Here is a 186,419-nt window from a genome sequence, read left to right as displayed (position 1 = left end):
CACACAACCCTCCACACCACACCCCCCCCACACCCCCCCCGCGCCGCCCCCGCCCCCCCCCGCCCCCCCCCCCGCCCACCCCCCCCCCCCCCCCCCCCCCCCCCCCCCCCCCCCGCCCGGCCGGACTGCTACAGAGTGAATTGTTGCCGGATCAGAAATCCCAGCGGCTGGTCAGCATCAGGTTGCGCGGCTCGCCGTAGTAGCTGGTGTCGAAATTCCCCAGGCCGCTGAGGTAGCGCTTGTCCAGCACGTTGTTGGCGTTGACCGTGAAGCTCAGGTGCTCGTTGTACTGGTAGCGGCTCATCAGATCGACCAGGCTGTAGCCGCCTTGCCTGATGCGGGTGTAGTCGCCTGCGGCGTTGCTGTAGATCTGACCGTAGAAGCCGCTCTGCCAGCTGATCCCGCCGCCGACCGTGACTTTGTCCATCGCGCCGGGCAGGCGATAGCTGGTGAAGACCCGCGCCACGTGTTCCGGTTTGGTGGTGGTCAGCGGGTAGCCGAAGATGCGCTGATCGTCGGCGTCGCGGGTGCGGGCGTAGGTGTAGCCCGCCGACATATTCCAGCCTTCGAGAATTTCCCCGGCCAGCTCCAGTTCCACGCCCTTGGTGGTCGCGCCGTCGATGGCCTTGTAGATGCCTTCGTTGGTCAGCGGGTTGGTGCCGATGGATTCGGCGACGTTGTCCTGTTCGATGCGGAACAGCGCAAGGCTGGCGTTGACCCGGCCATCCAGGTACGCCGCCTTGATCCCGGTTTCATAGGCGTTGCCTTCCATCGGCGCCAGGGTCGAGCCGTTGGCATCCTTGTAGACCTGCGGCTGGTAGATCGAGGTGTAGCTGGCGTACACCGAGTAGGTGTCGTCCAGGTCATACACCACCCCGGCGTAGGGCGTGAACACCCCGTGTTCCTTGTAGCTGGCGTGGGTGTCGTCGATGCCGCTGCCGGGGTAGTAGCGGTAATCCTCGTTGTATTTGAAGGTGCTCAAACGCCCGCCCAGGATCAGCGACAGATCGTCGGTCGGGCGCAGGCGCGTGGCCAGGTACACACCGTTCTGGCTCTGGGTGCGTTCGTACTTGCCGTTCTTGGGGAAGTCCTGTTCGGCCAGGTGGCCGTCCCAGTTGAAGATGCTGCCCGGGACTTCGCTGAAGGCCGAGGTGTCGAAGGTGGCGCCGGTCTGGCGAGAGTGCGAGGCCATGACCCCGGCAACCAGTTCATGCTCGCGACCGCCCAAGGTGAAGGGGCCCGAGACGTTGATGTCGGCGGTGTTCTGCACCCGATGACCCTCCCATCGCCCCCAGTACAGGAACATCCCTTCGCCGGTGAGCGGGTCCGGGTTGCCGCCGCTGGCCGAGGCCAGGCGCGTGTCGTGGTCGGTGGTTTTCTGGTCCAGGCTGAGCTTGAGTTTCCAGTCGTTGGCCAGCGCCTGTTCAAGGTTGGCGAAGTAGGCCAGCGAGTCGAAGTCGCGACGGCTCCAGTCGGCGCCGGGGTTGAAGCTGCGGGAGAAATTTGTGCGCGTGCCGTCGGCGTAGTACACCGGGTTGCCGGTCCAGGTCGAGCCACGCGGCGTCACGCTTTGTTGATCGATGCCAAAGGTGAGGGTGGTGTCGGGCGTCAGGTCGGCTTCGAGGACACCGTAGAACAGGTCTTTCTTCTGCGAGTAGTGGTCCTGATAGGAGTGGCGGTCCTGGTAGGCACCGACGACTCGGCCGCGCACGCTGCCGCTGTCGTTGAGCGATCCGGATACATCGGCCTCGGTGCGATAGGCATCCCAGGAACCGACGCTGCCGCTCACCGAAGCCTTGAAGTCGCGGGTGGGTTTCTTGCGCACCAGGTTGACCGTGGCCGAGGGATCGCCCGAACCGGTCATCAGGCCGGTGGCGCCCTTGATGACCTCCACGCGGTCGATGGTCGCCATGTCCACGTGGGTGGTGCCTTCGTCGTACACCCCGTCATAGATGGTGTTGACGCCGTCGTACTGGTAGTTGGTGATGGCAAACCCCCGCGCCGAATATTCCATGCGCTCGCTGTCGTAGGCCTGGCGAGAGATGCCGGGGGTGTTGCGCAACACGTCGCCGATGTCCTGGGCGCCGTGGTCATCGATTTGCTGGCGAGTCACGACGGTCACCGATTGCGGCGTTTCGCGCAGGGTCAGCGGCAGTTTGGTGGCGGTGGTCGTCGCGCCAGTGGTGTAGGAGCCCGTGCCTTCGGTGGTCAGTCCCAGCGCCATGCCGGAGATGGACGTGGCTTGCAGTTGCATGGCCGACGAATCGGCAGCGCGCTGGAAGCTGTAGCGTCCATCGGGCAGGCGCACCGCGACGATCTGGCTGCCTTGCAGCAGTAACTGCAGGGCGCTTTCGGCGCTGTAGTCACCCTTGACCGGGTGGCTCATGCGGCCTGCGACCACGTCCTCCGGAAACGACAGCAACAGCCGCGCCTGCTGGCCGAACTGATTGAGCGCGCTGGCCAGCGGCGCTGCCGGAATGTCGTAGTGGCTGATGCTGCTGTCTTCGGCCAGCGCCCAGCCCGGCAGGGTAATGGTTGCCATCGCCGCACAGACCTGAGCGATGCCGCTGATTGCCGAGAGGGAGGAGGGAGCCAGAAGCGATGAAGTGTGGCGCGAGTGCATGGGTTGCCGTTTCCTTTCGAATGCTGATGTCTGGCCTATGAGTCTCGCCAGATTTCGAAACGGCTCATCGCGGGCGCACTTTATTTTCTAGGCGGTGCGTTCGGGGCGGCGCAGCTTCACCCACAGCCGGGTAAATCGCTGTACCTCAAGCTTGAGGGTGTCGGCCACCGCGTCGATGACCTGATCGCTGTCGGCCAATGGGTAGGTACCCCAGACGCGCAATCGGGCCAGGGTCGGGTCGCAACTCAGGTGGCCGTAGCGATAACGCGCCAGGTCTTGCAGAAACGCTTCCAGCGGCTGGCCGTGGGCGACGATCATGCCCTCGGTCCATGGCGCCGAAGCTTGTTCAAGCGGGTGGCGCTCAAGCAGTGCATGGGGGGAGAAGCGTGCCTGCTGTCCCTGATCGAGCAGGGTGGTGTCCCGGCCCAGGCCTGTGCTGACCTGCAGCGACCCTTTGTAGACCGACAGCAATGTACTGCCGTTGTCGAACAGCCGGGTGCTGAACTGCGCGGATGCCGCTTTCGCCTCGATGCCGGCTGCGCGCATCAGCAGCCCGGCGGTGGCACGGGTGTCGATCAGTACTTCGCCGCGCAGCAGGTCTATCTGCCACTGGTTGTTGCGCTGCTGCACGTCGATGGCGGTGCGGGTGTTGAGGGCAAGCTCGATTTCACTGCTTAAGGCCACTTTGCGCTGTTCGCCGACACCGGTGCTGTAGTCCGCAGTAAAGCGCTGGGCCAGGCTCGTGTCTCGCGCCGTCCAGGCCGTGGCGCCGGCGGCCAGTAGCAGCCCCAGACTCTTGATCGCCCGACGTCGGCTGATGCCTGAGTGGCTGGGCGCCAGCAAGGCGCGCTTGGCCAGCCCTGAGTCACCGGCCTGACGGAACGCCTGCATCTGCCCGGCCAATGCCTCAGCCCGTTGCCAGGCGATGTCGTGAAGACGGGTTTCATTGCGCCAACGGTGGAACGCCGCCAATGTTCGTGGATCGACGTCAAGGGAATGAATCTCCAGCCACCACTCCATGGCTTTTTCGCACACCTCCAGGGGCAGCGTTTCCTGGGTCATGACCAGACTGGCTCTGAGCAGGCCGATGCAGGCGAGGCAATCATCAGGCAACGGGCCCCAGCCTTGACGATGTGCCGCTTGACCGTGGCAATCGAGATGTCCAGACGCTCGGCGATTTCACCGTGGCTCAGGCCGTCCAGTTGCGACCAGAGAAACGCCTGGCGAACTGGAACGTCCAGCAGCGACAGGGCTTCGTCCAGTTGCACCAGGGTTTCGAACAGGATCAGTTGCGTGGCCAGGTCCGGCACCAGCGCTTGCGGTTCGTCTTGCAGCGCTTGCAGATACGCCTTCTCCAGCCGCGCCCGACGGTAGTGATTGGACAGCACACTTCGCGCGACCTTGGCCAGGAACGGCCGAGGCTCGCGGACTTCCAGCACGTCCTCTGTCAGCAGCAGGCGCATGAAGGTGTCCTGCATCAGGTCGGCAGCGCGCTGCGAGCAGTCCAACTGACGGAACAGCCAACTTCGCAGCCAGCGATGCTGCTGCTCATAGAGGGCGGTGAGTTGTGCGGAATTGGGCGAGGCCATAGAGGCGGGTACACAGATGACGGTAAATGAGATTCGATATCATATGCGAGTTGCTTTCGTCACGGCAAATGCTGACGACTCGACCGCACCCGCTATACAGTGCGAGGCATGCACGCCTGAGGGAGACAGCAATGCCCAGAACCACCGAGCGATTGACCTTGCGAGCGCCGACTCAGGACGATCTGGCCAGCCTGTTCGCGATCTACGGCGATCCGGCGACCAACCGCTTCAACCCGTCAGGACCGCTCACGCGCATCGAACAGGCGCAGTCGCTGCTCGATGGCTGGCTGGCGCACTGGCAGAGCAAAGGATACGGGCAATGGGCAATCGCCACCCGCGAGTCGCCCCTTGAGGTGATCGGTTTTGGCGGCATCGACGCGCGCAAGTACCTGAAGGTCGAGCGGCTGAACCTGGGTTACCGCTTCGCGGTGCAGGCTTGGGGGCAGGGCTTTGCAACCGAACTGAGCCAGGCGGCGCTTGAATACGGCTTCATCGAACTTCAAGTGCCCGAGATCTATGCCGTGGTCCGACCCGCCCACCAAGCCTCGATCCGCGTGCTGGAGAAAGTCGGCATGCAACGCATCGACACCCTGGACGACGTACCGGGGCAGGCGCCGAGCCTGGTGTATCGCGCAAGACCATAGGCATGCAGGGTTCCATGTTTTTCGGCGTTCACAAAACCGTAGAAGCGCGCTTGCCCGCGACCGCGATGTGTCTGCCCACTATTTGTGTCTGACACATCGTCGTCGCGGGCAAGCGCGCTTCTACAAGACCGGCGCAGATTCATCCGTAGCAGTCCGGCTTGCCGGCGTCGGCGATCTCAAGGACGCTCCCGCCGGCAAGCCGTGCTGCTACGGGGTTTGTGTCTTCTTACCTCCCGCGTGTCGCGGTCAGGCTGCGGCTCTTTCCGGCAATTTCGCAATCACCTTGATCTCGAAATCATACCCATACAACCAGGTCACCCCCACAGCCGTCACCGTCGGGTAGGGCGCCTGGCCCCAGAACTCCTGCAGCACGCCCCAGATCTCCTCAAACCGCACCTGTGGATCGACCATGAACACCGTCACATCGATAACATCGTCAAAGGTACAACCCGCCTCGTGGAGAATCGCATTCAGATTGCTGAACGCCCGGCGTACCTGAGCCTTGAGTTCGGGCTCCGGCGAGCCATCCTCACGGCTGCCGACCTGCCCGGAAACGAACAACAGCCCATTGGATCTGATCGCCGGCGAATAGCGATTGCGTTCGTAAAGCGCCTGGCGGCCAGGCGGGAAAACAACGTCGCGAACAGTCATGTGAAGCCTCCATCAAGGGATCGAATAAAAACGATGGAGCCACTCTAAAGGGCTTGCGCCGGGCGGATAAACGAGCAACTGTGTTCAGCACTGTTTGCGTTTTCCAAACAATCATTGGCAAACAATCCCCTTCAATTTCGGAGTCGTCATGGACCGTTTCGACGCGATGCAGGCCTTCGTCCGGGTGGTTGAAACCGGCAGCTTCACCAAGGCCGCGACCACGCTGCACATGAGCAAGACCAGCGTCACCCAGTTGATCCAGCAACTGGAAGCGCGCCTGCGGGTCAGGCTGCTCAACCGCACCACGCGCAAGGTCAACGTCACCGCCGACGGCGCGGCCTATTACGAGCGTGCAGTGCGGGTGCTGGCAGATGTCGACGACGCCGAAACCAGCCTCTCCAGCGCCTCCGTCGTGCCGCGTGGGCGCCTGCGGGTGGACGTGCCCAGCCCGTTTGCGCGAACCATCCTGATCCCCGCGCTGCCGGATTTTCACGCCCGCTATCCCGATATCCAGATCGATCTGGGCGTGAGCGATCGCCGGGTCGACCTGATCGGGGAGAACGTCGATTGCGTGGTGCGCGGTGGTGAACTGACCGACCAATCGCTGATGGCCCGCCGCATCGGCGACCTGCAACTGGGTGTCTACGCCTCGCCGGATTACCTGCAAAGGGCTGGAACGCCGGCGCATCCCCGTGATCTGGAAAACTCCCATCACCGCATCGTCGGCTACCGCTGGGCACGCACCGGCAAGCTGTTCCCGATGGCCATGCAGCGCGACGACGAAACCCTGCAGGTGCAGGGCCGCCCGGTGCTGACGGTCGACGACGGCAACGCCTACATCACTGCGGGCATAGCCGGCATGGGCGTGCTCTGGCTGCCCAGGTACATGGCGACCGAGGCCCTTGAGCGCGGCGAACTGGTGCGGCTCTTCGAGGACTGGCAACTGGATGTGATGCCGATGTTCCTGGCGTACCCGCCCAACCGCCACATCAGCCTCAAGTTGCGGGTGTTCATCGACTGGGTGGTGGAGTTGATGGAACGCCACGAGTCAGTCATCACCAAGCCTTCGTGAGCCGTCCGAAGCCTCTGGATCAGGCTTTACTGTGAGGGGGTTATCTGATTGGCACTAAAAGAAACAGGTGGGAAGAAACAGGAAGAAACGAGCCGAGCCGGGAAAACCGGGGGGTTGCGTAAAAAAACGGTGCCAAAGCAAGCGCGCTGTGCAAAAACGTGAAGACACAAAAAAAGCCCGCAATGTGCGGGCTTTTTGGCACTGGAGATTTAGATCATCCATCCACCCGACCAAACCACGCGCCCGACAATGTGCAATCTCTCCAAATGCTTGCCAGGAACGTGAATGGGTTGGTACGCCGAATTGGCGCTGATTACCGTAACCCCGCCATCCAACTGACGCTGTAGACGCTTGGCGTAGAGCAGGTCATCGAGCCGGATCACATAGAAGCCGTCACCCTGGATATGGTTGCGCGACAGATCCACCATCACCGTATCCCCATCTTTCATGATCGGCTCGTTCGAGTCGCCATCTACGCGCACCGCAGCCAGGTTGGCCGGTGTAAGCCCTTTCTTTCTGAGGCTGTATCGGGTGAAGGCGAGCATTGTCAGCACCCGAGCCCCTTCCGTCCACGCCCCGTGGCCTTGGCTGATCTTGGCGTCATACAGAGGCACGTATGCATACACGTCCTCCGAGGGCTGCTCAGGCTCGCCCCCAGCGAACATCTGCCCCTTACCCGATGCAATCCAGTCGAGCGATACCCCTTTAGCCGAAGCCAAGAGCGCTAGCGAGTTGAACGCGGGCATTCCTTCGCCTGAGATCCAGCGCATCAGGGAGGACATTGCCACCTTCGCAGCCTCCGCAGCCTGTTTTCGGGAATCGAAAAGGCTAGCGACCTCGGCTATGCGGGTTTCTATTCCCGAATTCGGAAAAGAAACCGCATCCTCTCCACGAGGGGCGTGATTTTTTTCTCCGTAACTGCCTGATTTCAAAGGGATTTATCCGAATAAAGTTCATTACATCGCAAAAACGGGAATAAAAACTCCCGAATTCGGTTTACCGGTTCCCGTATACGGGATATATTGTCCTAAACCGGCCGTTAGAAAGCCGAAAAAAACCACCCGAAATGATGGTTATTAAATGAAAACCTTCGACATACCACTTGATCTGGAAAGCCGGTGGGAGTGGATCAAATTCCAGCTCCGTGTGCGCGGCACCTGCTTTGCCGATCTTGCAAGAGATCACGATCTGAACGAGCGAGCGATCCGAAATGCTAAGCAACGCCCCTATCCAAGGGTCGAACGTGCGATTGCCGACGCTTTGGACTTGAAACCTGAGCAACTGTGGCCCGAGCGGTGGAACGCTGACGGATCACCGATCCGCCAGCGCCCGAATCGAGCAGAAACGAATTCGGTATATCGAAAGCATACCGGATGTAGTCCGGTTGGTCACAGTAAAACCAAGCAGGATAATCGAGATGCGTAGCCTCTATACGCTCCAAGAACTGGCAGGCCTGCCAGGCATTCCGGGAACAGTGCCTGGAATCCGTAAATTCGCTGAGCGGATGGGCTGGGAAGGACAGCGGCGCTTGGGTAGCAAAGCCGTCGAGTACCCATTTAGTCAGTTGCCCGTTGAGACTCAGACAGCACTGCTTGCGCGCCTGGTAGCTGAGGAACCTCGCGAGCCAGAACCAAGCGTGCCAGCCGTAGCGGAGCCGCAAGGTGCTAAAGCCACAGATCGCCTCAACGACACCCAAAAAGCCGTCATGGTTGCGCGTCTTTGTTTCGTCCGCGAGATCGAGCGAATGTCCGTAGCCGTTTCTCAGGGGCGTGCGATAGACATATTGGTCAAACAGGCACGTGACTGCGCATTGAGTCCTTACCTGATGGAGCGCGTTGAGCTTGCGAATCACCGCAAAACAGGAGATCGAGCCCTTTCCGAGCGGACGCTAAAGCGTTGGATCGCTGCTTACAAAACCGAGGGAGAGCGCGGGTTGGCACCGCTGAGGCAGCGACCAAGCCTCGCGGTTCCTGAATGGGCTAAAGAGTTTCTTCGGTGCTACCAGCGGCCAACCAAGCCAAGCATCGTAGCCAGCTATATGGAGTTTGCCAGCAGCTATAGCGGGAATACGCCAAGTATCCACGCCGTGAAGCGCTTTCTGAAAAAGTTGTCGCCAGACGCGCTGAACGCAGGACGAATGAGCCCGCAGGAACTGAAAGCACTTCAGCCATTCAGGCGCAGGTCTACAAAAAATCTGTTCCCAGGCGACGTTTACACGGCTGATGGGCACAAGTTTGACGCTGAGGTAATCAATCCTCTGACTGGCAAGCCTTACCGTCCTGAGATCACGACAGTTCTTGATGTGGCAACCCGCAAAGTCGTGGGTGTTTCGGTCGGTGAATCGGAGTCGACTATTGGCGTTCTTGATGCTCTGCGGGATGCGGTTAGGCAGTGCATGTTTGGGATTTTTTATGTCGATAACGGTTCTGGCTTTGCAAACGATACGGTTCGCGAAGTAGTGGACCGGTTGGGCGGCACGATGACCCATTCCCTCCCATACAACAGCCAAGCGCGAGGCCTTTCGGAACGTGGGCACCAAACCATTTGGGTGCGAGCAGCGAAGAAACTGACGAGTTATATCGGTGCCGACATGGACAAGCATGCTGGGACTCGGATGCATCGGATAGGCCGCAAGGAACTTCGGGAGACTGGGAAAAGCCGTGTTCTGCCGACCTTTAGCGAGTTCATCTCGGGAGTCGACTTTGAGATCGCTGCTTATAACGGCACTCCGCATCGAGCTTTGCCCAAGTTTCGCGACCCCGAAACCGGTGTGTCCAGGCACATGACTCCGAATGAAGCTTGGCAGGACGCGGTATCTGAAGGGTGGGAACCCATTGTTGCGCCGAATTCACTGGTTGATTCCTTGATGCGACCTCAGGTGATCAGAAAGTCGCGTCGCGGCGAGATCGCCTGGGCAGGAAACACGTATTTCTCTGCTGATCTAACGGTCTTTCATGATCAGGAAATACGCCTTGCCTACGACGTTAGAGATGCTAGCCAGGTCTGGGCTTACACGTTAGACGGTGCGCTGATTGGTACCGCGAAGCTGGATGGGAACAGCACTGACTACATGCCTCCCACCATGCTCGAAATGGCACGGGAAAAGAGGCAGCAAGGCCAGTTCAAACGGGCTGTAGACAAGCTGGAGACGCTGACCGGTCACCGAGTGGAAATGATCGCCCCCACGACTGCGGCTTCAGCAAACCTTGCGCCAGAGGCATTGGAGGCAGCGAGAGACTACGCAAGGTCGCTTGATCAGGAGCGGCCAATATTCGAAGTGCCAGGTGACGACGTAGCCCGTTACCGCTTGTGGGTTCGACTGAATGAGCGACGTAGTTCAGGGGAAGAGTTGAACGCCGACGAAGCCGTTTGGTGGGAACGCTATCCCGCTCATCCGGACTTCGTGGCGATGCAGAAGGTATTTCAACACGCGGGTTGAGAAGCCCACGTTTTAAAGCAGTCGGCGTGCGCCAACACGCCAGACCATAGGAGAGAAGCACAGTGAGTGTAACCAAGATTGTTCCGTTGACAAATGTTGGCCTGTTGTCGGGTGCGATGAGTCGCGCTATGGCCCGCCCAATTGGTCTCCCAGGATTGGTGGCGATGTATGGCCCCAGCGGTTATGGAAAGAGCGCAGCGGCTGCTTTCGCAGCGAATCAACATCGCTGCTATTACACCGAGTGTCGCGACACTTGGAGCAAAAAGGCGTTTCTTACTGCCATCCTCCGCGAGATGAGCCTGTTACCTGGGCGCACGCTTTCGGAGATGGTTGACCAAATTGCTGTCCAGTTGTCTGCCTCACGGCGTCCTTTGATTGTGGACGACGTCCAGTACCTACTGGATAAGGCCGCTGCGAACGTTCTGACGGATATCTATAACGCTAGCGAGGGCACCATCGTTCTGATCGGTGAGGAACGAGTGCCAGCCTCTCTCCAGCGGCTGGAGCGTCTGCACAATCGGGTCCTTGAATGGGTTCCTGCTCAGCCGGCGACCTTAGATGATGTCCGTCAGCTTGCACACGACAACTATCCAAGCGTCGAATTTGACGATGATCTTCTCTCTGATCTGAACACCGCGACTAAAGGATGTCTGCGCCGGATTGCAGTCAACCTCTACAAGGTTCAGTCAGAAGCTGCGGCCATGATGATCAAGCGAGTGACCTTGAAGGCTTGGGCTAATAAAGGTTGGTACACCGGCGAAGCACCGATTCGGAGGGCCATGTAATGGCTGGTCGTACACCGCACCTGATCGCTTCCGGGGGGAAAGAGCCTCGGCAAAAAATCTGGGAGGCAATCCGAGTTCTGGCGCCGGGCTTTTGCGTAAATGACCTGGCACGCCGCACCGGACAGATGCCCAGAGACATCAGCGTTTACTTGTCTGCTCTTACTAAGGCTGGGGTAGTTGAGGAGGTTGCTGTTAACGACAGCAAGAGCCGCCAGTTCAAGCTGGCAAAGGATGAGGGAGTGGAGCATCCGCGTTTGAACAGTAAGGGCAAACGTACCTACGATCACCTTGCTACGGAAAACATCTGGCGAGCTATCCGAATCCTGGGCGGATACATCACAGTCCAGGACATACAGAGCGCTGCTTCTGTGGGGACCGTGTCGCTTACTGCCAACAAAGTTAGGCAGTACCTAAATGCGCTCGCCGAGGCTGGATATCTGACCAAGTCGGAGCAAAACAGCGGTGCTTACTTGCGTGAGGTTTACAGCCTTGTCTCTGCAAAGGACACGGGGCCGCGCCCACCAGAAATTCGGAAGTTGGACTCGCTTCAGGTCTACGACCCAAACCTCAACAAGCTGGTGTATGTGAAAACCACTGGCTCAGTCGGCGCAGACCGCAGCGTAGTTGAGCCAGGAATCGCTCTACTCCGCAGTCGTGACCTTTTGAAAGAGTGGCTCGCTCAAATGAGTGAGGCGAGAGGGGCATTCTCACCTTCGTCGGATCTGATCCAGCGCACGCAGCTCGAACTGGCCGCGCCGGGTGAGTCGGGAGGACTGCAATGAGAAAGCCCGTTGATATCTCAGGGTGGGGAGCTGAGCCGCCACTCTTTGTTCGCCTGCTCGCCGCTGAGGCAGCGGCAACGAATCGGAGCAAGGCTGGTAAGCGGATCGGAATGAGCCGTACGGCAGTGAGTCTGGTCCTGGTCAACAAATACGATAGCCCGAGCACTGCTGGTGTTGAACGTCGTGTGATGGAGGTGCTTGGGCGGATTGAGTGCGTGGCAGTTAGCGAAACGTTGACTGTCGAGCAATGCCAGAGCTTTCACCAGCGCCCGGCCCCCACTCACAACCCAATGGCGATGCAGCACTGGCGCGCTTGCCAGCAATGCCCCAACAACCCGAACTGCGGAGGTGATGGCTATGCAACTGTCCACTAAGCCTGCAATTCAGATCCATGTAAGAGGCTCCGGCCTGATCCAACTGCACTTCGCGGGCAAGTGTGTCGGCTTCGCGACTTCTTATCGCTCTGCCGGGTTTGAGGCGAACCGACTGGATCACGTTCTTTCGTCGATTCAACAACGCGGACGCAATTTACCGGTAGATGCGACCACGGGAATTTCGTTCAGTTCAGAAACGGCCGATTTTGCAACCAGTTGCGTGACTGGAATCGCGCCAGAGCTTTGGGTGGTGGAAGCGGCGGATGGTACGCCTGTGCGCTCCTTTGGAACACGGGAGGTCGCTGAGCGGTTCAGTGAAATGCTTGAGGCATATGACCGCCTGATGCCACCCGGTGGCCAGGACGGGGAATGGTCAGATGCGCAGATCACCTGGTTTCGGAACCATCCAGCGCCCATCGCTTCGGCTTGTGGCGGCTCGTTCCAGGTACGTTGCGTGGGGGTGCATTAATGCGCACTCGTTGCCCGAACTGCGGGACCACGCTGTCGCTCGATGCGCTCATTGCGCATGACGGAGCCCGCGAGGCGCTGGGGATTGCTTTCAAGATGTCCGGCCCTCTCGGAAATGCCTTAGTGCGTTACCTCGGGCTGTTCCGTCCCGAGGCTCGCGAACTGACGCTGGATCGCGTCGCGAAGTTGCTCGGCGAGCTGCTGCCAGATGTTCAGGCGCAGCGTATCGAGCGCGGCGGTCATGTGTTTGAGGCGCCGCCTGAGTGCTGGTTGTGGGCTATCGATCAAGCGTTGACCGCCCGCGAATCCGGCAGGCTCACCACTCCGTTGAAGGGGCACGGCTGGTTGTACCAGGTCATGACCCAGTACCAGCCAGCCGCAACTGGTGGAGCGATGGTTTTGGCACCAGAAGTTCGCACGTTGCCATCGCGTCAGTTGAAGCCAAGTCAGACCACTGCGGCGATCGATGCGCTGGAGGGCTGGGCAAATGCATGAGGCCTGGCTGAAACGTGAAATCGCGGCGGGGGTTTCCGGGTTGCTCGCCCTGCGCCTCGATGGTTCTCCAGCGGCAGACGCGATGGTCAAGACGGCTGAGATCTGGCTGATCGCAATGACGAAGGGACGCGAGTGGAAGGAGGAACAAGACTCGGTGCGCATCCGCAAAGCGTTTGAGACGTTGTTTGCAACCTGCGAGCGGTGGCCGCCCCCGGCGTTGTTGCTGAGGGAGTTACCGGTCCAGCCAGTTGAGCAACGTCAAATCAAGCACAAACGAACAGAAGAACAGATCCGTACAGGGAATAAAGCTCTTGATCAGATCACGGCGGGTATGAAACGCCGCGCTAATCCAGACGCCGCGCTCAAAACGGACAATCAGATCGAAGAAACAAAGAGACAGGCCATGGCAGCGCTTGCGGAGCTGCAAGACAGGGCCAACAAACCAATGAACATGGAACAGCATCAATGAACAACATTCCAGAAGGTTTTCGTAAGGACGCAAAAGGTCACCTGGTTCCGGAAGTTCTGATCAAGCCAATTGATCTGGCTCGCGACCAATTGGTGAGCGAGCTGGTGGAGCAGGCCAAGGTGGTCTCCAGCTCGTTGGCAAAGTTCAAAGTCGCAGCGTTCGGCGATATCAAGGCATTCGTAGAGATGTCTGCCGAGCAGTACAAGGCAACCATCGGTGGCAAGAAAGGGAACATCACCCTGTTCTCGTTTGACGGGCAATTCAAGATCGTCCACGCCGTCCAGGACTCCATCAAGTTTGATGAGCGCCTGCAAGCTGCCCGAGTTCTGATCGACGAGTGTGCTGCTGAGTGGACCCAGGACGCACGCAGCGAAGTCCGCGTGCTGGTCAATGAAGCGTTTCGCACGGACAAGGCCGGTGAGATCAGCACCGGGCGTGTGCTTAGCCTCCGTCGTCTGGAGATCCAGGACGAACGCTGGCAGCGCGCAATGACTGCGATTGGTGAGGCTGTGCAAGTGGTGGGTTCGAAGAGCTACATCAGGGTCTATGAGCGCATCGGGGAGTCGGATCAATACGCGCCGATCCCGCTGGATATCGCCAGCATCTTTGTCGGCGACGTTCCACCGACAACCCTGCACTGACCCCAACCACATCAACACCACAACATCAAAGAATCGAGAGAGCAGTCCGAATGGCTAAGTTCAACATCACCGTAGACGACACATCAGGCGTTGTTTCAATCAGCATCGATAACCAGTGCAACTTGCACAGCAGCCCCGCAGGCCGCGTCGTAGACGCGATGATCAACGGCGCGAAATTGCTGGACCGCATCGCTCTGCCAGTCAACTCCGCAACCCCTGGTTGCAAATGTGAAGTCTGCGAAGCCACCCGCGAGCTGTATCAGACCAAGCCGACCATCCACTAAAAGCGAAACCGCCTCGGGAAACCGGGGCGGTCTGCCGGGCGTGGTTGCCCGGCACTGATGAGCAGCCAAAGGAGAACAGGGGCATGTATGGACCGTAAGAAAGCGTTGGACAAGATCAAGAAATGCCTCCGCTTAGCGACGAGTGCGAATCCTAATGAGGCAGCAGCGGCGATGCGCCAGGCGCACGCGCTGATGAAACAATACGGCATCGGTCAATCTGACGTGGATATGGCCGATGTTGAGGAATGTACCGCCGCCAGTGGCTCGAAAGTCTCGCCGCCAAAGTGGGAGGCGCAACTCTCAAACACAGTCGCCAAGGCATATGCTTGCAAGGTGATCTTTACCAGTGGCATAGGCCGTTGGAACTTCATCGGCGAGATGGCAGAAGTGGCGGGCTACACGATGACCGTGTTACTTCGCCAGGTGCGCCAGGCGCGACGAGACTTCATCACGAACAAACTTCATCGCTGCAAAACGGCAACCAAGGTACGGCGAGCGGATGTGTTTTGCGAAGCGTGGGTGAGTGCGGTCTATCAGCAAGTAATGACGTTCGCGAACGCGGATGTTTCATTGGCCGTTGAGCAATACCTGGCTCACCATTATCCCGAGTTGGTTACTGGCCACAAGCCACTCGACAGAAACGCTACCTCGCGCCGTAAGTTCGGTGTGCGCAGCCTTACTGATTCAATGCATGGCTTTCTGGCCGCATCCGATGTTCGCCTCAGTCACGGAGTTAACAGCGCGTCGCCTTTGGCACTGGAGGCAACGTGAACAATCGGAATCAGCAGCTCAGCAAGATCCATATAGCCAAGAAAGACCTCGCGCTTGATGACGATACTTACCGGGCGTTGCTCTCGCGAGTTACAGGCAAGTCATCTGCCAAAGATTTGAGCCCGCTTGAGGCTGCAAAGGTGTTGCGCGAACTGGAGCGCTTGGGGTGGAAGCCCAAACAAGGCCGGGCAAAGCCACAGCCAGTACAAGATCGAGCGAAGCTGGTCGGCAAGATTGGCGCGTTTTTAGCTGAGGCGAATCGAACTTGGGAATATGCGGACGCCCTTGCGATCAAACTACACAAGGTTGAGAAGGTGGACTGGCTCAACCCTGAACAGCTTCGGGGCGTTGTTGCAGCTTTGGCATATGACGCAAAACGGCATGGGAGGCGGCAATGAGTAATGGTGAACTGTTCGATAGCGGAGAGTTGGATAAGTTGGAGCCGGGCAAGGTTCTGGCCCACATGAATGACGCTATATTGCTGGCCCGGTGGGAAGGAACGTTGACGGAAATGGCGGGTATCGCCGAGAGCAAGCTACGGGAAGTTCTGCCCGACAAGCCTGATCAAGTTCCGGCGATTGCCCGTGCTGTTGTGTATGCGATCTGCGAAACCATGGGCGGTGCGGTGGTCTACATCCCGCGTGGCAACGTGTTACGTCGAGCGGTGCGGGATATGGAAATCTTTCGCGAGTGGCGAGAAAAGAACACTCGCCCTGATGAGCTGGGACGCAAGTTCGACCTATCCAGTCAGGCGATCTATGACATCATTGCCCGCCAGCGCGAGCTGCATCGACGGCAAGAGCCCGACTTGTTTGGATACGAAAACACACCGCCGCGCCTGCACTGATCTACCCCCCTCAAGCCCCGCACTCTGCGGGGCTTTTGCTTTTAACCACTGGAAATACAACCGCATCCGATAGCAGGCGAATCTAGCCAGGTCCAAATCTCCTGGCTGATTCGATCATGTTTGAGTACGAGCCCAAATCAGCGGCCTACGCAGAAAGCGTTATTGCAGAACGCTGCGAGATCGCGCGTAAGAAGCTGATCGAAGACTGCCCGGAAGACTGGCGCACCTACGTCATCTCGCGGCTTGCCGCGCACAAACGCCAAGTTGCGCTGCAAGCCAGCCAGCGCGGTGCGAACCATTCGAAATCCACTTCTCCCCAATTGGGGCGCTACAGCGCACCGGCCAGCGTACGGGGCAATCCCGTCGTGGCCGCTCGCTCTCTTGCGGACATTCGCTCAACCCTCAAACCAACCAAGGAAGTTCGTCCATGAGCAACTTTCGCAATCGTCTGCGCAGTCGCGGCCGCCATGCGCCGCGCCTAACAGATTGGACTTTGATCACCGTATGCCTGCTGGTCGCTCTGTACCTGATCGCCCCGACCAAGATCGCCGTCGTGCTCTATAAAGTCGTCTTGGTCACAGGCGGTGCGGTACTGGGCTATCGCATCGACCGTGCGCTGTTTCCATACGCACGCCCCGACAAGCTCCGTATGACTCACCAGCCGTGGGCGGGTTTGCGCCGGGCCATTGTGGTTCTGGCCTGCATTCTCGGCCTGACGCTGGGGCTGTGACCATGATCAGATTTTCCAGACACGCTTATCTCTGGTTGCTCCTGGTTCCCACTGCGCTGCTGTTCAGTGGTCCTCCACGCACCGCGTACGCTGCTGTGCCGGTTGGGGCTGATCAGTACCGCCGCGAATTGACTCGCATCGTTCAGGCCGAATGGGGCGTTGACGGGCCGGTGGCAGTGTTCGCTGCACAGGTCCACCAAGAATCGCGCTGGCAGTTCAGTGCCAAATCCCCCGTAGGTGCGCAAGGCTTGGGCCAGGTGATGCCCTCGACCGCGACTTGGCTCGCTCAAGTGTTCCCGGACACCTTGGGCAACGTTGAGCCATACAACCCTACCTGGTCGCTGATGGCGCTGGTCAGCTATGACCGCTGGCTGGCGGATCGCATCACTGCCCGCGATGCCTGCGAGCAATTCGCGATGGTTCTTTCCTCCTATAACGGCGGGCTCGGTTGGCTGATCCGTGACCGCAGGCTGGCATCGGCAAAGGGCGCCGATCCGCTGGCCTGGTTCGGATCTGTTGAGCGGTTCAATGCGGGCCGCTCACTCGCCGCACTCCGTGAAAACCGGGGCTATCCCCGCCTGATCCTCAAGACCTACGAAGCCGAATACATCGCCGCTGGCTGGGGCCAGGGGGTGTGTTCATGAGCGCTTTCAAACCTTTGCTGGGGTGGCTCGCGGTCATCGCCATCGTTGCGGTCGGTCTGGCTCTGAATCACAGCGACGGCTACCGAGATGGTTTCGCCGCCGCGAAAGCACTGGGCGATAAGGCTCTGGCCGAGAAAGACGCCTCCCACGAATCCGAAAAGCGCACCGCTGCCGAGAATGCCGCCGCCCGGCTCAAAGCCGAGACAGACCGGCTGCTGGCCGAGCATGCGCGGGGCAACCAATTGGCGGAGCAACTCGGTGCCAAAAACACCGAACTGCGCAACGTCACCGACAAGCTCAACAAGGAAATTCAACGTGTCACGACTCTCTATCGCCGCACCCTGGGCGAGCAGCTTGAGCCGCTGCCTCCTGCTGACTTCACTACTGGCTTTGTCCGCGTGTGGAACAGCGCCCTCGGTGGCTCCACCGCCGCAGTCTCAGTGCCTGCCACCGGCACAGCCACCAGCGGAGCTGATGCGCCCGGCGCCGGAGCCGGAGCCGCTGACGACCTGATCGTAGGCATCACCCGTGCCGACCTGCTCACCAACCATGTGCGCAACGCCGAGCGTTATGCCTCCTGCCGCGCCCAGCTCAACACCCTGATCGAATGGAACACAAACAATGGACGTAACTGATATTGCCACCGAAGCGGAAGACGCCTTTCGCGAACAGGCTCTGGCGGCGCAACGGGCTGTACAGGCCCATCACACGGGCGCATCGGCCACGCATTGCGAGAGCTGTGGGGAAGCCATCCCCGACGCTCGCCGGTTGATCCTGCCGGGCGTTGAGCTGTGTGTGGCATGCCAATCTGACTTCGAACGGATGGGCCGCTGATGACCACCATCGAGCTGCCGCTCTGGCAGGTGCTTTCCCTAGCGGCCGGGCTCTTGGGCGCGTTCTTTGGGCTGTTCAAGCTCTTGGTCGCAGCCATCGAGCGCCGCCTCGACCAACGCTTTGCGGTGATGGACCAGCGCTTTGAAGCCCTCGCCAAAGATTCGGACCGCGTGCGCCAGGTCGAGATTGGCTTGGAGCGCCTGCGCGGTGAGATGCCGCTCCACTACGTGCGCCGGGAAGACTTCGTGCGCAATCAAACCGTTATCGAGGCCAAGCTCGACGCCGTGGCCTTGAAGCTTGAAAACGTCCAGTTGCAAGGAGTTCGTCAGTGAATATTGATCATGCCAAGGTCCGGCGCGAGTCGTTGCGCTGGTACATCCTGCTCACCCTAAATAACAGTCGCCCGGTCGATCCGCACGAAGCATTGGTGCTATCCACGCTTCAGAGCGTCTACAACGACCTGACCGCGATGGAGCTGCGCCGTGAGCTGGATTATCTGAAAGACCGCCTGCTGGTCACGGTTGAAGCCTCGCCAAGTGGCCCTTGGGTCGTCGGGCTCACAGCTCTGGGCGTGGATGTGGCTGAGTACACCGTCGCTTGCCATCCGGGCATCTCTCGACCAGAGAAGTTCTGGTAATGCCGCCGCGTAGCAAGGTCGCGGCCCTCCCGGCCGAGGTAAAAGCCTGGCTGGATCAGTCGCTGGTCGAAAACAACTTCGGCGGCTATGAGGCGCTGTCCGCCGAACTGGAGGCGCGAGGCTACTCCATAGGTAAGAGCGCGCTGCATCGTTACGGCAGTGAGTTCGAAGACAAGCTGGCCGCGTTGAAGATGTCCAGCGAACAGGCGAAGGCGGTCGTCCAGGCCGCGCCGGATGACGAAGGCGCGGTCAACGAAGCGCTGATGCGGCTCGTCCAGGAACATCTCTTCAAGCTGCTGATGGCTGAGGGCGGCAAGATGGATTTGCCAAAGGTCGCGAAGGCTGTGGCCGAGCTGGGCCGAGCGTCTGTCGTCCAGGCGAAATGGAAAGCTGAGGTGAAGTCCAAAGCCGAGGCCGCCGCGAGCCAGGTCGAAAAGATCGCAAAAAAAGGCGGGCTCAATGCTGAAACCGTCGCCGAAATCCGCCGTGAGATTCTTGGGGTCGCGTCATGACCCTACATGATCTTGTAAGGCGACCCCTAATCTGGTCTGGCACGGATAGTGGTTTTGCAGTTCGGGCACCACAGATGGGCCTGGCCCTGGAGGGTGACCGCGCGGTTGTCAGTTTCGAGGCATTTGCTACAAAAAAACTGCTTCGCCTTCGAAGGATCTTCCGTGCTCAAAATATAAGTATGAGCCGAAGTGGGAAACGTGTGTATGGCGTATTGCAATCTGAGATTTTTGGATTGACTGGCCTGGTCGCGTTCGTCTTCCAGCGTCTGAATCCGCCTAACAAGCTCCATCTGATTGAGCTGAGCCTCAAGCAGCTTCTGTTGCAGGTCCATGAGGTTGTTGTTCAGCTCATAGACCCGCTCTCGAATAATGCTCTCGTCACGAATCGTCAGCAGCGACTGTCCAATCTCTTTCATCGCTTTTGCGCTTTCCACCGCGCCCGCAAACCAATCAAGCATTCAACACCTCGACATGAAAATGACCATGGCACGAGCCTAGCATCACGGAGCGATGAATGAGTGATCCTCTAAAGCTGAATGCTGCCGTTGCTGATACACCCGCAGTCCTTTTGGAATACCAAAAAGACTGGGTTGGCATACGTGCACCGCTCAAGGTCGCGGAAAAGTCACGCCGTATTGGCCTGACGTGGGCCGAAGCGGCTGACAATGTGCTGGTCGCTGCATCGGAGAAAAAGGCCGGCGGGCAGACAGTCTATTACCTTGGCTACAACCAAGATATGACGGTGGAGTACATCCAGGCGTGTGCGATGTGGTCGCGGGCCTTTAACTACGCGGCCAGTGAGATCGAGGAAGGCATCTGGCCGGATGAAGATCCAGACAAGCACATCAAGACCTTCACCATTGTGTTTCCCAGCGGGCACCGTATCGTCGCGCTGACCAGCCGCCCCAGCAACCTCCGGGGTCGTCAGGGTGTGGTTGTCATCGACGAAGCCGCGTTCCATCAAGACCTGGCCGAGTTGCTGAAAGCAGCGCTTGCCCTGCTGATCTGGGGCGGTGAGGTGCATGTCATCAGCACACATGACGGCACCGAAAACGCTTTCAATGAGCTGATCGAAGAGATCCGCGCCGGTAAGCGCAAGGGCGAGGTCTTTCGTTGCACGTTCCGCGAAGCCGTTGACGATGGGCTCTACAACCGGGTCTGCCTGCGCAAGGGTGTCCCCTTCGTAGAGGCAGAGCGTGACGCTTGGGTCCAGGACGTTTACGACTTCTATGGTGACGCTGCGAACGAGGAGCTTGACTGCATCCCAAGCCAGGGTGGCGGCGCTTATTTCTCGCTCGCTTTGATTGAAAGCCGTACCAGTCGTGATGTGCCGGTGATCCGCGTCAAGTACCCGCAGGGCTACGAAACGACAGCCGAGCATCTGCGCCTGGCTGAGTCGCTGGAGTGGTGTGAGCGTGAGCTGCTGCCGCTACTGGCTGCGATCCCTACGGCGGTTCAGTCGTTCTATGGCATGGACTTCGCCCGCTCGGGTGACTTGTCGGTGATCTGGCCTTTGATCAAGGGACAGGACCTGCGCAAGCAAGTGCCATTTGTGGTCGAGATGCGCAACGTGCCGTTCAAGCAGCAAGAGTTCATCCTGTTTTACATCGTCCGGCGACTGCCAAATTTCCTTAAAGGTGCGCACGATGCCAGGGGTAACGGCCAGCAGATCGCTGAATCTGCCGCCGTTGAGTTCGGTTACAACCGCATTGCGCAGGTCATGCTGACGGAGGGGTGGTATCGCGACAACATGCCGCCACTCAAAGCAGCGCTTGAAGACGACACTCTGACCGGCATTCCTGCCGACAAGGACGTAACCGGCGACGTTCGTGCTTTCCGGGTCGTGAAAGGCGTTGCCCGTATCCCCGAAAAGCGAACGTCTGAGAAAGGCGGCGACAAGCGCCACGGTGACGCCGGGGTTGCTCTGGTTCTGGCCGACTTTGCCAGTCGCCAAGACGTTGAGATTTTCGAATATCACCGCGTGGAACCTGCGGCCCAGCATGACCGACAGGTCAAGCGGGGCGCTGGCTGGCGCTCTGGAAAAGGCATCTGGTAATGGCACGCTCTCCCATCGTCGACCAATACGGTCGCAACATCGAATATGACCAGCTTACTGAGGAAGTGGCCGCACCGCGTGTGACCGGCGTGCGCCAGGTTTGGCACCCGTCCGTGGCGGGCGGGCTGACACCCGGTAGGCTCGCCGCGCTGCTCCAGGCTGCCACCGAGGGTGATGCTCGCGATTACCTGACCCTCGCCGAAGAAATGGAAGAGCGGGATTTGCATTACGCCTCGGTGCTGGGCACGCGCAAACTCGCGCTGGCGGGTTTGAATGTGCGTATTGAGGCAGCAACTGACGACGCAGAAGACATCCGCAGGGCCGATGTCCTTCGCGAAGTCGTGGCAGCGCCGGAGTTCGGAGAACTGCAGACCGACCTGACGGACGCCCTGGGCAAAGGCTACTCAGTGGCAGAGATCATCTGGGACCGAAGCGGTAAGACTTGGATGCCGGATCGATACGAGTGGCGTGATCCGCGCTTTTTCATGTTCGACCGGGCTACCGGGCAAGATCTGCGCTTGCTCGATGAGGCCGATGTTGTCAACGGCCTGCCACTGGCTCCATACAAGTTCATTGTGCATCGCCCGCGCCTGCGCACCGGCCTGCCAATCCGAGGCGGGTTAGCCCGTCTGGCGGCAGTCGGCTATATGTGCAAAGCGTGGACGTGGAAGGACTGGATGGGCTTCGCGGACATCTTCGGCATTCCCATGCGGGTTGGTCGCTACGGACCAAACGCCAGTAAGGATGACATCGGCATCTTGATGTCGGCAGTGGCGAACCTCGGTAGCGATGCCGCTGCCGTGATCCCTGATTCGATGCGCATTGACTTTACTCAAGCCGCCAACGTTACCGGGGCGGGTGACTTCTTCAAGGGCTTGGCAGAGTGGTGGGACAAGCAGATGTCCAAGGCCATCGTCGGCCAGACGATGAGCGCCGATGATGGGGCCAGCCTGGCACAGGCAAAGGTTCATAACGAAGTGCGTCTGGATCTGCTGGCCGCCGACGCCAAGGCAGAGTCGAACACGCTTAACCGCATGTTTGTGCGGCCTTTCTGCGACTTGAATTTTGCACCTGGTCGGAGCTATCCGCGCCTGGTTATTGACGTGCCAAAGCCGGAAAACCTTGAGTTGTTGATCAAGGCCATCTCCGCGTTTGTGCCGCTGGGGATGCGGGTTGAACAGTCGGTCATTCGCGACAAGTTCGGCCTGCCGGAGCCAGCAGAAGGGGCTGAAATTCTCGGTCAGCCAGTCACACCTGTAATAGCCACCGCGAAGAACCGTGAACAGGCAGCACCTGGTGCAGTGCCGGATATCGTGGATAGCCAGGTTAAGACGCTGGAGGTCGCTGCGGAGGCGCCGATGGATGACATGGTTAATGCCATCCGCGAACTACTGGACTCGGTGTCGAGCCTGGAGGAGTTTCGGGATCGCCTGATTGAGGCGTATCCCAATATGAATGCCAGTCAGCTCGCAGACGCCATGGCGAATGGCATGGCGGCTGCGAACTTGGCCGGTCGCTATGACGTGCTCAGAGGGCTATAGGGTGTGTTCGTAGATCTTGGCGTAGGCACCGAGGGCATCAATCGACGCTTGGATAGCAACGGCCTCGTCTATGGGAGGCATATACCACGCATGGTCCCGGGCGATACCGCTCTTTAGAAGTTCGGCGTTGACGGCGGTCGGTGTAGGCAGCACATCTGGTTTTGCAGTTAGCCCCATGATGGCATGGTTTAGATTGCCCACTCGCCACAGTTGGCCAGCCGCAATCGTTCGCGCCGCAGCCGTCAGTTCTGGAGCGAAACGATTACGCAGCCCCGCCTTGTCGATTGCATCGACGAGAACGAAAAACTTAGCAAACCTTGGATCGTACGGGCTATTGACTGGAGTGCCGGGAGAGTCAGCAATGGACGCAATGGCGGGGAGAAACGAAAGCTCAAGCACCTCTTCCAGTTGTTTGAGTGTCACCTCCGCCTCTTTTTTTGCTTGGGCGATTTTGACTGACAAGGACCAGATGCTCAGCTCAGTCACTTTGGGAAGGACTGCGACAAACAGTCCTGTCGCTATATAGGTTGCGGTGAGCCATACGAACTCGGTGCCGGTTAGTGCTTTGGTGGCAAGTAACGCATTGGCCTGGCAGATGCCGAAAACCGCGACCGCGACGCCCAGGAGTACAAGCACAACAGGAACCCCTTCCATCAACCTGTCTGTGAAAGATTTCGATTTCATCAAGCGCTTCCTTTAAGGCTGGGGCAAAAATGTCAGTATCTTACGGCTCGCTGCCGTTCCAGGAACAGATCGATTACTTCAAGGGCAAAACCAATCTGCCGACCCGCGCCTGGACGGATGTCTATGCCGCAGAGCATGACTGGGCTTTTGTCGTGGCTGGGGCTACAAGGCGGGATCTACTAGCTGACATGCGCGGTGCCGTAGAAAAGGCCATTACCACAGGCCGCACGCTGGAGCAGTTTCGGACGGACTTCGACAGGATCGTTGCCCAACACGGTTGGGAGTACAACGGCGGTCGCGCCTGGCGCACGAAAACTATCTTTGAAACGAACCTGCGGCAGTCGTACAACGCAGGGCGCGAAGCCCAGATGGCTGACCCAGAGCTGCGCAAGGCGCGGCCTTATGGTCTGTACCGTCACGGTGACAGCGCACACCCCAGGCCGCAACACCTGGCATGGAATGGAACGGTGCTGCCGCTCGATGACACCTGGTGGTCGACACACAGTCCGCAGAACGGGTGGGGCTGTAAGTGCAAGAAGTTCATGTTGAGCGAGCGTGACGTGGAGCGTCAGGGGCTCAAGGTTGGCCCGGCCCCGGTGGTCGAATACGAAACCAAGATCATCGGGGTCAACAGCCCCAACGGCCCGCGCAGTGTTCGTGTGCCGGTGGGGATCGATCCCGGTTTTGAGTATGCACCTGGTCAATCCCGCCGGACGTCTGCCGTTCCGCCGCTCCGCGCTTACGATCCCTTGCCAGAGCCAGGCTCGCGTTCCAGCTCGGTGCAAGGCGCTGGTCTGCCGAATCGACGCCCGCCAGGGCCATTGCCTGCGCCGCGCCAGGCTGCGGCAGATCGGCTGTTGCCTGCTGGCCTGACGGATCAAGAGTACGTCGGTCGCTTCCTGGGCGAGTTCGGGGCCACCGAATCCGCGCCGGTTGTGTTCCGAGACAAGGCCGGGGACGGCGTGGTCATCGGTCGGGATCTGTTCACCAGTGCCAAAACCGGCGCTCTGAAAGTTGGCAAGCGTGGGCACGCTCGCGAGCTGCTGTTGCTGGCTGATGCGCTGAAAGAGCCTGACGAAGTGTGGGTAAGGCTGGAATGGCAGTACGCGCAGAATAAGGCTGTAGTGCGCCGCCGCTATATCAGTCGGTTTCAGGTGGAAGGCGAAGCTGTACCGGCGCTGGCAGTCTTTGAGGTCGGTAGCGACGGCTGGGATGGCATCACGACATTTGCCCCGGATGCCAGTAATCCAGACTACCTGGAGCAGTTGCGGCTCGGTGTGCGCCTGTATCGACGCCCGGAAATCGGGCAATAAAAAACCCGCGCCGCCGCACGGGTTCACACCCTGGGCGTAGGCTTGGAGGTCCCGGCGGGGACTGCTCGACCAATGGGTGAGCCCTAATAGTAGGAGACGTGAATGGCTGGTGCAATGCTCGATGTGACGATTGACACTACGGTTGTCGGTCGCGAGCTGGAGCTATTAATAGAGAGGCTGGGCTCTATGCGGACCCCCCTCAATGATATTGCTGAGTATCTGCACCAATCGGTAGACAGCCGGGTCCGTCGCCAAGTGGGGCCGGATGGCTCGCCCTGGGCACCGTTGTCACCGCGCACCATTAAAAGGAAGAAGGGGAACAAGATCCTCCGTGAGTCCGGCGCGCTGCTGGACACCCTGCGTCATCACGTCAGCAACGACGAACTCGATTTCGGTACGGATCGTCCCTACGGAGCCATCCACCAGTTCGGCGGCAAGATCGAGCACGCGGCTCGATCACAGCAGGTCTACTTCAAAGAGAAAGGCGGTGTTGTCGGCAATCGCTTCGTCAAAAAGCGGCATTCCAACTTTTCGCAATGGGTGACTCACGGTGCCCATACCTCAGAAATGCCAGCACGACCCTACCTTGGATTGTCCAGCGAGGACGAAAATGAAGTCCTGGAGATCGTAGGAAGCTATTTGAAGGGGTAAAAATCAGCCGCCGCCCACGCGGCGTTTTGAGCGTGTAAGACGGGGGTGGTCGGTATATCCGGATGAAAATCGGCTCCGAGCACCGTTAGACCTGCGTTAGATGTCCTTGAGCGAGGGAAATGCAGGCTTAGAAGCGAGCACCCCGGAGGATTTGTGGCGGGCGGCGACATTCATCCCTGTTATTCCGGATAGACTGCGATCCTGGTTTTGTATCCACTTAGGCTGATCTACCAAGGAATCGAGATGAACTATGTTCCGCCGTCTGATAAAAGTCGTGCGTTCACTTGCCCCCACTGTGGGGTCTATGCGCAGCAGCATCGTTATGGGTACGCCCTTACCCAACCACAAAATTATTGCTACGACGGCGTTGCAGACACCGGTATGGGCGGGATAGGTATCGCAAAGTGCACGCACTGCACGAAGACCACCGTCTGGATTTATGAGTCTCAAGTCTACCCGTTTGGAGCCGGCGCTCCGTTGCCTAACCCTGACATGCCGGAAGATGTACAGGAGGACTATCTAGAGGCGGCTGAGATCTTAGCTAGATCCCCGCGAGGCGCAGCGGCGTTGCTTCGGTTAGCAGTCCAAAAGCTCATGAAGCACCTTGGCGAGCGTGGGGATAACATCGATAAAGATATTCGGTCCTTGGTGACCAAGGGTCTTCCAGTACGAATTCAGCAAGCACTGGACATTGTAAGAGTCACGGGCAATAACGCGGTCCATCCAGGACAGATCGATACAGACGACCCAGACGTGGCCGGAGCGCTTTTCCCGCTGGTGAATCTGATTGTCGAGGATCGTATCTCCTTACCGGCACGCGTTGACGATATGTATCATGGCCTTCCTGATTCGGTCCGGCAGGCTATCGCCAAGAAGGATGGCCGCGAATCTTCGTAACTCCCACTATCCGTCGACGCATATTCTTGCGTCGAGCTTAAAAACACCTCTCTGTTCATGCCGCACAAACTGGCGGCATGAAAACATCTTTCGCACTGAACACCGACCTTTCCGCGCTGCCTTCAGCCGACGGCCAGGCGCCTGACTGGATCGAGCTGATTCCCGCAGGTCCGACCATCACTGGTCGCGATGGCCGCACCTGGCTATGGGATGACATCGCTCAGCAGCTCGTTCTGACTGCGTTCACTACTCGCGCTATCGACATGGTCATCGACTGGGAGCACGCCTCCGAAGTCGGAGCGCCGCAAGGTGAGCCCGCTCCGGCGGCTGGCTGAATCGACCGCCTGGAGATCCGCAGCGGTGCTCTCTGGGGGCACGTCAGTTGGACGCCCCGTGCTGGGCAGCAAATCGCAGCCCGCGAATACCGCTTCGTTTCCCCCGTCTTCGACTACGACGACACCTATCGGCGCGTTCTGCGCATGGTCAGCGTCGGCCTGACCAACAAGCCAAACCTTGTTCTTACCGCACTCAACCACGAAAACCCGGAGACACCCCGCATGGCAATTTCCGTTGCATTAGCAGCGCTCCTCGGTCTGGACGCTGCCGCCACTGACGAACAGGCCGTTGCGGCTGTGAGTCAGCTCAAAGCCACTGCCACGGCGCGTAACAGCGAGCAGCCGAGCCTGGACAAGTTCGTGCCGCGTGCTGACTACGAACTGGTCGTGTCCCGCGCAAGCAATGCCGAGCAGGCGCTGAAGAACCATAAGGAGCAAGAGCACAAGGCGGTGGTAGACGCCGAGATCGATGCGGCTATGAAAGCCGGAAAGATCACCCCGGCGACTGCCGACTTCTACCGTGCATCCTGCACTGAGCAGGCCGGGCTGGATCGCTTCCGCGAATTCGTGAAGGCGGCACCGGCTGTCGCTGATCCTTCCGGCCTAGGCGAGAACAAGCCAAACGGCACCAGCACCGCACTGAACACCGAAGAACAGCAAGTCACTCGTCTGATGGGTATCAGCGAAACCGACTTCATCAAAGGCCGCGCATAAGCGCATAAAGGGAAGCTCTCTCCATGCTGATCACTCCACAATCGCTCGCCGCGCTGTTCACTGCCTATCGCGGTGAATATCAGCGCGTCTTCACTGACACACCGACCGACTGGCAGCGCATCGCCACCGAGGTCCCTTCGACCAGCTCCAGTAACACTTACGGCTGGCTGGGGCAGTTCCCGACATTCCGTGAATGGCTGGGTGAGCGTGTGCTCAAGGATATGGCCAGCCATGCCTACACGATCACCAACAAGAAATTCGAGTCCTCGGTCAGCGTTCCGCGTGACGCTATCGAAGACGACGAGATCGGTGTCTACAAGCCGCTGTTCCAAGAGATGGGCCGCGCAGCCAAGACTCACCCGGACGAGCTGGTTTTCGCTCTGCTGAAAGCTGGTTTGTCCACTCTCTGCTACGACGGCCAGAACTTCTTCGACACTGATCACCCAGTTTTTCCGAACACTGACGGAACAGGAACCGCGAAATCCATCAGCAACTACCAAGATGGCACCGGCCCAGCCTGGTATCTGCTCGATGTAAGCCGGGCGGTCAAACCGATCATTTTCCAGAATCGTCGCAACTACGACCTCAAGGCCATGACCAAGGTCGACGACGAAAAAGTGTTCATGGAAGACGTGTACCGCTACGGCGTTGATGCCCGTGTGAACGTCGGTTTCGGTTTCTGGCAGTTCGCCTTCTGCTCGAAAGCGCCGCTCAACGCCGAAAACTACGGTGCTGCCCGTGCCGCCATGAAGGCGTTCGCGGCTGACGGTGGTCGACCGCTGGGCGTGAATCCGGGCCTGCTGGTCGTGCCGTCCAGTCTGGAAGGCGCTGCTCGCAAGCTGGTCGTCAAAGACGCCGACAACGGCAACGAATGGGCAGGCACTGCGGAAGTGCTGTCGCCTAGCTGGTTGGGTTAACGGCCATGGGTACGGTCGTTAAAGCCAAGCGCGACGGCTTTCGTCGCGCCGGACTCGTCCACTTTGTGGCGGGTACGTTCTATCCCGATGGCGAGCTTTCCGAGGTTCAGTTGACTGTGCTGCGTGCAGATCCGCATCTGCTGGTGGTGGAAGGCGTTCAGGAAGATGCGCTCCAGGTAGACATCGAGCAGCAAACCGAACTGATCCAGGAAATGGGCGCGACTATCGCCGCTCTGGAGCACTCGCTGGCAATCGCAAACGATCAGTACGACGTGGCTGCTGTGCTGCTGGCCTCTTTACGGGACCAGCAACTCGCCGCACCGGCTCTGATTGTGGCCGAAGCCCGAACGCTGCTGCCAGCAGACCCAACGGCAGAAGGTGTGATTTGCATCGCAGGGGATGCGCTGCTCGCACTGATCGGCCAACACCTTCAGCCTGTGCAGGTCAGCGCGGAGAAGCCAGACGATGAGAGCGATCCAACTTCCAACGGCCCTGCCAGCGATCCTGAAGCGTCGCAGAACTCGACGCCGGTTGCGCCAGTTTCTCCGGCACCTGGTTCTGACCCAGGTGTGGTGAAGGCCCAAAAACCGAGCAGCAAGCGCACGCATGCGGACAAGAAGGCAGCCGGCGAATGAATCTCTCGCTGCCTAGCGCGCTGATCCTGGTCAATCGCTTTGGTGCCTCGGAAATGGCCTCGCTGGCTGTGCCTGACACCAGTCGGCCCATTGAGCCGGAGCTTTTGGAAGCGGCGGCAAAGGGCGAGTCACTGGATGGCTGGGACGCAATGGACGTGGCGTCGGCTGTGGCAGCGATGGCACGGATGGCCGATGCGGCTACCCGTGCTCGGAGCGAGGTGCAGTATTACCTCCGCTACCGCCAGCCTGGTGAGGACGCGCCAGAATGGGTCACGGATGACCTGCCGGAGCTGACCCGCTTTCACCTGTACGGCGAAAAGGCCAATGCCGAGTCAGCTATTCGTCTGCGTTATCTGGACATCATCAAGCGGTTGCAGCGGCTGGCTGACGAGGACGAGAAGCGTGGTGCATCAGAGTTGGGCTCATCGGGGCTTGAGATTGTTCAGCAGCCCCGGATGTTCAGCCGTCGCACGCTGAGTCGCCTGTAATGCTGGGCGAACTGGAAGACGCCATCCAGGCGCGGCTTGCAGAGCTGAAAAAGCAGCTCCCACGGCTGCACCTGGACAGCTACGGCGGCGAGCTAAGCGATCCAGATTTGCTGGCCGACATACTCAAACTGACCCCCAGCGTGCTGATCACCACCCCTCGCGTGGTGTTTAGCAAGGCTGGCCAGAGTCGCCGATTCAAGGCGGCTGTGGTGTTCCGACTGGTCATTGCGAGTGCATCGGTACGCGGCGAGCGTGAAACCCGACGCGGCACGGTGGCCAGAGATCCGGGCAGTTACTGGGTCTGGGAATCCTGCATGCGCCTCCTGACTGGATGGCAGCACAAGGAAGGCGGCGCGAGAGTCTCGCCGACCGAATTCGCCAACCTGGTAAATGGCAAGTTTCAGACAAGCCACCTGTCGGTGCTTGGGCAGAGCTTCGCTATCGAACTGGACTGGCTCATTCCGGAAGAGGACATGCCGCTCCTGGAAGGTATCGACCTGACTTACCACGTTCCATCGGACAACCCGGAAGGCGTTGTCACCGACAAGATCGAATTGAGGAACTTGTAATGCGCGTGATCGCGACAGAACACCCCGTGCCGCTGATGCCGGTCCCCGGCGAGCAAGAAACGGGGCACATCAAGCCTGAACCCGCCGAGCCGGTGACAGTTCAAGAGCACTCTTACTACCTGCGCCGCATCGCTTCGGGCGAGCTGAAGCGGGTTAAAGAATCGGCCAAGTCCTCGACCAAAGGCAGTGCCAAAGACGCCGCTCAGGAGGGCGAACAATGACCATCAGCTTCGACACCATTCCGGCCAGCATCCGCAAGCCTGGCGTGTACATGGAGTTCAACACGACTCTGGCGGTCCGCAATTTGCCGACCAATGCGCAGAGTATCTGCCTGATCGTCCCACTGGATGCAGGGGCAACGGCTCAGCCCAATGTCCCCGCTCAAGTGTTTAGTGCGCCTGAGGCCCTTGCCCAGTTCGGGGCTGTGGCTCAGGAAATGGTGGCCGCAGTGATAGCCACCTACCGTTATTGCGCCGTGTCGTGCGTCGGTGTCGCGGTCAGCGGCAGCACCGAGCCGGATATTTCAGGGGCTTTGGCGGCTACTGCGTTGGGCGGCTACACCATCCTTGTTCCTGCTTGGTTCAGCCAAACCGCGCTGACGGCATTGCGCACTCACATCGACACCTACACCGATTCGGTCGAGCAGCAGTCCATCCTCGGCGTGGCAGCGGTTATTTCGACCCTGTCGGCGGCAACTACGCTGGCCGCTACTCTGAACAGCGGTGCCATCACCATCGCGTTGTTGCCCGGCACCACCTCCACCGCTCGCCAGGTCGCGGCGGCGTACGCCGCCATGATCGCATCGGAGGAAGACCCGGCGCGCCCTCTCAACACTCTCGCGCTGACGGGTATCGCTGTGCCGCCCGTCGCCAGTCGGCTGGGCCGGACCGAGCAGGAGGCATGCCTCAAGAACGGCATCACTCCGCTCGAAGTCGGTCCAGGCGAACTGGTGCAGATCGTTCGGGCAATCACCACCTACACCAAGAACGCAGGCGGTGCCACGGATGTCGCGTTGCTGGATTTGACCACCATCCGAACTCTGTATTACGTGCGCCAGGCTTGCCGCGACCGCATTCGCCAGCGCTTCCCTCGCGCCAAGTTGTCGAGCAAGACGCCAGGCGCAGTTCGGAGCGAACTGCTCGATGTGCTGGAGAAGTTGGAACAGTTGGAGATCGTGGAAGAAGTTGCAGCCAACGCTGACAGCCTGGTCGTCGAGCGCTCTACGCAGGACGCCAACCGCCTGAACGGTGCCATTCCAGCCGATGTCGTGAACGGTCTGCATGTGTTCGCCGGTCGCATCGACCTCTTGTTGTAACAAGGAGCCAATCCCATGTCGGATAACTACGTCTCACAGATCGTCCTGACCATCAACGGTTCGGATTACGAAATCAAGTCGCTGGATCACACCATGAAAACAGGTCGGGTTGTGGTCAAGACCATGAACCGCGCTGGTGTTCCATCCGGCACCGCCGCAGGCATCGAGGAGCACGATCTGCGTGTCTCGGTCGCCATCCCCAAAACCGGCGAGCCGAACTGGCGAGCCATGCTCGACGCCAAAATCACCATCGAACCGGTCGACGGTGGCGGCAAGAAAGAAAGCTGGACGGGTGTTTCGCTGATCGAACTGGGCAGCAAGTACCAGCTTGAAGGCGAGGCCACTCGCGACCTGACCCTTTCCGCCCTCAGATATTCGTCTTCGGAGTAATGAAATGACCAGTTCTTCCAAAGCTTGGGATGGCTTGACCACTTCCGGCCAACTGCGAATCGGCGTGCTGTACGCAGGCACCCGTCACAAGGCCTTCACGCTTCGGGTTCCCGTGGCCGGTGACATGGTCGCTGCCCAACAGGCTCACCCCCAGGGTCCGCTCCAACTCATCACGGTGGAGGCATACCGCCGCCAGTTGGTGTCGCTGGGCGACATTCCCCCGGAATCGCTGACTACCGAACTGCTCCTGGAGCAACTCGCGGAGGTGGATCTGGCGATGCTGGCCGAGGCCGATGAGGCGTTGGAAAAAAAGCTCGCGCTGCCGAGCGAGGCAGCACGCTCGCCTGGCGACGAATAGAACACGCCCTTGTCCGGCACGGTTACCGGCTAGACGAGATCCGCAACATGACCCAGTCAGAGATCGATACCCGTATTGATCTTCTCCTGGGGCGCAGGAAGAACACGTCCCGGTACGTTGCCAAGGGGAAAAAGAAGAAATGAATCAGCATCAATCCGTACCGCTGACTGCGGTCGAGCTTCAGACGCTGGAGAACAACGTGCGAGCCAGGCGCGGCGCTGCTGTGTTGGTGGTCGGGGCCAAGTGTCCGATGGAAGCCTTTTAGGAGGATCTGCGGGAGTCCGCCCAACGCCTGGGCTTCCTGCCAGAGGGCGATGGTCGATTCATCATCAATCTCAAGCCTGGCGGCGGTGCCGAGCTGGGTTGGGAGCCGGTCAAGACCCCGGAACCGGCCCCCACCATTCACTGATTCAAGGCCCGGAGACGGGCCTTTCTTCTTTATGTAAGACCGTGTTGGAGTCGAGCAATGAGTGATTTACGGGTTGCCCTGCGGATTCAAGCGAACTCCGGCAACAGTCGCCGCGAGGTTCAGGCCATTGAGCAGAGTCTAAAAAAGACCGCTCGGGACGGTGCCAAAGCCCTTGGCGACGAAGCGAACAGGACCGGGGCTGCCCTCAGCAGATCCGCCCAGACCGGAGCTGCGAGCTACAAGATCGTGCGTCAGGCGATGCGCGACGCAACACAAGGCCAGGGCGTGTTCCGGCAGGGCGTGCTCCAGTCGACCGGCGAACTGAAAAGCATGGGCCAGGCCGGACGCCAGGCAGCGCGAGAAACCAAAACCGAGTTGGCCAAGGCCGCTAAAGAAGGCGCGGACCAGCTCCGCCAGTCTGTCGACAAGACCGAAGCTAGCATGCGGCGTCTTGCGCAAACTGGCGGCAGCAACTTGCGTCTACTCAAGCGCTTGGCGGGTGGCGTCCGAGATGAGTTCAACCGCTTGAAGGGGTTCAGCCAGAGCGCACAGGGCAAGCTGGCCGGTCTCGGCATCGGCGTCGGCGTCGGTGCGGGGCTTACCGGCAGTGCCAAGCTGGACCGCTCGTTGATCCGAACCCAGCAGACCGCTGGTATGACGAACGAGGAGCGAGAAGAGTGGCGAGACGAGGGTTTCCGGATTGCCAAGAAATATGGCCTCGACCGCACCGATGTTGATAGCGGCTTCAATACCTTGATCGCATCGGGCGTGAACTACGGCGCGTCCAAGAAGACTGCCGATGCTATCGGCCAGGCAACGGCAGTCACTGGCGCAGATTCGGCGGTGCTGGGTAAAGCTGTGGTCGCGGGTGCCAGCGCCTTTAACCTTGATCTGAACAAGGCGGGTGTCGCGCTGGATCTGCTGCAAAAGATGACGGTAGCTGGGCGGCAAGGCAACGCCGAGCTGGAGAACCTGGCCGACCTGTTTCCGAAGATCGGTGGTGCGGCGCAAGCAGCGGGCATGTCGTTGGCGCAGGCTTTGGCATTCACTGAAACTCTCTCGACCGTCGAGATGCAACCGGAACGCCTGGGCACGCTCGCCGAATCGACTCTGCGGGTATTCAGCAACAAGACTTATCGTGACCAAGTTACGAAAGCATCGGGCGTGAAGTTCTTTGACAAAAAGGGTGCATCTCGGAACCCCGAAGAGGTATTTGCGGATTTGAAACGCAAATACGACGCGATGAAAACCGACGAAGAGCGCGGCAAGTTTATGGGTGTGGTGTTCAAGGGAATGGACCAAGACACCATTCGCGGTATGCGGATCATGCTTGGCGGTAATAAACTCGACACATTCAAGGAACAATCAAAAGACATTCAGGGCGCTAAGCCGATTTTTGAAAGCGACCTCAAGGACAACGTGGAAAGTGCTACAGGTGCTGGGGCACGGGTGAAAGCCACTTTGGGTGAGGCTATTGACCGTATGTCCAAGCCACTTAACAAGGGCTTTGCCGAGTTCGGCAGTTACTTGCTCGATGACTTGCATCTTTCAGGTGAGCAAATGTTGGCGGGTGGCGCTCTTGCCGGTGTTGGCGGTTATTACGCTGGTCGCGGTGCCAAGGCGGGTGCTGGCGCGCTTATCAATAAGTTTATGGGTGGGCCTGAGACTCTCAAGAATATTGCTGTTGGCAAAGTGTTGGAAGAAGCAACGGGCGTAACTTCGGTCTTCGTTACTAATTGGCCTGCGGAAGGAATCACTCCGTCAGTGCCTGATATCAGTAAAGGAACCAAGAAGTCTATTCCTCCCGAAACGGTAGGCGTTATAAGTTTGGCCGCAGTTGCTGCATTCACCAGCGGCTCTTCAGAGAATACGGATGAAGGTCGGTTGCATGCCGCAGAAAACTCCAAGTTGGGAACTCCCGGGCAGAAGACCTATAACACTTCGTTTTACAAGAATCGCATTGAACTCGCCAAGAGCAACCCCGATGCGTCAGGCGATTGGTTATCCAGTCAGGCCCAACGCTTGGCGTTAGAGCAAACCGGGCTGACGCCTGCGGGCAACTCTGCGGCAGGTGCCGTTAATTGGGCCCAAAACACTGCAAACCGTCTGACTCAGGCGGGTATCGGGCCACTTCAACAGGGCGCTGACAACATGGCAGAACAGCGGTTGAGGTCACTGATTGTTAAGCCGCTGGTTTTAGAGTTGCGGCTTAACTCTGAAATGGTTCAAGCCGAAGTTGAGCGCAGAACCGACATTCAAGTGAGGCGCGGAAATTGAGCTGGAAAGAGAACTTGTTGGACGCCTCATTTCGAGGTGTCCCGCTCGACGTTGTCGACGAGAACTTGGAAGCCCAGCGCTTCCTCAGCCAGCACGGCACTCCCTACAAAGATGGTGATTGTGTTGAGGATCTTGGCCGGGGTGCCAGGGTGTTCGCAATGCGGGTCATCTTCAATGGCCCGAACTATGAGTTCTCGTTGCAGGCCCTGCTCGATGCTCTGGATACCAGCGGTCCAGGTGAGCTGGTACACCCGATTTATGGCAGCCTCTCTGTCGTCGCGCAGTCGTGGAAAGCGCACCACACTGCCGAGCGACCCGACTTTGCAGAAGTGGATCTGCAATTTCTGGAGGACACCCCGGACAATCCTTTCTTTGATCGGGATCTGGTGTGGACACTGGTTAGATCCGGATATGCAGAGGATGAAACCACATGGCAGGACGGAGTCTTTGACCTCCTGGCCAAGGTCGATTCCTTGGTGGCCGACATTCAGAGTTGGATCGGCGGCGGGTGGACTGGCCTTCTGGAAAAAGCATTGGGTCTGCCCGGCATTGGATTGCGCTTGCAGCAACTGCGTAGCCAGATCATGGGCGTGGTGTCTCAGGTCGTCAGTCTGTTCACCAGTAACCCGCTGTCTGCGTTTGATCCGCTGCTGGACTTGGCCAGGACACCAACGGAGATCCGGGCGGCCATCCAGAACCACACGCCGTCGACCTCGCGTGAGCTGCTGTCTCGCAGTGGCATTCCGGCAACGGCGCCCGGTAATGAAAGCTTGACCGCGCAGGCTTCGCGAGCTGCTACGGCGCTCCTGATCAGTGCGCGCCAAGGCACTGAGCCGGATGCGTCGGTGATTCCCGACAGCATGCCAACTGACCCTGTCGAAGCGGCCAGTTTGGCACTGGTGGTGCTGATCGTCACCGAGACGGCGCTGGCGAACGCGCAGGCTGTATCGGTGATCATCGAGGACGAAGCGGACACTCAGACGCTTAGTCCCAGCGACTTGGAGGCGCTGGTCAATCTGTCCAGGTCGCTCCTGGAGTCGGCGATCCTTCTGCACCGGCGCTTGTACGACGTGCAAACCGCACTGCCGGTGATCGATGCGCTACGCACTATCGCCGGACTGATCCAGGCCCGCGCTCGCGCAGTGATCCTCCTGAGTCCGCCTCTGGTCGAGCGCACGGTCGAATCAGCCGCGAACCTGCGGCTACTTGCCCATCGCTGGTACGGCGACCACTCGCGGGCCATTGAGCTTGCGCGCCTGAATCCAGATCTGAGCGCTCCCTACAACATCCAGCCCGGTGAGGTGCTTCGTGCGTATGCAGACTGAATCTATCAAGTTGACCATTGGCGGGCTTACCCATGACACATGGGACGGCTGGTCGGTAGAGTCGGATTTGCTCACCCCATCTGACGCCTTTGAGCTGGAGCTATACGTTAAAGACACCGTCACTCTGCCTTCTGTCCTGGTCGAGGGGGCAAAGTGCACCCTTAACCTTGGCCGTGACAGGGTGCTGACCGGCCAGATCGATGAGTTTGAGCATGACGTGAACCGCCAGGGCATTGCGATTCGCGTCAATGGCCGCGACGGCGCTGCTGCTCTGGTCGATTGTTCGTGCCCGTTTGTGTCGGTCAAAGAAGCGTCGTTGCTTGAGATCATCAACCTGGTGGTGAAGCCGCTGGGGATCAGCAAGATCAGAATTCAGGCGGATACCGCCAAGACCCGCCGTCGAGTGCAGATTGAGCCGGGCCAGTCCGCCTGGGAGGCCCTGTTGCAGGCTGCTGAGGCCAATGGTCTCTGGCCATGGTTTGACCCTGACGGCACATTGGTCGTGGGTGGTCCCAACTATGAGGCCCCGCCGGTTGCCGAACTCATCCTGAACCGCGACGGAGTGGGGAACAACGTCGAGCGCCTGGGCGTGCGCCGGTCTATCGCCAACCGATACAGCCAGATCACGCTGCTGGGCCAGCATGGGCAGTACGACAACGATGGTCTGGACACCAGCCGTTCACACCTGCGGTCGGTTATCCAGGACGAGACGTTGGCCAGACGGGGGATTTTCCGGCCAAAGGTGGTGATCGACAGCAGCACTGAGAACCAGGACATGGCGACTACCCGCGCCCGCAAGCTGCTCGCCGATAGCCGCTTAGAAGGTTTTGAAGCCAGGGTGATTGTGAAGGGTCATCGTTGCAGCACCGGGGCGGTTTGGACGCCCGGCCAGCGCGTATGGATTCGAAGCGAGCCCCATGGGCTGAACGCCATTTTCTTCCTCATGGCTCGCACCCTGCGACTCACTCGGAGCCAGGGCGCAATCACCGAGCTTCGTCTGCGGGAGGACAGGATGTGGGTGCTCGATGGTGCGAAGCTCAAGAAACACAAGGGCAAAAAAGGCGACAAGGATGCGGCATTCATTGAGAAAGTAAGGGGGGCTGTGATGAAGACATTAGGACGGATCATGCGCGAGCAGGCGGCCCGCGACCGCCGAAACGTGCGCCAGGCGTTTCGCGCAGTGGCCAGCACTACAACTCAGGGAAAGTTGATCGGAGTGCAAATGCAGGCGCTTGCTGGTGAAGCGGTGTCGGGAGAGTTGTTCCAGCACTACGGATTCACGTCGTCGCCGCTACCAGGTGCCGAATACATTTGCATCCCGGTAGGAGGCACTAGCCAGCACGCGGTCGTAGTGGCCAGCGAGGACGGACGCTACAGACTGACGCTGAAAAACGGCGAGGTCGCGTTGTACACCGACGAAGGGGATAAGGTGCATCTCAAGCGCGGTCGGGTGATTGAGGTCGAGACAGATACTCTGACGGTAAAGGCGACCACAAAGATATCGTTCCAGACGCCGCTGTTAGAAACGAGCGGCACGGTGACGATTGAGAAAGGTCTGGCGGTTAAGGGCAACATCGTGACCACCGGCAGCATCGGCGCCAGTGGCAACATACTCGCGCAAGGCAGCATTTCTCCCAACTCCAGCGGCACGATTTCCATGTGACACCTGATCTGACCGGGCATTGGATTAAACGGTCTGGAAAGACCGCCCGGTCAGGTCTACCACCATCATGCCTGTATGGACGCAGGCATAGACTCAACATCAGGCGACTTAACTGGCAAGCGTATCAAAACGCTGGCTAACGCCATTTATCTCCGGCTCACAGTGCCGCTTGGTTCCTGGTGGGCCGATCCCACTGTGGGCTCCCGCTTGTACCTCCTTCGCCGTTCCAAGGATCTGTCCAGGGTCGGCAAACTCGCCAAGCAATACGCAGCCGAGGCACTCCAGCCGCTGGTTGACGATGGGCGAGCCAACTCAGTTTCGGTCGACGTCGAACAGCCGCACAACGGTTGGCTGCTCCTGCTGGTCACTGTGACCGACAGCGCAGGCGTCGAGCATGTTTTTCAGCATCCTGTAAGGGTTATCTGATGGCGCTTTCAGTACCCAGTTACGATTCCATTCTCAGCAATATCCTGCGCGACATTCGCAACGTCGACCCCGAGGCTGACATAACTTCAGATAGTGACAACTACGTCCGCTCGGCCTCTTTTGCGTCCGCGCTTGAGGGCTATTATCAGAAGCTCGCTTGGGTGTATGACCAGATATTTGCCGACACTGCGGACGATGATGAAGTCATTCATGAAGCGTCGTTGCGCGGTCTGTTCCTCAAGAGTGCGGTCGCGTCCGGTTCCTCTGTCGCTCTGACCGGCACTGCGGGCGTTGGGGCAACCCTATTGCAGGGGGCAACCATGACGCACGTTGCCAGCGGTGCTGTGTTCGTGGTCGCGGCTAATGCGACGCTCAACAGCTTGGGCGTGGGTACGGCTACGGTGCTCGCGCAAACCGCTGGCGTGGCTGCCAATGGCCTTATCGGAGCGTTGACGCTTAGCAGCCCACCCTTAGGGATGGATACCGGTGCAACCTTCGTTTCGGCAACGGTCGGTGGCGAAGATGAGGAAACCGTTGAGTCACTCCGCGCCAGGCTCCTGGAATTGATCCAGGAGCCACCTGCGGGAGGGGCGGACTATGACTACAAGCGATGGGCCGAAGAGGTCGACGGCGTGGCCAGCGCTCTGGTTCTGCCCGGTCGCCGCGGCGGTGGCACTGTTGATGTGGTGATCACCGGCAGCACAGGTGTTCCCACTGCGGACACTATCGCCGCGTGCCTGGCGCACATCCTGAGCGTTTGCAGTGTGATCGCGGATGTCGCGGTGTTCGCGCCGACGCCGCGTGTTGTGAATTCCCAAGCCTCGGTCGAGTTGGCCAGTGGGTACTTGCTCGCAGACGTGCAGATCGCAGCGCAGAAAGCCTATGACACGCTTCTGGGCGCGTTGAAGCCAACAGACAGTCTCAAAAAATCTCAGATCGAGGCCATGGTCAACAACCTGGCTGGCGTCACGGATCGGCTTGTCTTGACTCCCGCGTCCAACATCGCGGCGTCTGATGATCCGGTGCTGGTCGGCTGGATACGGCCCGGAACCATCACTTTGGGGCTCATGTGATGAGCGCCCTCGGCGACCAGCTTCGCGCATTGCTGCCACCTGAGGCGTACAGCCTCAATGCCGCGAAGCTGACCGCAGTCCTTGAGGCCGAGGCTGCGGCCCTGGCAGGTGCCACATTGGCAACTGACCAAGTTGCTTCGGCCAGGCTGCCCGACAGCGGTACTGGCCTTGCTGATTGGGAGCGTGTGTTGGCTCTCCCAGATCCGTGCCTGGTCGGTGTGTCCCAGTCCACCGGGCAGCGTGTAAACGCCGCCGTTAGCAAGTGGAAAGGTTACGCGGGCCAGAGTGCCCCGTTTTTCATCGCCATGGCGAAAGCCCTGGGTTACGACATCACCATTACCACTTTCAGACCAGCTCGCGCAGGCATTGCGCGAGCGGGCGACCCACTCAATGGAGGCGATTGGAACTGGACGTGGAGGGTAAACGCACCTGCGGTGACGGTCATACCTGCGGTGGCCGGTGTGGCTGTCGCAGGAGATCCCCTTGCGGCTTGGGGCAACAAGACGCTGGAGTGTCGGCTTAGCCAGTTGAAGCCAGCCGAGTCGATTCTTTTATTTGGTTACGGAGCAAGCTGATGAAAAAAATCAGTGACAGTACATCAACGGCAAATCCAAACGGCGAGTTCACCGAAGGCTCCCCAGCCGCAGGGGTTCCGGCAACGCTTATAAAGGCTGATTGGTTGAACTCGATCCAGCGCGAGATCCTCGCTGCAATCGGTGTCGCAGGCATTCCCCAGAGCCCGACGGACGACGGCCAGCTTGCCAAGGCTCTCAAGTGGTTGGGGTCATGGAAGAACCTCACAGATAAGCCATCGAATCTCACCGACTATTCCATAACGATTGCGTCTCAAGTTGAGGCCGAGGCAGGCACCGACAACGCCAAGCCAATGACGGCGCTTCGGGTGGCTCAGGCAATCGCAAAGAAGATCACTCAGGCTACTGAAACCGCGTTCGGATGGGCAAAAATTGCAACTGCGGCGCAGGTAGCAACCGGCACAGATACAGCGACAATTGTCACGCCAGCGACGTTGGCGACCGCTCTTACCAACAGTTCGGGGCGTCTGTACCGGACCATACAGATCGATGCCAGCACAACCTATACCCCTGTTGCGCAAGTCAAGCGGATTGAGGTGGAGATCGTTGGCGGGGGTGGCGCTGGGGCCGGTGCTGTTGCTCTCACCAGCGGCCAGAATGCTATTGGAGGGGGTGGCGGGGCCGGAGGATACGCACACACCATTCTGGACGTAACCGACGCCATGCGCGCTGGAATCCCCGTAACCATCGGATCAGGTGGTGTCGCGGGCACATCTACGGGCGGCACTGGTGGCACTACCTCTTTCGGCACTTTCATTTCCGCTATCGGTGGAACTGGGGGCACTCGTGCCGTCGGTGGGAATACTGCGTTCTTCACGGGTGCAGGTGGTTCAGGCGGTCGGGCCGCCGTTGGTGGCGTTTTGCCGAGTGTTCAAGGTGAAGACGGCGCGAATGGCCAAAACAACTCGACTAACGGCGTTCTTTCCTGCGGTGGTGCCGGTGGCCGTTCGCAGTTAGGGGTGGCTGGCGACCTGCAAGTTGTGAATACCAACGGTAACGCCGGAGTGCGCGGTGGGGGTGGCAGTGGCGTGCTGTCTGTCTCAACGACCACCTCTTACACAGGCGGCAAAGGCGGCGATGGCTGCTGCGTCATCAGGGAGTACACCTAATGCAAACATATGCCCGAATCGATGCCTCGAAAGTCGCAGAGCTGTTCGACACGGCGGCAGACATCACCACGCTTTTCCATCCATCGCTAGTCTGGGTGCTTGTCAGCCAGCCTGGCGTCCAGGTGGGGTGGACGTATACCGAGGATGGGCTTTTCGTCGAGTCCACGCCGACCGTTTCGCTGGTCACATCGGAACTGGTGGATATCGAGCGAGATCGCCGCATTGACGCCGGAGTCCTGTTTGAGGGCGTGCTGTATCAGACTGGTGCCCAAGACCGCGAAAACATCATGGGCAAATACATGCAGGCATTGGGGGTCAAGATCACAGGAGCGGCGTGGCCTGCCGACTTCCAGTGGATTGCTGCGGATGACAGCTTTGTCCCGATGAGCCTGGACACCATGATGGCTTTCGGCTCGGCAGTGTCCGACCACAAGGAAAGGCACGTATTCGCCGGGAATGCCCTCAAGCGAATTGAGCCGATCCCTGTGGACTACGCCGACGATAAATGGTGGCCGTAGTGTGGCCTGCGGTGGGGCGGTTTGGGGCTGGGGTGGCGGTGCGGCAAGTCAGCCGCTGGCAATTTCAGCTCCTTGAAAGCCTGGTGTTCAACGATCCCATCCACGGTGTGTTAACGGTCGACTTTGGGTTTCAGAGTGACCTGGCTTCGATTCGGATGCTCCGGACTGTCAGCGTAGTTGGTGCCATTGTGGCGCTCGCAGTCGGTGCCATGGTGCCTGGTGCGCCATGGATCAGCGCCCTGTGCTGGGCTGTAGCGCTTGTGGCAATCGTCCTTTACGCGCTCCTGACAGGGTATGGCATGGCCCCGGCAATCCTCCATGACCGGCTGTATGAGGCGGGTGGCCTGTCGCGGTCGGAGTGCGATGCCGTGTTCTATAGGGCGCTGCACATGGGGGATGGGGTTGCGAAGTGGCGGGCGGGCATTTTCTGGGTAGGTGTCAGGCTCGGCGGGATGGCTCACTACGGCCCTGGTCGCGGGTAGCCAGTGCCAAAACCCGCGCTCGGCGGTGCCAAATCCGGCGCGCGCTTACATTTACAAGCATCCCTCGCGAACGTCGGAAAATGTGAAAAAATTGTAAACAGGTGATAACAATTTGCAATTACATCTGGTAATGTCCGCGCCTGCTAATGAGTCGCATTGCCAGGGAGGCAGCCATCATCCTCCTTAAGTTCGCGCAGGTGATTCGCTCCATGATGTTCCCGTCACGTCCTACGTTGCTCGCAATCTGCTGTTCCCTGAGCGTTGCCGCTCACGCCGCCGATACCCTCGAACTCGGCGCCACTGACGTCAACGCAGACGCCATCAAGACCAACTCCAACACGCTGCCCGAAGCCTTCGCCGGCGGTCAGGTGGCCCGTGGCGGGCAGATGGGCGTGCTGGGCAACCAGGACAACATGAACGTACCGTTCACCATGACCAGCTACACCTCCAAGCTGATCGAGGACTAGCAGGCCGAAGACGTGGGCGACGTACTGCTCAACGACCCATCGGTGCGCCAGTCCTACGGCTTCGGCAACCAGTCCCAGGTATTCGTGATTCGCGGCCTGCCGCTCAGCGGCGACGACATTTCCTACAACGGCCTGTACGGCGTGTTGCCGCGCCAGATCCTGTCCACCGATGCCGTGGAGCGCGTCGAAGTGTTCAAGGGACCGAACGCTTTCATCAACGGCGTCAGCCCCACCGGCAGCGGTCTGGGCGGCGGCGTCAACCTGCAGCCCAAGCGCGCGGGGGACACCCCGACACGGCGCTACACCCAGGACATCACCACCGATGGCCGCATCGGCGAGCACCTGGACCTGGGGCAGCGCTTCGGTGAAGACAATCGCTTCGGCGCGCGGCTCAACCTCAGCCAGCGCGAAGGCGAGACGGCCATCCATGACGAAGACCAGCGCACCAAGCTGTTCGTCGCGGGTCTGGATTACCGTGGCGACAACTTCCGCGTGTCCACCGACTTCGGCTACCAGAAGCAGCGCATCAACGGCCTGCGCAACACCGTGCAACTGGGCACGGCTACAGAGATCCCGACCGCGCCCCATGCCGGCCACAACTACGGCCAGGACTGGACCTACACCGAGACCGAAGACACCTTCGGCATGATGCGCGGTGACTGGGACCTCTCCGACAGCTGGACGGCCTACCTGGCCGGTGGCGCCAAGCACACTCGGGAAACCGGCGTCTACGGCACGCCGACGCTGGTGGGCAACAGCGGCCTGGCGACTGTCGGTGGCTCCGAGATTCCGCACAACGAAGACAACACCACCTTCGCCGCCGGCCTGAACGGCCACCTGCAAACCGGCCCGGTCAGCCACCAGATCGCGATCGGCGCCTCGACCATCTGGACCCAGCAGGAAAACGCCTACACCTTCTACCGCTCGACCACGGGGAACACCAACATCTACAACACCCCGAACTTGCCCAAGCCGACGGCGGTGTCGCTCACCGGCGGTGACATGGGTGATCCTGGCGTCACCGGCAAGACCCGCAACCGCAGCCTCGCGATTTCCGACACTGTGGGGCTGTTCGACGACAGCCTGTTGTTGACGTACGGCGTGCGCCGCCAGCAGTTGCGCGTCGAAAACTATTCCTACGAGGGCACCACCAACGCAGGCAGGCCATACGGCAACAACGACGGCAGCCGCACCTCGCTGTACGACGAATCCATCACCACGCCGGTGTACGGCATCGTCTACAAGCCGACCGACATTGTCTCGCTCTACGCCAACCGCATCGAGGGCCTGGCCCAGGGGCCGGTGGCGTCCGGTACCAACATCACCAACCTGGGGCAAGCTTTCCCGCCGGGCCGCACCAAGCAGCTGGAAGCCGGCATCAAGCTGGACATGCAGACCTTCGGTGCCAACCTGGGCGTGTTCCGCATCGAAAAACCTACCGATGGTTACGTCGACGCCACCCGCGCCTTGTACGTACGGGACGGCGAACAGGTCAACAAAGGCATCGAGCTGAGCGTGTTCGGCGAGCCTGTCGAAGGCCTGCGCCTGATGGCGGGCGGCACCCGCATGACGTCGGAACTGAAAAAGACCGCGGGCGGCACCAACGACGGCAACCATGCCATCGGCGTACCAACCTTCCAGCTCAACGCCAGTGTCGACTGGGACATTCCGGGGCTTGAAGGCGCAGCACTCAGCGCACGCATGCTGCGCACTGGTGGCCAGTACGCCGATCAGGCCAACAACCTCAGCCTGCCGACGTGGAACCGCTTCGATGCAGGTGCCCGGTACAAGTTCAAGGTCGACCAGACGGACCTGACCCTGCGCGTGAACGTGGAAAACATTACCGACAAGAACTACTGGGCATCGGCCAATGGCGGCTACCTGAGCCAGGGCGACCCGCGCCTGGTGAAGTTCTCCGGCACCATCGATTTCTGATCCCGCCCCACCACCTGCAGGCCGCTGGCCTGCGGGTGTCTTGCTGTGTTACCCGAATACTTCGCGGTTAGCCTCGACGAATGCTCGTACCGTTTGCGGCGCCTTGCCTGTGATGCGCTCGATGGGGCTTTCTTCACCATCGGCCCCGACAAAGATACCGTTCTGGTAATCCACCGCCACCTCCAGAAAATGCTGGATCAGGAACGCCGGCAGGCCATAGGACTCAAGGTTTTCGCGATACTGCTCAAGTGTCGACGGGGTATAGGTGATGGTGCGGCCCAGCACTGCGCTGAGTTCCTCGGCGATCTGCTTGTAATCCATTTCCACCGGCCCGAACAGCGGGTAAGTCTTGCCGATGTGCGGTTGCGGATCGCTCAGCACGGCGGCAATCAGCCGGGCCTGGTCTTCAGCGGCAATCGGCGCGTGGCGGCCGGCGCCGTAGGGCAGGGTGATGCGGTTGTCCTTGACGATGTGATCGCTCACCCACGGGAAGGTCAGCCACTCGCTGAAGAAGGTCGGGCGAATGTGCACGGTCGGCACGCCGGACCAGTCCAGCACCCGCTCGGCGATCCAGTGGTCGCGGGCGGCATGGCTTTTCGAGTCTTCGCGGGCGGAGATTTGCGACATTTCGATCACCACTTCCACACCGGCGCGGCGTGCAGCGTCGGCAAAATAGGCGGTGGCCTGGATGTAACCGGGGCTCACCGGGAAACACAGGTAGGCGCCGTTTACGCCCTGCATGGCCTGGATGACATCGTCGTGTTCGAGCAGGTCACCGACGAAGATTTCCGCACCCAGTTCGCGCAGTGCCGCGCTGCGCGCGTCTTCCTTATGGACGAAGGCGCGCACGGCATGCCCGGCGTCGAGCAGGTGGCGAACGGTGTGGACACCGGTTTTGCCGGTGGCGGCGGTGATGAGGTATTTGCGCTGCATGAGTGAATCTCCAGTAAGCGGGCGAGAAGAGCCGTGAGTAATCGGTCAGCTGTCGAAGGGGGCGTTGTCGATCAGGTCGCAGACATTGGGGCAGTCGAAGCCGTGGATGTGCCGGCGAGCGACGTCGCCAAGGCCGGTACCGATGGCTGTGTGCGGCTTCTTGCGCGCCACCTCGGCCACGGCCTGGGTGAACGCTGCCTTCATGCCCAGGCGTGGGTACAGGGCCAGGGTGTCGTCGATCAGCGAGGGGGTGATTTCGTCGATGAACAGGCCCATGACGTCAACGTGGGCACCCATGAAAATCAGGGCGATTTCCGCCTGCTTGCGGTCGGCAATGCCGGCACTGGAGTGCAGGGCGATGGCGTCCCAGACCAGTTGCGCCTTGGCGTCGGCATAGCCGTTGTCGAGCAGGAAGCGGCTGGCGGCGTCGGCGCCATCGACTTCGAAGCGCTGGTCGGCGGCAAACGCCTCGGTCAGCCCCAGGTCGTGCATCAGCGCGGCGAGGTAGACCACTTCGCGGTCGTATTTGAAGCCGCGTTTCTGGCCGAGAAAATCTGCGAACCACCAGGTGCGATGAACGTGATTGAGCAACGCAGGTGAGTGAACGCGCTGGACCAGTGACGCAGCCTTGCGGGTCAGTTCCGAATCCGGGGCCTTGAGGCCGCCGAGGGTGATGAGAGTGCTCATGGCAAGGTTCCGGTGAGAGGAGATGTCTCCAATCTAAGGATTTGCCGTTGTCATAATTGACTATTTTCAGTCGATTAGTGACAAGATGCGTTTTCCATCCTCCCCGGAGCCGACCATGAACACGCCAACCCGCACGCGCCGCGCGAGCCATCCGCAAAGAAGGGTGGTGATCCTGGGCCTGCCACCAGTGGACGCACTGGATGTGATCGGCCCGGCAGAGGTGTTCGCCGTCGCCAACCGGTCAAGTGACGGTGCTGAGCCCTATCGCCTTGAGCTCATCTCTGCCTCGGCCGAAGTCCAGTTGCAAAGCGCCACCGGCATTGCGCTGATGGCCCACAAGACCCTCGCCCAGGAGCGGCTGGATGACCTGCCCATCGATACCCTGATCGTCGCCACCGGCTGGGACCCGGACAGGGTGCTGGACCCCGAGGTGCTGGCCTGGATCGGGCAGCGCGCAGGCCAGATCCGCCGTGTGTGTTCGATCTGCGTGGCGGCCTTCGCGCTGGCCGGGGCAGGGTTGCTGGACGGGCGCCGCGCAACCACCCACTGGGGCGTCGCGCAGGCGCTGGCCGAGCGCTTCCCCAAGGTGCTGGTGGATGCCGATCCGATCTGGATCAAGGATGGCAACGTCTATACCTCGGCGGGGATCTCGGCGGGTGTCGATCTGGCGCTGGCACTGGTGAGCGAGGACCTGGGCGACCGCATCGCGCTGCAAATCGCCAGGCACCTGGTGCTGTTCCTGCGTCGTCCGGGCGGCCAGGCGCAGTTCAGCGCCACCCTGCAATCCCAGCACGCCACCGATTCGGCGCTCCAGGCATTGTGCTTGTGGATTGGTGAGCATTTGCAGACGGATATCACCGTCGAGCTTTTGGCCGACCGCATGTCCACCAGTGTCAGGACCTTGATCCGCATGTTCCAGCGGGACCTGAATACCACGCCGGCCAAGTACGTCGAGGACGTTCGACTGGAGGCGGCGCGCCGCGCGTTCGAGCTGGGTGAGCGCTCGGTGGAGGAGGTGGCACGGCGCTGTGGCTATGGCAGCGTCGATGTGTTGCGCAAGGTGTTCGTCCGGCGGCTGGGCGTGACGCCTCGGGAGTACGCAATGCGTTTTGCGCCGGTCAGGTCTCAGGCCTGGGCTTAGCGGCTGCTATCGGCAGCCCCATATCCCTGTGGGAGCGGGCTAGCCCGCGAAGGCGTCGGTCCTGACATTGATGATCTCTGACCCACTGCCTTCGCGGGCAAGCCCGCTCCCACAGGTATCGGTTAACCCGCTCTTCGGCACACATACGCCTGGGTCTGGTACGGGAAGTCGATGCTGTCGCGGCCTCGCAGGGCCGGGTGGGTGTGGATCAGTTCGCGCAGTTGCTCGGTCACCAGTGCTTTGTCGGCGTCCGGCAAGGCGGCGATGAAACTCACTGACAGGAAGCGGTTCATGATGACCGTCTCGGCAGGCCCCGTATGGCTGTACGGCAGGCAGGTCACTTGTGGCTGCGAAAACAGTTGCCCGTCGAACGGACGTCGCCACTCGCCAGTGTGAAAGCGCGGGGTATCGCCTTCATACGGGGTGATGATGCGCGTGATCTCGGCGACCCAGTCCACCGATTCATCGCGCACGTTCCACACCAGCCCCAGCCGTCCACCGGGTTTGAGTACGCGATGAATCTGCGCCAGGGCTGCGCTGTTGGCGAACCAGTGAAAGGCCTGGGCGCAGAGCACCGCGTCCACCGTGCCATCGGCCAGGGGAATGTCCTGTGCGGTGCCTTCCAGAACCCTGACGCCGGGCAGCGTCTGGGCAAATTCCAGGCGCATCGCCTGCACAGGCTCGATGCCGATCACTTCCTGGGCCAGTGGCACCAGCAGGCGGCTGAACTTGCCGGTGCCCGCTCCGAGATCGGCCACCACCGATTGCCCGTCAATGCCCAGCGTGTCGGTCAGCCAGTTGCTGATTTCCTGCGGATAGTCCGGGCGGCCCTGGGTGTAAGTCCCGGCCTGAGTCGAAAACCCCACTTGAGCGGCTTTGTGAACGAGCGTCATCGTCGGCGATCCTCCGTGCGGAAAAAATGGCCAGGGGATTATGCGCCAGTTTCCCCCGAATCGAGCACCCGACCGCGGGTGGGATTTATCGCGAATTCGTCAACAGTCTTTGTCGAGTTGCCTGCTGTTTGAGGCCAGCGCAACTGCCTAGTATCGCTCTCAACGGAGCTGCAAACAGATCAAGTCAGAAGTAGCGCTCCCGCAAGTACCGACACTTCAGTCTCAACTTTCCAGCGATAAGGTGAATGAAATGAGCTTCTCGAAAATTGCCCTGTTCATGGTCATGGGCGGCATGTTCGCACCGGCATTTGCCGACTCCGCGCACACCGCTGAAACTGCCGAAAAACCTGCGGCTGAAACCTACACGTACCAGACCAGACTGGACATCAAGAAAGTCATCGAGATGACCGATATCTCCGATGCCTGCGGCGGCCCGCTGCCGGTGCGGATGACCTACGAGGACTCCCAGGGACAGCGTCACACCGTTGAATATCAGGTCATGGGTACCGGTTGCTCGAACGGTTGATCCAGGTGGGCACGATGGAGGGTCGACACTCCATACCCGCCACGACTCACTAAACAGTTCACTCAACGCTTTCTGCCAGACCCCGCCACTTTTTCATCGGCTGCCAGCCGATCGGGAATCGAACTTTTCAGAAACTCGACCCAGGTCTTTATCTTGGCATCGACGAACTTTCTCGACGGGTAGATCGCATAAAGATTCAACTCTTCCAGATGGTAATCCGGCAATACCCTGAGCAAAGTCCCCGCCTTCAATCCCTCCACGGCCGATGCAATCGGTTGTACGCCTATTCCCATTCCGTTCTTTATCGCGATGGTCATGCCGTCTGCGGTATTCAGGTGCAGTGGCGACACCGGCACGTTGACGTTCTGCACGCCCTGCGGCCCATCGAATGACCAGCATTCAGCCGGCATCACCGTGTTGACGATGCGCAGGCAGTCATGGGTGCCCAGTTCATCAGGCGTACCCGGCACGCCGCGCTTGCTCAGGTAAGCCGGCGAGGCACACAGGATGCTGTAGGTGATGCCCAGGCGTTGGGCCACGAAGCCTGAGTCGGGCAGGTCCCGGGCCAGTACGATGGACATGTCGTAGCCTTCTTCGAGCAAGTCGGGGACGCGGTTGGTCAGCGTCAGGTCGAACATCACCGTCGGGTGGATTTCCCGGTAGGCGGCAATCGCGTTGATCACGTAATGGTTGCCGATGGCTGACATGCTGTGGATCTTCAGCCGCCCCGAGGGTTTGACGTGGGCGGTGCCGGCTTCTTCATCGGCTTCGCGCAACTGATCGATGATCTGCTCGCAGCGTTGCAGGTATCGGATGCCTGCTTCAGTGAGGGCCAGGCGGCGGGTGGTGCGGTTGATCAAGCGGGTTTGCAGACGCGCTTCAAGGCTTGAGACGGCTTTGGAAACGTTGGTCGTGGTGGTGTCGAGCAGCGCCGCTGCCGCTGTGAAGCTGCCGCTCTGGGCGACGGCGATGAAGCAACGCATGGTCTGGAAAGTGTCCATCGTTCTGGCCTTGGAAGGTGAGAAGAACGTCGAAATCAGGGATGTCCGGTGAATCTTAGCCTGCCCCGAACCCGTGGATAATCTGTTGGCGGTCAGCTTGACTTCCCGCATGTTCCTGCCGATGCGCCAGTACAACTCTGTGGGAGCGGGCTTGCCCGCGAATGCGTCAGATCTGACGCATCGAGGGCGACTGACCCACCGCCTTCGCGGGCAAGCCCGCTCCCACAAAACCTCGTTGATCGACGATCGTCGTTATCGCTCATCCCGTAGCAGTCCGGCCGGGCGGCGTTCCGATGCCGGCGTGGCGTTGTTGGGATTGACTCAGCGGCTGGCGTTGCGCTTGTCGAACACGCCGACCGAGTTGCCGCCCAGTGCCACGAACAGGCGTACGGTGTCCAGGTACTGGGCCGTTTTCACGCGGATCTGCCCCAGTAACGCCTGTTCATAGGCGCGTTCGGCTTCCAGCACTTGCAACACGCTGCTCTCGCCCTGGGCGTAGGCCTGTTGATTCAGGCGCAGGCTGGTCTGGGCCGAGCGCAGGGCGTCGTCCTGAGCCTGGAACTGCTCGGCGTCATGGTTGATGGCCTGCAAGGTGTCGGCGACCTGGCCGAACGAGGTAATGACCGTTTGCTGGTAACCCGCGAGGGTGGCCTTGTAGCCGTCCACCGCAGCCTGACGCTCTGCCTCAAGGGTGCCGCCGCTGAAGATCGGCGCGGTCAGCCCGGCGGCCAGGCCCCAGAGCGCGGCACCGCCGTTGCCTGAGGCCGACTGCAGCAGCGCCGCCGACAGTTCGACGTGGGGATACAGGTTGGCCGTCGCGATACCGATGTCGGCGCTGGCCATGTGCAGTTGCGCTTCGGCCTGCCGAATGTCCGGGCGATTGTGTGCGGTTTCCGACGGCAGGCTGACAGGCACGCTGTCCGGCAGGGTCAGCTCGCTGAACGCGAACTCCGGCGCGCTCCAGTCGCCCGGGCCTTTGCCGGTCAGAATCGCCATGGCATGGCGCGCCGCATCACGCTGTTGGGCCAGCGGCGGCAGCAGGGTACGGTCCTGGGCCAGGCGGGTTTCGGCCAGCGACACGTCGATTTGCGTGGTGGTGCCACTGGCCTGGGCCATGCGCACCAGCTTGAGGTTCTTTTCGTCATTGGCCAGCAGGTCGGTGACGGCGGCCATCTGCGCGTTGGCGGACGCGATCAGGATCGCCTGGCTGGCGACATTGCCGGTCAAGGTCAGGTAGGCGGCCTCGAAGCGATGCTTCTGCAACTCGGCGAACGCAGCCTGCTTTTCGACCTGACGCTTGTTGCCGCCAGACACGTCCAGATCGAAGCTCACCCGCGGCCCGATGGCATAGAAATTATCGACCGAGGTCTGCGGCCCGTTATGGGTCTTCTGCCTGCCACCCTGGGCGGCAACATCCACTTGTGGATACAACACGCCTTCTGCGGCGGCCACCGACGAGGCAGCCTGGCGAATCGTCGCATCGGCCGCCACCAGTTCAAGGTTGCCGTCTATCGCGCGGCGCACCACCTGGTCGAGTTTTGGCGACTTGAAGCTCGACCACCAGTCGCCGGTCACGGCCTTGCCTGGCTCGATGCGCTGGGTGGCATTGCTTGCAAGGCTGTTTTCGGCCTGTTGGTCGTAGTGCTGCGAGGTGCTCGGCTCAGGCTGCACGAAGTCGGGGCCGACGGTGCAGGCCGAGAGAAGCATGAACAGCGACAGGGCGCCGAAGCGGGTGTGGAAGGGTGGTCTGTTGGCGAAAAAGGTAGTGAAGTTCATGGGGCACACTCCAGGCGAATCAGTTGGTCGAACCGGGTTTGCGAAGAAAGACAACCAGCGGAAGTACCACCACCATGGCCAGCATCAGGATCTTGAACTGGTCAACCACGGCGATGAAGGCCGCCTGGCCGGTGAGCATTTCATTGAGGTGCGCGATGCCTTGCAGCGGCGTCGACGCCGTCAGCGAATGCAGGGTGGCGTTGGAAGGCCGCAGATGACTGGCCAGCGCCACATGCATCGCTTGGGTGTTGTTGTAGAAATACGTCTGCACGATGGCGATGCCCAGCGTGCTGCCGTACACCCGCGACAGGTTGAAAAACCCTGTGCCTTCCGGGCGAAATTTCGGGTCAAGGGTGCTGAATGCCATCTTGCTGATGGCCGGCATCAGGATGCCCATGCCCACGCCCTGGATGAACCCGGCCAGGGCCACGGGCGTCCAGTCCATGAGCGGCGAATAGCCGAGCATCGAGCTATTGGCGTAGATCACGACCAGCATGCCGACCACGATCACCAGGGGGTTGTCGATGGACGCCGGAAGCCGGCTGGCCAAGAGGAACGCGCCGACCAGGCCCACCCCGCGAGGAATGGTCATGTAGCCGGTCAGGATCGGCGGGTAGCCGAGAATCTCGTCGAGCATCGGCGAGGTCAGCGCCAGGGTCGGCAACAACACGAAACCGAAGGCGAAGAACATGATGGTCGAGAGCACGTAGTTGCGATCGCGAAACAGATGCTTGCCGAGAAAGTGCGTCCTGGCCGTAAAGAGGTGGGCCAGGAACAGGTAGAAGGCCAGTGCCGACACCATCGCTTCGATGCAGATTTCCCTCGATTCGAACCACTCCATGCGCTCACCCCGGTCGAGCAGGATTTGCAGGGCGATCACTGCGGTGGTGAAGGTCGCGTAGCCGAAGAAGTCGAACGCGGGCGCTGCGCCTGCCGGTTTTTTCTCGAGGCAGCAGGCAACCACCAGGGCGATCAGCGCGGCCAGCGGCATGCTCAGGTACGACAGCGCGTGCCAGCCGTGATACTCGACCACCAGCCCGCCAATGGCGGGGCCGGTCACGATCCCCAGCAAGACCATGGCGCCGTAGGTCACGCCGAACTTGGGCCGGACCGCCGCAGGCAAGGTTTCCAGGGCAATGCCCATCGACAGCGGGGCAATGATCCCGGCGGCGATGCCCTGCACGATCCGCGCGCCCATGTACTGCTCGGGGGTGATGGCGCAGGGCGCCAGCCACAGGCCGAAGACGAACAGCACCAGAGAGGCCTGATAAACAGTCTTCAAGCCAAAGCGTGCCGCCAGCCAGCCGGCAACCGGCATGCTGATGGCCGTGGCGGCCAGGTAGGAGGTGAAGATCCAGCCTGCCTGATCGTCGGTCATCGAGGTGCCAGCCTGGATGAATCGCAGCGCGGCGTTGGGCAGCGAGACGTTCATCGACTGGATGTAAGTGGCGAGCAGCGCCGCGTAGCGCAACGTGCGCGCCCCGGACAGCGCCGGCCAGGCCGCAGTGGCGGCGTTCATCGACTGGCACTCATGAAGGTCTTGAACGGCGTCCACCAGGCGGTGCTGACCCCGGTATCGACCCTGACCGTGGCGCTGATGCCCGAGTACAGCGGGTGTTCGGCGTCAATAGCATCGAGTTCCAGGCGTACCGGTACACGCTGCACCACCTTGACCCAGTTGCCGGTGGCGTTTTCCGGCGGCAGCAAGGAGAAGTCCGACCCGGCGCCAGGGCTCATGCTGACCACGTGGGCCTTGAACACCTGGCCTGGGTAGGTATCGATGCTGATGTCGGCGGACTGGCCGACGCGCATGTGGGTGACTTCGGTTTCGCGGAAGTTGGCTTCCACCCAGATGTGCTTGTCCGACAGCAAGGCGAAGGCCGGTGCGCCGTTGTTGACGAAGTTGCCGACCTGCAGGTCGTCGACCTTGGCCACGATGCCGTCTTCTGGAGCATAGACCGTGGCGTAGGACAGCCACAGCTTCGCTTCATCGAGTTGGGCGCGGGCTTCGCGAACACTGGGGTGGCTGTCGACCTCGACGTTGGCGTCGCCGTTCAGGGCCACGACGGTGTTGGCGATCTGTTGCTCGATGGAGACGACGCGCTGGCGGGACACCTTGAGGTCAGTTTCGGCGCGCTCGAAGACCGCCCGGGACACGAAGTCGGTAGCGACCAGAGCTTTCTTGCGGCTGAACTCTTTCTGGTCGAAATCCGCCTGTTCCCGCGCCGACTGCAATTCGGCCTGCTGCTGGCGATAGCTGGCCTTGAGGCTGTCGATGCGCAGGCGCGCCACGCTCAACTGGGCGTCGGCGCGGTTCACCGCGATCTGGAACGGCTCGGGATTGATGCGGTACAGCATCTGGCCCTTGCGCACCCACTGATTGTCTTCAACCGAGATCTCCACCACCTGGCCGGACACCCGGGCGTTGATCGCGGTCTTGGCGATCCGGGCGTAGGCGTTGTCGGTGGAAACGATGGTCGCCGTGGCACTGTAGTGGGCAATGCCGACGACCGCCGCCATCAGCGGCACGCCGATCATCAGCCAGGGGCGCAGTTTTGCCTTCAACGGTTTCTGCGCCGGGGCAGCCGGGGTCATCGCCGGCGAGGCAGCGCCCGGTTGCGCGGTGGCGGGGGTTGCTGTCGTGTCGAACTGTCTGGTCATGATCCAATTCACCTGTTAGCCGGGTAGCCGGGTACGTTCCAGCCGAGGCTGGAGGCCCTGATGTCATTGAGGGTTGTGAGGACTTGAGCCGGGTCTGACTGGCCAGGTTCTGCGGCCAGTCAAGCCTCTCTCACTGAAAACAGACCTGGGTGTGGAGGGTGGCTCCAGCTCACCTGTTTCGCTGCCGTGACACTCGGATCGAGCCCGGCGACTTCTTTTGCAGAATCAGAAATTTCTGGTTTCTGATTTTTGTGCGATGGTGTAAGAATATGACCACTTCCATTCCGCTGCAAGGGTTTTTATACGACATGGCACAAAAAAAGATCGAGGGTGCCAAAGGCCGCGGCCGACCTCGCGCCTACGACCCTGAAACCGCGCTGAACCAAGCCCTCGGGGTGTTCTGGAGCACCGGGTTCTCGGGCTCGTCACTGGACAGCATCGCCGCAGCGGCGGGGATGAATCGCCCGAGCCTGTATGCGGCGTTCGGCGACAAGCACGCGCTGTACCTCAAGGCACTGGAGCAATACTGGGATCAGGCAGCCGCCGACATGCACCTGGCCCTGACCAGCCCTGACCTCACCTTGCAACAGGCGCTGATGCGTTTCTACGAGGGACAATTGTCGATCTACTATTCCGGCGAAGGCCAGCCGCGGGGTTGCTTCGCCATCGGCACCGCGACGGCCGAGGCGGTGGAGCACGCCGAGATTCGCGAGTTGCTGGCGGATCGGTTGAGCAGGCTCGATCGGGATCTGGAAGCACGCCTACGCACGGCGGTCCAGGCTGGTGAACTGAACGCAGACGCCGATCCTGCGGCGCTGGCGGTGCTGGCTTCGGCCATGCTGCACAGCATTTCCATCCGCGCCCGGGCTGGCAAGCCGCGTGAGGAGCTGACCGAACTTGCGCGCAGTGCGGTCAATGTCATCTGTGGCTGAAGGTCTGCAAGACATCATCGCCGGGCAGCTCGATGTGCTGTTCTGCGGTATCAATCCCGGCATGACAGCGGCGGCGCAAGGGCACCATTTTGCAGGCCGGGGCAACCGCTTCTGGCGCACCCTGCACCTTGCCGGATTCACCCCCGATGAGCTGCGCCCGGAGGACGATCACCGGATCCTGCAATACCGCTGTGGCTTGACCGCCGTGGTGGATCGCCCGACCGCACGTGCCGACCAACTGTCGCAGCAAGAATTCAAACTGGCGGCTGCTGGATTCGAGCGCAAGATCGAACGCTACGCCCCGCGCTTCGTGGCGTTTCTGGGCAAGGCGGCGTACGCCGGATTAACCGGTCGCAAGGACCTGGCCTGGGGGCGCCAGGCGGCGACATTCGGCCATCCACGGGTGTGGATCCTGCCCAACCCGAGCGGGCGCAACCTGGCGTTTTCCCAGGAGCAACTGGTCAGTGCGTATCGCCAGTTGCACCTGGCGACCCTCGGTGAAGGTGACGCCGCTTACTGAGCCGCAGGCGCTGCCTGCATCTTGCCCAGCAGCGGCGCATAGGCGGCGTGATCCACCGGCACGATCCCGGACGCTTCCTGTGACTTGAGGAACTGCGCCAGGCCCGCCTGATCGTTGAGCATGGCGTTGCGCACCTGTTCCTTGATCGCCGGGCAAAGGGTGCCGCTGAACACGAACGGGTCGTAGTAGATCGGCTCCGAGCGCCACAGCACCTTGAAGGTGTCGCGCGAGATCAGGCCGTTGGTCAGGTACTCGTCGGCCCTGACGCTGGACACGAAGGCGGCGTCCACCTTGCGCGCCAGCAGCGCGTCCAGGGATTTGTCATGGGAGCCCGCATAGACGATCGAGCCGAAAAACTGCCCCAGCGGCTCGCCCAGCAGTGCCGAGAACTCGGCGTTGGGCACCACGCTGCCGGAAGTGCTGGCCGGATCGGTCAGCGCCACGCGCTTGCCGCGCAGGTCGGGGATGGCTTTGGCGGTTTCGCTGCGCACCAGTAACAGCGCCTGATAGTGATGCCCGGCGGGGGTGAAGAAGCCGTGGCTGATGGTCAGGCTGGCGAAGGGTTCGATGCGCGGGTCACGCTGGTGGGCGATGACGTAGGACGCAGGCCCCAGCCAGGCGATATCGACGCCGCCTGAAACGATGGCATCGACCACGCTTTCATAGGACGAGGAGGGCACGATTTCCACTGGAATCCCAGTGGCGCGGGTCAGCCGTTCGGTCAGCGACCGATGCTCCTTGAGCAGTTCTTCCATGCTCTTTTTCGGGATCACGGCGATGCGCAGGCTGTGCTGGGTGCAGGCGGCGTCAACGCCTTCTGCCGCCACCACCGCGTTGAACATCAAGACTGCCAGCAGCAGGAATAAACGTTTTACGGCACGCATACTTTCTGGGCCACATCCGTGTAGGTCGTAGGGGACGCCGCCGCGTTGGCGAAGGGCGGATATTCGGTCAGTTGCGCCGCCGACAGCGGCCGGCTGAAGTGATACCCCTGCGCAACATCGCAACCAGCCAGCTTCAGGCACACCACCTGCTCCCGGGTTTCCACGCCCTCGGCCACCACTTCCAGCCCCAGGCGCTTGGCCAGGATGATGGTGGAGGAGACGATGGGGCTGTCATCCGGGCTGTTGGACAGCGGCGCGATCAGCGTGCGGTCGATTTTCAGCTTGGTCAGCGGCAGCGATTGCAGGTGGGCGAAGCCGGCGTAACCCTTGCCGAAGTCGTCCAGGCTGATGTTCATGCCGGCCTCGCGCAGCCGACGCAGGTGCTCGATGGCCCGGCCTTCCTGGTCCAGGAGGGTGGTCTCGGTGATTTCCAGTTCCATGTCATGGGGGGCCAGGCCATGGTGCGTCAGCTTGGCCAGCACCCGGTCGCTGAACTCAGCCTGGTGCAGTTGCAGCGCCGAGACGTTCACCGCCAGACGCAGCATCCGCCCTTCGGAACGCCACAAAGCCAGGGTTTCACAGGCCAGGCGCAGCACTTCGTAACCCAGGGCGATGATAAAGCCGCTGCGTTCGGCCAGCGAGATGAAGCGGTCCGGGTACAGCAGGCCGAACTCGGGGTGTTCCCAGCGCACCAGCGCCTCGTAACCGTCCACCAGCATGGTGTCCAGGCGGACCTGCGGCTGGTAATGCAGGACGAACTGACGCTCGCGCAACGCGCTGCCGAAGGCCTGTTCAAGAATGAATTCCTCGACGTCGGCAACGTTCAGCGACGGGTCGAAGAACCGATACTGCCCACGGCCTGCGCGCTTGGCCGAATACATGGCGGCGTCGGCGCTGCGGATCAGGTCTTCGACATCCTGGCCGTCCCGCGGGCAGATGCTCACGCCCACGCTGGGGCTGGTGGTCAGCTCGTGCTCGTTGAGCGAGTAGATCGCCGAGAGTTTCTGCACCAACGCGCGGACCCAGGCATCGATCTGTTCTTCAGTGCGTTCACCGGCCAGCAGCACCACGAATTCGTCACCGCCAAAGCGCGCCGCTTCATCGTCGGGTTCCAGCATCCGTTTGATCCGGCCTGCAACGGCTTGCAGGAGCATGTCGCCGACCTTGTGGCCGAGGGAATCGTTGATCGATTTGAAACGGTCCATGTCGATGAACAGAATCGCCATCAGCCGCCGTTTGCCGCGCTGGGACGACAGGGTGCGCGCAGCGACTTCCAGAAACTGCCGACGATTGTGCAGGCCGCTCAGATGATCGGTGGCGGCGGCGTGACTGCTGCGGCGGTGCTCTTCTTCCAGCCGGCCGATCAGCCCTTGGTTGAGTTGCTGGGCCTGCTCCAATGCGTTGAAGGCTTCCTGACGCTTGCGCAACACGCGCAGGGTCCAGACCAGGCTGCCGAGAATCAGCAGCGTCATGCACAGGTTCAGCCACAGCTGGCGCTGATAGGTCAGGCGCGAGGAGGCGAGGATTTCATCCAAGGACTGGCTCACCACCACACTGAAGCCACGCTGCGGCACGCGCAGGTACATGCTCTGGAACAGGGCATCGCCAGCCTGCTGGGTGAGCGCGCCGTTGTTTTCGCCATCGCTTGCAAGCTCCGGCGCAAGCGGGGTGCCAGACACCACCACGCCGCTGTTGTTGATGCGCAGGCGTTCATGACCCTCGCCGTCGAGCAGGCGCATCATGCCGCTCTGGCCCAGGTCGATGTGCTCGAACAAGGCTGCGATGTAACCCACGTCCAGTTGCACCACCAGCACACTGTTGCGACTGCCGGTGGCGGAATCCACCAGCGGCAGCAGAAACGGCAGCCGCCAGTTAGGCATCAGCGTGTTGTTTTGCCCAGGCGACAGGCCCGGCAGCAGCGCCTTGAAACCGTAGCGCTGCTCGTGGGCCTGCAACTGATCGAGCCACTGCGCCGGCAGTTGATGGGGCTCATCCAGATGGCTGGCGGACACCAGGCTGCCGTCGTTCTCGTACAGGCTCATGCGTTTGAACACCGGATCCTCGGCGAGCATGCGCACCAGCCCGCGATGGCGCTGGCCCAGGTCCTCCATGTCACCGCGCGTGACCCGGCCGATGGCTTGGGCACGGTCCACCAACTGACGCAGGTTTTCTGCGGCGATGGTCGCAAGATTCAGGTGCTCGGCGGCCTTGGCGGCCAGCGCTTCATGGCGCGAGGTGGCTTTCTGCTGGAAATACAGCGCCCAGAGAAACACCAGCGTCGCGGCGCAGAGCGTCATGAGCAACACTTGAAGAAAGCTTAAGGAGGAGAAAGATCGGCGGATCACTGCTGGAATTTCCTGCCGCAAAGTGATGGCAGAATAATACTGCTTTGTGACTGATTCATGACCGGTCGATGTCTCGCCCGCATCACCACTGTTTGTAGGAGCGCGCTTGCCCGCGACCGCGGTGTGTCAACAACCAGATTCATCACAGGCAGATCGCAATCGCGGGCAAGCGCGCTCCTACCGCTCAGGTGGTGATGCCGATGTCTTGTCAGCCGCGCCGGGCGGTGAAGAGGTTCACGCCAGCATTACATCGGGCTACCGCCCACCCTGTAGGAGCGCGCTTGCCCGCGACCGCGGTGGGTCAGCAACCAGATTCATCACAGGCAGATCGCAATCACGGGCAAGCGCGCTCCTACGTGCATTGATAAGCGTCATGCATCAATCGATGAAAACATAGCACTTATCGTTTCAAATTGTGTCCAGCAAACTCCAGCCCATAAAAAGCGCCGCAAGGCACGTCAACAAGATCGCTGGAGAACACTCATGCATGGTTCACCCCATTCGCGGCCTTCGTCCGCCTCATCCAAAGCCGGTGCCGTTTTTCGCGTCACGTCGGGCAACTTTCTCGAACAATTCGATTTCTTCCTCTTTGGCTTCTACGCCACCCAGATCGCAGCCGTCTTCTTTCCTGCATCGAGCGAATTTGCCTCGCTGATGATGACCTTCGCCGTGTTCGGCGCAGGCTTTCTGATGCGTCCGCTGGGCGCGGTGATCCTGGGGGCGTACATCGACGACGTGGGGCGGCGCAAGGGCTTGATCGTCACCTTGTCGATCATGGCCAGCGGCACCTTGCTGATCGTGCTGGTGCCTGGTTACGCCAGCATCGGCCTGTGGGCACCGGCGCTGGTATTGCTGGGCCGCCTGCTGCAAGGCTTCTCGGCGGGCGCCGAGCTGGGCGGTGTGTCGGTGTATCTGGCGGAAATGGCGACGCCCGGTCGCAAGGGCTTCTACACCAGTTGGCAATCGGGCAGCCAGCAAGTGGCAATCGTGGTCGCCGCCGCACTGGGCTACGCGCTCAACCAATGGATGGCGCCTGCCGCCGTAGCCGATTGGGGATGGCGTATTCCGTTCGCCGTCGGGTGCCTGATCGTGCCCTTTATCTTCGTGCTGCGCCGCAACCTACAGGAGACTGAAGAATTTGCCGCCCGCGCCCATCGTCCAACCATGAAGCAGGTCTTCGCCACCTTGCTGCAGAACTGGGGTGTGGTGGTCGCTGGGATGCTGATGGTGGCGATGACCACCACCGCCTTCTACCTGATTACCGTGTACGCACCGACCTTCGGCAAGACCGTGCTCAACCTGAGCACCGCCGATGCCTTGCTGGTGACGCTGCTGGTGGGGGTGTCCAACTTCATCTGGCTGCCGATTGGCGGCGCCTTGAGTGACCGCTTTGGCCGCAAGCCACTGCTGGCGGCGATGACCGTGTTGACGATTTTCACCGCTTATCCGGCCCTGTCGTTCCTGGCCCAGGCGCCGAGTTTCAGCCACATGCTGGAAGTGCTGCTGTGGTTCTCGTGCCTCTATGGCCTGTACAACGGCGCGATGATTCCGGCACTGACCGAGATCATGCCGGTCGAGGTGCGTGTCGCCGGTTTTTCCCTGGCCTATAGCCTGGCAACTGCAGTGTTCGGCGGTTTCACCCCGGCAGTCTCGACCTGGCTGATCCACCTGACCGGCGACAAGGCCGCGCCTGCCTACTGGATGACCTTCGCTGCCATCTGTGCGCTGTGCGCAACCCTGGTGCTGTACCGCAATCTTTCGGCCCGCGCGCAATTGGCGGTCTGATCCGCAACACCCACAACAATAAGGATTTGTCATGAATGCACTGTTCAAACACCTGGCTGCGTGGAGTCTGGGCTGCCTGGCGTTGAGCCCGTTGGCTCAGGCCGAGGAACTCAAGGTGATGACCTCTGGCGGCTTCACCGCTGCCTATAAACAACTCGGCCCGCAATACGCGGCCGAAAGCGGCGACACCTTGCAAACCATCCTCGGCCCGTCGATGGGCAAGGCCCCTGAAGCGATTCCCAACCGACTGGCCCGGGGCGAGCACGCCGATGTGGTGATCATGGTCGGTTATGCGCTGGATGAATTGATCAAGCAAGGCAAGGTCGACCCGGCCTCCCGGGTGGAGCTGGCCGACTCGCGGATCGGCCTGGTGGTCAGGCAGGGCGCGGCCAAGCCTGCCATTGGCACCGATGCCCAGCTCAAGGAGGTGCTGCTCAAGGCCCGGTCCGTCGCCTATTCCGACAGCGCCAGCGGGGTGTACGTCGAGAAAGAGCTGTTCAGGAAACTGGGCATCCAGGATCAGGCCGGACCCAAGGGCAAGATGATCGAGCGCATTCCAGTGGCCTCGGTCGTTGCCAATGGCGAATACGAAGTGGGCTTGCAGCAGGTTTCCGAATTGCTGCCGGTGCCGGGCGTGACCTACGTCGGCAAGCTTCCGGAAAACGTCCAGTCCGTGACCCGCTTCGCCGCCGGCATTCCGAGCAATGCCGAGCACCCGCAGCAGGCCAGGGCGTTGCTAGAATACCTGGCATCACCCAAGGCGCAGCCGGTGGTTCAGGCCACGGGGCTGGACTCAGTGCCCCGCTGATCGGATCGGCATGTCCCTGACCAGTCTTTCCAGTTCGATAGCCGCGGGCGTCAGGGTACGTCCGCGGCGCTTGATCAGCCCGACGTTGCGCAGCACTTCGGGTTCGATCAGCGGCACGCTCACCAGGATCGGGTGAGGCGCCGCCGGCATTGCAATCGACGGCACCGCCGCCACCCCCAGACCCGCTTCCACCAGGCCGATCATTGTCGTGACATGACGTGTCTCGCAGATGCTCGGCCTCTTCGGATGCAGGCGCATCAAGGCCTGATCCAGCACCAGGCGGTTGCCCGAGGTCTTGTCGAGGCTGATGTAGTCGTGCTCGTACATCTCCTCCCAACTGACCTGTTCGCGGCTCGCCAGTGGATGATCCCGGCGGCAGGCGACGACGTAGCGTTCCTGCAGCAACAGTTCGAAATCCACTTCGGCGGCCAGGGTGCCACTGAAACTCACGCCAAAATCCGCATCGCCCGACGCCACGGCGCTGTTGACCTCGTTGGCGCTGGCGTCGAGCACCCTGACCCTGATCTTCGGATACAGACGGTGAAACGCGCTGATGACCTGAGGCATGAAGTAGTACGCCGCCGAAGGCACGCAGGCGATGGTCACGTTGCCCAGGCGGGTGGACGCCACTTCGCTGATGCTCATCAGGGCGATGTCCAGATCGTCGAGCATGCGCTCGACCTGAGGCAGGAAGGCCAGGCCGACGCTGGTCAGGCTGACCTTGCGCGTGGTGCGCTCGAACAGCTTCACGTTGAGGGCCGATTCGAGTTTTTCGATACGACGGCTGAGCGCCGGCTGGGTGATGCGGATCGCGTCGGCTGCCTTGCGGAAGCTGCCGTTCTCCACCACTGCGCGAAAGGCCTGCAGGTCATTGAGGTCGAAGTTGATGCTCATCGGGCCACCAGCTTGTGGATCATGAACCGGTGATCGGCCGAGAACAGCCGGCGAAAGGTCAGCATGACCGCGCCCACGGTGCCCAGGGCCGAGCCTGCGGCAATCAGGAACATGATCACGATCTGGTAGCGCACGGCGTCCACCGGGTTTTCCCCGGCCAGCACCTGACCGGTCATCATGCCTGGCAGGCTGACGATGCCGACCACGGTCATCTGGTTCAGGGTCGGCATCATCCCGGCCCGCACCGCCTGCCGGGCCGCCGATTGCGCCGCCTCCCAACGGGTGCCGCCCAGGGCCAGGATCATCTCGATGGTGTTGCGCCCCGAGGTCAGTTCCGAGGTCATGCGCTCGATGCCCAGCGACACTGCCGTCAGGGTGTTGCCCAGGATCATCCCCAGGATCGGAATCGCGTATTGCGGTTCGTACCAGGGGCGGATGCGGATAATCACGAACAGCCCGATGGCGCTGACCAGCCACGAACTGCTCCACACCGCCATCACGCTGTCGACCAGTTGCCCGGCGTAGGTGCGCTTGCCCCGGCCTGCGGCCGAGACACCGGCGATCAGCGTCATCAGGCACATCAGCGGCAGCACCACGTACCAGCGGGCATTGGCGAACACCCAGCCCAGCAGGTAACCGACGGCCAGCAATTGCACCACCGTGCGCACCGAGGCCCAGAGCAGCTTGCGTTCCAGATCGAGCTTGAGCAGCACTGACAGCCCGCCGTTGATCAGGATCAGCGAGGCGGCGATGCACAGATCGAAAGCGGAGAGGTTCTGATAGTTCATCGCTGCGGCTCCAGTTGCAGTACACCCTTGTCCATCGTCAGGTGGCGGGTGCTCATGCGCCGCGCCTGCGCGGGGTCGTGAGACACCCAGATATAGGCCCGTGATGTGTCCGCATCGAACCAATGACGCACCAGATGCTCGACGGCGGATGCCGATTGCGGGTCCAGCGCCGAGGTCGGTTCATCGAACAGCATCACCTGCGGTTCCAGTTGCAGGGTGCGGACCAGCGCGACGATCTGCGACTCGCCGCCTGACAGGTCCTGCGCGTTCTTTTGCAGAAACGCAGGTTCCTTGCCCGCCTGGGCCAGCAGTTCAGTGGCTTTAGGCAGATTGAAGCGGCGCTGGCGCAGGCTCTTGAGGGTGTAGGGAAATTGCAGGTTGTCCAGTACCGATCCCTCGACCAGCGCCGGGCGTTGCGCGAGGTAAGACACGCAGGTGCGGTAATGGGGAATCATCTCACTGGAAATCAGCTTGCCGTGCCACAGCATCTGGCCGGTGGCGGGTGCGTCGAGCAGTGCCAGGGCTCGCAGGAAAACGCTCTTGCCCGAGCCGGATGCGCCGGTGATCGCGATTTGTGCGCCGGGCGTCAGGACAAAGTCCGTGGGCTTGAGCAGTTCGACCACGCCGCCCGGATCAAGGCGGCCCAGGTGCCGGGTTTCCAGCAAAGGCCCGGTGGACGGGGGAGTGGGGGAGGCACTCGACGACACGGTGATTCCTTATGGACGAACAGGCGAAAACGCCCTGCATTATTGCCCAGCGGATGTCGGTTCACCACAAGCCCCATGTTTCGGCAGAGCTGCTGCACACGCGAGCCGAACCTACGGGTGGCTTGTCGCCTTGATGAACTCCACAAACGCCCGCAGCGGCGATGGCAGATAGCGCCGCCCCGGGTAATACAGAAACGGCCCGCTGAAATTCTGCCACCAGGGCTCCAGGATCGGCTCCAGCGCGCCGCTCTCCAGATGCGGGCGCAGCCAGTCTTCGAACAGATGGACCACGCCCAGTCCGTCCACCGCCGCCTGCACCGCCAGATCGACGCCGCCTGCGATGTTGACCAGCAGCGGCCCGGCAGGATCGACGCGGATCACCTGGCCGTCACGCTCGTATTCCCAGACCGGCATGTTGCCGCTGGCGAACTTGCCACGCAGGCACGCGTGTTCGAGCAGCTCGACCGGATGGGCGGGCCGGCCCCGGGCGTCAAGGTAGCCCGGTGCGGCCGCGGTGGCGAAGCGCTGCCACCGCGGCCCGATGGGCACGGCGATCATGTCCTGTTCCAGGCGCTCGTCGTAGCGGATGCCCGCGTCGCAGCCTGCGGCGAGCATGTCGACGAAGCTTTCCTCGACGGTGATTTCCAGACGGATATCGGGATGAGCCTTGAGGAAGGGCGTGATGATGCCCGGCAATACCAGCCGCGCCGCGCTGGCCGGAACGTTGAGTTTGAGTGTGCCGGAGGGGCGGTCGCGAAAGTCGTTGACCACGTCCAGCGCCGACTCCACTTCGCCCAGCGCCGGAACGATACGCTCCATCAAGCGCGTGCCCGCTTCGGTCGGCACCACGCTGCGGGTGGTGCGGTTGAGCAGGCGCACGCCCAGGCTCGCTTCCAGCCGGCGCAGCGCGTCACTCAGGCTGGAAGCCGATTTGCCGCTGGCGCGGGCACCTTCGCGAAAGCCGCCCGCTTTGACCACGGCCACGAAGGCCAACAAATCCTGAATGTCTGCTGCCATTGTCCGATGCCATTGTTCGAATTTTCGTACAGCCTGTGCCGATTGCACCTGATTATCAATGCAGTGGTCAACGTCTAAAGTGATCGAACTCACTTTCAGGAGGCAACCGACATGAGCGAAGCCAGCAAGGCAGGTACGTTTTCCATTGGCGACCGGATCGTCAATCGTCTGGGTTACGGCGCGATGCAACTGGCTGGCCCCGGCGTGTTCGGCCCGCCCAAGGACCCCGATGCCGCGGTCGCGGTGCTGCGTGAAGCCGTGGCCCTGGGCGTGAACCACATCGACACCTCGGATTTCTATGGCCCCCACGTCACCAATCGCCTGATTCGCCAGGCCCTGCACCCCTATGCCGACGACCTGACCCTGGTCACCAAGGTCGGCGCCCGGCGCGGCGACGACGCTTCATGGAATCCGGCCCACAGCCCGGCCGAATTGACGCAAGCGGTGCATGACAACCTGCGCAACCTGGGGCTGGATGTACTGGACGTGGTCAATCTGCGGGCATGGGGCAACATGCATTCGCCGGGAGAGGAGTCCATTGAGGAGTCGTTCACTGCGCTGGCGGAGTTGCAACATCAGGGGCTGATCCGCCATCTGGGGTTGAGCAACGTGACATCGGCGCAGTTGAAAGAAGCTCAGGGTATCGCCAGGGTCGTCTGCGTGCAGAACCACTACAACCTGTCCCATCGCGATGACGAGTCATTGATTGCCGAACTGGCCAGGCAGGGCATCGCCTACGTGCCGTTCTTTCCGCTGGGTGGCTTCACCCCGCTGCAATCCCAGGTGCTGGCCAGCGTCGCAAGCCGCATGGGCGCGTCGCAGCTGTGCGTGGCACTGGCCTGGCTGCTGCAACGCTCACCCAACATCCTGCTGATTCCGGGCACGTCATCGGTGGCGCACCTGCGTGAGAACTCAAGCGCTGCCGGGTTGGAGATTCCGCCCGGGCTGCTGGCGGAGCTGGACGGCGTGGCCGGGTGACGGGACCGCTGTCATAGCCCCGGCCCCGATTCAATTGAACACGGTAATTGCGCCGACGCCGATCGCTGCAGCCAGCATCACCAGCACCGTGCCGAAGGTCCATTTCAGTGACACCCGCTGGTTGTCGCCGTAGTCGATGTCCAGCAGGCCACACAGAAGATAAGTCGAGGCCACCAGTGGGCTGAGCAGGTGCACCGGCTGGCCGATCAGCGAGGCGATGGCCATTTCATTGGGGCCGATGCCGTAATGCGCGGCGGTCTGCGCCAGGATCGGCAGCACGCCGAAGTAGAAGGCATCGTTGGTCAGCACGTAGGTGAAGGGCATGCTCAGCAATGCGGTAATCACCGACATGCAGTGCCCTGCCTGCTGCGGCAGCAGGGTGATGAGGTTGTCGGAGATCGCCTTGGTCATCCCGGTGCCGCCCATGATGCCGACGAAAATGCCTGCGGCGAAGATCAGTAACGTCACGGCCATGACGTTGTCGGCATGGCGACCGATGACTTCCTTCTGTTGTTTGAGCGTCGGGTAATTGATCAGGCACGCCAGGCCGAATGCGACCATGAACAGAATCGGCAGCGGCATCAGGTTGAGCATCATGCTGGTGATGAGCGCGAGGGTCAGCACGACGTTGAACAGGAATTTCGGGTCGCTCAGGCGAATGTGTGCATACCCTTCCAGCAGCTGTTGCTCGCTGACGCTGACGATACCCAGGCGTCGATATTCCATGCGACCCAGCCACCACGCGGCAAAAATCACCCAGACGCCACCGGCGATCATGATAGGCACCATCTGCAGAAACAGCTCGGTGATGTCCACGTGCATGGCGCTGGCGGCCCGGGAAAACGGTCCGGCCCAGGGCAGGATGTTCATCACCCCGATCGACAGCAGCAACACTGTAGCCATGACCTGCAACCGGATGCCTGTCAGGCGGTAGAGGGGCAGGAAAGCTGCCGTGGCGATGATGTAGGTGGTCGCGCCGTCACCGTCCAGGCCTACGCACAGACCGAGCACGGCGGTGCCCGTGACAATCTTGCGTGGATCGCCCTTGACCAGCCGCAGCAGAACTTTGATCAACGGGTTGAACAGGCCCGCGTCGGTCATCATGCAGAAGTACAGGATCGCGAACGTCAGCATGATGCCCGTGGGAGCGAGCATCTTCACGCCGTCGTACATCATCGCGCCCAGTTGCGTGGCGAAACCGCCCAGGCAGCCGAAGACGATGGGCACCAGGAGCAGCGCGACCAGCGGCGAAAGGCGTTTGCTCATGATCAGGTACATGAAGCAGGCGATCATCGCGTAGCTCAGAAAGATCAACATGGGTGTCCCTTTTATTGATTTTGTAAGGGGCGGGCGCGGGTGGCCCGCTTTGTCAAAGGCGAGCGAAGCCCGTGCGCGGCGCACACAGGGTTCGGCAGGTCAGGTTGCTAGCTGTGGGAGAACATCGGTTGGCCGCTGTGTTCAAGGTCGGCGACCAGGATCGAGCCGGTCGAGGAGTCAGTGATGAACAACTGTCGATTGCCCTCGCCACCGAAGGCCAGGTTGGTCAGGGTGCGGCCCTGGGTGCAGGAGCGAATGCGATACAGCGGCACGGCATGCGGATCGAACACCCATACGCAGCCGTTGCCGGCATCGCACACGTACAGGTTGCCCTGAGAGTCCAAGGCCATGCCGTCGGCACCGCTGACACCACCGGCCATGGCGGTAAAAATGCCTACCTTGCTGGTGCCGCCGTCGGGCTGAATCGGCAGGCGCCAGACTGCATTGCCACGAGTCATCGCCACGAACAGCGCATTCTGCGCCAAGTCCATGACCAGGCCGTTGGGGCTTGGACCGTTGTCGATAAGGCGGGTGAGGATTTGCCTTTCCAGGTCATAGGCGTACACCCGGCCGGTCGGATCCTGCTGGCCGGTCTGGCCCTGGTCGGTGAAGTAGAGCTTGCCTGCAGCGTCGAAGAACAGATCGTTGACGCCTTTGAAGCCTTCGCTGCGGCTATGGGTCAGAAACGGCGAAACCTGGCCCGTGTCAGGGTTCAGGATGAGGATGCCCAGCTTGTAATCGGCGATGAAGATGCGACCGTCGCGATGGATCTTCAGGCCATTGGGCCAGCCACCGTACTGCGCCACCAGCGTCCAGTTGCCCTGGGGATCGATACGCAGGATGCGGCCGTAGGGAATGTCGGTGACGTAGAGATTGCCCTGCCGATCGAAGGACGGGCCCTCCAGAAAGCTTTTGACCTTTTGCCCGGGCTTGTTGGCTCGAACCCAGTCCGAGTCGCCGTCTTTGCAAAGATGGTCCGGGAGCGTGGTGAACACGCGCGTCGGCAGGTCACGAGGCGGGGCATACAAACTCACAGGATCAGCTCCTACAGGACGAACAGGCAATCTCCCCATCTTGGAGCGGAAGAAGCCTGTTCGCTATGTTGTTATTGTTCTGTCTAATAGAACGTTGTGTTTACTGATAGAACAAATGTCGGCTGATTTTCTCGGCCTGTCAACCCGTCCGCGTCTGAGTAATGTTCCCCGGAGAGAATTCATAAAGGCACGCCCCGCGCTAACCTCCGGGCTTCCGATCAGTGTCGTTGACAGGAGCAAAAGACCGGTTCATTCTTTATTTAGAACGATGTTCTGTCAGATAGAACGACTGTATTTCTACACCCGGAGACCGGCGATGAACCATAAAAACAACCTGGACATCCTCATCAGCGAGGTGGGTCCCCGAGACGGATTGCAGAGCGTCAGTGCAACGATGCCCACGGCCCTCAAGCTCAAGTGGCTGACCGCGCTGGCGGATGCCGGCCTGCGGGAAATCGAGGTCGGCTCCTTCGTATCGCCCAAGCTGCTGCCGCAAATGGCCGATGCCGCCGAGCTGGTCGCCCACCTGCGCCAGCGGCCTGACGTATTCGTCACGGCCCTGGTGCCGAACCTGAAGGGCGCCGAAGCCGCCTTCAATGCGGGCGTGCAGAAGATCACCATGCCCATTTCCGTCAGTGAGCCGCATTCGCTGGCGAACATTCGCAAGACTCACCAACAGGTGTATGACGAAGTGCGCGCAGTGCTGGCGCTGCGCAACGAGCGTTTTCCCCACGTTGAAGTCGAGTCCGGCCTGTCCACGGTGTTCGGCTGCACCATCCAGGGCGAAGTGCCGGAAGATGATGTGCTGCGCATGGCCCTGACCATGGTCGAGTTGGGGGTCGATGAGGTGGGGCTGGCTGACACCGTCGGCTACGCCAATCCGGCTCAGGTGCGCCGCGTGTTCACCCGGCTGCGCAACGAAATCGGCGCCAAGGCCGGCAGTGCGCATTTTCACAACACCCGCGGGCAGGGCCTGGCGAACGTGGTGGCGGCGCTGGATGTCGGCGTCACCACCATCGATGCCTCCCAAGGGGGAATCGGGGGTTGTCCTTACGCGCCGGGGGCTTCGGGCAATATCGTGACCGAGGATCTGGTGTACCTGCTCGAATCCATGGGCCTGCGCACAGGCGTTGATATCGACCGGCTGGTCGCCGCCCGCCAGTGGCTGATCGAGGGGCTGCCTGGCGAGCCGTTGTACGGCTTCATTCCCGACGCCGGGGTGGGCAAGAACTTTCACTACGCAGGAGGTGCGCAATGACCCTGCTCAATGAACAGCTCCAGGCACTGCCGCTGGCCGGCGTGCGTGTCGTGGAGTTCGTGCACATGGTCATGGGCCCCACCTGTGGCCTGGTTCTCGCGGACCTGGGCGCGGAAGTGATCAAGGTCGAGCCGGTGCCCGAGGGCGACAACACCCGACGCCTGACCGGTTCCGGAGCGGGCTACTGGATGACCTATAACCGCAACAAGAAAAGCTTCGCCGTCGACATCAAGACCGAAGAAGGCATGGCGGCGGTGCGCAAGCTCATCGAAAGCGCCGACGTGGTGACCGAGAATTTCCGTCCGGGTGCCATGGAGAAACTCGGCCTGGGGTACGAGCAGGTCAAGGCCATCAAGCCCGACATCATCTACAGCTCGATGAAGGGCTTCCTGCCGGGGCCCTATGAGCAACGCACGGCACTGGACGAAGTGGTGCAGATGATGACTGGCCTGGCCTACATGACCGGGCCCGAAGGGCGTCCGCTGCGGGCCGGCGCCTCGGTCAACGATGTGATGGGCGGGATGTTCAGTGCCATCTCCATCCTGGCCGCACTGCTGCAACGCAAGGATACGGCGCAAGGACAGTTCGTGCAGACCGGGTTGTTCGAGAACTCCGCGTTCCTGGTCGGCCAACACATGATGCAAATGGCGACCACCGGCAAACCCGCAGCGCCGATGCCCAGTCGCTTGTCGGCGTGGGCCATCTATGACGTGTTCGACACCCTGGGCGACGAGCAGGTGTTCATGGGGGTGGTCAGCGACAGCCAATGGTTGAATTTCTGCCAGAGCTTCGGCTTCCAGGAGTTGGGGAGCGATCCGCAATTGGCCAAGAACACCCAGCGGGTCCAGGCCCGAAGCAAGATTCTGCCGCAGGTCCGGGCGCGCCTTGCAACCTTGGGTAAACAGGAAGTCATGGCGATGTGTGAACAGGCCGGGCTGCCGTTTTCTCCGATCCAGCGCCCCCAGGATCTGTTCGATGACCGACACCTGAATGAGTCCGGTGGGCTGGCGCATCTGACGCTGGAAAACGGCGAAGCGGTCAAGGTGCCCATGTTGCCGTTCGAAATGAATGGCCGCAGGTTCGACACGCGCCTGAATGTGCCACAGCTGGGCAGCCACTCTGCCGAGTTGCTTGAACAGATGGGCTATGCGTCGGGGGATATCGACGCGTTGCGCGAGCGAGGCATCGTTCGCTGAGCCACCCCGGAACGGACGCCAGATTCCATTCGCTGACGGCCATGTGCCGTCAGTCCTACAACAATAAATACAGAGGAAAGCGGTCATGGCGATTGTCACGACTACCCCGCACAGCAACGACGCCAGCGCTGTGCGACCACTCGACAGCGAGCAGACCCGCGTACTGCACAAGGCTGCCTGGCGACTGATTCCGTTGTTGGCACTGGCTTACTTTTTCAACTATCTGGACCGTACCAGCGTTGGCTACGCCGCCCTGCAGATGACCGAGCAGCTTGGTTTGACCGCCACCCAGTTCGGCCTGGGTGCGGGCATCATGTTCTTCGGCTATTGCCTGTGCGAAGTGCCGAGCAACCTTGCGATGTATCGCTTCGGCGCGCGCCTGTGGATGGCGCGGATCATGATTACCTGGGGCCTGGCGGCAGCGGCGACAGCGATGATCGTCGGGCCTTACAGCTTTTACGTGGTGAGGTTGATTCTGGGTATCGCCGAGGCCGGCTTTTTCCCCGGGGTGATCTTCTTCCTGACCCTGTGGTTTCCGGCGCAGTACCGTACCCGAGTACTGGCCTGGTTCACCGTGGCGACGCCCATTTCGTTTCTGGTAGGCGGGCCGCTGTCCATCTGGCTGCTGCAGATGCACGGAATGCTGGGCCTGGCCGGCTGGCAATGGATGTTTCTGATCGAGGGTGTGCCAGCCTGTATTCTCGGGTTGATTACCTTGAAGGTGCTGACCAACCATCCGGCAGAGGCCAAGTGGCTCACCGCCGACGAGCGTCAGGTGTTGACCGGCATGCTGGCCGATGAACAGAGCAAAGGGCAGCACAGTCATGGCTTCAAGGCGGCCTTGAAAGATCCACGGGTGTGGATTCTCAGTTCGATCACCTTCAGCTTTACCTTGGGCTCCTACGGCATCGGCATCTGGTTGCCGCAGATGCTCAAGGCCCATGGCGTCGAAGTCAGCATGATCGGCTGGGTGGCGGCGATTCCTTATTTCTTCGCCACGGTGGCGTTGCTGGTCTGGGCCAAACATGTCGACCGTACCGGCAAAGGCATTTTGAACCTGACCCTGGCCATGCTGCTGGCGGGCGTGGCGCTGATTCTGGCGCTGCAGATGAACGCGCTGGTTCCGGCGCTGGCCGGTATCACGATGGCGCTGATCGGCACGATTGCCGGTAAAACCATTTTCTACACATTGCCGGGCAAATTCCTGCGTGGCCAGGCCGCCGCAGGCGGGATTGCGCTGATCAACTCGATTGGCGCCTTTGGCGGATTTGTCGGGCCGTACCTGATGGGCTTCCTCAAGGACTACACCGGCTCTTTCACTGCGGGCCTGATGGCAATGGGTTGCATCATGTTCGTGGCGGCGGCGATGGTGCTCTCGCTGCGGTTCTTTCTGAAAGAGGCGTGAGGGCGGGTCGCGTTTTTTGCACCTGTACTTTTTGCGGAAGGTATCCTGCGCCTCTGATATTGTCTCGCAGGCGACAACACGGCCCCCGGGGCAGCTGTCGCCGGCAAGCGATGAATCGACAATGAGTGTCTATGAATACCGAATCCGAGAAAAACCCTTCCGAGCAGGCCGCTCAAGCAGAAGGCGGTGTGGCGGCCGTCGACCGTGCATTCGCCATCCTGGCGGCCTTCAACATCGAGCAGGATTGCCTGACCCTGGCGGAAATTTCCAGGCGCACCGGGCTGTATAAAAGCACCATCCTGAGGCTCATCGCTTCACTGGAAAAAGCCGGTTTCGTTCGCCGACTCAGCGACGGTCGCTATTCGGTGGGGCCCGAGCCGTTGCGCCTGTCCCAGCTGTACCAGACGTCATTTCGCTTGCGTGACGTGATTCATCCGTTGCTGGAATCCATCGCCGAGGAAAGCGGCGAAACCTCTTCGTTCTATGTGCAGGAAAATGGCAGCCGAGTGGTGCTGTTTCGCGTCGAGCCCAAACGTGCGGTGCGGGTGTCGGTGCTTGAAGGCGCGCGTTTTCCGCTGCAGGCCGGAGCATCGGGCAAGATTCTTCGGGCGTTCTCGCGCAACGCCGACCCGGCCCTGGCCGAAGTTCGCGAGCGCTTCTGGGCCAGCTCATTTGGCGAGCGTGATCCGGAAACCAGCGCGGTGTCTGTGCCGGTATTCGCGATGGGCTTTGAATTGAAGGGGGCGCTGACCTTGTCCGGGCCGTCCGATCGATTGCTCAAAGAGCATATCGAGCACGCCGCCTCGATCCTGCTGCGCAACGCGGCCATTGCCACCAGCGCGCTGGGTGGCAACGATTCGGAACTGCGTCAGGCGCTCAAACGCCTCAATCCCTGACGGTCGAGCGCCCCGGCCTGCAGAGGGCAGGGCACACTAGCCCGGCATCTCTTCCCGGCTGAACGCATCCAGCGCCTTGACCAGCCCCTGGGCCGCAAGCCGGACCAGTTCACCACCTTTTTCCGGGGTCGCCAGAGCCGGGTCCGAGCCCATGCGGCCGTCAGGGAAGCGTGCGCGGAAATCCTTCGCTTCGCGGATCGGGCCTGTGGGGGCGATTTGTGGGGAGTAGGGCGCCGACTTGATCGACTCCGGATACGCCCACTGGGTCACGGCGATTTCCGATGGCGTGGCGTGACTGCCGTGGCCGGTGGGGAATTGCTCGTTGGCCAGGCGGGTCACGCCTTCCAGGTCCCACCAGTTGCAGAGCTTCAGGGCGAAACCTGCGGGACGACGGGCGAAGCTGGCTTCGGCGTACAGCTCCGAGAATGCCGCTTCAATCGAGGCAATGTTGCCGCCGTGGCCGTTGAGGAACAGGATCTTTTCGAAGCCATGTCCGGCCAGGGAGCGTACCCAGTCACCGATGGCGGCGATGAAGGTCGAGGGGCGCAGGGAGATGGTGCCGGGAAAACCCAGGTGGTGCTGGGCCATGCCGATGTTGAAGGTCGGCGCGACCAGGATGTCGGCATACTTTTGCGCTTCTTCGGCGATGATCTGCGGGCACATCCAGTCGGTGCCGAGCAGTCCGGTGGGGCCGTGTTGCTCGTTCGAGCCGATGGGCACGACGATGGTGCGGCTGCGGGTCAGGTATTGCTCGATCTCGCGCCAGGTCGACAGGTGCAGAAGCATGTACAGGTCCTCTTTCAGGCAGGTCCGTTCTTGATGACGATGGGGAAGTGCGGGGAATGTCACATGCTCAGAGGCAGCGGGCAATAGCACCTAGGTGCATGCCCGCTTCCAGGTTGGACAGTTACTTCGCGGACAGCGGTGGAGTGCGCGGCGGCACCTGGCGCTTGCTGCCGGTGGCTTCGAATGCCGAGGCCAGGCGCAGCAGGCTGGAGTCGTCATAGGCGCGGCCAGCGAAAGTCAGGCCCACTGGCATGCCGATGTCAGGCATCACGCCCATCGGCACGGTGACCGTGGGCACGCCCAGGTGACGAATGGCGAGGTTGCCGTTGGCCACCCAAACACCGTTGCTCCAGGCGATATCGGCGGATTGCGGATCAATATCGGCATTGGCGGGGGCTACGTCAGCCACGGTGGGGAACAGCACGGCATCGAGTCCCAGCCGGTTCATCCATTCTTCCAGGTCCATGCGCCGGGTTTTTTCAAGGCCGCGCAGGCCGTCGGCCAGGGTGTCGATTTCGTTCCAGGGCGTGATGCCGCGTTCGGCCATGCGCACGTATTCGTCCATGCCGGCGGCCAGGTCGCCCTCGCGATTGGGCAGGGTGCCGGGGTCGTGGGGGAAGATTTTCGGGCCGTCGACGTCCACCAGGCGGTTGAGTTTCGGATCGCCGTTGGCCTGCAGGAAATCGTCGAACGCCCAGGCGGTCAGGTCCCACAGTTCATAGTGCAGGAATTCCTTGGAGACGATGCCGCGGTTGAACACGGTCGGGGCGCCGGGGCGGTCGCCTTCGCAATTGGACACCAGCGGGAAATCCACTTCGATCACTTCTGCGCCAGAGGCTTCCAGCGCCTTGCGGGCCTGTTCCCACAAGCCGATCACGCTTGCGCGGGTGTTGATGCGTTGCCCGGTCGGGCCGCCAATGCCCGGTGCTTCGCTGGTGCCCGCTTCAAGGTCGGCATTGATGTACATGCGCGGCACGCCCAGGCGTTTGCCTGTGAGGGCGCCAGGTTGCGCAGCCAGTTCGGTGTAGGAAGCGGGGCGCACCTGTGAAACCGCTGGAATCGGCACCCAGGGTTGCAGGCGCCAGAGGTCGCCGCGGGTGTCCGGGTCTTCGGCGACGATCACGTCGAGCACTTCCAGCAGGTCGGCCATGGTCCGCGCGAACGGCACGACCACGTCCATGGTCGGCGTCAGTGGCCAGTTGCCGCGCACGGAGATCACGCCGCGCGACGGGGTATAGGCGCACAGGCCGTTGTTGGACGCCGGGCCACGGCCGCTCGACCAGGTTTCCTCGGCCAGGCCGAACGCGGCAAAGCTTGCAGCCGTTGCCGTGCCAGCGCCATTGGAGGAGCCGGAGGCAAAGGGTGCGGTGAGGAATTCACCGTTGTACGGGCTTTCTGCCCGGCCGTAGACACCGCGCTGCATGCCGCCGTTAGCCATGGGCGGCATGTTGGTCTTGCCCAGGCAGATCGCCCCGGCGGCGCGCAGGCGCTCGATGGTGAAGGCGTCGCGGTGGGCAACCAGATCGGCGAAGGCCGGGCTGCCGGAAGCGGCGGTCAGGCCCTTGACCAGATAGCTGTCCTTGGCGGTGTAGGGAATGCCGTCGAGCGGGCTGAGCAACTGGCCCCTGGCGCGGCGTGCGTCCGAGGCCCGGGCTTCCTCGAGCGCCTCTGGGTTGCGCACCACCACGGCGTTGAGGGCGGTGGCGGTCTGGGGGCCGTCGTAGGCGTCGATCCGGGCGAGGTAGGCCTGCACCAGTTCAACCGCCGTGGTCTGGCCGGACTCCAGCGCTTCGCGCAGTCGGGCTATGGAAACTTCGGTCACTTCAATCATGGGGCCACCGCCATTTGCTGGTCTTGAGGATGTCGCGAATGTGTGAAGGGTCAGCGTCGTCGACCCGGATGCCGTATTTAACACCAAGTGTCGAGCGAGGGCTAGAAGTTCGATTTTTATCGGGTTTATCAGCTTTGTTCTGTAACATCACTTTAATATCACCCTGTTAACGTGCTCGCTTTCGTCTGGCGCGGTAGTACGAGCATGCAGGCAGAACATTTCACATTCATGCGGCCCAAGTTGCCGAGGGATCATCGTTGTGCCGGCGATTTGTGCAACGAGGTGCCTGCTATCGACTCCGACAGCACCAACACCCGGGTCATGGAAATCTTCAGCGCCCAGCGTGACATGGCATGCCTTGCGGTAATCGAGGGCGACCGCCCCATCGGCCTGATCAATCGCAACATTTTCCTGTCGCAGATGAGCAAGCCGTTTCATCGCGAACTGTACGACAAGAAAAGCTGCATCGCCTTCATGGACAAGGAACCTTTGGTCGTCGATGCGCAGATGAGCATCGAGGAGCTGACGTTCAAGACCGTCGAGTCCGGCGAGAAGGCCCTGGCAGACGGTTTCATCGTCACCCGCAACGGGCGCTTTGCCGGGCTTGGCAGTGGGCTTGAGCTGATGGCGGTGGTGGCGGCGATGCAGGCCGAGAAAAATCGCCAGATGATGCAGAGCATCGAGTACGCCAGCGTCATCCAGCGCGCCATGCTGCGTGCGTCCCGTGATGCCTTGAGCTCGACCCTGGGCGACGCCTCGCTGTTGTGGGAGCCCCGTGATGTAGTGGGTGGCGACTTCTATCACTTCTGCGCCTACCCCGATGGCTGGTTTGGCGCCATCGCAGACTGCACCGGCCATGGTGTGCCGGGCGCCTTCATGACCCTGATCGCATCGTCGTCCCTGACCCAGGCGCTGGCTCAATTGGGGCCCCGTGACCCCGGCCAGTTGCTGTCGGCAGTCAACCGCAGCGTCAAGGAACAGTTGGGGCAGGTCAACGGCCTGGACGGCACGCCGGAGTCCGACGACGGGCTGGACGCATCGTTCTTCTGGTTCGACAACTCGACCCGCATTCTGCATTTCGCCGGCGCGCGCATGGCCCTGCATGTGCTGCACCCTGACGCCGATCAACTGCTGACCATCGCCGGCCAGCGCATGGGCGTGGGCTACGTGGCCAGCGAATTCGATTATCAATGGGGTGTGACCCCGGTGCCGATGCAGCAGGGCAGCCTGATGTTCATCACCACTGACGGCCTGACCGACCAGATCGGCGGCCCGAAACGTATCGCCTTTGGCAAGCGCAAGGCGTTCGACACCCTGTTGCAACACCGTCACCAGCCATCCGCCGCGATCTGCGAGGCCTTGCAACGCGCGCTGGCAGACTGGCAGGCCGAACAGAGCCGCCGTGACGATTTGACCCTATTCTGTGCCCGTATTCAGGAATGATGATGTTCAACTCACCGGCTGCTCAGCAGGACTGCACCTTTTTCGATCTGGCCCAACAGCGCAACGTGATTTTCTATCACATGGGCTATTTCTCCCATCACATCATCTCGGCGATGGCTGAGGTGGTGAAACTGCAACTGGAGATTTCCGGGGTCAGCGGCCCGACGCGACGCAAGCTGTTTTCGTCGTTCGTGGAGCTGTCGCAGAACATCATCCATTACTCGTCCGACGCCCTCAGTGCATCGGTTACCGAGGAGTCCGGCCTGCGCCAGGGCGCTGTGTGCATCAGCACCGATGGCGAACGCCACCTGATGCTGTGTGCCAACCCGATCGCCACCGCCGACACTGAACGCCTGCGCGCCAAGCTTGAGCCGCTGCGCAACATGTCGATCGAAGAGATCAAGCAGGCCTACAAGACCAGCCTGCGCGCCGAAACCCCGGAAGACAGCAAGGGCGCCGGCCTTGGTTTCCTGACGATGGCACGGGACGCCTCTGCGCCGCTGGAATTCGATTTCCACCCTCGCGCAGACGATCCCGACACCACTCTTTTTTGCCTTAAAGCCACTATTTGAAACGAGCGACGCTTAGCCATGGACAACTTCTACATCGAAGCAACGGCCACCTCTCCGGAAATCGACTTCCGTTTCGACCAGAATCTGCTGTCGATGAAAGGCGAGTCGTACCCTGAGAATGCCGCGGCTTTCTATTCGCCGGTCGTGCAGCAGTTGCGTGATTACCTGGGTAGCCGCGACGGGCAGACCATCACGGCGAACATCGCACTGGCGTACTTCAACAGCTCCAGCACCAAGATGCTGTTCAGCATTTTCGATGCGCTGGACCAGGCCGCCGAAGCCGGCAACACCATCGAGGTGAACTGGTACCACGAAGAAGAAGACGAGACGATTTTCGAATTCGGTGAAGAGCTCAAGGCCGACTTCACCTCCATTGTCTTCAACGATTGCCCTATCGCCACTTGAGCAGGGAGAGACACATGGCCGCTTCAGTCGCATCGCGCGGTGTATCCAGCGAACCGGCACCGGACCTGTTCACCAGCGAAGCCCAGGCCCTTGAGCATGTGCGCTCGGTTCTGGCGCAGCCTGACGCCGATGCCGCGACCTACCGGCAGTCGCTGTCGGAGCTGGCAACGCATTATGAGCGTTTGATGCGCGAGACTCGTCGGCTGATCGGTCGCAGCGACCGGGCCGAGCGCGAAATGAACGCCCTCAACATGCAGTTGCAGACCCTGGCCCGCCAACTTGAGTACCGCGCCACCCATGACGCGCTGACCGGTGTGTTGAACCGGGGGGCGATCATCGAGATGACCACCCAGGCGCTGTTGAGCACGGGGGCGGTGATGATCGTGCTCGACATCGACCACTTCAAGCAGGTGAACGATGAGTTCGGCCACCCGGCGGGCGATGCGGTGATCCAGGGGATCGTCGGCTGCCTGCGCAAGATCGTTGGCGACAAGGCGGCGGTCGGCCGGGTGGGCGGGGAAGAGTTCACGGTGCTGATTCCGGGCGGGCAACTGGAGGAGGGCGTGCAGATGGCCGAAGCCATGCGCCAGGCGATTGCCGGGCATGTGTTCCCTCATCCGGTGAACCGCAGCATCACCGCGAGCTTCGGTGTCAGCGCCAACCCCGTAGGCACCCGCTTCGACACCGCCTACGGCCTGGCCGACACCGCCTTGTACCACGCCAAACGCACGGGCCGGGACCGGGTGGAAGTGGCGGACGAGCCGATCTGACATTCTCCCGTAGCCGTCCGGACGTCTTCGTGGGCAAGCCCACTCCCACAGGTTGTGTGTCGTGAGACGTACCGTGAACCACCCACGCCGACCCTGTGCGAGCGGGCTCGCCCGCGAAGGCTGCGCGCAGGCCCTAAGGCCGCCTCGCCGGCAAGCCGGACTGCTACGTGATTGCTGGTGTACGCGACATCCCGATTCAACCCCGCCCCGTAGCAGTCCGGCTTGCCGGCGTCAGCGATCTCAAGGCCGCCCCCGCCGGCAAGCCGTGCTGCTACGGGGTTGCGGGTGTACGCGACATCCTGTTCAACCCCGAACCGTAGCAGCCGGGCTTGCCCGCGGGGGCGATTTCGAGGGCGCAAACGCCCCCAAGCCGTGCGGCGACTAGACTCTCCTTTCCATTCCCCAAACCGAGGAGAGCCGCCATGCTCGCGAAAAACACCATTTGCCTCTGGTTCGACGGCGATGCCCAGCAAGCCGCCGAGTTCTACGCCGCGACCTTTCCCGACAGCAAGGTAACCGCCATTCACCGCGCCCCCAGCGATTACCCCATGGGCAAGGAAGACGATGTGCTGACGGTCGAATTCACGGTCATGGGCATTCCCTGCATCGGCCTGAACGGCGGGCCGATCTTCCCGCACACCGAGGCTTTCTCGTTTCAGGTCGCAACCGACGACCAGGAAGAAACCGACCGGCTGTGGAACGCCATCGTCGGCAACGGTGGCCAGGAAAGCGCCTGTGGCTGGTGCAAGGACAAATGGGGGCTGAACTGGCAGATTTCGCCCCGGGCACTCACCTCGGCAGTCGCCCACCCGGACAAGGCCGTGGCCAGGCGCGCGTTCGCCGCGATGATGGGCATGACCAAAATCGACATCGCCGCCATCGAGGCCGCCGTCAAGGGCTGAGCCGGTCGCTGTCGCTGCTGGCAAGTTTCGGATACTCTGCGGCGTGCGCCGGGAAGGGGCTGTGCAGCCAGCTTTCCCGCTCCCCTGCAACAAGCTTGGAAACGGAAATCAGAACCCTACGATGGTCAAGCACACCGATCCGGACATGACCTTGCTGAAAATGCCTTCGCTCAAAGCGGTGAAGTCATTCGTGGCAGCGGCCAAGTATCAGAGTTTCACCCGCGCCGCGGAGGCGTTGTGCGTCACCCAGGCGGCCATCAGCCGACAGATTCGCGAGCTGGAGACCTACCTCGGTGTCGCGCTGTTCAAGCGGGTAGGGCGCGCGGTAGAGCTGACCGAGGCCGGGGCGATTTTCTTCGACGCCGCGCAGATGTCCTTCGTCAATATATCCCAGGCCGCCGAGCGAATCCGCAGTCGCAATGCCGGCAAACGCATGCTGACGCTGTGCTGCTCCCATGCGTTTTCCGCTCTGTGGCTGTCAGCCCGCTTGCCGGCGTTGTTCAGCCAGAACCCCGACATCGACCTCAACCTGATCACCACCCAGAACTTCCTGTCGATGGAGCCTGGCGTGCGCCCGGACATCTACATCACCAAGATGGCGAAGATTCAGGATGGCTATCGCAGCTACCCGCTGTTCCACGACGTGATCTACCCGGTGTGCACGCCGGCCTACCAAGAGGCTCACCCAGAGCTTGCGACCCTCAAGGGATTGCGTGACGGCGGGCTGTTGAACCTGAGCCCCTATGGCCGCTCCCAGGTCGCCGAACACGTGGACTGGGGCGTGTGGCTGGCGTATCACAATATCGATATCGGCGAGCGCGCCCACGACAGCCCCCATGTGCTCAACGCCAACGACTACAACCTGGTGGTCAGCATGGCGCTGAACGATCAGGGCGTGGCCCTGGGCTGGAATCATCTGGTGACCGCGCTGATCGAGCAGGGGCGGCTGGTGCGCCCGATGGCGGAAGAGATGGTCCTCACCGAAAGCCTGCATTACCTGACCATCCGCGAGGATCGCGAGGCCGACGACGCCTGTTGTCGGGTGCGTGACTGGCTGCTGGGTCAGTTCGACGGCTACCCGTTCCCTGCCGCGACGCAGCTGCATCGATAACATTTTTTTATGCATTGCCCAGCGTAAAAGTTGATTGTCCCAAGGTTCCAACGACACGTAATCTTCACACAAGCCGCACATGAACCCCGGCCCATACCGGGGCTTGAGAAGCGGTAAAAAAGTCGGCGGGGCCTCCCCGGATGACTTTAAAACAAGAAACCGTCGTCACTGCCAATTGGGATAGATACGGTCTGACTATGCAAAAAACTGCTGCTACACCTCTGCCCTGTATCGATTCGTCCCTGAGCTTCATTCAGGCGTCGCGCCGATGCTGTTTATTCTGAAGATCCGGATTTTTCCAGCACGTGCCTGATACCAGGATTCGTCTGGAAGAACAATGTAATACGCACCGCTGACCGAGTGAACGATTGATGCAACTTGAGGTTGCGTCCGGGGCGCCGTCGCACCTGCGTATTGCCCGATTTGTTATTTGACGGACATGTTTTCCGTGCAACCAGAGCCACTTTATTGCTGCGCCAGGGCCCGGCCGTGCGCGTGATGCTGACAGAAAGTTACAGCCATTGATAATCGGAGAAGCGTCTTGAAATTCGAAGGCATATATACACCGGCAGTAACGCCCCATACACCTGAGGGTGAAATTGACTGGGATGTATTTTCGCAAGTGCTGGAGTCTCTGATCGAGGCCAAAGTGCACGGCATCATTATTGGCGGCTCCACCGGCGAGTATTACGCCCAGACCGCGCAAGAGCGCCTGCAACTTGCCGCTCGGGCCAAGGACATCATTGGCACGCAGGTTCAACTGATTATCGGCACCGGCGCGATCCGCACCGAAGACGCCGTGCTGTTCGCCGAAGACGCCAAGGCGCTCAAGGCCGACGCCATTCTGGTCACGACCCCGCCGTACGCGCTGCCCACCGACCAGGAAAACGCCATTCATGCGTTGACCATCGACCGCGCCGCCAACTTGCCGATCATGTTGTACAACTATCCCGGCCGGATGTGCGTACAGATGAACGAGGAATACCTGGCGCGGGTCGGCAAGTCCAAGAACGTTAAAGCCATCAAGGAAAGTTCCGGTGATATGGGCCGTGTGCATCTACTGGCCCGTGAATTTCCGCACATTGCATTGTCCTGCGGCTGGGATGATCAGGCACTCGAGTTCTTTGCCTGGGGTGCCAGAAGTTGGGTCTGTGCGGGTTCGAACTTCCTGCCTAAAGAACACGTGGCCCTATATGAAGCCTGTGTGCTGGAAAAGAACTTCGATAAGGGCCGTCAGATCATGTCGGCGATGATGCCGCTGATGAATGCGCTGGACGGTGGCAAGTTCGTGCAATGCATCAAGTTCGGTTGCGAACTCAATGGTTTGAAAGTCGGTGATGTGCGCTCGCCACTTCGCCCGCTCAACAGCGACGACAAACTTAGCCTGCAGACCGTTATCACCAACGTCAAACGCACCGTCGCCCACATCACTTCCGGAGCCAGCCATGCGTGATCTTCTGACCAAGGCCGAATACGCCGCCATCGCCGCTTCCATCTCGTATCCGACCAATGCGTTTATCAACGGCGCATTCAAGCCGGCAATGTCCGGCAATACCTTCGCCACCAGCAACCCCGCCACGGGCGAGCACCTGACAGACATCGCCGCCTGCAACAGCGAGGACGTGGACTATGCCGTCAGCAAGGCCAAGGCTGCGTTCGACGACGGTCGCTGGCGCCTGCTGCCACCGGGTGAGCGCAAGGCGGTGTTGCTCAAGTTCGCCAAACTGCTGGAGCGTAATCGCCACGAGCTGGCCGTGCTGGAAAGCCTGGACAGCGGCAAACCGGTCAGTGAATGCCAACTGGTCGACGTGCCGGACACCATTCACACCCTGCGCTGGCACGCCGAAGTCATCGACAAGCTGTATGACCACACCGCCCCGGTGGGTAACGGTGCGCTGACCATGGTGGTGCGCGAGCCCATCGGTGTCGTGGGATGCGTGCTGCCGTGGAACTTCCCGCTGCTGATGCTGGCCTGGAAGATCGGCCCGGCGCTGGCCGCCGGTTGCTCGGTCATCGTCAAGCCCGCCGAGCAAACCACCCTGACCACGCTGCGGGTTGCGGAACTGGCCTTTGAAGCCGGTGTACCGGCAGGGGTGCTGAACATTGTCACCGGCACCGGCAAGGACGTGGGTGAGCCCATCGGCCTGCACAAGGACGTGGACATGGTGAGCTTCACCGGCTCCACCGCCACGGGCCGTCGCTTCCTGCATTACGCAGCCGATTCGAACCTCAAGCGCGTGGTGCTCGAGTGCGGCGGCAAGAACCCGGCCGTGGTGATGGACGACGCCGAGGACCTGGACCTGGTCGCCGAGCAAGTGGTCAACGGCGCGTTCTGGAACATGGGCGAAAACTGCTCCGCCACCTCGCGCTTGCTGGTGCACGCGTCGGTAAAAGACGAATTGCTAAAGCGCATGGGCGCCTACATCCGCGAATGGAAGATGGGCGATCCGCTGGACCCGCAAAACCGCGTCGGCGCGCTGGTCAGCAGCGACCATTTCCAGAAAGTGAAGTCGTACCTGGACTACGCCAGCGCCGGCAAGCTTGAAGCCGTGTACGGCGGCGACACCCAGGATGGCGCGTTCATCCAGCCCACAGTGATCGATGGCGTGGACCGCGACAGCCGCCTGTTCCAGGAAGAAATCTTCGGCCCGGTGCTGTCGGTCACCACCTTCAACTCCATCAACGAAGCCATCGCCCTGGCCAACGACACCGCCTACGGGCTGGCCGCCTCGGTGTACACCGGCAACCTGCGCCGTGCGATCAAGCTGTCCCGGGAAATCCGTACCGGGATCGTCACCGTCAACTGCTTTGGCGAGGGTGACGCTTCCACGCCGTTCGGTGGCTACAAGGAGTCGGGCTTCGGCGGCCGGGACAAGTCGGTGTTCGCCCACGATCAGTACACCGAGATCAAGACCATCTGGATCGATGTGTCCGATCGCTCTGTAGACGAGACCGTAAAATGAGCGGCCATTCCATCAAGCGCCTTCCGGTAGACACCGGCGTATCAGGCTGGGAGGCGATCTCCACGCGTTCTGTCCCGGTGCGCATGCTTGATGGGAACGTGTCGGCGGACTGGCTGATCATCGGCGCGGGTTTTGCCGGTCTGTCGGCCGCCCGCAGGCTGTCCCAACTGCGTCCACAGGACCGCATCGTGGTGGTCGACGCCCATGAAATCGCCAAGGGGCCTGCGGGGCGCAACTCGGGCTTCATGATCGATGTGCCCCACAGCCTGTCCAGCGGCGAGTATTCGGTGGGCGGGGAGTCGGCCACGGCGCTGGAGATCGAGCAGAACCGTTTCGCCATCGATTTCGCGGCCCAGGCGGCCGCCGAATACGGGATGTCGGCGCAGACCTTCGATCCGTCCGGGAAGATCAACGCTGCAGCCACCGAGCGCGGGCTGAAGCTCAACCTCAAGTACGCCAGGTCACTGGCCGGTATCGGCGAAAAACACGAGCTGTTCGATGCCGCGCAGATGCGCGAAATCACCGGCTCCGACTACTACCACGGCGGCCTGTACACGCCCGGCGCGGTGATGATCCAGCCGGCCCAGTACATCCGTGACCTGGCGGCGGGGCTGGACAGCAAGATCAGCCTCTACGAGCGCTCGCCCATCGTCGAGCTTGCGAAAGCGGGTAGCGGCTGGGTTGCCCGGTCGCACAAGGGCCAGGTGTCCGCTCCCAAGGTGATTCTCGCGGTGAACGGCCATATCGAAGACTTCGGGCACTTTCAGGGGCGGCTGTTGCACGTGTTCACCTACGCCTCGATGACCGCAGGTTTCAGCCACGACCAGTTCAAGCGCCCCGTGACCGGCCACGATCGCTGGGCCTTGCTGCCGGCCGATCCGATGGGCGCCACGGTGCGCAAGATCACCGCCAACGGTCAGGCGCGCATCGTCATCCGCACCCGGTTCACCTACGACCCGAGCATCACGGTCACGTCCAGGCGGGTGGCTGGCGTGGCGGCCGAACAGCTGCAGTCGCTGCATGCACGCTTCCCGGAATTGCAGGGCACGCCCATGGAATTCAGTTGGGCGGGGCGCCTGTGTCTGAGCCGCAACAGTGCGCCAGCCTTCGGCGAAGTGGAAGAAAACCTCTACGCCGCCTGCTGTGAAAACGGCCTGGGCACGGTCAAGAGCACCCTGGCCGGGGTCATGGCCGCCGAGCTGGCAACCGGTACCGATTCGGTGTTCCTGCAGCGTTTCAGCCAGGGCTCGGGCCCGAGCAAATTGCCGCCCAGCCTGCTGACAAGACTTGGGGTCAACTCGGTCATCCGTTGGCAGGAACTGCGCGCAGGGCGGGAAGGGTAAAGGCTGCACCGCGTTTGAACAGAACAACCAACACTCAAGTTTCATCAACGTAGATCGGGGAATGCCATGAAGAAAATCTGGAAAGCCGTTTGCGCGGTGGCTGTCGCGGGCATGATGACGATGCCGGTTCACGCCGAAGAGAAGACCATCACCGTCGGCACCATGAACTGGGAAGACCTGACGCCCATCACCGGCATCACCAAGAAAGTCCTCGAAGACTCCGGCTACACCGTCAAGGTGGTGGAGTTTTCCGAGTGGGGCATTGCCTACGCCGCGTTGAGCAAGGGTGACGTGCAGGTCCTGGCTTCGCAGACCGACTACGCCGCCTCCGACTACTGGAACAAGAACAAGAACAAACTGGAGAAGCTGTCTCCGGTTTCCCACGGCCTGTATCAGGGCATCGCGGTGCCTAAATACGTGGACATCGATTCGGTCGATCAGCTCAACGCCAACGCCGACAAGTTCGGCGGCAAGATCATCGGCATCGAGCCAGGTTCGGGCCTGATGAAAGACGCCACCAACGCGGTCAAGGGCTATGACCTGAAACTGCAACTGGTCGAAGGCAGTACCGCGGCCATGACCGCAGCGCTCAAGTCAGCGGTCGATCGCAAGGAGCCGATCGCGGTGACCATCTGGGAACCGTCGTGGATGGTGCAGAAATACGACGTGAAATTCCTCAAGGACCCCAAAGGCATTTTTCCGCCACCTCAGGGTTACTACTGGATCGGTCACAAGGGCTTTTCCTCTGATTTCCCCCACGCCCGTGAGCTGATGGCGAGCGTCTACGTGCCGCTGCCAGACATCACCGCGATCAACACCCAGGTCAAGGACGGCAAGACCATGGATCAGGCCGTCAAGGACTGGACCGACAGCCACGCCGACCTGCTCAAACGTTGGGAAAACATCAAGAACTGAGCACGCGCTGTTTCTTTGCCACTGCCGCCTTTTGATCAATGAGAAAGGCCCGCCACAACGGGCTCGACGGGTTACGAACATGACTACGGCTAAAATAGACACAAACGAAGTGCTGGTGGATTGCCAGAACGTCTGGAAAATCTTCGGAAAAAGCGCACCTGCCGCGATGAACGCTGTCGTCCAGCAGGGCTTGACCAAGAGCCAGATTCTGCAGGACTACAGCTGCGTGGTCGGGGTCTCGGACGTCAGTCTCCAGGTTCGCCGTGGAGAGATCTTTTGCATCATGGGGCTTTCCGGCAGTGGCAAATCCACGCTGATCCGCCTGCTCAACAAGCTCATCACGCCCAGTTCCGGCAAGGTCATGGTCAAGGGCAAGGATTTGTCCTCGCTCAACCCTGCGCAGTTGCGTGAAGTCCGCGCCCGGCACATCGGCATGGTGTTCCAGAGCGTGGCCTTGCTGCCCAACCGCACGGTGCTGGAAAACACCGCGTTCGGCCTGGAAGTGCAGGGCGTGGGCAAGGCCGAGCGCTACCAGGTGGCCGAGCGCGCACTCGCCAAGGTGGGCCTGAGCGAGTGGACCCAGCGCTACCCGAGCGAACTGTCCGGCGGCATGCAACAGCGTGTCGGCCTGGCCCGTGCGATTACCGCAGACCCGGAAGTGATCCTAATGGACGAGCCGTTCAGTGCGCTCGACCCGCTGATCCGCCGGCAACTGCAAGACGAATTCCGTCAGCTGACCAAGGAGCTTGGCAAGTCAGCTGTCTTCATTACCCACGACCTGGACGAAGCGATCCGCATCGGTGACCGCATCGCGATCATGAAGGACGGCGCGATCATCCAGGTCGGCACCGCCGAGGACATCGTGCTCAACCCGGCGGACGATTACGTCGCCGAGTTTGTGGCGGGCATCTCCCGACTGCACCTGGTCAAGGCGCATTCGGTGATGACCCCGGTCGAGCCGTTCAAGGCCGCCAACCCGACCTGCGACATCTCGCGGCTGATCAAGACCACACCCGGCGCCGACATCAACGAGCTGATCGGCCTGACCATGAAGTCCGAGCGCGATGCCCTGGCGGTGGTCGACAACGGCAACGTGGTCGGGATCATCACCCCCCGTGACCTGCTACGTGGCGTGCAGGGCATTCCCAACGAGTTCGCGACGGCTGGCGCGCCCACTGTACTGGAGCCTTCGGCATGAACACTCCCGACTTTTCCAGCCAGTTCGATGAGGCCATCGATTCCGGGCTGTCGTGGCTTTCGGATCACGGCGAGGTGCTGTTCGACGCCGCCAACGCCGTGCTGTCCGGGGTCTACAAGGGTGTCTTGTGGTGCCTTTCGCTGCCGCCGTACTACGTGCTGGCGCTCATCATCGCGTTGATCGGCTGGCGCGCCATCGGCGCCCGGTTCGCGATCATCGCTGGCCTTGCGCTGGTGTTCTGCGCGCTGATCGGCCTGTGGCCCGAGACGGTCAGCACCCTGGCGCTGGTGCTCACCGCAACGCTGCTGGCGCTGGTGGTGGCGATTCCCCTGGGCGTGGTGGCGGGGCTGGCCCCGGCGTTCGACCGGATCGTCGACCCGTGCCTGGACCTGGTGCAGACCATGCCGCCCTACATCTACCTGCTGCCCGCCATCGCGTTGCTCGGCTACGGCCCGGCCACCGCGCTGCTGGCGACCTTCATCGTCGCGCTGCCCCCGGCGCTGCGCCTGACGTCGCTGGGCATTCGCATGACGCCCCGGCACTTCATCGAGCTGGGCGAAGCCAGCGGTGTGACGCCCCTGCAGATGTTCTTCAAAATCCGCTTGCCGTTCGCCATGCCCAGCATCATGGCCGGGGTCAACCAGAGCCTGATGATGGCCTTCGGCATGGTGGTGATTGCCGGCATCGTCGGCTCCGGCGGCCTGGGTGAATCGATCTACGGCGCGGTGCGTACGCTGGATATCGCCAAGTCGATCAACGCCGCCATCGCCATCGTCATCCTGACCATGATCCTCGACCGCCTGGCCCAGAGTGCCGCCCGGTCGCGTATGGGAGAAAGCCAATGAGTGTCGCGGATTTCCGTTTTTCCCCGGGCGAAATCCTCGCCCCCGCCGTGGACTGGCTCAACGCCAACCTTCACGGGCTGTTCGTGCTCATCAGCCAGGTGGTCGAAGCGGTGTTGGGCGTGGTGGAGCGCGCACTGCTGGCGCCCCATCCCTATGTGCTGATCGCCATCGTCTTCGTCGCCGCCTTCTTCTTCGCGACCAAGCGGGTGGCGGTGTTCGCGGCATTGATGTTGGCGTTCTGCCTGTTCTCGGGGCTGTGGACCGCGTCCATGCAAACCATCGCGCTGGTGTCCGTGGCGGTGCTGATTTCGGTGATGATCGCCTTTCCGCTGGGTGTGCTGGCGGCGCGGATCAAGCGCGTCGACGAGGCGTTCGCGCCGATCCTCAACATCATGCAGACCGTGCCGCCTTGGGTGTACCTGATTCCGGCCGTGATCCTGTTCAGCCTGGGCCGCGTCCCGGCGATCATCGCCACCATCGTCTACGGCATCCCGCCGATGCTGCGCCTGACCACCCTGGCCTTCAAACAGCTGCCCAAGGATCTGCTGGAGCTGGGGCAGGCGTCCGGTGCATCGCCACGGGACATTCTGTTCAAGATCGAACTGCCGACCGCCGCACCGACGCTGCTGGTGGGCTTGAACCAATGCATCCTGATGTCGCTGGCCATGGTGGTGTTGGCGGGACTGGTGGGGGCGGGCGGCCTTGGGGCTGAAGTCACCCGGGGGCTGTCACGTATGGAAATGGGCCTGGGCCTGCGCGCGGGGCTGGCGATTGTCGCCATCGCCCTGTTGCTGGACCGGCTGTCACGGGGCGCATTGCAGCGTCACGCTCCAAACAAGATGGTGTAAGGACGACATTATGAGACGCAGTTTTTTCTGTATCGATTCCCATGCCTGCGGCAACCCGGTGCGGGTGGTTGCAGGTGGCGGGCCGCTGTTGCCTTCGGTGTCCATGGCCGAGCGACGCGATATCTTCGTGCGCGACCATGACTGGGTGCGCAAGGCGCTGATGTTCGAGCCACGGGGCCACGACATCATGTCCGGCGTCATTATCTATCCGTCGGTGCGCGAGGATTGCGACTTCGGCGCGCTGTTCATCGAGGTCAGCGGCTGCCTGCCGATGTGCGGCGCGGGCACCATTGGCCTGTCCACGGTGGTGATCGAGGAAGGCCTGATAACACCCAGGGTGCCAGGCCGCCTGGCCATCGAAGCACCGGCGGGCAGGGTCGATGTCGAGTACCGCATGAATGGCGACAAGGTCGAGTCGGTCAAGCTGCTCAATGTGGCCAGCTATCTGCACAGCGCCGATGTGCTCGTCCAGGTGCCCGGTGTGGGCGCGCTGACGGTGGACATCGCCTATGGCGGCAACTTCTACGCCGTGGTCGAGCCACAGGCGAGCTGGCCGGGATTCGAGGGGCAGACCAGTGCCGACATCGTCGCAATGAGCGTGAAGTTGCGCGCAGCGCTGGCCGATGTCAGCCACCCCGTGCACCCGGAGAACCCGGCCATCAGCGGCGTGCACCATGTCATCTGGTGCGACAGACCCCTCAGCGAACAGGCCGATGGCCGCTGCGCGGTGTTCTACGGCGACAAGGCCATCGACCGCTCGCCCGGCGGCACCGGCACCTCGGCGCGCATGGCCCAGTTGTTCGGCAAGGGGCGCCTGAAGGTGGGTGATACTTACCGCCACGAGAGCCTGATTGGCACGGTCTACGAAGGAAAAGTTGAGTCTGCGGCCAAAGTCGGTATTTTTGACGGCATGAAGCCCGGCATCACCGGCTGGGCCCATGTAACAGGCCACAACACCATTTTCGTTGATGACCGGGACCCGCTTGCCCACGGCTTTCAGCTGGCGTAAGCAGGGAAAGGTCGCCGAATCCGGGTGGGGCGATTTTTCATTGCAGGTTGTACGAGAACAATAAGTGAAGAGCATCAGACAGCAGTTTGGCAACACGGGGCGGGGCAGACGTTGAGCGAAAGACGAGAGTTCAGCGGGGGGATGAAAGGCAAGAACCTCCGCTACTTGGACGACAGCCGCAAAGAGCCTTGCTCCCACACCCGGGCAGGATTTCTGCTGCTGGAACACTTTTCACTGCCAGCCTTCACCCAGGCGCTGGACACCATTGTCACGGCCAACCTGCTGCGTCCCAAGCTGTTTTCCTCCAAGACCTTCGGCTTGCAGGAAGGCGAAGTCATCAGCGACCTGGGACTGGTGATCCGCCCGGACGCGCGCCTTGATGCCCCTGCGCTCAAGGACCTGGACCTCTTGGTGATCTGCGGCGGCTATCGCACGGAACTGAAGGCCAATACCGAGCTGAGCAACCTACTGGTGACCGCAGCGGAACTGGGCATCACCCTGGCAGGCCTGTGGAACGGCGCCTGGTTTCTGGGGGAGGCGGGGTTGCTTGAGGGCTACCGCTGCGCGATTCACCCCGAGCATCGCCCGGCGCTGGCGGAAATCTCCAGGGTCACCCACGTCACCAGCGAGGCCTTCGTCGTGGACCGCGACCGGCTCACGGCGTCCAGCCCCGCCGGGGCGTTTCACATGGCGCTGGAATGGATCAAGGAGCTGCACGACAAGGCACTGGTCGAGGGCATCGAAGACATCCTGTCGTTCGAGGAATCGCGCTATCGGCGGATCAAGCCGAGCCGGCATATCTCGGTCAGCGCGCCGCTCAAGGAAGTGGTCAAGCTGATGGACGCCAACCTCGAAGAGCCGCTGGAGATGGATCAGTTGGCGGTCTACGCCGGGCGCTCGCGACGGCAGATCGAGCGTCTGTTCAAAGAGCAACTGGGCACCACGCCGCAACGCTATTACCTGGAGTTGCGCATCACCGAGGCCCGGCGCCTGCTGCAGCACACCGAACTGTCACAGGTCGAGGTGCTGGTCGCCTGCGGATTCGTCTCGCCCAGCCATTTCAGCAAATGCTACAGCTCCTATTTCGGCTACCGGCCGTCCAAGGAAAAGCGCCTGGTCAAGTAGGCTACTCCACATCCCCGTAGCAGTCCGGCTTGCCGGCGAACCTGTGACCCTCGTCTGGTCTGGATCTGTGGGAGCGGGCTTGGTCTGGGCCGCATTCGGACGAAGGCGGTGGGTCAAGCACCCTCGTGACGTCAGGCCTGACGCATTCGCGGGCAAGCCCGCTCCCACAGGTTTTCGTTACACCCGGAATGTGGGATCGCCGACGCCGGCAAGCCGGACTGCTACGGGGTTGTGTGGTGTCCAGTGTCCGCTGATGTTTCACGGCTCTGTGCGGCCCTTGCCTTCCCGGTTGTGCCGATAGTGCCTGGCCAGGGCAAAGGGCGGCAGCCAGGCTTCGCGTCGTTCAGTCCAGAGTTCGTAAGTGGGGATGAATTGATCGGGAGCGTCCAGCGCTCCCAGATTCACTTCCACTTCATCGCCGTTGCGGCCGAACACCGGCGAGCCGCAGCGCGGGCAAAAGTGGCGGCCGGCGTAGTCCCGTGTCTGGCCTTCGATGGTCACTGCGTCTTGCGGGAATATCGCCGAAATCTCGAACAGCGAGCCGGTGTGCTTGCGGCAGTCCAGGCAGTGACACAACCCCACACGCCAGGGGCGGCCGACGGCCGTGATCCGCACATCGCCACACAGGCATCCGCCCCTCACGGTTTCCATGGCTGTCTCCTGTTTCTCGAAACTGCCAGTCTAGTCCGGCTCAGCCATCGAGCAAACGCTCAGCCACGAACGGCCGTCCGTGTCTAAACTCCCATCTCCAGAAGCTTTATGCCCCGAGCTTGGCATTGCGATTCATCGGTGTATATTGAATTCAAAATACAAAAACATGCACTGGAGGTAATGATGTCTGCTTCGTCCGACCGTCCCCTGTACCCCCGATTCAAGGGCCCGACTCTGCTGGGCACGCCGCTGCTCAACAAGGGCACGGCCTTCAGCCTCCGTGAACGTGAAATCCTGCACCTGACCGGCTTGCTGCCCGATCAGGTTGAAACCATCGAACAACAGGCCGAGCGCACCTACCAGCAGTTCAAGGCCTGTGGCACCGACCTTGAGAAGCATGTGTTCCTGCGCTCGGTGCAGGACTTCAACGAAACCCTGTTCTATCGCGTCGTCGACGATCATGTCGACGAGATGCTGCCAATCATCTACACCCCCACCGTCGGCAAGGCCTGCCAGGAATTCGCCCGGATCTACCGCAGCCATCGTGGCCTGTTCATCGGCATCGGCGACCAGGCGCGCATCGACGAAATCCTCGGCAACGTCACCAAGAACAACGTCAAGGTCATCGTGGTCAGTGACTGCGAACGCATCCTGGGCCTGGGCGACCAGGGCGTTGGCGGCATGGGCATTCCCATCGGCAAGCTGTCGCTCTACACCGCCTGTGGCGGCATCAGCCCGGCCTATACGCTGCCGGTGGTGCTGGATGTGGGCACCAACAATCCGGCGTTGCTGGCGGACCCTGTGTATTTTGGTCGTCGCCATGAGCGAGTGCGCGGCGCGGAATACGAGAGTTTTCTCCAGGCGTTCGTCGATGGGGTCAAGCGGCGCTGGCCGGGGGTGATCCTGCAATTCGAAGACTTCGCCCTGAGCAACGCCATGCCGTTGCTGGCGCGGTACCGTGATCAGTTGTGCTGCTTCAACGACGACATCCAGGGCACGGCGGCGGTCACCGTGGGCACCCTGCTGGCTGCGTGCAAGATGAAAGGGCAGCGCCTGTCGGAGCAGACCATCGCCTTCGTCGGCGCAGGTTCTGCCGGTTGCGGCATTGCCGAGCAGATCATCTCGGCCATGCAGCTGGAGGGCGTGAGCGAGGCGCAGGCGCGTCGGCAAGTGTATCTGCTCAACAGCAAGGGGCTGCTGACGGACAGACAGACCGGGCTCTATGACTTTCAGGAACGCCTGTCGCACCCGGCCGAGTCATTGGCGCATTGGCAGTTCAGCGGGGACTGGCCGGTGTTGCAGGAGGTGGTCAGTAACCTTAAGCCAACGGTGCTGATCGGGGTGTCGGGCAAGTCGGGGCTGTTCACCCAGGAGATCGTGGAGACCATGTACGCGCACTGTGCGCAGCCGATCATCATGCCGCTGTCCAACCCGACCTCGCAGATCGAAGCGCATCCCAAGGACATCCTGCAATGGACCGAGGGCAAGGCACTGGTGGCAACGGGCAGCCCGTTCTTGCCGGTCGAGCTGTTTGACAAGAAATTCCCGATTGCCCAGTGCAACAACTCCTACATCTTCCCCGGCATCGGCCTGGGCGCCATCGCGAGCAAGGCGACACGGGTGACCGAAGGCATGCTGATGGCCTCGGCTCAGGCGCTGGCCGACAGTGCAGGGGCAGGGCAGATGTTGCCGCCGTTGCGCGATGTGCAGGCCGTGAGCAAGAAGATCGCCTTTGCCGTAGGCAAGGCCGCCCAGGCAGACGGGGTGGCCCAGGAGATGTCCGACGAGGCGTTGCGCGAGGCAGTCGAGGCGAATTTCTGGAAGCCGGTGTATCGCGAATATGGGGTCAAGGAAGGTCAATGACCACGTGAGCCTGTGATCGGCGCCTGGCTCGGAACTGTGGGAGCGGGCTTGCCCGCGAAGGCGTCAGACCTAACGCTTCGGTGGTGGATGGCCCATCGCTTTCGCGGGCAAGCCCGCTCCCACAGGTTTTAGGGTTCACCCCGGAATTTGCGATCACCCTGGCCCCGTAGCAGTCCGGCTTGCCGGCGATGGCGATCTTGAAGACGCCGGCGCGGGCAAGTTGTGCCGCTACTTGCTGACCACCGCAGACCCTCCCGCCTCAACCGTTGCAGCCGCAGGCTGGCCGTACTCGAAGCGCTTCTGCGGTTTCATCCAGAACGACAGCACCACGCCGATCGCCAGCAAGCCAATGCTCACCATGAACGGCAACTGCCAGTTCGCGAACTTGTCGATCAGCAGGCCCGCCGCCACAGGGCTGATGATCGCCGCCATGGCTGAACCGGTGTTCATCATGCCGCTGGCCGTGCCGCAATGATCCGGTGCGATGTCCATCGGGATCGCCCACATCGGACCAATCGTCATCTCGGAAAAGAAGAACGCCACCGCCAGGCAGCCCAGCGACACATACATGTCATGGGTAAACATCAGCGGCACCAGCGCCGCCAGGGTGCAGGTCAGGCAGATCGCGACCATGCGGCTGCGGGCGCGGTTCAGATCGCCGGTGCGCTTGTAGATGCGGTCGCTGACGATCCCGCCCAGGGTGTCGCCCACCACACCGCCAAAAAACACCAGCGAGGAGAAGATTGCCGTGTTCTTCAGGTCCAGGCCCATGTTCATGAAATACATCGGCACCCAGCTCAACAGCAGCCAGAGCGTCCAGCCATAGCAGAAGTACACGATGGTCACCGGTGCCATGCGCTTGAACAGCCGGCCCCACGGCAGCGCGATATTGCTCTTGGGCTTGGGCGGCGGCAGCACGTCCAGTTCCTGGCGAGAGATGCGCGGGTGATCCTTGGGCTGTTCGGTGAACACCAGCATCCACAGCATCACCCAGACAAAACTGATCCCCGCGCACACATAGAACGACTCTCGCCAGCCGTAGGCCGCCATCACCGCAACCATCGCCGCCGGCGCCAGCGCGTTGCCCAGGCGGGCGAAGGCGTGGGTGATGCCTTGGGCGAAGCCGCGTTGATCCTTGGGCACCCAGCGCGACATCGCCGCGGTTGCCGCCGGGAAGGTTGCGCCTTCACCCAGGCCCAGCAGCAAACGGGCGATGATCAATGAGACGAAACCGCCGGCCAGGCCGGTCAGCACCGTCGCGCCGGCCCAGATGATCCCGCACACCACCAGCGTGCGCTTGGCGCCAAAGCGGTCGCTGACCCAGCCGCCGATGATCTGGAACACCAGGTAGGGATAGGCAAAAGCAGAGAAGACCAGGCCGATTTCGGTCTTGGTCAGGTTGAATTCCTTACCGAATCCGACCGCCGCCGTACTGACGTTGACGCGGTCCAGGTAGGTGATGAAGTACATGGCGCACAGCATGATGAGCACCACCGTGGTGGGGCGCAGACGTAAAGACTTCATGTTCTATCTCCAGTTTCTTGTTGTTCGCGCCATGGCGGCGCGTTGATTCGGGATAGTGAGAAAGTGCTGCGGGGGCGCTGCGGAAAAGCTCGCAAGCGCCCGTCAGGGCGATCAGTCGCGGCGCAATGGCACCGATTGGCCTCCCAGGTAGTCCATGGCGGCCAGCACGCCACTCGATTGCAGTTTCACCCCGGCCATCTGCAGGCCCATCTCGCAACCGGTGAGCGTAGCCATCAATGTCAGATCGTTGCAGTCGCCCAGGTGACCGATGCGGAACATGCGCCCTTTGAGCTTGCCAAGGCCGGTGCCCAGGGACATGTCGAAGCGCTCGTAGATCAGCTTGCGCACTTGGTCGGCATCGATGCCTTCGGGCGTCATCACGCCGGTCAGCACCGGGCTGTACACGGCAGGGTCGGCGCACTGGATCTCAAGCCCCCAGGCATTGACCGCCGAGCGGCAGGCGTGGGCCAGGCGGTTATGGCGGGCGAACACGTTGTCCAGGCCTTCGCCCAGGATCATGTCCAGCGCCTCGGACAGGCCATACAACAGGTTGGTGTTGGGGGTGTAAGGCCAGTAGCCGGTCTTGTTCATCTCGACGATTTCTTCCCAGGCCCAGAAACTGCGGGGCAGGCCGGCGTTCTTGCTGGCTTGCAGGGCTTTGGGCGAGAGGGCGTTGAAGCTGATGCCCGGCGGCAGCATCAGGCCTTTCTGCGAGCCTGAAACCGTGACATCGACGCCCCATTCGTCATGGCGATAGTCCGCCGAGGCGAGGCCCGAGATGGTGTCGACCAGCAGCAGCGCCGGGTGCCCGGCGGCGTCGATGGCCCGGCGCACCGAGGCGATGTCGGAGGTCACGCCGGTGCTGGTTTCGTTGTGCACCACGCACACCCCCTTGATGCGGTGGCCGCTGTCGGCGCGCAGGTGCGCTTCGACCATCCCCGCATCGACCCCGCCGCGCCAGCCTTCGATTCCCGGCTTGCCAATGAACTGCGGCTTGAGGCCAAGGCTCAGCGCCATTTTCTGCCACAGCGTGGCGAAGTGGCCGGTTTCGAACATCAGCACTTCATCGCCCGCGCTCATGGTATTGCACAGCGCCGCTTCCCAGGCGCCGGTGCCGGAGGCGGGGTAGATCACGACCGGGTGTTGGGTCTTGAAGATCTTCTTGATCCCATCAAGAACCTTCAGACCCAGCTCGCCGAACTCGGGGCCGCGGTGATCGATGGTGGGGTAGCTCATGGCGCGCAGGATGCGATCCGGCACCGGGCTGGGCCCTGGAATTTGCAGGAAGTGGCGGCCGGCAGGGTGGAAGTCGAGTTTCAGCATAGGTGTCTCCTCTTGTTTTTGTATTTTGAATTCAAAATACGTTAGCACCTCGTTGAGCTACGTCAATGGACGACTTTGAGCTAATATCAGCTGCAAATGGCCCGCTTTAAGTATAAGAAACGCCCTGAAGCCAGCTTTTCGTGATGCAGTAGAGGAATCTTGCATGCAAAATTTCGAGCCGTCGGGGGCCACCCCCGACCCGCGCCTGTCGCTCAAGGTCGAGCGTCAGCGCCTTCATGACATCGTGGTCGAGCACCTGCGCAGCTTCATCACCGAAGGCGTGCTGCCGCCCGGGACCAAGCTCAATGAGCGCGAGCTGTGCGAAACCCTTGGGATTTCCCGCACGCCGTTGCGTGAAGCGCTCAAAGTGCTGGCGGTAGAGGGGCTGATCGACATCAACCCCAACCGTGGCGCCAGTGTTTCGCGCATGTCGGAGATGGAAATTCGCGAGACCTTCGAACTGATGAGCGGTATCGAGGCATTCGCCGGGGAGCTGGCCTGCGAGCGCATCACCCCCCAGGAACTGGAAGACATCAAGGCGCTGCATTACGCCATGGTGGTGAGCAAGAACCAGAACGACTTGCCCGGCTACTACCAGCGCAACCGCGCCATCCACGACATGATCAACCTCGCCGCGCGCAATACCGCGCTGCGTCAGGTCTACCTGTCGCTGAACCGACGCATTCAGGCGCTGCGATACCTGTCCAACCAGCAGGCGCCGAAGTGGGAGCGGGCATTGCACGATCATGAAGAGATGATCACCGCCCTGCAGGCCCGCGACGGCAAGCGGTTGAGCGAAATCCTGCGGCACCATCTGTTGGAAAAGCGCGACGCAATCATGTTGATGGTGCGAGCCGAGGGCGAGCATCCCGATTCGATTCGGCGGTGAAAGCGGCGGGGCCTGCAGCCGGCCTGTCACATGCGCACTCCACCCCGTAGCAGCACGGCTTGCCGGCGGGAGCGGTGTGTCAGACACCTGTAATTGACTGATACACCGCTCCCGCCGGCAAGCCGTGCTGCTACGGCCATATGAAATTTCTATAACGTTAGTTTAACTTTTGTATCGCTAGTTAAAGTAATACTGTATTTCCAGGAATGAAATAATCACGTTTATATCGATATGGGCAATGTTTCATATCGACCGCAAATATTTATCGCCGCGACGATAACGCGCAACAATCGCTGCCAGAAGCAAACGAATAGACGCTTTGCTCAACTTGCAGACTACTCAGATACTGGAGATCCAAAATGAAATATGTCGCCTTCGCCGCCCTCTCGTTTTTCAGCGTTTTCGCATCGGCCAACGAACTGGCTGACAACGCCGCCGCCTCGAACAGCGCACGTCCGCTGACCCAGGTCGAGCAGTACAACCGCCACAAAGGCCTGGACGTAGCCAAGGTCTCCAGCGTAACCACCGCCCAGGATCCAGAGAAAGTCGACGGTCTGGTCAAGTCGAGCATGGTCTACGTTGACAGCCAGGGCGCCACTCACACCCTTGAATACACCACCATGGGTTATGGCCGTCAGAACGGATAATGAGGTCCGGTTTGATTGATGTCCGAACGGTTAAATGAAAACGCTGCGATGATCGCAGCGTTTTTGTTTATGTGTCTTTTACCCAGTTGATTGTTAACGTTCGCGAGAAACACCTAATACATTTTCGTAAAAGTCCTTGAGCGTTTCTACAAACTCTTCAGCCAGCCGGGTCCGTGCGTGGGCCGCCGGCCAGATGACGTAGGTGGGAAACAAGATGTCCGGCTTGAATGGCCGGATCACGATGTCCCGATGCTGGTAATCGCGGGCCACCAGTGGGTGGGCCAGAGTGATGCCCATGCCCAGCGCCACCATCTCGCAGTTGATCGCACTGTATTGCGCCTCCACTGCCATGACCCGTTCCACACCCGCCTGTTCGAACAGGCCGTCCACCAGTGCGCGGGTGCCGTCGCCGTGGCACAGGGAAACGAAGGTTTCGCCTTCGAGATCAGTGAAGGTGATGTGTTCGCGCTCGGCCAGAGGATGGGAGACGGGGAGTACGCAGACCGCAGGCACCATCGCCAGCAACTCGCTCTGCTCGCTGCTGACGTCACCCGGGTGGACCACCAGGCCAATGTCGCAGAATTGCGATTTGACCCATTGCTCCACGGTCTGTGAGGAGTTCACGTGCAGTGAAACCGTCAGTTCCGGGCGTGAGTCGGTAAAGGCCTTCAGTGCCCGGGGAATCATGCTCAGGCCGGTGGAAGGCACTGCCGCGACCCGCAGGCGGCCGGTGCCCAGGTTGCGAATGTTCTTCGCCGAAAGCCTCAGCGAATCCATGCCGACGTACGCACGCTCCACTTCTTGAAAGAACGCTTGGCCTTCCTGGGTCGGGATCAGCCGCACCCCGGCGCGTTTGAACAGGCTAAGCCCGGTGCTCAGTTCCAGCTGTGCGATCAGGCGGCTGACGTTGGGCTGCGAGGTGTACAACGCCTCGGCTGCTGCGGTCATGGAGCCCAGCCGCATGACGCTTCGAAACGCTTCGATCTGCCTGAGGTTCATCTGACCTTCCATATCAAATATGAATAACTAACCCGGATATCCGTATTTGACCATATGGGACGCCTGTCGCAATACTCGAATTGCAACCCATAGCGCACATGAAGATGCGCCACCGGGCGATGGATTCCCCCGGATATGCATGCACCGTGCATGCATGGCTTCAGCCTCGGTTGAAGCAACTGACGCATTGTTCGATCTGCCCCATGCACTTCGGAGATAGTCTGTGAATAGCCTTAACTCGTCCCCAGCAACACCGCCGTTTCGTCCGTTCCAGCGCGCCGCGCTCGCCCTTGCCGTGACCTTCGCGGGCCTTGCGAGCCAGCAGGCGTTGGCCGAACCCACCTTGTACGTCGCCGGTGTCGGTGGATCCACCGAGCAGATGTACAAGACCCAGGTCATTCCCGCCTTCGAAAAACAGCACAACGTCAAGGTGGTGTATGTGGCGGGCAACTCGACCGAAACCCTGGCCAAGTTGCAGGCCCAGAAAGGCCGGCAGCAGATCAACGTGGCGATGATGGACGACGGCCCGATGTACCAGGCGCTGCAGCTTGGCCTGTGCGAGAAGCTCAGCGATGCGCCGGTGTACAAGGACCTCTATCCCCTGGCGCGGTTGAGCCCCGAAGCGACCGGCATCGGCGTGGTCGCCACCGGCATCGGCTACAACGAGGAGGCGTTCAAGAAGCGTGGCTGGGCAGCCCCGGACTCCTGGGAGAACCTCACCGACCCGCGCTACAAACAGCTGCTCGGCATGCCGCCGGTGACCAACACCTACGGCCTGCACACCCTGGTCGAAATGGCCCGCCTGCGCGGCGGAGACGAGAAGAACATCGACCCCGGCTTCAAGGCCCTCAAGGATGAAATCGGCCCCAACGTGCTGGCCTGGGTGGCCGCGCCCGGGGAAATGGACGGCATGATGCAGAACGGCGATGTGGTCATGGCGGTGTACGGCAGCGGCCGCGCCGTGGCGCTGCAAGGCACCGGCTTTCCGCTGAAATTCATCTACCCCAAGGAAGGCGGCATCGCCTTGCAGATCGCGGCGTGCGGCGTCACGCCCAATGCCCAGCCCGAGCTGTCCCAGGCGTTCATCCAGTATGTGCTTTCGCCTGAAGTCCAGGAGATCCAGGCCCGGGCCAACGGCTTCGCGCCGGTCAACCAGACCGTGAAGCTGCCGCCCGATGTGGCCTCGCGCATGCCTTACGGCCCCGAGAAGGTCAACGCCCTGATCAAGGTCGACTGGGACACGATCAACCAGCAGCGTGGCGAGTGGACCACCCGCTGGAATCGTACTGTAGAGCGCTGATCTCAGGTCAGCAGACAGCGGCATCCCCGATCCTTCCGAAAACCATCCTGGAGACGCAGGCCTGGCCTGCGTGGCACGCCAATGGCATTTCTCACACTCGAAGGCATCGTCAAGAGCTACGGCAGTTTCAAGGCCATTGACGGTTTGAACCTGGAAGTCCGGCACGGCGAGTTCATCGCCCTGCTCGGGCCTTCCGGCTGCGGCAAGACCACCACCCTGCAATCGATCGCCGGTTTCGTGCAGCCCACCGAAGGGCGGATCGTCCTCGACGGGCGCGACATCACCCACGTCCGTCCCGAGCAGCGCGGGCTGGGCATTGTCTTTCAGAGCTATGCGCTGTTTCCGCACATGACCGTGGCGCAGAACATCAGTTTTGGCCTGGAGATGCGCGGCGTGCCCAAGGCCGAACGCAAGAAACGCATCGATGAAGCGCTGGATCTGGTACGCCTGGGCGGGCTGGGGGAGCGTTACCCCAAGGCGCTCTCGGGCGGGCAGCGTCAGCGGGTGGCGATTGCCCGGGCGCTGGCGATCCGGCCCAACCTGTTGCTGCTCGACGAGCCCATGTCCAACCTCGACGCCAAGCTGCGCGAAGAGATGCACATCGAACTGCGCTCGATCCAGCGCGAGTTGGGCATTACCACGATCCTGGTGACCCACGACCAGGTCGAGGCGATGACCATGAGCGACCGCATCGCCGTGATGCACAAGGGTCGCATCGTGCAGATCGACACGCCGTTCGAAGCGTACGAACGGCCCCATTCGCCGTTCGCCTCGGCGTTCCTGGGCAAGACCAACGCCTTTGCCGGCGCCGTGCAACTACGCAATGCCCGCTGCTGCCATGTGCAGGTCCACGACACCCTGCTGCACGTACCCCACGAGGACCGCTCGCTGGGCAATGACGTCAACGTCTACATCCGCCCGGAAAAGATCCGCCTGACGGCCTCGGGCAGTGGCCGTGTCAGCGGGCGCATCCGCCTGCGGGTGTTCCTCGGCAATCTGTGGCTGATCGCCGTGGAAAGTCATCTGGGCCTGGTGCACATGACCCAGCCCAACCTCGGCACGCCGCCACCGGAGGAGGGCAGCGAGGTCGGGCTGGACTGGTCCGATGACGACCTGCGGCTGCTGGATCGGGAGGTCGCCCATGGCCAGGTATGACGCCGAACACGTCGGCGCCGCGCCCTGGATTCTCAGCGGCCCGGCGCTGCTGGTGTTCATCGCGCTGCTGCTGGCGCCCCTGATGCTCACCGCCGTGCTGTCGCTGAACCTGTTCAGTGACACCGAAGGCGTGATCCCGACCTACAGCCTGGGCAATTACCTGGAGGTGTTCAAGGACAGCTACTTCCACGACATCTTCCTGCGCACCGGCGGCATGGCGCTGGCGGTCACGGTGCTGTGCGTGCTGCTGGGCATTCCCGAGACCATCATCATCGCGCGAATGGCGCCGCGCTGGCGCTCATTGTTCCTGCTGGTGGTGCTGGGTCCGCTGCTGATTTCGGTGGTGGTACGCACCCTTGGCTGGGCGATTCTGCTGGGCAATAACGGCCTGATCAACGACGCCCTGCAAGCACTGGGCATCACCGAGCAACCGGTGAAGATGCTGTTCACCCAGGTCGGCGTGATCATCGCCCTGACCCACGTGCTGGTGCCGTTCATGGTGATTGCGGTGTGGGCGACGTTGCAGCGCCTGGACCTGCAAGTGGAGTGGGCCGGGTTGTCGCTGGGCGCCTCCAGGCTGACGGTGTTTCGCCGGATCATCCTGCCGCAGATCATGCCGGGCGTGCTCTCCGGGTCGATCATCGTGTTCGCCCTAGCAGCCTCGGCCTTCGCCACCCCGGCGATCATCGGCGGACGGCGCCTGAAAGTGGTGGCCACCGCAGCCTATGACGAGTTCCTCGGCACCCTCAACTGGCCCCTGGGCGCAGCCATCGCGATGCTTCTGCTGGTGGCCAACCTTGTCATCATCCTGGGTTGCAGCAAGCTGGCCGAGCGCCGCTTCAAGCAAGTCTTCGAGTAGACGACCATGCACAAGAACGGATTTTTCTCGCTGCTGTTTCATGCTGCTTTCGTCACCTTCATCGTTGCGCCGCTGGTGGTGGTGATGGTCATGGCGTTCACCAGCAAGGGCTATCTCTCGTTGCCCACCGACGGCCTGTCGCTGCGCTGGTTCCGGGCGTTGCTGGAAAACCAGGAAATGCTCGACGCCTTCATGCTGTCGATCAAGCTGGGCCTGGCGTCGGCCACCATTGCCGCGCTGCTGGCGATTCCCGCGGCACTGGCGATCAGTCGCTACGACTTTCCCGGGCGTGGCGCGCTGACCGGCTTTCTGCTGTCGCCGCTGATGATTCCGTCGGTGGTGCTGGGCATCGCGTTTTTGCGCTTCTTTTCCTTGGCGCACATCGGCGGCTCGCTCTGGGCCCTGACCCTGACCCACGTGATCGTAGTGCTGCCTTATGCACTGCGCCTGACGCTGGCGTCGACCATCGGCCTTGAGCGCGACATCGAGCACGCCGCGCTGTCGCTGGGCGCCACCCGCTGGAAGGCCTTTTATCGGGTGGTGTTGCCGCGCATCCGCACCGGTGTGATCGGTGGCTGGATGCTGGCGTTCATCCAGAGTTTCGATGAGCTGACCATGACCGTTTTCGTCGCCACGCCGGGCACCACCACGTTGCCAGTGGCGATGTACAACCAGATTTCCCAGACCATCGACCCCTTGATCACCGCAGTGTCCACGGTGCTGATCCTCGGCACGCTGCTGTTGATGCTGGTATTGGACCGGCTGGTCGGGCTGGATCGGGTACTGATCGGAGAAGGCAAATGAGCCAGGATGCAAACGGCGTCACCCAGGCGGACGTGATCGTGATTGGTGGCGGCCTGGTCGGCACGGCGGTGGCCTATGGCCTGGCGCGCAGCGGGGCGGACACCTTGGTGCTGGATCAGGGGGACGATGCCTTCCGCGCCTCGCGGGGCAATTTCGGGCTGGTCTGGGTGCAGGGCAAGGGCCACGACCTGCCGGACTATTCGCGCTGGACGCGGTCGTCTGCGGCGCGCTGGGCGGGGTTTGCCGAGATGCTGCTGGCCGATGGCGGCGTCGATGTGCAGCTCAGGCAGCAGGGTGGCTTTCACATGTGCTTCAGCGATGACGAAATGCTTGAGCGCCAGACGCGCCTGCAAACCCTGCAGGATGCGCTGGGCGACTACCCGTTCCAGATGCTCGACGCCGCAGACCTCAAGGCCCGCCTGCCGCTGATCGGCCCGGCGGTGGTGGGCGCCAGTTACACGCCCCAGGACGGCCACGTCAATCCGCTGAAACTGCTGCGGGCGTTGCATGCATCGACCCAGGCCCGTGGTGGGCGGCTGATCGGTGGGGTGCAGGTGGATCGTATCGATTGCGCGGCGGGCGAGTTCTGCGTCACGGCGGGGCAGCGCCGCTTCATCGCGCCACGCATCGTGTTGGCGGCGGGGCTTGGCAATCCGGGCCTGGCCCGACAGGTGGGACTGCACGCGCCGGTGGCGCCCAACCGCGGGCAGGTGCTGGTCAGCGAGCGGGTCCGGCCGTTTCTCGACTACCCGACCATCAACGTGCGGCAGACCGACGAGGGCACCGTGCAACTGGGGGACTCGATGGAGGAGGTGGGGTTCGACGATCGCACCACCACCGAGGTGCTGGCGAAAATCGCCCGGCGCGGCGTCTCGACCTTCCCGCTGCTGAGCCAGGTGCGGCTGGTGCGTGCCTGGGGCGCGCTGCGGGTCATGAGCCCCGATGGTTTTCCGATCTACCAGCAGTCGCCGCGGCATCCGGGGGCGTTCGTGGTCACCTGCCACAGCGGCGTGACCCTGGCTGCCGCCCACGCCCTGCGCATCGCGCCGTGGATCATGGGCGGCGAGCAACCCGAGGAGCTGGGGGTGTTTACCGGCGACCGTTTCCTGACTGACAAGGTGTTTTCCCATGCGCACTGAACCGCTGTTTCAACCGGTCATGAGTGAGGTCAGGTCGACACGCACCGTGAGCCTGACCTTTAACGAACAACCCCTGAATGTTCCGGCGGGCACCAGTGTCGCAGCAGCATTGCTGATGTCCGGGATCGGCCGGTTTCGCGCCACGCCGGTCAGCGAATCCCCGCGCGCACCCTATTGCATGATGGGCGTGTGCTTTGAATGCCTGGTGGAGATCGATGGCGTGCCCAATCGCCAGAGTTGCCTGATCGAGGTCAGCGACGGCATGCGCATCCGCTCTCAGGAAGGCGCCCGCGACCTGATGTTCGCGCCCGTGGATGTCGAGACGTTCGAGGTGCAGCCATGAATCCGGTCAATGTCGATGTGGTGGTCGTAGGGGCCGGTGCCGCCGGTATGTCGGGCGCCGTGGCGCTGGCCCGCTCCGGGTTGCAAGTGGTGTTGCTGGACGAGCAGGGCAGCCCGGGCGGGCAGATTTACCGGGGCATCACCTTGGCGCCGCTGGGCCGTCGCGACATGCTTGGTCCCGATTACGCCCATGGCAACGAGTTGGCGCAAGCGCTGGCCGCGTCCAGCGTCCAGTACGAGAAGGGCGCGGCGGTGTGGCAAGTGACCCGCGATCATCAGGTCAGCTACCTGCGCGACGGGCGCCTGCATACCTTGCAGGCCAGAGCGGTGCTGCTGGCCACCGGCGCCATGGAGCGACCTTTTCCGATTCCGGGCTGGACCTTGCCGGGGGTGATGACGGCGGGCGCGGCGCAGATCCTCCTGAAAAGCTCAGGCCTGGCGCCGAGCGAGCCGGTGGTGCTGACCGGCTGCGGGCCGTTGCTGTACCTGCTGGGCTGGCAATACCTGCGCGCGGGTGTGCCGATCAAGGCACTGGTCGACACCACCCGCCCCGAAGACTACTGGCGTGCGCGGCGGCACCTGTTTGCCGCATTGCGCGCCTGGCCTTACCTGCGCAAAGGGCTGGACCTGATGCGCAGCCTGCGCAGCGCCGGCATCGCTCATTACACCGGCGCCGAGCAACTGGCCATTGAAGGCGATGAGGCCGCTCGCGCGCTGGTCTTCACCGTCGGCGGCAAGGCTCAGCGGGTGGCGACTCGTTGCGTGTTGCTGCACCAGGGTGTGGTGCCGAACATCCAGTTCAGCCAGTCGTTGCGCGCAAGCCATCACTGGGACGTGGATCAATTGTGCTTCAGTCCCAAGGTCGACCCCTGGGGTGCGCTGGATGTGCCCGGCATCTACGTGGCAGGCGATGGCGCCGGTATCGGCGGCGCCCAGGCGGCTGCGGTGCAAGGCGAGCTGGCCGCATTGGGCATCGCCCGGCAACTGGGCACCCTCAGTGACGCCCAGCGCGATTATCGCGCCGAGCCGCTTCGCGCAAGGCTTGAGTCGAACCTGCGCATCCGGCCGTTTCTCGATGCGCTGTACCAGCCCAAGGAGGCCAATCGCATCCCCGCCGACGAGGTCATGGTGTGCCGCTGCGAAGAAGTCACGGCCGGCGAACTGCGCCAGTTCGTGGCGCTGGGCTGCACCGGGCCGAACCAGGCCAAATCCTTCGGACGTTGCGGCATGGGGCCGTGCCAGGGGCGCATGTGCGGCCTGACGGTCACTGAAGTCATTGCCAAGGCGCGCGGCGTATCGGCGTCGGAAGTCGGCTATTACCGGATTCGCCCGCCAATCAAGCCGATCACACTGGGAGAGCTTGCCGGTGAATAGTAAGAGCACTCGGCAAAGCGATGTGCTGGTGATCGGCGGCGGCATTCATGGCCTCAGTACCGCGTTTCACCTGGCGCTGCGCGGGGTCAAGGTGACGGTGCTGGAAGCCGATTACTGCGCCCGTCATGCCTCAGGTGTCAACGCCGGAGGGGTGCGCACGCTGGGCCGGCACACGGCGGAAATCCCGTTGGCGCTGTCGTCCCGTGAGCTGTGGCACGAACTTGGAAGCGTGCTGGGCGACGACGGCGGTTTCGTCGCCAGCGGCCAACTGAAACTCGCGGAAAACCCAGCCGAACTGGAGGAGTGCAGACGCCGGGTGCAGCAGCTTCAGGCGCTGGGTTTCGATCATGAAGTGCTGATCGACCAGCAGCAGGTGTTCGAGATCATCCCCACTGTGGCCCGTCATGTGGTGGGCGGCATCTGGGTCAAGGATGACGGCTATGCACTGCCCTTCAGAACCGTGACGGCGTTTCGTCTGGCCGCTGAAAAACTCGGTGTGCAGGTGCTGGAAGGCACCAAGGCGCAGTACATCGAACAAAGCGGCAGTCAGTGGAAAGTCGTGACGCCTGCCGCGGTGTTCAGCGCCGAGCACTTGGTGATTACCGCCGGGGCCTGGGCGCAGGAGCTGGCGGCGCAAGTGGGCGAGCCGGTGCCTGCGCATCCCGAGGGGCTGATGCTGATGGTCACCCATCGGGTCGCGCCCTTTTGTGCGCCAACCCTGGGAGCCACCGGGCGTGCGCTGTCGTTCAAGCAGTTCGCCAACGGCACCGTGGTCATCGGCGGCAAGCTGATCGGCGCGCTGGATTTTCCGGCCCGCCATGGCGAGGTCGACATGACCCGTCTGGGCACCAGCGCGCGCACCGTGACCGACCTGTTCCCGCACCTGAAGCACCTGGGCGTCAACCGTGTGTGGGCCGGGGTCGAGGCCTTCACCGCCGACGATCTTCCGGTGATCGGCGCCAGCCGCAAGGCGAGCAAACTCAGCTACTCGTTCGGTTTCTGCGGCAGCGGATTCCAGATGGGCCCCGGCACCGGCAGACGCCTGGCCCAGCAGATTCTCGGCGAGCACTCGGACATTTCCCTTGCGGCCTTCGCCATCGACCGCTTCACCAGGACAACCAGTGCCGACGCGCTGGCCACTCATCAACACGCTGCACCCATTACCAACCATTGAGGAGTTCACATGCTGGAAATCACCCGTATCGAAACCAACCAACGCATGAGCCGCGTCGTGCAATGCAACGGCTTCACGTTCCTGGGCGGGCAGACCGCAACCGACCGCAGCCTGGACATCAAGGGCCAGACCGCGCAGGTGCTGGAGAAGATCGACAACTATCTGGCCAAGGCTGGCCTGGACAAGACCCGCATTCTCAGTGCTCAGGTATGGCTGTCGGACATTGCCGCCAACTTCGCCGGCATGAACGAGGTGTGGGACGCCTGGGCACCGGAAGGCCACGCACCTGCCCGCGCCACGGTTGAATCGCGACTGGCGGCGCCTGATCTGCTGGTGGAAATCACGGTGGTGGCGGCAGGCTGATGTACCCGCTGCCGCGCCTCTGTGCGCGGCAGCGGTTCAGCATCAATCGATGCGAGGGTGTTGCTGCACCAGCTCCTTGCGCTTGGCCTCAAGCTCGGCGATCTGGGTATCGATGTCTTCGATCTTCTGTTCGATATTGTCGTGGTGTTCCTGCAGCAGTTCCTTGGCTTCCTCGAGGTCCGAGGCCGCAGGTGCTGCGCCGCGCAACGGCTTGTTGGCGGTTTCCTTCATCGTCACCCCGGTGGCCAGGCCAATCACCGCGACCACCATCAGGTAGTACGCCGGCATGTAGAGGTTGTTGGTGCTTTCCACCAGCCAGGCGGCGAGGGTGGGCGTCAGGCCGGCAATCAGCACCGAAACGTTGAACGCGCTGGCCAGGGCGCTGTAGCGGATGTGCGTGGGGAACATCGCGGGCAGGGTAGACGCCATCACGCCGATGAAAAAGTTCAGCACCACTGCCAGAATCAGCAGCCCTGCGAAGATCACCCCGATCTTGCCGCTGTTGATCAGCATGAACGCCGGAATGGCCAGGATGAACAGCGCAACGCTGCCGACAATGATGAAGGGCTTGCGGCCGATCTTGTCGCTGATGAAACCGATCAAAGGCTGCACGAACAGCATGCCGACCATGATCGCGATGATGATCAGCACCCCGCGGTCTTCGCTGTAATGCAGGTTGTGCGACAGGTAGCTCGGCATGTACGTCAGCAGCATGTAATACGTCACGTTGGTCGCGACCACGATGCCGATACAGGTCATCAGGCTGCGCCAATGCTTGGTCGCCACTTCCTTGAACGAGACCTTCGGACCATGGGACAGGCCTTCGCGGTCGCCCTGTTCGAGCTTGTCCACGTGCTGCTGAAAGGCCGGGGTTTCTTCCAGTGCGTTACGCAGGTACAGCCCGAGCATCCCCAGGGGCAGGGCGAGGAAGAACGGCAGGCGCCAGCCCCATTCCTCGAACTTCTCCTGACCCAGGAAGGTGGAAATCATCACCACCAGGCCCGCGCCCAGGACGAAACCGGCAATCGAGCCGAAATCCAGCCAACTCCCGAGAAAGCCGCGCTTGCGGTCGGGTGCATACTCGGCGACGAAGATCGACGCGCCGGTGTACTCGCCGCCCACCGAGAAGCCCTGGGCCATCTTGGCCAGCAGCAACAGGATGGGCGCCCAGATGCCAATCGAGGCGTAGGAGGGGATCAGGCCGATGGCGAAGGTGCTCAGGGACATGATGATAATGGTCGCCGCCAGCACTTTCTGGCGCCCGTACTTGTCGCCCAGGGCACCGAAGAACAGCCCGCCCAGCGGCCTGATCAGGAACGGCACCGAGAAGGTCGCCAGTGCCGCCACCATCTGCACGCTTGGGTCGGCGCCGGGAAAGAACACCTTGCCCAGTACATACGCGACGAAGCCGTAGACGCCGAAGTCGAACCACTCCATGGCGTTGCCCAGGGCCGCTGCGGTGATCGCCTTGCGCATCTTCGCGTCGTCGACGATGGTGATGTCCTGCAACCCGATGGGGCTGACTTTTTTCTTTGATTTCATACCGGTCACTCTGTTTCAGAACTGTCGATGCCATTGTTTTGGTGGCACGCTATTCCCGTTCAGATACAAAAAGACGCAAAATAATTCACCGTGAAACCCGGTTTTTGTTTCTTCACGTTTTCAAAGCTGTTGCAGATGACTCTCCACCCGGCCCGGCGACCGATCGGCACCCCGGCCTCAAAGCACGAGACTTCCCGCGCAAAACCCGGATAATGGCGGCCATTTCGCTTTCGCTATTGTGGTGCCGCCCATGGAAATCAAAGTCAACTTTCTCGACAACTTAAGGCTTGAGGCCAAGTTCGACGACTTCACGGTGATCGCCGACCAGCCCATTCGCTACAAGGGCGACGGCTCGGCGCCGGGGCCGTTCGACTACTTCCTGGCGTCGTCGGCCTTGTGCGCCGCGTATTTCGTGAAGTTGTACTGCAGCACCCGCAATATCCCGACGGACAATATCCGCCTGTCGCAGAACAACATTGTCGACCCGGAAAACCGCTACAGCCAGATCTTCAAGATTCAGGTGGAACTGCCTGCCGACATCTCGGAAAAGGACCGTCAGGGCATCCTGCGCTCCATCGACCGCTGCACCGTGAAGAAAGTGGTGCAGGCCGGTCCCGAGTTCGTGATCGAGGAAGTCGAGAATCTGGACGCCGACGCCCAGGCGTTGCTGATGCCGGCGTCGAGCGCCACCGAAGGCACTTACATCCTGGGCAAGGACCTGCCGCTGGAGCAGACCATCGCCAACATGTCGGGCATCCTCGCCGAGCTTGGGATGAAGATCGAAATCGCCTCGTGGCGCAACATCGTGCCCAATGTCTGGTCGCTGCATATCCGCGACGCGCATTCGCCGATGTGCTTCACCAATGGCAAGGGCTCGACCAAGGAGAGCGCGCTGGCCTCGGCGCTGGGCGAGTTCATCGAGCGCATCAACTGCAACTTCTTCTACAACGACCAGTTCTGGGGCGAAGACATCGCCAACGCCGAGTTCGTGCATTACCCGAACGAGCGCTGGTTCAAGCCGAGCCCTGGCGATGCGCTGCCCGAAGAGATTCTCGACCCGCACTGCCTGGCCATCTACAACCGCGACGGTGAACTGCGCGGCTCGCACCTGTACGACACCAACTCGGGCAATACCTCGCGGGGCATCGTGTCGCTGCCGTTCGTGCGCCAGTCCGATGGCGAAGTGGTGTACTTCCCGTCCAACCTGATCGAGAACCTGTTTCTGAGCAACGGCATGAGCGCCGGCAACACCCTGGCCGAGGCGCAGGTGCAATGCCTGTCGGAGATTTTCGAGCGGGCGGTCAAACGCGAGATTCTCGAAGGCGAACTCGCGCTGCCGGATGTGCCGCATGAGGTGATCGCCAAGTACCCGGGCATCCTCGCCGGGATCAAGGGGCTGGAAGAGCAGGGCTTCCCGGTGCTGGTCAAGGATGCGTCGCTGGGCGGCGAGTTCCCGGTCATGTGCGTCACCCTGATGAACCCGCGCACCGGCGGCGTGTTTGCCTCGTTTGGTGCCCACCCAAGTTTTGAAGTGGCGCTTGAACGCAGCCTGACCGAGTTGCTGCAAGGGCGCAGTTTCGAGGGGTTGAATGATTTGCCGGCGCCGACCTTCGAAGGTCAGGCGGTGATCGAGCCGAACAACTTCGTCGAACACTTCATCGACTCCAGCGGTGTGGTGTCGTGGCGGTTCTTCAGCGCCAAGGCCGATTACGATTTCGTCGAGTGGGACTTCTCCAGCGAAGGCGAAGAGGCCAATGCCGAGGAAGCCGCGACGCTGTTCGGCATCCTCGAAGATTTGGGCAAGGAGGTCTACATGGCCGTGTACGAGGACCTGGGCGCCACGGCGTGCCGGATCCTGGTGCCGGACTATTCGGAGATCTACCCGGTCGAGGACCTGATCTGGGACAACACCAACAAGGCCCTGGCCTTTCGCGCCGATATCCTCAACCTGCACAACCTGAGCAAGGTCGGCCTGCGCACGCTGGCCAAGGGGCTGGAAGACAGCGAGCTGGATGATTACACCGACATCACCACGCTGATCGGCATCGAGTTCGACGACAATACCCCGTGGGGGCAGTTGACGATCCTGGAATTGCGTCTGCTGATCTACCTTGCCTTGCAGAAGTATGAAAAGGCCAAGGACCTGGTGGAAGCGTTCCTGCAGTACAACGACAACACCGTCGAGCGCGGCCTGTTTTACCAGGCGGTGAACGTGGTGCTGGAAATGCAACTGGACGACGACCTGGAACTGGCCGACTACGAGGTCAACTTCCGCCGCATGTTTGGTGACGAACGCATGGATGCGGCGATTGGCTCGGTGGATGGCAGTGTGCGTTTCTATGGGCTGACACCGACCAGCATGAAGCTCGAAGGGCTCGATCGGCATCAGCGGCTGGTCGACAGCTACAAGAAACTCCACACCGCGCGGGCGAAGGCAGCGGGTTTGGCGGGCTGACTTCGGCCGAGCATCTTCATCGCCAGACACGCCCGGTCGCGGGCAAGCGCGCTCCTACAGTGTACGCGCTGCGCCGCCGACGCCGGCAAGCCGTGCTGCTACGGGGTTGAGGTGAAGCACCAAGCGTGTCTCTGACCGAAACCGTAGGAGCGCGCTTGCCCGCGAAGGCGGTGGTACATCCAATGCATCTCCATTGCCTGAAACGGCGAATCGCGAGCAAGCTCACTCCTACAGGACCTGTGCCAGGCGAGCGTCCGGTGTCACGACGAACCTGTAGGAGTGAGCTTGCTCGCGATGAGGACGGTACATTCAACACATCTCTGTCAGCTGAAACGCCCGGTCGCGGGCAAGCGCGCACCTACAGTGTACGCGCTGTGCCGCCGACGCCGGCAAGCCGTGCCGCTACGGGGTTGAGGTGAAGCACCAAACGTATCTCAGACCGAAGCCGTAGGAGCGCGCTTGCCCGCGAAGGCGGTGGTACATCCAATGCATCTCCATCGCCTGAAACGGCGAATCGCGAGCAAGCTCACTCCTACAGGACCTGTGTCAGGCGAGCGTCCGGTGGTCATCACGAACCTGTAGGAGTGAGCTTGCTCGCGATGAGGACGGTTCATTCAACACATCTCTGTCAGCTGAAACGCCCGGTCGCGGGCAAGCGCGCTCCTACAGTGTATGTGGTGTGCCGCCGACGCCGGCAAGCCGTGCTGCTACAGGGTTGAGGTGAAGCAGCAAACGTGTCTCTGACCGAAACCGTAGGAGCGCGCTTGCCCGCGAAGGCGGTGGTACATCCAATGCATCTCCATCGCCTGAAACGGCGAATCGCGAGCAAGCGCTTCTACAACGTCCAGCCCAGTCCCAGGGATTTATGCAGGGAGGCGAAATCCTTGAGCAGTTCTGCATCGCCTGAGATGCGGCTTTCCTGGGCCTGGTAGCGGGTGCGTTCGGCGTCGAGCCAGTCCAGGGTGCTGGCGGTGCCGGCGCGGTAGCGTTGGCGGGTCAGGTCGGCGGCGCGGATGGCGGAGGCTTCGACATTGCGCAGCAGCACCACGTTTTCCCGCTGGTGGCCGTAACGCACCAGGGCCACATCGGCGTCGCGCAGGGCGCTGAGCACCACGCTCTTGTACTGGGCCAACGCTTCATCGCGACCGGCTTTCGCGCTTTCGACACTCGCCGCCACTCGGCCAAAATCCAGAATGTTCCAGCTCAGGCGCGGCAGCAACAGCCAGGTGCCGTTGTCCTTGCGCGCCAGATGGCCGGGATCGCCCGCCGAGAATGACAAGTCTTCGGTAAGGCTTAGTTTGGGAAACCAGTCAGCCTGTTTCTCGCCGATATGTGCATTGCTCGACGCAAGTACACGCTCGGCGGCGCGGATGTCGGGACGGGCCTTGAGGATCGCCGCCGGATCGGCAAACGGCACCTTCTGCGGCATGGCGGGCAGGGGTTGGGTAGACGACAGACGAGCGTCCAGTTCACCCGGTTCCAGCCCGCAGAGCAGGCCCAGTTGGTCGATGGCCTGCACGATCGACGCCTGCAGCGGCAGACGCTGGGCGCGAGTGTTTTCAGCCTGGGTCAGCACCTGCTCCAGTTGCAACTGCGAAGCCACGCCACGGCTGCGACGCTGTTGGGTCAGGTCCACCGCCTGCTGTTCGATGTCGACACTGGCATCCACCAGCGCCAGACGGGTTTGCTGATCACGCAGGTCGACGTAGGTCTGCACCACTTCGGCGGCCAGTTGCACCTGGGTGTCCGCCAGTTTTGCCGCAGTCGATTCGGACTGCGCCTGGGCCGCCTCGACCGCCCGGCGCGTACCGCCGAACAGGTCGGCTTCCCAGCTGGCATCGAACCCGGCCAGGTACAGCGTCAAGGGCCCGCGACCGCCGCCACCGCCACTGTCACCCAGAAAGGAGGTGTCGGGAGAGCGCAGTTTCAGCATCGCCGCATCGGCCGTGACTTTGGGCATCGCGTCGGCGCGCGAGCCGCTGAGGCTGGCGCGGGACTGGCGCAAGCGGGCCTGGGCACTGGCGATGTCCGGGCTGTTGTGCAGGGCTTGCGTGACGAGTTGATCAAGCAGCGGATCACCCAATGACTGCCACCACTGGGCGACCCCGGGCTCGCGCACGGCAGGATCATCGGCATGGGGCAGGCGCCCGGCCGCCAAGGTCTTGGGCGCCACATCGGGCGCGCCCTGGTAGTCCGGCCCCACGGTGCAGGCGGACAACAGACCAACGGCCAGAAACAGCGGAATCGAACGGGAAATCATTGTCGTGGGCCTGCCTGCGCCGGGCGCGTTTTCAGGATGAAGATCAGGGGCAGGCACGCCAGCATCGCCAGCCCCAGCACATAAAAGGCGTCGTTGTAGGCCAGCACCGAAGCCTGCTGCGCGATGTCGCTGGCCAGTTGCGCGAAAGCCTGCATCTGCGCGGTGGACGGATCGCCGGTTTGCGCAAGGAAGCTGGCGCTCTGGCTGGCGATCTGGTCCTGTGCCAGCTGGCTGTTGGCAAGGATGCCTTCGCGCAGCACGTCGTCATGGAAGTGGCTGCGCCGGTCCATCAGCACCCCGAGCAAGGCCAGCCCGAGGGTGCCGCCCAGGTTGCGCGACATGTTGTAGAGCCCGGCGGCGTCGCCGGCATCGCGGGCGTCCACCGAGCGCATGGATAACTGGCTGAGCGGCATCATCACCAGAATCTGGCCGAAGCCTCGCAGGATCTGCGACAGCACGAAGTCATGGCCGACACTCTGCGAGGTCAGCTCGGTGTCGACGAAACAGCTCGCCCAATACAGCAACAGACCCAGGCCGACCATGTAGCGCAGGTCGTAGCGGCCCAGCATCTTGGGCAGGATCGGCATCAGCGCGAACGCCGGAATGCCCGACAGCAGCATGATCGAACCGGCCTGTTCGGCGTTGTAACCAGACAGAATCCCAAGGAACTGCGGCACCAGATACGCCGTGCCATAGAGCCCCGCGCCCACTGCCGTGGCGATCAGCAGCACGCTGCCAAAGCTGCGGTTGAGCACCAGTTGCAAGCGCACGATGGGCGTGGGCGAGCGCAGTTGGCCCAAAGCGATCAGGAAAAATCCGACCAGGGTCGCGATGCTCAGCCAGATGATCAGCAGCGAATCGAACCAGTGTTCGCGCTGGCCTTCCTCAAGCACCACGGTCAGCGAACTGAGCCCCAGTGCCAGGCCGACAATGCCTGCCCAGTCGGCCTTGATGAAGCGTTCCAGGTTCATCTTCTCCGAGGGCAACCCGGTGAGCAGCAAGGTGATGAGGGCGATGCTGATCGGCAGGTTGAGGAAGAAACACCAGCGCCAGTCGATGTTTTCCGTCAGCCAGCCACCGACCACCGGCCCCAGCAGCGGCCCGAGAATCGCGGTCATGCCGAACAGCGTGGTGCCGATGGGCAACTGATGGGCAGGCAGGCGCGTGCGCACGATGGTCTGCGCGGTCGGGATCATCGCACCGCCAGCGAAGCCCTGGCCGATGCGCCCGGCGATCATCGCCCCGAGGCTCGACGACAATCCGCAGAACATCGAGAAGAAGGTGAACATCAGCGCCGTGCCCACCAGGAACCGGCGCAGGCCGAAGACCCGCGTCAGCCAGGCGGCGAGGGGAATCATGACGATTTCCGACATCAGGTAGCCGGTGGCGATCCAGGTACCCTCGGTGCCGGTGGCGCCGATTTGGCCCTGGATCTGCGGCAGCGCCGAGTTGGTGATCGAGATGTCCAAGGTCGCCAGCAATGCTCCGAGCGAACCTGCGGCGACGGCGATCCAGTCGGTCAGCGAGGCGTTACGCGGCTGGCTGGCCTGTACTCCGGCGTTGCTGCCGGCGGCCAGGGCCTCAGCCATGATCGGCGTCTGCCTTGGTCGAGCGGATGTCCACCGTGACCGTGGCCGACAGCCCCGGAACCAGCGCCGGACGCACGTCGTCGGTCACATCCAGAGCGATACGAACGGGCACCCGCTGGACGATCTTGGTGAAGTTGCCGGTGGCATTGGACGGCGGCAGCAGGGCGAACTGCGCGCCGGTGCCGGGGGCCAGACTGTCGACGTGACCGTGCAGCTCGCGGCCCGGCAGCGCATCGACCTGCACGCTGACCGACTGGCCGGGGCGCATGTCGCCGATCTGGGTTTCCTTGTAATTGGCGGTCAGGTAGATGGCGTCCACCGGCACTACCGTCAGCAGCCGGGTGCCGGGCTGCACGTACTGGCCGACGCGCACGCCACGGTCGGCGATGCGGCCATCCAGCGGGCTGCGAATCACCGCGTCATCGACATCGAGCTGGCTCTGCGCCTCGCTGGCCTTGGCCACCCCGAGTTGCGCCTGGGCCTGTTTGAGCTGGGCCTGCAGGGTGCCGTTGCGGGTTTCGCTGGAGCGCAGCGCCGCTTGTTTGGCGGCTACCGTGCTGCGGGCCTGGGCAAGCTGGTTGTTCAGTTGCGCCAGACGCTCTTCAGGCTCGGCGCCGGAGCGGGCCAGCGGTGCATAGCGCGCGACCTCGGTCTGGGCATGTCGGGCGTCGGCCTCGGCACCTTGCAATTGCGCGCGCGCCTCGGCGATGGCCGAGTCCTGTTGCACCAGGTCGGCCTGGGCCTTGGCCAGGTCCGCTGTGCGGGCCGCGATGGTGGCCGAGGCTTCATCGCTGACTGCCTGGTATTTGCGTACGTCGAGGCGCACCAGCACGTCGCCGCGTTTGACCGTCTGGTTGTCCGCCACCAGCACTTCGCCGACGTAACCGCTGATCTTCGGCGCGACGCTGATGCTGTCCGCTTGCAGATAGGCGTCGTCAGTGGTTTCGATGAAGCGTCCGGCCAACCACCACCAGGCCGCCCACGCCAGCGCGATGGCCAGCGCCACCGTGACCAGCGCCAGCAGGATGCGCCGCGCTTTGCCGCGCTGGCCGTTGACGGTTTCATCAGGCGCAGCCTGTGGCACGGCTGGAGGGGGAGGCGTTGCGGCGGACATCGGGATGCTCCGAATTTATATCAGTCGGTATAAATTCGTTTTTTCGCCAAATTTTGTCAACTGGTATATTTTGCCGGGGTACCGAACGGGAGCTGGACATGGCACGACACAAACCTGCCGCCGAGGGTGGTTATCAACGCGGCGAAGAGACCCGCGCGCGCATCGTCGAAGCGGCCGTGGCGGTCTTTGGCGAGCGTGGCTACGAGGGCGCCTCGACCCGCGACATCGCCACTGCGGCCGGGGTCAACGCGCCGGCGATCCAGTATTACTTCGACGGCAAGGAAGGCGTGTACCTGGAGTGCGTCGAGCACCTGATCAGGCTGCTGTGGCACAAGATGGGCGACAGCGTCGAAGCGGCGGAGGCGGCCCTGGCGCAGACGCCACTCAAGGACCAGGCGCTGATCGACGCCTCGCTGGGGATTCTCGGCGCCGTGGTCTCGACCATCCAGGACAGCCCGCAGACCACTGCCTGGCGGGCGTTTCTGGACCGTCATCAAACCGGTCTGTGCCCGGAAAGTGCGTCGATGGCTTTCGAAGACCGCTTCAAGAAACGCATCGGTGTGGTGGTTCGGTTGCTGATCGCCGGGCTTTCCGGCTACGCAGTGGAAGACGAGCGCACGGTGATCCACTCCATGGCGCTGTTCTCCCAGGGATTGGCCTTCCGGGTGCAGAAACCCAAGTTGCTCGAAGCGCTGAAGTGGGCCGAGGTTGGCCCACAGGAAATGGAGCAGGTCAGGGATGTGGTGCTGACCCAGGCGCGCTTTACGCTTGAGGGGCTGGTCAGGCAGCGGGATATTAGTTAGCCGGGTTGTCGCAGTCTTTCTCGACTGTCTTGACCAGCTCGCTGCCCTGGAACAGCTCCAGGCGGATGTGACAGGCCGCTTCAGGGGGAATGCTCAGTTGTACCAGAGAGGCGGTGGCGCCGGTCTGGATGTCGCCCGACTGGCTGATGCTCGATGTCCCGGCCGTACTGCGCTGGCTGACCGCCATGCGGTAGCGCAAGGTCAACGGCGTCGGGTTTTCGATGTGCGGGCGAATCAGCACCGCGGCACCCTGGCGCTGGGTGTCGATGGCTACGACCAGTTGCGACAAATCGATCATGGGTTTCACTTCTGAGTCACGGTGGCATTCATGTTGTTGCCGTACTGCTGGACATTGACCGTGCCGCCGAAGCCGTTCTGGCTGACGTTGGCCTGGTTGCCCTGGCCGTACTGGCCGATGTACGCCTGATTATAGGCACCGCTCTGCACGACGTTGGCCTGGTTGTTGGTCCCGGCCTGGGTAATGGCTGCCTGGTTGAAGCGCCCGGCCTGATCCAGACTGATCGAGTTGTTGTAACCCGTCTGCTGGGCGGCTGCGGCGTTGTAGGCGCCACTCTGGTTGATCGTGGCAGTGTTCGCATTGCCGTTCTGGATCTGCACCAGGCGCTGGCCGGGGCCGGCCTGGTCGATACGCGAGCGGTTGTTGGAGCCGATCTGACTCACGTCCACACGGCTGCCGCTCACGCCAATGCCCGAATAGCGGGCCTCGGGCATCAGGTCGGCGGCGTGGCTGATGGCGCTGCCCAGCAGCAGCGCCGTGGTCAGAGCGATCAGCGCAGTTCTTTTATTACTGTGCATGGGTCTCCCCCGATAGTTTGCTTTGTTCGGCGGCGGTCATGGGCGTACTCATGGTTTGCTCGTCATACGCTTTCAGGTAGCCGGCCAGCAGTGGTTTTTTCAGGTCTTCCGGGTTCTTCAGGTTCCAGCTGCCATCCCGCGCGCCCTGGGCGATCAGGTGAATCAGGCCGGCCTCGATGGCTTCACGCACGCACTGCTGCACCGGTTCGTTGCGCGAGAGGCCGGTCTCGACCTCCAGCAGGTGACGCAGGGAAACGAACTTGAACACGCCGAAATCGAGCTGGATCGAGAACACGGTCTTGGTGGTGGTGACGCTCTGGATGATGTCGCCGGTGCGGATGTCCACCGCACGCAGGTTGATGGTCACCTGGTCCTGGCGATACAGATCCGACGGGCCGATACCCAGGTAGCGCACACCGAAACCGCCGGTGCGCACGTTGCTTTCGTAGGCGACGATGGCGCCTTCGACAATCATGTTGGCCGGGCGCAGCGGTGGCAGTTGCCCCTGGGCCTGATCCTGCGGCTGCTCCAGGGCGCGGACGATCTTGCGCTCGGTCAGCAGGTCCTGCAGGTTTTCGCGTTCGACCGGTTTGAACCAGCGCGAATCGCGCAACGCGCTGACCAGAAGCGACGCTGCGCCCTGAGTCACCGACGTGGAGAAAGAACTGTCCGGCGAAGGTTTGTACTGGCCGGTCTGGTCACGCATGCCGTACACCGCCACGGGGATCACGCCTGCCGGTGGGGGCAGGTTGGCCAGGTCGCGGGTCGATTGCGTTGGAGGCGAAATGGTCGCCGGAGAAATGGTGCCCGCCGGGCGAGAGGTGGCACAGCCACTCAATACTGCGGCAGCGATAATCATCAATGAAAGCGTGCGGGCGCGCATGGTATAGCTCCGAAAAAACCCGCCGGCGAACCGGCGGGTACGACCTGGATTAGTGCTGAGTGATCGAAACGGTGTTGTTGCTGCCGCCGGTCTGAGTGACGTTGGCAGTCAGGTAGCTGCCGGACTGGGCCACAGTGGCCTTGCTGTTGTAAGCGGTAGTGGTCTGATTCAGGTCGATGACGTTGTAGCCGCCAGAGTTCTGAGTCAGGTAAGCGTCGTTGTCTTTGCCAGACTGGTTGCTGGTGACCTTGTTGCTGGTGCCGTCCTGGATGATGGTCGCTTTCAGGTTGCTGTCACCAGGGTTGCCGCCGTGAGGGCCGTTCTGGTTGGCAACGATGCTGTTGTAGTTGCCGCTCTGAGTGGCGGTGATGGTGCTGTGGTCAGCCTGATCCTGGTTGAGGGTGCCAACGTTGTTGGAGCCGGTCTGGGTCAGGTAGGCCCTGGAGTAGTCGGCATCGTTCTGGTTGATGGTGCCGGTGTTGTTGTTGCCACCTTTCTGAGTCAGCTCGGCGTTCGAGTTCCAGGCCCAGGTTTGAGTCACGCTACCGATGTTGCCCTGGCCGTTCTGGCTGATGGTGGCGCTGGAGTCACGAGTGTTGCTCTGCTGGGTGGCCCAGGCTTTGTTGTAGCCGCCATCCTGAGTAACGGTCGCAGTCACTTTGTACGAGTCGTTCTGATTGATGGTGCCTTCGTTGTTGTTGCCGCGCTGAGTCAGAGAGGCAGTGGCCTGGTCGTTGTTCTTCTGGGTGACCCAGGCCTGGTTGTTATTGTTGAACTGGCTGACGGTCGCGGTGGACTTGGTGTTGTTTTCCTGAGTCACCCAGGCGGAGTTGCCGGTGCCGTCCTGTTTCAGGGTGGCTGCGGTATCGCGACCTTTGTTGGCGTTCTGGGTGATGGTGCCGTTGTTGTAGCTGCCAGCCTGGTTCAGGGTGGCCGACTGCTGGTTGGCGCTGCTGTTGCCAGCTGCGCCAGTCTGGTTAATGGTGCCCTGGTTTTGCTCGCCGCCAGTCTGACGGGCAGCGGCGGTGTTGTAGGAGTTGGTTTGCAGCACGGTCAGGTTGCTGTTGCTCGAACCCTGGTAGATCGGTTTGGCAGGCTGGCTGCCCCAACCGAACCAACCGCCGCTGGTGGCGGGGGTGCCTGCGTTGTTGTTGCTGCCGTTCTGGGTCACGTTCAGGTTGGAGTTGATCGCGCCACTTTGCTCCGCGACGATGCCGTTGTCGGAACCGTTCTGGTAGGTGGTGGTAGTGCCGTTGCCAGCGAAGGCAGCGCCCGATACCGAAGCCAATACAGCGAGAGCGAGGAGGGATTTACGTGCTTGCATGGTTAATTCCTTTTTACGATGTTTTTAGGCAGCTAGGTTTGTTGCAGGCGAACGAGCCCTGCGAGTTGATTGCACTTGGCACAACAAGTCTTACAGTGAGCATTACAACGAAAGCGTTATTAAGTTGGAGCGAACTTACTGGTTGATCTGAAACGACGTGGTCTGGCCGGTGGTTTTGTCGGTTGTTGTAATTTGCAAAAGCCCCGGCGACAAGTTGACGATGGAAATCGTGAAGTCCGTAGTTTCCACAACTCCTGGCGTCAGTTTTCCGTCGGTGCCAACAATGCTTGAGGTGACCGCCGACGACACACGACTCAGAATTGCACTTTGCAACATGCTGTTGAATTGGTTCAGCGTGCTGTTCGCCGAGGACGCCGAGGAAGACGAATGTTCCTTGAAACTGTTCTGCGCGTTCGCCTGGTTGAGCAGCACAGGACCGTTCAACGGGTTGCCGCCAAACGATGGGTTGACCGGCACGTAGACCAGTTCGCTGGCCTGCACCGAGACTGCCGAAAACGCCATCAGACTCGTGAGTACTACAGATAGACGGTTCATGATAATTCCCTTCATAGCTCGTCGCGGGCCAGGTCCCGGTCGCCGAAAAATTGCGCCAGTTGATAATCCAGAATGGCTTGAAACACTTGTGCGGCAACGTCTGCGCCCAGTGCGGGGATCAGGCTGCGGTTAGGGGGCAGTTGCAACTGGGTCATCCGGCGGTTGCCGTAGTTGATGAAGATCTGGCTGCCCAGACGTGCGGTGGGGCGTTCGACGACCGAGATACTGAAGCGTCCGGATTCGTCCTTTTCATTCCACGCCGCGGCAAAACTGTCATAAAAGGCACGCCCGTTTTGCGTCACCGTCTGCCCGACTACAAGCCCGCCAACTTCGACCGGACCCAGGGTCCGGTGGGTGGAAAGGGACTTGGAGGTGTTGACGCCGGTATCGGCAAAAGCCGTGGCAGCCAGACACAGGGGAAGCACCATCATCATCCGTAAAGTGGTGTGTTTCATCGGTGGACATACCGGGTGTGTTCAAGAGTTGACACAGTGTAGTTACAAACAATTTGAAAAGGCCACTAGTATTTTAAACTTTTATTTAGTTATTTCTTGGCGTCAGAAAGCTGGCAAGCAACTTTCTGAGCTATAAAAAAGTTTATCGATTTCAATAAGTTTGCAGCCCTTGAGTTTGAGCGGTCCTGCCTCTGGGGTAGTCGTAAAGTATGAATGTTTTGTGATGAGGGCCACGAAAAAGCCCTGCATTCACAGGGTGTTTCAAAGTTTTTCTTGCCGACAGACGGCAGGTCACAGGTGGCGGGCTTTAGCGTGGTCGCATTCAATTGAATGGGTCCGCACGCCCGGTTACTTGTTTATGTTGCAACTAAAAAACGCGACTGCATTTGCTTGGGTATCTGTCGTTAGATGGCTTTGGCGGACAGCGGATTGTCCTTGAAGAACGCCGTCGGGTGCTCAGATCTGTTCCAGCAGCCAGGCACGAAATGCCTGCAGCGATGGCAGCCCTTCGTTGCGGGGTGGATAGGCCAGGTAATAGCTGCGCTGGCTGGCGAAGGGCAGGTCCAGACTGATCAGCTCGCCCTTGGCCAACTCATCGGTGACGAGGATGCGCGGCACCAGGCCGATGCCGATGTCGGCTTTGACCGCCTGGATCAAGTGTGACGTCAGCTCGAAACTCGGCCCCAGACGCATGAGCCGATGAGGCAGGCGATGGTGGCTGAACCAGTCGGCCCAGACGTTGGGATTATTGGCGACGTTGAGCAGCATCTGTTCGGCGATCTGCTCTGGCGCCCAGTGTCGATAGGCGAGGGCGGCGTGTGGGGAGATGACCACCACCAGTTCTTCGGCGTGCAGGCGGTGACTGACCAGCCCCGGCAGGTCGGCGTTGCCCACCACGATGGCTGCGTCGATGCCGCTGGTGTCGAAGTCGATGGCGTCAATTCGCGAGTTGATGTGCACCAGCATGCCGGGATGACGCTTGTAGAAATCATGCAGGCGCGGCATCAGCCATTTGGAACCGAAGGTTGGCAGCGTGGCCAGACGCAGGGAACCGCCGCCGGACTGATAGGCCATGGCCTGCAGCGTGGCGCTGCGAATGCGGCCAAGGGCGTCGCTCATCTCTCTTTGATACAGCCGGCCGACATCGGTGAGCTGCACCTGGCGGCCTTCGCGGCGAAACAGGGTCAGGCCCAGTTGCTGCTCCAGCGCCTGCACCTGGCGGCTGACCGCGCTTTGGGTCAGGGACAACTCGACAGCGGCGCGGGTGTAGCTTCCATGGCGTGCAGCGGCCTCGAAAGCCAGCAACAGAGACATGGACGGCGTGAGATGGCGGTAATTCATTCAGAAAAGTCATCGATAGCGGCAGGAATATCCGTTTGTCCCGAGCGCGGGCCTGCAGGATCATTGGCATCATAACGATCCGAGGCTGACCGATTAATGCCCCGGCGACAAGTATTTTGCTTTTTTCCGTGATCAGACCGACAAGAGGCCATCCCACGATGATCGCCCAACTGCCTACCGCCGTTCCTGCGGCGCAATACCCGGACTTTCTCGACGCATTGCGCGCCAGCGGTTTTCGCGGCCAGCTGAGCGCCGACTACGCCACCCGCACGGTGCTGGCGACCGACAACTCGATCTACCAGCGCCTGCCCCAGGCGGCCGTGTTTCCCTTTGATGCCGAGGATGTGGCGCGCATCGCCACGCTGATGGCCGAGCCGCGTTTTCGCCAGATCAAGCTGACCCCGCGCGGCGGCGGCACCGGCACCAACGGTCAGTCCTTGACCGACGGGATCGTGGTCGATCTGTCGCGGCACATGAATACCATCCTCGAAATCAACGTCGAGGAACGCTGGGTGCGGGTCCAGGCCGGTGTGGTCAAGGACCAGCTCAACGCCGCGCTCAAGCCTCACGGGCTGTTCTTCGCGCCGGAGCTCTCGACCTCCAACCGCGCCACCGTCGGCGGCATGATCAACACCGACGCCAGCGGGCAGGGCAGTTGCACCTACGGCAAGACCCGCGACCACGTGCTCGAACTGCACAGTGTGCTGCTGGGCGGCGAACGGCTGCACAGCCAGCCGATTTCCGATGCTGAGCTTGAGGCGGCGTGCGCGCAGCCTGGCCGTGTCGGCGAGGTGTATCGCATCGCCCGCGGGATTCAGGAAACCCAGGGTGAATTGATCGAGAAGATCTTCCCCAAGCTCAACCGCTGCCTGACCGGCTATGACCTGGCGCACCTGCGCGACGAACAAGGCCGCTTCAACCTCAACAGCGTGCTGTGCGGTGCCGAAGGCTCGCTGGGGTACGTGGTCGAGGCCAAGCTCAACGTGTTGCCGATTCCGACCTATTCGGTGCTGGTCAACGTGCGCTACTCAAGCTTCATGGATGCGCTGCGCGACGCCAACGCGCTGATGGCGCACAAGCCGCTGTCGATCGAAACCGTCGATTCGCGGGTGCTGATGCTGGCGATGAAAGACATCGTCTGGCACAGCGTCGCCGAATACTTCCCCGCCGACGCCGAGCGTCCGACCCTGGGCATCAACCTGGTGGAATTCAGTGGCGATGACGTCGATGAAGTGAACGCGAAGGTCGCGGCCTTCATCGAGCATCTGCGCAGCGACACCGGCGTCGAGCGCCTGGGCCACACCCTGGCCGAGGGTGCGGCGGCGGTGAACAAGGTCTACACCATGCGCAAGCGGTCGGTGGGCCTGCTGGGCAACGTCGAAGGCGAGATTCGTCCGCAGCCGTTCGTGGAAGACACCGCCGTGCCGCCCGAGCAACTGGCCGACTACATTGCCGAGTTCCGCGCGCTGCTGGACGGCTACGGCCTGGCCTACGGCATGTTCGGCCACGTCGATGCCGGCGTGCTGCACGTGCGTCCCGCGCTAGACATGAAAGACCCGGCCCAGGCCGCGCTGGTCAAGCCGATTTCCGATGCCGTCGCCGAACTGACCCAGCGCTACGGCGGCTTGTTGTGGGGTGAGCACGGCAAGGGCCTGCGCTCGGAATACGTGCCGGCGTTCTTCGGTGAACTGTACCCTGCGCTGCAATCGCTCAAGGGCGCGTTCGACCCGCACAACCAGCTCAACCCCGGCAAGATCTGCACCCCGCCGGATGCCGAGCAGGGCTTGCTCAAGGTCAACGAAGTCACCCTGCGTGGCGATCTTGACCGGCAGATCGACGAGCGCGTCTGGCAGAGTTTCGGCAGCGCCGTGCACTGCAACGGCAACGGCGCCTGCTACAACTTCGACCCCAACGATGCGATGTGCCCGTCGTGGAAGGCGACCCGCGAGCGCCAGCATTCGCCCAAGGGCCGCGCCTCGCTGATCCGCGAGTGGCTGCGTCTGCAAGGCGCGGCCAACATCGATGTGCTGCAAGCGGCGCGGGGCAAGGTGTCATGGCTCAAGGGCCTGCCGGCGCGGCTGCGCAACAACCAGGCCCGTGCCAGCGGCCAGGCCGATTTCTCCCATGAAGTCTACGACGCCATGGCCGGTTGCCTGGCGTGCAAGTCCTGCGCGGGGCAGTGCCCGATCAAAGTCAACGTGCCCGAATTCCGTTCGCGGTTCCTTGAGCTTTATCACGGCCGCTATCAGCGTCCGCTGCGGGACTACCTGATCGGCTCGCTGGAATTCACCATCCCGTACATGGCCTACGCGCCCGGTCTGTACAACGCGGTGATGGGTTCAAAGTGGGTCAGCGGCTTGCTGGAGCGCCATGTCGGCATGCTCGACAGCCCGTTGATCCATCGCTACAACCTGCAATCGACTCTGACCCGCTGCAACGTTGGTGTGGCCAGCGTTCCGGCGCTGCGCGAGCTGACCGCTGAACAGCGCGCGCGCAGTATCGTGCTGGTGCAGGACGCCTTCACCCGGTACTTCGAGACGCCGCTGCTGGCGTCCTTCATTCAGTTGGCGCATCAACTGGGCTACCGCGTGTTCATGGCGCCCTACAGTGCCAACGGCAAGCCGCTGCATGTTCAAGGGTTTCTGGGAGCGTTCGCCAAGGCCGCGATCCGCAACGCCACGCAGCTCAAGGCCCTGGCCGATTGCGACGTGCCGCTGGTGGGGCTGGACCCGGCCATGACCCTGGTCTATCGCCAGGAATACCAGAAAGTGCCAGGGCTTGAGGGCAGCCCGAACGTGCTGCTGCCTCAGGAGTGGCTGATCGATGCACTGCCCGACAAAGCCAACGCTGCGCCTCGCAGCTTCCGCCTGCTTGCCCACTGCACCGAGAAAACCAACGTCCCGGCCAGCACCTCGCAGTGGGAAAAGGTGTTCGCGAAGGTGGGGCTCAAGCTTTCCACCGAGGCCACTGGTTGCTGCGGGATGTCCGGCACCTACGGCCACGAGGCGCGTAATCAGGAGACGTCGAAGACCATTTTCGAGCAATCCTGGGCTGGCAAGATCGACAAGGAGCACGAGGCCTTGGCGACCGGTTATTCCTGCCGCAGCCAGGTCAAACGCATGGCCGACAAACAACTGCGCCATCCGCTGGAAGTGGTGTTGGAGCAGTTGGTGGTGGGGTGACGGGCCGGGGGCGTTCTGTAGATCGCCCCGCCGGCAAGCCGTGCTGCTACGGATCGTGTAGACGACAATCCCTGTAGGAGCGCGCTTGCCCGCGACGGCGCCCGCAAGATCGCCCCCGCCCTCAAGCCGTGCTGCTACGGCCGGCGTGCTACTGGGTCTGGCGAGGATCATCCTTTGGGTTCAAATACTCGATCCCCAATGGCCCGATGCCGTACACCTGCGTCACGTATTCACCGGATCTTGCCCAATGAAAATGCGGGGTATTGGCGGGCAGCACCACCACGCTGCCAGGCCCGTACGCCACCAGTTTTTCAGGGTCGAACGTCGTGCCCTGGCCGATGTAGAACACCCCGGAGATAACCGTGTAGATCCGGTCTTCGGGATGGGTGTGGGGCATCAGTTTCACCCCGTTGGGCACCTTCACCCTCACCACATACGGCCCAGGCTGCGTCGGATTGCCGACGATCACCGCAAGCTTCGCCGCCGCCGGAAACGCGGGAAAGCTCTGCCACTGCACATCTTCACTGCGAATCGAGTCATATGTGCCCGTGGGCAACCCTGCAGACAGCGCGGGGCCTGCCAGCAGTGCGCAAGCCGCCAGGGCCAGTGCGCCGCGTACCGATCTGCTGCGTAACCATTGGATTTTCATTGAAGTACTTCCTGTCAAAAACGGTGGAGCGATGGTAGGCAGGAAGACCACCCCGATAAACCGCAGCCGGGGCACTTGAGTTGATACATGGTGTAATCAATCTACACCGCAGCAGTCGGGTCCATTCGTGGGCAAGCCCACTCCCACAGGGTGTCTGTCCGCAACCCTGTAGGAGCGCGCTTGCCCGCGACGGCGTCCAGAAGATCGCTATCGCCGGCAAGCCGGACTGCTACGGATCGTGTAGACGACAGTCCCTGTAGGAGCGCGCTTGCCCGCGAAGGCGTCCGCAAGATCGCCCCCGCCGGCAAGCCGTGCTGCTACGGATCGCGTGGACGACATAAATCCCGCTATGATCGGCCGATGCATCCTTTCACGAGGCCCGATTCATGAACGCTGATCAAAACGAATTCGATGGCCGTTGCCATTGCGGCACGGTGCGTTTCCATGCGCGCCTCAGCGACGGCCTGAACAGCGCCCGCCGCTGTGATTGCTCGTTGTGCCGGATGCGCGGGGCGGTGGTGGTGAGTGCGCGGTTGCAGGATCTGCAGATCACCGCAGGCGCCGAGGCACTGACGCTCTACCAGTTCCACACCAAGACGGCGAAGCACTACTTCTGCTCGAAGTGCGGCATCTACACCCACCACCAGCGTCGCTCCAACCCCGAACAGTTCGGCATCAATGCGGCGTGCCTGGAAGGCGTCAGCCCGTTTGACTTCGCCGAGGTCGTGGTGTGTGACGGCGTTCAGCATCCGTCCGATGAGCAGACTTCCGAAAAACGCAGCGAGACGGTCGGCGTCTTGCGATTCGTGCCGGATGACGGCAGTTCATATCAGGAACACAGGTGAATGGATTCATTCAAGGTCAGAGAACTGCATGACACCGATGCCCTGGCATTGCTCGAATTCGAAGTGCGCAACCGGCATTGGTTCGAATCGCACATCGAACCACGGGCGCCTGAATTCTACTCGCTGCAGGGCGTTGCCGAACACATCGCGTCCTGCCTCGGCGGGCTTGCCGCAGGAAACTGGCACCCCATGGTGATCCTCGACAACGACCAGCGCATCATCGGCCGGGCCAATCTCAAAAGCATCGACGCAGCCGCTGGCTGCGCCGAGGTGGGTTATCGCATCGATCAGCAAGCGGCCGGGCAGGGGCTCGCCACCTTTGCCTTGAAACGCCTGATCCACGAGGCGCGCAACCGTTGGCAACTCAAGCAACTGGTGGCCTTCGTCTATGAACAGAACCTGGGCTCGCAAAAGGTCCTGGCCCGCTGCGGGTTTCTGCCTGCTCCGGACGACGTCGATCACAGTACGGCAAACGAGCGCCGGTTCGTGCTTTCCTTGCTGGCTGACGATGTCACGGCCTGAGCCGGGCCGGTTCAGGCAAACCCACCATTGGCCCGCAATACCTGCGAGTTGATCCAGCCGCCGTCCGGGCCGGCCAGGAAAGCCACCGCCGCGGCGATGTCTTCGGGTGTGCCCAGGCGCTCAAGCGGGGCGAGGCTGGCGATGTGGTTGACCTGCTCCTGGCTCTTGCCTTCCAGAAACAGCTCGGTGCCCACCGGTCCAGGTGCCACGGCATTCACCGTGATTTGCCGCCCGCGCAGTTCGTTGGCCAGTACGTGCACCAGGCCTTCGACGCCCGCCTTGGAGGCGATGTAAGGGCCGTAGGACGGGAATGACTTGGCGATCACGCTGGTGGTCAGGGCGATGATGCGACCACCGCTTTCCACATCGGCCGCCGCCCGGCCCAGCACCAGGAAGGCGCCGCGCAGGTTGGTGGCGATCATCCGGTCGAAGTCGTCGAGGCTGGCTTCGCTGATTGGCGCCATCCTCATGACCCCGGCGCTGTTGACCACCACATCGATTCTGCCAAATGCGCTTTTGGCACCCTCGAACAGCGCGGCGACGTCCTGGGCATTGCCGACATCGCCCTTGATCGCGATGGCCTGGCCGCCGGCAGCTTCAATGGCGCTCAGGGTGTCCCGGGCCTTGCTTTCGTTGCTGCTGTAGCTGATGACCACCGCAAAGCCGTCAGCGGCCAGACGCAGGGCGATCGCCTTGCCGATGCCACGGGAGCCACCGGTGACAATGGCCGTCTTGCGCGTTTGATCGTTCATGAGGTTCTCCGGATTTGAAATGGGTGCGTTTGCCTTGGGAAAGATTCTGCTTGTTTGCGCCTGCCGGATAAATCCCGCTAAATTGCCAACACAATTCAACTGCGGACAACAATCGATGGACCGCTTCGAATCACTGCAACTCTTCACCCGTATCGTCGAGCTCAGCTCATTCAGCCGCGCGGCAGCGGTGCTGGGCATCCCCCGGGCAACGGCGACCCACGCGATCAAGGAGCTTGAGGCCAGGCTCGGCATCCGCCTGCTTGAACGCACCACCCGCCACGTCAGGCCCACGGTGGATGGCCAGGCGTTCTACGAGCGATGCGTGTTCGTGCTCAGCGAATTGGACGACGCCGAATCTTCATTGCGCCATGTGGCGGCCAGTCCGCAGGGCGTGTTGCGGGTGGACATGCATGGCACCCACGCCACACGGGTGGTGTTGCCGAGGATCAATGAGTTTCGCGGGCGTTATCCGGGTATAGACCTGACGGTCAGTGGCGGCGACCGCCTGGTGGATCTGGTGCGCGAGGGCGTGGATTGCGTGATTCGCGCCGGCGCCCCCAAGGATTCGGCACTGGTCGCCCGGCCCCTGGCGGTCATGCCCCAGGTAATCTGCGCCAGCCCCGAATACCTGGCGCGCGCCGGCACCCCTCGCACACCCGAGGATCTGGCCGGGCATCAGGCGGTGAGATTCTTCGCCAGCAACGGGGCGGTGGATTACCCACTCGAACTGCTGATCGAGGGCCAGATCCGCGAGTTCCACCTCGGTGGCTGGATGGCCGTGAACGATGCCGAAAGCTACGTGGTGTGCGCGCTACAGGGTTGCGGCCTGATCCAGGTGCCGCGTTTCCACCTGGAGGCGGACCTGCAGGCGGGGCGTCTGGTGGAGGTTCTGAGCGACTGGCAGAGCCCGGGCCTGACGCTGTCGGCGATGTATCCCCACCACCGGCATCTGTCGCCACGGGTGCGGGTGTTCATCGACTGGCTGTGCGAGGTCTACACAGACGTATTCGGGCCGTTGCCGGCGGATTATCGGTTGGTGACTTGATGCGGCACGAGGGTCCGGCGACTGAGTTGTAGCAGCACGGCTTGCCGGCGGGAGCGATCTTGAGAATGCCCCCGCCGGCAAGCCGTGCTGCTGCGGGAGTGTTTCGGTGGCACTTGTGCCAACCCATCCTTGAGTGCATCATGCGGCCCTATATAGGGTAGGGGGGTATGCTATGTCGCACACCAAGGCAGGAAGAGACGATCTGCTCAAGCGCGTTCGGCGCATCTCGGGGCAAGTCCAGGCCATCGAGCGCGCGCTGGAGGGTGAGGCCGACTGCGCCAAGACGCTGCATCTGGTCGCGGCCACCCGAGGCGCCATCAACGGGCTGCTCGACGAGATCATCGAAGACCACGCACGCGAACACGTCGCCAAACCGGGCCTGACCGATGAGGAACGGGCACAAGGCGTCGAAGAGCTGCTTGAAGCCATTCGCCGTTACTCCAAGTGAGGTGGGTATGAGCACAGCCGATTACAGCCATAGCCACGACTTTCTCGGGGCCGGGCACGATGAAAACGCCCGCCGCACGCTGTGGGTGGTGGTTCTCACCGTGGTGATGATGGTGGGCGAGATCGCAGCCGGTTACATCACCGGCTCCATGGCGCTGCTGGCCGACGGGTTCCACATGGCGACCCATGCCGGAGCGTTGGGAATTGCCGCCGCTGCCTATGCCTTCGCCCGCAGGCATTCGACCGATAACGCCTACAGCTTCGGCACCGGCAAGGTGGGGGATCTTGGCGGATTTGCCTCGGCGCTGATCCTGGGTCTGATTTCCTTGGGGATTGGTGTCGAATCGGTGCTGCGACTGTTCGAGCCCACCCAGGTGCAGTTCGGGACGGCCACCCTGATTGCCGTTGTCGGCCTGGCTGTGAACGTCGTCAGCGCCTTGCTCTTGGGCCACGGCCACAGCCATGGACACAGTCACGAGCATGAGCACGCCCATGAACATCATCACGAGCACAGCCACGAGCAGGACAACAATTTCCGGTCGGCGTACGTGCACGTGCTGGCCGACGCCGTGACCTCGGTGCTGGCCATCGTCGCGTTGCTGGCGGGCAAGTTCCTGAGCTGGGTCTGGCTTGATCCAGTCATGGGCATCGTCGGCGCGGTGGTCATCGCGCGCTGGGCGTGGACCTTGATGCGCGATACTGCTTCTGTCTTGCTGGACCGCACCGATGAGCACGTGGCCGAAGAGATTCGCGAGTTGCTGGAGCACAACCCGGCGCTGCGGATCACTGACTTGCATGTCTGGCGAGTAGGACCTTCGGCCCGTGCGGCCATCGTCAGTGTCCAGGGTTCGTCGCTGCAATCGGCCGAAGACGTGCGTGTCGCGCTCAAGCCAGTGCATGAAGTGACCCACCTTACCGTTGAATACAGGGTCGCCTGATGCCTTCATCGAAACGGAAACATGCCGGTATCGAGCGCGAACTGGTGAGGGCACTGACCTGGGCCTGCGAAACGGCAAAAAGCGAGATTGCGGGCTTTGAATGGCTCACCCATCGCGTGGATTACGAGCGCCTGGCGGACAGCCTGGTGGTGACCTGGGTGTTCGACAGTGATGCGAGCATGAATGCCGCGCTCGCCAGCCAGGACAAACAACGGATGCAGGCCCTGACTCAGGCGGCGTTCGATGATGTCGGAATCAGTGTTTCGACCATCGCTGCCCACGTCGAATTCGATTCCGAAGAGCGCTGCAATGCCCAGCACGGTGGGGACTGGGCGGCTCGGCTGAACTCACGGCAGCGCGCGGGAGGCAGGCATGGCAAAGGACATTGAAAACCCCTGTGTGTCGCTGTGTCAGCTCAACAGCGAGATGTGTGTGAGCTGCGGACGCAGCCGCGAGGAAATCCGTAAATGGCGCGGCATGAAGCGCCCGGAGAAAATGGCCGCGGTGCAGAACGCGAGTGCGCGGTTGAAGGCGTTCAACAAGAAGAAAAACAAGAGCAAGAGTTAGCGCCCCACGGGTCGAATTCACATCCCGCGGGCATCCCCCGTAGCAGTCCGGCTTGCCGGCGTCAGCGATCTTGCGCACGCCCTCGCCGGCAAGCCGTGCTGCTACGGGGTCGGTGTTCAGATTCCCACCTGTAGGAGCGCGCTTGCCCGCGACGGGATCTGTCAGGCGTCGGAGGTGTGTCGGATCTACCGACATCGTCGCGGGCAAGCGCGCTCCTACAATGGCGCGGATGGAACGCGAGGTTTGTGACCGGCGATCCTGTGGCCGCTATCGCCATCCCAACCCAGGCGCGACATGCTTGAGGATCGACTCGATCACGTGGGCGCAGTATTCCACCCCCAACTGGTTAGGCACGGTCAGCAGCAGGGTGTCGGCGGCCGCGATGGCCTCATCCCTGGCCAGCGCCTCGATCAGCACATCCGGCTCGGCCGCGTAATTACGCCCGAATACGGTCTGGATATGTCCGTCCAGCAGGCCGATGGTGTCCTGGCTTTCGTCGGTTGAGCCAAAGTACATACGGTCCATGTCGTTGGTGATCGCAAAGATGCTGCGGCTCACCGACACGCGCGGCTCGCGGGTATGCCCGGCTTCTTTCCAGGCCTGTCGATACAGACGGATCTGCTCGGCCTGCTGGATGTGCAGGGGCTCGCCGCTTTCGTCGACCTTCAGAGTGGATGTCTGCAGGTTCATGCCCATTTGCGCTGCCCACACGGCGGTTGCGTCGGATGCCGAGCCCCACCAGATCCTGTCTCGCAGGCCTTCGGAATGCGGCTCCAGGCGCAGCAGCCCCGGTGGGTTGGCGAACATGGGCCGTGGGTTGGGCTGGGCAGAGCCCTTGCCGCGCAGCAACTCATAAAAGACTTCAGTATGCCTGCGCGCCATGTCGGCGTGAGTCTCGCCTTCATTGGGCGCATACCCGAAATGCCGCCAGCCTTCGATGACCTGTTCCCCCGAGCCGCGACTGATGCCCAGTTGCAAGCGACCGCCTGCGATCAGATCGGCAGCGCTTGCATCTTCGACCATGTAATGCGGGTTCTCGTAACGCATGTCGATCACACCGGTGCCGATCTCGATGCGCCGGGTTTTCGCGCCTACCGCCGCCAGCAGCGGGAAGGGTGAGGCCAGTTGCCGGGCGAAGTGGTGGACGCGAAAGAACGCGCCGTCCGCGCCCAGTTCTTCAGCCGCGACGGCCATGTCGATCGATTGCAGCAGCACATCAGCGGCGGAGCGGGCCTGGGAATGGGCGGACGTCGACCAGTGCCCGAAGTTGAGAAAGCCGATCTTTTTCATGGGATGCTTCCGGTAAGACTGGATTTGGGCAACAGGCTAACCCGCTGCTGGCCAAACCTGTAGTCGCCAGATGGCAGGTTCAGCATCAACCAACGGTTGTAAATTCACCACTTGTTGAAGCGGGCCACGTGACCGCTGGCGCGAAACCCTTCGACGATGAAATCCACGAACACCCGGACCTTGGCGGGTACCAGTTTGCGGCTGGTGTAGTAGATCGACAGCGGCAGTGAGTCGGCGTACCAGTCGGGGAGTATCCGCACCAGTTCGCCGCGCTCAAGCATTGGCAATACATGGGGGATCGGCAGCATGGCGATGCCCATGCCGGTCGCGGCTGCACGAGCCATGGCCTCGGGGTCGTCCAGGATCATCACCGGGCGCACGCTGGCCACCACTTCCTCGCCGGCATAATTCTTCAGCTTCCACGGGGCCAGCCGGCCGGAACTCAGCACCCGGCGCAACAGCCCGCGATGGCGCGTCAGTTCTTGTGGGTGCTCGGGCGCCGGATGTTCCTTCAGGTAGGCCGGGGAGGCCACCAGCACGATGCGCAGACGCGCCAGCTCCCGTGCGATCAGGGCGTCGGTCAACTCGATGCCGCCGCCGATGGCCACGTCGAAGCCTTCGTTGATCAGATCGACCTGGCGGTTATCGAAATGCAGATCGGGCACCACGTCCGGGTAGCGACGCACGAACTCGTCCATCATCGGCACGAAGTACTCGCGACCGACCGTGTAGGCCAACGACACCTTCAGCGTGCCCGCCGGCTTGCCCGCGCCCTGGCGCAGGTCGGTCAGGGCATCGCCGATCTCGCCCCAGGGCAGGCGCACCTGGGCATAGAGGCGTTCGCCATCGGACGTCAACGCCAGGCTGCGGGTGCTGCGCTGGAACAGCCGCACGCCGACCCGCGCCTCCAGTTGCCCGACACTCTTGCTGACTGCCGCCGGCGTCAGCCCCATCCGCCGGGCAGCCGCCGAAAAACTGCCCTCGTCGGCGGTGGCAATGAACGCGTCGAGGTAGCTACTGAGTTCGGTCAGCATGGCCTGATCCTTTTACCCTGGGTTGAAACCGAAGGCGAAGTCTAGCGACTGCCAGACGAAAGCGCTCGTGACCTGAATCATTCGCAGTGCCGTAAGAGTGTGTTGAGAAAACGACGATTGATTTCTCCGGGTGAAACAGTCAATTGCCCAAGCCGGGAATTCTCAACATTTCTGGCGGGATCGATACTGGATTCAACGGCGGATACCGCCATCCCCTTCGTCTGTCGAGGTCCATCATGTCTACCCGAATTCTTGCCCTTGCATCGCTTCTGACCACAGCTATTCTCGCGCCTGCAGCGTTCGCCGCCGAGGCTGCCGATACCACGGTCATAGTCCCCGTGACCCAGATGCACTTCTATCAAAACAAGGAAGGCCTGACCATCGCCAATGGTTGGGGAGACCCGGCCACCGGCGCGCACAGCAACTTCATCAAGATGGAAGGCAACACCGCAAGCCCGCTGCATACCCACAGCTACAGCTATTACGGCGTTGTGATCAACGGTGTCGTGGCCAACGAACCCACCACTACCTCAGCCGATCATCCGCTGGCAGCAGGTTCCTACTGGTATCAGAAGGGCGGTGAGCCTCACGTCACCAAGTGCATTTCGCAAACCGAATGCCTGTTCTTCGTGACCTCCAAAGGTCCGTTCGATTTCGCCAAAACCAAGTAAGCACCCAACTGACTCTCGAGGCCTAAATGCAGCCATCTTCCGATCGCAGCCAGGGCCCGCTTTTGAATGCCGTAAAAGTGGGGCCTTACCAACTGCGCAACCGTGTCGTGATGTCTCCGATGTCCCGCGGCCGTGCAACTTTCGATGACATGCCCACTGCGCTGATGGGCGAATACTACGGGCAGCGTGCCGGCGCGGGAATGATCATCACCGAGTCCGTACAGGTTTCCCGGCAAGGGAAAGGGCTACCGCAACTCGCCGGGCATTTATTCCCAGGCGCAAATGCTGGCCTGGAGCGAGATCGTCCAGCGCGTGCACCAGGGCGGCAGCGTGTTCTTCATGCAGCTGTGGCACTGCGGCAGAAGCTCGCATCCAGATCTCCAGGAAAATGGGGCACTGCCGGTGGCGCCTTCGGCCATTCGTCCCAACGTCGAGGTTTATACCGACACAGGTCCTCAAGCTGTGCCCGAGCCTCGTGCGCTGGAAACCGCCGAGATCGCGCAGATCATCGAGCAGTACCACCAAGCTGCACTGAAGGCCAGGGCGGCGGGCTTCGATGGCATTGAAGTCCACGCCGGCAACGGTTTCCTGCTCGATCAGTTCCTGCGTGACGGCACCAACCAGCGCACCGACCGCTACGGCGGTTCCGTGGAAAACCGCTGCCGGCTGCTGCTGGAAATCATCGAGGCGCTGATCCCGGTATGGGGCGCGCAGCGGATTGGCGTTCGCATCGCGCCGCTGTCCACCTACGGCGAAATCCACGACAGCAATCCTGAAGCGCTGTACGCCTATCTGGTCGGGCAACTGGACAGCTACGGGCTTGCGTACCTGCACCTCACCGAAGGCGAGCTGCTGTCGAGCCGCGAGGTGCCGGGGCTGGATTTTCACGCACTGCGCAAGCGCTTCAAGGGGCCGGTCATCAGCAACAACTGCTACGACTTCGACCAAGGCAACCAGGCCTTGGCGAGCGGCCACGCGGACCTGATTTCGTTCGCCCGGCTGTTTGCAGCCAACCCTGACCTGGTAGAGCGTTTTCGCCTGGGAGCGCCCCTCAACGCGCTGGACATGGACACGCTGCAGTCCGGGCAGGCGCGTGGCTACACCGACTACCCGACGCTGGCGCACAACCCGGCTCACACAGCCCTTGGGCAAACCGAGAGTACCTACTGAATGTTCGCCGAACTGTTCAACTTCAAGGCCAAATCCAACCGGGAAATCCTCGCCGGGCTGGTCAAATCCGGTCTGGAGGCCAGCCACGCCGACGGCATGACGGCCATCCGTACGATGAACCACACCTGGGTCGTGGATCAGATCTTCAAGGCCCATCTGAGCGGGACGGGTCACGGCTATGACGCGGCCAATACCCCGCAGACGCCGAACCTGGGGGAGCTGTGCGCGAAGATCGACGAGTCGGATGCCTGGTTCATTGACTACGCCACTTCGCTCACGCCTGAGCAATTGCAGGAGCGGATCGATTTCTCATTCACCGATGGCAAGCGCGGCAGCATGACCCGCGAGGAAATCCTGCTGCACGTGATTACCCACGGCACCTATCACCGTGGGGCGGTGGGCCTGATCTTGCTCAGGTCCGGCGTCACGCCTCCAGCGGAAACCTTCACCCGTTACCTGCATGAAGCGCAACCCGAAAGACGCGCAGCACGCTGAACACCTGGCACCGGCGCTGTGCCGGTGCTCTCCATTTTTCACGGAGTTTCCCATGAGCAACACTGCACTGATCGTCGTCGACATCCAGAATGACTACTTCCCCGGCGGCAAATGGCAGCTGGCAAACGTCCAGGCGGCGGCCGATAACGCCGCGCGCATCATCGCCGCCGCGCGAGCGCAGGGTGATCTGGTCATCCATATCCGTCACGAAACGCCGTCTCCGGATGCGCCGTTCTTCGTACCCGGCAGCGAAGGCGCGCAACTGCATCCCAAGGCTGCGGCGCTGCCTGACGAAACGGTGATTCTCAAGCACTTCATGAATCCGTACCGCGAGACCCGGCTGTTGGCGATCCTGCAGGCTCGCGAGATCGAGAACGTGACTGTCATCGGTAACATGAGCCACATGTGCATCGACGCCGTGACCCGCGCCTCTGACGATTTCGGCTTCAAGACCACCGTCATCCACGATGCCTGCGCGACCCATGATCTGGAGTTCAACGGCGTCAGCGTGCCGTCGGTCCAGGTCCATGCGGCGTTCATGGCGGCGCTGCGGTTTGGCTATGCGAAGGTGGTTTCCACGGAGGAATTTCTGCGCTGAGGGCAGTGAGGGCCTAAGGATTTTGCGGTTGCGGACGATACCGTCTGGTGGCCTGGCCAGGCATCGGTCCTGCGCAGCCGCACCTATCCTTGAGGTTCAGCATGACAGGAAGCTTTGCATGATCCCCCGATCTCTCGCCGTGTTAGCGGTGTCCCTTGCCGCGACGTCGGCTTTCGCGGCGCCCGCCGCGCCGAGTGCGCAAGCCACCGGTGAATACCACGCAGCGTTGAAGGCCCTTGACGATCTGGTTGGCGAGAAAGACGCGCTGATGGCGCTTTCGCAACAGGAAGGCGGCGACAAGCAGCAGGCCGAAGCGATCATCACGCGGATGACCGAAAGCCACCAGCAACTCAAGGCTCACCTGGACAACGCCGCTGCGGCGGGGCACGCGGTTGCCTTTCATTTGAAGGCCAGGTTGCTGTTTGCCGAAAAACCGTTGGGCAGCAAGGACGCGGTGTGCGCACTGTATGGTCAGGCGGCGGCGCTGGGTTTGACAGCCGGCGCGCTGGAGTACGCCAAATGCGCCCTCAGCTACCCGCCAACCGATGAGTTGAACAAGCGTCTGGCCCTTCTCGAGACGGTTGTGCAGGGCGACGACCCCTATAAGGCGGACTATCCGCTGCCAACCACGTTCCCCTATTGCTATCCCAAGCACAAGCCGGCCCTGCAGCCGGGCGAGGATCCGATCGCCTGGGTTCAGGACAACGCACGCCCTTTGAACCTGAGTCTTGAAGAGTTCCGCGCCGAGGGCTACTACGGGTTGGCGATGTCGTCGTCCGAACCCAACGAACGCCGCCGGGAATGGCTGACCTCCGCGTTTGCCCACGGATGCCGTGAAGACTCGGCGCGGGTGAAGAACTGGTTGAAATAGCGGGTTCAGGGTGAAACGTCCGCGGGGTTTGCGGCTGGCCTGTAACCCCGTAGCAGCACGGCTTGCCGGCGTTGGCGATCTTGCGGACGCCATCGCGGGCAAGCGCGCTCCTACGGGGCCGGTGGAGATCATTCGTAGCAGTCCGGCTTGCCGGCGTTGGCGATCTTGCGGACGCCATCGCGGGCAAGCGCGCTCCTACAGGGCCGGCGGAGATCATCCGTAGCAGCACGGCTTGCCGGCGTTGGCGATCTTGCGGATGCCATCGCGGGCAAGCGCGCTCCTACAGGGCCGGTGGAGATCATTCGTAGCAGTCCGGCTTGCCGGCGTTGGCGATCTTGCGGATGCCATCGCGGGCAAGCGCGCTCCTACAGGGCCGGCGGAGATCATTCGTAGCAGCACGGCTTGCCGGCGTAGGCGATCTTGCGGATGCCATCGCGGGCAAGCGCGCTCCTACAGGGCCGGTGGAGATCATTCGTAGCAGCACGGCTTGCCGGCGGGGCGGTGTATGCGACAGAACCCGCGACGCTATTTGCCGGCCTTGAGTTTTTCGAAGCTCAGGCGCATGTCGGTGGCCCAGGCGTCGAGCACCGGTTTGACGTCGTCCAGGGTCAGTTGGGTCTTGTCGTTTTCCAGCGGCTTGCCCGCACCCTTGCGCACCACCTGGGCCAGCACTCTGTTGCTGTCGGCATCCAGAAACGCCGCTTCGGTGGCGATGTCGACGCTCTGGTCGCGCCCGCCGGAAGCTGTGTTCACAGCCGCCGCCACCAGCGCGATGGGAACGACCTCATAGGGTTTCAGGCCTTCGTTGTGGGTCGATACTGCGGTGATCGCCGGTCGTACGATGATGGTGCCTGGCCCCGGACCCTGCGCCAGTGCCAGATCCTTGCCCAGCTCACGCTTGAGCGCGGCATCAAAGTAGCGGGTGATCGATTGCAGCGTCTGCGCGGAGATCACCGCCGTGGGCTGGGGCTTGGGATAGAACTGGCTCGGCTCGATGTACACCCGGCTGTATTGGCCGGGCCTGATGTCCGGATCGATCCAGCGCATTACCGGCGCCCCAGTGGCGCTTTCAGCCGGCTTGAGGCGGCTGTAGTCCTTCAGAAAACCTGAGTACTGGCTCGGATCGACCCGGGAACTGGCGCAACCGACCAGTACCAGCAGGGTGCAGCACAGCAGCGTGTTGAACACAGATGTTTTCATCGCGTGACTCCCTTCATGAGGATCTTGAGGCTAGTACAACGCTCGGGATCTGTCGGGTTCAAAGCGATTTATCGGGGTTCGAGTCGCGCCCTTGGGATCGGGCGGGCAGGGGTGAACTGATGAATGCTGGATCGATCGCCAGCACCTGGCCTGCCGGCGTGGCGATCAACGATCACCCGCGCCGACAGGCCGCTGCAACTGGATCAGAACTTGAAAGCCTGACGGCCGATCAGCAGCCACTGGCCTTTCTGTTTCTGCCAGATCTGGAAGTTCTCGATCTCGGTCGGGACTTCCACGCCACTGTTCACCGCCTGGGCGGAGAAGTGGTTGCGCACCAGAGCGACGTCGCCGTCCATGGTGATTTTCTGGTTGAGCATCTGCAGCGTCTTGAAGCCGCTGCGGCCGGTTTCGATGTCGGCGATGAATTCATCCTTGTTCTGGATCTTGCCGCTGGAATGGCCATAGGTGACCTTGTCCGAGGTCAGGGCGGCCAGGGCCTTGGTGTCCTTGTGCAGCATCGCCTGGGTCATTTTATCGACAGCCTTGGCGACATCCTGTTCGTCCGCAGACGGTGCTGCGGCGACATAGCCCGAAAACAAACATACAAAACCCAACAGCAGTCTGGACCTGGTCATCGATATTTCCTTTTTGTTGTAATCGGGGCGATATGCGCCCCGCCTATATCCACGGGCGACCGTGAGAATCCGGTTGTAGAGGGCCGATCAGAGATCGGTGATTTCCTTGTGGCGCGGCACCAGGGCCTTCATCACGCTCCACGCCACCAGGTAAGCCAGGGCGCAGATCGCGAACATGATCATGTAGCCGGTGTGGATGTCATTGATCGACTTGTAGTAGTCGAACACCCAGCCACCGATCTTGGTCATGACCACGCCGCCCAGGCCGCCCGCCATGCCGCCGATGCCGACCACAGAGGCGACGGTCTTCTGCGGGAACATGTCGGAAACCGTGGTGAAGATGTTGCAGGACCACGCCTGGTGTGCCGATGCGCCGATGCCGATCAGCAGCACCGGCACCCAGAAGCTGATGTAGCCCAGGGGTTGCGCCAGCAGCACCAGCAGCGGGAACAGGGCGATCACGAACATGGCTTTCATGCGGCCGTCGTAGGGCTTGTCGCCGCGGGCCATGAAGTAGCTCGGGAACCAGCCGCCGCCGATGCTGCCGACCATGGTCATGCTGTACAGCACGAACAACGGCATCACGATGGCCGCGCCTTTCATGCCGTATTGCGCAGACAGGTATGTCGGCAGCCAGAACAGGAAGAACCACCACACGCCGTCGGTCATGAACTTGCCGAAGGCAAAGGCCCAGGTCTGGCGGTAGGTCAGGAGCTTGAACCACGAGACTTTCTTGACAGGCGCGCCCGGCACCGGAGCGGCCTTGACCTGCTCGGCCTCGTCGCTGCGGATGTAGGCCAGTTCATCTTCAGTCAGACGCTTCTGCTGATCCGGTTTGTCGTACATCGCCACCCAGAAGCCCAGCCAGACGAAGCCCAGCAGGCCGATCACGATGAACGCCGATTCCCAACCCCACATCGCTGCGATCAGCGGCACGCAGATGGGCGCTGCGATCGCGCCGACGTTGGCGCCGGAGTTGAAGATCCCGGTGGCGAACGAGCGCTCTTTCTTCGGGAAGTACTCGGCCGTGGCCTTGATCGCGATGGGGAAGTTACCCGCCTCACCGATGGCCAGCACCGCCCGTGACAGCATGAAACCTGCAATGGACACCGGAATCGCCGCGAAGCCCAAGGCGGTGGTGATCGCGCCGATCCCTTGGCCCAACGGCACCGCGAACGCATGCATGACCGCGCCGGTGGACCAGACGCCGATGGCCACCACGTACGCGGTCTTGGTGCCGATCTTGTCGACCACGCGCCCGGCGAAAATCATCGCGATGGCATAGACGAACTGGAACACCGAGGCGATGTTGGCGTAGTCGGTGTTGCTCCAGCCAAATTGCGTGGACAGATCCGGCGCCAGAAGGCTGAGCACCTGGCGATCCAGGTAGTTGACCGTGGTGGCAAAAAACAGCAGCGCGCAGATGGTCCAGCGGTATTTACCGACAGACCGGGTCGCCGCCCGGGTGAGGCTTTGCGGATGGGTGGATTCGTTCGGATTCATGGCATCACTTTTATTCTTGGAGGGGTGATGGTCTCTCGCCTGTTTTACGAGAGTGCACGTGTACGTCTCCGGAGCGCGAAGCTCTGGAGTCAGACGTCTAACAAGTGCGGTACGGCGGGCTGGAAATCAGATTCTCGGGAGGACCCGATATGGCATAACGCAGACGTAGCAAATGAGTGGCCCAGGGCAGGGCATTCGGGGAGATGAGCAAGGAAGTCGAATTCATGGTGGTGACCGACACTCATTTTTTATTTTTAGAGGTGAACGGACGATTTATCGTCTGTCGTCGTACAACACCCTATTTATAGCCAGCGATCCCTGCGGCTGTCAATCTCTGGCAGTGAGAAGGCTGCGACTTTTCAGCCCCGGCCCACGGCTCGTTTGAGGGTGATCCGCGTCAACTCCGAAGGGACGCCCAGGCGCAAGGCGAATCCGGGCCAGAGGGCGGTGCCGTTGTTGACGTAGAGCTGCATGCCGTCGACGTCATAAAACCCGGACACGAAGCCTTCGTTGGCCCGGGCGATGAACGGGGCGAGGGGACGGATCATGCCGCCGTGGGTATGACCGGACAGCTGCAACGCCACCCCTTGGCGAGCGGATTGCCTGGCGTTGCGAGGCTGGTGGTCGAGCAGGATAATCGGCGTGTTGACGGGGGCGCCGGTCAGCGCTTGTTTGAGGTCCGGCCCGGGCAGCCCCGCCCGTGGCGCACTGAGGTCCGTCACGCCGGCCAGTATCAGCTGCGCGCCGCCCCGTTCGATCAGCGCATGGCTGTTGTTCAGGCGCGTCATGCCCAGTGACACGAAGTACTGCATCCAGGCTTCGTTATCGAAGAAGTATTCATGGTTGCCCGGGATCACGAACACCCCATCGGTGGCGTACAGGTCGTGCAGCGGCGCCACGTCTCGGGTACGGGCGCTGATCGGGCCGTCAATCAGGTCACCGGTGACCACGATCAGGTCCACCCCCAGCGCGTTGGAGCGCTTGACCACCGCGCGCGCCCACGGCTCGTCGAACAGCCGGCTGATGTGCATGTCGGTGAGTTGCAACATCTTGTAGCCCTCGAACTGCGGGGGCAGGTTCTTGATAGCCACTTCGATGTCCTTCACCGGCGGCACGCGCATCGCCTGATGCACGCCTATGGCGGCCAGAATCAGTGCTGCGCCGCCTGCGGCGTAACGCAGAGTGGCAGGGATGGTCAGCCAGCGCTGGCGAACCAGCATCGTCAACAGCGTGGCCAGGTCCAGCACGATCTGCAGCACCGCGATGAGCAATATCGCGCCAAACGCCCAGTTGAAGAGAATCACTACCGCACGGGGAAATTCCGGGTCGAACACGCTGCCGGACGAGAGCCGGGAATACAGGTGATATTGCGAGGCGAGAAGCAGCAACAGCGCACCGGCGAGCCGGGCTGCCAGCGGCCAGGGCATCGGCCAGATGAACCGCACGATCACATACAGGCAAGGGGTGGTGAACATCAGGTGAAACATCGGGTTGCTCCAGTGGCCGTGGTGGTCCGTGCGCTCGCTTCGCAACAAAGCTCTGAAAACGTCCAGTGAGAGAGGTTCCCCGTTTTCATTGCCTGCATGCTGGCAGATTACACCGTCCCGTAGCAGCACGGCTTGCCGGCGGGGCGACCTTGAGGCCCACCCACGGGCAAGCCCGGCTGCTACGGGGTCGCGGTCAGCCTCCTGAAAATCGACCCCCTTTGCGCTGTCGCCCTTTATGATGGGCTTTCACCCACGGCCAGGGGCCAGGACCTTGATCAACAAATTGCTGGCAATGGAAGTCTTCGTCCAGGTCGTGGACACGGGAGGATTCACCCGCGCGGCGGAAAACATGAAGTTGCCGAAAGCGACTGTTACCACTCTCATTCAGTCGCTGGAAGCGTCGCTGTCGGTCAAGCTGCTGAACCGTACGACACGCCACGTCAGCGTCACCGCCGACGGCGCATCGTTCCACGAGCGCTGCCTTCGCATATTGCGCGAGGTGCGTGACGCCGAAGAGGCCGTCTCGCAAAGCCGTCTCAGCCCTTCAGGGCGTTTGCGGGTCGATGTGCCAACCGGCCTTGCCAGCGAAGTGATTGTCCCGGCGTTGCCGGATTTCTTCGAGCGCTATCCGGACATTCAACTGGAACTGGGGTGCAGCGACCGCCCGGTGGACTTGGTCGAAGAGGGCGTGGACTGCGCCATACGCGGCGGCCGACAGCTTGCCGATTCGCGCCTGATCGCCCGGCCTGTCGGGGCGATGCACTACGCCACCTGTGCCTCGCCGGCCTACCTGGAACGCCATGGCAGCCCGCTGCACCCCAACGATCTGACGCAGCACCGTTGCGTGAATTACTTCTCCGCGCGCACCGGCAAGATGTTCGACTGGTACTTCACCCGGGATGAGGAGCGTGTGCAGGTGGCCCTGTCCAGCCCCGTCGCCTTGAGCGACAGCTATGCCTACACCGCAGCAGGCCTGTCGGGACTGGGTATTATTCAGATGGCGGATTTCCTGCTGGCGCCCTGGGTGCGGGAGGGGAGTCTGGTTACCGTGCTCGACGACTGGGCCAACGAGCCGCTGCCGCTGTACGCCGTGTACCCGGAAAACCGTCACCTCTCGACCAAGGTGCGGGTGTTCGTCGACTGGATCGCCGAGCTGTGCGCGAACACCAGCACCCTGCACTGATCACGGCCACACCGGAGTGGCTACTTGAAAAACGGCGTGAAATCAGCGGCGTCGTGACGCTCGCGCAGGAAGGTTCCCGGTGCATTGGACGTGCGATTGACGATGCGGCCCCGGGCCACGGCGGGGCGTGCGGCAATGGCGTGATACCAGCGCAGCAGGTGGCTGTACTGCCCGACTTCGAGGAACTCGTGAGTGTTGTAGACGCCAAACAGGCTGCCCGGATGCCAAGGCCACACCGCCATGTCGGCGATGGTGTATTGATCGCCCGCCAGGTATTCCCGGGTTGCCAGATGGGTGTCCAGCACGTGCAACTGGCGCTTGGTTTCCATGGCGTAGCGGTCGATGGCGTATTCGATCTTGATCGGCGCGTAAGCGTAGAAGTGGCCCAGCCCGCCGCCCACGAAAGGCGCGGTGCCCATCTGCCACATCAGCCAGTTGAAGGTCTGCGTTCGTGCTCGTGGCTCTGTCGGCAGGAACTCGCCGAAGCGTTCCGCCAGATAGACGAGGATTGAGCCGCTTTCAAAGACGGGCAGGGCAGGGTTCATCGAACGGTCCACCAGCGCCGGGATCTTCGAGTTCGGGTTGATGCCGACGAACCCGCTGCCAAACTGATCGCCCTTGAAGATGTCGATCAGCCAGGCATCGTACTCGGCGCCCGTGTGCCCCAGCGCCAGCAATTCCTCCAGCAGAATCGTCACTTTCTGCCCGTTGGGGGTGCCTTGGGAATACAGCTGAAGCGGGTGCTTGCCGACTGGCAGCGGCTGGTCGAATCGCGCGCCCGAGTCAGGGCGGTTGATGCTTGCGAATTGGCCGCCGTACTCGGTCTTCGGTTGCCATATCTTGTCAGGCATGTAGCCGGCGGGCTGATGGTCTTGCGCGTTGTCTGCCATGGGAAACTCCTGGGGTCCCGAATGACGGGATGTAGGGGAAAACGAGATGGCAGGACTCTATCCAGACCGACCGTTTGCTTATACGCCCCGGCGCCGAAATGAGTTTTCCGCAGGCTGAACAATGGGGATCGGCTGTCCGCCTTGTTGCTGTTTGCGCTGTCGATTACCCCCCATCATGTAAAAACTGTTTGTCCGCAGCCCCGCTATTTGCCGCTCCCTGCCTGCTCTAGCCTTGCTCCGCCACAGCCTCTGACCGGTTGGGCACTGCGCCCATCGCGCAGAACCCGAACAATAATTCCGGCGGTATCGGCTGCACGCAACACAACAAGAGTGAGCAGGACAATGAGCAGAAAAAACAGATTCCCCGCGCGCCTGATGATGACCACCGCGGCGCTTGGCGTTGCACAAGTGGTTCACGCAGGGTTCATCGAAGACAGCAAGTTGACGGTCAACGCGCGCAACTATTATTACAACGTCGACAACCACGAAGGCGGCAAAGACCAGCGCGAGTGGGCGCAGGCGTTCAAGGTTGATTACCTGTCCGGTTTCACCGAGGGCACCGTGGGCTTCGGTCTCGACCTGCAGGGCCTGGTGGGCATCCACCTGGATGGCGGCAAGGGCCACCACCCGGACAGCAACACCTTCACCCCCAGCGACAGCGATGGTTCGGCGCCCCATGAGTGGAGTGCCGGGGGTGCCACAGCCAAGCTGCGGTTCTCGAAAACCGAACTGCGCTACGGCAACACGCTGTCGCCGAACCTGCCGATCCTGATCGCCAACGAAAGCCGGCTGCTGCCGCAGACGTTCGGTGGGTTCATGTTCACCTCAAGGGAAATCGACAACCTCACCCTCACGGGTGGCCAGATCGAGAGCGCTCGGGGCCGAGCCTCGACTAACAGTTCGGGCCTGTCGGTAGCCGGTGCTACACGTGACAGCAACAAATTCCGCTTCGCTGGCGGTGACTGGAAGGCCACGAAAAACCTCACGCTGCAGTACTACTACGCCAACCTTGAAGACTTCTACACCCAGCATTTCTTCGGCCTGCAGCATGTCCTGCCGATCAGCGAGAGCCAGAGCTTCAAGACTGACCTGCGCTATTTCAGAAGCCGCTCGGACGGTGCCAACGGCGATGCCGGCTACCGCTTCAACAACAACGGTGGCTACGCGAAGAATCCGGGCGAGGTGGACAACGACACCGGCATTGCCACATTCACCTACACTCTGTACGGCCATAGCCTGAGTCTGGGCTACCAGCATGTGTCCAGTGATGGCGGCTTCGTCTGGGCTAACCAGGCCAACGTGGTCGATGGTCGCGGGCGCAACGACGGGGAGGGCGGGGCGTCGTTCTATTCCTGGTCGGACGCGGTGGTGGGCAACTTCTCCCGCGCTGGCGAGAACACCACCATGGCCCAGTATGCCTATGATTTCTCCAGCGTCGGGGTGCCGGGCCTGAAGACCTCGGTGGCCTACCTGCGTGGTGAAGACGCCAGGGCCGCCAATGGCACCGGCCCTGACACCCACGAGTGGGAAACTGACATGCGCGTCGATTACGTGGTGCCGTCCGGGCCGTTGAAGGGCTTTGGGACCACCCTGCGCCACGGCATCTACCGTGGCGGCGGCAGTCCGATTGTCGACACCAACCAGACCCGACTGATCTTCAACTACACCTACGCGTTCTTTTGATTCAAGCCAGGCAGGACCGCATCCTGTGGCGCTCGAGCCAGGAAGTTGCCCGTGCCCTGCACGGGCTTTTCGTGAATGCGGCGCCGACTGCCAAGCTTGGTGGCGATATGGCTGAACGCCTCCCGATCACTTGTTGACCATTTCCTTGATGGTGCCCGTCGGCACACTGATCAAGGCATATTTGCCGTTGATTTGCACCCATTGCTCGTGCTCGGCGGGCGCCTTCAAGTGCCGACTTTTCCAGTCTTTGACTTCCATGCTTTCACGTTGATATTCGTCAGGCACGGGATCGCCCACTTTGTATTCCCTGTCCCCGGTTCCTGGGCGATTGAGCGTCACGCCAGGTTCATCAGCCGCGTAGGAAACGCTTGAAACCGCGCAGAATAGAGTGATGGATAAAGCAGCGATTGAGAGTTTGGACGTCATGGATCATTCCTTTGGTGGGGAAATTTGAGGATGTCGAGGCATCAGCTTCCAGGACCATCGCCCAGCGGGAGAGATCAGAACCCGGAGTATCCAGGCGAACATGGGAGATTCTGATGTCGCATCCGTCCATTAAGCTGAGTCCTTCAGCCCTGTATGGTTCAGAATAAAAAGATCACCGGACCGAGCGTCTGACATCGACATCGACTCGCCAACCGAGTGACAGGCCGCGCCGACGAGTGCGAAAGGGGCGCCCGCCGGCTTGCCAACGGGCAGGGCGGAACCGGGGCGTGCAGAGGCCTGGATCAGGTGCGGCGAGATGCAGGGATCAACGCCTGCGGCATTGTCTGCAGTTTGCCCACGGCGGGTTTGGCAAAAAGAAAGCCCTGCATGAGATCGACGCCCAACGCCAGCAGCGTGTCTCGTTCTTCAAGCGTCTCGATGCCTTCGGCCACGACGGTAATACCCAGCCGCTCAGATACCAGTACGATGCCTTCAACAATGGCGCGCCGTACTCCATCCCGGTCAATACCGCGTGTCAGCGCCATGTCGATCTTGAGAACGTTGGGCTGAAACATCGCGAGGAAGTTGAGTCCGGAATACCCTGATCCAAAATCATCGATTGCGGTCGTGAAACCCTGGCGCTCGTACTCCTGAAAGATGGATTTCAGGTGATCAGGGTCGTCGACTCGCTCCCCTTCGGTGACCTCGAACATCAGGCGCTCAACCGGGAAGTCAAACGTGCGGGCAGCTTCCAATGTTGCACGAATGCAGGTTTCGGCCCTGTACACGGCATTGGGAAGGAAGTTGATGCTGAGCTTGCAGTCCGGGATCGCGGGGAGGCCCAGTTCCGCCGCGAGCTCAATGGCTCGCACCCGGCACGCCTGATCAAAGCGGTATCGGTTTTGATCATTCACCAATCCCAAGATGCTGGCAGCGGATTCGCCATTGAGCCCACGAACAAGGGCTTCGTAGGCGTACGGCAAGCCTGTCCTGACATTGAAGATTGGCTGGAACGCCATGGTGAAGCTGAAACCCAGGTTATCGAGGTTCCGACACTCAGCGCACCCAACCGATTTGAATGGAGTCAACGGTATTTGTTCTGCCATAGGTTTTCCAGATACGACGGCCAGTCACAGTGCGCTTGCACAGGATATTCAGCACGCTCACTTTACAGTGAAAACCGGCCTTGGGTAGGCCTCTCGTTCAACGCTGCGGACGGCGATCACGAATGTATGTGTCTGAACAAATGGCTGAAATACAGGGGTTTATGTCCTATCGACCTGCGCAGTAACTTTTTACAGTAGGTCGCCTGTACATTCGCCTGGCGCGGCGACAGAAGACAGTGCGTGAGTGGGGGTAAGCGGTGATGTCTGCACAACTGGCCTGCACTCGCGGCGCACAACCCAGGGGCGTTGCGACTTCCGGGCGTCAGGCTCTTTACGAACAAGGAATGATAACCGTGGGCACACTTCAGGCCGTTGGCGAAATGACTACCCCAGCCTCCATCGTCTACATTGTCGATGACGATCAACTGCTGCGCGAGTCCTTGAGCAGCTTGCTTCGTTCCATCGGCCTGCGCGTGGAAATCTTCGCGTCAGTGGCGGATTTTCTTGATTTCAAGCGGCCGGATGCGCCGTGTTGCCTGGTTCTGGACGTGAGGCTTCAAGGTGTCAGCGGGCTGGATTTCCAGAATGAACTGGTCAGGAAAGAGCAAACCGTGCCAATCGTCTTCATGACCGGGCATGGCGACATCGCCATGACGGTACGTGCGATGAAAGCCGGCGCGATCGATTTTCTGGCCAAGCCGTTTCGCGAGCAGGACCTGCTGGATGCCGTCGCGCTGGCATTGAGCAAGGATCTGGAACAGCGCGAGGTCAACAAAGGGCTGGCCGGCCTGCGCAGCCGCTACCAGAGCCTGACGGTGCGGGAGCAGGGTATCATGGCGCTGGCAGCTTCGGGATTGATGAACAAGCAGATCGCAGGTGAGGTGTGCCTGAGTGAAATCACCGTGAAAATCCATCGCGCCAGTGTCATGCGAAAGATGCAAGCCAAGACCTTCGCCGAGCTGGTGCGCATGGCGGAGACATTGAACCTGAGGATCAAGCGTTGATTTATACGCAAGTATGATTAAGCGGGAAATGTGAAGGCGTATTGTGCGAGCAGGCGAAGTCATTTGACTTGTACCTTATCAACGCAAGGTACGTAAATTGCCCACTTCTGCGATTATATCGATTGTCGACGATGATGATTATGTTCGGCTCTCTCTCGGCAGTCTGCTGCGTTCGTATGGGTACACCATTCAGTTGTTCGACAGCGCCGAACACTTCCTCTGCTCTGAACTCATGGGAGTCACCGATTGCCTGATATCTGACATACAGATGCCGGGCATGAGTGGCCTGAACATGTGCGAGCACCTCATCGCGCAGGGCGTCCAGATACCGGTGATCTTCATGACAGCCTCCGCCGAGCCCGCGCCCAGGCTCGCGGCGCAACGCCTCGGGGCTGCGGGCTATCTGACCAAGCCGTTCGATGAACAACCTCTTGTCGCGTGCATCCAGGCTGCCTTGAATTCGGGACGTTCCGAGGCGTGACCCCACGCCTCGATGTCGAATGACCCACCGCCGTCGCGGGCAAGCGCGCTCCTACAAGACCGGTAGATCATCCCAGCACGGCTTGCCGGCGTCGGCGTTTTCAAGATCGCCGTCGCCGGCAAGCCGGACTGCTACGGGATACGGGTTGTTCTCAGGCGGCGTGACCACCCCTATCCCCGTAGGAGCGCGCTTGCCCGCGAATGCGCCAGGCCAGACGCCTCGATGTCGAATGACCCACCGCCATCGCGGGCAAGCTCCTACAAGAGCGGTGCAGATCATCCGTAGCAGCACGGCTTGCCGGCGTCGGCGTTTTCAAGATCGCTGTCGCCGGCAAGCCGGACTGCTACGGGGTATGGGGTGTTCTCAGGTGGTGTGACCACCCCGATCCCCGTAGGAGCGCGCTTGCCCGCGAATGCGTCAGGCCAGACGCCTCGATGTCGGATGAGCCACCGCCGTCGCGGGCAAGCGCGCTCCTACAGACTTCTGGTTGTGTGCAAAGAACGGATAAAAATCAATCCGCTCGAGTGCGAACTTCGTATCTTTCCATCCATCCAGCGGCCTTGAAAAACGTGTTGAACATCATGTCTGCGCCTTACTTACGAACGGTCTTCAGAAATGTGCAGGCAAGCCGAGTACACAGGAATGATCCTGAACAACGTCGATAGAACCGGTGGAAAGTTGAAATGGTAACGGTTGTGAACGCTGCGGGACTTCCCGATCAATGAGAGACAACCTTTTCTCGCGGTTCACGGCACTGTTTTCCGTGGACCGTGACAACGCAAAACTGCTGAATGCGCAGTACGTTGCACTGTCCCGGCAACTGCCGGTGATGTACGTCATCCTGCTGGTGAACACCATCGCCCTGGCCTTCACCCACGTGCATCTGGCCCCGCGCTGGCTCGCGGTGTACCTGCCTGCGCTTCTGACCGGGGTCGGTAGCCTGCGGGCCATGCTGTGGTGGCGCAAGCGCGGTGTGCCGGCCCACCCTGACGCCATCCTGCAGACGCTCACCCGCACCAATCGGCTGGCGGTGTTCCTGGCGTTTGGCTTCACGGCCTGGGCGTTGGCGCTGTATCCCTACGGCGATGCCTACTCCCGTTCGCACATTGCGTTCTACATGGCGATCACCGTGATCGCCTGCATCTTCTGCATGATGCACCTGCGTTCCGCCGCCCTGATCACCACGGCCGTGGTCAACATCGCCTTCATCGGCTTTTTCGTGTCCACCGGCACTTACGTTTACATGGCGATGGCAGTCAACGTACTGCTGGTGTCTGCCGCAATGATCTGGGTGCTTCAAGACCATTACAAGGATTTCACCCGGCTGGTGAACATCCAGGCCCATACCGAGAAACTCAGCGCCGACAATGAACGGCTGGCCAATCAGGACAGCCTCACCGGACTGCCGAACCGTCGGCAGTTTTTCGCTTTGCTGGACGATCATCTGGCCAGTGCCTCCGAGGAGCAGTCACGTTTTGCCGTAGGCCTCATCGATCTCGACGGCTTCAAGCCGGTCAACGATCTCTATGGCCACAGCGTCGGTGACAAGCTGCTGTTTCAGGTGGGGCAGCGCCTGATGGGCTACGAAAGCGACGGCCTGCACATGGCGCGTCTGGGCGGCGACGAGTTCGGCCTGCTGAAAAAAGATGCGTCACAGGACGTGTTGGCCGCGCTGGGGAATGACATCCAGACGTTACTCCAGGAGCCCTTCAGCATCGGTGACATTCAGGTGTCCATCAGTGCCTCGTTGGGCTTTGTGATCTACCCGGACATGGCCAGCGATGCCACCCAGGCCTACGAGTTCGCCGACTACGCGCTGTACCAGAGCAAGCGCGAAGGGCCGGGCAGCATCTGCCAGTTTTCGGCGGCCCACTACCTGGACCTGAACCGCGATATCCGCACGGAGCAGGGGTTGCGCAAGGCCGATGTGGCGCAGGAATTCAGTGTCGTCTACCAGCCGATTCTCGACATCCGCTCGGGCAACACGGTGGCGTTCGAAGCCTTGGCTCGCTGGACGAGCCCTCAGCTCGGCCCGGTGGCCCCCGGTCAATTCATACCCGTCGCTGAACGTCTGGGGCTGATCAACCGCTTGACCGTGCCCTTGCTCAGGAAGGCCCTGGCCGGGGCGATGGCATGGCCGCACGATGTGCGCCTGGCGTTCAACCTGTCGGCCCATGATTGCGGCTCCAGGGAAGCGGTGCGCACCCTCGTCAGGCTGATCGAGGAAAGCGGAATCGATCCGGCTCGCATTGATTTCGAGATCACCGAGACAGCCGTGATTCAGGACATCGAGCAGGCCCAGTGGGCTGTCCAGACCTTTCGCACCCTGGGCTGCGGCATCTCGCTGGATGACTTCGGCACCGGCTATTCCAGCCTCAGTCAGTTGCACGGGCTGGCGCTGACCAAGCTCAAGATCGACCGCTCATTCATTACCAACATTCAGAGCAATCCGGCCAGCTACAAGATCGTCAAGTCGCTGCTGGCGCTGAGCGCCGACATGGGCCTGGAGTGTGTGAGCGAAGGCGTGGAAACCGCGCAAGAACTTGAAGTCTTGAGAAGGTTGGGCTGCGTGCTGGTGCAGGGCTATCTGATCGCCAAACCGATGTCGCCCGAGGACTCGGTGGCCTGGCTGCGCGACAGGGGCCGAGTCAATGCGCAGGCCCGGCACCCTTGAGCCATTTGTCGAGGATGGCTGCATAGGTACCGTCGCGCCGGATCCTTTCAAGCTCGGCCTTGAAGCGGTTCACCGTTTCGTCCGGCGTGCCCGGGCTGAACGCCATGTACAGCCCGTTCTCACTCGACAGTTCAGGCAGGGGCAATGAGCGCACCATGGTGGTGTCGGGATCGTCACCGTTCTTGCGCATCAGGTTGATGGCGTTCAACTCGTTGGAAATCCACAGCTCGACGTGATCCACTTTAAGCTTGCGGTAGTTGTTTTCGTACATGCTGCTGGACTGCAACTCCTTGCCCACTACGAATCCATGGGCGATCAGGTATTGCTCGCCGACGTCCTGGTTGACCGTTGCGATGTGGTAGCGGCGAGCATCGTCCAGGGTCGTCAACTGGATCGGGCGATCCGACAGGCTGAAGAGGTACCATCGCGTCGGTGCAATGGCGCCGACCCATTTGAACAGAGGCTCGCGCTCGGCCGTCCTGGCGATGGAGTAGATCAGCACGTTTTCGGTGTGCAGCGCCAGGTCATAGGCCCGTGCCCAGGGCAGGATCTCGATGTTCGCAGAGGCCCCCACGCCTTTCATGACCGTCCGCACGATCTCCGTGCTCAGCCCCGTTACGCTTCCGTTCTCTGACATGTTGTACGGGGGAAGCTCTTCGGTGACCACCCGGATCGCGGGCTCATCCGCAGCCGCCAGGCTCGTGGCGCCCGCCAGCAGGATCGCGACCAGGCCTTTCAGGAAAGCGTGAGCCATTGCATACCTCTCATCGCCGGGGCTTGCGGGTACAAGCGCAACCAGCGTTGGATTTCAGGTGGTTATTGTAGGTGTTTCTGGTTAGGGGGCTGCGACTTGCGGGAGTTCATTTTAGGAAGGCCTCGGGAAATGCGTCTGCGGGGGTGCAACCGGCGCCGGGACCACGGATAATCGCGCCCCCCTTGATCATCGCCTATGCGCTGCCCGCTAAAACAGGAAGTTTCAGATGTCACCTCGCTTTACCCGCTCCAGCTTGAGCGTCCCCCTCAACCTGACCCTCTTTTGCTGGGGCGTAGGCACGAGCAGCCTGGGCTACGCAGACACCGCCGCCGTCGAAATCGCCGAGCCCACCGTGGTTACCGGCAGCTACGCGCCGGCCTCCAGTTTCGAGCTGCCGTTTTCCATCGACACCGTAGATCTGTCCAAAGGCACCGACGGCCAACTGGGCGTGAACCTGTCCGAGGTGCTGTCACGGGTGCCGGGGCTGGTGGTGCAGAACCGTCAGAACTACGCCCAGGATCTGCAGATTTCCTCGCGGGGATATGGCGCACGCTCGGCCTTCGGCATCCGTGGCTTGAAGCTGTTCAGCGACGGCATCCCGGCCAGCACCCCCGATGGCCAGGGGCAGGCGGCGTCTCTTAACCTCGATGTGGCGGACCGCATCGAAGTCTTGCGCGGCCCGGCCTCGACCATCTATGGCAGCAATGCCGGCGGCGTGATCCAGATGTTCACCCGCGACGGCCAGGGGCCGGCCACTGTCGGCGCAGAAACCACCTTTGGCAGCGACGGCTTCAACAAGAATCATCTGTCGGCCCAGGGCGGCAACGAGACGGCAGGCTTTGTGCTGGATGCCTCGCGCATGGACACCGATGGCTATCGCGACCACAGCGCGGCCCGGCGTGACCAGACCTTCGGCAAGCTGACGCTCAACCCTGACGAAGACTCCCACCTGGCGCTGATCTACAGCAGCCTGGAGCAGAACAATACCCAGGACCCCCTCGGCCAGACCTGGGATGCCTACAAGCAAGACCCGCGTTCGGTGGCCTCGGTTGCAGAGACCTACAACACGCGCAAGAGCATCGATCATCAGCAACTGGGCATGAACTACGAGCGTTACTTCGGCGACGCCACCTTGCAGTTCAACCTGTACGCCGGGCAACGCAGCGTCATCCAGTACCTGTCGATTCCGCGCACGGTGGCCTCCAACAGCCAGCGTGGCGGCGGTGTGGTGGACTTCGACCGCGAGTTTCACGGTGGCACCCTGCGCTGGATTCAGCCGGTGTCCGCGCTGCCCGGAGATTTCAAAGTGACAGTGGGTGCGGACTACGACCGCAGCCAGGATGATCGTCGCGGCTACCAGAACTTCAGCGGCAGCCAGCTGGGCGTCAAAGGCCAGTTGCGCCGCGACGAACAGGACACCGCCACCAGCCTCGATCCTTACGTTCAGGCCCATTGGGCGCTGGGCAACTGGGTCATGGAAGCCGGCGTGCGCCACAGCACCATGACCATGGATGTGGATGATCATTACCTGGCCAACGGAGATGGCAGCGGTTCGAAGAAATACCAGCAGAACACCCCGTCGCTGTCGGTCATGTATGCATTCACTCCCGACCTGCATGGCTATGTCAGCGTCGGCAAAGGCTTCGAAACCCCGACCCAGGCCGAGATGGCCTACGCGCCGGGGCTGGCGGAAAGCTTCAACTTCGGCCTCGATCCGGCCACCAGCACTCAGTACGAAATGGGCCTCAAGGCGCGCCTGGGGGAGGGCACCCGCCTCAACGCGGCGGTGTTCGAAATCCACACCGAGGACGAGATCGTCGTTGCCAGCTCAGCCGACGGCCGCACCAGCTATACCAACGCCGGGAAAACCCTGCGCCGGGGCGTCGAGATCAGCCTGGAAAGCCAGCTCAGCGAGCAATGGCAGACCACCCTGGCCTACACCCGCACGGACGCGACCTACGACGAGGACTTCACCCAGAGCGGCAAGCTCATCGAAAAGGGCAATCAACTGCCGGGCGTGCCCCTCAACAGCCTTTTTGGCGAACTGGTGTGGAAGCCTCGCGACGGGATCAGCACCGGCCTGGAGGCCGAGTACCGCAGCCAGGTGTACGTCGAGGACAGCAATCAGGACAAGGCGGCGCCCGCGTACACGGTGTTCAACTGGCGTGCACGTTTCGAGCAGGATTACGGTCACTGGACCTTCCACCAACTGCTGCGGCTGGACAACCTGCTGGATCGGCAATACGTAGGCTCGGTCATCGTCGGCGACAGCAACGCGCGCTACTACGAAGCCGCGCCGGGCCGGTCCTGGTACGCGGGGGCGGGGTTCGATTATCGGTTTTGAGGGTAGAGGGGGCTGCGTTTGAGGATGCATCCCCCTCAAAACCCTTTAGCGGTTATGGCGCATGATCGAGAAGTTCAGCGCTGCAGCGACCGTCAGCCAGGCCAGATACGGGAACAGGATCAGTCCCGTGATCAGGTCCAGTTCGATGGCCAGCACCACCATGACCGCCACCACCAGCCAGAGGATGGCGAGAATAACCATGCTGGCGACGATGCGGTTGGCGCCGAAGAATACCGGTGTCCACAGGGTGTTCAGCGCGATCTGCGCCGCCCACAGCGCCAGGACCGTCTGGCTGCCGGGTATCAGCGTCAGGCGGTACCCGGCCCAGGCGATGAGCAGGTAGATGGTCGTCCAGGCCAGCGGGAACAGCCAGTTGGGTGGCGTGAACGACGGCTTCTGGAGCGATTCGTACCAACTGCCGGGTTTGAAGATGATGCCGGTGCTGGCCGCAGCGCAGCAGGCGATGAGGAAGATATAGAAAGTCATCTGCAGTCCTATGCCGAAGTGATCGGGTTCGAGGGCCGGCTGGCCCTCTGGACGTTGGATGCCATTGCGGCAAAAAAGTCGTTTCTTATTGCAGCAAATACCTGCTCATTGCTCTCGCGCTCCCTCAACTCAGCCAGGGATTGGCGGCGTAGTGGCGGGTTTCGAAATCACGAATCTGGGCCTCCCGTTGCAAGGTGCTGCCGATGGCATCAAGGCCGAGCAGCAGCGACTGCTTGCGCAATTCATCGATGGCAAAATCGATCACCGAACCGTCGCTCAGGCGAATCTGCTGGTTGGGCAGGTCCACGCTGATCGTGGCGCTGGCGCCGTCACTGACCATGCGACCCAGGGCCTGCAACTCTGCCTCAGGCAGCTGAATCGCAAGCACCCCGTTGCGTTGGCAGTTGTCGTAGAAAATCCCGGCGAAGCTGGTGCCGATCAGCGCGCGGATCCCCAGTTGCTTGAGGCCCCACACCGCGTGCTCACGGCTGGAACCACAGCCGAAGTTCGGCCCGGTCACCAGAAAGCTTGCGCCATTCCACTGAGGGCGGTTGAGCACGAACGCCGGGTCAGGCTCGCCGGATTTCAGGAAGCGCAGATCGAAGAACACGCCGTTGTCCAGGCCGCTGCGATCAATCCCCTTGAGAAACTGCTTGGGCATGATCACATCGGTGTCGACGTTCGATGCGAGAAAGGGTGCGGCTTTGCCGGTCACGATATCAAAAGGTTGCATGGCTCAAGCCTCCTCGGCAAACAGGCGAACGTCGGTCAGATGGCCACGGATCGCCGCCGCAGCCACCATCGCAGGACTCATCAGGTGAGTGCGCGCACCCGCCCCCTGACGCCCTTCGAAGTTTCGGTTGGTACTCGATGCGCAGCGGTCGCCCGCGGCTAGCACATCGTCGTTCATCGCAAGGCACATGGAGCAGCCGGACTGACGCCACTCGAACCCTGCGTCGAGAAAGATCCTGGCCAGTCCTTCTTCTTCCGCCTGGTCACGCACCAGGGTCGAACCCGGCACAATCATCGCCCGAACGGTCGGCGCGACCTTCTTGCCCTTGACCACACGCGCCACGTCGCGCAGATCCTCGATGCGCGCGTTGGTGCATGAGCCGATGAAGGCATGGCTGATCTGCACATCACTCAAGCGCATGCCGGCTTCCAGGCCCATGTAGGTCAGGGCACGCTGCATACCCTGGCGCAGGATCAGGTCATCGATCATGGCGGGGTCGGGCACCGTGCTGCTCACAGGGGCCGCCTGGTCGGGGCTGGTGCCCCAGGTCACCATCGGCTCCAGGGCGTTTACATCGACACTGACTTCGCTGTCGAACACCGCGCCGTCATCGCTGAACAGCTCACGCCACTTCGCTTCAGCCGCTTGCCACTGTTCGCCCTGAGGCGCACGCGGCCTGGACTTGACGTAGGCATAGACCTTCTCGTCGGGCGCCATGAAGGCCCCACGGGCACCGGCTTCCACCGCCATGTTGCAGATGGTCATCCGGGCTTCGACGCTCAACGCCCAGATAACCGGCCCCGTGAACTCGATGGCGTAACCCGTGGCACCGGAGGCACCGATCTTTTCGATCAGGGCCATGATGACGTCCTTCGAAGTGACACCCATGCCCAGCTCGCCGGTCACGGTGACGCGCATGGTTTTCAGGCGTTTGTAGACCAGCGTCTGGGTGGCCAGCAGGTGCTCGATTTCCGAGGTGCCAATGCCAAACCCGAAGGCGCCCAGTGCGCCGTACGTCGTGGTGTGGCTGTCGCCGGCAGCGACCACCATGCCCGGAAGGATGAAGCCCTGCTCGGGCGCGACCACATGCTCGATGCCCTGGCGCTTGTCCAGCACATCGAACAACTCGATGCCGAAGTCGCGGCAGTTCTCCTCGAAGTACGACACCTGCAGCGCGCCGCCGGCGTCCGGCATCTGGGCGACGCGGTTGGCCGCGGTCGGGTTGACATGATCGACCACCGCCAGCGTCGCCGATGGCCGCCACACCGTGCGCCCGGCTTCCCGCAGGCCACTGAACGCCTGGGGACTGGTGTACTCGTTGGCCACCTGACGGTCGATGTAGAGCAGCACATGCCCTTGATCGTCCAGCGTGCACACAGTGTGGCTGTCGATATGTTTCTGGTAGAGGGTACGAGGGCTGTTCATGGCAGATCGCTCTTTCTCATTATCAAGGCAGGGTCACGGTTGCGGATGGCCCCAGCATATTCACAACGAAAAAGGCATCAATAGCGCAGGGGTGAGGGTAGAGGACACGAATCGTGGTTGATTCGGGGGGATTGCCACGCATGCAGACCGTAGCAGTCCGGCTTGTCGGCGTCGGCGTCAGGTCTGTGACGGATGTTTTGCCTGACACGCCCCTCCCGCCGGCAAGCCGTGCTGCTACGGGCTCGGTGTACGGCGAAAGTTGGAACTCGCCCCGCCCCTGTAGGAGCGCGCTTGCCCGCGAATGCGCCAGGCCAGACGCCTTGATGTCGAATGACTCACCGCCGTCGCGGGCAAGCGCGCTCCTACAAGGGCGGTGCAGATCATCTGTAGCAGCACGGCTTGCCGGTGTCGGCGTTTTGAGGATCGCTGTCGCCGGCAAGCCGGACTGCTACGGGGTGTGGGTTGTTTTCAGGTGGCGTGACCACCGATCCCTGTAGGAGCGCGCTTGCCCGCGACGGCGGCCGTGAGATCGCCGCCATCGGCAAGCCGTGCTGCTACGGGTGGCCGCCGCCTTTCCGACGAGCAACGCGCTATCAGACCGTGAGTTGCTGGCGCAGGCGCAAACTGGGGCCATACTGACTGGCCCCAAACCCAATACCGACCTTCGTTGCGCTGTGCGGTTTTCTTCGAGGGATGATGAACGACTCAGAGGAGACCTGTGCATGGTTATCACGATCGAGAAGGCTGTTTGCGGTCCTGACTGGCTGGTGATGCTGAACGATTACCCGCTGACATTTCGCAGCATGGCAGAGGCGCAGTCGTTCGTTGACCGCCTGAAGGCCAGGATCGAGGCGCCGCATATCATTCCGGTCTGGTGATCCCGGGGACTGAGATCCCCTTCGAGCCTGACCCGGCAACTGGTCCATTTCAAAACTTCAAAACTGGCACTTCTTTCAACGCTGGGCTGAGTCGACATTACGCCGACCACAGCCTTGAAACGAAAGGAGTCCCCTTTGGAACTGACTGCCGTCACCCTGATCGTCGCGTTCGCCGGCGTCTTTCTGATCTGTTTCATGAAAGGCGCTTTCGGCGGTGGCTTTGCGATTGTCGGGATTCCGATCCTTTCGCTGGTGATGGACCCGATCACCGCCGGCGGCCTGCTGGCGCCGCTGTTCGTCGCCATGGATGTCTACAGCCTGCGTTACTGGAAACCTTCGACATGGTCGCGGCCGGATCTGTTCCGTCTGGTCCCAGGGCTTGTGCTGGGGATCGGTGTGGGCTTTCTGCTGTTTCGCGTGCTCGATCATCGGGCCATCGCTATCGTGATGGCGGCGGTGACCCTGGTGTTTGTCGGCCTGTGGTTCAGGGCGGGCGGGGAGGTCAAGGTGCAGCCGCGCTCTTCGGGCAAGGCGGTGGCCGCCGGGATCACTTCCGGGATCACGACGATGGTGGCTCACTCCGGCGGGCCGCCGCTGGCGATTTACCTGCTGCCGCTTGGGCTGAGCAAGCAGGTCTACGCCGGGACCACGAGCATGTTCTTCACCGTCGGTAACCTGCTCAAGGCCGGGCCCTGGCTGCTGCTCGCAAGACCCACCGGCAACGTGCTGAGCCTGACCGGCGTTTGCCTGCTGGCGGTTCCCTGTGGCGTGTGGCTGGGCTGGCGGCTTCACACCCGCCTGGACCAGCGCCAGATGTACCGCGCCTGTTATGGGCTGCTGGTGGTCACAGCGCTCAAGCTGCTGTGGGATGGTATCAGCGGCTACCTTGGCTGATCCCCTTGGGCCAGATGGTCGCGAACCACCGCTGCGAGGATGCGCACGCCTTCCTCGATCTGCTCCGGCGTCAGCCCTGCATAGCCCAGGATGAGTGCGGCGGGGCGTTCGCAGTCAGGCGAGACAGGTGTGGCGAACAGCGGGGAGAGGGGATACACGCCGACCCCGCGTTCAAGCAAGGCGGCCTGCAACGAGGCCTCGTGCCTGGCACTGAGTGTCGGCAGGCGCAGTACGCCATGAAGCCCGGCAGCCATGCCGCGCAGCTCGCTGATCCCTCCCAGATGCGCCTCGACCGCTTCGAGCAGCGCCTTCCTGCGTCGTTCGTTCTCGCGTCGCAGCCGGCGAACATGACGCTCATAGGCGCCGCTTTCTATCATCGAGGCGAGGACATTCTGTTCCCAGCTCGCCGAGTGGCGATCGGTCAGACGCTTGGCCTCGCGGAACACCTGCACCAGCTCGCGGGGAAGCACCAGATACCCTAGCCGCAGTTGCGGTGTCAGTGCTTTCGAAAACGTGCCGACGTAAATCACCCGACCGTCCGTGTCAGTGGATTGCAGCGCATCGATGGGGCGCTGGCCATAGCGAAACTCGCCACCGTAGTCGTCTTCGATGATCCAGGCGCGATTGCGACTCGCCCAGGCCAGCAGCTCAAGACGACGGGTAATGGGAAGCACCGCACCCATCGGGAATTGATGGGAGGGCGTGACGTAGGCCAATCGCACCTGATCACTGTCTGGCAGGCAGCGGGTATCCAGCCCTGACGTGTCTACGGCAATGGGAAGCGGGGTCGCGTCCGTGGCCTCGAAGCACTGCCTGGCCATGCGATAGCCGGGGTCTTCGAAGACGAACGCATCCCCTGGGTTGAGCAGCAGGCGGGCGCACAGGTCCAGCCCCTGCTGCGAACCGTGAACCACGAGAATCTGTTGCGGATCGCAGGTCAGGCCTCGTGCTCGCCGCAAGTAACCCTGTAACGCGGTGCGCAACCGCGTCTCGCCCTCAGGCACGCTGTGATAGCCGCCAGGCTGGCGCTTGATCAACTCGTCGCGGTAAGCCCGCTGCCAGCTCAGGGCTGGAAAATCTCCAGAAACGATCGCGCCAAACCTGAAGTCGATGCGTGCCTGGGCGTAGGCCATGCGGTACGGCTGCATGGCAGCAACCCGCTGAGCATATCGGGACAGCACGGGCGCCGTTTCCCTGGGCAGCGTCGAACTGGCCTTCGCGGCGCTGGACGATGCACCCGCCACGGCCATCACCCGGGCGGCCTTGCCGGACGAAGTCTGCACGAACCCTTCTGCGGCCAATTGTTCGTAAGCAGCCGTTACCGTGGTGCGAGACACGCACAGCTCCGCCGCCAGCGCCCGGGTCGACGGCAGCTTCTGACCGGCTGCCAGAGTTCCATCCTCTATCTGCCTGCGCAGGTCGGTGTAGATTCCGCGTTCCGAGCCGCGATGCCCCGCACCTGGCCTGCCGGAAAAATGGCTCATGGAAAAACCTCCAAACGGGTACTTATGGTTGGCCGCGCCCTGAGTGAAATTATGGGTGCTGATCGCTTGAAATCTCTATGGTCAGCGGGTGCAGTCTTTCAGACCTGCGACAGGCCGGCTGAAGATTCAAACGCCATCACCAGGTAATCAATCACCTTGCTGACCCGTGCGGTATGGCGCAGGTCCTTGTGGGTCACCAGCCAAACGTCGTAGGTCTGCGCGCGGGTCTGGTGGGGCCACACCTGTACCAGCCCGTCGCGCTCGCCCATGTGGATCGGGATTTCTCCAAGGCCAAGTCCCGCTGCCAGCGCCGTTCGCACCAGCAGGCTGCTGTTGGCGCTGGCAACCAGGCGCGCGCTCTGGGTGGATTCCTGCGCCACGTTGTAGCGCTCGCCGGCATCGACGTGGGCCTGGAAGGCGACGATGTCATGGCCGGCAAAGCCGCTGCCGGGCTTGGGCGTGCCTCTCTTGTCGAGGTACTGGCGTGAGGCGAACAGCCCGATCGGCCAACTGACCAGCCGACGCACCAGCAAGTCCGGGTTGTCGGGCTTGATGGTGCGCAGGGCGATATCGGCTTCGCGTTTGGCCAGGTTCAGCATGTCGGTGCCGGCTTTGATTTCCACCCTGACGTCCGGGTACACCTCATGCAGACGGGCAATCGCCGGAATCACGAATTCCACGGCCAGGGAGTCGGTGGATGCAATGCGCACCAGGCCCGTTGGCCGCTCATCCAGTCCTTCGATGCGGCGTTGCAGTTCGTTGCCTGCCTGCTCCATTTTCTCGGCGGCATCCAGCGCGGCTTCTCCTGCCGTGGTCAGGGCATAGCCGTCGGAGGTGCGCAGGAATAGCGTCGCTTTCAGCGCCCGCTCCAGGGCCACGATCCGCCGCCCGACGGTGGCCTGGTCTACGTTCAGCGCCCGAGCCGCGCCCCTTAACGTCGAGATGCGCGCCACGGCCAGGAAATACCTGGCGTCGTCCCAATTCATATCAGCTCCAGGTGATGCACTTATGCATCGCTATAATGACGAATCGCTGCATTATTGCACGCAGCAGAGTCAGTATGCTGAATGCCTTCAACGGGCTGATGTCAAAGCCTGCACTCACTGTTCACAAAAGGTATTCCCATGAGTCATCCAGCTCGCATGAACTACATCCAGATCACCCAACCCGGTGGGCCGCAGGTGCTCCAATTGCAGCAGGCCGACGTTCCCCAGCCCGATCAGCACGAGGTGTTGATCAAGGTGCACGCGGCGGGGATCAACCGTCCTGATGTGATTCAGCGGGCCGGCAAGTACCCGATGAAGCCCGGCATGAGCCCGGTACCTGGCCTGGAAGTGGCGGGTGAGGTGGTCGGGATCGGTTCGGCGGTATCCGGATTCAACCTCGGCGACAAGGTCTGTGCGCTGACCAATGGCGGTGGCTACGCGGAATATTGCGTTGTGCCCGCGACTCAGGTGCTGCCGATTCCCGATGGCGTGGACATGATCCAGGCCGCTGCCATCCCGGAAACCTTCTTCACCGTGTGGGCCAATCTGTTCGAGCTGGGCCAGGCCCGCGAAGGCGCCACCGCGCTGATCCACGGCGGCACCAGCGGCATCGGCACCACCGCCTTGATGCTGTGCAAGGCGCTGGGCATCAAGGCATTCGCGACCGCGGGCAGTGAAGAAAAATGCGAGCAGATTCGCGCCCTGGGGGCCGAGGCGATCAACTACCGTGAGGCCGACTTCGCCAAGGTCATCGCCGAAAAGACCCAAGGCAAAGGCGTGGACGTCATCCTCGACATCATGGGCGGCAGCTATTTCGACGGCAACGTGGCTTCCCTCGCACGCCGTGGCCGGCTGGTGATCATCGGCTTCCTGGGCGGCGGCTCGGTGAAGGATTTCAACCTGCTGTCGCTGATCGACAAACAGGCCTCTGTGACCGGTTCGATGATGCGCTCGCGTAGCGCCGCAGAAAAAGCCGAAATCGCCCGGGCGGTGCAGGCCAATGTCTGGCCGTTGCTCAGCCAGGGCCAGTGCCTGCCGATCATCGACCGGGTGTTCCCGCTGGCCGAAGCCAGCAAGGCGCACCAACGCATGGAAGACGGCGATCACATCGGCAAGATTGTGCTGAAGGTGCTGTGAGCCTGACTAGCACCTCACTGTAGCCGTGACGATGTCAGGGAAGGGCACTGTCCGGCTGGACAGGCTCTTCCTTGGTCGCAGCTTCGGGCTCGGCGGCCGTCAGTTGAGAACGGTGGTCCAAAAGGCTTATCAGGCTGCCCACTACGGCGATCCCTATCAGCATTAACAAGCCGATACTTGAAGCTTGCATTGTCTACTCCCTGAATCCACGTACGTTGGAAAACCCCAGAAGCGCTGCGTCAGGCCATCCTGCGCAGCGCGACGACCATTGCCGCGCCAAGCAGCGTCATGCCGGCAATCAGTGCCGGGAATGACCACCACCAGGGCACGCCCGATGTCATCATGCTGAATTCGGACATCCCGCCGATGCCCGCGATCAGGTTCAGCGGCAGGAACACGACGTTGATCAACGTGAGCTTGCGCAGCGCCAGGTTCATGCCGTTGTTTGCAAGATTCCCGCGGGACTCGATCAGGTTCGCGAACACCTTGGCGTGGATCCTCGCCTGCTGGTAGCTCTGCTCGTTTTCGATGACCAGATCGTTCAGCGCGTCGAGCTGGCTCGAACTGAAACCGTGCCGCTGACCGTGGCTTCGCAGCAGGTTCAATACCGCACCGTTGCTCTGAATCGCGTTGACGTAGTACACGAGGCTTTCGCTCAGGTTGTACATCTGCGCCAGTTGCTGGTTGTCCATGGTTCGGGTGAATTGCTGCTGAATCTCCCGAGCCACCTGTTTGACCACCCGCAGGTGCCCCAGATAGTGATGAACGCTTTCTGCGAGCAGGGCCATCAGCACATCCAGCGGGCCCTTGAGCGCCGTCTCACTCGCAAGGCTGGATAACAGCGAGTTGCTGGCGCAGATCACCACCAGCCGCTGTTCGCTCAGCACCACGCCGAACGAGGAGACGTTGAACGCCCGGCCATCGAAACTCTCCGGGCGCTTCCAGATCAGGAACAGATGATTGGCCTTTATCTCGATCCGTGCGACCTCATCCGGATCCAGCGAAGACTCAAGCGCCTGGGCACCGATCCCCAGAGACCCCTGCAACACCCGCTGCTCGGCTGCATCAGGTGCAACGCACAGCCACACACTTGCCTTGTCCTGGGGCGCCTGCTGCAGGGCGCCGGACTGGATGCCGTAACCTTCGATCATCTGCTAGAGCGCCTGGCCACGGTGTTTGAGTTCCAGTCTCTGGGTAAAGGCATGCAACACGCGCCGATACAGCTCATCCCCCAGCACGGCGTCTTCGATGCCTGCATCCAGGTTGGGGTTGTCGTTGACCTCGATGACCAGCACGCGGTCGCCGGCCTGCTTGAGATCGACGCCGTACAGGCCGTCACCGATCAGCCGGGCGGTGTCCAGCGCCAGCTTGATGACCTCGGCCGGGGCCTGATCCACCGGCACGGCCTGGCACAGCCCGTTGACCTCGCCGGGCACGGCCTTGTGGTTGTAGATCTGCCAGTGCCCCTTGGACATGAAATACCGGCAGGCGTACAGCGCCTCACCGTTGAGCACGCCGACCCGCCAGTCGTATTCGGTGTAGCAATATTCCTGGGCAAGCAACAGCACCGAGTGCTCGAACAACTCTTGCGCCGCAGCCGACAGCGCCTGGGCATCGGCGACCTTGATCACCCCGCGGGAGAAACAGCCGTCCGGAATCTTCAGTACCAGCGGAAAGCCCAGGCGCCGGCCTGCCTGTTCCAGCTCCTGAGGCCGGTCCTTGTAGAGGATTTCGGTGGCGGGCATGCCCAGCCCCCGCCGCTTCAAGAGGTCGGCCAGGTACACCTTGTTGGTGCAGCGAAGAATGGACGATGGATCATCGATGACCACCAAACCCTCGCTTTCCGCCTTTTTGGCGAAGCGGTAGGTGTGGTCGTCGACCCGGGTGGTTTCGCGGATGAACAGCGCGTCGAATTCGGCGAGGCGTGCGTAGTCTTTTTTCTCGATCAGCTCGACATCGATACCCAGTTGCCTGCCGGTCTCGACAAAGCGCTGCAACGCCAGCGGATTGGACGGTGGCAGGGCTTCGTGGGGATCGTGCAGGATCGCCAGGTCGTAGCGGGCAACCCGTTTCGAGGCCGGTTGCCGCCAGGTCCGGCGATTGAAGGCATCGAGGGCATCGGCGAAGGCATGCTGCTGTTCGTCCCGCAGCCTGTGCAGGGCACCGGCCTTGATTCCGGCGATCTGCCAGGTTTCGCCACGGCGAAACTCCACCAGCAGGATGGGGCAGGGGAAGGCTTCAAAGAGCTGGCGACCGATCTCCTGCAACGGGGCAATGGACGCCTTGCCGAAATACAACGAGAGGGTAAACGCTTCGGTCTGGCCATAAGGGTGGTTGGCCAGCGCCCGCTCCAGGGTGCGCTCGAGGTCATCCAGGCCGACTCCGTACAGCGCTTTGCGCGCCAGTTCGCTGATGGTGCGCACCGACGGAAAAACCTTGTGTCCCCGGGCCTCGGCGAGCAACGAGCAGTAGTAGCCTTGCCCCAGGTATTTGTAGTGACGGCACAGGTTGATGACCTGGGTGCGGTGAGGGAATTCGTCACTGTGCTCAAGGTAATCCTGAGCGAGCATCAGGCTTTCGCTGGGCAGGTAGTCTGCCCAGTCTTCCTTGCGTTCGACGAGGATCAGCAAGCGGTTGCCCGCCGGCTTGCGACTGGGAGGTTCCTCGCTCGGGGTGATTGTGGAACGCTCGGATTTATCCAATACTTCGTGCACCTTGGCTAGCACCGCTGACATGAGTAATCGATCTCTATTGAAGAACAGGCCGCTTCAATAAATCACGGGCATCTGCGTGTGTCCCGTCTCGTTACTCAAACATTACGGTGTTGCCATGCTTTTTGATTTTCGCTTTGCATCGACCGACGATGTCGATGATCTGGTTGCGCTCGAGCAGGCATGTTTCACCCTGGACCGATTGCGCCCGCGCCACTTTCGCTGGATGCTCAGCCGGGCCAATGCCAGCCTGATCGTCGCCGTTGTCCAGGAATCTCTCGTCGGCTACGCCCTGGTGCTGTTTCGTAGGGGCAGCCCGCATGCGCGTCTGTATTCGATTGCCGTAAGTCCGCAGTGCCGAGGTCACGGCCTGGGGCAACGTCTGCTGGAACAGGCGCAAGACTGCGCGGTTGGGCGACGTTGTGCGCGGCTGCGTCTGGAAGTGCGCGCCGACAACCCTGCCGCCATCCGCCTGTACGAGAGCAATGGCTATCAGCGCTTTGCCACTGTCGATGACTTCTACGAAGATCACGCCCAGGCGCTGCGCTTCGAGAAACCCATGCTGCTCGGGGATCCGTCGGCTCAGAAGGTCGGCGGCGTAATCACCCAGATCACCACGGCGTCCACGTCGCCGGGGTTGCCGTAGCGATGGGGTTCCTGGCTTGAGAAGCTGAAACTGTCGCCTTCGTTCAGCTGGAAATACCGCTCTCCCACCCACAACTCGAAGGTGCCGGAGAGCAGGTAGCCGGCTTCCTCGCCTTCATGGCTGTAGCTGGTCTGGCTGTAGGTGCCGGGAGGGAAGCGCGAGTGGAGGATTTCCAGTTCGCGGTTGGGTTGCGGGGTCAGCAACTGGTCGACGATGCCGTCTTCGTAGTGCACGCTCAGGCGGCTGTTCTTGCGCACCACGTAGCCTTCGTCTTCGGGGGCGGTCACGGCCTCGCTGGCGAAGAACCACTGGATGGTCACGCCCAGGCTGCGGGCAATGTTGAACAGCGCCGGGATCGAGGGGTAGGACAGGTTGCGTTCCAGTTGGCTGATGTAGCCGGCGGTCAGCTCGCTCTGTTCGGCAAGCTCGGCCAGGGTCATGCCACGGCGTTTGCGCAGGCCGCGAATCCGGGTTCCGAGAAACTGCGGTGCAGCGCTGCCGTCCTCGGAACCGGGTGTTCTGGATTTGATGCTGGTCATCAGGCGTTCCGCTCGGCCGTGCAAAGTGCCGAAGTATAAACAGGGTCACAGGCTGGCGGCGACCTTCAACCCCTCATAGATCGCTTCTTCGGCGGTACGTGGTGCCAGGCAGTCGCCGATGCGGACCACCCGGGCCAGGTCCTGGATCTGCCCGGCCAGTGTATCCACGGACTGATGGCCCTGGCACAGGACCAGGGTGTCGATGTCCTCGAAGATCATCGCCTCGCCGCTGGCGGTATGTTGCAGGTAGACCGTATGGTCGTCGCACCCATACAGGCGCGCGTAAGGGGTGATGGGGATGCCCAGCTTGTGCAGTTCGCCCGCCATCTGGTCACGCACATACAAGGGCAGGGCTTCACCGCAGTGGGTGCCGTTGACCGCCAGTTGCACCTGATGCCCGGCGCGCACCAGACGCTCGGCGATACCGGGGCCGATCCAGTCGCTGCGCCAGTCGACCACCAGCACCGAGCGACCAGGCTTGACCTCGTCGCGCAGCACCTGCCAGGCGTCGATCACCTGCAATTCGCCGCCACGCTCGAAGGCCGGCCAGTAGGGTTCTGCCCCGGTGGCGACGATCACCGTGTCGGGTCGCTCTCGCTCGACCAGCGCACGATCGACCCGGGTATTGCGCACGACCTCGACGCCGGCCAGTTGCATCTCGCGCTGCAGGTTGGTACTGGCGCCGCCGAATTCGCTGCGCCGGGGCAGCAATTGCGCGAGCAGGACCTGGCCGCCCAGTTGTGCATTGGCTTCATACAGGGTCACCTGATGCCCTCGCGCTGCGGCGACGGCGGCGGCTTTCATGCCGGCAGGGCCGCCACCGACCACCATCACCCGCTGACGAACACTGGCCGGTGCCAGACGGCCGAACTGTTCCTCGCGGCCGGTTTCCGGGTGCTGGATGCAGGAAATCGGCAGGCCGCGATGAAAATGCCCGATGCACGCCTGATTGCAGGCGATGCAGGCGCGCACGTCCTCCACATGACCGGTGTCGGTTTTGTTCGGCATCTGCGGGTCGCAGATCAGCGCCCGGGTCATGCCGCACACGTCCGCCTGGCCCCGGGCCAGAATCAGCTCGGCCTCCTGGGGCTGGTTGATCCGGCCGGTGACGAAGAGCGGGATGTCGAGATGCGCCTTGAAAGTGCCGGCTTCACGGGCCAGGTAGGCGGCCTCGATGGCCATCGGCGGCACGATGTGCACCGCGCCACCTAGCGAGGCCGAAGTGCCGGCGACGATGTGAATGTAATCGACGCTGGTTTGCAGGGCGCGCGCCGCACTGAGCGATTCGTCCTCGCTCAGGCCTTCGCTGTCCCGTTCATCGGCGCTGATGCGCAGGCCGATGATGAACTGCTCGTCGGTGCTGGCGCGCACCGCAGCGATGACTTCCCGCACAAAGCGCAGCCGCTGTTCAAGGTCGCCGTTGTAGGCGTCGGTGCGCCGGTTCACCCGCGGGTTGATGAACTGCGCCGGCAGGTAACCATGGCTGGCGACCACTTCAACGCCGTCGATGCCGGCCTGATGCAGGCGCCGCGCAGCCGCTGCGTAGCCGGCGACAATCTCGTCGATCATGGCCTGGTCCAGTTCCCGGGGCATCACCCGGAACCGCTCGTTGGGCACCGCCGACGCCGAGTAGGCGACCGCCAGCAGCCCGTCGCTGGACTCCATGATCTCCCGCCCCGGATGGAAGATCTGCGACAACACCACCGTGCCCTGTTCGTGGCAGACCTCAGCCAGGCGCCGATAGCCGTCGATGCAGGCGTCATCAGTGGCCATCAGCACGTGGGACGTGTAGCGCGCACTTTCATGCACCCCGGCCACCTGCAACACGATCAGCCCGACCCCGCCCTCGGCGCGCGCCTTGTGGTAGGCCACCAGCCGGTCGTTGACCAGATTGTCGGTGGGCATGGTGGTGTCGTGGCCGGTGGACATGATGCGGTTCTTCAACCGCTTGCCACGGATCTGCAACGGCGCGAACAGGTGTGGGAAGGCGGTCGACATGGTTCAGGCTCCGGTGTTGTTATTTTTTACTCATAAAAATGTACCTGTAGTAAAAAATCAACTTGTTTTTTTAATTGTCCGACGCTAGCTTCCAGTCACTCCCATTTCATGGGGGCACCTCAAAACAACAACAAAGAGGGTTCAGCGATGAGATTTTTCGCACGAAAGACTTGCCTGCATGCCGTCCTGCTGTGCCTGGCCTCGGGCGTGTCCCAGGCCGGATCGGACATGGTGGTGGTCGGCTATGGCGGGGCGGGGCAGAAAGCCCAGGACCTGGCGCTGTTCCAGCCCTTCAGCGCCCAGGACAAGAGCAAGCTGATCCAGAGCGAATACAACGGCGAGATGGCGCGGATCAAAGTCATGGTCGACACCGGCAATGTCGATTGGGACGTGGTGCAGATCGAAGGGCCGGACCTGATGCGCGGCTGCGACGAAGGCATGTACGAGCGCCTGGACTGGAAAGCCCTGGGCCATGCCGATCAGTTGATTCCCGATGCGGCCGAGGAGTGCGGTTCGGCAGCCCTGGTGTGGAGCGTGGCCATCGCCTACGACCGCAACAAGCTGGCCCAGGCGCCCACCTCATGGGCCGACTTCTGGGACGTGAAGAAGTACCCCGGCAAGCGCGGCCTGCGCAAGCGTGCGGTGTACAATCTGGAATTCGCCCTGCTGGCCGACGGCGTCAAGGTCGAGGATGTCTACAAGGTGCTGGCGACCCCGGCCGGCGTGGACCGGGCCTTCGCCAAGCTCAGCCAGCTCAAGCCGAACATCCAGTGGTGGGAAGCCGGCGCTCAGCCTGCGCAGTGGCTGACCTCCGGTGATGTGGTGATGACCTCCACCTACAGCGGCCGCATCGCTGCCGCCGCGCAGGCCGGTGCGCCGCTGGCGGTGGTCTGGCCGGGGAGCCTGTACGGCATGGATTACTGGGCGATCATCAAGGGCTCCAGGCACGTCGATCAGGCCAAGCGTCTGATAGCCTACGCCAACCAGCCCGACGCTCAAGTGCGCTATGTCGAAGCGATCCCGTACGGCCCCACCAACACCCTGGCGGCGGCGAAGCTGGATCCGGCACTGGCCAGGTGGGTGCCCACCTCCAAGGAGAACATGGCGGGTGCGTTGTCGATGAATGTTGGTTTCTGGGTTGACCACGGCGAAGAGCTGGAAGAGCGCTTCAACGCCTGGGCCAGCCAGTAGTAGCGCGGGGTGCCGGGTCGCCTGGCGGCCCGGCGGCTGTCTTTTACCCTCCGGATTGTGAGCCCGTACCGATGAAAACCGAACAGCAATTGCGTGAAGAACTGGCCGCCTGTTACCGGCTGATCGCGCACTTTCGCATGACTGACCTGATCTTCACCCACATCTCGGTGCGCCTGCCGGGGCCGGAGCATCATTTCCTGATCAACCCCTACGGACTGATGTTCGACGAGATCACCGCGTCCAACCTGGTCCGGATCGACCTGGCGGGCAACCCGGTGGAGCCGACGCCTTACCCGGTCAACCCGGCAGGCTTCGTGATCCACAGCGCCATTCATGGCGCACGGGACGACGCCCAATGCGTGCTGCACACCCACACTCGCGCCGGTTGTGCAGTGGCGGCGCTGGAGTGTGGCTTGCTGCCAGTGAATCAGATTTCCATGGAGTTCTACGGGCGCATTGCCTATCACGATTATGAAGGGATTGCCCTGGACCTGAGCGAACAACAGCGTCTGGTAGCGGACCTTGGCGACAAGTCAGCGATGATCCTGCGCAACCACGGCCTGCTGACCGTGGGCCGCAACGTCAGCGAGGCTTTCCTGCGCATGTACTACCTGGAGAAAGCCTGCGAGATCCAGTTGGCCGCACAAGCCAGCGGTCAACTGGTGCTGCCGCCCCATGAGGTGTGCGCGCACACCGAGCGGCAATTCAACGACCCGCAACGGCCACTCCAGGAAGGCCAGCTCAACGACCCGGACGGCATGCAACTGGCCTGGTCCGCATTGTTGCGGATGCTGGACAGGGTTGCGCCCGGGTATCGGGATTGACGGCCATGGGGTGTTTTGCAAGGGATGTCTGAAGTGCAACACAGAAGCGGGGCAGTCATTGACTGCCCCGTTTTGTGTTGCACGCAGTTATGCAGGGATGGCTTCGGAATGCGCAGCGAAGAGCGCGGCTTCCTCTTTCAAGGCTTTTTGCACTGACGGCAAAGCGTCCATGCGTGCCTTGTAGGCCATCAGGTGTCCCAGGTGTTCGATCTGCGCCCCGGAGCGGGTGTGCCACCAGGTGCCGAAGACATAGGCATCGGCCACGGTGAAGGTGTCGCCTGTCAGGAATGCGCGGCCATCGGCCAGGCGCGCATCCAGCGCAGAATAGGCGGTGACGAGCTTGGCGCGGGTCCAGGCGGTGCCTTCCTCGGTCAGCAGTTTGCGCATCAGCGGGATGTGTTTCTGGGCGATTTCGGTGGCGATGAAGGTCAGCAGCTGATCGAACTTCACGCGCTCCAGCGTGCCATGGGCAGGAATCAGGCCGGCTTGCGGATGCTGGTCAGCCAGATACGAGGTGACGACGATGGTTTCGGACAGGATGTCTTGCTGGTCGTTGTTCAACACCAGCGCCGGTACGTAGAGCAGGGGGTTGATCTGCGCGAAATCGTCGCCGTTGGAAGTGCTCTTGCCGAACACATCGAAGTGCACCAGTTCAAGTTCCAGGCCAAGCTCGTTGGCGATGATTTGAACCGCTTGGGAACAGGTCTGGTTGGCGATGTAGAGTTTCATGCTGTGCTACCTCGAAGGGTGGATTCGAACCCGGGTATCGGGTCGGTGAGCACAGTCTGTTCTCGGCCAAATCAATGATAAACACCGCTGTTCGAGACTGTCTGTAGCCTCTGGGGAGACAGTGAGTAAAGTCGCCGCAGACTCTTTTACGCCACGCATTTGCGCGACTCTCGTGACCAAATCGCTGGATTTGTCGCTTTCAGGGATACAGAGCGTCGCTTTATCCCTGGCTTATCGCTTCAACGTATCCGGGCATAGTGGAGGCCAGTAAACGACGGCTGCAACGGCGTCGTTCCACCGACAGGTCCGGAGTTCATCATGTCCGAGCATACGCAGGGCATCCCTCTTCAGGCGATGCTGACCAAACAGATGATTGCTTCTGGTGACTACTTGCTGAACTTCGGACATATACCCGAGGGCATCCTGTGGACGCTGGAGCGCATCGAACAGTCCATGCACGACACCCTCAGCCGACGTCCCGATCAGGGTGACTTCTGGATCTTCGGCTACGGCTCGCTGATCTGGAACCCGCTGTTGAGCTTTGCGGGACAGCAGGCCGCGACGCTCCACGGGTGGCACCGAAGTTTCTGCCTGCGGATGATTGCCGGCCGGGCGACGGCGGAGCTGCCGGGGCGGATGCTGGCGCTTGAACCGGGTGGCTCGACTCAAGGTATCGCCTTTCGCCTGACCGAGGCGATGGCGGATGAAGAGTTGCTGCTGCTGTGGATCCGGGAAATGCCTACCGGAGCCTACCAGCCGGTCTGGACCCGGATCGAACTGGAGGATGGCCGCGAAGTGACCGCTCTGGTGTTTGTCGCAGCGCCCGATCACCCCCTCTATGAAAGCGATTCAACCGTGGCTGCCATCGCCAGCAGCATTGCCCGGGCAGAAGGCCCCATGGGCAGCAACGCGGACTACGTCCACAAGCTGTGCGCCGCACTGGCTGACAGTGGAATGACCGATGAATACATCGACACGTTGTCCGCCCACATCATGTTTTAGATGTTGCAACTGACAGCGGACTCACAGGGCTGCCAGGTTGCTGGCCTCTGACTTCCGCGTTCTTACAACGATGCGCTGATCGACATTTTCAGTATGGCCGAGCGGCACTGTTGCGCCCGCAGTTTGTGTTTTTTCAGTGATATTCATGAGCAGGAGAGAGTCAATGAACGCCAATCCCAAACGGCTATCCGTCGTGTTGAGTGCGCTCTTGGTGGCCGGCACCGCCGGTATCGTCGTGAAGTATGGCGATCACCTTGAGCCTGTCAGTTCGGCCCATGCGGCCTCGGACGTGATGCCTGCAAAGACCGAAGTGGATGTGGCCACCGTGGTCTTCAAGACGATCAGTGAGTGGCAGGGCTATTCCGGTCGGCTCGAAGCGGTGGACAAGGTCGACATCCGTCCCCTGGTTTCCGGCACGATCGTCGCGGTGCACTTCAAGGATGGTGCCCTGGTGAAGAAGGGCGACCTGCTGTTCACGCTGGACGAGCGTCCTTACCTGGCCGAAGTGGATCGGGCGAGCGGGCAACTTGCCGCCGCCGAATCCCGCGCCGCCTGGACCGCGACCGATGCCGCACGTGCCCAGCGTCTGGTTGAACAGAACGCCATTGCCCGGCGAGATTTGGATGAGAAACAGAATGCATCCCGCGAGGCCGTGGCCAACGTCAAGGTGGCCAGGGCTGCGCTGGACGCTGCCCGGGTCAATCTGTCGTACACCCGCATCACAGCACCGGTGGCCGGCCGGGTTTCCCGTGCCGAACTGACGGTGGGCAACATCGTGGCGGCCGGTACCTCGCCGTTGCTCACCACCCTGGTGTCGGTGTCGCCGATCTACGCCTCGTTCGATGTCGATGAACAGACTTACCTGCGCTACCTGAATCAGGCGTCCGGCAGTGCGGCGCCTGTGTCTCTCGGGCTTGCCGACGAGGAGGGCTACTCGCGCAAGGGCGCTGTCGATTCCATCGACAACCAGCTCGATACCCAGTCCGGCACCATCCGCGTTCGTGCCCGCTTCGACAACGCCAGTGGCGCGCTGCTGCCGGGCTTGTACACGCGGATCAAGGTCGGCGGCGGCAAGCCCTTCGATGCCGTGCTGGTGGACGACTCGGCCATCGGCACCGATCAGGCGAAGAAATTCGTGCTGGTGGTCGGCGCCCAGGACCGGGTCGAGTACCGCGAAGTGACCCTGGGCAACCTGCATGAGGGGTTGCGCGTGGTGACCTCGGGGCTCAAGGCCGGTGACCGCGTGGTCGTCAACGGCATCCAGCGCGCCCGTCCCAACGACACGGTTCGCGTCAACAGCGTGGACATGGCCGCCGTCGGCCGTGCTGCCAAGCCTGCGGCCTAACGAGAACTCATCATGAACATTTCGAAATTCTTTATCGACCGGCCGATCTTCGCCGGCGTGCTCTCGGTGCTGGTGCTGCTTGCCGGCCTAATCGCCCTGACCAGGCTGCCGACCGCCGAGTACCCTGAAGTCGTACCGCCTTCGGTGGTGGTGCGCGCCGAGTACCCGGGAGCCAACCCCAAGGTCATCGCCGAAACCGTGGCCTCGCCCATCGAGGAGCAGATCAACGGCGTTGAAGACATGCTCTACATGCAATCGCTGGCCAACAGCGACGGCAAGCTGACCACCACGGTCACCTTCAAGCTCGGCACCGACCCGGACAAGGCCCAGCAATTCGTGCAGAACCGCGTGGCGCAGGCATTGCCACGCTTGCCCGAAGACGTGCAGCGCCTGGGCGTGACCACGGTCAAGTCGTCGCCAACGCTGACCATGGGCGTGAGTATCCTGTCGCCCGATCAGCGTTACGACCTGACTTACCTGCGCAACTACGCGCTGATCAACGTCAAGGACCGGCTGGCACGTATTCCTGGTGTCGGTGAAGTGGTGATGTGGGGCGCTGGCGATTACTCGATGCGCATCTGGCTCGATCCGCAGAAAGTCGCTCGCCTGAACCTGACGGCCACCGACGTGGTGAAAGCCATTCGCGAACAGAACGTGCAGGTCGCGGCGGGTATCGTCGGCGGCGCGCCGATGCTGACTGACGTGCCCTTGCAACTGAGCGTCAACGCCCAGGGGCGTTTGAAGACCGAGCAGGAGTTTCGCGACATCATTCTCAAGACCAGCGGCGGGGCGGTGACCCGCCTGGCGGACGTCGCGCGAGTGGAAATGGCCGCTTCCGAGTACACCCTGCGGGCGATGCTCAACAACAAGCCGGCCGTGCAGATGATCATCTTCCAGCAGCCCAACGCCAACTCGCTGCAGATTTCCGATGACGTGCGCAAGGTCATGGAGGAGATCAAGCAGGACATGCCCGAGAGTGTCGATTACGGCATCAAGTACGATCCGACGCAGTTCGTGCGCGACAGCATCCATGCGGTGATCCAGACCCTGCTCGAAGCCATCGCCCTGGTGGTGCTGGTGGTGATCGTGTTCCTGCAGACCTGGCGCGCCTCGCTGATTCCGTTGCTGGCGGTGCCGGTGTCGATCGTCGGCACCTTCGCGCTGCTGCTGGGCTTTGGCTACACCATCAACGCGCTGTCGCTGTTCGGCATGGTGCTGGCCATCGGTATCGTGGTGGACGATGCCATCGTGGTGGTGGAGAACGTCGAGCGCAACATTGCCGACGGCTTGTCGCCGCGTGACGCCACCTACAAGGCCATGCAGGAAGTCAGCGGACCGATCATCGCCATTGCACTGACTCTGGTGGCGGTGTTCGTGCCGCTGGCGTTCATGTCTGGCCTGACCGGGCAGTTCTACCAGCAGTTCGCGATGACCATCGCCATTTCCACAGTCATCTCGGCGTTCAACTCCCTGACCCTGTCGCCTGCGCTGTCGGCGATCCTGCTCAAGGGCCACGATGCGCCCAAGGACCGCCTGACGCGCGTGATGGACGCGCTGTTCGGCCGGTTCTTCAGGGCGTTCAACCGCGTGTTCCATCGCGGCTCTGAGCACTATGGCAGCGGCGTGCGCGGTGTGGTCAACCGCAAGCTGGTGATGCTGGTGATCTACGCCATCCTGCTGGGTGGAGCGGTGTGGATGGGCAAGATCGTGCCGGGAGGTTTCGTGCCGGCGCAGGACAAGGACTACGTGGTTGCCATCGCGCAGTTGCCCAGCGGCGCGACCCTGGATCGCACCGACAAAGTGGTGCATGAAATGGGCGACATCGCCATGGCCATCCCCGGCGTCAGGGACTTGCCACAGTTTCCGGGGCTGTCGGTCAGCCTGGCCAACTCCCCGAGCAGCGCGCTGGTGTTCCCGGTGCTTGAGCCGTCCAAGTTCCGCTCGAAGGAAGAGTCGGCAGCCGCCATCGTCGGGAAGTTGAATGCTCAGTACGCCGGTATCAAGAACGCGGCCATCGCCGTCTTCCCGCCACCGCCGGTGGCCGGCCTGGGCACGGTGGGCGGGTTCAAGCTGATGATCGAGGACCGTGGTGCGCTGGGCTATGAGGCGCTCAACAAGATCACCCAGGACTTCCTCGCCGCTGCGGCCAAGGCACCGGAACTGGGGCCGTCGTTCTCGACCTTCCAGATCAACATGCCGCAACTCAATGTCGAGCTGGATCGGGTCAAGGCCAAGCAACTGGGCGTGTCGGTGACCGACGTGTTCGACACCCTGCAGATTTACCTGGGCTCGATGTACGTCAACGATTTCAACGCCTTTGGCCGGGTGTATCAGGTGCGGGCCCAGGCTGATGCGCCATTCCGCGCCACCGCCGACAGCATCGGCCTGTTGAAGACCCGCAACGACAAGGGCGAGATGGTGCCGCTGTCGTCGCTGGTCAAGGTCAGCACCACCTACGGACCCGAGATGGTCGTGCGCTACAACGGCTACACCGCTGCCGACATCAACGGCGGGCCGGCACCCGGCTATTCGTCCGGGCAGGCCCAGGCGGCGGTTGATCGCATTGCCAAAGAGGTGTTTCCCCGTGGCATCAAGTACGAATGGACCGACCTGACCTATCAGCAAGTGCTGGCGGGCAACTCGGCGCTGTGGGTGTTCCCGATCAGCGTGCTGCTGGTGTTCCTGGTGCTCGCCGCCCTGTATGAAAGCCTGACGCTGCCCCTGGCGATCATCCTGATCGTGCCGATGAGCATCCTGTCGGCGCTGGTGGGCGTGTGGCTGACCAACGGCGACAACAACATCTTCACCCAAATTGGTTTGATGGTGCTGGTGGGGCTGTCGGCCAAGAACGCGATCCTGATCGTCGAATTCGCCCGCGAACTGGAAATGCAGGGGCGGACCATCGTGCAGGCCGCCATCGAGGCCAGCCGCCTGCGCCTGCGGCCGATTCTGATGACCTCCATCGCCTTCATCATGGGCGTGGTGCCGCTGGTGTTTTCCAGCGGGGCAGGGTCAGAGATGCGCCATGCCATGGGCGTTGCGGTGTTCTTCGGCATGCTCGGCGTAACCCTGTTCGGCCTGCTGCTCACCCCGGTGTTCTACGTGCTCCTGCGCAAACTGTCGGGCGTGGAGCATCTGATCGACAGGCACGGCCGGCACCCGCACCTGGCGGCGGATCTTGAGAGCCATGACACAGCTGACTACGCCGCTTTCGTCGCTGGCCACAGCACCCATTCCACCACTCGCGCGCCGCAAGCCGCGCTCGAGAAGTAAGGAGAATCACATGAAAACCTTTGCTCTGAGCCGGATGTTCTTCGGCTCGGTATGGCTGACTGCGGTGCTGGCCACTGCGGGCTGTTCACTGGCTCCCACTTACCTGAAGCCGAACGTTTCGATGCCGCCCGCCTACAAGGAAGAAAAGCTCCAGGAGCCGCCCATGGCCTTGTCGGCGGCCGAAGCCGGTTCATGGAAGACCGCCGAGCCGTCCGAAGAGATGGCCCGAGGCGACTGGTGGACAGTGTTCAAGGACTCGACCCTCAACGATCTGGAGGCCCAGGCCGCCAGTGCCAACCAGAGCCTTGCCGCTGCCGCCGCCCGCCTGAAGGAGGCCAGGGCGCTGAACGTGGCGGCGCGGGCCGGTCTGTTCCCGACGCTGGACGCGGGGATCGGCCCGACCCGGCAGAAAGTTTCCGGCGCATCCCAGGGGCTGTCGAACAACGCCAACGTGCCCGCGCAAACGCTGTGGCGTGCCCAGGCCGGAGTCTCCTACGAGGTCGACATGTTCGGGCGGGTTGCCAATACGGTGGAAGCGGCCAGGGACGACCTGCAACAGAGCGAAGCGTTGCTGCGTTCGGTGCAGCTGGCGCTGCAGGCCGACGTGGCGCAACACTACTTTGCCCTGCGTGAGTACGACGCTGAAGCCCAGGTGTTTGCCGATGCGGTGGCGCTGCGCGAACAGGCGCTCAAGTTGGTGCAACAGCGATATGACCTGGGCGAGATCAGCCAACTGGATCTGGCCCGGGCCCAGGCCGAGCTGGCCACGGCGCGCTCCGACAGCATGACGGTCGAGCGCCTGCGGGCAACCTCCGAGCACAGCCTGGCGGTGCTGCTGGGCAAGGCACCGGCGCAGTTTTCCATCGCGCCGAATCCGTTGGTTGCGGTCAACTTGCGCATTCCGGCCGGCTTGCCGTCATCGCTGCTGGAGCGTCGCCCGGACATCGCCGCCGCCGAACGCGCGATGGCCGCCGCCAACGCCCGGATCGGCGTGGCCAAGGCGGCGTTCTTCCCGTCGCTGACGCTGACCGGTGCTGCAGGGTTCGAGTCCGATTCCCTGGGCAGCCTGTTCAAATGGAGCAGCAGGACCTTCCTGCTCGGGCCATTGACGGGCACCGCGCTGAACCTGCCGATCTTCGACGGCGGTAAACGCAAGGGCGACCTGGCCAACGCTCGCGCCGTGTATGAAGAAAATGTCGCGACCTACCGTCAGCAAGTGCTGGTGGCGTTCCAGGAAGTCGAGGACGGGTTGTCCGACCTGCGCATTTTCGAGGAACAGACCCGCACCCAGGCCGTGGCCGTCGATGCCACGGCCCGTGCCGCGCAGTTGTCGCGTTCGCAGTACAACGAAGGTGCGGTGACCTACCTGGACGTGATCGACGCTGAACGCAGCGTACTCCAGGCCCGCCGCGCAGCCGTGCAGCTGCAGGGCTTGCAGATGGCCTCGACGGTGAATCTGATTCGCGCCCTCGGCGGTGGCTGGGACCACAAAACCCTGTAAGCGTACCGCCGTGCTGTAGCAGTCCGGCTTGCCGGCGATGGCCATATCAAAGCCGCCTCTGACAAGCCGGGCCGCGCCAGTCATGGTTTTTTTCAGCGCAGCCGGTCCGCCAGATAATTCAACACCGCCCGGGTCTTGGCCGGCATGCGCTGACCCAGCGGGATCAAGGCATGCACCGGCGGCCCGGGAGCATCCACGGCAGGCAGCACCCGCACCAGCCTGCCGCACTCGACGTATGGCTGGGCAACCTTGTCGTAGAGTTGCGCGATGCCCAGGCCGAGCACGGTCGCATCGATCACCCCCTGACCATCGGACACGATCAGCGCTGGCGTCGGCGAGAACTCGCGGGCGTGGCCATTTTCCACCAGCGACCATGGCCGCAGACGCCCGGTAAAGCCGCGAAAGATCACCGCTTCGTGGTTGACCAGGTCCGCGGCCGATTCGACCGGGGCATGACGCGCCAGGTATTCCGGCGCCGCATACAGGCTCAGGGTGATGTCGCACAGCTTGCGCACGGTCATGTCGCTGTCCAGCGGCAACTCCCCGGCACGCACCACGATGTCCCAGCCTTCACCGACCGCATCGGACATGCGGTCGGTCATGGACATCTCCAGAGTGACCTTCGGGTAGCGGGTACGCAGGTCGGAAATGCTCGGCAGAAACAACTGGCGGAAACCCGACGGGATATCCAGGCGCACCCGGCCCGTGGGCTCCTCCTTGCGTGCCGCCAACGCCTGGGCTGCATCACGCAGCCCGTCGAGCGCAGCCTGGGCGGCGATCAGGTAGGTTTCGCCGTCCTCGGTCAGGCGCACTGCCCGTGTGGTGCGCTGAAACATCCGCGTGCCGAGCCGGCTCTCAAGGCGCTGTACGGCCTTGCCCACGTTGGATTTGCTGGTGGCCAGGTTCTCCGCCGCGCGCGTGAAGCTGCCAGTCTGGGCGACGGCGACGAAGGCGGCAATGTCGGGAAATGACGTGTCGGCACGTTCCATAATTGTCTCTCTTGAAGCGACTAAGTGTCTCTCGATGGCGCGTTTATCGATGAATCTGCGCCAGCAACAATGACACATCTTTTCGCACAACAGGTATATCCCTCATGACAAATATTGCCCACCAGGCAACTGCTCGCGACAGGTTGCTGATTCTCGCGGCCATCTGCCTGTCAGCGCTTGTCCTGCCGCTGAGCTTCACCGGTGGGGCTGTCGCAACCCCCGCGATTGGCCGTGAACTGGGGGGCAGCCCGGTGGCGCTCACCTGGATCACCAACGCGTTCATGCTGTCGTTCGGCAGCCTGCTGATGGCTGCAGGCGCACTGGCCGATGTCTATGGCCGCAAGAAGCTGTTCACCCTTGGCATGATGCTGTTTACCGCCGCCTCGATTGCCCAGAGCCTGGCACCGACGGTGTTCTGGCTGGATATCCTGCGGGCGGTGCAGGGCGTAGCCGGTGCTGCGGCGCTGGCCAGCGGTTCGGCGGCGATTGCCCAGGAATTCGAGGGGCATGCGCGCACACGGGCCTACAGCATGCTGGGCACCACGTTCGGCATCGGTCTGGCATTTGGCCCGCTGCTGGCGGGCGGCCTGATCGAAGCATTCAGCTGGCGCGCGATCTTCGTGTTCACCGCCGTCATCGGCGTCATCTCCATGGTCTTCGGCCTGCCGCGCATGCGTGAAACCCGTGATCCGAACGCCCAGGGCCTCGACTGGCCCGGCACTGTCACCTTTACCGGGGTGCTGGCGCTGTTTACCTTTGGCGTGATCCAGGCACCGGAGAGCGGCTGGGGCAGCCCACTGGTGTCCGGACTGCTGATCGGTTCGGCGGTCCTGCTGGCGCTGTTCGTGATGATCGAAATGCGCGTCAAGCGCCCGATGCTCGACCTGACCCTGTTCCGTTACCCGCGTTTCATTGGTGTGCAGATGCTGCCGATAGGCACCTGCTACTGCTACATCGTCCTGGTGGTGATGCTGCCGCTGCGTTTCATCGGTGTCGAAGGGCTGAGCGAAATCGACGCCGGCCTGCTGTTGCTGGCGCTGTCCGCCCCGATGCTGGTGGTGCCGATGATGGCGGCATCGCTGGCGCGCTTTGTGTCCCCCGGCATTCTGTCAGGCGCGGGATTTCTGATTGCGGCGGTGGGCCTGCACTGGCTGAGTTTGTATAACGTCGGTGAGCCAAGGTTCGGTCTGGTGGGCCCCATGTTGTTGATCGGCATCGGTGCCGGGCTGCCCTGGGGATTGATGGACGGGCTGTCGGTCAGCGTGGTGCCCAAGGAGCGTGCCGGCATGGCCGCCGGTATTTTCAACACCGTACGGGTCGCCGGGGAGGGCATTGCACTGGCCAGTGTGGCGGCCATCCTGGCCTCGTTGCTGCACACTCACCTCAGCGACATTCTGCAGGGCGTGCCGGGAAGCCTGGACACTGTCGCCATCGCCGAAACCGCCCAGCGGGTCACCACCGGCGACATGGCCCATGCGATCGACCGCATCCCGGGGTTGGCCAATGAAGCGCTGATCGCCGGTTATGCCCAGGCCTTCCAGTACCTGCTGCACATCCTGACCGTCATCACGCTGTTTTCAGCGGCGGTGGTTCTGGGGTTGCTGAGCAAGGATCAGGTGGCCGTGGAGGACGCTGTCCAGAAGCCAGCCGTGTGACGCTGGATGCCTGAAAAACGGCCGGTCTTGCGCAGGCAAGGCTCGGCCGCTTCGGTGATGCCCACACCCGCGCTTTCAGCGGCTGGCCACAGGCGTCGGCGAAGACGTCACTTCGGACTGCCCATCCCATCCACCCCCCAATGCGCGGACCAGCGCAACGGTGGTGACGGCCCGACTGCCGCGCAGTTGCACGGCGCTGCGCTCAACCGTGGTGAGGTTGCGCTGTGCCTCCAGTAGATCCAGGTAGCCCGTGCGACCGGCTTCATACAGCATCTGGGCCAGTTGTGCCGAACGGCGTGCCGAGACGACGGCCTCGTCGGTCTGCTGCGCCTGATCGGCCAGAATGCGCAGGCCCGCCAGGTTGTCTTCGACTTCGGCAAACGCCACCAGTACCTGCTGACGGTACGTCGCGACCGACTCCTCCAGCGCGGCCTCACTGCGCTTGACGTTGTTCTTGTTACGGCCGCCATCGATGATAGGCATCGACATCAGCGCACCCAGGACCCAGGAGCGACTGCTCCAGTTGAAGATGTCCGCCACCGAGGTGCCGACGCCACCAATCCCGCCGTTGAGGTTGAGCGCCGGAAACATCGCGGCACGGGCAACGCCGATACGCGAGTTCGCCGCTTCCATCTCACGCTGCGCGATGACGATGTCCGGGCGGCGCTGCAGCAGGCTCGACGGCATGCCCGAAGGGATCTGCGGCAGCGAGGCGATGTCATCGAGAGGTTGGCTGCTGGCCGAGAAATTCGATGCCGGCTTGCCCAGAAGCACCGCGAGCGCATGCTCATGGGTGGTTCTCTGCTGTTGCAGGGCGACCGCTTCCGCGCGCGCCGTCGACAGCTCTGTCCTGGCCCGCGACAGGTCGAACTCGCCTACATCTCCCAGATCGAACCGGCTCTGAGTGACCTGCACGGTTTGTTCGCGCAAGCGCACGGTTTCATTCAGGGTTGCCAGTTCGGCATCGGTTTCGCGCAAGCGGAAATAGGTTTGCGCGACGTCCGCTTGCAGCGACAGCAGCACCGAGCGGTAACTGGCTTCGCTGGCAGCCGCGTCCGAGTTGGCGGCGTTGACGTTGGACGACACTCGGCCGAACAGGTCAACTTCGTAGCTGGCGGTCAGGCTGGCCTGATAGGTCGTGCGGGCCCCTACAGCACTGCCACCAGGCAGGCTGTTGGGGGATTCACGGTTTCTTTGCGCGCCAGCGTTGACACCGATCTGTGGTATCCGGTCCGCTGCGGCGATGCCGGCAATGGCACGGGCCTGTTTCAGACGCGCTGTGGCTTCTGCCAGGTTGTTGTTGCTCCTGGCTGCTTCATTGATCAGGGCAGTGAGCGCCGGGTCGTTGAAGGCCAGCCACCATTCACCGCGTGGCTGTGCCTCGGCTGCCCTGGCGGCCTGCCAGCGGGTGCCATCTGGCGCGGTGACGGGCGTATCAGGGGCTTCCTTGAACGCCTGTGGCACATCGATTTCCGGTTGTTTGAAATCGGGTGCAGCACAGGCGGCCAGCGCCATGGCAATGAGGACTGCACCGGTACGTTTGATGAAGACATTGGCGTTCATGTTAGTGAGTCTCTTCAAGAGCGTGAGGAACGACCGCCGAGTTAGTGGCTTTGCTGCGGCTCAGGAATTTGGCGAGCGAGCGCATCAACACGTAGAAAACGGGTGTCAGGAACAGTCCGAAGAAGGTCACGCCGAGCATGCCGCCAAACACGGCGACACCCATCGCATGACGCATTTCCGAGCCTGGGCCGTGTGAGAACACCAGAGGCAGTACGCCCATGATGAATGCGATCGAGGTCATCAGGATCGGACGCAGGCGCAGGCGGCATGACTCCAGTGCTGCCTGCACGGTCGTGCGGCCGTGGTGCTCCAGTTCGCGAGCGAACTCGACGATCAGGATCGCGTTCTTGGAGGCCAGCCCCACCAGCACGAACAGCGCGATCTGGGTGAAGACGTTGTTGTCGCCGCCGGTCAGCTTCACACCCAGCAGAGCACAGAGGATCGACATCGGCACGATCAGGATCACCGCCAGTGGCAAGGTCCAGCTTTCGTACTGCGCGGCGAGTACCAGGAACACCAGCAGCACACAGAGCGGGAACACGTAGAACATGGTGTTGCCGGCGAGGATGTCCTGATACGCAAGGTCGGTGAACTCGTAGGTGATGCCTTTTGGCAGCACTTCTTTGGCCAGGCGTTCGATGGCGGCCTGTGCCTGGCCGGACGAATAGCCAGGCGCCGGGCTGCCGTTGAGGTCTGCCGACACATAAGCGTTGTAGCGTTGTACCCGTTCCGGGCCGTAGGTATTGGACACGCGCATCAGCGAGGCGAGGGGAATCATGTCGCCGTTGGTGCTGCGGATCTTGAGCTTTTTCAGGTCTTCCACGTGGTTGCGGAACTGCTCGTCAGCCTGCACCCGCACCTGATAGGTACGCCCGAAGCGGTTGAAATCGTTGACGTACACAGAACCCAGGTTGACTTGCAGCGTCTGGTAGATCGTTTGCAGCGGCACGTTCAACTGCTTGGCCTTGTCACGATCGATGTCGGCGTAGATCTGTGGCACGTTGATCTGGTAGCCGGTGAAGACACCCGCCAGTTCAGGCGCTTTGCGCGCACGGGCCTGGAGCTCCTGCGTCGCTTTGTTCAATGCGTCGTAGCCGACGTTGCCGCGGTCTTCCACCATCAGCTTGAAGCCGCCGAGGGTGCCCAGGCCGTCCACTGGAGCCGGTGGCACGACAAGGATGAACGAGTCTTCGATCGACGTCATGCGTTTGTTCAATTCACCGGCGATGGCGCCTGCGCTCAGGTCTCTGGAGCTGCGTTGAGCGAAGCTCTGCAGGTTGCTGAACTGGATACCGGCGCTGGACGAGGCAGTGAAGTCGTTGACCGACAGGCCCGGAAACTGCACAGCGTCGCTGACGCCGGGCGTTGCAGTCGCGATCTTGCCCATGCGCTGGATGACGGCATCGGTACGGTCCAGCGAGGAGGCGGTCGGCAGTTGCGCGATGCCGATCAGGTAGCCTTTGTCTTGCAGCGGCACGAAGCCCGCAGGCACCAGTTTGAACATCAACCCGGCACAGGCGGCCAGCATCAGGTAGACGGCGATGGCGCCGGACTTGCGTTTGAGGGTGCCTTTGACGCCCATTTCATAACGCTCGGACGAGCGCCCGAAGAAGCGGTTGAAGGCCCGGAAGAACCGGCCGAACAGCGTGTCCATGATGCGGGTCAGGGCATCTTTCGGCGCGTCATGGCCCTTGAGCAACACAGCGGACAATGCCGGCGCCAGAGTCAGGGAACTGAATGCCGAGATCACGGTGGAGATGGCGATGGTCAGCGCGAACTGCTTGTAGAACTCACCGGACAGGCCCGGCACGAAGGCAATCGGCACGAATACGGCACAGAGCACCAGCGCGATGGCGATGATCGGACCGCTCACTTCCTTCATGGCCTGTAGCGTGGCTTCACGGGGCGACAGACCGCTGGCGATGTTCCGTTCGACGTTTTCCACCACCACGATGGCGTCGTCGACGACGATACCGATAGCCAGCACCAGACCGAACAGCGACAGGGTGTTGATCGAGAAGCCAAATGCGAGCATCACGGCAAAAGTGCCGACCACTGAAACCGGCACGGCGAGCAGCGGGATCAGCGAGGCGCGCCAGGTTTGCAGGAAGATGATGACCACCAGCACCACCAGCGCGATGGCTTCGAGCAGGGTGTGAATCACCGCATTGATCGAGTCCTGCACGAAGCGGGTGGTGTCGTAGACGATGCTGTATTCCATTCCCGGCGGGAAGTCAGCCTTCAACTGTTCCATGCGGTCGCGAATGTCGCTGGACATCTGCAGCGCGTTGGCGTTTGGCGCTTCGAAGACGACCAGCGCCACAGCCGGCTGGTTGTTCAGGCGGGCACGCAGGTTATAGGCGTTGGCACCCAACTCGATGCGGGCGACGTCACGCAGGCGGGTCAGGGCGCCATCGGCACCGGTGCGCACGATGATGTTGCCAAACTCTTCAGGGGTTTGCAGCCGGCCTTGGGTTTTCACGGACAACTGGAAATCGCTGCCTCTGGACGGCGACTGCCCGATTGCACCGCCTGCCACCTGTACGTTCTGCTCGCGAATGGCGTCGGTGACATCCAGGGTGGTCATGTTGCGCGCGGCGATCTTCACCGGGTCGAGCCAGATACGCATGGCGTAGTCGCCCGAGCCGTTCAACTGCACCTGGCCGATGCCGGCGATGCGGTCGAGCTGGTCCTTGACGTTGATCGTGGCGTAGTTGCGCAGGTACTGGTCATCGTAACGACCGTCCGGCGAGGTCAGGTGCACCACCATGGTCAGGCTGGGCGTCGATTTGATGGTGGTGACGCCGATCTGGCGCACCTCTTCGGGCAAGTGTGGCAAGGCCCGTTGCACGCGGTTTTCCACGTCGGTCTCGGCTTGCGAAACCTTGGTGCCGATCTTGAAGGTCACGGTCAGCAGCAGGTTGCCATCGGCCGTCGATTGCGACGACATGTAGAGCATGTTGTCGACGCCGTTGACCTCTTGTTCCAGCGGCGTGGCCACCGTCTCGGCAATGACCCTGGCGTCAGCGCCCGGATACTGCGCGCGGATCTGCACGGCGGGTGGCACCACGTCCGGGTACTCGGCGACAGGGAGCGTGAACAGCGCGATGAGCCCTGCCACGAAAATGATGATCGACAGCACCCCCGCGAAGATGGGCTTGTCGATGAAAAATTTCGAGAAATTCATGATCGATCAACCCTTTGACTTGGCGTCAGGTGTGGTTTTGGAGGCTGTTTCGGGGGTGGTTTCTGCGACAGGTTCATCAGGATTGAAATCCATCGAAACCATGTGCGGTGCCAGGGGGGCGCCCGGCATCACCCGCACCAGGCCGTTGACCACGATCTGCTCGCCAGCTTTCAAGCCGCTGCGCACGACACGCAGACCATCCACCGTGTTTCCGAGGGTGACCTGACGGTATTCCGCTTTGCCCTGAGGATCGACGACGAACACGAACTTGCGATCCTGATCGGTGTTGATCGCACGCTCGTTGATCAGGATGGCCTGGGTTTCGTTGCCGCCATGGGTGCCACCCAGCAACTGCACGCGGGCGAACAGGCCAGG

180 protein-coding genes, 1 other RNA gene and 4 pseudogenes (1 of these 185 running past the window's edge) are annotated in these 186,419 nt (G+C 61.8%); 118 read left to right on the top strand and 67 right to left on the bottom strand.

The window, feature by feature from the left end; genetic code table 11:
- Positions 1-151: 151 nt before the first annotated feature.
- The 3 genes from ACIPOO_RS16290 to ACIPOO_RS16280 form a co-directional block, all read right to left on the bottom strand.
- The gene (locus ACIPOO_RS16290; RefSeq protein WP_400608552.1) at positions 152-2,623 is read right to left on the bottom strand and encodes a TonB-dependent siderophore receptor; all 2,472 of its coding nucleotides are present in this window, start codon (positions 2,621-2,623) and stop codon (positions 152-154) included.
- A gap of 87 nt (positions 2,624-2,710) precedes the next feature.
- A complete protein-coding gene (locus ACIPOO_RS16285; protein WP_400608551.1) occupies positions 2,711-3,685 on the bottom strand; it encodes a FecR domain-containing protein in 975 nt (324 codons plus the stop codon).
- A complete protein-coding gene (locus tag ACIPOO_RS16280) occupies positions 3,682-4,212 on the bottom strand; it encodes a sigma-70 family RNA polymerase sigma factor (RefSeq protein WP_400608550.1) in 531 nt (176 codons plus the stop codon). Before ACIPOO_RS16280 ends, ACIPOO_RS16285 begins: the two co-directional genes overlap by 4 nt.
- Before the next feature lie 131 nt (positions 4,213-4,343).
- Here ACIPOO_RS16280 and ACIPOO_RS16275 point away from each other — a divergent pair, with 131 nt between their 5' ends.
- Positions 4,344-4,856: a GNAT family N-acetyltransferase gene (locus ACIPOO_RS16275; protein WP_400608549.1), complete on the top strand. Its 513-nt coding sequence runs from the start codon at positions 4,344-4,346 to the stop codon at positions 4,854-4,856.
- Positions 4,857-5,102: 246 nt separating this feature from the next.
- Here the strand turns inward: ACIPOO_RS16275 and ACIPOO_RS16270 are convergent, their stop codons facing one another.
- On the bottom strand, positions 5,103-5,507 hold the full coding sequence (locus ACIPOO_RS16270) for a RidA family protein (RefSeq protein ID WP_274131337.1): 405 nt from the start codon (positions 5,505-5,507) through the stop codon (positions 5,103-5,105).
- Between the two features lie 148 nt (positions 5,508-5,655).
- Between ACIPOO_RS16270 and ACIPOO_RS16265 the strand changes: the two genes are divergently transcribed.
- Entirely contained in the window at positions 5,656-6,579 is a 924-nt protein-coding gene (locus tag ACIPOO_RS16265) for a LysR substrate-binding domain-containing protein (protein WP_400608548.1), read from the top strand.
- A gap of 209 nt (positions 6,580-6,788) precedes the next feature.
- Here ACIPOO_RS16265 and ACIPOO_RS16260 read toward each other — a convergent pair whose 3' ends face one another.
- Positions 6,789-7,511 carry a S24 family peptidase gene (locus ACIPOO_RS16260; protein ID WP_400608547.1) on the bottom strand — a complete coding sequence of 241 codons (723 nt, stop codon included), beginning with the start codon at positions 7,509-7,511 and terminating at the stop codon, positions 6,789-6,791.
- Positions 7,512-7,659: 148 nt separating this feature from the next.
- Here ACIPOO_RS16260 and ACIPOO_RS16255 point away from each other — a divergent pair, with 148 nt between their 5' ends.
- The 21 genes from ACIPOO_RS16255 to ACIPOO_RS16155 all read left to right on the top strand — a co-directional run bounded on the left by ACIPOO_RS16255 (position 7,660) and on the right by ACIPOO_RS16155 (position 19,291).
- Positions 7,660-8,004, top strand: coding sequence for a transcriptional regulator (locus tag ACIPOO_RS16255; RefSeq protein ID WP_400608546.1), 345 nt, complete (start codon positions 7,660-7,662; stop codon positions 8,002-8,004).
- Positions 7,997-10,018, top strand: a complete 2,022-nt coding sequence (locus ACIPOO_RS16250) for a DNA-binding protein (RefSeq protein ID WP_400608545.1) — start codon at positions 7,997-7,999, stop codon at positions 10,016-10,018. The genes ACIPOO_RS16255 and ACIPOO_RS16250 overlap by 8 nt, the downstream gene beginning before the upstream one ends.
- Before the next feature lie 62 nt (positions 10,019-10,080).
- Entirely contained in the window at positions 10,081-10,803 is a 723-nt protein-coding gene (locus ACIPOO_RS16245; protein ID WP_400608544.1) for an AAA family ATPase, read from the top strand.
- A complete protein-coding gene (locus ACIPOO_RS16240; protein ID WP_400608543.1) occupies positions 10,803-11,585 on the top strand; it encodes a hypothetical protein in 783 nt (260 codons plus the stop codon). Before ACIPOO_RS16245 ends, ACIPOO_RS16240 begins: the two co-directional genes overlap by 1 nt.
- Before the next feature lie 357 nt (positions 11,586-11,942).
- Complete coding sequence (locus tag ACIPOO_RS16235) at positions 11,943-12,428, top strand: hypothetical protein (protein WP_400608542.1); 486 nt, start codon at positions 11,943-11,945, stop codon at positions 12,426-12,428.
- Positions 12,428-12,922 carry a hypothetical protein gene (locus ACIPOO_RS16230; RefSeq protein ID WP_400608541.1) on the top strand — a complete coding sequence of 165 codons (495 nt, stop codon included), beginning with the start codon at positions 12,428-12,430 and terminating at the stop codon, positions 12,920-12,922. Before ACIPOO_RS16235 ends, ACIPOO_RS16230 begins: the two co-directional genes overlap by 1 nt.
- On the top strand, positions 12,915-13,391 hold the full coding sequence (locus ACIPOO_RS16225) for a hypothetical protein (RefSeq protein ID WP_400608540.1): 477 nt from the start codon (positions 12,915-12,917) through the stop codon (positions 13,389-13,391). Before ACIPOO_RS16230 ends, ACIPOO_RS16225 begins: the two co-directional genes overlap by 8 nt.
- Complete coding sequence (locus ACIPOO_RS16220; protein ID WP_400608539.1) at positions 13,388-14,032, top strand: DUF3164 family protein; 645 nt, start codon at positions 13,388-13,390, stop codon at positions 14,030-14,032. Before ACIPOO_RS16225 ends, ACIPOO_RS16220 begins: the two co-directional genes overlap by 4 nt.
- A gap of 50 nt (positions 14,033-14,082) precedes the next feature.
- Complete coding sequence (locus ACIPOO_RS16215) at positions 14,083-14,316, top strand: hypothetical protein (protein ID WP_400608538.1); 234 nt, start codon at positions 14,083-14,085, stop codon at positions 14,314-14,316.
- Positions 14,317-14,387, top strand: an RNA gene (locus ACIPOO_RS16210) — hammerhead ribozyme type II.
- A gap of 16 nt (positions 14,388-14,403) precedes the next feature.
- Positions 14,404-15,087, top strand: a complete 684-nt coding sequence (locus tag ACIPOO_RS16205) for a DUF2786 domain-containing protein (RefSeq protein WP_400608537.1) — start codon at positions 14,404-14,406, stop codon at positions 15,085-15,087.
- Entirely contained in the window at positions 15,084-15,485 is a 402-nt protein-coding gene (locus ACIPOO_RS16200) for a gp16 family protein (RefSeq protein ID WP_400608536.1), read from the top strand. Before ACIPOO_RS16205 ends, ACIPOO_RS16200 begins: the two co-directional genes overlap by 4 nt.
- Positions 15,482-15,934 (top strand): Mor transcription activator family protein, encoded by a 453-nt coding sequence (locus ACIPOO_RS16195; RefSeq protein WP_400608535.1) that lies wholly within the window; start codon positions 15,482-15,484, stop codon positions 15,932-15,934. Before ACIPOO_RS16200 ends, ACIPOO_RS16195 begins: the two co-directional genes overlap by 4 nt.
- 116 nt (positions 15,935-16,050) lie before the next feature.
- Positions 16,051-16,365 (top strand): hypothetical protein, encoded by a 315-nt coding sequence (locus ACIPOO_RS16190; RefSeq protein ID WP_400608534.1) that lies wholly within the window; start codon positions 16,051-16,053, stop codon positions 16,363-16,365.
- Positions 16,362-16,664: a putative holin gene (locus tag ACIPOO_RS16185; RefSeq protein WP_400608533.1), complete on the top strand. Its 303-nt coding sequence runs from the start codon at positions 16,362-16,364 to the stop codon at positions 16,662-16,664. The genes ACIPOO_RS16190 and ACIPOO_RS16185 overlap by 4 nt, the downstream gene beginning before the upstream one ends.
- A gap of 2 nt (positions 16,665-16,666) precedes the next feature.
- On the top strand, positions 16,667-17,308 hold the full coding sequence (locus tag ACIPOO_RS16180) for a transglycosylase SLT domain-containing protein (protein ID WP_400608532.1): 642 nt from the start codon (positions 16,667-16,669) through the stop codon (positions 17,306-17,308).
- The gene (locus tag ACIPOO_RS16175; protein WP_400608531.1) at positions 17,305-17,943 is read left to right on the top strand and encodes a DNA-packaging protein; all 639 of its coding nucleotides are present in this window, start codon (positions 17,305-17,307) and stop codon (positions 17,941-17,943) included. The genes ACIPOO_RS16180 and ACIPOO_RS16175 overlap by 4 nt, the downstream gene beginning before the upstream one ends.
- Positions 17,930-18,142 carry a TraR/DksA C4-type zinc finger protein gene (locus tag ACIPOO_RS16170; RefSeq protein WP_400608530.1) on the top strand — a complete coding sequence of 71 codons (213 nt, stop codon included), beginning with the start codon at positions 17,930-17,932 and terminating at the stop codon, positions 18,140-18,142. The genes ACIPOO_RS16175 and ACIPOO_RS16170 overlap by 14 nt, the downstream gene beginning before the upstream one ends.
- Positions 18,142-18,474, top strand: coding sequence for a hypothetical protein (locus ACIPOO_RS16165; protein ID WP_400608529.1), 333 nt, complete (start codon positions 18,142-18,144; stop codon positions 18,472-18,474). Before ACIPOO_RS16170 ends, ACIPOO_RS16165 begins: the two co-directional genes overlap by 1 nt.
- Positions 18,471-18,779 (top strand): hypothetical protein, encoded by a 309-nt coding sequence (locus ACIPOO_RS16160; protein ID WP_400608528.1) that lies wholly within the window; start codon positions 18,471-18,473, stop codon positions 18,777-18,779. Before ACIPOO_RS16165 ends, ACIPOO_RS16160 begins: the two co-directional genes overlap by 4 nt.
- Positions 18,779-19,291 carry a DUF3486 family protein gene (locus ACIPOO_RS16155; protein ID WP_400608527.1) on the top strand — a complete coding sequence of 171 codons (513 nt, stop codon included), beginning with the start codon at positions 18,779-18,781 and terminating at the stop codon, positions 19,289-19,291. Before ACIPOO_RS16160 ends, ACIPOO_RS16155 begins: the two co-directional genes overlap by 1 nt.
- 26 nt (positions 19,292-19,317) lie before the next feature.
- On the opposite strand, the gene ACIPOO_RS16150 is transcribed toward ACIPOO_RS16155, so the two are convergent.
- On the bottom strand, positions 19,318-19,749 hold the full coding sequence (locus tag ACIPOO_RS16150) for a hypothetical protein (RefSeq protein WP_400608526.1): 432 nt from the start codon (positions 19,747-19,749) through the stop codon (positions 19,318-19,320).
- A gap of 56 nt (positions 19,750-19,805) precedes the next feature.
- Between ACIPOO_RS16150 and ACIPOO_RS16145 the strand changes: the two genes are divergently transcribed.
- Complete coding sequence (locus ACIPOO_RS16145) at positions 19,806-21,347, top strand: hypothetical protein (RefSeq protein ID WP_400608525.1); 1,542 nt, start codon at positions 19,806-19,808, stop codon at positions 21,345-21,347.
- Complete coding sequence (locus ACIPOO_RS16140) at positions 21,347-22,888, top strand: DUF935 domain-containing protein (RefSeq protein WP_400608524.1); 1,542 nt, start codon at positions 21,347-21,349, stop codon at positions 22,886-22,888. The genes ACIPOO_RS16145 and ACIPOO_RS16140 overlap by 1 nt, the downstream gene beginning before the upstream one ends.
- Here ACIPOO_RS16140 and ACIPOO_RS16135 read toward each other — a convergent pair.
- The gene (locus tag ACIPOO_RS16135; RefSeq protein WP_400608523.1) at positions 22,883-23,572 is read right to left on the bottom strand and encodes a hypothetical protein; all 690 of its coding nucleotides are present in this window, start codon (positions 23,570-23,572) and stop codon (positions 22,883-22,885) included. The genes ACIPOO_RS16140 and ACIPOO_RS16135 overlap by 6 nt on opposite strands.
- Positions 23,573-23,601: 29 nt before the next feature.
- Between ACIPOO_RS16135 and ACIPOO_RS16130 the strand changes: the two genes are divergently transcribed.
- From ACIPOO_RS16130 to ACIPOO_RS16025, 22 genes and pseudogenes are all read left to right on the top strand, one after another.
- Positions 23,602-24,885 (top strand): PBECR2 nuclease fold domain-containing protein, encoded by a 1,284-nt coding sequence (locus tag ACIPOO_RS16130; RefSeq protein ID WP_400608522.1) that lies wholly within the window; start codon positions 23,602-23,604, stop codon positions 24,883-24,885.
- A gap of 102 nt (positions 24,886-24,987) precedes the next feature.
- A complete protein-coding gene (locus ACIPOO_RS16125) occupies positions 24,988-25,536 on the top strand; it encodes a phage virion morphogenesis protein (protein WP_400608521.1) in 549 nt (182 codons plus the stop codon).
- Between the two features lie 243 nt (positions 25,537-25,779).
- Complete coding sequence (locus tag ACIPOO_RS16120; RefSeq protein ID WP_400608520.1) at positions 25,780-26,433, top strand: DUF4145 domain-containing protein; 654 nt, start codon at positions 25,780-25,782, stop codon at positions 26,431-26,433.
- A 77-nt stretch (positions 26,434-26,510) separates the two neighbouring features.
- A pseudogene (locus ACIPOO_RS16115) lies at positions 26,511-27,482 on the top strand (phage protease).
- A gap of 23 nt (positions 27,483-27,505) precedes the next feature.
- Positions 27,506-28,399: a Mu-like prophage major head subunit gpT family protein gene (locus ACIPOO_RS16110; protein WP_400608519.1), complete on the top strand. Its 894-nt coding sequence runs from the start codon at positions 27,506-27,508 to the stop codon at positions 28,397-28,399.
- 5 nt (positions 28,400-28,404) lie between these two features.
- Entirely contained in the window at positions 28,405-29,034 is a 630-nt protein-coding gene (locus ACIPOO_RS16105) for an HI1506-related protein (protein WP_400608518.1), read from the top strand.
- Positions 29,031-29,522 (top strand): phage protein Gp36 family protein, encoded by a 492-nt coding sequence (locus tag ACIPOO_RS16100; RefSeq protein WP_400608517.1) that lies wholly within the window; start codon positions 29,031-29,033, stop codon positions 29,520-29,522. Before ACIPOO_RS16105 ends, ACIPOO_RS16100 begins: the two co-directional genes overlap by 4 nt.
- Entirely contained in the window at positions 29,522-30,091 is a 570-nt protein-coding gene (locus ACIPOO_RS16095) for a phage protein Gp37 (RefSeq protein WP_400608516.1), read from the top strand. The genes ACIPOO_RS16100 and ACIPOO_RS16095 overlap by 1 nt, the downstream gene beginning before the upstream one ends.
- A complete protein-coding gene (locus ACIPOO_RS16090) occupies positions 30,091-30,312 on the top strand; it encodes a hypothetical protein (RefSeq protein ID WP_400608515.1) in 222 nt (73 codons plus the stop codon). The genes ACIPOO_RS16095 and ACIPOO_RS16090 overlap by 1 nt, the downstream gene beginning before the upstream one ends.
- A complete protein-coding gene (locus tag ACIPOO_RS16085; protein ID WP_400608514.1) occupies positions 30,309-31,406 on the top strand; it encodes a phage tail sheath C-terminal domain-containing protein in 1,098 nt (365 codons plus the stop codon). The genes ACIPOO_RS16090 and ACIPOO_RS16085 overlap by 4 nt, the downstream gene beginning before the upstream one ends.
- Positions 31,407-31,421: 15 nt before the next feature.
- Complete coding sequence (locus tag ACIPOO_RS16080; protein ID WP_400608513.1) at positions 31,422-31,796, top strand: phage tail protein; 375 nt, start codon at positions 31,422-31,424, stop codon at positions 31,794-31,796.
- Positions 31,797-31,800: 4 nt separating this feature from the next.
- Complete coding sequence (locus ACIPOO_RS16075) at positions 31,801-32,154, top strand: hypothetical protein (protein WP_400608512.1); 354 nt, start codon at positions 31,801-31,803, stop codon at positions 32,152-32,154.
- Between the two features lie 466 nt (positions 32,155-32,620).
- On the top strand, positions 32,621-34,840 hold the full coding sequence (locus tag ACIPOO_RS16070; protein ID WP_400608511.1) for a phage tail tape measure protein: 2,220 nt from the start codon (positions 32,621-32,623) through the stop codon (positions 34,838-34,840).
- Complete coding sequence (locus ACIPOO_RS16065; protein WP_400608510.1) at positions 34,837-36,165, top strand: DNA circularization protein; 1,329 nt, start codon at positions 34,837-34,839, stop codon at positions 36,163-36,165. Before ACIPOO_RS16070 ends, ACIPOO_RS16065 begins: the two co-directional genes overlap by 4 nt.
- Positions 36,155-37,828, top strand: a complete 1,674-nt coding sequence (locus tag ACIPOO_RS16060) for a phage baseplate assembly protein V (RefSeq protein ID WP_400608509.1) — start codon at positions 36,155-36,157, stop codon at positions 37,826-37,828. The genes ACIPOO_RS16065 and ACIPOO_RS16060 overlap by 11 nt, the downstream gene beginning before the upstream one ends.
- A gap of 75 nt (positions 37,829-37,903) precedes the next feature.
- On the top strand, positions 37,904-38,254 hold the full coding sequence (locus ACIPOO_RS16055) for a phage GP46 family protein (RefSeq protein WP_400608508.1): 351 nt from the start codon (positions 37,904-37,906) through the stop codon (positions 38,252-38,254).
- Positions 38,254-39,327: a baseplate J/gp47 family protein gene (locus ACIPOO_RS16050; RefSeq protein ID WP_400608507.1), complete on the top strand. Its 1,074-nt coding sequence runs from the start codon at positions 38,254-38,256 to the stop codon at positions 39,325-39,327. The genes ACIPOO_RS16055 and ACIPOO_RS16050 overlap by 1 nt, the downstream gene beginning before the upstream one ends.
- Positions 39,327-39,902, top strand: coding sequence for a YmfQ family protein (locus tag ACIPOO_RS16045; RefSeq protein ID WP_400608506.1), 576 nt, complete (start codon positions 39,327-39,329; stop codon positions 39,900-39,902). The genes ACIPOO_RS16050 and ACIPOO_RS16045 overlap by 1 nt, the downstream gene beginning before the upstream one ends.
- Positions 39,902-41,029: a hypothetical protein gene (locus tag ACIPOO_RS16040; RefSeq protein WP_400608505.1), complete on the top strand. Its 1,128-nt coding sequence runs from the start codon at positions 39,902-39,904 to the stop codon at positions 41,027-41,029. The genes ACIPOO_RS16045 and ACIPOO_RS16040 overlap by 1 nt, the downstream gene beginning before the upstream one ends.
- The gene (locus tag ACIPOO_RS16035) at positions 41,029-41,547 is read left to right on the top strand and encodes a DUF4376 domain-containing protein (protein WP_400608504.1); all 519 of its coding nucleotides are present in this window, start codon (positions 41,029-41,031) and stop codon (positions 41,545-41,547) included. Before ACIPOO_RS16040 ends, ACIPOO_RS16035 begins: the two co-directional genes overlap by 1 nt.
- Entirely contained in the window at positions 41,535-42,029 is a 495-nt protein-coding gene (locus tag ACIPOO_RS16030) for a DUF1353 domain-containing protein (protein WP_400608503.1), read from the top strand. Before ACIPOO_RS16035 ends, ACIPOO_RS16030 begins: the two co-directional genes overlap by 13 nt.
- A gap of 209 nt (positions 42,030-42,238) precedes the next feature.
- Positions 42,239-44,431, top strand: a pseudogene (locus tag ACIPOO_RS16025) (TonB-dependent receptor).
- Positions 44,432-44,479: 48 nt separating this feature from the next.
- On the opposite strand, the gene ACIPOO_RS16020 reads toward ACIPOO_RS16025, so the two are convergent.
- Both ACIPOO_RS16020 and ACIPOO_RS16015 read right to left on the bottom strand, forming a co-directional pair.
- Complete coding sequence (locus tag ACIPOO_RS16020) at positions 44,480-45,364, bottom strand: NmrA family NAD(P)-binding protein (RefSeq protein ID WP_274131334.1); 885 nt, start codon at positions 45,362-45,364, stop codon at positions 44,480-44,482.
- 45 nt (positions 45,365-45,409) lie between these two features.
- The gene (locus ACIPOO_RS16015) at positions 45,410-46,051 is read right to left on the bottom strand and encodes an HD domain-containing protein (protein ID WP_274131333.1); all 642 of its coding nucleotides are present in this window, start codon (positions 46,049-46,051) and stop codon (positions 45,410-45,412) included.
- Positions 46,052-46,166: 115 nt separating this feature from the next.
- Between ACIPOO_RS16015 and ACIPOO_RS16010 the strand changes: the two genes are divergently transcribed.
- On the top strand, positions 46,167-47,192 hold the full coding sequence (locus ACIPOO_RS16010) for a GlxA family transcriptional regulator (RefSeq protein ID WP_400608502.1): 1,026 nt from the start codon (positions 46,167-46,169) through the stop codon (positions 47,190-47,192).
- 122 nt (positions 47,193-47,314) lie between these two features.
- On the opposite strand, the gene ACIPOO_RS16005 is transcribed toward ACIPOO_RS16010, so the two are convergent.
- The gene (locus tag ACIPOO_RS16005) at positions 47,315-48,085 is read right to left on the bottom strand and encodes a class I SAM-dependent methyltransferase (protein WP_400608501.1); all 771 of its coding nucleotides are present in this window, start codon (positions 48,083-48,085) and stop codon (positions 47,315-47,317) included.
- A gap of 250 nt (positions 48,086-48,335) precedes the next feature.
- Between ACIPOO_RS16005 and ACIPOO_RS16000 the strand changes: the two genes are divergently transcribed.
- The gene (locus ACIPOO_RS16000) at positions 48,336-48,611 is read left to right on the top strand and encodes a DUF2790 domain-containing protein (RefSeq protein ID WP_400608500.1); all 276 of its coding nucleotides are present in this window, start codon (positions 48,336-48,338) and stop codon (positions 48,609-48,611) included.
- Positions 48,612-48,673: 62 nt separating this feature from the next.
- Here ACIPOO_RS16000 and ACIPOO_RS15995 read toward each other — a convergent pair whose 3' ends face one another.
- The 4 genes from ACIPOO_RS15995 to ACIPOO_RS15980 form a co-directional block, all read right to left on the bottom strand.
- Entirely contained in the window at positions 48,674-49,612 is a 939-nt protein-coding gene (locus ACIPOO_RS15995; RefSeq protein WP_400608499.1) for a LysR family transcriptional regulator, read from the bottom strand.
- A gap of 321 nt (positions 49,613-49,933) precedes the next feature.
- The gene (locus ACIPOO_RS15990) at positions 49,934-51,388 is read right to left on the bottom strand and encodes an efflux transporter outer membrane subunit (protein WP_400608498.1); all 1,455 of its coding nucleotides are present in this window, start codon (positions 51,386-51,388) and stop codon (positions 49,934-49,936) included.
- A 19-nt stretch (positions 51,389-51,407) separates the two neighbouring features.
- Positions 51,408-52,907, bottom strand: coding sequence for an MFS transporter (locus ACIPOO_RS15985; RefSeq protein ID WP_400608497.1), 1,500 nt, complete (start codon positions 52,905-52,907; stop codon positions 51,408-51,410).
- A complete protein-coding gene (locus ACIPOO_RS15980) occupies positions 52,904-54,049 on the bottom strand; it encodes an HlyD family secretion protein (protein ID WP_400608496.1) in 1,146 nt (381 codons plus the stop codon). Before ACIPOO_RS15980 ends, ACIPOO_RS15985 begins: the two co-directional genes overlap by 4 nt.
- A 308-nt stretch (positions 54,050-54,357) precedes the next feature.
- Between ACIPOO_RS15980 and ACIPOO_RS15975 the strand changes: the two genes are divergently transcribed.
- On the top strand, positions 54,358-54,981 hold the full coding sequence (locus tag ACIPOO_RS15975) for a TetR/AcrR family transcriptional regulator (protein WP_274131428.1): 624 nt from the start codon (positions 54,358-54,360) through the stop codon (positions 54,979-54,981).
- Positions 54,974-55,501: a G/U mismatch-specific DNA glycosylase gene (gene mug, locus ACIPOO_RS15970; RefSeq protein WP_400608584.1), complete on the top strand. Its 528-nt coding sequence runs from the start codon at positions 54,974-54,976 to the stop codon at positions 55,499-55,501. Before ACIPOO_RS15975 ends, mug begins: the two co-directional genes overlap by 8 nt.
- Here the strand turns inward: mug and ACIPOO_RS15965 are convergent.
- Together ACIPOO_RS15965 and ACIPOO_RS15960 are read right to left on the bottom strand one after the other, a co-directional pair.
- On the bottom strand, positions 55,495-56,385 hold the full coding sequence (locus ACIPOO_RS15965) for a phosphate/phosphite/phosphonate ABC transporter substrate-binding protein (RefSeq protein WP_274131325.1): 891 nt from the start codon (positions 56,383-56,385) through the stop codon (positions 55,495-55,497). The genes mug and ACIPOO_RS15965 overlap by 7 nt on opposite strands.
- Positions 56,373-58,730, bottom strand: coding sequence for an EAL domain-containing protein (locus ACIPOO_RS15960; protein WP_400608495.1), 2,358 nt, complete (start codon positions 58,728-58,730; stop codon positions 56,373-56,375). The genes ACIPOO_RS15965 and ACIPOO_RS15960 overlap by 13 nt, the downstream gene beginning before the upstream one ends.
- Positions 58,731-59,213: 483 nt before the next feature.
- Here ACIPOO_RS15960 and ACIPOO_RS15955 point away from each other — a divergent pair, with 483 nt between their 5' ends.
- On the top strand, positions 59,214-60,515 hold the full coding sequence (locus ACIPOO_RS15955; protein WP_400608494.1) for an MFS transporter: 1,302 nt from the start codon (positions 59,214-59,216) through the stop codon (positions 60,513-60,515).
- Positions 60,516-60,546: 31 nt separating this feature from the next.
- Positions 60,547-61,323 (top strand): substrate-binding domain-containing protein, encoded by a 777-nt coding sequence (locus ACIPOO_RS15950; protein ID WP_400608493.1) that lies wholly within the window; start codon positions 60,547-60,549, stop codon positions 61,321-61,323.
- Here the strand turns inward: ACIPOO_RS15950 and ACIPOO_RS15945 are convergent.
- The 4 genes from ACIPOO_RS15945 to ACIPOO_RS15930 all read right to left on the bottom strand — a co-directional run bounded on the left by ACIPOO_RS15945 (position 61,309) and on the right by ACIPOO_RS15930 (position 64,729).
- A complete protein-coding gene (locus ACIPOO_RS15945; protein ID WP_274131321.1) occupies positions 61,309-62,217 on the bottom strand; it encodes a LysR family transcriptional regulator in 909 nt (302 codons plus the stop codon). The genes ACIPOO_RS15950 and ACIPOO_RS15945 overlap by 15 nt on opposite strands.
- Complete coding sequence (locus ACIPOO_RS15940) at positions 62,214-63,005, bottom strand: ABC transporter permease (protein ID WP_400608492.1); 792 nt, start codon at positions 63,003-63,005, stop codon at positions 62,214-62,216. Before ACIPOO_RS15940 ends, ACIPOO_RS15945 begins: the two co-directional genes overlap by 4 nt.
- Positions 63,002-63,712 (bottom strand): ATP-binding cassette domain-containing protein, encoded by a 711-nt coding sequence (locus tag ACIPOO_RS15935; protein WP_400608491.1) that lies wholly within the window; start codon positions 63,710-63,712, stop codon positions 63,002-63,004. The genes ACIPOO_RS15940 and ACIPOO_RS15935 overlap by 4 nt, the downstream gene beginning before the upstream one ends.
- 111 nt (positions 63,713-63,823) lie before the next feature.
- The gene (locus ACIPOO_RS15930; protein ID WP_274131318.1) at positions 63,824-64,729 is read right to left on the bottom strand and encodes a LysR family transcriptional regulator; all 906 of its coding nucleotides are present in this window, start codon (positions 64,727-64,729) and stop codon (positions 63,824-63,826) included.
- A gap of 111 nt (positions 64,730-64,840) precedes the next feature.
- Between ACIPOO_RS15930 and ACIPOO_RS15925 the strand changes: the two genes are divergently transcribed.
- Positions 64,841-65,707 carry an aldo/keto reductase family oxidoreductase gene (locus tag ACIPOO_RS15925; protein ID WP_274131317.1) on the top strand — a complete coding sequence of 289 codons (867 nt, stop codon included), beginning with the start codon at positions 64,841-64,843 and terminating at the stop codon, positions 65,705-65,707.
- A gap of 30 nt (positions 65,708-65,737) precedes the next feature.
- Here ACIPOO_RS15925 and ACIPOO_RS15920 read toward each other — a convergent pair whose 3' ends face one another.
- Entirely contained in the window at positions 65,738-67,024 is a 1,287-nt protein-coding gene (locus ACIPOO_RS15920; RefSeq protein WP_274131316.1) for a CitMHS family transporter, read from the bottom strand.
- A gap of 107 nt (positions 67,025-67,131) precedes the next feature.
- Positions 67,132-68,058 carry an SMP-30/gluconolactonase/LRE family protein gene (locus ACIPOO_RS15915; protein WP_400608490.1) on the bottom strand — a complete coding sequence of 309 codons (927 nt, stop codon included), beginning with the start codon at positions 68,056-68,058 and terminating at the stop codon, positions 67,132-67,134.
- A 316-nt stretch (positions 68,059-68,374) separates the two neighbouring features.
- Between ACIPOO_RS15915 and ACIPOO_RS15910 the strand changes: the two genes are divergently transcribed.
- The 4 genes from ACIPOO_RS15910 to ACIPOO_RS15895 all read left to right on the top strand — a co-directional run bounded on the left by ACIPOO_RS15910 (position 68,375) and on the right by ACIPOO_RS15895 (position 72,813).
- A complete protein-coding gene (locus ACIPOO_RS15910; protein WP_400608489.1) occupies positions 68,375-69,316 on the top strand; it encodes a hydroxymethylglutaryl-CoA lyase in 942 nt (313 codons plus the stop codon).
- On the top strand, positions 69,313-70,512 hold the full coding sequence (locus ACIPOO_RS15905; RefSeq protein WP_400608488.1) for a CaiB/BaiF CoA transferase family protein: 1,200 nt from the start codon (positions 69,313-69,315) through the stop codon (positions 70,510-70,512). Before ACIPOO_RS15910 ends, ACIPOO_RS15905 begins: the two co-directional genes overlap by 4 nt.
- Positions 70,513-70,597: 85 nt before the next feature.
- Entirely contained in the window at positions 70,598-71,917 is a 1,320-nt protein-coding gene (locus ACIPOO_RS15900) for an MFS transporter (protein WP_400608487.1), read from the top strand.
- Positions 71,918-72,048: 131 nt separating this feature from the next.
- Entirely contained in the window at positions 72,049-72,813 is a 765-nt protein-coding gene (locus ACIPOO_RS15895; RefSeq protein ID WP_400608486.1) for an IclR family transcriptional regulator, read from the top strand.
- Positions 72,814-72,849: 36 nt separating this feature from the next.
- Here ACIPOO_RS15895 and ACIPOO_RS15890 read toward each other — a convergent pair whose 3' ends face one another.
- Together ACIPOO_RS15890 and ACIPOO_RS15885 are read right to left on the bottom strand one after the other, a co-directional pair.
- The gene (locus ACIPOO_RS15890) at positions 72,850-73,599 is read right to left on the bottom strand and encodes a creatininase family protein (RefSeq protein ID WP_400608485.1); all 750 of its coding nucleotides are present in this window, start codon (positions 73,597-73,599) and stop codon (positions 72,850-72,852) included.
- Positions 73,600-73,720: 121 nt separating this feature from the next.
- On the bottom strand, positions 73,721-75,430 hold the full coding sequence (locus ACIPOO_RS15885; RefSeq protein ID WP_400608484.1) for an amidase: 1,710 nt from the start codon (positions 75,428-75,430) through the stop codon (positions 73,721-73,723).
- 228 nt (positions 75,431-75,658) lie between these two features.
- Between ACIPOO_RS15885 and ACIPOO_RS15880 the strand changes: the two genes are divergently transcribed.
- The 15 genes from ACIPOO_RS15880 (at position 75,659) to ACIPOO_RS15810 (ending at position 90,879) form a co-directional block, all read left to right on the top strand.
- Positions 75,659-76,873: a SpoIIE family protein phosphatase gene (locus tag ACIPOO_RS15880; protein ID WP_400608583.1), complete on the top strand. Its 1,215-nt coding sequence runs from the start codon at positions 75,659-75,661 to the stop codon at positions 76,871-76,873.
- Positions 76,874-76,875: 2 nt separating this feature from the next.
- Positions 76,876-77,445: a SiaB family protein kinase gene (locus tag ACIPOO_RS15875; RefSeq protein ID WP_274131307.1), complete on the top strand. Its 570-nt coding sequence runs from the start codon at positions 76,876-76,878 to the stop codon at positions 77,443-77,445.
- 18 nt (positions 77,446-77,463) lie between these two features.
- Complete coding sequence (locus ACIPOO_RS15870) at positions 77,464-77,850, top strand: DUF1987 domain-containing protein (protein WP_274131306.1); 387 nt, start codon at positions 77,464-77,466, stop codon at positions 77,848-77,850.
- Between the two features lie 14 nt (positions 77,851-77,864).
- Positions 77,865-78,620, top strand: coding sequence for a GGDEF domain-containing protein (locus ACIPOO_RS15865; protein WP_274131305.1), 756 nt, complete (start codon positions 77,865-77,867; stop codon positions 78,618-78,620).
- A 422-nt stretch (positions 78,621-79,042) separates the two neighbouring features.
- Positions 79,043-79,522, top strand: coding sequence for a VOC family protein (locus ACIPOO_RS15860; RefSeq protein WP_400608483.1), 480 nt, complete (start codon positions 79,043-79,045; stop codon positions 79,520-79,522).
- 121 nt (positions 79,523-79,643) lie between these two features.
- Positions 79,644-80,633, top strand: a complete 990-nt coding sequence (locus ACIPOO_RS15855; RefSeq protein WP_400608481.1) for a LysR family transcriptional regulator — start codon at positions 79,644-79,646, stop codon at positions 80,631-80,633.
- A 541-nt stretch (positions 80,634-81,174) separates the two neighbouring features.
- Complete coding sequence (locus ACIPOO_RS15850) at positions 81,175-82,086, top strand: dihydrodipicolinate synthase family protein (protein ID WP_400608479.1); 912 nt, start codon at positions 81,175-81,177, stop codon at positions 82,084-82,086.
- A complete protein-coding gene (locus ACIPOO_RS15845; protein WP_400608477.1) occupies positions 82,079-83,596 on the top strand; it encodes an aldehyde dehydrogenase in 1,518 nt (505 codons plus the stop codon). Before ACIPOO_RS15850 ends, ACIPOO_RS15845 begins: the two co-directional genes overlap by 8 nt.
- Positions 83,593-84,939 (top strand): NAD(P)/FAD-dependent oxidoreductase, encoded by a 1,347-nt coding sequence (locus tag ACIPOO_RS15840; protein WP_400608475.1) that lies wholly within the window; start codon positions 83,593-83,595, stop codon positions 84,937-84,939. Before ACIPOO_RS15845 ends, ACIPOO_RS15840 begins: the two co-directional genes overlap by 4 nt.
- 66 nt (positions 84,940-85,005) lie before the next feature.
- Positions 85,006-85,854 carry a glycine betaine ABC transporter substrate-binding protein gene (locus tag ACIPOO_RS15835; RefSeq protein WP_274131299.1) on the top strand — a complete coding sequence of 283 codons (849 nt, stop codon included), beginning with the start codon at positions 85,006-85,008 and terminating at the stop codon, positions 85,852-85,854.
- Between the two features lie 79 nt (positions 85,855-85,933).
- Positions 85,934-87,052, top strand: a complete 1,119-nt coding sequence (locus tag ACIPOO_RS15830; protein WP_400608473.1) for a glycine betaine/L-proline ABC transporter ATP-binding protein — start codon at positions 85,934-85,936, stop codon at positions 87,050-87,052.
- Positions 87,049-87,897: an ABC transporter permease gene (locus ACIPOO_RS15825; RefSeq protein ID WP_400608471.1), complete on the top strand. Its 849-nt coding sequence runs from the start codon at positions 87,049-87,051 to the stop codon at positions 87,895-87,897. Before ACIPOO_RS15830 ends, ACIPOO_RS15825 begins: the two co-directional genes overlap by 4 nt.
- Positions 87,894-88,745 (top strand): proline/glycine betaine ABC transporter permease, encoded by an 852-nt coding sequence (locus ACIPOO_RS15820; protein WP_274131296.1) that lies wholly within the window; start codon positions 87,894-87,896, stop codon positions 88,743-88,745. Before ACIPOO_RS15825 ends, ACIPOO_RS15820 begins: the two co-directional genes overlap by 4 nt.
- Positions 88,746-88,755: 10 nt before the next feature.
- A complete protein-coding gene (locus tag ACIPOO_RS15815; RefSeq protein ID WP_400608469.1) occupies positions 88,756-89,754 on the top strand; it encodes a 4-hydroxyproline epimerase in 999 nt (332 codons plus the stop codon).
- A 111-nt stretch (positions 89,755-89,865) separates the two neighbouring features.
- Positions 89,866-90,879 carry a GlxA family transcriptional regulator gene (locus ACIPOO_RS15810; protein WP_400608467.1) on the top strand — a complete coding sequence of 338 codons (1,014 nt, stop codon included), beginning with the start codon at positions 89,866-89,868 and terminating at the stop codon, positions 90,877-90,879.
- 258 nt (positions 90,880-91,137) lie between these two features.
- Here the strand turns inward: ACIPOO_RS15810 and ACIPOO_RS15805 are convergent, their stop codons facing one another.
- Complete coding sequence (locus ACIPOO_RS15805; RefSeq protein ID WP_400608465.1) at positions 91,138-91,530, bottom strand: GFA family protein; 393 nt, start codon at positions 91,528-91,530, stop codon at positions 91,138-91,140.
- Positions 91,531-91,713: 183 nt separating this feature from the next.
- Between ACIPOO_RS15805 and ACIPOO_RS15800 the strand changes: the two genes are divergently transcribed.
- On the top strand, positions 91,714-93,393 hold the full coding sequence (locus tag ACIPOO_RS15800; protein WP_400608463.1) for an NAD-dependent malic enzyme: 1,680 nt from the start codon (positions 91,714-91,716) through the stop codon (positions 93,391-93,393).
- 228 nt (positions 93,394-93,621) lie between these two features.
- Here ACIPOO_RS15800 and ACIPOO_RS15795 read toward each other — a convergent pair whose 3' ends face one another.
- Together ACIPOO_RS15795 and ACIPOO_RS15790 are read right to left on the bottom strand one after the other, a co-directional pair.
- Complete coding sequence (locus tag ACIPOO_RS15795; RefSeq protein WP_274131291.1) at positions 93,622-94,917, bottom strand: MFS transporter; 1,296 nt, start codon at positions 94,915-94,917, stop codon at positions 93,622-93,624.
- A gap of 111 nt (positions 94,918-95,028) precedes the next feature.
- Entirely contained in the window at positions 95,029-96,240 is a 1,212-nt protein-coding gene (locus ACIPOO_RS15790) for a pyridoxal-phosphate-dependent aminotransferase family protein (RefSeq protein WP_400608460.1), read from the bottom strand.
- 163 nt (positions 96,241-96,403) lie between these two features.
- Here ACIPOO_RS15790 and ACIPOO_RS15785 point away from each other — a divergent pair, with 163 nt between their 5' ends.
- Together ACIPOO_RS15785 and ACIPOO_RS15780 are read left to right on the top strand one after the other, a co-directional pair.
- Positions 96,404-97,129, top strand: a complete 726-nt coding sequence (locus ACIPOO_RS15785) for a GntR family transcriptional regulator (protein ID WP_400608458.1) — start codon at positions 96,404-96,406, stop codon at positions 97,127-97,129.
- Positions 97,130-97,488: 359 nt separating this feature from the next.
- A complete protein-coding gene (locus tag ACIPOO_RS15780; RefSeq protein ID WP_400608456.1) occupies positions 97,489-97,776 on the top strand; it encodes a DUF2790 domain-containing protein in 288 nt (95 codons plus the stop codon).
- Between the two features lie 93 nt (positions 97,777-97,869).
- On the opposite strand, the gene ACIPOO_RS15775 is transcribed toward ACIPOO_RS15780, so the two are convergent.
- Positions 97,870-98,775, bottom strand: a complete 906-nt coding sequence (locus ACIPOO_RS15775) for a LysR substrate-binding domain-containing protein (protein ID WP_400608454.1) — start codon at positions 98,773-98,775, stop codon at positions 97,870-97,872.
- A gap of 223 nt (positions 98,776-98,998) precedes the next feature.
- On the opposite strand from ACIPOO_RS15775, the gene ACIPOO_RS15770 reads away from it, so the two are divergent.
- From ACIPOO_RS15770 to ACIPOO_RS15730, 9 genes are all read left to right on the top strand, one after another.
- Entirely contained in the window at positions 98,999-100,075 is a 1,077-nt protein-coding gene (locus ACIPOO_RS15770) for an ABC transporter substrate-binding protein (protein ID WP_274131281.1), read from the top strand.
- An 81-nt stretch (positions 100,076-100,156) separates the two neighbouring features.
- On the top strand, positions 100,157-101,230 hold the full coding sequence (locus ACIPOO_RS15765; RefSeq protein ID WP_400608452.1) for an ABC transporter ATP-binding protein: 1,074 nt from the start codon (positions 100,157-100,159) through the stop codon (positions 101,228-101,230).
- Complete coding sequence (locus tag ACIPOO_RS15760) at positions 101,217-102,089, top strand: ABC transporter permease (protein WP_400608450.1); 873 nt, start codon at positions 101,217-101,219, stop codon at positions 102,087-102,089. Before ACIPOO_RS15765 ends, ACIPOO_RS15760 begins: the two co-directional genes overlap by 14 nt.
- 6 nt (positions 102,090-102,095) lie before the next feature.
- Positions 102,096-102,893, top strand: a complete 798-nt coding sequence (locus tag ACIPOO_RS15755; RefSeq protein ID WP_274131276.1) for an ABC transporter permease — start codon at positions 102,096-102,098, stop codon at positions 102,891-102,893.
- On the top strand, positions 102,890-104,032 hold the full coding sequence (locus tag ACIPOO_RS15750; protein ID WP_400608447.1) for an NAD(P)/FAD-dependent oxidoreductase: 1,143 nt from the start codon (positions 102,890-102,892) through the stop codon (positions 104,030-104,032). The genes ACIPOO_RS15755 and ACIPOO_RS15750 overlap by 4 nt, the downstream gene beginning before the upstream one ends.
- Positions 104,022-104,375: a (2Fe-2S)-binding protein gene (locus ACIPOO_RS15745; RefSeq protein ID WP_400608445.1), complete on the top strand. Its 354-nt coding sequence runs from the start codon at positions 104,022-104,024 to the stop codon at positions 104,373-104,375. Before ACIPOO_RS15750 ends, ACIPOO_RS15745 begins: the two co-directional genes overlap by 11 nt.
- The gene (locus ACIPOO_RS15740) at positions 104,372-105,748 is read left to right on the top strand and encodes an NAD(P)/FAD-dependent oxidoreductase (RefSeq protein WP_400608443.1); all 1,377 of its coding nucleotides are present in this window, start codon (positions 104,372-104,374) and stop codon (positions 105,746-105,748) included. The genes ACIPOO_RS15745 and ACIPOO_RS15740 overlap by 4 nt, the downstream gene beginning before the upstream one ends.
- Positions 105,741-106,922, top strand: coding sequence for an FAD-binding oxidoreductase (locus ACIPOO_RS15735; protein ID WP_274131271.1), 1,182 nt, complete (start codon positions 105,741-105,743; stop codon positions 106,920-106,922). Before ACIPOO_RS15740 ends, ACIPOO_RS15735 begins: the two co-directional genes overlap by 8 nt.
- 12 nt (positions 106,923-106,934) lie before the next feature.
- A complete protein-coding gene (locus ACIPOO_RS15730; protein WP_400608582.1) occupies positions 106,935-107,285 on the top strand; it encodes a RidA family protein in 351 nt (116 codons plus the stop codon).
- Positions 107,286-107,327: 42 nt separating this feature from the next.
- Here ACIPOO_RS15730 and proP read toward each other — a convergent pair whose 3' ends face one another.
- Positions 107,328-108,827, bottom strand: a complete 1,500-nt coding sequence (proP, locus tag ACIPOO_RS15725) for a glycine betaine/L-proline transporter ProP (RefSeq protein ID WP_274131268.1) — start codon at positions 108,825-108,827, stop codon at positions 107,328-107,330.
- Between the two features lie 250 nt (positions 108,828-109,077).
- Here proP and ACIPOO_RS15720 point away from each other — a divergent pair, with 250 nt between their 5' ends.
- On the top strand, positions 109,078-111,282 hold the full coding sequence (locus tag ACIPOO_RS15720) for an OsmC domain/YcaO domain-containing protein (protein WP_400608441.1): 2,205 nt from the start codon (positions 109,078-109,080) through the stop codon (positions 111,280-111,282).
- Positions 111,283-112,117: 835 nt separating this feature from the next.
- Here the strand turns inward: ACIPOO_RS15720 and ACIPOO_RS15715 are convergent.
- Genes ACIPOO_RS15715 through ACIPOO_RS15705 form a run of 3 tightly spaced genes read right to left on the bottom strand, consistent with a single transcriptional unit; the run spans position 112,118 to position 116,245 of the window.
- The gene (locus tag ACIPOO_RS15715; protein ID WP_400608439.1) at positions 112,118-113,542 is read right to left on the bottom strand and encodes an efflux transporter outer membrane subunit; all 1,425 of its coding nucleotides are present in this window, start codon (positions 113,540-113,542) and stop codon (positions 112,118-112,120) included.
- Positions 113,539-115,131 carry a DHA2 family efflux MFS transporter permease subunit gene (locus ACIPOO_RS15710; RefSeq protein WP_400608437.1) on the bottom strand — a complete coding sequence of 531 codons (1,593 nt, stop codon included), beginning with the start codon at positions 115,129-115,131 and terminating at the stop codon, positions 113,539-113,541. The genes ACIPOO_RS15715 and ACIPOO_RS15710 overlap by 4 nt, the downstream gene beginning before the upstream one ends.
- Positions 115,124-116,245 carry an HlyD family secretion protein gene (locus tag ACIPOO_RS15705; protein ID WP_400608435.1) on the bottom strand — a complete coding sequence of 374 codons (1,122 nt, stop codon included), beginning with the start codon at positions 116,243-116,245 and terminating at the stop codon, positions 115,124-115,126. The genes ACIPOO_RS15710 and ACIPOO_RS15705 overlap by 8 nt, the downstream gene beginning before the upstream one ends.
- Positions 116,246-116,343: 98 nt before the next feature.
- On the opposite strand from ACIPOO_RS15705, the gene ACIPOO_RS15700 reads away from it, so the two are divergent.
- The gene (locus ACIPOO_RS15700) at positions 116,344-117,048 is read left to right on the top strand and encodes a CerR family C-terminal domain-containing protein (protein ID WP_274131262.1); all 705 of its coding nucleotides are present in this window, start codon (positions 116,344-116,346) and stop codon (positions 117,046-117,048) included.
- Here the strand turns inward: ACIPOO_RS15700 and csgH are convergent.
- From csgH to ACIPOO_RS15665, 7 genes are all read right to left on the bottom strand, one after another.
- Complete coding sequence (csgH, locus tag ACIPOO_RS15695) at positions 117,041-117,346, bottom strand: curli-like amyloid fiber formation chaperone CsgH (protein WP_274131260.1); 306 nt, start codon at positions 117,344-117,346, stop codon at positions 117,041-117,043. The two genes, ACIPOO_RS15700 and csgH, sit on opposite strands and share 8 nt — an antisense overlap.
- 5 nt (positions 117,347-117,351) lie before the next feature.
- The gene (locus ACIPOO_RS15690) at positions 117,352-117,864 is read right to left on the bottom strand and encodes a curlin-associated protein (protein WP_274131258.1); all 513 of its coding nucleotides are present in this window, start codon (positions 117,862-117,864) and stop codon (positions 117,352-117,354) included.
- Complete coding sequence (locus tag ACIPOO_RS15685) at positions 117,854-118,747, bottom strand: CsgG/HfaB family protein (protein ID WP_274131256.1); 894 nt, start codon at positions 118,745-118,747, stop codon at positions 117,854-117,856. Before ACIPOO_RS15685 ends, ACIPOO_RS15690 begins: the two co-directional genes overlap by 11 nt.
- 49 nt (positions 118,748-118,796) lie before the next feature.
- Positions 118,797-120,071 carry a hypothetical protein gene (locus ACIPOO_RS15680; RefSeq protein WP_274131254.1) on the bottom strand — a complete coding sequence of 425 codons (1,275 nt, stop codon included), beginning with the start codon at positions 120,069-120,071 and terminating at the stop codon, positions 118,797-118,799.
- A 135-nt stretch (positions 120,072-120,206) separates the two neighbouring features.
- Positions 120,207-120,626 (bottom strand): curli assembly protein CsgF, encoded by a 420-nt coding sequence (locus ACIPOO_RS15675; protein ID WP_274131252.1) that lies wholly within the window; start codon positions 120,624-120,626, stop codon positions 120,207-120,209.
- Between the two features lie 11 nt (positions 120,627-120,637).
- The gene (locus ACIPOO_RS15670) at positions 120,638-121,081 is read right to left on the bottom strand and encodes a CsgE family curli-type amyloid fiber assembly protein (RefSeq protein ID WP_274131249.1); all 444 of its coding nucleotides are present in this window, start codon (positions 121,079-121,081) and stop codon (positions 120,638-120,640) included.
- A 456-nt stretch (positions 121,082-121,537) separates the two neighbouring features.
- Positions 121,538-122,422 (bottom strand): LysR substrate-binding domain-containing protein, encoded by an 885-nt coding sequence (locus ACIPOO_RS15665; RefSeq protein ID WP_400608430.1) that lies wholly within the window; start codon positions 122,420-122,422, stop codon positions 121,538-121,540.
- A gap of 158 nt (positions 122,423-122,580) precedes the next feature.
- Here ACIPOO_RS15665 and ACIPOO_RS15660 point away from each other — a divergent pair, with 158 nt between their 5' ends.
- Positions 122,581-125,604, top strand: coding sequence for an FAD-binding and (Fe-S)-binding domain-containing protein (locus tag ACIPOO_RS15660; protein WP_400608428.1), 3,024 nt, complete (start codon positions 122,581-122,583; stop codon positions 125,602-125,604).
- Positions 125,605-125,752: 148 nt separating this feature from the next.
- Here ACIPOO_RS15660 and ACIPOO_RS15655 read toward each other — a convergent pair whose 3' ends face one another.
- Complete coding sequence (locus ACIPOO_RS15655; RefSeq protein WP_400608426.1) at positions 125,753-126,253, bottom strand: cupin domain-containing protein; 501 nt, start codon at positions 126,251-126,253, stop codon at positions 125,753-125,755.
- A gap of 386 nt (positions 126,254-126,639) precedes the next feature.
- Here ACIPOO_RS15655 and ACIPOO_RS15650 point away from each other — a divergent pair, with 386 nt between their 5' ends.
- Together ACIPOO_RS15650 and ACIPOO_RS15645 are read left to right on the top strand one after the other, a co-directional pair.
- Positions 126,640-127,098, top strand: coding sequence for a GFA family protein (locus tag ACIPOO_RS15650; protein ID WP_400608424.1), 459 nt, complete (start codon positions 126,640-126,642; stop codon positions 127,096-127,098).
- Positions 127,099-127,620, top strand: a complete 522-nt coding sequence (locus ACIPOO_RS15645; RefSeq protein WP_400608422.1) for a GNAT family N-acetyltransferase — start codon at positions 127,099-127,101, stop codon at positions 127,618-127,620.
- A gap of 11 nt (positions 127,621-127,631) precedes the next feature.
- Here the strand turns inward: ACIPOO_RS15645 and ACIPOO_RS15640 are convergent, their stop codons facing one another.
- Positions 127,632-128,372 (bottom strand): SDR family oxidoreductase, encoded by a 741-nt coding sequence (locus ACIPOO_RS15640; RefSeq protein ID WP_400608420.1) that lies wholly within the window; start codon positions 128,370-128,372, stop codon positions 127,632-127,634.
- 115 nt (positions 128,373-128,487) lie between these two features.
- On the opposite strand from ACIPOO_RS15640, the gene ACIPOO_RS15635 reads away from it, so the two are divergent.
- The 5 genes from ACIPOO_RS15635 (at position 128,488) to ACIPOO_RS15615 (ending at position 131,369) form a co-directional block, all read left to right on the top strand.
- Positions 128,488-129,417: a LysR family transcriptional regulator gene (locus ACIPOO_RS15635; protein WP_400608418.1), complete on the top strand. Its 930-nt coding sequence runs from the start codon at positions 128,488-128,490 to the stop codon at positions 129,415-129,417.
- 172 nt (positions 129,418-129,589) lie between these two features.
- Positions 129,590-129,865, top strand: a complete 276-nt coding sequence (locus tag ACIPOO_RS15630; protein WP_274131234.1) for a metal/formaldehyde-sensitive transcriptional repressor — start codon at positions 129,590-129,592, stop codon at positions 129,863-129,865.
- Positions 129,866-129,872: 7 nt separating this feature from the next.
- Positions 129,873-130,802, top strand: a complete 930-nt coding sequence (gene dmeF / locus ACIPOO_RS15625) for a CDF family Co(II)/Ni(II) efflux transporter DmeF (RefSeq protein WP_400608415.1) — start codon at positions 129,873-129,875, stop codon at positions 130,800-130,802.
- Complete coding sequence (locus ACIPOO_RS15620; RefSeq protein ID WP_400608413.1) at positions 130,802-131,191, top strand: hypothetical protein; 390 nt, start codon at positions 130,802-130,804, stop codon at positions 131,189-131,191. The genes dmeF and ACIPOO_RS15620 overlap by 1 nt, the downstream gene beginning before the upstream one ends.
- Entirely contained in the window at positions 131,175-131,369 is a 195-nt protein-coding gene (locus tag ACIPOO_RS15615) for a DUF1289 domain-containing protein (protein ID WP_274131229.1), read from the top strand. Before ACIPOO_RS15620 ends, ACIPOO_RS15615 begins: the two co-directional genes overlap by 17 nt.
- Before the next feature lie 267 nt (positions 131,370-131,636).
- Here ACIPOO_RS15615 and ACIPOO_RS15610 read toward each other — a convergent pair whose 3' ends face one another.
- Positions 131,637-132,659, bottom strand: a complete 1,023-nt coding sequence (locus tag ACIPOO_RS15610) for an LLM class flavin-dependent oxidoreductase (RefSeq protein WP_400608411.1) — start codon at positions 132,657-132,659, stop codon at positions 131,637-131,639.
- 104 nt (positions 132,660-132,763) lie between these two features.
- Positions 132,764-133,693 carry a LysR family transcriptional regulator gene (locus ACIPOO_RS15605; RefSeq protein ID WP_400608409.1) on the bottom strand — a complete coding sequence of 310 codons (930 nt, stop codon included), beginning with the start codon at positions 133,691-133,693 and terminating at the stop codon, positions 132,764-132,766.
- A 236-nt stretch (positions 133,694-133,929) separates the two neighbouring features.
- On the opposite strand from ACIPOO_RS15605, the gene ACIPOO_RS15600 reads away from it, so the two are divergent.
- The 6 genes and pseudogenes from ACIPOO_RS15600 to ACIPOO_RS15575 all read left to right on the top strand — a co-directional run bounded on the left by ACIPOO_RS15600 (position 133,930) and on the right by ACIPOO_RS15575 (position 137,498).
- On the top strand, positions 133,930-134,364 hold the full coding sequence (locus ACIPOO_RS15600) for a DUF4437 domain-containing protein (protein ID WP_400608407.1): 435 nt from the start codon (positions 133,930-133,932) through the stop codon (positions 134,362-134,364).
- A gap of 26 nt (positions 134,365-134,390) precedes the next feature.
- Positions 134,391-134,561: pseudogene (locus tag ACIPOO_RS15595) on the top strand (hypothetical protein); the annotation flags it as partial.
- 85 nt (positions 134,562-134,646) lie between these two features.
- Complete coding sequence (locus tag ACIPOO_RS15590) at positions 134,647-135,534, top strand: alkene reductase (RefSeq protein WP_400608405.1); 888 nt, start codon at positions 134,647-134,649, stop codon at positions 135,532-135,534.
- The gene (locus ACIPOO_RS15585; protein ID WP_400608403.1) at positions 135,535-136,029 is read left to right on the top strand and encodes a DinB family protein; all 495 of its coding nucleotides are present in this window, start codon (positions 135,535-135,537) and stop codon (positions 136,027-136,029) included.
- Between the two features lie 52 nt (positions 136,030-136,081).
- On the top strand, positions 136,082-136,627 hold the full coding sequence (locus ACIPOO_RS15580; protein ID WP_400608401.1) for a cysteine hydrolase family protein: 546 nt from the start codon (positions 136,082-136,084) through the stop codon (positions 136,625-136,627).
- A gap of 118 nt (positions 136,628-136,745) precedes the next feature.
- On the top strand, positions 136,746-137,498 hold the full coding sequence (locus ACIPOO_RS15575) for a hypothetical protein (protein ID WP_400608399.1): 753 nt from the start codon (positions 136,746-136,748) through the stop codon (positions 137,496-137,498).
- A 525-nt stretch (positions 137,499-138,023) separates the two neighbouring features.
- Here the strand turns inward: ACIPOO_RS15575 and ACIPOO_RS15570 are convergent.
- From ACIPOO_RS15570 to ACIPOO_RS15555, 4 genes are all read right to left on the bottom strand, one after another.
- The gene (locus ACIPOO_RS15570; protein ID WP_274131224.1) at positions 138,024-138,698 is read right to left on the bottom strand and encodes a DUF3313 domain-containing protein; all 675 of its coding nucleotides are present in this window, start codon (positions 138,696-138,698) and stop codon (positions 138,024-138,026) included.
- 203 nt (positions 138,699-138,901) lie between these two features.
- Complete coding sequence (locus tag ACIPOO_RS15565) at positions 138,902-139,333, bottom strand: nuclear transport factor 2 family protein (RefSeq protein ID WP_400608397.1); 432 nt, start codon at positions 139,331-139,333, stop codon at positions 138,902-138,904.
- 87 nt (positions 139,334-139,420) lie between these two features.
- Positions 139,421-140,836, bottom strand: a complete 1,416-nt coding sequence (locus tag ACIPOO_RS15560; RefSeq protein WP_400608395.1) for an MFS transporter — start codon at positions 140,834-140,836, stop codon at positions 139,421-139,423.
- 359 nt (positions 140,837-141,195) lie between these two features.
- Entirely contained in the window at positions 141,196-142,323 is a 1,128-nt protein-coding gene (locus ACIPOO_RS15555; RefSeq protein ID WP_400608393.1) for a metallophosphoesterase, read from the bottom strand.
- A gap of 271 nt (positions 142,324-142,594) precedes the next feature.
- Here ACIPOO_RS15555 and ACIPOO_RS15550 point away from each other — a divergent pair, with 271 nt between their 5' ends.
- Positions 142,595-143,506, top strand: a complete 912-nt coding sequence (locus tag ACIPOO_RS15550; protein ID WP_400608391.1) for a LysR family transcriptional regulator — start codon at positions 142,595-142,597, stop codon at positions 143,504-143,506.
- Between the two features lie 20 nt (positions 143,507-143,526).
- On the opposite strand, the gene yghU is transcribed toward ACIPOO_RS15550, so the two are convergent.
- Positions 143,527-144,396, bottom strand: a complete 870-nt coding sequence (yghU, locus tag ACIPOO_RS15545; protein ID WP_400608389.1) for a glutathione-dependent disulfide-bond oxidoreductase — start codon at positions 144,394-144,396, stop codon at positions 143,527-143,529.
- Positions 144,397-144,768: 372 nt separating this feature from the next.
- Between yghU and ACIPOO_RS15540 the strand changes: the two genes are divergently transcribed.
- Positions 144,769-146,079 (top strand): OprD family porin, encoded by a 1,311-nt coding sequence (locus ACIPOO_RS15540; protein ID WP_400608581.1) that lies wholly within the window; start codon positions 144,769-144,771, stop codon positions 146,077-146,079.
- Between the two features lie 126 nt (positions 146,080-146,205).
- On the opposite strand, the gene ACIPOO_RS15535 is transcribed toward ACIPOO_RS15540, so the two are convergent.
- Positions 146,206-146,505, bottom strand: coding sequence for an RcnB family protein (locus ACIPOO_RS15535; protein ID WP_274131219.1), 300 nt, complete (start codon positions 146,503-146,505; stop codon positions 146,206-146,208).
- 302 nt (positions 146,506-146,807) lie between these two features.
- On the bottom strand, positions 146,808-147,611 hold the full coding sequence (locus tag ACIPOO_RS15530; protein WP_274131218.1) for an EAL domain-containing protein: 804 nt from the start codon (positions 147,609-147,611) through the stop codon (positions 146,808-146,810).
- A gap of 380 nt (positions 147,612-147,991) precedes the next feature.
- On the opposite strand from ACIPOO_RS15530, the gene ACIPOO_RS15525 reads away from it, so the two are divergent.
- From ACIPOO_RS15525 to ACIPOO_RS15515, 3 genes are all read left to right on the top strand, one after another.
- Positions 147,992-148,615: a response regulator transcription factor gene (locus ACIPOO_RS15525; RefSeq protein ID WP_400608386.1), complete on the top strand. Its 624-nt coding sequence runs from the start codon at positions 147,992-147,994 to the stop codon at positions 148,613-148,615.
- A gap of 97 nt (positions 148,616-148,712) precedes the next feature.
- Positions 148,713-149,096 (top strand): response regulator transcription factor, encoded by a 384-nt coding sequence (locus tag ACIPOO_RS15520; protein ID WP_400608384.1) that lies wholly within the window; start codon positions 148,713-148,715, stop codon positions 149,094-149,096.
- Positions 149,097-149,817: 721 nt separating this feature from the next.
- Entirely contained in the window at positions 149,818-151,770 is a 1,953-nt protein-coding gene (locus ACIPOO_RS15515) for a putative bifunctional diguanylate cyclase/phosphodiesterase (protein WP_400608382.1), read from the top strand.
- On the opposite strand, the gene ACIPOO_RS15510 is transcribed toward ACIPOO_RS15515, so the two are convergent.
- Complete coding sequence (locus ACIPOO_RS15510; protein ID WP_400608380.1) at positions 151,745-152,524, bottom strand: substrate-binding periplasmic protein; 780 nt, start codon at positions 152,522-152,524, stop codon at positions 151,745-151,747. The genes ACIPOO_RS15515 and ACIPOO_RS15510 overlap by 26 nt on opposite strands.
- A 226-nt stretch (positions 152,525-152,750) precedes the next feature.
- Between ACIPOO_RS15510 and ACIPOO_RS15505 the strand changes: the two genes are divergently transcribed.
- On the top strand, positions 152,751-154,868 hold the full coding sequence (locus ACIPOO_RS15505) for a TonB-dependent receptor family protein (protein WP_400608378.1): 2,118 nt from the start codon (positions 152,751-152,753) through the stop codon (positions 154,866-154,868).
- A gap of 45 nt (positions 154,869-154,913) precedes the next feature.
- Here the strand turns inward: ACIPOO_RS15505 and ACIPOO_RS15500 are convergent, their stop codons facing one another.
- From ACIPOO_RS15500 to leuC, 3 genes are all read right to left on the bottom strand, one after another.
- Positions 154,914-155,354 (bottom strand): TspO/MBR family protein, encoded by a 441-nt coding sequence (locus tag ACIPOO_RS15500; RefSeq protein ID WP_274131213.1) that lies wholly within the window; start codon positions 155,352-155,354, stop codon positions 154,914-154,916.
- Positions 155,355-155,478: 124 nt separating this feature from the next.
- Positions 155,479-156,087 carry a 3-isopropylmalate dehydratase small subunit gene (gene leuD, locus ACIPOO_RS15495; RefSeq protein WP_400608376.1) on the bottom strand — a complete coding sequence of 203 codons (609 nt, stop codon included), beginning with the start codon at positions 156,085-156,087 and terminating at the stop codon, positions 155,479-155,481.
- Between the two features lie 3 nt (positions 156,088-156,090).
- Entirely contained in the window at positions 156,091-157,512 is a 1,422-nt protein-coding gene (gene leuC, locus ACIPOO_RS15490) for a 3-isopropylmalate dehydratase large subunit (RefSeq protein WP_400608374.1), read from the bottom strand.
- Positions 157,513-158,234: 722 nt separating this feature from the next.
- Here leuC and ACIPOO_RS15485 point away from each other — a divergent pair.
- On the top strand, positions 158,235-158,390 hold the full coding sequence (locus tag ACIPOO_RS15485) for a hypothetical protein (RefSeq protein ID WP_274131210.1): 156 nt from the start codon (positions 158,235-158,237) through the stop codon (positions 158,388-158,390).
- 135 nt (positions 158,391-158,525) lie between these two features.
- Entirely contained in the window at positions 158,526-159,284 is a 759-nt protein-coding gene (locus ACIPOO_RS15480) for a sulfite exporter TauE/SafE family protein (RefSeq protein ID WP_400608372.1), read from the top strand.
- Here ACIPOO_RS15480 and ACIPOO_RS15475 read toward each other — a convergent pair.
- Complete coding sequence (locus ACIPOO_RS15475; protein WP_400608370.1) at positions 159,272-160,768, bottom strand: PLP-dependent aminotransferase family protein; 1,497 nt, start codon at positions 160,766-160,768, stop codon at positions 159,272-159,274. The two genes, ACIPOO_RS15480 and ACIPOO_RS15475, sit on opposite strands and share 13 nt — an antisense overlap.
- Positions 160,769-160,866: 98 nt before the next feature.
- Complete coding sequence (locus ACIPOO_RS15470; protein WP_400608368.1) at positions 160,867-161,754, bottom strand: LysR family transcriptional regulator; 888 nt, start codon at positions 161,752-161,754, stop codon at positions 160,867-160,869.
- 138 nt (positions 161,755-161,892) lie between these two features.
- On the opposite strand from ACIPOO_RS15470, the gene ACIPOO_RS15465 reads away from it, so the two are divergent.
- Positions 161,893-162,891 carry an NAD(P)H-quinone oxidoreductase gene (locus ACIPOO_RS15465; protein WP_400608366.1) on the top strand — a complete coding sequence of 333 codons (999 nt, stop codon included), beginning with the start codon at positions 161,893-161,895 and terminating at the stop codon, positions 162,889-162,891.
- 34 nt (positions 162,892-162,925) lie between these two features.
- On the opposite strand, the gene ACIPOO_RS15460 is transcribed toward ACIPOO_RS15465, so the two are convergent.
- Genes ACIPOO_RS15460 through ACIPOO_RS15450 form a run of 3 tightly spaced genes read right to left on the bottom strand, consistent with a single transcriptional unit; the run spans position 162,926 to position 165,626 of the window.
- Entirely contained in the window at positions 162,926-163,081 is a 156-nt protein-coding gene (locus ACIPOO_RS15460) for a hypothetical protein (protein WP_400608364.1), read from the bottom strand.
- 49 nt (positions 163,082-163,130) lie between these two features.
- Entirely contained in the window at positions 163,131-164,042 is a 912-nt protein-coding gene (locus ACIPOO_RS15455) for a magnesium transporter CorA family protein (protein ID WP_274131201.1), read from the bottom strand.
- Positions 164,043-164,045: 3 nt separating this feature from the next.
- A complete protein-coding gene (locus tag ACIPOO_RS15450; RefSeq protein ID WP_400608362.1) occupies positions 164,046-165,626 on the bottom strand; it encodes a RimK family protein in 1,581 nt (526 codons plus the stop codon).
- Between the two features lie 94 nt (positions 165,627-165,720).
- Here ACIPOO_RS15450 and rimI point away from each other — a divergent pair.
- Positions 165,721-166,179: pseudogene (rimI, locus tag ACIPOO_RS15445) on the top strand (ribosomal protein S18-alanine N-acetyltransferase); the annotation flags it as partial.
- Between the two features lie 5 nt (positions 166,180-166,184).
- Here the strand turns inward: rimI and ACIPOO_RS15440 are convergent.
- Together ACIPOO_RS15440 and ACIPOO_RS15435 are read right to left on the bottom strand one after the other, a co-directional pair.
- Positions 166,185-166,787, bottom strand: a complete 603-nt coding sequence (locus ACIPOO_RS15440) for a cupin domain-containing protein (RefSeq protein WP_274131196.1) — start codon at positions 166,785-166,787, stop codon at positions 166,185-166,187.
- A gap of 45 nt (positions 166,788-166,832) precedes the next feature.
- The gene (locus ACIPOO_RS15435) at positions 166,833-168,785 is read right to left on the bottom strand and encodes an FAD-dependent oxidoreductase (protein WP_400608359.1); all 1,953 of its coding nucleotides are present in this window, start codon (positions 168,783-168,785) and stop codon (positions 166,833-166,835) included.
- Positions 168,786-168,932: 147 nt separating this feature from the next.
- On the opposite strand from ACIPOO_RS15435, the gene ACIPOO_RS15430 reads away from it, so the two are divergent.
- Together ACIPOO_RS15430 and ACIPOO_RS15425 are read left to right on the top strand one after the other, a co-directional pair.
- On the top strand, positions 168,933-169,976 hold the full coding sequence (locus tag ACIPOO_RS15430; protein WP_274131192.1) for an ABC transporter substrate-binding protein: 1,044 nt from the start codon (positions 168,933-168,935) through the stop codon (positions 169,974-169,976).
- 71 nt (positions 169,977-170,047) lie between these two features.
- On the top strand, positions 170,048-170,800 hold the full coding sequence (locus ACIPOO_RS15425) for a class II aldolase/adducin family protein (protein WP_400608357.1): 753 nt from the start codon (positions 170,048-170,050) through the stop codon (positions 170,798-170,800).
- A gap of 87 nt (positions 170,801-170,887) precedes the next feature.
- On the opposite strand, the gene ACIPOO_RS15420 is transcribed toward ACIPOO_RS15425, so the two are convergent.
- Entirely contained in the window at positions 170,888-171,529 is a 642-nt protein-coding gene (locus ACIPOO_RS15420) for a glutathione S-transferase C-terminal domain-containing protein (RefSeq protein WP_400608355.1), read from the bottom strand.
- Between the two features lie 318 nt (positions 171,530-171,847).
- Here ACIPOO_RS15420 and ACIPOO_RS15415 point away from each other — a divergent pair, with 318 nt between their 5' ends.
- The gene (locus ACIPOO_RS15415) at positions 171,848-172,531 is read left to right on the top strand and encodes a gamma-glutamylcyclotransferase (RefSeq protein WP_400608353.1); all 684 of its coding nucleotides are present in this window, start codon (positions 171,848-171,850) and stop codon (positions 172,529-172,531) included.
- 21 nt (positions 172,532-172,552) lie between these two features.
- Here the strand turns inward: ACIPOO_RS15415 and ACIPOO_RS15410 are convergent, their stop codons facing one another.
- A complete protein-coding gene (locus ACIPOO_RS15410) occupies positions 172,553-172,678 on the bottom strand; it encodes a hypothetical protein (RefSeq protein ID WP_400608351.1) in 126 nt (41 codons plus the stop codon).
- A 16-nt stretch (positions 172,679-172,694) separates the two neighbouring features.
- Between ACIPOO_RS15410 and ACIPOO_RS15405 the strand changes: the two genes are divergently transcribed.
- The 3 genes from ACIPOO_RS15405 to ACIPOO_RS15395 are packed head-to-tail and all read left to right on the top strand — an operon-like array spanning position 172,695 to position 178,650.
- A complete protein-coding gene (locus ACIPOO_RS15405; RefSeq protein WP_400608349.1) occupies positions 172,695-173,876 on the top strand; it encodes an efflux RND transporter periplasmic adaptor subunit in 1,182 nt (393 codons plus the stop codon).
- A gap of 12 nt (positions 173,877-173,888) precedes the next feature.
- The gene (locus tag ACIPOO_RS15400) at positions 173,889-177,149 is read left to right on the top strand and encodes an efflux RND transporter permease subunit (protein ID WP_400608347.1); all 3,261 of its coding nucleotides are present in this window, start codon (positions 173,889-173,891) and stop codon (positions 177,147-177,149) included.
- Between the two features lie 10 nt (positions 177,150-177,159).
- Positions 177,160-178,650: an efflux transporter outer membrane subunit gene (locus ACIPOO_RS15395; protein ID WP_400608345.1), complete on the top strand. Its 1,491-nt coding sequence runs from the start codon at positions 177,160-177,162 to the stop codon at positions 178,648-178,650.
- Between the two features lie 92 nt (positions 178,651-178,742).
- On the opposite strand, the gene ACIPOO_RS15390 is transcribed toward ACIPOO_RS15395, so the two are convergent.
- On the bottom strand, positions 178,743-179,639 hold the full coding sequence (locus tag ACIPOO_RS15390) for a LysR family transcriptional regulator (RefSeq protein ID WP_400608343.1): 897 nt from the start codon (positions 179,637-179,639) through the stop codon (positions 178,743-178,745).
- A 104-nt stretch (positions 179,640-179,743) separates the two neighbouring features.
- Here ACIPOO_RS15390 and ACIPOO_RS15385 point away from each other — a divergent pair, with 104 nt between their 5' ends.
- The gene (locus ACIPOO_RS15385) at positions 179,744-181,294 is read left to right on the top strand and encodes an MFS transporter (protein WP_400608341.1); all 1,551 of its coding nucleotides are present in this window, start codon (positions 179,744-179,746) and stop codon (positions 181,292-181,294) included.
- A 75-nt stretch (positions 181,295-181,369) separates the two neighbouring features.
- Here ACIPOO_RS15385 and ACIPOO_RS15380 read toward each other — a convergent pair whose 3' ends face one another.
- The 3 genes in view from ACIPOO_RS15380 to ACIPOO_RS15370 are tightly spaced (at most 6 nt apart) and all read right to left on the bottom strand, a layout consistent with a single transcriptional unit that may run on beyond the window.
- A complete protein-coding gene (locus tag ACIPOO_RS15380; RefSeq protein WP_400608339.1) occupies positions 181,370-182,857 on the bottom strand; it encodes an efflux transporter outer membrane subunit in 1,488 nt (495 codons plus the stop codon).
- Between the two features lies 1 nt (position 182,858).
- Positions 182,859-186,044: an efflux RND transporter permease subunit gene (locus tag ACIPOO_RS15375; RefSeq protein ID WP_400608337.1), complete on the bottom strand. Its 3,186-nt coding sequence runs from the start codon at positions 186,042-186,044 to the stop codon at positions 182,859-182,861.
- Between the two features lie 6 nt (positions 186,045-186,050).
- Positions 186,051-186,419 carry the 3' portion of an efflux RND transporter periplasmic adaptor subunit gene (locus ACIPOO_RS15370; protein ID WP_400608335.1) on the bottom strand. Its footprint extends 873 nt past the window's final position, so 369 of the gene's 1,242 nt are visible here — the last part of the coding sequence; the start codon falls outside the window, past its right edge; the stop codon is at positions 186,051-186,053.

Origin of the sequence: Pseudomonas sp. NPDC090201, assembly GCF_044746825.1 — a bacterium.
Lineage (GTDB): Bacteria > Pseudomonadota > Gammaproteobacteria > Pseudomonadales > Pseudomonadaceae > Aquipseudomonas > Aquipseudomonas putida_AD.
Note: the sequence above shows the minus strand (reverse complement) of the source record. Positions and strands in the feature narration are given on the sequence as shown.

Coding starts and splice junctions, on each gene's coding strand:
- ACIPOO_RS15395 (WP_400608345.1), top strand. CDS start 177,160: ATGAAAACCTTTGCTCTGAGCCGGATGTTCTTCGGCTCGGTATGGCTG.
- ACIPOO_RS15755 (WP_274131276.1), top strand. CDS start 102,096: ATGCACAAGAACGGATTTTTCTCGCTGCTGTTTCATGCTGCTTTCGTC.
- ACIPOO_RS15515 (WP_400608382.1), top strand. CDS start 149,818: ATGAGAGACAACCTTTTCTCGCGGTTCACGGCACTGTTTTCCGTGGAC.
- leuC (WP_400608374.1), bottom strand. CDS start 157,512: ATGAACAGCCCTCGTACCCTCTACCAGAAACATATCGACAGCCACACT.
- ACIPOO_RS15715 (WP_400608439.1), bottom strand. CDS start 113,542: ATGATTTCCCGTTCGATTCCGCTGTTTCTGGCCGTTGGTCTGTTGTCC.
- ACIPOO_RS16095 (WP_400608516.1), top strand. CDS start 29,522: ATGCTGGGCGAACTGGAAGACGCCATCCAGGCGCGGCTTGCAGAGCTG.
- ACIPOO_RS15925 (WP_274131317.1), top strand. CDS start 64,841: ATGAGCGAAGCCAGCAAGGCAGGTACGTTTTCCATTGGCGACCGGATC.
- ACIPOO_RS15985 (WP_400608497.1), bottom strand. CDS start 52,907: ATGAACGCCGCCACTGCGGCCTGGCCGGCGCTGTCCGGGGCGCGCACG.
- leuD (WP_400608376.1), bottom strand. CDS start 156,087: ATGCAACCTTTTGATATCGTGACCGGCAAAGCCGCACCCTTTCTCGCA.
- ACIPOO_RS15570 (WP_274131224.1), bottom strand. CDS start 138,698: ATGAAAACATCTGTGTTCAACACGCTGCTGTGCTGCACCCTGCTGGTA.
- ACIPOO_RS15440 (WP_274131196.1), bottom strand. CDS start 166,787: ATGACCAGCATCAAATCCAGAACACCCGGTTCCGAGGACGGCAGCGCT.
- ACIPOO_RS15795 (WP_274131291.1), bottom strand. CDS start 94,917: ATGAAGTCTTTACGTCTGCGCCCCACCACGGTGGTGCTCATCATGCTG.
- ACIPOO_RS15620 (WP_400608413.1), top strand. CDS start 130,802: ATGCCTTCATCGAAACGGAAACATGCCGGTATCGAGCGCGAACTGGTG.
- ACIPOO_RS15705 (WP_400608435.1), bottom strand. CDS start 116,245: ATGTCCGCCGCAACGCCTCCCCCTCCAGCCGTGCCACAGGCTGCGCCT.
- ACIPOO_RS15675 (WP_274131252.1), bottom strand. CDS start 120,626: ATGAACCGTCTATCTGTAGTACTCACGAGTCTGATGGCGTTTTCGGCA.
- ACIPOO_RS16150 (WP_400608526.1), bottom strand. CDS start 19,749: ATGCTTGATTGGTTTGCGGGCGCGGTGGAAAGCGCAAAAGCGATGAAA.
- ACIPOO_RS16075 (WP_400608512.1), top strand. CDS start 31,801: ATGACCAGTTCTTCCAAAGCTTGGGATGGCTTGACCACTTCCGGCCAA.
- ACIPOO_RS15630 (WP_274131234.1), top strand. CDS start 129,590: ATGTCGCACACCAAGGCAGGAAGAGACGATCTGCTCAAGCGCGTTCGG.
- ACIPOO_RS16170 (WP_400608530.1), top strand. CDS start 17,930: ATGGACGTAACTGATATTGCCACCGAAGCGGAAGACGCCTTTCGCGAA.
- ACIPOO_RS15990 (WP_400608498.1), bottom strand. CDS start 51,388: ATGAACTTCACTACCTTTTTCGCCAACAGACCACCCTTCCACACCCGC.
- ACIPOO_RS15835 (WP_274131299.1), top strand. CDS start 85,006: ATGAAGAAAATCTGGAAAGCCGTTTGCGCGGTGGCTGTCGCGGGCATG.
- ACIPOO_RS15710 (WP_400608437.1), bottom strand. CDS start 115,131: ATGGCTGAGGCCCTGGCCGCCGGCAGCAACGCCGGAGTACAGGCCAGC.
- ACIPOO_RS15450 (WP_400608362.1), bottom strand. CDS start 165,626: ATGTCAGCGGTGCTAGCCAAGGTGCACGAAGTATTGGATAAATCCGAG.
- ACIPOO_RS15945 (WP_274131321.1), bottom strand. CDS start 62,217: ATGAGCATCAACTTCGACCTCAATGACCTGCAGGCCTTTCGCGCAGTG.
- ACIPOO_RS15565 (WP_400608397.1), bottom strand. CDS start 139,333: ATGACCAGGTCCAGACTGCTGTTGGGTTTTGTATGTTTGTTTTCGGGC.
- ACIPOO_RS15420 (WP_400608355.1), bottom strand. CDS start 171,529: ATGAAACTCTACATCGCCAACCAGACCTGTTCCCAAGCGGTTCAAATC.
- ACIPOO_RS15500 (WP_274131213.1), bottom strand. CDS start 155,354: ATGACTTTCTATATCTTCCTCATCGCCTGCTGCGCTGCGGCCAGCACC.
- ACIPOO_RS15510 (WP_400608380.1), bottom strand. CDS start 152,524: ATGGCTCACGCTTTCCTGAAAGGCCTGGTCGCGATCCTGCTGGCGGGC.
- ACIPOO_RS15650 (WP_400608424.1), top strand. CDS start 126,640: ATGAACGCTGATCAAAACGAATTCGATGGCCGTTGCCATTGCGGCACG.
- ACIPOO_RS15830 (WP_400608473.1), top strand. CDS start 85,934: ATGACTACGGCTAAAATAGACACAAACGAAGTGCTGGTGGATTGCCAG.
- ACIPOO_RS15880 (WP_400608583.1), top strand. CDS start 75,659: ATGCGGCCCAAGTTGCCGAGGGATCATCGTTGTGCCGGCGATTTGTGC.
- csgH (WP_274131260.1), bottom strand. CDS start 117,346: ATGATCGATTTGTCGCAACTGGTCGTAGCCATCGACACCCAGCGCCAG.
- ACIPOO_RS15470 (WP_400608368.1), bottom strand. CDS start 161,754: ATGAATTGGGACGACGCCAGGTATTTCCTGGCCGTGGCGCGCATCTCG.
- ACIPOO_RS15890 (WP_400608485.1), bottom strand. CDS start 73,599: ATGCTTCTGCACCTGTCGACCTGGCGCGAGATCGAGCAATACCTGACC.
- ACIPOO_RS16100 (WP_400608517.1), top strand. CDS start 29,031: ATGAATCTCTCGCTGCCTAGCGCGCTGATCCTGGTCAATCGCTTTGGT.
- ACIPOO_RS15845 (WP_400608477.1), top strand. CDS start 82,079: ATGCGTGATCTTCTGACCAAGGCCGAATACGCCGCCATCGCCGCTTCC.
- ACIPOO_RS16000 (WP_400608500.1), top strand. CDS start 48,336: ATGAGCTTCTCGAAAATTGCCCTGTTCATGGTCATGGGCGGCATGTTC.
- ACIPOO_RS15615 (WP_274131229.1), top strand. CDS start 131,175: ATGGCAAAGGACATTGAAAACCCCTGTGTGTCGCTGTGTCAGCTCAAC.
- ACIPOO_RS16020 (WP_274131334.1), bottom strand. CDS start 45,364: ATGCAGCGCAAATACCTCATCACCGCCGCCACCGGCAAAACCGGTGTC.
- ACIPOO_RS15820 (WP_274131296.1), top strand. CDS start 87,894: ATGAGTGTCGCGGATTTCCGTTTTTCCCCGGGCGAAATCCTCGCCCCC.
- ACIPOO_RS16240 (WP_400608543.1), top strand. CDS start 10,803: ATGGCTGGTCGTACACCGCACCTGATCGCTTCCGGGGGGAAAGAGCCT.
- ACIPOO_RS15660 (WP_400608428.1), top strand. CDS start 122,581: ATGATCGCCCAACTGCCTACCGCCGTTCCTGCGGCGCAATACCCGGAC.
- ACIPOO_RS15825 (WP_400608471.1), top strand. CDS start 87,049: ATGAACACTCCCGACTTTTCCAGCCAGTTCGATGAGGCCATCGATTCC.
- ACIPOO_RS16155 (WP_400608527.1), top strand. CDS start 18,779: ATGCCGCCGCGTAGCAAGGTCGCGGCCCTCCCGGCCGAGGTAAAAGCC.
- proP (WP_274131268.1), bottom strand. CDS start 108,827: ATGAAATCAAAGAAAAAAGTCAGCCCCATCGGGTTGCAGGACATCACC.
- ACIPOO_RS15580 (WP_400608401.1), top strand. CDS start 136,082: ATGAGCAACACTGCACTGATCGTCGTCGACATCCAGAATGACTACTTC.
- ACIPOO_RS16045 (WP_400608506.1), top strand. CDS start 39,327: ATGAGCGCCCTCGGCGACCAGCTTCGCGCATTGCTGCCACCTGAGGCG.
- ACIPOO_RS15535 (WP_274131219.1), bottom strand. CDS start 146,505: ATGACGTCCAAACTCTCAATCGCTGCTTTATCCATCACTCTATTCTGC.
- ACIPOO_RS15790 (WP_400608460.1), bottom strand. CDS start 96,240: ATGCTGAAACTCGACTTCCACCCTGCCGGCCGCCACTTCCTGCAAATT.
- ACIPOO_RS16015 (WP_274131333.1), bottom strand. CDS start 46,051: ATGAGCACTCTCATCACCCTCGGCGGCCTCAAGGCCCCGGATTCGGAA.
- ACIPOO_RS15685 (WP_274131256.1), bottom strand. CDS start 118,747: ATGCGCGCCCGCACGCTTTCATTGATGATTATCGCTGCCGCAGTATTG.
- ACIPOO_RS16195 (WP_400608535.1), top strand. CDS start 15,482: ATGAGTAATGGTGAACTGTTCGATAGCGGAGAGTTGGATAAGTTGGAG.
- ACIPOO_RS15640 (WP_400608420.1), bottom strand. CDS start 128,372: ATGAACGATCAAACGCGCAAGACGGCCATTGTCACCGGTGGCTCCCGT.
- ACIPOO_RS15455 (WP_274131201.1), bottom strand. CDS start 164,042: ATGATCGAAGGTTACGGCATCCAGTCCGGCGCCCTGCAGCAGGCGCCC.
- ACIPOO_RS15635 (WP_400608418.1), top strand. CDS start 128,488: ATGGACCGCTTCGAATCACTGCAACTCTTCACCCGTATCGTCGAGCTC.
- ACIPOO_RS15485 (WP_274131210.1), top strand. CDS start 158,235: ATGGTTATCACGATCGAGAAGGCTGTTTGCGGTCCTGACTGGCTGGTG.
- ACIPOO_RS15610 (WP_400608411.1), bottom strand. CDS start 132,659: ATGAAAAAGATCGGCTTTCTCAACTTCGGGCACTGGTCGACGTCCGCC.
- ACIPOO_RS15910 (WP_400608489.1), top strand. CDS start 68,375: ATGAACCATAAAAACAACCTGGACATCCTCATCAGCGAGGTGGGTCCC.
- ACIPOO_RS15720 (WP_400608441.1), top strand. CDS start 109,078: ATGGAAATCAAAGTCAACTTTCTCGACAACTTAAGGCTTGAGGCCAAG.
- ACIPOO_RS15885 (WP_400608484.1), bottom strand. CDS start 75,430: ATGATTGAAGTGACCGAAGTTTCCATAGCCCGACTGCGCGAAGCGCTG.
- ACIPOO_RS15895 (WP_400608486.1), top strand. CDS start 72,049: ATGAATACCGAATCCGAGAAAAACCCTTCCGAGCAGGCCGCTCAAGCA.
- ACIPOO_RS16070 (WP_400608511.1), top strand. CDS start 32,621: ATGAGTGATTTACGGGTTGCCCTGCGGATTCAAGCGAACTCCGGCAAC.
- ACIPOO_RS15435 (WP_400608359.1), bottom strand. CDS start 168,785: ATGTCGACCGCCTTCCCACACCTGTTCGCGCCGTTGCAGATCCGTGGC.
- ACIPOO_RS16110 (WP_400608519.1), top strand. CDS start 27,506: ATGCTGATCACTCCACAATCGCTCGCCGCGCTGTTCACTGCCTATCGC.
- ACIPOO_RS15760 (WP_400608450.1), top strand. CDS start 101,217: ATGGCCAGGTATGACGCCGAACACGTCGGCGCCGCGCCCTGGATTCTC.
- ACIPOO_RS16130 (WP_400608522.1), top strand. CDS start 23,602: ATGTCAGTATCTTACGGCTCGCTGCCGTTCCAGGAACAGATCGATTAC.
- ACIPOO_RS15430 (WP_274131192.1), top strand. CDS start 168,933: ATGAGATTTTTCGCACGAAAGACTTGCCTGCATGCCGTCCTGCTGTGC.
- ACIPOO_RS16080 (WP_400608513.1), top strand. CDS start 31,422: ATGTCGGATAACTACGTCTCACAGATCGTCCTGACCATCAACGGTTCG.
- ACIPOO_RS15875 (WP_274131307.1), top strand. CDS start 76,876: ATGTTCAACTCACCGGCTGCTCAGCAGGACTGCACCTTTTTCGATCTG.
- ACIPOO_RS15775 (WP_400608454.1), bottom strand. CDS start 98,775: ATGAACCTCAGGCAGATCGAAGCGTTTCGAAGCGTCATGCGGCTGGGC.
- ACIPOO_RS15905 (WP_400608488.1), top strand. CDS start 69,313: ATGACCCTGCTCAATGAACAGCTCCAGGCACTGCCGCTGGCCGGCGTG.
- yghU (WP_400608389.1), bottom strand. CDS start 144,396: ATGGCAGACAACGCGCAAGACCATCAGCCCGCCGGCTACATGCCTGAC.
- ACIPOO_RS15840 (WP_400608475.1), top strand. CDS start 83,593: ATGAGCGGCCATTCCATCAAGCGCCTTCCGGTAGACACCGGCGTATCA.
- ACIPOO_RS15410 (WP_400608351.1), bottom strand. CDS start 172,678: ATGAATATCACTGAAAAAACACAAACTGCGGGCGCAACAGTGCCGCTC.
- ACIPOO_RS16010 (WP_400608502.1), top strand. CDS start 46,167: ATGAACACGCCAACCCGCACGCGCCGCGCGAGCCATCCGCAAAGAAGG.
- ACIPOO_RS15900 (WP_400608487.1), top strand. CDS start 70,598: ATGGCGATTGTCACGACTACCCCGCACAGCAACGACGCCAGCGCTGTG.
- ACIPOO_RS16030 (WP_400608503.1), top strand. CDS start 41,535: ATGGTGGCCGTAGTGTGGCCTGCGGTGGGGCGGTTTGGGGCTGGGGTG.
- ACIPOO_RS16180 (WP_400608532.1), top strand. CDS start 16,667: ATGATCAGATTTTCCAGACACGCTTATCTCTGGTTGCTCCTGGTTCCC.
- ACIPOO_RS16225 (WP_400608540.1), top strand. CDS start 12,915: ATGCATGAGGCCTGGCTGAAACGTGAAATCGCGGCGGGGGTTTCCGGG.
- ACIPOO_RS15975 (WP_274131428.1), top strand. CDS start 54,358: ATGGCACAAAAAAAGATCGAGGGTGCCAAAGGCCGCGGCCGACCTCGC.
- ACIPOO_RS16050 (WP_400608507.1), top strand. CDS start 38,254: ATGGCGCTTTCAGTACCCAGTTACGATTCCATTCTCAGCAATATCCTG.
- ACIPOO_RS16190 (WP_400608534.1), top strand. CDS start 16,051: ATGTTTGAGTACGAGCCCAAATCAGCGGCCTACGCAGAAAGCGTTATT.
- ACIPOO_RS15750 (WP_400608447.1), top strand. CDS start 102,890: ATGAGCCAGGATGCAAACGGCGTCACCCAGGCGGACGTGATCGTGATT.
- ACIPOO_RS15785 (WP_400608458.1), top strand. CDS start 96,404: ATGCAAAATTTCGAGCCGTCGGGGGCCACCCCCGACCCGCGCCTGTCG.
- ACIPOO_RS15375 (WP_400608337.1), bottom strand. CDS start 186,044: ATGAATTTCTCGAAATTTTTCATCGACAAGCCCATCTTCGCGGGGGTG.
- ACIPOO_RS15405 (WP_400608349.1), top strand. CDS start 172,695: ATGAACGCCAATCCCAAACGGCTATCCGTCGTGTTGAGTGCGCTCTTG.
- ACIPOO_RS15385 (WP_400608341.1), top strand. CDS start 179,744: ATGACAAATATTGCCCACCAGGCAACTGCTCGCGACAGGTTGCTGATT.
- ACIPOO_RS15740 (WP_400608443.1), top strand. CDS start 104,372: ATGAATCCGGTCAATGTCGATGTGGTGGTCGTAGGGGCCGGTGCCGCC.
- ACIPOO_RS15670 (WP_274131249.1), bottom strand. CDS start 121,081: ATGAAACACACCACTTTACGGATGATGATGGTGCTTCCCCTGTGTCTG.
- ACIPOO_RS15555 (WP_400608393.1), bottom strand. CDS start 142,323: ATGTTTCACCTGATGTTCACCACCCCTTGCCTGTATGTGATCGTGCGG.
- ACIPOO_RS15870 (WP_274131306.1), top strand. CDS start 77,464: ATGGACAACTTCTACATCGAAGCAACGGCCACCTCTCCGGAAATCGAC.
- ACIPOO_RS15400 (WP_400608347.1), top strand. CDS start 173,889: ATGAACATTTCGAAATTCTTTATCGACCGGCCGATCTTCGCCGGCGTG.
- ACIPOO_RS16215 (WP_400608538.1), top strand. CDS start 14,083: ATGGCTAAGTTCAACATCACCGTAGACGACACATCAGGCGTTGTTTCA.
- ACIPOO_RS15980 (WP_400608496.1), bottom strand. CDS start 54,049: ATGACCAGACAGTTCGACACGACAGCAACCCCCGCCACCGCGCAACCG.
- ACIPOO_RS16220 (WP_400608539.1), top strand. CDS start 13,388: ATGAACAACATTCCAGAAGGTTTTCGTAAGGACGCAAAAGGTCACCTG.
- ACIPOO_RS16135 (WP_400608523.1), bottom strand. CDS start 23,572: ATGAAATCGAAATCTTTCACAGACAGGTTGATGGAAGGGGTTCCTGTT.
- ACIPOO_RS15600 (WP_400608407.1), top strand. CDS start 133,930: ATGTCTACCCGAATTCTTGCCCTTGCATCGCTTCTGACCACAGCTATT.
- ACIPOO_RS15745 (WP_400608445.1), top strand. CDS start 104,022: ATGCGCACTGAACCGCTGTTTCAACCGGTCATGAGTGAGGTCAGGTCG.
- ACIPOO_RS15920 (WP_274131316.1), bottom strand. CDS start 67,024: ATGTTGATCTTTCTGAGCTACGCGATGATCGCCTGCTTCATGTACCTG.
- ACIPOO_RS16090 (WP_400608515.1), top strand. CDS start 30,091: ATGCGCGTGATCGCGACAGAACACCCCGTGCCGCTGATGCCGGTCCCC.
- ACIPOO_RS15530 (WP_274131218.1), bottom strand. CDS start 147,611: ATGGCAGAACAAATACCGTTGACTCCATTCAAATCGGTTGGGTGCGCT.
- ACIPOO_RS16035 (WP_400608504.1), top strand. CDS start 41,029: ATGCAAACATATGCCCGAATCGATGCCTCGAAAGTCGCAGAGCTGTTC.
- ACIPOO_RS16205 (WP_400608537.1), top strand. CDS start 14,404: ATGGACCGTAAGAAAGCGTTGGACAAGATCAAGAAATGCCTCCGCTTA.
- ACIPOO_RS16250 (WP_400608545.1), top strand. CDS start 7,997: ATGCGTAGCCTCTATACGCTCCAAGAACTGGCAGGCCTGCCAGGCATT.
- ACIPOO_RS16280 (WP_400608550.1), bottom strand. CDS start 4,212: ATGGCCTCGCCCAATTCCGCACAACTCACCGCCCTCTATGAGCAGCAG.
- ACIPOO_RS15940 (WP_400608492.1), bottom strand. CDS start 63,005: ATGAACTATCAGAACCTCTCCGCTTTCGATCTGTGCATCGCCGCCTCG.
- ACIPOO_RS15805 (WP_400608465.1), bottom strand. CDS start 91,530: ATGGAAACCGTGAGGGGCGGATGCCTGTGTGGCGATGTGCGGATCACG.
- ACIPOO_RS15505 (WP_400608378.1), top strand. CDS start 152,751: ATGTCACCTCGCTTTACCCGCTCCAGCTTGAGCGTCCCCCTCAACCTG.
- ACIPOO_RS15780 (WP_400608456.1), top strand. CDS start 97,489: ATGAAATATGTCGCCTTCGCCGCCCTCTCGTTTTTCAGCGTTTTCGCA.
- ACIPOO_RS15575 (WP_400608399.1), top strand. CDS start 136,746: ATGATCCCCCGATCTCTCGCCGTGTTAGCGGTGTCCCTTGCCGCGACG.
- ACIPOO_RS15465 (WP_400608366.1), top strand. CDS start 161,893: ATGAGTCATCCAGCTCGCATGAACTACATCCAGATCACCCAACCCGGT.
- ACIPOO_RS16140 (WP_400608524.1), top strand. CDS start 21,347: ATGGCACGCTCTCCCATCGTCGACCAATACGGTCGCAACATCGAATAT.
- ACIPOO_RS16235 (WP_400608542.1), top strand. CDS start 11,943: ATGCAACTGTCCACTAAGCCTGCAATTCAGATCCATGTAAGAGGCTCC.
- ACIPOO_RS16270 (WP_274131337.1), bottom strand. CDS start 5,507: ATGACTGTTCGCGACGTTGTTTTCCCGCCTGGCCGCCAGGCGCTTTAC.
- ACIPOO_RS15425 (WP_400608357.1), top strand. CDS start 170,048: ATGAAAACCGAACAGCAATTGCGTGAAGAACTGGCCGCCTGTTACCGG.
- ACIPOO_RS16105 (WP_400608518.1), top strand. CDS start 28,405: ATGGGTACGGTCGTTAAAGCCAAGCGCGACGGCTTTCGTCGCGCCGGA.
- ACIPOO_RS15590 (WP_400608405.1), top strand. CDS start 134,647: ATGCTGGCCTGGAGCGAGATCGTCCAGCGCGTGCACCAGGGCGGCAGC.
- ACIPOO_RS16165 (WP_400608529.1), top strand. CDS start 18,142: ATGACCACCATCGAGCTGCCGCTCTGGCAGGTGCTTTCCCTAGCGGCC.
- ACIPOO_RS15460 (WP_400608364.1), bottom strand. CDS start 163,081: ATGCAAGCTTCAAGTATCGGCTTGTTAATGCTGATAGGGATCGCCGTA.
- ACIPOO_RS16185 (WP_400608533.1), top strand. CDS start 16,362: ATGAGCAACTTTCGCAATCGTCTGCGCAGTCGCGGCCGCCATGCGCCG.
- ACIPOO_RS15585 (WP_400608403.1), top strand. CDS start 135,535: ATGTTCGCCGAACTGTTCAACTTCAAGGCCAAATCCAACCGGGAAATC.
- ACIPOO_RS15665 (WP_400608430.1), bottom strand. CDS start 122,422: ATGAATTACCGCCATCTCACGCCGTCCATGTCTCTGTTGCTGGCTTTC.
- ACIPOO_RS15690 (WP_274131258.1), bottom strand. CDS start 117,864: ATGCACAGTAATAAAAGAACTGCGCTGATCGCTCTGACCACGGCGCTG.
- ACIPOO_RS15680 (WP_274131254.1), bottom strand. CDS start 120,071: ATGCAAGCACGTAAATCCCTCCTCGCTCTCGCTGTATTGGCTTCGGTA.
- dmeF (WP_400608415.1), top strand. CDS start 129,873: ATGAGCACAGCCGATTACAGCCATAGCCACGACTTTCTCGGGGCCGGG.
- ACIPOO_RS16275 (WP_400608549.1), top strand. CDS start 4,344: ATGCCCAGAACCACCGAGCGATTGACCTTGCGAGCGCCGACTCAGGAC.
- ACIPOO_RS16120 (WP_400608520.1), top strand. CDS start 25,780: ATGAACTATGTTCCGCCGTCTGATAAAAGTCGTGCGTTCACTTGCCCC.
- ACIPOO_RS16175 (WP_400608531.1), top strand. CDS start 17,305: ATGAGCGCTTTCAAACCTTTGCTGGGGTGGCTCGCGGTCATCGCCATC.
- ACIPOO_RS15700 (WP_274131262.1), top strand. CDS start 116,344: ATGGCACGACACAAACCTGCCGCCGAGGGTGGTTATCAACGCGGCGAA.
- ACIPOO_RS16040 (WP_400608505.1), top strand. CDS start 39,902: ATGAAAAAAATCAGTGACAGTACATCAACGGCAAATCCAAACGGCGAG.
- ACIPOO_RS15605 (WP_400608409.1), bottom strand. CDS start 133,693: ATGCTGACCGAACTCAGTAGCTACCTCGACGCGTTCATTGCCACCGCC.
- ACIPOO_RS15645 (WP_400608422.1), top strand. CDS start 127,099: ATGGATTCATTCAAGGTCAGAGAACTGCATGACACCGATGCCCTGGCA.
- ACIPOO_RS15930 (WP_274131318.1), bottom strand. CDS start 64,729: ATGGCAGCAGACATTCAGGATTTGTTGGCCTTCGTGGCCGTGGTCAAA.
- ACIPOO_RS16265 (WP_400608548.1), top strand. CDS start 5,656: ATGGACCGTTTCGACGCGATGCAGGCCTTCGTCCGGGTGGTTGAAACC.
- ACIPOO_RS16145 (WP_400608525.1), top strand. CDS start 19,806: ATGAGTGATCCTCTAAAGCTGAATGCTGCCGTTGCTGATACACCCGCA.
- ACIPOO_RS16290 (WP_400608552.1), bottom strand. CDS start 2,623: ATGCACTCGCGCCACACTTCATCGCTTCTGGCTCCCTCCTCCCTCTCG.
- ACIPOO_RS15860 (WP_400608483.1), top strand. CDS start 79,043: ATGCTCGCGAAAAACACCATTTGCCTCTGGTTCGACGGCGATGCCCAG.
- ACIPOO_RS15525 (WP_400608386.1), top strand. CDS start 147,992: ATGACTACCCCAGCCTCCATCGTCTACATTGTCGATGACGATCAACTG.
- ACIPOO_RS15865 (WP_274131305.1), top strand. CDS start 77,865: ATGGCCGCTTCAGTCGCATCGCGCGGTGTATCCAGCGAACCGGCACCG.
- ACIPOO_RS16055 (WP_400608508.1), top strand. CDS start 37,904: ATGGACGCAGGCATAGACTCAACATCAGGCGACTTAACTGGCAAGCGT.
- ACIPOO_RS16085 (WP_400608514.1), top strand. CDS start 30,309: ATGACCATCAGCTTCGACACCATTCCGGCCAGCATCCGCAAGCCTGGC.
- ACIPOO_RS15655 (WP_400608426.1), bottom strand. CDS start 126,253: ATGAAAATCCAATGGTTACGCAGCAGATCGGTACGCGGCGCACTGGCC.
- ACIPOO_RS16255 (WP_400608546.1), top strand. CDS start 7,660: ATGAAAACCTTCGACATACCACTTGATCTGGAAAGCCGGTGGGAGTGG.
- ACIPOO_RS15380 (WP_400608339.1), bottom strand. CDS start 182,857: ATGAACGCCAATGTCTTCATCAAACGTACCGGTGCAGTCCTCATTGCC.
- ACIPOO_RS15800 (WP_400608463.1), top strand. CDS start 91,714: ATGTCTGCTTCGTCCGACCGTCCCCTGTACCCCCGATTCAAGGGCCCG.
- ACIPOO_RS15995 (WP_400608499.1), bottom strand. CDS start 49,612: ATGGACACTTTCCAGACCATGCGTTGCTTCATCGCCGTCGCCCAGAGC.
- ACIPOO_RS16060 (WP_400608509.1), top strand. CDS start 36,155: ATGCAGACTGAATCTATCAAGTTGACCATTGGCGGGCTTACCCATGAC.
- ACIPOO_RS15855 (WP_400608481.1), top strand. CDS start 79,644: ATGGTCAAGCACACCGATCCGGACATGACCTTGCTGAAAATGCCTTCG.
- ACIPOO_RS16285 (WP_400608551.1), bottom strand. CDS start 3,685: ATGACCCAGGAAACGCTGCCCCTGGAGGTGTGCGAAAAAGCCATGGAG.
- ACIPOO_RS16230 (WP_400608541.1), top strand. CDS start 12,428: ATGCGCACTCGTTGCCCGAACTGCGGGACCACGCTGTCGCTCGATGCG.
- ACIPOO_RS15390 (WP_400608343.1), bottom strand. CDS start 179,639: ATGGAACGTGCCGACACGTCATTTCCCGACATTGCCGCCTTCGTCGCC.
- ACIPOO_RS15415 (WP_400608353.1), top strand. CDS start 171,848: ATGTCCGAGCATACGCAGGGCATCCCTCTTCAGGCGATGCTGACCAAA.
- ACIPOO_RS16005 (WP_400608501.1), bottom strand. CDS start 48,085: ATGACGCTCGTTCACAAAGCCGCTCAAGTGGGGTTTTCGACTCAGGCC.
- ACIPOO_RS15965 (WP_274131325.1), bottom strand. CDS start 56,385: ATGCGTGCCGTAAAACGTTTATTCCTGCTGCTGGCAGTCTTGATGTTC.
- ACIPOO_RS15955 (WP_400608494.1), top strand. CDS start 59,214: ATGCATGGTTCACCCCATTCGCGGCCTTCGTCCGCCTCATCCAAAGCC.
- ACIPOO_RS16125 (WP_400608521.1), top strand. CDS start 24,988: ATGGCTGGTGCAATGCTCGATGTGACGATTGACACTACGGTTGTCGGT.
- ACIPOO_RS15765 (WP_400608452.1), top strand. CDS start 100,157: ATGGCATTTCTCACACTCGAAGGCATCGTCAAGAGCTACGGCAGTTTC.
- ACIPOO_RS15475 (WP_400608370.1), bottom strand. CDS start 160,768: ATGAGCCATTTTTCCGGCAGGCCAGGTGCGGGGCATCGCGGCTCGGAA.
- ACIPOO_RS15560 (WP_400608395.1), bottom strand. CDS start 140,836: ATGAATCCGAACGAATCCACCCATCCGCAAAGCCTCACCCGGGCGGCG.
- ACIPOO_RS15815 (WP_400608469.1), top strand. CDS start 88,756: ATGAGACGCAGTTTTTTCTGTATCGATTCCCATGCCTGCGGCAACCCG.
- ACIPOO_RS15950 (WP_400608493.1), top strand. CDS start 60,547: ATGAATGCACTGTTCAAACACCTGGCTGCGTGGAGTCTGGGCTGCCTG.